Genomic DNA, 218,098 nt, shown 5'->3' on the forward strand with positions numbered 1-218,098 from the left:
TTGGACGTCATGATACCTGCCCATTTCATCGCCATTGCGATAGGTTTTCTACTTGACCGAATGATCGGGGACCCACCGAAATGGCCACATCCCGTTCGTTGGTTAGGTACATTTATTGCCAAGCTGACAACCCGTTTAAATAAAGGAAGATTTCGCACATTCAAAGGGGCCGTCATTCTTTTTACTACAACAAGCCTCGTTTTTGTTCTTGTGTTTGCGATTGTCGGATTCACGTATAAGCTACATATTGTCGTCGGCATTGCCTTTGAAAGTTTGTTAATTGCGATTGGGCTTGCCCAAAAAAGCTTGCGTGATGCGGCACTAGAAGTGTATCGACCGCTTGCAGAAGGTGACCTCACGGAAGCACGTGCAAAGTTATCTTGGATTGTAGGCCGTGATACCGACAACCTAAATGAAAGTGAAATTGCGCGTGGTGCAATTGAAACTGTTTCAGAAAATACGGCAGACGGTGTGACATCGCCACTTTTTTGGACCTTTCTCCTAGGGGCTCCTGGTTTGTGGTTGTATAAAGCGGTGAACACGCTCGATTCAATGATTGGCTATAAAGATGAACGTTACGAGAAATTTGGAAAGTTTTCTGCACGGGCGGATGATGCCCTGAATTTCATTCCCGCGCGAATAACGGGCCTGTTAATTATTTTATATACACCAAATACAGGCAAGCTTTCTTTGTGGAAACGGTTTTCGCAGTGGAGTCGGGACGCCAGACGCCATGCAAGTCCGAATAGCGGTTTTTTGGAAGCGGCAACTGCTTGGCAACTTGGAATTACATTAGGTGGAAAAAGTACATATCGCGGCATCGTTTCGAAAAGGCTTGAAATCGGCCCGCAAAACAGTCCACCTACGATGAAACATATTAAATCGGTCATTACTGAGATGCACGTCGTATCGTTTATATTTTGGCTGATGATGACCGTATTGGGGGTAGGGCTTTATGGAATTGCCTAAACACGGGGCGAACCCACAACATGTTTATGCACAACTAGAAATGGAACAACCCGCGCGTCTGTTGGATTTCAGTGAGAATGTCAATCCAGCGGGACCTCCAGAAACGGTTCTGAAGATATGGGGAGATTTAGTAGAAAAACTCAACGTCTATCCAGATCCGGAAGGGGAACCATTTGTCTCGGCGGCAGCAAAATTTCACGGCGTAGAAAAAGAGAATGTATTCGCCGGAAATGGAGCGGCAGAATTACTTGCACTCGTCGCAGAACGTTACCGAGGGAAACGGGCGATTATCGTTCATCCAACATTTTCAGAGTACGAAGCGACGCTCCAAGCAAAAAATGTGGAACTCGTTCGCATTTTTTCCGAAGAGGTGACCGGCTTTACATTGCCAATCAATGAAATAATGACTGCAATGCAGTCAGCTTCTGTTCTTTATTTGTGCACGCCGAATAATCCAACGGGCATAATGCCTGAACGAGCGGATGTATTAAAAATCATTCAACACGGCATGGAAGTTCACTGTGAAGTGTTGCTAGACGAGGCCTTTATCGATTTTGTCGATGAATCGCTTTCATTCATCCGAGAAATAGCCACGTATCCAAATGTCTTAGTAGTCCGCTCGATGACGAAAATGTACGCCATCCCTGGAATACGGCTCGGTTATGTCGTAGCGAGCAAAACGGTCATTTCAGGCATCAAAGTACTTGCACCACATTGGAACGTCAACGGTGTGGCGGCGCAGATTGGATTGATTTGTTTGCGTGAAAAGAGCTATAGAGAGCAAGCAATTCGTCACAGCGTACAGGAACGTGAAAAGTTAGCTGCATTTTTAACAAGCAATGGGTGCACGGTAACGGATTCGGTCGTCAACTTTATTTCATTCAAACTGGATGTAGGCCGGGATGCTAGTAAGTTGTACAAAGACCTGTTAATGCGTGGAATCGTTCTCAGACACACAGAAAACTTCAGTGGAATGGATGGGCGTTGGTTTAGAGTAGGCATGAAAAATCGGGCAATGATGGCTGAACTTGAAAAGGGGCTGGTGCAATGGTTCGCGGAAAACTAACGTTCATAAGTGGCGGTGTACGAAGTGGAAAAAGCGCATATGCAGAGCAATTACTTGTGACCCAAAACAAAGGGCGACTCATCTATATTGCTTCCGGTTCTGCGACCGATTCGGAAATGTCCGATCGTATCCAAAGACACCGCCACGACCGTTCGGAATTTAATTGGACAACAATCGAACAACCAATGAACTTGGAAGAAGTTATTCCTTTTATCAAACAAGGTGACTTTGTCCTTTGGGATTGTGTGACGACATGGCTTGCACATGAATTGTATAACGATGAAAAAACGGCCATGACAGCTATAGAAAAAACGGAGTCGCGACTGTACGAAACAATTGAAGAATTGCTAACAATTGCCACACATTTAGTGATTGTTTCCAATGAATTGTTTGACGAACTACCATCCCATTACGAGAAAGTTAGATTGTATAGTCAAATCCTCGGTCGCATTCATACAAAACTAGTAGAAAAGTCGAATACAGCGATTGAAATGGATTACGGAATAGCGACTTTTTGGAAACAGGGGGATGCCCAGTGAATGGATTAATTGTAGTAGGAACCGCATCTGATTCCGGAAAAACGATGATCTGTACGGCACTTTGCCGAATACTATCCGATGAAGGCATACGTGTAGCGCCATTTAAGTCGCAAAATATGTCTAGGTATTCGACAATTACTAAGGACGGGGAAGTGATAAGCCGGGCACAATTTATCCAAGCAGAAGCAGCAAGAACAAATCCTTCAATATACATGAATCCAATATTATTGAAGCCTGTCCCTGGCATGAAGTCAGACGTTTTCTTCTTTGGAGAGAAAACAGAAACATTGGATGGAATGGCCTACAGAAAAGACTACTACGACCGAGGTATTGAAGCGATCCGAACGTCACTTGTAAACCTATCGAGAAACTACGATACGGTCATTATCGAAGGTGCCGGAAGTCCGACGGAAATGAATTTGAACGATCGGGAAATTGTTAACTTTCGTGTTGCAGAAATTGCAGACGTTCCGGCGATCTTGGTCGCGGACATTGACCGGGGCGGTGCGATTGCGGCAATTGTCGGCACGCTTCAACTTCTGAAGCCAGAACACCGAGCGCGTGTGAAAGGAATTGTTATTAACAAATTCCACGGAGACGTTTCCTTATTTCAAGAAGGAATCGATTTTATCGAAACGTATACGAAAATTCCAGTCGTTGCCGTCATTCCGTATAAAAGCAATCACGGAATTGAAGAAGAAGATGCGGATCGGCCAGTAAGTCAGGCACCTAAAGGGATTGATGTGTACGATGCATGGGCGGCGCATGTGAAAGCTCATTTAAACTGGCCGCTTGTAAAACGTATTCTAAACGATTCGGAGGCCGTGCAATGAACGGTATTTTACTGGCCATCCAGTTTTTTACGGCGTTTCCTGTTACAAAAGAATTACCTCTCGGGCGAAAAGAAGTAACTGCAATGTATGTAGCGCTACCGTTCGTCGGCGCGGCAATCGGATTGTCTATGTACGGTATGGCTTATTTACTACTTGACGTTGGAATGACTGGAACATTTCTAGCAGCAGTCCTCGTAACGCTTACTGGTGTCGTGCTCACCGGCGGTTTACATCTTGACGGCTGGGCCGATACAGGGGATGCGTTTTTTTCATATAAAGACCAAGAAAAGCGACACGAAATATTAGGGGATCCTCGTCTCGGCGCATTTGGAACAATGGCATTAGTATTTTTAATCGTGCTGAGAATAGCTTTGTTTAATGAACTCTTTTTACGGGGAATGGATATGTTACTCATTTTCATTGCCGTGCCGTTTTTAAGCCGGATTGGACTCAATATTTATTTTACAACAGTCAAATCTGCCAAAGATAAAGGACTTGCACATTTCTTTAAAGAGAAGTTGAACCAACAAGTAGTCGTTACTATATCTATAATTGCGGGCTTACTTTTTTTAGGTAGCATGGCAATTGTATTAGAAACTGTAGTTGTTCCAATTGTTTTATTCATCGTACTTGCCGTTTCGGTTTGGATATTCAAAAGCTGGTCAGTGAAACATTTTGGGGGAGTGACGGGCGATTTGTCGGGCACGTTTATTGAAGGAGTGGAAGTATTGTTATGGATCGTCCTTTTATTATTCATCTGATGCGCCATTTGCCAACTGCGGGTAATCAGGAAAAGAAGTATATTGGTTGGACAGACGAACCGATTTTGGAAACAGCAGAACAAAGTTGGGAGTTACCAAATCTTCCTCCAATCATTCGTGGAAGTGATTTACTTCGTTCCAAGCAAAGTGCTGCGATTTATTTCCCGCATGCGGAATTTGTGGCAGATAGCAGATGGCGTGAATGCAATTTCGGCGTGTTTGAAGGGAAAACATACAACAATCTAGAAAAGAATATGGGCTATCGAAAGTGGCTAGAAGATCCGTATATAAACCCTCCACATAATGGAGAAAGTTTGGCTGAAGTTGAAAAGCGTGTACTTGCTGCACTAAAATCTTTACCGAATGGTTCGGTTGTCATAACGCATGGTGGACCGATTCGAGTCTTGCTGACAAAGTTCTCCAAGGAGTTAGTAGACTTTTGGTCGTGGAAAGTTCCGCACGGTACAAAATGCCGGCTTGAATGGGAAAACTTGAAAGCATTTGAGGAGGGGGAACCATGCACGTCTATATCGGTGGCGCATCGAATGGAAAACGAGAATACGTAAGAAATAACTTACGTGAAAAAAATGCACAAGACGTCCTTTGGGTTGAAGGCGAACTTCCAACCGAAGGCAGTGGACTAGTAGTCATTGCGGGACTTGAAAAGTGGCTTGAGAATACAACGTTATCTGAAGCGGAAGCTGTTACAAAAGTAATGGAAATTGTAGAAACACGTAATACGATATTTATATTGACAGATATTGGACGTGGAATCGTGCCTATGAATGCAGCGCAACGAAGTTTGCGTGATACATGCGGCCGAATATATCAGCGGTTATTTGCGGAAGCGGATGAAGTGACAAGAATTTGGTATGGCATCGCAAAAAACATTAAAAGGGGAGAAAGTTCATGAAAATTTATACGAAAACAGGGGATAAAGGGAAAACAAGTTTAATAGGCGGTCGAGTTGATAAAGACCATTTACGCGTAGAAGCGTATGGCACGCTAGACGAACTCAATTCATTTGTCGGAAAAGCGATGACGGAGTTAGACAAAGAAGTATTCGCAGATTTGCTGGTGGACTTGGAAGCTATTCAAAATGAATTATTTGATGGTGGCGGAGACCTCGCAAACGTTATGAAAGAGCGCCATTATAAATTGTCGGAAGAACCGATTGACGTGTTGGAACAGCGCATTGATAAGTTGATGGAAGAAGCGCCGCCACTTGAGAAGTTTATTTTACCAGGCGGATCTCCCGCGGCGGCGACGCTTCACATCGCAAGAACGATCACTCGGCGTGCAGAACGCCAAACGGTGACGCTTATGAAAGAGGAAGAAGATGTATCGCCAATCGTAGGACGCTACTTGAACCGACTTTCCGATTACTTTTTCGTCGCAGCACGTATTGCCAATTCGCGTGTGAATATTCCGGATAACGAATATGTAAGAAGTGCAAAAGTGTTCCGAACAGATGAAAAAAAGAAAAAGTGAAAAATCTAAGCAGAAAAGGGTTGTTTGACATAAAGGCTTATGTCGAACAACTTTTTTATGTTTTGGACGAGGGATTGTCCATTGTATACGTTTCACGTCGGGGAAGCCGGAAGCCCGCCACGTTAGAGTTCGAAAGGCCTTGGTCGGAATTCACGCCCTCGACGTTGGAATTCAGACACCTTTGGTTGGAACTCATCGCTTTTAGTCGGAATGTCAGCCCAATTCGCGTTAATGTCCTCTTAATCAATCAAAATCTCCACCCAAAAAAGCGAAAGCGGGACAGAGGGTCGCTTTAATATCAATATATATATATTTTGAAATATCAGTTGACTGAATGCTCACTCATAAATTACAATGAGATACAGAGTATCGACAGAAGAGTAATTATCTATTACACTATTCATAAGGTTTGAAAAATAGAAAGGGAGAGAGTAAATGAACTTATTTCTAATTGCCAACTGGATACTATTTCTCGGAGTAGTGGCATACGCACTTGCATTATTTACACATTTAATAAAAACACGCACTCAGTTTATTCGACTCGGAAGAAAAGAAGAGTTTGACCATAACGTTAAAGAACGGCTTCAAAAAATATGGATATATGTCTTTGGACAAAAGAAACTATTAAAAGACAAGAAAAGTGGAATAATCCATGTGTTGTTTTTCTACGGTTTTCTTCTTGTCCAATTTGGAGCAATCGACTTAATTTGGAAAGGGCTTAAGCCGGGATCACATTTCCCATTTGGCCCAGTGTACGGAGCGTTTACATTTTTTCAAGAAATTGTCGCACTTACAATTCTCGTTGCAGTCGCGTGGGCATTCCACCGTCGTTATGTTGAGAAACTTGTAAGGTTGAAACGCGGATGGAAATCCGGGCTTGTCCTTATTTTTATCGGTGGACTTATGCTTTCGACATTACTTGCGAACGGTATGAATATCATTTGGCAAGGACATTCAACGTCTTGGACGGAGCCAGTTGCGTCGACGATTGCTACGATTTTCAGTATCCTTCCAGAAACAGGCGCTGCAGTAGTCTTTTTCATTGCTTGGTGGATTCATCTATTAATCTTATTGACATTCCTTGTTTACGTGCCGCAATCTAAACATGCGCACTTAATCGCAGGGCCGGTAAACGTTTACTTCCACCGCCTAGATAATGCAGGTAGGTTGAAACCGGTTGACTTTGAAGCGATGGAAACAGCTGAAAGTGAAGAAGATATGCCCGCACTTGGGGTAGGTAAGATTACCGATTTTACACAACTACAGATGATTGACTTCTACGCGTGCGTGGAATGTGGTCGCTGTACAAATATGTGTCCCGCATCTGGAACAGGAAAAATGTTATCACCAATGGATTTGATTACTAAATTACGTGATAACTTAACAAATACAGGTGCTCTCGTTACAAAGCAAAAGCCATGGGTTCCGGCAATGGCATTTAACAATACTCAAGGAAATCAGATTGCATTTGCCGCAGGTTTAGAAGGCGCTACGATGGATGATATTTACAATCCATCACTAATCGGCGATGTAATTACGGAAGAGGAAATTTGGGCTTGTACGACGTGCCGTAACTGTGAAGACCAATGTCCAGTTATGAACGAACACGTTGACAAAATTATCGACCTTCGTCGTCATCTCGTCATGGTTGAAGGAAAAATGGATCCAGATGCACAACGTGCGATGACAAACATCGAGCGTCAAGGTAATCCATGGGGTCTAAACCGTAAAGAGAAAGAAAAATGGAGAGATGCACGTCCAGATCTTCATGTACCAACCGTAAAAGAAATGAAAAAGTCAGGTGAAGAATTCGAATACCTATTATGGGTTGGATCGATGGGTGCATTCGACAGCCGTTCACAAAAAATTATGGAATCCTTTGTCCATCTGATGAACGTGGCGGACATTAAGTTCGCAATTCTTGGAAACAAAGAGAAAAACTCGGGAGATACGCCTCGTCGTTTAGGGAACGAGTTTCTGTTCCAAGAACTTTGTGAGGGCAATATAGCGGAGTTTGAAAAAGCTGGCGTGACAAAAATTGTGACAGTTGACCCGCATGCGTATAATATTTTCAAAAACGAATACCCAGACTTTGGCTTTAAGGCAGAGGTCATTCACCATACTGAAATGCTTTACGACCTCGTTCAAAAAGGAATCTTGAAACCAGTCCATGAAATCAATGAAACGATTACGTTCCATGATTCGTGTTACCTCGGACGCTACAACGATGTCTATGATCCACCACGTGAAATACTTAAATCGATACCGGGCGTAAACCTTGTCGAGATGAAACGCAATCGTGAAGAAGGTATGTGTTGTGGTGCAGGTGGCGGAATGATGTGGATGGAAGAAGATGTAGGTCAACGTGTAAACGTTGCAAGAACGGAACAAGCGATGGAAGTAAGTCCTGGCATTATCTCTTCTGGTTGCCCATATTGTCTGACGATGTTGTCCGATGGTACGAAAGCAATCGAAGTGGAAGATAAGGTGAGCACATACGATATCGCAGAATTACTAGAGCGTTCGATTTTCGGAGAAGATTGGCAGCCAGTTGTCGAACCAGAAGTTGAAGAAGTATTGCAATAAATTCTATTGCGTAAACTATTCGACTACTATATACTAGAGTCAACTGAAGAGGGAGTGCTTGCACTCTCTTTTTTCTTTACATAACAACCGAGCGAGCGTTCAGTCATTCGGTTTCAGTCATAACTGTAAGCGTAACCAAATACCTATTGGAGGCGGTAAGAATGACAAGAACAGTAATAATTAGCGGGGCACGTACCCCGTTTGGAAAGTTTGGTGGATCACTTTCAACACTTACTGCAAGCGACCTCGGTGGCATTGCGATTAAAGAAGCGTTGACTCGTGCAAATATAAAAGAAGATGAAATCGATGAAGTCATTATCGGAACAGTGCTACAAGCGGGTCAAGGGCAAATCCCTTCAAGACAAGCCGCAATAAAAGCAGGAATTCCTTGGCATGTCAAAACAGAAACGATTAATAAAGTATGTGCTTCAGGTATGCGCAGCGTCACATTGGGCGATCAGCTTATCCGTCTAGGAGACGAAGAAGTAATCGTCGCGGGTGGAATGGAATCAATGTCCAATGCACCTTATTATGTACCAAAGGCTCGCTTCGGTTTAAAAATGGGGGATGCCAAACTAATTGATGGCATGGTCTACGACGGGCTTTCATGTTCATTTTCTCCGGACAACGTTCATATGGGAACGTACGGCAATAAGACAGCAGATGAGTTTTCCTTAACACGTGCCAAACAAGACGAGTGGTCATTGCGCAGCCAGGAACGGGCGTTAAAAGCCATCGAAGAAGGACTTTTTGAAGAAGAAATTGTCGCTGTCGAAATTGCACAACGCAAAGGAGACGCGTTAATTGTCGATACGGACGAAGGTCCTCGTCGCGGTACTTCACTTGAAACGCTTGCAAGACTCCGTCCGGCATTTGGCAAGGGCGGCACAATTACAGCTGGAAATGCACCGGGCATTAACGACGGAGCGTGTGCACTTGTTCTTATGAATGAAGAGCGTGCTAAAAAAGAAGGAAGAATACCTCTTGCAACAATCATTGCCCATGCAGAAGTGGCAATTGAACCAGAGAAATTTCCTCAAACACCGGGTTTAGTAATTAACGAATTGCTAAGAAAGACTGGAAAGTCGCTGGAAGAAATCGATCTTTTTGAAATTAACGAAGCATTTGCGGCAGTTGCGCTCGTAAGTTCTGAAATCGCCGGACTTGACGCTGAAAAAGTAAACGTCAACGGGGGTGCGGTTGCGCTTGGTCATCCAATCGGAGCAAGTGGTACGCGTATTATTTTGACACTGGCACACGAATTGAAACGCCGTGGTGGCGGTATTGGTATTGCGGCAATCTGTTCAGGCGGCGGTCAAGGCGATGCAGTGATGATTGAAGTGGAGGGAACAAATAGTGGAAATTAAAAAAGTAATGGTTATCGGAGCAGGGCAAATGGGTTCCGGAATCGCACAAGTATGTGCACAAGCTGGCTACGATGTGTACTTAAATGATATTAAAGAAGAATCATACGCTAAAGGACTTGCGGGTATTACGAAAAATCTTTCTAGAAGCGTTGAAAAAGAACGTATGACAGAAGATGAGAAAAACGACGTACTTGCTCGGATTACAAAGTCATTGAATCTCGAGGATGCGGCCCATGTCGATTTAGTTATTGAAGCAGCTGTGGAAAATATGGAAATCAAACAGTCGATATTTAAGAAACTCGATGGGATTGCACAACCACATGCAATCCTTGCATCGAACACATCATCACTGCCAATTACTGAAATTGCAGCAGTAACAAACAGACCTGAAAAAGTAATCGGTATGCATTTCATGAATCCCGTACCTGTTATGAAACTAGTCGAAATTATTCGCGGCCTTGCAACAGCAGACGAAGTATACAGTGCGGTTGAAGGGATGACGAAGAAGTTGTCGAAAGTACCCGTTGAAGTAAATGACTTCCCTGGTTTTGTCGCAAACCGAATTCTAATGCCGATGATTAACGAAGCTATTTATACGCATTATGAAGGCGTTGCATCAATCGAAGCAATCGACGACGTGATGAAGCTTGGCATGAATCATCCAATGGGGCCACTGCAACTTGCGGACTTTATAGGGCTTGATACATGTCTATACATTATGGAAACATTACATGAAGGATTTGGCGATTCAAAATACAGGCCATGCCCATTACTTAGAAAATATGTGAAAGCGGGTTGGCTTGGCAAGAAATCGGGCCGAGGTTTCTACGTCTATAACTAAAGGAGAACGAAAACATGGATTTACACTTCACCGAAGAACAACAGATGATGAGAGAGATGGTACGTAACTTTGCAAAGACAGAAATCGAGCCGTTCATTCCAAGAATGGAAGCTGGCGAATTTCCCCGTGAAATATTAAAGAAAATGGGGGACCTTGGTTTAATGGGGATTACCGTTCCACAAAAATATGGTGGTTCAGAAATGGATTTTATATCTTACATAAGCGCCATTCATGAATTATCTAAAGTGAGCGCTGTTATCGGCGTGATTCTTTCCGTTCATTCATCGGTTGGAACGAACCCTATCATGTCTTTTGGAAACGATGAGCAAAAAAAACGTTATGTGCCGAAAATGGCAAGCGGTGAATATTTAGGAGCGTTCTGTTTAACTGAATCTTCGTCGGGTTCCGATGCAGGAGCGCTCAAAACACGTGCTGTAAAAACGGAAGATCATTATATACTCAATGGATCGAAAATGTTTATTACAAATGGTGGAGAAGCGGATGTGTACATCGTTTTTGCATCTACTGATCGATCTAAGGGAACGTATGGCATTTCCGCGTTTATTGTCGATAAGGATACTCCTGGTCTTGTCATCGGAAAAGATGAACGGAAAATGGGGCTGCACGGTTCACGCACGGTTGAACTAACGTTTGAAAACATGAAAGTACCTGTTGAAAATCTTCTTGGAAAAGAAGGTGAAGGATTCAAAATTGCAATGGCAAACCTAGACGTGGGGCGTATTGGAATTGCGGCACAAGCGCTAGGTATTGCAGAAGCCTCACTTGAAGCGGCAACTAACTATGCGAAAGAACGTGTTCAGTTCGGAAAACCAATTTCAGCGCAGCAAGGTATAGGATTTAAACTTGCTGACATGGCGACATCGGTTGAAGCAGCAAAACTGCTTGTTTACCGAGCGGCGCAGCTTCGCCAAGAAGGATTACCATGTGGAAAAGAAGCGTCAATGGCAAAACTATTCGCATCGAAAGCAGCCGTCGACGGATCGATTGAAGCCGTTCAAGTATTTGGCGGTTACGGCTATACAGAAGACTATCCAGTCGAGCGCTACTTCCGGGACGCCAAAGTAACCGAAATCTACGAAGGAACAAGCGAAATTCAACGAATCGTTATAAGCAAACATTTAACTAAATAAAAAGTCTTAGTAGGACTCTTTACTTCAACTAATATAAATAAAAACCAATAAAACTATTAAGGTGGGAATAATAATGAACTTTAAATTATCTGAAGAACATGAAATGATTCGAAAAATGGTACGCGATTTTGCTTTGAACGAAGTTGCACCAACAGCAGCAGAGCGTGACGAAGAAGAGCGTTTTGATATGGATTTATTCAAAAAAATGGCGGAACTTGGTCTTACAGGAATCCCTTGGCCGGAAGAATACGGCGGTATCGGCAGTGACTACCTCGCATACGTAATTGCTGTTGAAGAACTTTCGAGAGTTTGTGCTTCGGTAGGTGTTACGCTTTCTGCCCATACATCACTTGGCGGATGGCCAATCTATAAATATGGCACAGAAGAACAGAAACAAAAATACTTACGTCCAATGGCTGAAGGAACTAAAATCGGCGCATACGGTTTAACAGAACCGGCATCAGGTTCGGATGCGGGAAATATGAGAACAACTGCGAAGCTTGATGGCGAGGATTACGTTCTAAACGGTTCGAAAATCTTCATCACAAACGGTGGAATTGCAGACATTTACGTCGTGTTCGCAGTAACGGATGCATCAGGAAAACGTCCGGAAACAAGTGCGTTTATCGTTGAAAAAGATTTCCCGGGCTTTTCTGTTGGGAAAAAAGAACGCAAACTCGGCATTCGTTCATCACCAACAACTGAAATTATGTTCGACAACTGCCGTGTACCTAAAGAAAACCTTCTCGGGAATATCGGAGACGGCTTCGTAATCGCGATGAAAACATTAGACGGTGGCCGAAACGGAATAGCTGCGCAAGCAGTTGGAATTGCACAAGGCGCGCTAGACGCATCTGTAGAATACGCAAAAGAACGTGAGCAATTCGGTAAACCAATCGCGGCAAACCAAGGAATTGGTTTCAAACTTGCGGATATGGCAACATCGATTGAAGCGTCTAGACTTCTGACGTATCAAGCGGCGTGGTTAGAATCAAACGACTTACCATACGGAAAAGAATCTGCGATGGCTAAACTAATGGCTGGAGATACAGCGATGAAAGTAACAACAGACGCAGTTCAAGTATTTGGTGGATATGGTTATACAAAAGATTATCCAGTGGAACGTTATATGCGCGATGCGAAAATTACGCAAATTTATGAAGGAACACAAGAAATTCAGCGTCTAGTGATCTCCCGCATGTTAACAAAATAATCGGGGGTGCAATATGATTAGTAAACGCGAAGTAAAGTCATCTGTGAAAGATGAAAGTCTGATTGAAAAACGGCGTAGTCAGATGATTAGAGGTTCGGTTAAACTGTTTAAAGAAAAAGGATTTCATCGTACAACGACACGTGAAATTGCGAAAGAAGCGGGATTTAGCATTGGTACTCTTTATGAATACATTCGAACGAAGGAAGATATATTGTTCCTTGTTTGCGATAGTATTTATGATGAAGTAAATAATCGCTTGTCTGAACTTTCTTTGGAAGATGGAACAATTCGCGGACTTAAATCCGCAATCCATCAATATTTCAGTTTAATAGATGCCATGTCGGACGATTTTCTTGTTATGTATCAAGAATCTAAATCATTACCAAAAGATGCGCTTCAATATGTGTTGGAAAAAGAAATGTTAATGGTAGCTCTTTTCGAAAATATCCTTCAGTCATGCGTAAAGTCCGGGGAACTGCGTATCGAACAGAAAGAAATTCAGCTTGCAGCACATCACATCGTCGTCCAAGGACAAATGTGGGCGTTCCGTAGATGGGCGTTGCATAATGTCTATACGATTGAGGAGTATATTGAAGTTCAGACGGATCAGTTATTTAATGGGATTGTAGGGGCATCACCTGAATAATAGAAGGGGTGTAATTAGTTATGACAACAGCGGTAGAGATTTATAAACCAAAACATCATGTGCGAATCGTTACGGCATCAGCGCTTTTCGATGGCCATGATGCATCCATTAATATTATGCGTCGAATTTTGCAGTCAACTGGGGCGGAAGTAATTCACTTAGGGCATAATCGTTCGGTCGAGGAAGTTGTGAACGCAGCAATTCAAGAAGATGTGCAAGCAATTGCAATGTCTTCATACCAAGGTGGTCATGTTGAATACTTTAAATATATGTACGATTTACTCCAGGAAAGAGGTGCTCCGCACATCCGAATTTACGCGGGTGGCGGCGGTGTGATTATTCCAAAGGAAATTAGAGAACTACATGATTATGGGATTGCGTGGATATTTTCACCCGAAGATGGTCGCAAAATGGGGCTTCAAGGGATGATTAATCAGTTGATGGAAGAGTGTGATTTCCTAACTGAAATTGAAAACGAAATGGATAATCTTAAAATAGTAACTACAGACAAACCAGAAGTGCTCGCGAATTTAATAACATATGCTGAAAAAACATACAATCAAGAAGACAAGGCGGCAAAAAAGCTTATTGAAGAAGCGCGTACGATGTCTAAAAACACACCCGTGTTTGGAATTACTGGAACAGGTGGAGCAGGGAAAAGTTCACTTACGGATGAATTAATTCGTAGATTCTTACACGAACTTCCGGACAAAAAAGTTGCTATTTTATCGATTGACCCAACGAAACAAAAAACGGGCGGAGCACTTCTTGGGGACCGTATACGGATGAACTCAATATTTAACAAGCGTGTATTTATGCGTAGCTTGGCGACGAGGGGATCACGTTCGGAACTTTCTGGGGCGATCAATGACGTTCTCGACATTGTAAAAGTTGCGGGATACGATTTAATTGTTGTCGAAACGAGTGGAATTGGACAGGGAGATGCCGACATCGCCGACATTGCAGATGCTTCAATGTATGTCATGACGAGCGAATTTGGTGCCCCTACTCAACTTGAGAAAATTGATATGATTGACTATGCCGACCTTATCGCAATCAATAAATTCGAACGAAAAGGCTCGGAAGACGCACAGCGCCAAGTCCAAAAACAATATCAGCGTAGCCATCTAGCTTGGGATAAGAATTTAGATGATATGCCGGTTTACGGAACGATTGCAAGTCAGTTCAATGATAAAGGAACAAACACACTGTTTGCGGCAATTGTGAATGTTTTAAATGATAAATGTGGCCTTGATTGGGAAACATCGTATGATCAACTGGCAAAAACGCAAAAACAGAATGTAATTATTCCGGTTGAACGCCTTCATTATTTACGTGAAATTAGCGATGCTGTCCGTGGATATCATAAAAAGTCGGAAGTACAAGAAAACTTAGCTCGAAAACTATTCCAACTACAAGGTGCAATTGAAACAGTAAATGAAAAAGCGCCCAATGATGTACTCGTTAGTACACTTCAATCGTTAGCGGATAGTGTAAGTGAAGAGTTAACACCTGAGTCAAAACGCATTCTTGCAAACTGGGAAAGTTTAAAAGAATCTTACGCGGGCGACGAACTTGTCACAAAAGTACGGGACAAAGAAATACGTACAATTTTACGTACAGTCAGTCTTTCAGGGTTGAAAATCCCGAAGGTGTCGCTTCCAAATTTTAAAGACTATGGTGAAATTTTACGTTGGGTATATCGTGAAAACGTAGCTGGATCGTATCCGTATACAGCCGGTGTATTCCCATTCAAACGCGAAGGGGAAGATCCAAAACGTCAATTCGCGGGAGAAGGAACGCCTGAACGAACAAACCGTCGTTTTCACTATTTGTCAAAAGATGACGATGCGAAACGATTGTCGACTGCATTCGACTCTGTAACATTGTACGGAGAAGATCCACACGAACGCCCAGATATTTTTGGGAAAGTAGGGGAGTCGGGCGTTAGTATTTGTACACTAGAAGATATGAAAAAGCTTTACGATGGGTTCGATCTTTGTGCACCGGCAACTTCCGTCTCAATGACGATCAATGGGCCGGCGCCAATTATTTTAGCGATGTTCATGAATACTGCAATCGATCAACAAGTTCGATTGAAAGAAGAAGAGCTTGGACGTCCACTAACAGTGGAAGAATTCACTGCAGTGAAAAAAGGTACTATACAAGTTGTTCGTGGTACTGTGCAAGCAGACATTCTAAAAGAAGACCAAGGTCAAAACACATGTATTTTCTCGACAGAGTTTGCACTTCGTCTGATGGGCGATATTCAGCAGTTCTTTATCGATGAAAAAGTTCGAAATTATTATTCGGTGTCGATTTCTGGCTATCATATTGCAGAAGCGGGTGCAAACCCAATTTCACAACTGGCGTTTACGCTTGCGAATGGTTTCACATACGTTGAATATTATTTGAGCCGTGGCATGAATATCGATGATTTCGCACCGAACTTGTCTTTCTTCTTCTCCAACGGTCTTGATCCGGAATATACGGTTATCGGACGTGTGGCACGGCGAATTTGGGCAGTTGCGATGCGTGAAAAATACGGCGCAAACGAACGCAGTCAAAAGTTGAAATACCACGTCCAAACATCCGGACGAAGCTTGCATGCACAGGAAATCGATTTTAATGATATCCGGACTACGCTTCAAGCACTCATGGCGCTACAAGATAACTGTAACTCACTTCACACGAACGCTTACGATGAGGCCATTACAACACCGACAGAAGAGTCTGTTCGTCGTGCAATGGCGATTCAAATGATTATTACAAAAGAGCACGGACTTTCGAAAAACGAAAACCCGCTTCAAGGCGCATTCATCATTGATGAATTGACGGATCTTGTAGAAGAATCCGTACTTCAAGAATTTGATCGTTTGAATGACCGCGGGGGCGTCCTTGGTTCGATGGAGACACAGTATCAGCGCGGTAAAATTCAAGAAGAATCGATGTATTATGAGATGAAGAAACATACGGGCGAGCTACCGATTGTCGGCGTGAACACGTACTTGAATCCAAATCCACCATCTACTGAGGACATCGATAATATGGAAATTGCAAGAGCGACAAAAGAAGAAAAAGAATCACAAATAGTGAATTTGCGTGTATTCCAAAATAAGCATGCAAACGAAACCGAAGTCGCATTGAAGAAATTAAAAGAAGTGGCTGTTACAGGCGGTAATATTTTTGAAGAATTAATGGAAACCGTCAAAGTCGCAAGTTTAGGTCAAATAACAAATGCTCTTTACGAAGTCGGCGGACAGTATCGTCGTAATATGTAAGAAAATCCACAGTAAGCATATGCTTACTGTGGATTTTTCACATAGACTGTGCGAGGATAAAAGTAGGAACTCGGTCATAGAGTATACAAAACGCTATCGAAACAGAGAGAAAAATTGGAAAGAGGTGCTGTTGTGAAATTGTATCACCACATCTTAATCATTTCCACAATCGCTATCTTAACTTATTATCTTTACAGGGATGGCCTAGGCGTAATTCCGTTTCTCTTTGCTACAATTTATTTAGGCTTCATTTGCTTTAAAGAACTAAAACAATGGAAGAATGAGCGTTAACTAACGCATCCATTTACTTTACGTTCGAATTTATTAATGGTATAGTATTATGAATACATTAATGTATAATTGACCTTTATATGAAGAGACTGGATGTGTCTAGTCTCTATTTTTTATGAAGTTTATGCTTATATTCAGAGGAAGGACGTGCGTTTATTGAATATCCGTGAAATGACAAAAGAACAACTAGCGGAAGAATCGATGATTGACATCGCTTATGCTGTTTTGACTGAAAGAGGAAGAGGAGAACACTTGACGTTAAGGCAGCTAATGGATGAAGTCCGTAAGCTCAATGGTGTTACTGTAAAAGCAATGGCTGAAAACATGCAACAGTTTTATACAGATATGAACATTGACGGTCGTTTTCTTTCAATTGATGATATCCGTTGGGGTCTCCGCGAGTGGTATCCTGTTGATACGCTTGAAGAAGAAACGGCACCAGTCGTTAAAGTCCGTAAGAAACGCAAGAAAAAGAAAGACGTTGAAGATGATGAATTTGATGATATCGACGACGAAGACGACGAAGACGACGAAGAGGAAGAAGAGATAGTCGAAGGTTTCGATGAGATTGATATAGAAGAAGATGACGAAGAAGATGACGATGACGAGGAAGAAATCGTCGAAATCGAAGTCGATCTTTTGGATCCAGATGACGAACTTGAAGTGATTCCAGATGACGTAGATTTGGAAGATGACGAGGACGAAGAAGAAGAGGAAGAAGAAGAATAAATCCTTGACTTCAACGCAAGCGTAATATAAGATTTTACTGGGCTCCTGAAAAGGACACATGACTCAGTGTATATGCGCTCCACCTGCTAATTGGCAGGTCCGGGGCGCTTTTTTCTTTTTTTTTTGTGAATAAATCGAGCGGAGGAATTTGAAATGACAAAGTATATATTTGTAACAGGCGGGGTTGTCTCATCACTTGGTAAAGGAATTACGGCAGCTTCACTAGGGCGCTTGCTTAAAAATCGTGGACTTCAAGTAACCATTCAGAAGTTTGACCCGTACATTAACGTCGATCCTGGAACGATGAGTCCATACCAACATGGTGAAGTTTTTGTCACAGAAGATGGCGCAGAAACAGACCTCGACCTTGGTCATTACGAACGCTTCATTGATATTAAGCTAAACAAATATTCGAACGTAACAATGGGGAAAGTGTATTCATCCGTTCTTAAAAAAGAACGCCGCGGCGATTATAAAGGCGCAACGGTACAAGTAATTCCACATATTACGAATGAAATAAAAGAGCGCATTTTACGTTCTGGTAAAAAGTCGAATGCCGATGTTGTTATTACAGAAATTGGTGGAAGTGTTGGTGATATTGAATCATTGCCATATCTTGAAGCTATCCGTCAGATGAAAATGGACCTCGGTAAAAATGACGTCATGTTTATTCACTGTACGCTCATTCCATATTTAAGTGCGGCTGGCGAATTGAAAACAAAACCAACTCAGCATAGCGTTAAAGAACTAAGAGGACTTGGAATTCAACCAAACATAATTGTTGTTCGCAGCGAATATTCGGTTCCACAAGATATGAAAGATAAAATTGCACTGTTTTGTAACATAAAAGCAGAAGAAGTAATCGAAGCATTGGATGCTGAAACATTGTATGAAGTGCCGCTTTCATTGCGAGATCAGAATATGGACCAAATTGTTGTAGATTTCCTTGACCTTAAAACGGATGAGCCAGATATGACCGAGTTAAAAGAACTTGTACAACTTGTCAAATCTCTTTCTAAAAAGGTTCGTATTGGCCTTGTCGGAAAATACGTTGAACTTCAAGATGCTTATATTTCTGTAGTTGAAGCACTTTATCACGCAGGATACGGCTATGACACGGAAATCGAAGTGAAGTGGATTGATTCGGAAGAAGTGACTGTAGACAACGTTTCTGAATTATTAGGTGATATTGATGGTGTCGTTGTTCCTGGTGGATTCGGAGACCGAGGAATTAATGGTAAAGTGGAAGCAATCACATATGCACGCGAACACAAACTACCGTTCCTAGGGATTTCACTTGGCATGCAATTGGCAACTGTTGAATACGCGCGAAATGTTCTTGGACTTGTTGATGCGGATTCGACTGAATTTAATGCAGAAACAACAAATCCAATTATCGATTTATCACCCGAACAGAAAGATATAGATAGTCTTGGCGGAACGATGCGCCTTGGTCTATATCCTTGTAAATTAAAACAAGGAACAAAATCAGCTGAAGCGTACGGCGAAGAACTTGTTTACGAACGTCATCGCCATCGGTACGAATTTAACAATGCATATCGTGAGCCTTTGGAAAAGGGCGGTATGGTCTTTTCGGGTATGAGTCTTGATGATCAGCTTATTGAAATGATTGAACTTAGCGATCATCCATTCTTTATCGGTTGCCAGTTCCATCCGGAATTTGCATCACGCCCGACGCGTCCACAACCGTTATTCCGTGAATTTGTTGGCGCTGCACTAGCTAAGAAAGAAAAATAAACAATAAATAAAAACGGTACTAAAACGGAAAACCCATTTTAGTGCCGTTTCTTTCGTTTGATCTATTATATATGCTAAAATAAAAACTCTATGTGAATTTCATCGAAGGCATCCCTTAGCACAAAGAATTTTCAATGGAATTCCTTATTTCAACCTTATTCGTCTTCGTCGGACAGCATTTCGTCATAGGCTACTTTTACTGCTTCGTATATAAATAGAGCAGCGAATGCATGCGGTTGAACGATGCGTTCGCCGCTATCACTTGGTAGAAGTCCACGTGTGAGTCCAGTAGAAATATACGTATATGCAAGATTTGCAAGCTCATTCGTCTCGTCGGGTTTACCCGAAGCAATTGCCGCAAATGGAATGAACTGATTAGCTAGACGATTAGCCAATTTGAGTGCGTCATCATCCGTTTCCGTTCGAGTTAAAATCCAGACACGGTCTGCTTTAGTTAAATTCATCCCTTCTTTATAACGAATGATTCCTAAAAACGGCTCCGCACTATATTGCGCGGCTGTAGGAATGACATCCATTTCACCGAAGCCCGCGATAATTATCCGACCTTCACCAAGCGTAGCTTGCGCAAGAAGTCGTGCTGTTTCTTCAATGGCTTCTTCGCCGTTGGAAGAGATGCGTTGTAGTAAGCCACTAACTTGCGTTGTTAACATTTTCACGATTACCACCTCCACCTCATTATAAGAAGAGAATTGATGGAAAGCAAAAAGCTGCTCTTTTTCATTCGTGAAAAAGAGGTTAATTTAAATATTTGTAGAATACCTAATGTATGATTACATAATCGGAATATTCCATTATTGTCGAGGGGAGAAGGTGGAATGTGAAAAACTTATTAATTGTTGATGATCAGGCAGGTATCCGGCTTCTTCTTGAGGAGATATTCAGAAAAGAAGGATATAAAATCCGGCTCGCCTCGAATGGGTTGAAAGCGCTTCAAGAAGTCGAAAATGAGCTTCCCGATTGTATTCTTATGGATTTGAATATGCCGGGTATTGATGGCATCGAAGTGTTGAAAAGGCTCAAAGCTAGTTGGTCTGGTATTCCAGTAGTGATGATGACTGCTTATGGAGAAACTGAATTGATTGACGAGGCGTTGGATTTAGGGGCGCAAAAGTTTTTCACCAAGCCGTTTGATATTTATAAAGTACGTGACGCGATCAATGAAATCCTAGTGAACTAGCGTGGCAGACAGTGGTAAACACTGTCTGTTTTTGGTATGATTATAAAGGTATATAATTTAGTATGGAATTCTTTTTTAAACTTAAAGGAGGAACTTATATGGCACTTGTTTCCATGAAAGAAATGATGATTAAAGGGAAAAATGAAGGATATGCGATTGGTCAATATAATATAAATAATCTTGAATATGCACAGGCGATTTTGCAAGCGGCTGAAGAAGAACAATCACCGGTTATTTTAGGTGTATCAGAAGGCGCGGCTCGTTATATGGGTGGCTTTACGACTGTAGTCAATATGGTAAAAGGTTTGATGCACGACTATCAAACTACTGTACCTGTTGCGATTCATCTTGACCACGGATCGAGTTTAGAAAAATGTGTTGAGGCAATTGAAGCAGGATTTACATCCGTAATGATCGATGCTTCAACGAAACCACTTGCTGAAAATATCGAAATTACGAAATCTGTAGTCGAATATGCTCATGCAAGAGGTGTATCTGTAGAAGCTGAACTCGGAGTTGTTGGCGGTCAAGAAGACGATGTAATTGCTGACGGTGTCATCTATGCGGATCCAGCAGAATGCAAAGAGCTTGTAGAGAAAACTGGAATTGATTGCTTAGCACCGGCGCTTGGATCCGTTCATGGACCTTATAAAGGAGAACCGAATCTTGGTTTTGAAGAGATGGAAATCATTTCAAGCCAATCTGATTTGCCGCTCGTTTTACATGGAGGTACTGGCATTCCAACGAAAGATATCCAGCGTTCAATTTCGCTTGGTACTTCAAAGATTAACGTCAACACGGAAAACCAAATTACAGGAACACAAGCCGTTCGCGATGCACTACAAGCGGATCCAGAAGTTTATGATCCACGAAAATATTTAACGCCAATGCGCGAGACAATCAAAAAAACAGTCATTGGTAAAATGCGTGAATTTGGCAGTTCACAAAAAGCGTAACAATTTTTCAGGATAAGGATATTGTATTTTTTTAACCATAAGAGGGGGATTTATTCATGAAATTTTTTATAGATACAGCAAACTTTGAAGAAATAAAAGAAGCGCATAGCTGGGGTATTTTGTCAGGCGTTACGACAAATCCTTCTCTTGTTGCAAAAGAAGATGTACCGTTTCATGAAAGAGTACGAGAAATATCTGAACTTGTTGGCGGATCTGTCAGTGCAGAAGTCATAGCATTGGATGCAGAGGGTATGCTAAAAGAAGGACGCGAACTTGCGAAAATTGCACCGAATATTACAGTGAAATTGCCGATGACGCCTGAAGGTTTGAAAGCATGTTCAGTGTTCCGTGACGAAGGCATTAAAACGAACGTGACGCTTATTTTTAGTGCAAACCAGGCATTGCTTGCAGCACGTGCAGGAGCAACATATGTGTCACCTTTCCTAGGCAGACTTGATGACATTGGTCAAGACGGTATGTCGTTGATTGGAACAATCGCAGATATCTTTACAATTCATGATATTAAGTCGGAAATTATTGCTGCATCGATCCGTAGCCCACAACATATTACTGAAGCTGCACTTCAAGGCGCTCATATTTCAACTGTCCCGTTCAATATACTGAAACAATTATTTAACCATCCGTTAACGGATAAAGGAATCGAAGGGTTCCTTGCAGATTGGGAAGCAAGAAAGAACAAGTGACGTACCGAAGGAGAGCAAAATGGACGTTTATAAAATAACTGGCGGCAAACGCCTAGAAGGTACGATTAAAGTAAGTGGGGCGAAAAATAGCGCAGTAGCCCTTATCCCTGCATCGATTTTGGCAGATTCAATAGTTACAATCGAAGGACTTCCAGAAATATCAGATGTGTTAACACTACAAGCGCTTCTTGAAGATATAGGTGGAAAAGTAAACGTCGATGGTGGAACGATGACAATCGATCCTACTGAAATGATTTCGATGCCTCTTCCAAACGGTAACGTGAAGAAGTTGCGCGCTTCCTATTATTTGATGGGTGCAATGCTTGGTCGGTTTAAACATGCGGTCATTGGATTACCTGGTGGTTGCCATCTTGGACCACGACCAATCGACCAACATATTAAAGGATTTGAAGCACTTGGTGCAAAAGTAACAAACGAACACGGTGCAATCTATTTACGCGCAGAAGAATTACGTGGCGCGAAGATTTATTTGGATGTTAGTAGCGTAGGCGCAACGATTAACATTATGCTTGCTGCTGTTTTAGCTAAAGGACGTACAACAATCGAAAATGCGGCGAAAGAACCTGAGATCATTGATGTGGCAACATTATTATCCAATATGGGCGCAAACATTAAAGGTGCTGGAACGAATATTATTCGAATCGAAGGTGTAGAAAAATTACACGGTACGAAACATACAATCATTCCTGACCGAATCGAAGCGGGAACGTTCATGATTATGGCTGCAGCTATTGGTGATGGCGTTACGATAGATAATGTCATTCCATTCCATGTTGAAGCGTTAACAGCAAAGCTTCGTGAAATGGGTGTCAATGTCGTTGAAGAGGACGAACGGATATTTATTCCGAAGACAACTAATTTACAGGCAGTCGACGTGAAGACGCTTGTCTATCCAGGTTTTCCAACGGATCTTCAACAACCATTTTCTGTTCTTTTAACACAGGCACATGGCTCGTCAATTATTACAGATACTGTGTACTCGGCAAGATTCAAGCAAATTGATGAAGTGAAGCGGATGAACGCAAATGGTCGCGTTGAAGGACGTTCAGCTATTATGGCCGGACCAACACCTCTTCAAGCAGCGACTGTTCGAGCATCGGATCTTCGTGCCGGGGCTGCGCTTGTACTAGCGGGTCTTATCGCTGACGGTGAAACTGAAGTTCAAGAAATTCATCATATTGAGCGTGGATATAGCTCATTGATAGACAAACTTCGGGGGCTTGGAGCAGAGATTCAAAAAGTAGAAGCCGCCGAAAAAGTAGTTGTTCCAGAATAACGGTGAAAAAGAAATAATCGATATGATATAATAGTTACAGTGGCGAAACTTACGGATATTACCGTAAAACAGGGGGAACAAAAATGGAACGCAGTTTATCTATGGAATTAGTACGTGTTACGGAAGCGGCGGCAGTATCATCTTCACGTTGGATGGGGCGCGGATTGAAAAATGAAGCAGACGATGCAGCAACTGAAGCGATGAGAATGGTATTTGATACGATTCCAATGCAAGGTGTAGTTGTTATCGGAGAAGGCGAGATGGACGAAGCACCGATGCTTTATATCGGTGAAGAGCTCGGAACTGGAGAAGGTCCTGAAGTTGACGTAGCCGTTGACCCACTTGAAGGTACGAATATTGTTGCAGCGGGCGGTTGGAATGCACTTTCGGTTCTTGCCATCGCGGACAAAGGAAATCTCCTCAATGCACCCGATATGTATATGGACAAAATTGCCGTTGGTCCAGAAGGTGTCGGCAAAGTGGACATTGACGCATCGGTAACAGATAATTTACATGCAATTGCTAAAGCAAAAAACAAAGATATCGGTGATGTTGTTGCGACGGTTCTAAACAGAGAACGTCATACCAATATTATCGAAGAAATTCGCGCAGCAGGTGCACGCATCAAACTTATAAATGACGGCGATGTTGCCGCTGCTATCAACACAGCATTCGATGAAACTGGCGTCGACATATTATTCGGACTTGGTGGCGCTCCGGAAGGTGTTATCGCTGCGGTTGCACTGAAATGTCTTGGCGGTGAAATTCAAGGACGACTTGTACCTTCGAATGATGAAGAACTAGCGCGTTGTAATCGAATGGGCCTTGACGTAAACAAAGTCCTTTATATGGATGACCTTGTAAAAGGCGACGACGCAATATTTGCTGCTACAGGTGTAACAGACGGAGAACTACTTCGCGGTGTACAATTTAAAGGTGGATACAGCGAAACGCACTCAGTCGTTATGCGTTCCAAATCAGGTACTGTACGATTCGTTGAAGGACGTCACAGTATGAAGAAAAAACCGAATCTTATTATGGAAGATTGACCTCTTATTTGCCTGGCCTACGTGCCGGGCATCTTCGTTTATTAGAAAGATTGTTCTCCATATATGAACAACCCCAACTATCCAAACCAATTAACTAAAAGAGTGGTGCAAAAAAATGACAACAACATTAACGATGTCTGCATTAGAAAATATGACATTAAAAGAATTGTATGCCCTTGCAAAACAATATAAAATTTCATATTATAGTAAATTGACAAAAAGAGAACTCATTTTTGCGATTCTAAAAACAAGAGCCGAACAAGAAGGTTATTTTTTCATGGAAGGTATTTTGGAAATTATACAGTCGGAAGGCTACGGTTTTCTACGACCTATCAATTACTCTTCTAGTTCGGAAGATATATATATATCCGCCTCACAAATCCGCCGCTTTGATCTTCGCAATGGAGATAAAGTAACGGGTAAGGTCCGACCACCAAAAGAGTCCGAACGTTATTATGGATTGCTACAAGTCGAAGCTGTAAATGGTGAAGACCCCGAAGAAGCAAGGGAACGAGTGCATTTTCCAGCGTTGACACCACTTTATCCGGACCGTCATATCAAACTCGAAACGTCCCCGGAAAAATTGTCAACGCGGATTATGGATCTTGTAGCTCCCGTTGGTTTTGGTCAACGTGGGTTAATTGTTGCACCGCCAAAAGCGGGAAAAACGCTACTGTTAAAAGAAATTGCAAATTCAATTACAACAAATCATCCCGAAGCGGAACTTATCGTTCTTCTTATCGATGAACGTCCCGAAGAAGTAACAGATATTGAACGGTCTGTTAAGGCTGACGTCGTTAGCTCAACGTTCGATGAACTTCCGGAAAACCATGTCAAGGTTGCTGAACTTGTACTTGAGCGTGCGATGAGACTTGTCGAACATAAACGCGATGTAATTATCCTGATGGACTCAATCACTCGTTTGGCGCGTGCGTATAACCTTGTGATTCCACCAAGTGGACGAACACTTTCAGGTGGTATTGACCCAGCAGCATTCCATCGTCCTAAACGTTTCTTTGGTGCGGCACGTAACTTAGAAGAAGGCGGAAGTCTTACAATTCTCGCCACTGCACTAATCGATACAGGTTCAAGAATGGATGAAGTCATTTATGAAGAATTTAAAGGTACTGGAAACTTAGAGCTTCATTTGGATCGAAACTTGGCCGAACGTCGAATTTTCCCAGCGCTCGATATTCGTCGTTCAGGTACGCGAAAAGAAGAACTTCTTGTTCCAAAAGATCAGCTTGAAAAGTTGTGGGCAATCCGGAAAACATTTTCGGGTGCACCAGACTTCGCGGAGCGTTTCTTAAAGAAATTAGGTCAAACAAAAACGAACGAAGAGTTTTTCGGAAAACTCGATAATGAAATGAAAACCCAACGCAACGGAAAAGGGCTTATATAAGAAAAAACGGTTTTGACTCTGTAGAGAGTTGAAACCGTTTTTTTTTCTTGGTAGAGCTGACAATCCCGGCAAAAGAGTGGAGAATCCTTGGAAAAGAGCTGACATTCTGTGCGAAAGGGTGGACATCTGGAAAAAGCGCTGACAATCCGGGCAAAAGAGTGGAGAATCCTTGGAAAAGAGCTGACATTCCGTGCGAAAGGGTGGACATCTGGAAAAAGCGCTGATAATCCGGGTGAAAGAGTGGAGAATCCTTGGAAAAGAGCTGACATTCTGTGCGAAAGGGTGGACATCTGGAAAAAGGGCTGACAATCCGGGTGAAAGAGTGGAGAATCCTTGGAAAAGAGCTGACATTCTGTGCGAAAGGGTGGACATCTGGAAAAAGAGCTGACATTCCGTGCGAAAGAGTGGACAACCGGAAAAAGGGCTGACAATCCTGAACGCGAGGTGGATATGTATGCCACACGAATAACAAATAAAAAAGTTGCGTCTCTATAATTAATTTGTTATAATATTTTAGGTATCAACAATTCGATTTGCTGCATATTCGGCTGACGTAACGGGCCGTGTAAGGCATCAGTCTTAAATAAAATTCTGTTCCGGATGGTTCAGGGCGAAAGGAGAAAGACCGATGAAAGCAGGAATACACCCAAATTACAAAGTAGCAAAAGTTACTTGTTCATGTGGAAACGCATTTGAAACAGGTTCTGTTAGAGAAGACATTCGTATTGAAGTTTGTTCGGAATGTCACCCGTTCTACACTGGGCGCCAGAAATTCGCTCAAGCAGACGGCCGTATCGACCGTTTCAACAAGAAATATGGCCTCAAAGAAGAAGGCCGCGACGAAGAATAAGATTTTTACAATACCCGTCAGGTGCACAAAGCGCCGGGCGGGTATTTTTTATTGGTCACATATTACACACTTTTTACCGGGAAATAGGCATTATTTTAGGTGTAGTTTCGGGTATGATATATATTCAGATATAAAAATTAGAAAGTCCAAATAGAGTAATCGAATGGAAGGGGAATTGTTATGTACGTAACAATGCAAGGTGGTTGGATTGAGGTCGTTTGCGGCAGCATGTTTTCAGGGAAATCAGAGGAACTCATCCGGCGCGTGCGAAGATCCCAGTTTGCCAAGCAAAAAATTGTTGTCTTCAAACCAGAAATTGACAATCGATATAGTGATGAAGCAGTTGTGAGCCATAACGGAACGACAGTTATTGCAAACCCGGTCACGAAATCTTCGCATATAGAAGAATTTGTTACGGATGAATATGACGTCATCGCGATTGACGAGGCACAATTTTTTGACGAAGGAATAGTTGATACGGTCATGGCTCTTGCAGACCGCGGATTTCGTGTCATCGTTGCGGGATTAGACCAAGACTTTCGCGGGAAACCATTCGGACCGATGCCACGTCTGCTCGCGGTTGCTGAACACATTACAAAATTACAAGCAGTTTGCACGGTATGTGGTTCACCAGCGAGCCGGACGCAACGTCTTATCAATGGGACACCTGCCGGAGAAGATGATCCTGTCATCCTCGTCGGAGCATCCGAAGCGTACGAAGCAAGATGCCGCGCGCATCACGAAGTACCTAAAGGAATCTCGGCAATACACGCAAATATAAAATGAAATCCCGTCCGGGTAGCCGGGCGGGTTTTGAGTTTTCATCGTCAAAATTGTATTTGGTTAACTAATTACCGTACAATAAGTATAGATTAAAGTCTTGGAATGAGGTGTACATTATGTTTGAACGTCTTCAAGTAGTAGAAGATCGATATGATCATTTAAATGAATTGCTAAGCGATCCCGATGTCGTTAGTGATATAACAAAACTGCGTGATTATTCGAAAGAGCAATCCGGATTGCAAGATACGGTTGATGCGTATCGTGAATATAAAAATGTACTAGCGGAGCATGAAAGTGCAAAAAGTTTATATGAAGAACCGCTCGATGACGACATGAAAGAACTTGTGAAACTAGAAATATCGGAGCTGAATGGAAAAATTGAAGCGCTAGAAGCACAACTAACTCTTCTTTTAATCCCGAAAGATCCGAATGATGAACGCAACGTTATTATGGAGATTCGTGGTGCGGTTGGCGGCGATGAAGCTGCACTTTTCGCGGGCAGTTTGTTTCGCATGTACAGCCGTTTTGCGGAGATGAATAATTGGAAAGTTGAAGTATTGGATTCCTCTCCAACTGAACTCGGTGGGTACAAAGAAATTATTTGTCTTATTAATGGAAAAGGTGCCTATTCAAAATTAAAATACGAAAATGGTGCACACCGTGTACAACGTGTTCCAGAAACAGAATCCAGCGGAAGAACACATACGTCGACAGCTACGGTTGCGGTCTTGCCGGAAACAGAAGATGTTGATATTGAAATTCATGAAAAAGATATTCGGACGGATACGTTTGCCTCTTCAGGTCCAGGTGGGCAATCCGTTAACACGACGATGTCGGCTGTAAGGCTTTTCCATATTCCAACAGGGATAACGGTTTCGTGTCAAGATGAAAAATCACAAATCAAAAATAAAGAAAAAGCTATGAAAGTATTACGTGCGCGTATTTATGATAAATTCACTCGTGAAGCACAAGCCGAATATGATGAAAAGCGAAAATCAGCAGTTGGGACGGGCGACCGTTCTGAACGAATTCGTACGTATCACTTTCCACAAAACCGTGTGACGGATCATCGGATTGGCTTATCCATTCAAAAACTCGACCAAATTATTGAAGGAAAACTCGATGAAATTATCGACGCACTTATTATTGAAGAGCAAGCAGTGCGTCTCGAAAGTTTGGATACCAATGACTGAACCCATATATATTGCACTAAATAAAGCAGCTTCTTTATTGAATGAAAAAGGACTTGATACAGGGGCGGCCCGTATTTTAATGGAATTTATAACGGAGAAAACGAGCGCTTCTTTATTGGCGGACATTCGGGAAGAGCTGACAAAAGAACAACAAACAAAGTTTTGGAGCAAAGTGGAAGAAGTACTTGCGGGAAGGCCTGTGCAATATGTGACTGGTGTTGAAAGTTTTTACGGACGATTATTTGAAGTGAATGAACACGTTCTAATTCCGCGTCCAGAAACAGAAGAGCTCATATACGGGGCAATTGAACGTTGTGAAGCATTGTTTCCAAACGAAAGCTTGAAATTTGCTGATATTGGGACCGGAAGTGGAGCCATTGCGATTACGTTTAAAAAAGAATGTCCGGAAGCCGATGTAACTGCGACAGATATTAGTACAGAAGCACTTAGTGTAGCAAAGCGTAATGCTGAATTACTCGGTGTGGATATCGAATTTTTAGAAGGAGACATGGCCGTACCGCTCAGTGAAGAGAAGTGGGATGTCATCTTATCAAATCCTCCGTATATTGCACACGAAGAAGCGATTGAAATGTCCGATACGGTCTTATCGCACGAACCGCATAGCGCGTTATTTGCGGAAGAAGACGGCCTTTACTTTTACCGTAAGTTGGCGGAAAGTCTTCCTCCACTCATGAAGAAGCCCGCGCTTATTGGCGTTGAAATTGGCCATATGCAAGGCTCAGCCGTGCATAAGTTATTCGCAGATGCCTTTCCTACCGCGATTGTCGAAACGATACAAGATATAAACGGTAAAGATAGAATAATATTTTGTAAGATTAGTGAATAAATAACCTTCTACAGGGTAATGATTCGTAGTAGGGGGGATGGACATGTTACAAGATTACGAGATTAAACGAACTAAAACTAAATTTGAAAAAACAATCCTATATATTGAACTACTGCTAGTGTTGATTATTATTCAATCTGCCTTATCGTTATTCAATGTAGAAGCGGTCGATGAAGAAGCGATTCGGTTTCGTCTTTTAGCGAATTCAAATGCGCCAGTAGATCAGCAAATAAAAAAAGAAATCCAACAAGAAATTGAGCCGTTAATAGAAGGGGCAGTTGCTACTTCAAAATCGTACAAAGAACTTGAAACGAATTTGGAAGCCCTAGAAGGAACGATTATTGAAATAGCACGTGTCCATTCAAACGGTGAAAAAGTAACACTTGTACGTAAAGGTGCATTATTTCCACCGAAAAGATCCGGTCTAGTGATTCATCCGCAGTCCGCTTATGACGCTTATATTTTAACAATCGGCAGTGGGCGCGGGGATAACTGGTGGTGTGCACTGTTTCCGAAAATTTGTTTTCCTGACGAAGAAACAGTGGAAGAAGAACCGGAACAAGAGTTGGAAGAGGAAAAAGTTACGTTCTTCGTGTGGGAGTGGATAAAAGATATATTTGCTTGAAGTTATCAACGAACGTTGTGGATAACGAAGCGTGAATATGTGTAGAAAGGGTTTGTTAGCTTGGAAACGAAAGTAGTTTCAGTGGATAACGCTGTGGATACAAAAGGAAGTTATGAACGAGCCGTGGATATATTAAGGAGTGGCGGCGTTGTCGCTTTTCCTACAGAAACGGTTTATGGATTAGGTGCGATTGCGACAAATGAGCAAGCAGTGCAAAAAATATTTGAAGCAAAAGGAAGACCGTCTGACAATCCCTTAATCGTACATATCGGAAATAAAGAAGATGTAAAAAAATATGCTGTTGGTATTACAGCCGATGCAGAAAAGTTAATGGAAGAATTTTGGCCAGGGCCTCTTACACTTGTTTTCAATAAAATTCCGGGTATTGTTGCACCGAATGTCACACCTGGAGTTGAAACAGTCGGTATTCGTATGCCGAATCACCCAGTTGCACTTTGTTTACTTCGTGAACTTGGGCAACCTCTCGCCGCACCGAGTGCAAATCGAAGCGGCAAACCGAGCCCCACGGAAGCAACTCATGTCTATGAAGATTTGAGCGGGTTAATCCCTTTAATATTAGACGGGGGACAGACGGGTGTTGGGGTAGAGTCGACGGTTCTTGATATGACGATAGTGCCGCCTGTTATTTTAAGGCCGGGTGGGGCTACGCAAGAAATGATTGAAGCAGTTATTGGACCGGTTGAAACTGCTGCTAATGATACGGCGAGTGAGGCACCGCGTTCTCCAGGCATGAAGTATTTACACTATGCGCCTGAAGCACCGTTATTTGTTATTAGCCAAGATGAAGAGGAAATCCGAATCGCGGTAGATACGCTTCAAAACGAAGGAAAGAAAGTCGCTGTAATTGGACCGGATGAATTCAACGTTTCGAATGCAGATTGGTATTTCGCAGTTGGGCCAATCTATGACAATGAAGCGATGGCGACGAACCTATATCGTGCGATTCGTAAATGTGATTTTACAAGTGCAGATATAATTCTTGCGGTCGAAACAGACTTAAATGGATACGGCGTCGCCGTTATGAACCGCTTAACAAAAGCATCAGAAGGAAAACGATATAGTAACTAAATAGAAGACGTATGACCTTTCCGAACTGCGCATAGGATGAAAGATGCGAGAGTCGGGAGGTTTTTTTGTTGACGGAATTATTTTTTGCGGGAATTACTTCACTTGACGTTGTCGCTGTATATGCATTCCTTCATGTGAAAAAAGGGAAGTTTAAGCTGGCACTTTGGACATCTTTTCTTAATATGGCATTCCCTTTTCTAGGATTTGTTACTGGCGAATGGTCCACGCATTATTTCTCGGGCTGGACTACGCTGCTATCGGGGGTTTTACTTAGTTTAATAGGTATACATATGTTGTTACAAGGAGAAGACGAAGAAAAACAAAGACACGGCGTAAATCCTATGTTTATCGCACTTGCGGTTAGTGTCGATACCTTTTCAGTCAGCGTTTCTTTTGGTATGCTTCAGATGAATAAAACAATTTTCATTTTGGCTTCGGGGTTCATTACACTTGTATTATCGTATTTAACTCTTAGATTTAAAGCACAACTAGGTGTAAAAAACGGTAAATGGCTACGACGAATCGCTGGAACAGTTCTTCTTGTGATGGGGATTCTTTCCTGTTTGCGTTGAAATAGCTATATATGCTGAAATAACCCCCCTTTTGCTAAACTTAAATATAATCAAAAGTAGGTGATCACTTGAATGTGTATATTATTTGTACAGGAAATACATGTAGAAGCCCAATGGCAGAAGCGATTTTGCGCTCGAAAGTAAATGATAAAATAGCCGTTCGTTCTGCGGGAATCCACGCGCAAAATGGAACGCCTATTGCTCCGCATGCAAAGAAATTAATAGAAGAAGCCGGGATGCCATATACCCCCTTTTCACGAGCTCTTTCATTGGAAGATATCGAATGGGCAGATGTCATTTTAACAATGACGACATCTCACAAACAAGCACTTCTTTATTCATTCCCAAAGGCAGAAGGGAAGACATTCACGCTAAAAGGTTTTGTAAATCCAGATACCTTTGAGGACGTGCATGATCCATATGGAGGGGACCTCGAAACATACCGCTATACATTTGCTGAACTTAGTTCGGTGATTGAATCTATTAAAGAAAAGCTATATAAATAAGCTGAAATACGGATTCACACTAATTCCAGAAAAAGAGCTGACATTCCGTCCACTAAAGTGGAGATTAATCGTAAAAGGGCTGACATTCCAAGCAAAAGAGTGGAGAATCCTCGCAGTGGGACTAACCCCGCAAAAGGTTGACAAACTCATCATCCCAACAACAAATAACTATTCAGCCTTGGAAATTGCGCAAGGCTGTGTTTTTTTGTTTGAAAGATGATAGAATGAGTTGTGAGTAAATTAAGAAAAGAGGGTTACGATGAAAATCGCAATTACTTCAGATCATGGTGGGAATAATCTTCGCCATGAAATCATTAAGCTGTTAACGGAACTCGGCGTCGAATACGACGATCTTGGACCTTCGACAGATGAGTCCGTTGATTACTCTGATTATGCAACACCTGTTGCAAATGGAGTGGCATCGGGGAAATACGACCGTGGCATTCTTATTTGTGGGACAGGCATCGGTATGTCCATCGCGGCGAACAAAGTAAAAGGAATTCGCTGTGCACTCGTCCATGACGTTTTTAGTGCGAAAGCAACTCGTGAACATAACAACACGAACGTACTTGCAATGGGCGAACGAGTTATTGGACCGGGCCTTGCAAGAGAAATCGTCAAGACATGGTTAAACACTTCTTTTGAAGGTGGTCGTCATGAGCGACGCGTGAACAAATTAATGGAGCTTGAGAACTAATTTTATGGGAGGGATATCGTGGATGCTTTGAAATTATGGAAGCTTCAGCTTGAACAATTGCTTTCTGAAATGGAAGAACAGCTAACTTTTACGCCGGGTGGTTTTTTTGTCGTGGGGTGCTCTACTTCCGAAGTAGCGGGTCAGCAAATTGGAACAGCGGGGGCGTTTGAAATCGGAGAAGCATTTTATGAGCCACTACTCCAGTTTGCTGAAAAGCATAAATTGTTCCTCGCTTTCCAAGGGTGCGAACATATTAACCGCGCGTTAACAATCGAAAGACAAGCTTCAAAAAAATATAATCTTGAGCCTGTCTCAGTTATACCAGTAGTTCATGCAGGCGGATCCATGTCTGCATGTGCTTATACACTGATGAAGGACCCTGTTGTTGTCGAACAATTACAGGCAGTTGCGGGGATTGATATTGGGCAAACGCTAATCGGTATGCATTTAAAATCGGTAGCTGTTCCTATACGAACGTCTATTAAGAAAATCGGCGAGGCAATTGTCACAACCGCAACAACACGCCCGAAAATGATTGGCGGGGAAAGAGCAATCTACACAGTTAACCAATAAAAAGATAAAAGGGGAAATGCCAAATGGAAATCGCAAAAGTGAAAGAACAAGACACATTAGTATACGACGCAATTATGGCGGAGAAAAAACGTCAACAAGCAAACATTGAACTAATCGCTTCAGAAAACTTCGTATCAGAAGCAGTTATGGAAGCACAAGGAACAGTACTTACGAACAAATATGCAGAAGGATACCCGGGCAGACGCTACTACGGCGGTTGTGAACATGTGGATATCGTTGAAGATGCTGCACGTGATCGCCTGAAAGAAATTTTCGGCGCAGAATATGCAAACGTTCAACCACACTCAGGTGCACAAGCGAATATGGCAGTATACTTCACAGTGCTAGAGCCAGGCGATACAGTGCTTGGTATGAACCTTTCACACGGTGGTCACTTAACACACGGTAGCCCAGTAAACTTCTCTGGAAAACTATACAACTTCGTTGAATACGGCGTTGACAAAGAAAACGAGCGACTTGACTACGAAGACGTACGTGCAAAAGCACTTGAACATAAACCGAAAATGATCGTAGCAGGCGCAAGCGCATATTCACGTGAAATTGACTTTGCTAAATTCCGTGAAATTGCAGACGAAGTCGGCGCATACTTGTTTGTTGATATGGCGCATATTGCAGGTCTAGTTGCGGCTGGAGAGCACTCAAACCCAGTTCCACATGCACATTTCGTTACTTCAACAACACATAAAACATTACGCGGTCCACGCGGTGGATTCATTCTTGCTAAAGAGGAATTCGGTCGTAAGCTTAACTCATCTGTATTCCCGGGCGTTCAAGGTGGCCCATTAATGCACGTAATCGCTGCAAAAGCGGTTGCATTTAAAGAAGCGCAACAGCCTGAATTCAAAACGTATATTCAGCAAGTGAAGAAAAACGCAAAAGTACTTGGTGAAGAACTTGTTGCGGCTGGAATCGATATCGTCTCCGGTGGAACAGACAATCACTTATTGCTTCTAAACCTTCGTTCACTTGGAATTACTGGGAAAGTTGCAGAACACGCACTTGATGAAGTCGGTATTACTGCAAATAAAAACACAATTCCATATGACACAGAAAGTCCATTTGTCACTTCAGGTATCCGTATCGGTACACCTGCAGTTACGTCACGCGGTTTCAAAGAAGAAGAAATGAAAGAAATTGCGGCAGTTATGGCATTAGTTCTTAAAAACCCAGAAGACGAACAAACGAAAAAAGAAGCGCTAGAACGTGTTACTGCACTAACAGATCGCTTCCCACTTTACGCATAAGAGAACACTGAAAAAGCCGCTTTCTATAATTAGAAAGCGGCTTTTTTGACGGTTTTAAGTAAGTGTTGAACGGTGTTGAAAAGTCGGTGTAACGTCTTGCGTGCCAGAATGGAACCATCTCTGCTATACTAGACAAGATATTCCTAAAAGGAGCGAATTTAAATGGCTAAAGTACATGTTTTTGATCACCCACTTATTCAGCACAAACTTACTTATATACGTGATATTCACACGGGGACAAAGGAGTTCCGCGAACTTGTTGACGAAGTTGCAACGCTTATGGCTTATGAAATTACACGTGGATTACCTCTAATGGACAAAGAGATAGAAACACCGGTTCAAAAAACGAGCTCAAAAGTATTAGCAGGTAAGAAAATAGGAATTGTTCCTATTTTACGTGCAGGTATTGGTATGGTTGAAGGGGTCTTGAATTTAATCCCGGCAGCCAAGGTTGGTCATATTGGACTTTATCGTGATCCGAAGACATTGTTGCCCGTTGAATACTATATAAAACTTCCATCTGACGTGCCTGAACGTGATTTCATTGTCGTAGATCCAATGCTTGCAACGGGTGGGTCTGCAATTGAAGCAGTAAACTCTTTGAAAAAGCGCGGCGCGAAAAGCATTAAATTTATGTGTTTAATTGCGGCTCCAGAAGGTGTGGAAGCATTCACTGAAGCACATCCTGATGTAGATGTATACATTGCAGCAATCGACGAAAAGCTTGATGAAAAAGGATATATTGTTCCTGGACTTGGCGACGCAGGCGACCGACTTTTCGGAACAAAATAACATGGAAGGCGTGAAGTACTTGAAACGCAAATGGAAAGTAATGACGATTTTTGGTACACGTCCGGAAGCTATTAAAATGGCCCCACTTGTACTCGAACTTCAAAAACATACAGAAGATATCGAATCAATAGTAACGGTCACAGCACAACACCGTGAAATGCTTGACCAAGTATTATCCACATTTAGCATAACTCCAAATTACGACTTGAATATAATGAAAGACCGTCAAACGCTTATTGATGTGGCGACACTTGGGCTTGAGGGACTTGATAAAATTATGAAGGAAGCACAACCCGATATCGTTCTCGTTCACGGCGACACAGCAACGACATTTATCGGTAGTCTTGCTGCATTTTATAACAAAGTATCAGTGGGACATGTTGAAGCTGGACTACGGACATGGGATAAGTACTCCCCATATCCTGAAGAAATGAACCGTCAGTTAACAGGAGTTATTGCGGATCTTCACTTTTCACCAACTGAAAAGTCTGCACAAAACTTGTTGAATGAGGGAAAGAACAAAGACACGATTTATATTACTGGAAACACAGCGATTGACGCACTTCAAACGACGGTTCGTGAAGAGTATTCACATCCCGTACTCGATAAAGTGGGAACGGATAAGCTAATTCTTCTTACTGCACACCGTAGAGAGAATCTCGGCGAACCAATGCGCAATATGTTCCGTGCCATCAATCGATTGCTTGCAAAACATGATGATATTCAAATTATTTATCCAGTACACATGAATCCAGCTGTACGCGAAGTAGCCGACGAAATTTTAGGGGGGAACGACCGCGTTCAATTAATCGAACCGCTTGAAGTCGTCGATTTCCATAACTTTGCGGCACGCTCTCATATTATTCTTACGGATTCCGGTGGTATTCAAGAAGAGGCGCCTTCACTTGGCAAACCAGTCATTGTTCTCCGAGATACGACAGAGCGTCCAGAAGGCATCGAGGCAGGTACGTTAAAACTTGCCGGAACAGATGAAGATACGATTTTCAATTTGACAGATCTTCTTCTTACGGATGAAGCAGAATATGAAAAAATGGCTAAAGCATCCAATCCATATGGTGACGGACACGCATCCGAACGAATTGTCGAAGCACTTAAAAGTTACTTATCTTCACTATAAAAACGAAACAGCCCAGAATAATTGGGCTGTTTTTTCTATATGAATTGAAACAAAGAGTCTAGCTGACAACGCCCGCGGAAAGGGAGCCGCTTCAACAAATCCTATTTTTAGGGAGATTTTATTATCCATGTAAGAACTTTCTAAGGTGATCTTTGAATCAGACGATAGAATTATAAAAATGAAAGTTTGTCGGATATTTGACAGAAACCGAAGTTTGCAAAGAATTTCATAGGGAATCAATTGACATCAAATTTAGGCTATTGTATGCTTACAAAGGGTAATAATGATAGGTGTTTCATACATATGCAATGGAACAAGAACACAACATTAAAATTAATTCTATCATCCATTCACCGAACGCCAATTGTGCAGAGGTATTTCCTTTCGTTGACGATTGGAAATTAGGGCCCAAGCGAGTGCATTTTATATGGCAATATGCTCGCGACTATATAAGTTTCAACTCAATTGAAGTCTTTGTACATCAATGGGCTGAGATCACCCCGTAGGAATCAAACAAGACCGCACATCAATGCTTATCATCTTCTGATTATGGTCTCAGAGCTTAATCCAATCTAGAAATACGAAACAGGAGTAGAACCTAACATGCAAACATTGCAAGAAATCCATCATAGGCAAAGAAGAATCGTATTTTTTTTGCTCGCTTTGTTTGTTCTTGGCTGGGGATTTACCGAATGGAAGCCTATATTTGCAGGTCTTATTTTAGGTTCTTTATTCGGGTTGTATAATTTCTGGATACTCGTGCGAAGAATGGAGAAGTTTGATCGGAAGATTGCGGAGGGGAAAAAAGGAGCGACACTCGGAACTGCGCTGCGGTTTGCATCTGGAGTTGCAGCGGCGGCACTTGCCACAGCGATGCCGGAACAGTTCGACCTGATTAGTACGGTTATTGGATTTGCAGTGCCGTATATTGTCCTCTTAGTGGATAGGATAATCTACCACGTAAAACATTTTTAGAGTTTTTTCGACAGGAAAGACTCATCTTAATTCCACATGCACAAGGGAGGTGAACGAAACATGGACCATGAAAATCCGTTGTGGACATCAGGATTTTTAGGAATCACATTTAATCTATCGAACGTTTTGATGCTATTCATAACATGTGTGATTGTATTCCTGATTGCATTTATCTCGACACGGAATTTAAGTTTGAAACCGAGCGGAATGCAAAACTTTATGGAATGGGTCATGGATTTCGTCAAAGGGATAATTAGAAGTAACATGGATTGGAAGACCGGTGGTAGATTCCATATACTTGGAATTACACTGATTATGTTCCTTTTCGTATCAAACGTGTTAGGGTTACCACTCGCTGTCACTTGGGACGGAGCACTATGGTGGAAATCACCTACAGCCGATCCAATGATTACGATGACACTTGCTGTTATGGTAATTGCTTTGACACACTACTACGGCATTAAGATGAAAGGTGCGGGCGGGTACGGGAAAGATTTCCTGAAACCACTTCCGTTTCTATTACCGCTTAATATCGTTGGAGAATTTGCAAGTACGTTGACACTCGGTCTTCGTCTTTACGGTAATATTTATGCAGGTGAAATTCTTATCGGTTTACTGGCAGGACTTGCAACGTCAAGTGTCTTTGGCCTAGTAGGAGCAGTTGTACCAGCACTTGCTTGGATGGGTTTCTCGATATTTGTCGGCGGAATTCAGTCATTCATTTTCGTTATGTTAACAATGGTCTATATGTCTAACAAAGTTAGCACGGACTAGTAAGCATATAATACCCGAATTTCGGGTAAACAAAAAAACAGGAAAACTTAGGAGGAAACAATACTATGGTAGGTTCAGTTGGTTTATTAGCAGCAGCAATCGCAATCGGTCTAGGTGCACTTGGAGCAGGTTTAGGTGCAGGTCTAGTTGTTTCAAAAACAGTCGAAGGAATCGCACGTCAACCAGAAGCACGTGGAGTACTACAAACAACAATGTTCATCGGTGTTGCACTTGTTGAGGTTGTTCCGATTTTCGCAGCTGTTGTCGCGTTCATCGTTATGAACCGATAATAATAAGTACGTTACCAATGGCGAAGAATGCGGTTTGAAGTCCTTCGCCATTCCTTTATGTCAATAAACATGAACACTTAATTTTATTAAAATAAGAACGAATTCCATATATGAAGAGACATGAGCTCTTGAAGGGAGTGAAACAATCGTGTTTTTAGATAGCTTCGTACTATTGGCTGCAGATGCAGATCCATCATTTTTACAAAACTTGAATCAAAGGCTGAACCTCGGTGATATTATCGTAACAGTCGGGTTTTTCACGATACTCATGGTACTTCTTAAGAAGTTTGCATGGGGCCCACTAATGGGGATTATGGACCAACGCGCAGAATTGATTGCAAATGAAATCGAATCTGCTGAAAAAAGTCGCACAGAATCAAAACAACTTCTTGAAGAACAGCGTAATCTGTTAAAAGAAGCACGTAATGATGCACAGGCGATTGTTGAAAATGCTCGTAATCAAGGTGAAACACAACGTGCAGATATCATTTCATCAGCTAAAGCTGAAGTAGGTCGTATGAAAGAAGAAGCGACACTTGAAATCGCATCAGAAAAAGACAAAGCTGTTGCAGCAGTTCGCGAAGAATTCGTATCCCTATCTATCCTTGCAGCGTCTAAAGTACTTGGAAAAGAAATTTCCGAAGAAGATAACCGCGCATTGATTGAAGAAACGATTGCGAAGGCAGGCGAAGGGCAATGAGCCAATCGGTTGTAGCAAAACGCTATGCACTTGCATTATTTGAGTTAGCACAAAAAAATGGGCAAACAGGCCCGGTTCAGAAAGACCTTCTTGAAGTAAAAAAGGTCTTTCAAAACGAATCGGAACTCGTACAATTGCTCAATACACCACAATTAACCGCAACAAAAAAGAAAGAACTACTAGCAAACTTATTTAAAGGTGCAAATCCTCTTGTTGTAAATATGCTATCACTGCTACTAGACAGAAAGCGTATAAACGAAGTCGTAAACCTTGTTGACGAGTTCGTTGCATCCGCAGATGAAGCTGCTGGAACGGCTGCAGCAACCGTGTATTCTACACGTAAGCTATCAGCAGACGAAAGCCAAGCAATCTCTACTGCATTTGCACAAAAAGTAGGTAAAAATGCATTACGAATAGAAAATATCATTGATCCGACGTTACTGGGAGGCATTCGCCTTCGTATTGGTAACCGAATCTACGACAGTAGCGTAAGCTCGAAGCTTAATCGTCTACAACGTGATTTAATCGGATCGTAAATCTGAATTTGAGGGGTGACATACATGAGCATCAAAGCTGAAGAAATCAGCGTTCTCATAAAACAGCAGATTGAAAATTATCAATCTGAAATGACAGTTAGCGACGTTGGTACAGTTATCACGATTGGTGACGGTATCGCACGTGCTCATGGCCTTGACAATGTCATGGCTGGAGAACTATTAGAGTTCTCAACTGGTGTCCTTGGTATGGCGCAAAACTTGGAAGCGAACAACGTAGGTATCATTATCCTTGGCCCATACACAGACATTAAAGAAGGCGACGAAGTACGTCGTACAGGTCGTATTATGGAAGTACCAGTTGGTAAAGAACTAATTGGTCGTGTTGTAAACCCATTGGGACAGCCAGTAGATGGTCTTGGTCCAATTGCAACAACAAAAACACGTCCAATTGAAAGCCCGGCACAAGGGGTTATGGCACGTAAATCAGTACACGAACCACTACAAACAGGTATTAAAGCGATTGACGCACTTGTACCAATCGGTCGTGGACAACGTGAGTTAATTATCGGTGACCGTCAAACAGGTAAAACAACTGTTGCGATCGATACGATTCTTAACCAAGCTGACCAAGATATGATTTGTATCTATGTAGCAATCGGACAAAAAGAATCAACAGTTCGTGGAGTTGTTGAAACGCTTCGTAAAAACGGCGCGCTAGACTACACAATCGTTGTAACAGCTTCGGCTGCAGAACCAGCTCCACTTCTATACCTAGCTCCATATGCAGGTATTTCAATGGCAGAAGAGTTTATGTTCGAGGGGAAACACGTGCTAATCGTTTATGATGATTTATCTAAACAAGCAGCAGCTTACCGTGAACTGTCTTTACTTCTTCGACGTCCACCAGGCCGTGAAGCATATCCAGGTGATGTGTTCTACATTCACTCACGTCTTCTTGAACGTGCAGCGAAGTTGAACGATACACTTGGTGGCGGTTCAATTACTGCACTTCCATTCGTTGAAACACAAGCAGGAGATATTTCCGCTTATATTCCAACAAACGTAATTTCGATTACAGATGGACAAATTTTCTTACAATCTGACCTTTTCTTCGCGGGTGTCCGTCCGGCTATTAACGCTGGTCTTTCGGTATCACGTGTTGGTGGTTCAGCACAAATAAAAGCAATGAAAAAAGTTGCGGGTACACTGCGTCTAGACCTTGCAGCATTCCGTGAACTTGAAGCATTCTCACAGTTTGGATCGGATCTAGATCCAATTACACAAGCGAAACTTGACCGTGGAGCTCGTACAGTTGAAATTCTAAAACAAGATTTGAACAAACCGGTTCCGGTTGAAATTCAAGTAGTTGCTTTGTATTCACTTACGCGCGGATACCTTGACAACGTTCCTGTTGTTGACATCCTACGTTTCGAATCTGAAATTGCAAGCTGGCTTGAAACAAACCATACGAATGTTTTGGATCATATCCGTACAACGAAAGACCTTCCATCTGATGAAGATATGGCTTCTGCTATTAACGAATTCAAGAAGACTTTCGCAATGACTGAGTAATCAGGACATCGTTACGGAATCAGTAAAAAACTGTATTTAATCAAAACGGATTAAAACGGCTGATCAAAAACATAAGGTGGTGAAATACCAATGGGATCATTACGCGAAATTGAAAACCGCATAAAATCCACGAAAAAAACGAGTCAAATTACACGTGCAATGCAGATGGTATCTGCATCTAAACTAAACCGTGCGGAAGTGAATGCGAAACGATTTGTTCCGTATATGGACAAAATCGAAGAGGTTGTTGATGCAATATCTGCAAGTACAGATGTTGCGCATCCAATGCTCGTTAGTCGTCCAGTGAAAAAGACAGCTTATATCGTCATCACTTCGGACAGCGGACTTGCTGGAGCATACAACAGTAACGTGTTACGTGCTGTTTCCAATGCAATCACAACCCGTCACAATTCAAAAGATGATGTCGTCATCTTCCCAATCGGACGATTTGGCGCTGAATTTTTCGAGAAACGCGGCTTCAGTATTATTGATAAGGTAATCGGATTATCCGATCATCCATCATTTGCTGAAATAAAAGAAATCGCACAAAAAGCTGTTGGTATGTTCACAGATAGTACATATGACGAACTGTATATGTATTATAGCCATTATATTAGTGCCATCTCTCATGAAGTAACAGAGAAAAAGGTACTTCCACTTACGGACATCGCACAAGATGCGGCAACTTCTTCCTATGAGTTTGAGCCTTCCGGTGAAGCAATTCTGGAAGTACTTCTTCCTCAATATGCGGAAAGCCTAATCTACGGTGCATTGCTCGATAGTAAGGCAAGTGAACATGCTTCAAGAATGACAGCGATGAAGAGTGCAACAGACAACGCAGGCGATTTAATTGATTCGTTAACGCTTCAATTTAACCGTGCACGTCAAGCTGCAATTACACAAGAAATTACAGAAATTATCGGAGGGGTAGCAGCTCTCGAGTAAGGAAAATTGCATTTTAATTTTCCAGCTCAAAAAAGTCGGCACTAAGACTTTTTAGCACTGTGAGCGCGAAGCTACTTTCTTACGACTTTATGGATGACATATAGTAAGACAGGAGGAAATAAAATGAACAAAGGACACGTCCTTCAAGTAATGGGTCCAGTTGTAGACGTTAAGTTTAGCAACGGTCAATTGCCAGAAATTTATAACGCATTGACAGTTGTCATCGAACGCCCAAACACAGAGCCCGAAACTTTGACTCTTGAAGTTGCGCTTCACCTTGGAGATGACACTGTACGTACGATTGCAATGTCTTCAACAGATGGATTACAACGCGGTTCTGAAGTAACAAACAAAGGTGCTGCGATTTCTGTACCTGTTGGAGATGTAACTCTTGGTCGCGTATTTAACGTACTTGGTGACGTCATTGACCTTGGGGAAGAAATTCCACAGTCAGAACGTCGCGATCCAATTCACCGTGAAGCACCTAAATTCGAGGACCTTTCGACAACAGTTGAAATTCTTGAAACAGGCATTAAAGTTGTAGACTTACTAGCTCCTTATATTAAAGGTGGTAAAATCGGTCTCTTCGGTGGTGCGGGTGTAGGTAAAACAGTTCTTATCCAAGAACTTATTAATAACATCGCTTTAGAGCACGGTGGTATTTCCGTATTCGCAGGCGTTGGAGAACGTACGCGTGAAGGAAATGACCTTTTCTTCGAGATGACGGACTCTGGTGTTATTAAAAATACGGCGATGGTATTCGGTCAAATGAACGAACCACCTGGTGCTCGTATGCGTGTAGCTCTAACAGGACTTACGATGGCAGAATATTTCCGTGACGAACAAGGCGCGGACGTACTTCTATTCATCGATAACATTTACCGTTATACACAAGCTGGTTCTGAAGTTTCAGCACTTCTTGGCCGTATGCCTTCAGCAGTTGGTTACCAACCAACACTTGCAACGGAAATGGGTCTTTTACAAGAGCGTATTACATCGACAAATAAAGGTTCTGTAACATCTATCCAAGCAATCTACGTACCAGCGGATGACTATACGGATCCAGCTCCTGCAACGACGTTTGCTCACTTAGACGCAACGACGAACCTTGAGCGTAAACTTTCTGAAATGGGTATTTACCCTGCGGTTGATCCACTTGCTTCATCTTCACGTGCATTGTCACCGGAAATCGTTGGCGAAGAGCACTATGATGTAGCACGTCAAGTTCAAGTAACGCTTCAACGTTACGCTGAACTACAAGATATCATTGCGATTCTTGGAATGGATGAGCTAAGCGATGAAGATAAGTTAGTTGTTGGACGCGCACGTCGTATCCAATTCTTCCTATCACAAAACTTCCACGTAGCTGAGCAATTTACTGGTCAAAAAGGTTCATACGTACCAGTAATTGAAACAGTTAAAGGATTCAAAGACATTTTAGCAGGCACATACGATCACCTTCCAGAAGATGCATTCCGCCTTGTCGGTCGTATCGAAGAAGTTGTCGCAAAAGCGAAAAGTATGGGTGTAGAGGTTTAATAGAAGGGACCAGGAGGGGAAAAAATGAAGACATTAAAAGTCAATATCGTCACTCCCGACGGCCCAGTTGTTGAAACTGAAGCAGACATGATTATTGCAACTACTGAATCAGGCGAAATGGGAATCCTTCCCGGCCATATTGCTATGGTGGCGCCACTTCAAATTGGTGCGATTCGTCTGAATAAGGGAAACACAACAGAAGTTGTAGCAGTTCATGGTGGTTTTATCGAAGTTCGTCCGGATGTTGTTACTGTCCTTGCACAAAGCGCGGAAACAGCTTCAACAATTGACCTTGCACGTGCGAAAGCAGCAGCGAAAATTGCAGAAGCAGATTTACAAGCTAAAAAAGATGACACGGAATACAAAAAGGCAGAACTCGATTTGAAACGTGCCAAAAATAGAATTAACGTTTACGAAAGTAAATAATAATTTGATTACGGACAGAAGGCAGTCTTTCTTCTGTCCGTATTTTAATAATAAGGAAAGGGGACATCTACATGGAGAGTATGTTTGGTTTCCAACCATTACTAGCTATTGTTTCCCACATTGTTTTCATCGGACTTGCTTTTATTGCATTGCAAGCTCTAATGCCTGAAAAGATTATTAGAAAAAACCGTGTTGTACAAGCACAAATGCTATTTATTTTTTTAAGTATTATGATCGGCAGCTCCGTATCAAATTTCTTTCTTGAGATATCCTATTGGTCAGGAAGGTTACCGGCAATGTTTGGCTAAAGTTTAATGTACCGAAAAGGTAATAGACTTTACAAAAAGCGGATACCTTGTTGTCGCCGCGCGTACAGACGAAAAAGTGTCTTTGTCGACATGTAAAAAATGTGCTGTGCCTGGGGCGACGGCATGTTAACTGCCAATAAACTCCTATGTATACTGTTTGAATTTATTTGAATGGGAAAACGAAAAAAGCGAACTGTATGGACAAGCGCTTTTGACACCAATGATCCAAAAAGTACATAGGATAGATTATCTTAAAATGACATAAATATAAAGAGTAAGTTACTTGAACTTTTTTCCAAGTCACTGTAGAATGATAGATGTTTTTATTATAAGAGAATTATTTTTAAAGTCGATATATATGTATTTTTTGGTTGGAAACAACTTAGAGTCGGAGGGACTAATAATGGATAAAATAATTATAACTGGCGGACGTGTTTTAAAAGGAAATGTCCGTGTTGAAGGTGCAAAAAATGCCGTATTACCTGTACTTGCGGCAGCTTTACTTGCATCTGAAGGGGTCAATGTCATTCGGGACGTACCAAATCTATCAGATGTCGGTACAATTAACGAAGTGTTGAAAAGTTTGAATGCAAAAGTGGATCACTTCCCGGAACAAAACGAAGTAATAATTGATTCAACTGAAAAGTTGTCAGATGAAGCACATTTTGAATATGTTCGGAAAATGCGCGCATCGATTCTTGTGATGGGGCCACTTTTAGCACGCAACCGCTTTGCACGCGTTGCACTTCCCGGTGGATGTGCAATCGGATCACGTCCAATCGATCAACATCTAAAAGGATTTGAAGCGATGGGCGCGGAAATTACATTTGGCCACGGACATGTTGAAGCAAAAGCTGAGAACGGTTTACGAGGCGCAAAAATCTATCTAGATTTCCCTAGCGTTGGTGCAACTGAAAATATTATGACAGCTGCAGCTTTAGCAAAGGGAACAACAATTATTGAAAACGCTGCAAAAGAACCTGAAATTGTTGATCTTGCGAATTTCATTAACGAAATGGGCGGTAAAGTTGTTGGTGCTGGAACGGATACAATCCGCATTGAAGGTGTTTTGAAATTGCACGGAACGACGCATCATATTATTCCTGACCGCGTTGAAACGGGTACATTTATGGTAGCGGCAGCGATTACAGGTGGCGATGTCATTATTGAAAACGCTGTTCCTGAGCATAATGCTGCACTCATTTCCAAAATGGAGGAAATGGGAGTTATTATTACGGAATTGGACGAGGGCGTTCGTATACAGGCGACTTATCCTTTGAAGTCCGTAGATTTAAAAACGATGCCTCACCCTGGGTTCCCGACAGATATGCAATCGCAAATGATGGCACTTATGTTAACGGCGACGGGGACTGGCATTCTTACGGAAACGGTATTTGAAAACCGATTTATGCACGTAGAAGAATTTCGTCGGATGAACGCAACTGTTAAAATTGAAGGTAGATCTGTTATTTTGACAGGACCGTCTAACTTACAAGGCGCTGAAGTAGCTGCAACGGACCTTCGTGCGGCAGCAGCACTTATTCTTGCGGGACTTGTAGCAGAAGGTGTAACACGCGTTACGGAACTATCGCATCTTGACCGCGGCTATGTGAATTTCCACGGAAAACTTGCAGCATTAGGTGCAGACATTGTACGCGTTTCTCCGGAAATAGAAAAAGCTGCTCAATTCGTATAAGTAAATAAGTGATATTAAAAGACCGTTGTCCATTTAGTGGACACGGTCTTTTTCGTATTCAAAAAAGAAGTATAAAACGTTCTTGAAATCATATAATCCAATATGGGGAAACTATGGATTGCCTTATTGTTGACGACGCTACTCTTGTTTTTTGTGCCCATTTTACTACACAAGACACCCGTCATCCCAAAGACCGTTAAAGTGCCGGAAGAAAGTAGGGAAGGGGAAGTTGAGGCTTGTCAGGTTGCAATAACGGTTCTTGGGTTGGACGAGCCGGTCCCGCTTGAAGAGTATGTTTTAGGGGTTGTCTCCGCCGAAATGCCTGTAACGTTCCAGGAAGAGGCTTTGAAGGCCCAGGCGATAGCCGCACGTACGTATGCGCTCAGAGTAACTGAATACGGAAAAAAACCGATAGCGGCGGACGTTTCCGCTCAAGTTTATAATTCCAAGAAAAAGAGAAAAGAGAAATGGGGAAAGGAATTTCTACGCAATGAAAAAAAAGTGGAGACTGTTGTTAAAGAGACAGCAGGCGACACAATTGTATTTGGTGAAGAAATGATTTCTGCGATGTTTTTTTCGACATCGAATGGGCAGACTGAAACTGCACGGAACTTTAGTGGGAATGACGTTCCATACTTACAAAGTGTAGAAAGCCCTGGCGAAGAAAAAGTTGCACCGAAGTACAACCGCGAAACGGACATGACTTTGGATGAATGGAACAAAGCACTCGGTACAAACTGGAACGTTGATATGTTCAAATCACTTAAGCTCGTTCGAAATCCAACGGGACGTGTTCAAAAGGTAATGTCTACGGATTTTGAACTGCAAGGAAGAGAGATGCGTGAAATTTTAGGACTTGCATCTACAGATTTTGATATTGCATATGACGTGACAAATAAAATCGTGAAAGTGAAAACGACTGGATATGGCCACGGTGTTGGCATGAGCCAATACGGCGCAGAAGCTTTTGCCGGGCAAGGATGGACTGCAGAAAAAATTCTACAACACTATTACACAGGAACTATTATAAAAAAGTTTACTGTACTTGATTCTAAATGTTTAAAAACCCCTTAACTTGCAAAGAATGCAAGTGAGGTGATGACTATGCGAGAAGAAAAACCGAAATCTCCTTCTCAGAAGAACAAGAATGACCAAACAAAGAGCTGGTTTTGGCCAGTAGTCTATTCCGGGATCGCGATTGTTTTTGTCGGCATGATTTGGGGTTATAACGCATTCATAAAAGAAGATACCCCGGACATAGCAGACAGCACATTGGAAGGTAAACCGGAATCCGGTGAATTGGTTGTCGAGACGAATGCCCAAAAAGAAACGCTCAAATTTCCATTTGCCGAGGCACTTCTAGACGATGTAGCAGTTCTACAGGAATTTTATGACATGGAAGCGGATGAGTCTATGCGCGAGAAAGCATTGCTTGTCTTCAATCAGACGTATGTGACAAGCACAGGCGTGGCGCTATCGATGGACGGTAAGCCATTCGAAGTAATTGCATCGATGAGCGGAACCGTCGAAGAGGTCAATTCCGACAGCTTCACAGGTAGCGAAGTAATTTTAAAACATGCCAATGGAATGCAAACCGTGTACGGTTCAGTCACTGAAGTTCTTGTGAAACCAGGTGATCAAGTGGTTCAAGGACAAGCGCTTGCAACCGCAACTGAAAACGAATCGAACCCAACAGCGGGAGTCCACCTTCATTTTGAAGTGCTTATAGACGGTGAAGCCGTCAACCCGCGTACCCATCTAGCATTTTGAACAATTGAAAACTCGCCACTCCAAAACGACTGGAGTGGCCTTTTTACGTTTTAATTTGGATGTATAATCGATCTTTTAGATGACAAGCATTGAAAAACCCGTATACAGCTCGCTAAGCTGTGCATAACCGTTCTTGTAGTCGCATAAGATAAAACAAGATTCGGAGTCAATTAGGAAAGGAAGAGGGCTTGCACGAGCAAATTAGGAGGCGATGCGTGCGCCTCGGTGAACTATTGCTGGAAACTGAGGTAACCGTGAGAGTATTGGCGAAGGCAACAGGCTATTCAAAAAGCACAGTTCACAAAGACTTGACAGAAAGACTACCGGACGTTGATACTGCATTAGCAGAAGACGTAGCAAAAATACTTGCTTATCATAAATCTGTCAGACATTTACGAGGCGGAGAGGCAACTCGGGTAAAATGGATGAATGAAGCGAAAAAACTAGAAGGTGAATAAGTCCTAGAAGTAGTTTCGTGGAAAATTCCGAAACTGCTTTTTAAATGCGTCGACATTCCGGGAACGGGTATTGAAAATTGTTCATTATGGTGTTCATTTCAATTGGATTATGATAAAATTATTTGTTAAGAGAATCTTTTTATACATAAAATCGGCAACGAACAAGTTGGAAGGGGTAACGAAATTAATGTTTGCAAAGGATATCGGGATTGATCTTGGTACGGCCAACGTCCTTATACACGTAAAAGGAAAAGGGATTGTTTTAAACGAACCTTCAGTTGTCGCACTTGATAAAAGAAATAATAAAGTCCTCGCAGTAGGGGAAGAAGCATATAAAATGGTCGGTAGAACACCCGGCAATATTGTAGTAGTTAGACCAATGAAAGAAGGCGTTATTGCGGATTTTGACGTAACAGAGGCAATGCTAAGCCACTTCATTGACAAACTAAAAGTTAAAAGTTTCTTTTCCAAGCCACGTATACTTATTTGCTGTCCGACGAACATAACGAGCGTTGAACAAAAAGCGATACGCCAAGCAGCGGAGAAATCCGGCGGCAAGAAAGTATTTTTGGAAGAAGAACCGAAAGTATCGGCTATTGGTGCAGGAATGGATATATTTCAACCAAGTGGTAATATGGTGATAGATATCGGTGGAGGAACGACAGATGTTGCGGTTTTATCAATGGGCGACATTGTTACATCGGAATCGATTACAATCGGCGGCGACATGTTCGATAACGATATCACTCAATACATTAAACGACAACATAAATTGCTTATCGGGGAACGTACAGCAGAAGCGATTAAAATCGATGTTGGAACGGTATTCCCAAAAGGGCGTAAAGAAGAAATAGACATTCGTGGACGTGACATGGTATCTGGTCTGCCACGCACAATTACGGTCAATTCCGAAGAAGTTGGCGAAGCGCTAAGGGAATCGGTTCAAATCATTGTCCAAGCAGCTAGAAACGTTTTGGAAAAGACTCCACCTGAATTGTCGGCGGATATTATCGATCGTGGTGTGTTCCTAACAGGCGGCGGCGCACTCCTTCACGGTCTTGACCAATTGCTTGCAGATGCACTGAAAGTACCCGTATTCGTTTCCGACAATCCACTCGATTGCGTTGGAGTTGGGACAGGCATCTTATTGGAGAACATCGGTAAGTAAAAGGTTGGATATGTATGTAACCAAATTAGTTTGCGTAGGGAGTACTACTACTATGAATAATGAAAAACAAAAACACATATCACGGAACATACTAGCAAAGTCCAAGGACAAACTAACAAGCGTCTTCCTACGTTTTAAACGTAAAAAGGAGAAGTTAGAAAAAGTAGAAAACGAAGGAAAAGTAGTGACTGAGAAGACGTTATGGGTACAGATTCGAATGATTCCCATATGGCTTCGAATTATTCTAGTTGCTCTTTTGATTGCTGGAGCGGCGCTACTTGGTGTAATCGTTGGATATGGTTATATGGGTGACGGAAATCCTGCTGACGCACTTAAAAAGGAAACGTGGACACATATAATTGATATCATTAAAGGGAAAGAGTCTTAATGGCTCTTTTATTTTTATATAATAACCGATGAAAATCTAGGGAGATGATGGATATGTTAACAGCAGCACAAATACAAGAAATATTGCCACACCGCTACCCATTCCTTATGGTAGATCGAATTCTTGAGTTAGAAGAAGGGAAACGCGCTGTCGGGATGAAAAATGTTACGATTAATGAAGAATTTTTCAACGGCCATTTCCCTGGTTATCCAGTAATGCCAGGTGTGCTTATCGTAGAAGCATTGGCACAAGTTGGTGCCGTTGCAATTTTGAAAAAAGAAGAAAATAAAGGACGCCTTGCATTTTTTGCGGGTATCGATAACTGTCGATTCAAGCGTCAAGTGACACCAGGAGACACATTGCGTCTTGAGGTTGAAATTACACGACTTCGTGGTCAAATGGGTAAAGGGAAAGCAACTGCTACGGTCGACGGCGAAATTGCTTGTGAAACTGAAATTTTGTTTGCACTTGGCCCCGTTGTCACGCCAGCTGAATAAGTTTGTACAAGGTTTAACATATAGTTATAATAGGGGCAATAGTACAGCCGTTATATTAGGAAATGGGTTTCTTATCGTAAGGGGGTTTAAGAGAATGTACAAAAATCTTTCACCAAATTTAAAAATTAGCATAACGAGGTCAATCACGCAAACCTTCGAACAATATATGACCGATATCGCTTGGAGTGAAGACAAGTTTAGAATTGAGGACTTTATTTCAAGTTGGCAAGAATATATTACGTCAAAAGCGCTTTGGTATTCGGAAATTCCCGAAGAAATAAAGTATAATGAGGAATTTCATGAAGAACTTGCGGTGAGGATAAACGAATCGATTGCTCGGATACTTCAAGATCCACCAACAGAAAAACAAATTGCGGCCATTCAAATGGCGCAAGAAGAGCTTGGTACTCACTACGAGTATAATTGTAAAGCCGAAGCTACATACGTTGAAGGATTATTAAAAAATATAAAAAAATAAATAAGGATAGTTCCCTCTTTTTCGACCAACCTAGAAAGTATCATACAATATCGTGTGATAAATGGCTTGTGGGAAGGAGGGAATGTTTTCATGTTTAAAAAAGGGATACCGCTTGTCTTAATGTCGGGACTTGTACTTGGTGCATGTGGGATGAACAATACAGTTCCGAAAAACAACGAAACCCCAATGCAAAACGTAGAAGATCGCACAAGGGATTTCGCGCCTAAAGTACGTGACGATATGCGGGGCGGAACGAACTTAGATGGAGTCGATAACGGTCGGGATGTAAACGGTACCGGTGGGACGGATGGAGTTATTAATAACGACACAACGACAACACCGAACGAAACAATTATCGATAATGCAAACCCGAACGTTCCAAATGAAACAACTATCGATAACAATCTCAACAAGAACGGAAATAACCGCTAACCGCAAGCCAGAAAAAACCGCCCCCAGTAATGGAGGCGGTTTTTCTAATGTTTATTATTACTTTGCGTCATTTTTTGCATCTTTTTTTAGACGAGGACGTGATCGCATGTCCGATTCGAACCGTGTAAGTAAATCAGGACCGGCTAGCCCTTCATTCAGCAGTTCCTCCAGCAGTAACTCGGCATATTGCGAGCGTGCACGCTTCAACCGCCCTTTCATTAATACCGAAATATTGTTACCAATTTGTTTGACGGAATCGACCGCAACAAGAAAAGCGGCAGGTTCGTTTTCTGGATAAGAAATGACGACTTTCGCTTCGATTAATTCATCGGTAGTCATCCATTTTTCAAAACTACTTTTATACTTCTGATCAATGAACATTTCAAGAATCCACATATGATGGCTATTCTCTTGGTTGATAATAATCCCATCCAAAAGCGGAAAATCTTGTAGTTGACCGTCTTTAGAAATTCCAACGGATAACATTTTAAACGTTTTCATGCCGTCACCTCTTTTTTATTAATTATACCATAACAGCCTACTGACAGAAAAAGAATCCAAATGTACCAAGTTTAAATTATCAAATTGCCCAAGTCGAAGTACTAATGTCGTCAGAACCCATTAATTTAATAAAAAAACGGGGTTCAGAATAATTAATAAACGTATATTTTAGTCGAAATATGACTTGAAATGTCAAAATAGGCTTTTGTCAGATTCCAACATCCATCGTAAGATAAATCCAATTACTAAGAAGGGAGGGTGACGATTGAATCAAGTTGCACTTGTAGGGCGGATTACAAAAGACCCGATCTTACGCAAATTATCCGAAGGGCGTGTACAAACAAACTTTGTAGTTGCGGTAAATCGTAATTTCAAAAACCAAAAAGGAGAAATAGAAACCGATTTCGTTCTTTGCACGGTGTGGGGAAAGGGAGCTGAAAACACCGCCAAACATTGTGGGAAAGGGTCTTTAATCGGAGTAGGCGGCAGAATACAGTCTAGAACGTACGAACGTGAAGATGGCAGTCGGGTTTATGTAACCGAAGTAATCGGTGAAAGTATTCGATTCATATTGACAAAACCGCGAAGCAATGCCAATCTCTATGCCGAACCGATCGCAACAGAACAAGCGCCACAAGTGGCAAATAACGAGGCGGAGCATTTCCATTTACCTAAGAACGAAAAAGAAGAGTTACCCATTTTTTGAAAGGAGGGCTTTCGGAGCTAATTCACTTAAAAATTGCATAGAACTGAGAGGAACTACTTTGAAAAAGTTGAGGAGGAAATACAATCTGTTTTGGATACATAGCCCGGTGGGGATCGGCTCGTATCTATATTTAGGGAAATCATAGGGAACCAAAAAACTTACGCTTGCAATCCGTTGGGGAACGGCTTGCTTATATCATTGGGAAAGACCACTTTGGAAACCTAAGGGATTTGACCGTAAATCTTTTGGGTTTCCAATATAACGGATATAAAAGAAGGGAAGTGTTGGAGTGACTTTGCAAAGTAAAGAAGCGATGAGAATGGAATTACAAATTGAACAGCTAATTCGCATTGTCGCAAGTTTAAACGAAAGAATTATTCAATTGGAAGACGAGTCACATCACAAAAAAGTGTTTTTCATAAAATCTGGCCCCGATTGGGAAGAAGACGAAAGGATCCCAAAATTAATTTAGGATCCTTTTGTCAAATATAAAAATTATTGTTTGAACGACATTAAATCATCAAGTTCAGTATCAGATAACTCGGTCAGCCACTGCGTGGATTGAATTAAATCATCAGAAAGTGCCGCTTTTACTTCTAACATTTTATCGATTTTTTCTTCTATTGTTCCAATCGTTACAAACTTATGGACGTGGACAAATTTCGTTTGACCAATGCGGTATGCACGGTCAGTCGCTTGATTTTCAACGGCTGGGTTCCACCAGCGGTCTGCGTGCAGTACATGGTTTGCAGCGGTTAAGTTTAGCCCCGTCCCACCAGCTCTTAGGGACAATATGAATACAGGGAATTCGCCTTCTTGGAAAGCCTCTACAAGTAGGTCACGTTGTCCTTTAGGCATACTACCAGTTAAAAATGGAACGTCAATACCATGTAACTCGGATAAGCACTGCCTAATGAGTTCGCCCATTCCGATGTACTGAGTGAAAATAATGCATTGTTCTTTGTTTGCCACAATGTCACTTGCCATTGATACAATTCTGTTTAGCTTAACGGAGCGTTTTAACATATCATCGGCAGGGCCTTGTGGCTCCTTCAGGAAAAGTGCAGGGTGATTACACAATTGCTTCAATCGGCTAAGCATTTTTAAAATAAGGCCTTTCTTTTCAAATCCCGATAAGGTTTGCATTTTAAATTTCGTTTCTTCAAGGAAACTTTCGTATAGTGCAGCTTGTTCAGTTGTCAGCGGACAATATTCATTTTGTTCAAGTTTTTTCGGTAAATTCAACTGTAAATCAGGATCGCTTTTCGTTCTTCGTAAAAGGAATGGTCGAATTTTAGCACGAAGTTTCCTTTTATCGATTTCAGAATCATCCCGCTCAATCGGAACGATGAAATCATCCGTAAACTTTCGGAAATTACCAAAATAACCTTTGTGGATAAAATCGAAAATTGCCCATAGCTCGGATAATCGGTTTTCAATCGGTGTACCCGTTAATGCAATATGGTGTAGCCCACGAAGTTTTCGAATGACGCGCGACTGCTTCGTTTGCATGTTTTTAATGTTTTGCGCTTCGTCAAGTGTAATACTCGCAAATTCTGTTTCCGCAAGCATTTCACCGTCTTGTGATGCCGTACCGTACGTTGTAAGGATGACATCGGGTCGGGTACGAGTAAGTAACTCGGAAAAGTTCGCATCCTTTTCACGAGTTGGCCCATAGTGTGTATGAACGCTAAGTGAAGGGGCAAATCGTTCAATCTCTTTTTGCCAGTTACCAAGCACACTCGTCGGACAAATAATAAGTGAAGGTGTCAATGTATCAGGTCGTCGATGAATTTCTAGTAAATACGTAATGAGTTGAACCGTTTTACCGAGTCCCATATCGTCCGCTAAACAAGCACCGAAGCGATTGTCGCGCATAAAAACAAGCCAGTCAAAACCTTCTTTTTGATACGGACGGAGCTCGGCTTTCAAAAGATCGGGAATCCCTACCGAAGGAAGTCCTTTCTTCTCAGAGATGATTTCCATATAACTTCGAAGCGTTTTTTGCATGGTGAACTCAAAGAGCGGATCTAGTTCATCTTCATCATCGTCAATTGGAACAATTTCTTCAGGTACTTCTTGGAATAAAAGATCTTTTACAGTCCATTCGCCTGCATCCGCTCGGTCCATTAAATCGCGAATCTTTTTTAACCATGCCGGATCGATATGAAACCATTCATCGCCAGAACGGATGTATTCACGGTTTTCGTCAACTAACTTACTAAACGTTTCACGGTCAATTGGATTGCCAGCTAAGGAAAAATTCCAATCGAAAGATAAAACTTCATCAAGCCCTGTCGCGGAATTATAGGACTGCACACTTGCATTTGTACGGACACGCATTTTCGATTCCGTCACTGATTTCAACCAGGCGGGCAAAATGACTGGGAAACCAAACGATTGAAGTAACGGCAAGTCTTCTTGGATGAACGTCCGTACTTCGGGATCTTCCATGGAAACGGATAGGAAACTTTCATCGGAAACAATGTGTATAGAAGTTAGAAATGACACCATTTCAGATTGTCTTTTTATAATATCCGGTGCATATGATTTCCACTTGGCAGGAAGTGCTTCTTGCGCGGGTGAATTTACTTTCCGAACGGCAGGTGTCCAATGACGCCCACGCTCACCAGTAATCACCGTTTCAAGAAGCCACTCTGTATCGGATTCCAGTTCGGGTTCTGTTAGGCGAAAAGCCACTTGGACTGGAATCGTTGAGATGGAATCGCCGGGCCATCCATAAGTTCGTAAATGAGGAAGCAATGTAGGCAATTGGTCGGGCCGTATGGTCGATTCAGATAACTTTCCGCGAACGGCCAAACTAATAATTGTGGCCGCCTCTTCGGAGATGCCAGCTTCTGCCGAGTCAAATTGGATTCCAGTGCCGTCCGATTGCGCATGATTCCATAGTTCAGGTACTTTCCATGCGTTAGCGGCTTCACGAATCGTTTGAAGTTGTTCATCGTCTTCACCAGTGAGTCCAACGAATTTCACATAGGGATGCGACTCGGGGAAAATTGAAAGAAGCTGATCCGCCCGTAAAATCGCATGCTCCTCATCGGTTTCTGTGAGTAGGCCGTATAAGGAACGTTCATCGTCAAAACATAAATAAGAAACCAATTCGGTTGGGTTGACTAAGTAGCCATTCTGATCTTTTGCAGTGATGGAGAACGAACTGTTTTCTGTAATATCGATACCTAGGTGTAAAAAACGTTCCAATGTAAATGTTCCATTCATAAATTCAGATTTCCTTTCTCCATCTCTTCCATAAGTGCGCGTAATCTTCTATTTTTTTCGCGCACAGTGTCGACATATCGATTCCAAAAATCAATTTTTCCACTTTTCTTCGAACCAGACTTCATCTTTTTGAAAAGTTTTACTGCTCGTCGATAACTATGTCGATTTCTTTCGTTTATGAAAAAAGTTGCATACGTATGAAGAAGCGGTAAAACAGCAGCGGGGTCAACTGCCAACGCGATCTTCAAGCCGCCAGCTTCGGCCACATCGTACGAAACGTTATATCTATGCATAAGGGCAGCCCATTCTTGAAAACGTTCACGTTCAACGAGAAAATCCGCGTACACGTCTACACCCGTCTCGCCGTAGTAGGAAAACATACTTTCACGTTCGTCTTCCGGAAAATCAGCAATCTCAAGCAACCCATCGATTTTTCTTACAAATGCTGTTCGGCGTGACAAAGGAACACTATGCGCCAAGTATTCGCCAATGAACGGTAACAATGATTGCATAATAATTGCAAGCGAATCCATGTCTTCTTCATCATCGGCTAAATTTGCAAGCGGTAACCAATTGGAAAGACTATCTATAGTTACATCACGGACCAGTTCTTCTAATTGCTCATGACGGCTTTCCAACACGTAGAAAAAAGCGATTAATATTGAAGCTTCTGGTGAATTTTCTTCTAGAAGAATGGATTGTTCTTTTTGTCGCAATGCATTATCCGAAAAAAGATGCTGCCAGAAAGATTGGTATACACGAAAACGATCGTTAAAGAGTCCGGTGTTTTTTAAAGTAAATGTTCTTGTCATGAACTTTAACTGTTCATGAAAAGGATCCGTTTGAAAAAGTTTTGGTTTGGATGCAACGGCGACGGCACTATCTTGTAGCTTGCTCAGTTGATCCGTTAACCAGTTTTTCACATACCATTTGCCATAGGAAAAAGAAGATTCGTCATCCCCAAGATGGGCATATACATATGGCCATGCTGCATCGAGTACTTGCAGTCTGTAATAGACGTCAAATAAAGGTTTCCATTCCCATTCGAAAGGGGCCAAGGGAATCGCCTTTTGATCAATTAAGGAAAACTCATGGATAAATACCGCAGGGTTTTCGTTTAATTCAATTGTACGAAGGGGACGTGTGAGTCGGGACAGAACGTCATTCCAAGCTTCTGGGGTTCGCTCAGAGATTGCAAATACCATTTGCTCTGTTTCTGTTCGTTTCCATTCATGAAGCCAATCAGATAAAGAATGGAATTGTAAGTAAAGATGAAACACAACAGCGATACGGTGTGAACACCAACCAGAAAATCCGCATGTACACGCTGTATCCATAGTCGCAAATGATAATTGGACTTCTACGGTCTCGACCCCTTTTATTGTTGCGACAACGGTTCTGTTCGAAGAATCATACGTATACGATTCAACGGAACCGTTTCGAACAAGCGTCGCTGCTCTGCGAACCACAAGCGCCTCGTTCGGTTCATCCGGACGTAGTGAGTGTTTTATTTTATTCATCTGTTCATCTATTTCACTTTCGTGCAAGTAGGAAACTCGTTCCACGGTCATGTGCATCGGGCCACTCTCCTCAAAAAAAGCATTCCCTCCATTATACAGCTTCTTTCGTGCGTACGTAAATGGGATGCTTACTTTATTCATAAACTGTATCAGATTTCAATTTTAAAAATACTTTTTAAATAAGTGAAATAAGTTCACAAAAACGACATATACATGATAGAATAATAGTAACCAGAATATTCTGTATGGGGAGGGGAAGGAAAAGATGCTATCAGTACAACGAATGACGCCATTTTTCACAAGCCAAGAAGATTTCAGGCTACGTTTAGTATTTGCTTACCAGTACTTTTCTATAATTAAAGGAGGCGAAGTATTTCATTTTATCCCCGCTGAAGGTAAAGAAATCGTTATTAACATGAAAAGTTTGCAAGTTGAAAACTTAGGCGAAGTTTTTGTTTTCCAACGTGGTAACCGCTTTATTAGACTGCCACTTTACCAACTGCTTCTTATATCAGATCTTCATTCGCATTTAAATACGATAATGGAAGGAAGTATGGATATGAAACTAGAACTCGATATTAAAGTGCCGGAAGAAGTTTCTGTGGAAGTTAAGACTGTTATTGAAGAACTGGAGCACGAAAACAGATTAAGAATGATTGATTATGCACTTGAAACAAATGACCAGCTCCTATTTAATGAGTTGACGGAAGGAATGCAACACACTTGAAAAACGAATTATAAAAAACACCTGACGTTCAAAAACGGTAGGTGTTTTTAATTTGGCTAAAAAGTGATGGAAAGCGGGTTAAAGGCTTCATTTCTAACTCGCTTGGCTACCACTAGAAAGGTCCCTTTGCGGGGGCATCCCCTAGCGCCGCGCGTCGTGAGGAGGATTCTTTAATTCAACATACATGAGTCGATTTCATAATTCCCTATTTTAACTTAAAGTACGAATGATAATAGGGTTTTAAGTTTTATTGTTCATTAATATAGAAGGCGTTTCGTTGATTGAAGCCGTGCCCACGGAAAGCGTCCGCCCGAAGCGGAAATCAACCTTGTTCGTATTTCAACACTAAATCTTACGCTATGAAATTAACTCACATAGTTAGCCATATCCAAATACTTCTTTGTCGATTTCCCGGGAAATAAGGGGGAAGATTACTTGATAACTGCATTCATGTTTGAAGGTTAGACAAAAAACTACATTGTTAACCTTAAATTTTTCAATTGTTTAAAGATCGATAACTATTATGAATAAGTCTACTAATATATGTTTTCACGTTACAAAACCTTCATTGTTTGGTAAAGTAAGCAGTAGGCTTGATTGAAGTTATTAATGTTTTGTAGAGAGGGATTCCAATTATGTTTTTTAAGTTCACGTTTCGTAAATTCCTTACGCACCCGTATGAATTGGCCGAACAATTAAAGTCATCGACTATGCGAGGGTTTAAAGTGCGTCTATTACTTGTCTTTTTGGCAGGTCTATTTCTGTATGGAGCCCGCGAATTATGGGGAATGAGCACGGAAAGTATCACGCCCGTCTTATCGACAATGTCGACTGCAGATTACACACTGGCACGTTTTGCGTCCCTTATAAGTTCTTTACTTTGGGCTGTTATATATATGTCATTTTATATTTTTGGTTTTGCATACATACTCGCAATTATTACTAGTATTCCGTTTAAAAAACTACTGCCATTGCAAGTCCTCATGATGGGTATTCTACTTATCGAAAAATTGATTGTTTTTGTAGTCTTTGTCATGCAAGGGGCCGCAACTAATGTTTCATTTTTATCGTTTGGACCACTTGCCGCGACGTTTTTAGAAATTCCTTTTTTCATCTTTTTCTTCAACAAACTAACTGTGATGACGGCAATTATTATCGCACTTCAATTTAAATTCATACTTTCATACACTGGATTTACAAAACATAAAAAGTTGCTTTGGACGTTAATTATTATTCACGTGTTCATGGCAGTAGTGACGGCCTCGGTTGGCCTTATTCCTATGGAGAATTTGTTTGAGCTACTAACGGGAAGGGGTGCTGGGAATGCATAAGTTTTTAAATATTTCTGTAGCCGTTGCGATTAGCTCATTTATAGCCGTTAACTTGTATTTATTATTTGGCGAGAAAAGTATCATCCCCAAATCACTTCACGTTAGTAATTATGAACGTACTATAAAAGAGGATTTTAGCGTGAAATTAGCAAAAGAAGCACTCATAGCACCAGTAGAAACTGTCACGATTTATATCGGGAACGAAGAAGAGGTTGAGTCTTGGCTTGTTACTGAAGGAGATGTCGTTCAAGTAGGGCAAGAACTAGCCGCTTTAAACACGAAACAATCGGAAAGTCAGCGAAATGTTTGGGAATCTGAGCGTGATGTACTTAAACGCCAAGCGAAAAACATGGAAGGCCTTATTTCGACATTGAAGTCGGACCGTGCGGATGCAAAAAAGAATAACTCTTCGAAGACAAACAATAAAGACAATGTGAAAGAAGGAACAGGCGATACGGGAGTTGAAATAGGCTTGAATGTCGATGTTGAAGTCCAAGTTGCACTTGACGGCTCATTCGCCCAAGCGATTGCTACGGCTGAACAAGAATTGGCGGATTTAGATCGTCAACTTACAGTCGTAGAAGCACAACTTTCACAAAATCCTGCACGTCCAGCAATTATAAGTCCAATGGATGGCGTTGTAACGAAAGTAGAACGATCGGGACCAAGACTTGCAATTGAATTATTTAGCCAAGAAAAAATCATTACAACTTACGCCAAAGGAAATGAATGGGAAGATATCCGAGAAGGTCTTCGGGTACTTATTCAAGGACATGGAACTAAGGGAGTCATAGAAGGCACTATCGAATCGGTATCGTCAATACCAGCGGTGGACAATGATTGGTTCAAATCATATAAAATACTTGATCCGGTCGAGGAGAAAAATCCACTTGCGTATTATGAAGTTCGTATTGAAGTAGAGCCCGACTTAGAGACCATTCCATTCGGCAATAATTTAAACGCAATCGTTATTGTTGATGAAGCAAAAGACGCCGCATCTGTAAACGAGAAATGGATAATCAAAAATAATGCGGGGTCCGCGACTGGAACCATTATCAATGGTTTTGGTCGGGCAGCAAATGTAGGAATTGAAACACCATTTGAATGGAAAACACGGGCGGTTGTTACGGAGGGACTTGAACTTGGTAATGTCGTCATTAATGGCCAAGATCTTCATGGGTATGACTATGCGCCAAAAGTGATCTTAGCAATGCCTTCATACATGCCTGGAAAAAGCGAATGGAAATCATTCGGTTGGAAAAGGTATTTGGAATATATGATTGTGAAATAGTGGATAAGAAATGGACTGTTCTAGATGGGAAATATCTAGTATGGTCCATTTTTGTCTGTCAACTTAATATAAAAGGATACTAATTGGAATAGTTCGAGGAATCATATATAAGTTGGCGGATCACTGATATAATGAATATATGGAATTTTTAACTTTATTCAGCAAGTTATTAAAGGAGCCAATCGATTAGAAATGAAACGATTATCACTATCAGTTACATTATTAGCCGGATTTCAATGGCTATTCTTTATGTTTGCAAATACGATCGTAATTCCGATTTCAATTGGCAGTGCTTTTCAGTTGGAACAAATTGAAATCGTATCTGCAATTCAACGCTCTTTCATCTTTACAGGGGTTGCCTGTCTCCTGCAGGCTCTCATTGGACATCGGTTGGCTTTGATGGAAGGCCAATCGGGTCTTTGGTGGGGTGTTATTTTAAGCTTGGCCGCAACAGCAAGTACAATGAATATGGAACTAACGACAATCGGAGGTAGCATCGCCGTTGGGATAATGATTTCTGGGGTGCTAGTCGCTGTTTTTGGATTGTTTGGAATGGGAGAAGTTTTAAAGAAATGGTTTACACCAGTTGTAATGTTTGTCTTTCTACTATTACTCGCTAACCAGCTCATTACCATTTTTCTGAAAGGGATGATCGGTCTTAACACGGGTGATTCCATTGATGCAAAAGTGGCCTGTTTTTCATTTGTACTAGCAGCGATTACAATCCTGATCCATGTAAAAGGAAAAGGGATTATTAGTAGCTTAAACCTTCTTATCGGTATGACTGTCGGATGGATTGGGTCTCTGTTACTATTTCCTGCGGAAACGGCGGAAACAATAAAAACAACTCCTTTTTCAACTTTTTTTCCATGGGGACAACCTACATTAGAGTGGGGGATTATCATCACTGTCGTTATTACGGGTTTACTCAACACGACGAATACAATTGCTACCTTGAAAGGCGCAGAAGATATATTTGAAGAAAAGACCACAGCTAAGCAATATCGGGCTTCCTTTTTCTTAACGGGTTCATTATCGACAATTTCTGGTATGCTTGGTCTAGTTCCTTATGCACCGTACGCTTCTTCATTAGGATTTTTGCAATCAACGGGGATTCGCGAACGAAGTCCGTTTATTGTAGGTTCGCTATTATTCATTTGCTTAGGAGTGATTCCATCGCTAAGTACCTTCTTTTCAACCATTCCGCATAGTGTCGGAAATACAGTACTATTCGTCGCTTACTTACAATTATTTCGTTCCGCGTTTCGCAATGTAGAAGGTTTGACGTTTGATCCTAAAACAGTTTATCGAGTCGCTTTACCGACGCTACTTGGGTTGTCAATCATGACACTTCCAACAGAAGTCTTTTCAACATTCCCAGAACTTGTGAGACCATTACTTTCCAACGGTTTGCTTATGGGGATATTATCGGCACTTTTAATGGAACTTATTTATTATCTTGGCCAAAAACAGTATACATAATAGTGATCTCTATATGTTGAATTAAAAAATGTGAAATCAACGGCTTGGTAAAGCTATTATCATTGGACTTTCTAGTCGAGTGAATACGTCAGGATCCTATATAATAACTATCAAAGTATAGAAAGAAAAATAGAAAGTGGGAATTGAGAATGGACTACTTATACAACCCATATCCAGCTTTAAGACATACTACATTTGCCAAAAATGGAATGGTGGCGACATCGCAACCACTCGCAGCACAAGCCGGAATTGAAATTATGCGTCGAGGTGGGAATGCAATCGATGCAGCAATCGCTACGGCGGCGGCACTCACAGTTGTTGAACCGACTTCAAACGGAATCGGTGGCGATGCGTTTGCACTTGTTTGGGTAAATGATAAATTACATGGCCTTAACGCATCTGGTCCTGCACCCGAAGCGCTAACTATAGACGCGGTAAAAGCAGCGGGACACGATAAAATGCCTACGCACGGCTTAACGCCAATTACAGTTCCTGGAGTTCCAGCGGCTTGGGCGGAACTTGCCCGTAAGTTTGGTAATCTACCATTAAAAGAATCACTTGCACCCGCAATCCGCTATGCAGAAGAAGGCTATCCGTTGACGCCAATCCTAGGTAAGTACTGGAAGATAGCATATGGAAAGTTCAAAACGGCATTCACCACAGAAGAATTCGATTCTTGGTTCGAGACATTTGCACCAAATGATCGTGCACCAGAAATCGGTGAACTATGGAAATCACCAGATCACGCTGCAACCTTAAAATCAATTGGCGAATCGAACGCAGAGTCTTTCTACAAAGGTGAACTTGCCGATAAAATTGATGCATTCATGGAAAAACACGGTGGCTATCTTCGAAAATCGGACTTGGAAAAGTATGTACCTGAATGGGTAGAACCCGTTTCAACCAACTACAAAGGTTATGACGTGTGGGAAATTCCACCGAACGGGCAAGGAATGATCGCATTAATGGCACTTAATATTTTTGCCGAAATGAACGAAGCGGTTCCTAATGATACAAATACGCTTCACGAACAAATTGAGGCTATGAAATTGGCATTTATAGATGGGCAATCATTCATCACGGAACCTGAGGATATGCCGATTTTGGCTGAACATCTATTATCTAAAGAATATGCACAAAAGCGTGCGGAAAAGATAATAGGGGAGGCGTCACTTCCCAAACCGTATGAACTGCCAAAAGGCGGCACAGTTTATTTAGCTACGGCAGATGGTGAAGGGAATATGGTGTCTTTCATTCAGTCGAACTATATGGGCTTCGGCTCGGGTATTGTTATTCCGGGTACGGGTATCGGACTTCAAAATCGTGGCGCGGACTTTTCACTTAATCCGGCCCATCCAAATGCGTTAAAACCGGGAAAACGCACGTATCATACAATTATCCCTGGATTTTTGTCGAAGGATGGACAGGCAGTAGGCCCGTTTGGGGTAATGGGTGGGTATATGCAGCCACAAGGACATTTCCAAGTAGCCGTCAATACAATCGACTACAAGTTAAATCCGCAAGCGGCACTCGATGCACCGCGCTGGCAATGGAAAAATGGAAAAACAGTTCACATCGAACCAGGTTTCCCAAATCATTTAGCACAAGCACTTACTCGCCTTGGTCATGACATTCAACCAACGCTTGACACAGGCTCGTTTGGACGCGGACAAATTATTTGGCGTAATCCTGAAACGGGCGTCCTTTCGGGCGGCACGGAATCGAGAACGGATGGGGCGATTGCACTTTGGTGAACTGACGGACAAAGTTTTGGACGAAGGAGAGGAACACCCCGATGTGGAGAATATATGTATTATTAACAACCGCAATGTTGATTTGGGGATTTAATCTTCCGCTTCTTAAATACCTTCTCTTATATGTAGGGCCAGTTACGATGACTTCAATGCGCATTTTACTGGCGGGAATAGCAGTATTTATTATTCTTTCAGCATTTAAAATTCTTCGCTTACCGACAAAAAAAGAATGGACATATGTGATTGGTGGCGCGCTTTTAAACGTTGTGCTTCATCACTATTTCCTGAACATGGGACTTGTTCGAACAACGGGGACAAATGCGGGGCTTATTCTTGGAACAGGTCCAGTTTTAACTGCAATTTCCGTAACGCTTATCTTTCGAAACTATCCATCAAAACTACAATGGACGGGATTCATTATTGGGCTTATCGGCGTTGGGTCGGTTGTCCTTGCGGGTGGGGGATTTACCGGTTTGGCGTTAGGTGATGGTTTCATATTTATTTCCATTATAACGCAAGTGCTGTCCTTTTTAATCGTTGCAAAAGCTGCTAAAACGCTTGATCCAAGGGTTTTGACTGCCTATATGCTTCTTGTTGGCGGCGCGGTTTTATTCGTAATTGGCCTTATCCAAGAACCTGGGGAAATTAAAGCATTCGCTGAAGTACCTCCGCTATTTTGGCTTGGCTTTGCGGCAAGTGCGATTGTTGGAACCGCAATTGGCCATTTACTTTATAACTATTCAGTCGGAAAAGTGGGCCCATCCAAAGCAGCTATTTTCATTAACTTCAACACGATGTTTTCTCTAATCGGTTCTGCACTATTCTTAGGTGAAATTATTACCGCACGTCATCTTCTTGGTTTGATCCTCATTATTACTGGAGTCATTTTAGGTTCGGGGGCGGCGGAAGATATATGGAAACAACGTAAGAAACAGAAACGCCTCGCTTAGTCGGGGCGTTTTTGTTTTCAGTGAATAAAGCACCACAGGTTATAATAAAATAAAGGTAGCAACTGTATTATAGAAGGAGGATTATTATGGCTTTGTCAATCAATCCGCGCGTGGAGAACATAGAGCTTTCAGGCATACGTAAAATCTCGAATCTGCTTGTCAATTATCCCGACGCTATGAATTTAACAGTTGGGCAACCGGATTTCCCAACACCAGCCCTTGTAAAAAAAGCGGGACTACAAGCAATTATGGACAATAAAACCGGATATACGCATAACGCAGGTTTACTCGAACTGAGGCAGGCGGCAAGTGCATTTTTTACGAAAAAGTATGGCTTCGCCTACGACTCAAAAACAGAAGTAATTATAACTGCCGGTGCAAGTGGGGGAATGGACGCCGTGTTTCGTACAATTCTTAAAGAAGGCGATGAAATCATTGTACCCGCACCGATATTTGCAGGATACGTCCCGCTTATTACACTTACTGGAGCTAAAATTGTCTATCTAGATACGACGGATACGGGTTTTATTCCCGACCCGAAACGCTTGGAAAAACTAATTACACCAAAAACAAAAGCGGTCGTTTTTAGTTATCCGTCAAATCCGACAGGGGTTATTTTACCACACGACACGATGGATGAATTGGTCGCGGTACTAGCCCGTCACGAAGTTTTCGTCGTCTCAGACGAAATTTACAGTGAAAATACATTTGAAGGGAAACACCGCTCATTTGGTGAGTACGCGGAACTACGGAACAAACTATTTCTAATTCACGGATTATCCAAATCACACGCAATGACGGGTTGGCGAGTTGGCTTTCTTTTCGGGGCCGCGGAGTGGATGAAACATACGATCAAACTACATGCGCATAATACAATTTGTGTCAACGCACCCGCGCAACACGCAGCCATTTGTGCGTTAACCGAATGCGCCGACGCTCCGGCGGAAATGAACAAGGAGTATATCGTGCGCAGAGATTTTGTTTACGGAAGATTGACGGCTATGGGGCTTCCAACCGTAAAGCCAAACGGGGCATTTTATATTTTTCCTTCTATTAAAGAGTTCAATAAGACGTCTGAGCAATTCGCACTCGAACTTTTGGACAAAGCTGGAGTCGCCGTTGTCCCAGGCACCGCCTTCACACCGCTCGGAGAAGGGTATGTGCGAATTTCTTACGCCTACGCCTATGACCAACTCGAAATTGCAATGGATCGACTGGAAAAGTGGGTAACCGACTGGCGAAACAACGAGCGACATATCGTTCCAAATGCACCGCTTATTTAGATTGTAAAACCCTCGTCGTCATGGGGGTTTTACAAATTATATAATTACTGTTAATCTAATTATATATTGACAAAGGGAGGAGAAATACATTCAAAATCGAACGAACCGAATCGGCAATTATATCGACACTACCAAGACTTATCACGCGAATTAATCCAAGTTATTCACGTCATCAAGAATTAGTGTCCGCATTTAGAACAAGTAAAATTGGATACGAAGGAGAACGGGAAGTTGATAGACACTTAGGACGAGTTTATTTTCCCGAAGCTGTTCAAGTTTTAACGAATGTCGAATTGCAAATCTCATCAGGCAACTTCATTCAAATCGACACACTTATTTTGACGACAAACCAAGTCTTCGTACTCGAAATCAAAAACATTGCCGGCACACTGAAATTTTTACAAAACCCGCCGAGGTTACAACGTACACTAGACACCGGAGAAGTACACATATTCAGTTGCCCAGAAGATCAGCTAGAAAAAAACATGTTCGATTTAGAATTATGGCTCGCAAGAAATGGCCTCCCCCTAAAAACTTCAGGCGCCATCATCCTTGCATACTCAAAAACCAACGTAAAGACCCCACCTTTACGCATGCCCATATTCTACGCAACACAACTCCCCCAAGTTTTGCGAAACAAAAAATCCAATCCCGATATTATGTCATCTGAACAGCTCCATCAGATTGCACATGAAATAAGAAGTTCTCAAAAACCTTTCAATCCTTTTCCCTTATGCACTCATTTTCGTATTGATCCTCAGATTTTAGCGACAGGTATGTATTGTAATCTATGCCACTCCCGACTAATTAAAAAAACAAATCGGACGTGGATATGTCAAAGTTGCGGAACGATAAATAAGAATCCATATTCCGATAACGTCAAAGATTGGTTCACTTTAGTGCAAGATACCATCACAAATAAAGAATGTCGGCGCTTTCTTAATTTGAAAGATAAATACGCAGCCCACTACGTCTTGAACCAGCTTGAACTAAGGAAAACTGGTAAAAACAGATCCACAAAATACCATTGGCCAACTCCCCTTCAGTGATGAAGGGGAGTTTCATCGTCTATGACCCGAATTCCAACGTGAGAGCCGCGAATTGCGACCAAGTCGTCGAATTCCAACGTGTGGGCTGTGAATTGCAACCAAGCTGGTTCGAATTCCAACGCGGGTGCCGCGAATTGCAACCAAGCCGGTGAATTCCAACGTGAGAGCCGCGAATTGCAACCAAGCTGGTTCGAATTCCAACGTGGGTGCCGCGAATTGCAACCAAACTAGTTCGAATTCCAACGTGGGTGCCACGAATTCCAAACAAGCCCCATCGAATCCAACGTCACCCCCATCAACAAAATATCCGAATTTCCAAAAAATAATGGTGAAAACCGGAATAATCTGATACGCTATAGTACATAAGGCTATTTAACTATCATATTGAAAATTTAGGAGGAGAAAAATGTCTAAAAACAAACGCTCAACAAAGTTTCTTGCAAGTGCAGTACCAGTCGCAACTGCGGTAGCGCTCGTTGCGGCACCATCTGCATCCGCAAATGAACTGTCGTTTACGGATGTTTCAGCAAAGTATTTGGAAGCTGTGAACTTTTTAGTCGGAACTGAAATGACTAATGGATTTTCAGAAACTCAATTTGGAACAGATTCAAATATCCTAAGAGTCGATGCCGCGGTACTAATAGCGAAGGCGCTCGATTTCGATGAAGATGGTTCTTATGAAGATGCAGGCTTTACGGATGTTCCTAGCCGGGCAACTTGGGCAGTAAATGCTCTCGTCGAAGAGGGTATATTAAAAGGGAAAACTGCGACTAAGTTTGGCGCAGCCGATGACTTAACACGTAACGAAGCCGCAAGTATGATTGCGAAAGCCGCAAATTTATCAATTAATGAAACGTTATCAACAACACAATTCACTGATGTAAATAAACGTTTTTCACCTTATGTACAAGCTCTACTTGAAGAAGAAATCACAGCGGGGAAATCCGCCACGAAATTTGGCGCGGAAGATCCTGTAAAGCGTGGCGAGCTCGCACAATTCATCAACAGCGCGAAAGAACATTTCGGGTTCTTTGATTTGATGGTCATGCATATGAACGATACGCATGCTTATCTTGAAAACTTCCCTTACGCTGCAACTGCAGTGAAAGAACTTCGTGAGGAATATAAAAACAACCTTCTCCTTAACGCGGGAGATGTATTTTCGGGTGACTTGTATTTCAATGCTTTCGAAGGACAAGCAGACCTTGAACTTATGAATTATATGGGCTTTGATGCAATGGTATTTGGTAACCATGAGTTTGACCTTGGTTCAAGTGAAGACGGTCATAAAGCACTTTCTGAATTCGTCAAAGCCGCTGAGTTTCCTTTAGTGGCGGCAAACGTGGACTTCTCCAAAGATGCGTTATTTGATAGTTTACAAACACGTGAAGTTGTAGGGGAGTACGAAGACGGTGAAATTTACAATGGTGTGGTCATCGACGTTAACGGGGAAAAAGTTGGCGTGTTCGGTCTAACGACAGAAGAAACACCGTTTATTGCAAGTACGAATGAAGTTGAGTTTAGCAATTACATTGAAGAAGCGGAAGCTGCGGTCGCAGCATTTGAAGAACTAGGTGTCGATAAAATCATTGCGCTTACACATCTTGGATTCAATGATTCAATTGTTTTTGACAACGACATGGAACTTGCGAAACAAGTTGAAGGAATCGATATTATTGTTGGCGGACATACACATTACACGTTGGCTGAGCCGTATGTTTCGACTGAATTTGATGCGCCGACATTGATTGTTCAAGCAAATGAGTACGCGAAATACCTTGGTGCATTAGATGTAACGTTTAATAAAGACGGAGAAGTTATCCTTTATCAAGGTGAGCTGTTAAGTACTGAAGCGGGTAAAACCGAATTTGCGGCTGATCCGGAAGCACTAGAGATTTTAGCACCATATAAAGCAAAAGTAGAACAGATTAAAAATGATCCAATCGGTGTCGATGCACTTGTGAAACTAGATGCAAGCCGCGACGACGATGCTTCAGGTAAACCGAGCATTAGGCATAGTGAAATGAATCTTGGAAACCTAATTGCGGAAGGTCTGCTTTATTCTGCACAACAACTTGCTGATAAAGATACTGTGATTGCACTTCAAAATGGCGGCGGAATTCGTACGTCAATTGACGAGGGTCCAATTACAGTAGGTGACGTATTGAAAGTATTGCCATTCGGCAATGGCTTGGCAACAGTCACACTTACAGGAGCGGAAATTATCGAAGTTCTTGAGCATGCCGTTTCAGCTGATCTAAGAGAAGACGGTGGACTTAAAGAGAACGGCGGATTCCTTCAAATCGCTGGTATGAAATACACTTACGATAGTTCTGAAGCAGTTGGCAGTCGCGTGCAAGAAGTGTTCGTCAACATTGATGAGGAGTTTGTAGCACTAAATACCGATGAAAATTATGTAGTTGCAACGAATATTTTCACTGCTAAAGGTGGAGACGGTTTCGACACATTTAAAAAGGCATATGAAGATGGTCGTGTATCAGAACCAGGATTTTCTGACTACCAAAACTTAATCGATTATATGCAAACATTTGAAGAAGGTATATCAACTCAAGTTGACAATCGAATTGTTAACTTGGCACTTACAGAAGAGCAATAAAATATCCAGAAACAGTCACATTCCACTTGTAAATAGAGTGGAGTGTGACTTTTTTTCCAATAATTAGTATGCAAACTAATTTATTACTAGGCCAATAGAAACATAGAACTTTCAGAAGAAGTGTTGTATCCTATTGAGTAGTATCTAAAATTGGAGGCCGAATAATTGAAAAAGTTTTTAGTCTTATTATGCTTTTCGCTAATTGCCACGATATTTGTCCCAACTGGACAGGCAGTAAAAGCAAATGCAAAATTTGTAGACGTTGGTTCGACGCACCGGGCTCAGGCAGAAATCTATTACTTAGTAAATAAGGAAATCGTAAGCGGGGTTACAAACACAAGATTTGCCCCAGATGAGCAAGTAACGAGAGCAGATGCCGCTGCTATACTTGGACGAGCCCTCAAACTTGACGGGACACAAAGACCGACAGACTTCCGCGATGTTGGCGCTGGAAAAAGTTCGTCGGGATACATACAAAGTCTTCTTGAAGAGAAAATAGTTTCAGGTGGTGGAAACGGGAACTTCTTACCAGACGGTAAGTTAACACGTGGAGAAATGGCATTGCTAATTAGCAGAGCTTTCGGATTTGATTCGAGATCTGTTAGCACTGCTGCAAATGCTCTTATGGCAAATGGAATTGCGCAAGGTACTGCGGATGGAACATTTGGTGCAAACAATCAAATCAAACGTGCAGATTTCGCGGTGTTTATGGCGCGCAGCCTTGAGACGAGCTTCCGTGTAGCGGCAGACGAAAAGCCACCAACGCCACCGACGGATAGCTTCAATACGAAACTGTATGTGAATACTGGAAGTAGCGATACACTAAATTTCAGAAAAGGGCCGGGAACATCCCACCCATCTATTAGCAAATTGACAAATGGAACTGTCGTTTATCGGGCAAGTACTACCGGCGACTGGGCGTATATTAAAGTCGGTAACCAAGTAGGATATGTTCACAACAGCTATCTCCAAAGTACGTTACCATCTACACCACCGGCAAAACCCGGACCAGGCGGCAAAAAACTAAGCGATTTAGTAGTCATTATTGACCCAGGACATGGTGGAAAAGATCCAGGGTCCAGCGGTTATGGACTATTAGAAAAGAACGTCGCATTAAACATCGGTTTAAAAATGAATAAGTATTTCGAAAAAACACCAATCCAGTCAAAAATGACACGAACGGGTGACTCATTTCCTTCACTTGGTGAAAGGGTTACTTTTGCAAGACAAAACGGTGGGGATATTTTCGTAAGTATCCACACGAACGCTTTCAATAACAGCGCGAATGGTCAAGAGACATATTATTATTCAAGAACAGCCGCAGCAAACACGAAGGTTAATGAATCAAAAGCGCTCGCAATCTATACTCAACATAGGATGCAAGAAGCGTGGAACCTAACGAATAGAGGGGTAAAGGAAGGTAATTTCTATGTGCTACGTGAAAACACAATGCCTGCTGTACTTGCAGAAGTTGGTTTTATCGACAGTGCAAAAGATAACCAATTGATGAAAACAGAGGCGAGCTTAGATAAGATGGCAAAAGGCCTATTCTTGGCAACGCTCGATTACTATTATCATTACGAAGGTAGACAAGACGTGTTGCCCTTATATAATGCGGTCAATGCAAAACCAAGCGGGAAACGTCATTAATCCGCTCTCCCCAGTTTAGTCAATGACTAACTGGGGGGATTTTTTTATTACGTATGAAAATGAGGGGTTATTCATGAGGAAAATAATTGTCGTGGCATTGTTTATATGTTCAACGTTTTTAGTTGGTTCCGCTTCTGCGGAAGAACCAATTGATTACCTCCTACATGCTTCAAAAGAAGACATTCAAAAACTTCAAAAAAAGTACCCGAATTATACAAAATCATTCGAAGTGATTCCAATGATAGAAATTAGCTTAACGAGCAACGAATTGTCCGAAATTAGAAGACAATATAGCCAAGTAGATGTCTTTCCGATAAGGGAATATGAAGTTGCGGCAGTTACTGATACGATTCCGGAACAATTTAAACTGATAAATACGATATCGGCGCAGACAGCACCCTATACAGGAAAAGGTGTGAAAGTCGGCGTCATTGACTCCGGTATCGATACAAGTCACAAAGATTTGAAGGTAGCGGGCGGCATTTGTACAATAATACCGAAGCGAAAATGTGCAAGTACCGGCGAACTGTACAGCGATGACCTTGGCCATGGTACACATGTGGCGGGCGTAATCGCCGCGTTGAAAAACGGAATAGGTACAATTGGAATTGCCCCTGAAGTCGAATTATATTCGATAAAAACAATCGATAAAGGCGATAATGGACGAACAACGGACATCATAGCGGGAATCGAATGGGCGATGGAACAAAAAATCGACATTCTTAATATGAGTATTACAACACCAAGGGATGACCCGGCCTTACGATTGATGCTTGAAAAGGCCTATAAATCGGGAATTATTTTAGTGGCAGCAGCCGGAAATGAAGGATATTCACAAGACACGGTTCAGTACCCAGCGAAATACCCAACGGTAATTGCCGTTTCAGCGATGAAGTCCGACAAAACATGGCTGGCGGGATCTTCACTCGGTTCGGAGGTAGAATTGGCGGCGCCGGGGAATCGGATTATGAGTACGTTCCCCAAAAATGAATACATGGAAATGTCGGGGACGTCGATGGCATCACCACATGTTGCTGGAATCGCTGCGCTTCTAAAAGAACGCTATCCAACTATGCCAAACTATAAAATAAGAGCATTACTGACAAATACAGCCGAGGACCTTGGCGTTCGCGGAAGAGATACAGTATTCGGCTATGGCCTTGTTAATTACAAGAAATTACTAGATGGGTTGCCGATTGTCTCGTATTTTGAAGATCACGGTAAAATACGTATCGAATTATCGAATGTGGAGCGCACGACAAATTCAAAACTCAATATTGAAAGTCAAAACGCACAAGAAATTTCACCAGGGATATGGGAAATTTACAAAGTTTCCGGAAATTATAAGTTCAATCTAAGTTTCAAGGATGAAAATAATAATGCCAAAGCGCATGAATTGTCGGTTCAAGTGACGTCGCCTAATTACAAAGATGTATATTCAGGGACACGATTCGCTGAACAAATTGCTTATTTGGCACATTATAAGCGCACGGAAGGATACCCCGATCAGACATTTCGACCAGGCCAAAAGATTTCACGCGCAGAAGCGGTAGCACTATTAGGTAGAGTTGCTGGACTAAACGGTGAAAAAAAGGCAACTACTTTTGGGGATGTTGGAATAAACAATTTTGCTTCGGGATATATTCAATCAGCTGTTGAAAAAGGGTATGTTGCTGGCTTTCCAGACGGTACATTTAGACCGAATGACGTTGTGACACGGGCAGAAATGTCTCTATTATTACAACAAGTATTTCAATTCCCAATGGATGAATCGAAGATATTACCTTTTTCGGATATGACAACAAGTGTTACAAGTTATGACGCAGTTCGTGCTTTGACGCAAAAAGGCATCTTCCAAGGATATCCGGATGGTACGTTTAGGCCAGGAGAACCTATGACCCGCGCCATGTATAGCGCATTTTTAGCGGGTTCTGAACGACCAGAGTTATTCAAAACGAACTAAATGATTAACTAAAAGGCCCATTGATTTACAGTCGAAACCTGTAAATCAATGGGCCTTTTAGTCTATCTTTTGTCACACAGTTGTAATGATAATGTAAAGTTAAAGCGGTCATTTCTCTGTTATGATTGTACTCAAGTGTTAATTAGAGAGAAAAATAATTAAATAGATTGATAGAGAAATGGAAAATAAAACTTAGAGGTGGAAAATGAGAAAACGTTTTATGTTAATTTTAATGGCAACGCTTTTATTCACTATTGCACCAATTATTGAAGCAAGTGCAGCAACACCAAATGAGATTGTAACTTTAGGTAAAAAACAACTAGGTGTTAGATACTTATGGGGTGGAACGACAACATCAGGTTTTGACTGTTCAGGTTTCACAGGTTATGTATTTAAACAAGCAGGCATTAATTTGAACCGTACAGCCGCTTCACAATATAGCCATGGAACAGCAGTTAGTAAAAGTAATCTAAAAGCAGGCGATCTTGTTTTCTTTGCAGGGACGGGTGGCAAAGGCGGGATTAGCCATGTAGGTATATATATCGGCAGTCGTCAAATGATTTCTGCAACAAGTAGTCGTGGAATTGCAATTGACAATATTGACACGAATCCTTACTGGGCGCCAAGATACGCAGGAGCAAAACGTATAAACGGTGTTTCTGATGCACCTGCAGTAGTACCACCAGCACCTGCACCAGTTCTACCTCCAGTTGTAGACGGAAACTTTGCTGACGTATCATCTTCTCACACAGCTTATGAAGCGATTAAAACACTAAACGTTCAAGGTGTTATTAGCGGATTTCCAAACCAACAATTCCGTCCGAACGAAACAGTAACACGTGGACAAGCAGCAGCTATGATTAACCGCGTACTTGGATACACTTCAAACGCAGCTTCACCATATTCAGATGTTGGAACAACACATTCATTTGCAAAAGATATCGCAGCAATGACTGAAAAAGGTATTCTTATCGGTTATTCAAACGGAAAGTTTGGAGTTGAAGATACACTTACGAAAGCACAACTCGCTATCATCCTTGACCGTGCATTCGACGAAAAAAATGCTTTCCATACATCTAATGTGAACAACGCAACAACAAGAGCAGAATTCTCAGAAGCACTATATAGCGCAATGTAAGTACAATGACAAAGATAGGCTATTCGTTCATTTATTGGATGAATAGCCTTTTTATTATTATTCCCTGTTATTATTAATAGAGACATAGATTCATACTAAACTAGACCGGGGTGGAGAATATGCAGTTAGTCAAAAGAACGCTTCTATTACTAGTCGCGTTTGTAATCGCTTTTTCAGTATATGCAACGAACGATAGTGCTTATGCAGATGATATTTCAGGAAGAGCACTTGAAAAAGAAATGAGGGACATGATAGATAGAGGGATTCTATTAGGTTACGGTGAGGGGATATACCGTCCCGAGGACAATGTGACCCGCGCACAATTTGCAGCGTTCATTGCCCGTGCACTTGAGCTACCCGATAGCGACAGTAAGTTCATAGACGTTCCTTCATCATTAAAACTCGCAAAAGAAATTAGCAAAGTGAAAAGTGCCGGAATTATGACCGGTTATAGTAATAATTCATTCTGGCCGAATAATAATATAACTCGTGAAGAAGTGGCTACTACAATTGAAAATGTGCTTAAGTACAGTAAAATGGACATCATAGAAAAAAGAATGATTTTTAGCGATCAAGGCGAATTTGTTTCATCAGCTGGCGTTCGCTCCGTATTCCATGCAGCTCACTATGGGATTGTAAGTGGATATAAAAATGAAGATGGTACATTGCGGTTCGAACCAAAGTCACCGGCAACGCGCGAACATGCAGCGGCATTCATCTCGCGTTACCTAGCAGCGAAGGGCGATCCGATACCGCCGGTTGATTTAGGGCTTTACCAACTGGCAACAATTAAGAATGGTAAACTCGTAAAAGACTCAAAAACGTATGCGAACTACTCGGATGCGGAAACACTGTTTAAAAATGGAAAATTCGATGCGATGTATCGCGGCAACGAACTCGTTCGCATCCAAACGGGCATTGCCTACAGCAATAACTTTGTAACAAATGCTGCGGGGAAAAAAGTACCTGATGTTACAACGATGTATGAATCATATAATGGGACAACTTTTAGAAGTCAAATCGCCTACATTGAACATGGTCGCGAAATGCGTTATATAGACGCCAACGCGGATGCGGTTAAAGTACAAATTGGCGCAACAATTGGATGGGTCAAGCATTCCGAAGTAGATTTCATCCCACTTGCATTGTTGCAAAACCGCGAGTACTATATGAAAAATCAATACGGCACATTAGAACATTATGTATATAACTATATGTCGAAAACCGGTTCGAGTTATACAATCGGACCTGCCGCGAAGGAATTGCAACAAGGTGTTCGTTACTACAGCTATGACGGCGTTCACTTCAGCAATGCTCAAGGTCACTTAATCGCAACGGACTACAACTATTTCCAATTTTTAAATGTCCGTTCGAAAACAAGCTACACAGCTGTCGAACTTGAAAAGTTTATAATGGATAATTTGGCGATACGTGAAAGAACAAATCTTGCTAAATATAAAGATGCCACGAAGAATTCGAAATTGATCGGAACGGCGAAATATATGATTAAAATGCAAGAGGAGCAAAACGTCAACGCATTATTCATATTGGCAGCGGCAATTCACGAAAGTGATTACGGGATTAGTGATAATGCAAAAACTAAAAATAACTTATTTGGAATTAAAGTATATGACAGCGCGCCTGAAGAAGGTTTAGTGTTTCCAAAGCCAGAGCATAGCATTCAAAGCTTCGTTCTCGATTATATGAATAAAAACTATATTCCATCGAACGCAATGCATGCGAATGGCGCGGCCCCGGGGAATAAAACATCCGGATTCAACGTCAAATATGCATCCGACCCAAACTGGGGATCGAAAATTGCGGGGCATATGTTCCGTATCGATATTGCGCTTGGAAAGAAAGACATTCATAAGGAAAAATTGATTATGACGTCACATTCGGCGAACATCAACGTTCGTTCCGAGCCAGACACAACAAAAAACAACATCATCTTCAAGTATCCACCTAGAATCCTAGGCTACGCCAATGACATGGGCAACCCACTCGTCGTTGTCGAAGAAAAGAAAGGCGCGGACGGATACACTTGGTACAAAGTATTATCCGATGACCCTGCCCACACACACGGCTGGGTACGCTCGGACTTAGTGAAAGTAATATCGAACTAACCAAAAACCCCTTCCAGTTGTGGAAGGGGTTTTTGATTATACCGATCGAGTTTCCAACGAATGCGTTTGAGTGTCCAACCATTCCGCCGAAGTGTCCAACGAAAGCACCGAAGCGTCCAACAACCCCACTTTACTCCAGCAATCCTCGAACCTTCTCAATCAATTCCACGTCTTCATTATCCAAATACGCCAACTTCGCGTCAATCATTTCATCAAAATACACATTGCGCTGCAACTTCAATTGTTCCAGCAACTTCTGCGTCTCCAATAAGTCGAATAACGTCAGCTGGGGGTAGTCATCGCCTGAAAATGTCCCATCTGGTCGTGCTTGGTACCACAAATCCCCATTGTCACGAATCCATCCACCGTCCGCTTGACCGAACGACTCGATGCCTGCAATCACCTTTAAAGCGACGTCCATATACTTCACATCGCCCGTATCTTGAAATGCAGTCAACAAAATCTTCAATCCACCTAGTTCATGATTCAGCGAGGCGTGTGTCACCGGCGTTTCCGCATCTTCATCGAAATAATCAACGATCAAATACCCATCATTCACTTCGATAATTTCCCCCGTTTCGACACGCGACAATAAATAATCCGCATACAAGGGCACATACAACTCCGCATCCGTCACATCGTCTGCGAACTCCCGCACGGTCTGATCCAAGAAGAACGCTACGTATTCGTTGTACCGCGTATCGACATAAGGCGCACGCACCCCATACGCATTGCCCAACCACGTACTCGTGTATTCTGTCGGCCAGCGCGTTCCTTCAAACTCATCTATGTAATAAAGAAGATTCGCACGAGAATTCAAGACCATCGTCTCAAAAAATACAGATTCAGACTTTCGATGCCAATCAAGCGCGAAGTCATCCTGAGTCCGTCCAATTACGCGGCCGTAGCCCATCTCAGTCGATGGTTCGATTGAAAAAGCTAATTTCGTAAAAGGTCCATCCATCGTCAACCAATTGAGCTGGGACATCTGATTCGTTAACGCAAAGTCGATGTAGTCATTTTCAATCTGCTCCGAAGGGAATAAATCTTGAGCAGACAGCAGCAACCAAGACTCCGCCACCTCGCCGCCATCTATTTCATAAGACTTAAAAACTTGCCCCTCAGCGACGGTGACATCCCGTAACTCTTCACTCAATTGTCTAATTCGACTAACTTTCCCGTTCTCATATTGTTTCTCCATCTTTTTCGAAACAAACACATGACCGACAATCATATTCAGCGAATTTCCGGTCACTCGACCAAACGGATTGACGGTAGGGTCTAAGCCAAATGTATTATGATACGCATGTTCAATAACCGCAGGGTTCCAACTTTTCGTTTCCAAGTCGGCCCCGTCTTTAAACGAAAATGTCGTTTCCACCTCAAACTTCTTCCGTCCATCGTTCTCCATTCGCTCGAATAGGAAAGTCGTTTGATTGCCAAGCGTTCTTTCTACGATTGAATACGTCCCGGAAGACTTCCCGAAAAACGTGACGTCAAACTCGCGGATGCGATCGACGGTGTTTTCCATTTTGCGTTCTCGTTCGTTTGTAAACCTAACTTGTAAATAAGAAGGGGTCCGAAGAGAAATATCATAGTTTTCATGTTCGTAGACGACCGTCGTTTTAGTTGATAAGAAAAACCAACTACTAGCGCCTAGCAATAAAACAATGAAAGCAGATAGACTAACTAAAATCTTTTTCAAAATAAATTGCACCCCCGAAATGCTATCTCCTTACCAATTGTAAAAACCGCATAAATCCTTCTCTATAAACTACATAAAGCATCCCAGCATATACCAGAACTCCGACCGGTACCAACACACCAAGTTGGACGAGAGAATACCAGTCAGAAGCACCTAGTCCGACTTTCAATCCCCAAATGGCGAGACCCATAACGATAGCCGGTCCAATAACCCGCACGCTCATCCGTCCAAAGCGTTGCAACTCCGCCATGCCAAGGTCTTTGTAAACGACGATCATTGAAACTGCAAAGTAATAAATACTAACGACCGAAGCTGAAATTGCAAGGGCAGGGTACCCATACTTATCGACAAGCAACCAGTTCAATAAGAAGTTCACCGCAATCGTCGTGACGCTTATGCGAAATACAACGGCTGTTTTACCCCGAGCATACATAGATCTCGATAAAATCAGCTGCATCCCTTGAAATACAATAATCGGCAAATACAATAGAAGAGCAGTATGTGTATTCGCAGTATCCGCAGCTGTAAATTTCCCGCGCTCGTATATGAATGAAATCGCTGCATCGCCAACAACGAGCAAACCGACCGCGATTGGTAACAACGTCACTAAGGAAATTTCCATCCCGCGGAAAAACGTATCTTTAAACTTCGCTTTGTTTTCTGTCTGCTCACTCATGAGCGTGAAAATAATAGCGGCAAGTGTCGTCGCGTAAATTGCGTTCGGTATACTTATAATGAGGGAAGAGTTATTTAAATAAGTAACTGCGCCGTCACCAGTTCCCGAAGCGAACGCTTTGTTGACAAATAAGTTTACTTGCCCGACGACCGCATTTAGCAAGGAAGGGATAATTAATATCAAAAACGCTTTCCTAAATGCGCTCTCCATTTTCAACTCCGGGCGCCATTGGTAATCCGACCGTACTAAATAATAAATTTGAATACCAACGCCGAGAAGCGTACCGAATATAAACCCGTAAACGAGAGAGAAGATTCCCCATTGGCTACTGAAAAGCAATGCGAATACAGCAGCCATTAAAGTAGCTAGCAATTTCGACACTTGTGAAGGAACGAAAATACGTCTCGACTGCAAATAAGAATCGAGCAATCCACTCAACACAATAACGGTCATGAAAGCAAAGAAAACCTGGGTCATTTCAACCGCAATGACTTCGGTTTGAGGTGCCATATTCCCGTAAATCAACGGAACAAAATAGCGAGCACCGAACCAACCCGCAACACTGATCCCGATAAAAATAAGCATCGTCCAGTTTAAAAGTGCATTGGCATTCCGATCGTCATCGTTTGCCCCGGATGCCCGACTTTTCACATACATCGGTAAGAACACGTTGTTGAATCCTGTCGCCACCATCGCAATAACTAATGTAATAAACGGAAATGCCAAAAAGTATGCATCCGTCTCAAACGAAGCACCAAACTCCTTCGCAACAATCGATTCACGTATAAAACCCGAGAACTTCAGCAATAACGCAATAGCCGTCGTCCATAACGCTGCTTTTTTTAAACTCCCCATAATACCCTCCATATAACAAAGCTCCCAGCAATCGCAGGGAGCTTGAAGTCACTTATTTAAAGCTAATTTATAAATTGCTTCATATTTTTCGGCTGCCGCAAAGTGCGAGTACTCCGCAACAATCTTCGCACGTGCCGTATCGGCTAAGCGTTGACCTTCTTCAGGGTTTGCTAACAACCGGATCATCGCATCGGACAACTCTTCAACGTTTTGCTCTTCAACAAGCAAGCCGTCTACACCGTCAACGATAATTTCTTTCAATCCACCAACCGCACAAGCGACTAACGGAACGCCGGAACCCATTGCTTCAAGTGCCGATATCGACGTCGCTTCTTCTACCCCTGCGGAATAAATAGAAGGAACAAGTGCTACGTTCGCCAACGCATAATACTCAATCATAATGGAGTGATCGACTGCACCAACCATCGTTACACGGTCTGCGATACCAAGCTCTGTCGCTTTATTTTTCATCTCGTTCATCATTTCACCTGTACCGGCAAACACGACACGTGCTTTCGGAAACTTCTTCAACACAGCTGGTAAAGACAAAATCGGATAGATAACTCCGTTTTTCTTCGTCAGTCTGCGTGGAACAAAGAAGATCAAATCATCTTTTTCGAACCCGTGCTTTTCACGGAACTCATCACGTCGTTCAATTTCAGGCTTGAACGATTCGACGTCTATGAAGTTCTTAATCATATGACCGACAACGCCCGCTTCGCGTTCAATATATTCTTTAATACGCGTATCTACCGTAATGACTTCTCGCGTAGCTGTATACGACACACGTTCATCAGCCATCAATTTCTTCGCTTCGGCAGACCCTTCGATAACGGTCCCTTTCGATATGCCTTCAAACGTTAAGTAGCCGTGAACTGTACTAACGACGGGAACACCTGATGGAATCGCCGCAAACGTCGTATAGACGTCTTGCGCGTTAATAATGTCGTATCCTTTTGACGCTTCTACTTTAATAATCGCTTCAAGTTCTTCTTTACGTCGTTTTAACGTCCATACATAACCGGAACCTTTTTTTACTTTATTCAATAAAAAAGCGGGGCCCCTTACAATGCCGTCTCTCTTCCATTTCGGTACATCGGAGAAGGAGACGATGTCTACTTCATGTCCACGAGACTCAAGGCCAACTTTAAGTGTCGCCAAGTGAACGGACATCCCTCCAAGATGTGGATAATCATATGCAGTTGCGAGTAAAATTTTCATAATTCAACGTTCTCCTTTCAAAAACCGTTCTTGCAATAAATCAACATTACGTTTCGCTTCGTTTCGTAAAACATTCACATTAGGTATGATCATTTCTTGCAATTCATCCTTATGATCAAGTGCATACAAAGCATTCTCAAGCAGTCTTTCTTTCGTGAACTCTCCGAGTGGGAAAGAGCGATCCCACATACCCGAACGTTTCAAAAAGCTTTCCACTTTGCGGTCGTAACTCAGTCCAATATGTGGCACATCCGACAACGCCGCAAAAATCAATGCATGTAAGCGCAATGCGATTGTTAAATCGGTTTTAGCGATAAAGTTATAAAACTCATTTGGAGTGAAAGACTCGCCTAAAAGACGGGTCTTATCTGCGAATTTCATCTTTTCCATTACCTTTTTAGAGACATTCGTGTCATACGGAGGTTCCATCGGTACAAACACTGGAAGCACACCGCGTTGCTCAATTAGCTCGTCCAACACCCACGCAAGCTTCTCAATATACTCATCTTCATGATCAAACCAAGGTCTCGGCGCAACAGCTACAAGTCGTTCATCGCCGTTCAGACCAAGGGATGCATACGCTTTGTTATCTTCGTCAGGTTGAAATGCAAATACAATATCTGCCGTAACAACCGTTTCAGGGCGCTTCACGCCGAGTGAATGCAAATAGTCTTTCGAATATTGATCGCGCACGGTTACGAAGTCCGCCATATTTGCAAAAACTTTCATTAAAATTTTACCCCATCTGCTCGTCACAGGGCCAATCCCTTGTGAAAAGAACATGACTTTCGCACCGCATAATTTCGCCAAAAATACGATTAGTAAATAGTAGGGAAGGGGTCCGAACAAAAACTTCGTCGGATATGTATCTTGAAGAAGTCCACCGCCACCTGAAATAAGTAGATCGGCCTTACGCAGCGCCTTCACTTTTTCTTTATTTCCATGACGCCAACCACGATAGACGGATTTTACGCCATATTCTTTTGCAGTCTGTTCGGGGGATAAAGAAAACACCGTAATGTCGGGGTTATCCAATTCTTTACGTAAATTATCGACGATTGCTTTTAATATCGCTTCATCGCCCGTATTGCCAAGGCCGTAAAAGCCAGATAATACAATTTTCAATCTAGAGTTCCTCCTTAAAAAATGGGTGCTTTCACAGTCCTGTCAAAGCATCATACTGTCAAGATTTTATCACTCTTTGGCTAGGCTATGCAACCCGTAGGTAAATCTGATATACTGTTAAAATTGGAAGCCGATGAATCGAGGTCTATAACATTGAAGGAATCATACTTAGGCGTGCACGTATCGCCACTCACATATGAAGGCATTGTGACAGAATTGAAAACACGTATAAAAGAAGGCGAGCAATCGACAATTATAGCCGTCAATCCGGAAAAAGTGATGGCGGCACAAAAGGATCCACAAGTGATGGATCTGATCAATAACTCTACTTTTCAAATCGCGGATGGAACGGGTATTTTACTTGCTTCCAAACTAAAAAAAGGGACGATTACGTCACGGGTGACTGGTGTGGACATGATGGCACGTCTCCTAAAGTTTGCGGAAGAAGAGGGGTATCCGATTTATCTTTACGGTGCGAAAAAAGAAGTTATTGAAAAAGCAGCAGCAAATATAAAAAACAAGCACAAAGGAATTACGATAGCAGGAATAACAGACGGCTACGAGCAAGATGAGGAAGCGCTCATTGAACGCATTAACAACAGTCAGGCCAAAATGATTTTCGTCGCGCTCGGCAGTCCGAAGCAGGAATTATGGATTCGACGAAACTTGGACAAGCTGAAAGACGTCCAAGTATTTCAAGGTGTCGGCGGCAGTTTTGACATATTCTCGGGAACCGTCAAACGAGCACCCGCTTTTTTTAGGAAGTTCGGAATCGAATGGTTGTACAGGCTCATAAGCAATCCAACACGCCTCAAAAGACAACTCAACCTCCCAAGGTTTTTGATCAAAGTACTGTTTACTAGAAAGTAGAAAAACGCAAGGCTTCTATATATATAATGTTGAAATAAAGAATCCCTCTGAACCCGCTTCGGCGCTTGGGGAGGCCTCCCGCCGTAAGCCTGACAGAAAACCACTGCCAGTCTTACAGCTACGGCTACCCCAGTAAGGCGCCTTTGCTAGTTTATTCCTCAAATTCAACGTATATGTGTATTTTAATTTAATAGAAACGTCTTATTTCAACGATTTTCTTTTTTATGAAGTATCTTTATATCAGCAAACACAACAAAAAATCTTATCCAATCCAAGTTCAATTAAAGGAGATTTTACACATGAAAAAGTCAATCTGTGTTGTCGGTTTAGGTTATATTGGTCTGCCGACATCCGTTATGTTCGCGAATCACGGCCACCAAGTCCATGGGGTCGATGTCAATGAAATGGTCGTCAACAATATTAACGATAAAAAATTACACATCGAAGAAGATGGGCTTCAAGAACGGCTCGACTCGGCAATTGACTCGGGGTTACTAACCGTCGCAACAGATCCTGTAACAGCAGACGTCTTCATCATTGCTGTTCCTTCACCAATCCGGGCGGACAAGTCTGCGAATCTCGAATATATACGAAACGCTACAAAATCGATTGTTCCTTTCGTCGAAAAAGGGAATCTTGTCATCTTAGAGTCAACGGTTCCACCGCGCACAGTTGAAGACGTAATGATTCCGGAACTCGTAAAAACTGGACTTGAAATCGGTTCGGATCTATTTGTCTCGCATTCACCGGAACGGGTCATCCCCGGAAAAGTATTCACAGAACTCATTTCAAACGACCGAATTATTGGTGGCGTTACCGAAGAATCAGCAAGAATGACGTCTGACTTATACCGCACATTCGTCGTGGGAGAGATGCATGAAACAGACGCAACAACTGCAGAACTCGTTAAAGTGATGGAAAATACATACCGTGACGTCAACATTGCGCTGGCAAATGAACTGGCAAAAATTTCGACCCATATCGGTGTCGATGTGTGGGAAGCTATCCGTCTGGCGAACTTCCACCCACGCGTGAACATTCACCAACCCGGACCAGGTGTTGGCGGACATTGTATCGCAGTCGACCCTTGGTTCCTTGTTGAACTAGACCCCGCGAATGCACAAATTATTAACTTAGCAAGACAAACAAATGATGGTATGCCATCTTATACCGCACAAATGACCGCGGACCTTTTACAGGCAAAAGATATTAAAAATGCGAAAGTCGCCGTATTTGGTCTTGCGTTCAAAGGCAATATCGATGATATGAGGGAAAGCCCGGCAGTCGATGTTGTGAGTCAACTGAATGCTAGACAATTAGAAGTAAAAGCGTTCGACCCGCATATTAAATTGAACAATATTAAAGAACAAACACAAAATAGAGAAGAAGCGCTACAAGATGCATCGGCAATTGTTATTTTAACAAATCACGACGAATTCACATCGATGGACCCGGAAGAAATAGGGGAAACGATGTCAACAAAAGTGATTATTGACACGAAAAACTGTATAGACCGTGTAAAATGGAAAGCAGCCGGATTTGACGTCTACATCCTCGGCAATTCAAAGCAATGAGATCAAAAAATTTAAAACGAAAGAGGATATAGTCTCCATGGAACTTAAACAGCATAAAATAATGCTTGCGATTGCCGTATTCATTATTCTTCAACCGCTTATTGATGTCTTAACGACAGCATCTATCCTATATGTCGATTTGCCCGTTACGATTGGCGTACTTATACGATTAGCTTACTTAGCAATTATGGCGGCGTGGATTGTCTATGCTGCGCTAACAAGTAAAAAAGCTAAACTGTACTTAGCGTACTTAACCGGGTTTGCTTTACTCATTGTCATTAATTTTGCAACAAACTATTTTGTAAAAGACCCATTTCTAATGGTGGAAGAGCTCACATTTTACACGAAAGTTGTCTATTTCCACGTACTATTTTTTGGTTTCCTTCTATTATTAGAGAAACTTGCAGAACGAGGCACGGATACAAAAAGCCAACTGGTCAATTACTTTCTCATTTCAGCATTATTCATCAGCGCAGTTTTTATCGTGTCACAAGTAACTGGCACAAGTCTTACGAATTACGCTCGGTCAAAAGAAGGATGGACCGGGTGGTTTTATGCGGGCAATGAAATTGGAGCCATTATGGCGATCCTTCTTCCTTTGACAGCATTGTTTGCAGTTACTCGAACGTTTAAAGTGAAAGACATTACGCAATGGATTCCATTTGTACTTCTATCAATCTCTATGCTTGCGCTAGGGACAAAAGTTGGTTATGGCGGAATTGTCATTGTTTTACTAGCTGTTTTAGTAGGAAGTTTGATCATATGGGTATTGAAATTACGGACTGAAAAGATTGAAAACGTCCGCTCGAACTTCTTCGTTTCGTTCATTTTACTTATCGTCCTTGCTGGTGTAACACCATTTACACCGGTTTTTGGAAACATGTTTGCGCATTTGGACATACTCGGTCTAAACTTTGAAAAACCTCCCGTACAAGTCGACGAATTCGGGGAAGTAATAGAGGATACGGAAGAAGAAAAGAAACCTCAAATTACTGGAGAACAAATGGAGAACCTTATTTTCAGTAGTAGGGAACAATATGTGAAAAACTATGAAATACAATTTAAAGAAGCACCAGCCGTTCAACAGCTTTTCGGTATGGGGTATGCGGGGAACTATGACTTACCTGAACGACATAAGCCGCTCAAGATGATTGAAATGGATTTCCATGATTGGTTCTATTCATTTGGACTTATTGGATTCCTCTATATGATGGCACCGATTGTCTATTTTGCCGGGTTACACATTTTGAGATTCGTCAGACGAATTCCGAAAACGTTTGACTACTTCCACATCTTAACGGGTGTCTCAATTCTATTAGGTATTGGGATTAGTTATACTGCCGGTCACGTACTCGTTGCGCCTGCCGTATCAATTTATATGGCCTTCTTATTAGCCGCACTTATTGTTATCGGTCGGGCAGAGGATCAACGATAAGTGAGGAAAAGATGGGATGAGTAGACTTACATAGCGATATGAGACACATATAAAACACCTTTATTAGGCTGCCATTACACCGTATTTTATTGGTGTCAGGTAGCCTAATTTTGCTTGGATACTTTTTTCAGTATAATAATTCAAATAGGTTATAACCCGCTCACTAACTTCTTGATCCCTTCAGCACACCATCTATAATAGTTTGCCCGCGGTACTTCTAAAACACTCAAAATAGCATTAATCGTATACTTACCCTTGAATTTCTCTACGATTTGTAAAACTACTTTTTTCAACCTCTTTTTGATATCCATCTTCAGATGAGATAATTGGCGCTTCTGATTGTCGTTTTCACTCGCGTATTCGGGACCATAGCCGAAGGTATATTGTTTACCAATTTGCTGATCAAATCGATAGAATTCATTGTTTCGGTAGCATCTCATCCATGTTTCAATCTGTGATTTATTTTGGATTCCATGCATTCTCATAATTTCTTTAGTCGTTAATTCACCGCTTAGTCTTAACCCCAATTAACTTCACTTGAATATACATTTTTGCCGATGCAAAAACACCTTCGATGTAAGTACTTTTTACAAGAGTACTTACATCGGAGGTGTTTTATATTTTCTCAATAATTTAGGTTAGTCCAGAGCTAGTTAGGTAAAAAGTCACGGAAACCTAGAACACCTGTCTATTAGCCTATTAAAATAGTTGTAAATGGATAAAACATGACGTATAATAAATTGAATGTTTAGACAATGCCACTTTGTAACTAGTAATAAACTACCAATCTATTAATATTTATTAACAGATTAGTAGCATAGTTCAATAAAAGATGGTATGCTTTTAATTGTGCACTAAAGTCGATATCTTTCGACAAACAGAACTATCTAAAACAGGGAGGAATACTACAAATGGTTTTAAAAACAAATAACTACAAAAAATTCGTAGCAACTGCTGCTACTGCAACTCTTGTTGCAACTGCAATCGTTCCAGGAGCATCTGCTGGAGTAACAACAGCTTCATTCACTGACGTACCTGCTTCATACAAAGAGGCAGTTAACTTTGTTGTTTCAAACAACTTCGCACTAGGTGAAAAACCAACATCATTTGGTATTGACAACAATATCAAACGTGGAGACTTTGCTTCAATTCTTGCAAAAGCTGCAGGCCTTATGGACGACAAAGCACCAGCTTCAGGTTTCTCAGACGTAGTTGCACGTGATGCAATCGCTGTTAACTCACTAAAAGCTGCTGGCGTTATTAACGGTGTTTCTGCAACTAAATTCGGTTCTGCAGACCCTATCAAACGTGGCGACGCTGCAATCATGCTTCAAAAAGCACTAGAACTTGACACTGGCGACGCTAAAGCTGACTTTTCAGACGTTAAAGATCGCTATAAAGATGCAGTTGCTGCACTAGTTAACCTAAAAGTAACAAACGGTCAGACTGCTACTCAATTCGGTACTGACAGCAACATCAAACGTGGAGATTTCGCTAAGTGGCTTTATGCACTTAAAGATTTCGTAGTACTAGGAGATCCAGCACCAGCACCAGTACCAGTACCTGGCGAACTTGGAATTGGTTTCTCAAAAGCATACTTGATTGCTGACGGAAACGACAACCTTCTTGTTACTTTTGAAATTCTTGGTAAAGACGGTAAAGTAGATACTTCAATTAACGGTATTTCACTTGAGCTTCGTTCATCACACGGTACATTTGATTTCAGTAAAGTAACTGTACAAAACGGTGTAGCACAAGCTACTTTAACTTCACAAGCAAGTTCTAAAGATCTTGACGTTAAAGTTGAAGCGATTGTTGATGCAACTACAATTCCAACTGACGTACAAATTGGTACAAAACACGTTAGCAAAAATATTGCATTCAAAACTGATGCAGGCTTAACTCCAAAAGTTAACCTTGTAGCAGCTGAATCAAACCAAGCTGACCGTGTCTTTGCTAAGTTCGATCAAAACGTTGAGCTTTCAGATTTCGTAAAAACTAATTCAGATGGCCAGCTTCTTTATGATGTTTATGCTACTGATGGACAAACGCTACTAGAAGATGCAGTAGTTAAAGCAAAAACTCTTAAATATGATGCTGAACAAGTTAGACATTCATTAAGAGATGTAAAAAATGAAACAGGTACTACTAAATCACTAGTTGTTAAACAAAATGGTCAAAAATTCGCTGTTCAAGGTATCAAAGCAATTGAAGGTAATTCAAAAGCATTTGATATCATTCTTGTTAAAGCAGCAAATTCTGACGGTGTTGTAGATGTACTTGACAACAATAAAACAATTGTTGTTGAAAGTAACTATACTGCACGTAAAGGACAATTTAACGGCCATGTTACAAACTCAACAGTTAAGTTCATTTTAACTGATGCAACTGCTCCATCAGCTGTTAAAGTTTATAACGAAAGCCTTAAAGACCTAGTTGTTGAATTTTCTGAATCAGTACTAGATGGGTCAGCTGCTTTCAAACTTGACGGTATTTATGGCGTTGGAACTGGTATCAAAGATCCAGTATACGGCGAGTTCGATGTTCGTACATTAGTAGACGAGCGCCACCTAGTCTTCTTAGAATTGACTAAAGACTATAAAGAAATTAAAGGCAACCCTGGATACTTCAGTGCAGGTCAACACAAAGTAGAAGTAAGTGCTTATAAAGACTTTGCTGGTAACTTGGGTGCTACTAAAAACTTAACGTTCAACGTAGCAGCTAACACTGTACGTCCTACAGCTGAAGTAAAAGTATTGTCACCAGAACAATGGCATATTACGTTTAATGCACCTTTAGTACAACCTAATGTTATTTTAACTAACGATAATCTTGTTGTAGAAGTATATAACGAGAAGTTGAAGAAATTCGAAGAATCAAAAGTTAAATTAGGTGTAAACGCGGTAATTGAACGAGTTGGAAAAACAAATGAATATGTCTTGGAACTTACACAAGACTGGACTCACATTTATGATACTGCAAACAATCCAAATGCAAATTATTATAATGATGAGTACCGTGTTGTTCTTAAAGGATATAATGAGCTTGAAGCAGCAGGTAACACGAATGCAGCTATCAAAAACTCTGATAATGGTTTAGCACTAGTAAATGATTTCGTACTTGAATTAAATGACCCAATTATGAAATCTGCTGATACAACTAGTCCGAAAATCAAAAAAATTACACAAGCTGACCTGAAAGACTTGTTTATTGTAACTATGGATGAGCCAGTTAAACTTAAAGGCGATGTGGACAACGCTGGAGATACACCGAGCCAAGAACAAAATTGGAACGTTCCATTAACAACAGTTCAATTTATCGGTAAAGATGCGGCTGGAAAAACTGTAACAATCAATGGTACTTATACTAAGTATGTTGATCATACAGATACAAGTTTCTATGTTAAATCCGATCAAAACCTTCAAAACCTTGTGAATAACAAAGGATATTCAGAAGACTGGAAAGTAGTTGTTAAAGCTATTTCTGACGATATCGGTAATACAGCAGCAACTGAAACTGAAAACTTCAAAATTCTAAAACAGGTTACTGTTGCACCATTCTTCATTGAAGAAGCTCACTACGATTCAAATTCTATCGTTGTTACATTTAGTGACGGTGTACTTCATAAAGGAGAAACATTTGATGCAACTAGAGTTACAAACTATGCATTGAATGGCAAAGCTCTTCCAGAAGGTACTTCAATTTCAGTTGAAGATAAGGATAGTGTTGCAGGTTATGAAACTGTAATCATTACATTCCCAGCTGGAACATTGGATGTTAAGTCTAATAACGTACTAAACGTTCAAAGAGAACTTAAATCTTATGATGGTGCTAAACTTGAGGGCGAGCACGAAATTGAAATTCCATACAATGTCGATGGAAACACTTCTAACGCATCATAAACGAAACGTTGCTTTATAAACCGTTAATTCGGTGAAATAAGCGGAATATCAACCCCATGATTTGCTCTTTGGAGTTTTTCATGGGGTTTTATTCTAACTATCTATTCCAATTAGTGGGTGGAATTCCTACACTTGTTAACAGTCTTAAACATGTGCCTAATCCTCCTGTATCCAGTGAAGCCTTATCCGGCGGAAGGGGTAAAGTCAGGTGAAGTCGTACTCGAAAGAGGCGGGGCTCTTTAAAAGACAACCATGGTCAGGCAACGAATCCATGTTGATCCAGGGTGAGGTAGTAGATGCCGTGTAAAGCGAAGCTAGGGGTTCGGCATGTATCCTTGAATATGAAATGATTTAATGGCGGTCAGCCTAATTGACTGTTAAACTGGCCGTTCTCATTCCTGAAAAGTGGAGACCTACCGTTGTCAAAAAGAGGGATGGAATGGATGGAACGTTTGAAGCTTTGCTAGAAGAGGTGGGATAGCACCTATGAAACTAGTAAAGTGGCGGCGAGTTCATAGTAGTGTCGATCATTCGCCGTTTGCATCGTCATGGTAACATGGTGAGAGGGTAAAACGAATGGGAGCGAAGGAACTCAGTCTGAAGTAGTTTTTAATTTATTTCCCTGAAATAGACAAATGGATAGCCGATCTGCATATATTGTAGATCGGCCTTTTTTAACGATATATAATTGAGTATTCCATTAGGTTTTCATGGGAATACTAAATTACTTCTGACGGATCGCCGTGTGCGATGAAAGTCGCCTGCACGGTGAAGGCCCGAAACGAAAGCTATGGATCTTTTCATAGTATAAGACGGGAATAGCGACGATGGTTTTTCAGGAACAGTAGGTAACCCTAAAGTGCATGATGGTAATGTGGAAATTGATATAACAGATATCGGTTCTTTATCGAATGCCATTGTAAGAGGTAATTTAACGATTATCGGTACAATAACGGGTAATACTACTTTTTCAAATATTAAGGTTGAGGGCGATCTTGACCTATCCGGAATTGACGGCAATCCCTTCGACTTAGATTTAAGTGATATCGAAGTTGGCAGAGGCACGATTATATAACTGGATTTCCCAGCCTCGGCTGGGAATCTATTTACTAAATATAAAGGATGATTGGGGAGTATTTAATGAAAAGCAAAAAACGTACGAGAAGATTCAATATCGCACTTATCTTCATCATGATTCTGAGTTTAGTATCACCTGTTAGTTCAAACACTGCACAAGCCGCAGATAATGCTATTTCAGTCGCTGATGCGATTGCGAATAATGGTGGAAAAGCTACTGTAAAGGGATATATTGTAGGAGTATATTCGAATAGTGGGCTTGTAACAGATACATCGAAATTTGTAGCAAGCAATCTAGCAATTGCAGACAGTCCTGACGAAACAGAAAAGATTAAAATTTTACCTGTTCAATTACCGGCAGGTGCAGTCAGAACCGCACTTAACTTAGTGGATCATCCTGAGTTAGTCGGAAAACAAGTTACAATTTCAGGTAATATTGAAGCGTATTTTAGTCAACCTGGATTAAAATCTCCAACTGGTTATTCGACTGTAGAAGAAGATTCAGAAATACTTGCTACTGATCTCTTCATTTCTGAATACGTCGAAGGAAGTAGTAACAACAAAGCGATTGAACTTTACAATGGGACAGGCGCTGCCATGGATTTAAGCGACTACTCATTGGAGTTATATGTAAATGGTAAAACTATAATTCAAAGCACCTTGAAACTTACAGGTAATTTGGAAAATGGAAAGACATACGTGATTGTTCATGGACAATCGAATGATGAGTTGAAAAGTAAGGGAGATTTAACAGATAGTAATATTACAGGATTTAACGGCGATGACGCATTTGTTCTAAAGAAATCGGGAGTGATTATTGATTCCTTTGGACAAATAGGTGTTCAGGAGAAATGGGGAGAAAATGTTACCCTCGTTCGTAATAGCTCGGTTACATCAGGAGATCCAATTGCGGATGATGTTTTTGCTCCTTCTTTAGAGTGTACAAGTTTTCCAATAGATACGTTTACAAATTTGGGATCCCACACAATGAACGGTTCATCATCTGGCGGTCCAGATCCTGTTGAACCTGCTGAAATCATTTCAATTGCTGATGCGCGTGCTTTAGGGGCCGGCACAAAAGTAACCGTTAAGGCAGTTGTAGCGGCGAAATTGAAAAATACGATATCAGTACAAGATGGTACGGGTGGACTAGCAGTACGTCCCACTAGTTTAAATGTATCAGTTGGCGATGAAGTGACGTTAAGGGGAACTTTAGCTGACTACCAAGGCTTACTTCAATTGGATAGTGCATCGATTGTTGAAAAGTTCGGAAACGCCGGTGAACCAGTACCTAAAGAAGTAACAGGTGCCCAGGTAAGTGAAGTAAATGAATCTATTCTAGTTAAAGCTACAAATATTACATTAACTTCAGTAGATGCGAATTTTAACTATACAGCGACTGATGGCACAACAGAATTCATTGTCCGTGACGAAAACGGTACGCTCGGTTTAATTGCAGGGAATCAATACGAATCGATTGTAGGGATTGTTCAGCAGTTCGGTGCGGCGTATCAAATTATTCCACGTTCACAGCAAGACATTATTGTAGATAGCTCAATCATGCAACCAGCCACTGCGAATCCAAGTAGCGGAACGTTTGTTGGAAGCACGACTGTAACATTATTAACAAGTACGGCAAATGCAGACATCTATTACACGCTAGACGGCAAGGATCCAACTACAAGTGGTGCCACTAAATATAATGCACCAATTGAAATTACAAAAAACACAACACTTAAAGCAGTTGTAAAAACTGCGGATGCTACAAGTGAAGTGAAGGTATTTGAATATACAATTACGGATAGCCTTCGAATTCATGATATTCAAGGAGCTGGACATACCTCTCCATTTGAAGGTCAAACAGTTGAAGGTGTTGAAGGAATTGTAACTTATTCATTCACATTAACTGGTTCAACGTATTACCATATTCAAACACCAGATGCATTGGCGGATGATAACCTAAATACATCCGAGGCAATCGTGTTGTATAGCGGAAATAGCCCTTGGCCAATCCAAGTTGGTGATTTAGTATCCGTAACAGGACAAGTTAGTGAATATGCAATCGATGGGTATGCAGATCGTCAAGACACAGACATGAAAACAACGCAAATCAATGTAAGAAATGATGCAGGTGGAAAAGTTACCAAGTTGGAAAGTAATGTGAAATTACCAACACCAATCAAAATTGATGAAACGAATCTACCAACTAAGCATATTGATAGTGATAGGTTAGCTATATTCAATCCGGACGTAGATGCAATTGATTTCTGGGAAAGTTTAGAAGGTATGCTTGTGGAAGTTGATAACGTAAAAGCAGTAGCACCACAACAACACGGCGACCTTACAACTGTTCTTGAAAATCGAAAAACAAACTCCTTACACGGAGGACTTCTACTAGAAGAAGGCAACTTTAACGCAGACCGTATCCAATTCCGTTTAGAGCCAAATGGAGATGCGCGTAACTTTGAAGTCGCGACGGGTGATACGTTCAATGGAACGATTAAAGGTGTAGTAGGCTATTCATTCCAAAACTATAAAATCTATGTTGACTTGGATGAGATGAAGAAGAAGCATTCTAAAGGAACGGCAACACCAGAAAAAACAACTATTGTAAAAGCGGATGACAAGTTGACCATCGCTTCATACAACTTGGAAAACTTCTCGAATAATAAAACGTCTACAACGAATGACAAAGCACAGAAATTAGCAAGAGCCTTTGCTAAGGATATGCAAAGTCCCGATATTGTTGGAGTAACAGAAGTTCAAGATAATAACGGGCAAAGTAAAGGTGATTCAAAAGCAAACGAAAGTTATAAACGACTTATCGACGCCATCAAAGCGGAGGGCGGCGTAGAATATGAATACGTAAATATCGACCCAGAAAATAACAAAGATGGCGGCGCGCCAGATGCGAATATCCGAGTCGGATTCTTATACAATCCAGACCGAGTGACGCTGACGGAGGGGCTTCCAGAGGGAGATGCGACAACAGCGGTTGGTTATAAAAACGGAAAACTTACACATAATCCGGGACGTATTGAACCGAATAATGCAGCATTCAACAGTAGCCGTAAACCACTTGCAGCACAATTCGAGTTCCAAGGGGAAAGCGTTGTTGTTATTGCCAACCACTGGAACTCGAAAAATGGAGACACGCCACTCTTTGGTTCAAAACAACCACCTGTTAACGGGAGTGAGGCACAACGCCATAAAATTGCAGAAATCGTCTATAATTTTGTGAAAGATATTAAAACTCAAAATCCAACGGCAAATGTTGTTTCAGTAGGCGATTTTAACGACTTCCAATTCTCGAAGTCCTTAAAGATTCACGAAGGCGATTTGATGACGAATATGATTAACAAAGTAGAAACAGCGGATCGTTACTCATATGTCTTTGGTGGAAATTCACAAGTATTGGATCATGTTTTAGTATCCAATCACTTGGCTGACAAAACAGCAATCGATATTTTGCACATCAATGCGGATTTCACGGATATGGCGGGACGCGCAAGTGACCATGACCCAGTTCTTGTCCAAATTGATTTTGCGGATAAAGAAGTTGTTGTACCAATAGTAGCTGAAAAAACATACAACTTTAAAAACTTTAAAACGAAAAAATTAACGATTAACCAACCAAGCGTATCCATTACACTTGATGGGAAGTCAGTAATTACGGAAGGCGTTCTGTTTACAGGAAACTATGCAGAATTCCACGGTGCAGGCTTTGCCAACACGACCGTAACGATCAAACCAGCAAAAGCTGGCGCGATTATTGATTTCAAAGGGACCGAAATGAAAGAGGTCATCATCGACGGCGCGAACGTCAAAGAAATTAGAGGCGCCGAAAATATTCAAAGCATTAAATTTATCAACGGTGCAAATAAGGACAACATTAAAATTACAAACGTAAAAGGGAATCCCATTGGGATTCCTTCTTTACCTAGTGAAAACAAAGCGCCGGTTATAAAGAAGGCAATTCCGAATCAGACGGTTAAAGAAGGAGAGTCTATCTCCATCTTATTGACCGACCATTTCTCGGACCCTGAAAATACAAAGCTTACATATAGTTCTACGGTGGGTACAATCGATCTTAATTCACTAAATCTAACACTCTCAAAAGGCGACTATATTGTGGGAGTTACCGCTTCGGATGGAGAGAAGACTGTTACAGCTAGTTTCACAGTCAAGGTAACAGCCGATATCGAAGTGCCAGCGGATGATTATTACAAAGAAGCGATGGGCAAGAGTGGACCGGCGTTAAAAGCCGCGCTTCACGAAATCATTGATGGACACAAGGAGCTTTCTTACAGTGAAGCGTGGGAGGCACTGCGTGAAACAGATGAAGACCCGAAAAACGTCAATAATGTGATTTTATTTTATTCCGGAGAGTCCCGCTCGAAAACTCGTAATGGTGGGAATGTTGGCGATTGGAACAGGGAACACACTTGGGCAAAATCGCATGGTAATTTCGGAACAAGTAAAGGACCTGGAACAGATATTCATCACCTTCGTCCTACAGATGTTCAAGTAAATAGCTTAAGAGGCAATTTGGATTTTGATAATGGGGGTACCGCTGTAAAAGGTTGTGACGGTTGCTTAAAATCAGCGAATTCTTGGGAACCACCCGATAATGTAAAAGGTGACGTCGCACGAATCCTATTTTATATGGCGACTCGCTATGAACAAGGTGACAAAGTCGACTTAGAGTTAAACGAAAAACTTAATAATGGAAGCGCGCCTTATCATGGTAAGCTTTCGACACTTCTCGAATGGCACAAGCAAGACCCAGTCGATGCGTTTGAAGAAAACCGAAACAATGTTATCCAAGAATGGCAAGGCAATCGGAATCCATTCATCGATCACCCTGAATGGGTAGAGCTAATATGGCCACAAGCCGCACCAGCCAAGCTCGATATTGCTTCATAAGCTAGAACTTTGAAAAGTCAATCGTTAAAGTAACGCGGTTGGCTTTTTTTATTTTGGAAAGAGCGGGTGTCCAACGAAATCGGTCGAGTGTGCAACCATTCCCCGGAAGTGTGCAACAAACCCAATCAAGTGTGCAACGATTCTCCCGAAGTGTGCAACGAATCCAGCCAACCGTCCAACGATTCCTTCGAAGTCGACTACTACACAAGTGGTAGATGCATTAAACGTCGTATCCTAAACTAGAGTACTCTAAGTTTAGGCCTTTTTAATTTTAGTGCTTTAACTATGGACTATATAAGGGTAGTATTTATAGTAGTCAAGGTGCTCAAAGGGTGGAGAATTGAAAGTTCAAAACGCTATCCTATTTACCTTCCGAGGTGACTGATTATTAACCCTTATTTAATTATTCTAACTACTGGTAATGTCGGCAGTTTACGTATACTTAACATACCTGTTTTAAATATGTATACATAAAACTAATTCAGTTAGGAGATAATTATGAAAAAAGTAAAAGGTTATCTTGATCCACCAAAAATTCTTCTATTTGGATTTACAGCTGTCATTCTTATTGGAGCATTGTTATTGACTCTTCCCATTGCCACAGATGATGGAAAGGGCCTTTCGTTTTTAAATGCTTTATTTACCTCTACATCCGCTACATGTGTAACTGGGCTTGTCGTTGTAGATACTGGAAATACATTTACAATGTTTGGTGAGTTGGTCATATTATCGCTCATTCAAGTCGGTGGATTGGGATTTATGACTTTTGCCACTTTTGTATTACTCTTATTAGGTAAAAGAATTACTTTAAGGGGAAGGTTGCTCCTAAAAGAATCATTAAATAATACATCCATTGAAGGAATAGTAAGGTTAGTAAAAAGAATATTGATATTTACCCTAGTGATTGAGATTATCGGCGCAATTATTTTATCGATTCGCTTTTCTTTCGATATGCCAATTGGAAAAGCCATCTATTATGGTGTTTTTCATGCCATATCAAATTTCAATAACGCAGGTTTTGATTTAATGGGAGATTTCCGGAGCCTGACTCCTTATGTAGAAGATCCTATCGTCGTTTTAACTGTATGTGCCCTTGTCACATTAGGTGGTCTAGGTTTTATTGTCATGAACGAAATTTATCAGTACCGCGAAACTCGTCGTTTATCTGTACATACAAAAGTAGTTTTGGCGATGACGTTAATTCTAACGCTTGGAGGAGCTATATTACTCTTCATTTTTGAATTTGGCAATACTAAAACATTAGAGCCTTTGTCCCCTATCGGAAAAGTATTAGGATCATTATTTCAATCGGTTACTTCTAGGACAGATGGTTCTAATACGTTACCTATTGGAAGTTTAACACAGTCCTCTTTGTTCGTTATTATTTTGCTAATGTTTATTGGTGCTGCTCCAGGATCAACGGCAGGTGGCATAAAAGTAACTACATTAGCTGTATTATTCGCCACTGTTTGGTCTCAAATTAAAGGGCGTGATGACGTTGTATTATTCAAACGTAGAATTTTTATTGAAACTATATTAAAAGCACTTACTGTTACTTTAATTGGATTATTTCTTGTTATTATCATGACTATGTTATTGAGTATAACGGAAAAGGGACATGATTTTATTGTGTATCTATTCGAAGTTACTTCTGCGCTTGGTACTGTAGGTCTATCGATGGGTTTAACCCCAGAATTATCCCCTATGGGTCGTTTACTTATTATTTTCACTATGTTCGCAGGGAGATTGGGCCCTTTAACAGTTGCATTTGCAATTACTAAGAGGAGGAAACCGAATGCTTTCCATCATCCAAAAGGAAAAATAATGATTGGATAATTATAACGAAGGGGTGTATATAGAAATGGCAAAACAACAATACGCTGTTATTGGTTTAGGAATATACGGAAATAGTGTAGCTAGAAGATTATATGAGGCTGGACAGGAAGTTTTGGGAATTGATGTTAACGAAGAGCGAGTGGAAGAGGCTGAATTATTCGTTACTCATGCAGTCGTGGCAGATGCCACTGAAGAAGAAGCACTAATTTCAATCGGAATTCGAAATTTTGATTGTGTAATTGTCGCAATTGGAAATGATATGCAGTCCAGTATTTTAACAGTGTTGCTCCTAAAGGAACTGGGAGTGAAAAAAGTAATTGCGAAATCTCTAAGTAAGCATCATGGTCAGGTTTTAGAAAAATTAGGGGCGGATTGGATTACTTATCCTGAAAGAGATATGGGAGAACGTGTTGCAAATCAGCTTTTGTCACCAAATGTGTTGAATTACATTGAACTGTCAAAAGAATACAATGTAGAGGAAATATTAATCCCTTCAAGAATGGCTGAAAAAAGTTTGCGGGAACTTGATATTCGTTCCAAATATAATGTAAGTGCCATTGCCATCGTAAGAAAAGGAGATATCATCATATCTCCACTTTCAGAACAGATTATTCATAAAGGAGATTTATTAGTAGTGATTGGAAGTAAAGTGGATCTAGCCAGACTTTCAAATATAGAATAACATTTGTCCGACTGAACACCTTAAGATACGCTGAACTTTCTTGTCGTTCACATGGCTTCCTTTGTTTTTTAACTCCAGAAGGATATCCTTTAGTCCAAACTTTTCTTTGAGTTCGAATGATAACGCTGTTTGTGCTTTTCGGGATAGCCCTTCGAATCCGTCTGAAAAGCTCTTAACTTTTTTAAATACTCTACCTCCAAACGAAGGAGTTCATTTTCCCGTTCTAGTATCTGTCCTTGTGTCATCTCATTAGTTTTTGTTTGTTTACTAGTATTATTTTTGTTAGTTACTTTATTAGACATGGATGGTCGTCCTCTTGGTCTGTCCAGGGCTTCAGTGCCACCCCCAAGGAACTTTAGCTTCCATGATGTGATTATCGGTGGGTTGGTTAATCCAAAATGATAAGCTGTTTCAGTTTCCGAAGCGCCTGTCCTTTTCATAAAGCTTAGTACATCCAGCTTAGCTGTGTTCGTTGTATATATTTACCCAAGCGGGCCATTCAGATACTCCGGCACGACCATTAGTTTAAGAGATTCACTATATTTAACCATAATAAAACACACCAAAAGTTAGATTTTGACTTTAGCTTTTGGGGTGCACATCATTGTAACTTAACGTAATGGGTTTTTTAATTCCCAAAAACTTAACGTCCTCTTAACCTTCGACCTATATGCTAGGGTGAAAATTGAGGGGTGATGGGTTACATGTTTGGCAAGAAACGTAGAGGGTTAAGTTTTATGTTGATTGGCTTGTTGGTATTTGGGGCAATGTTTCAAGGGATTGGAATGAAGGCGGTGCAGGCGGAGAAGGTTGATGTGAAAACGGTAGCGGATATTCAACCGACGTTTATCAAACCGCCTATTTTACCAATTCCACTTTTTCAGTGGCCAAATAATGCGGCTTTGGAAGTGACGAAGATTACTAGCACAGAGGCGACGCTTACTTGGCCAACTCCTGGCGGTATACTAAAACTATCTAGATATATAATTTACGTCAACGATACGTTTCACGAGTCTATCGCGGCGGATAGGAACACGTTCACAGTCAAAAATTTGACGCAAGGCACAGCATACAAGTTTAGTATTGTGGCTTTCGCGGGGCAAACTAGTCTCGCGCCGTTGACGGTAGACGCCAGAACACCGGGAATTCTTATTCCGATAAAATGGCCTGATAATGGTGTCTTAGCGGTATCGGATGTCACAGAGACCAGTTTGAAACTTGCTTGGCCGAAGCCAGAGGGGATTTCGAATATAAGCGGATTCCGAGTATTTATTGATGGGAAATTGCAACATACAGCTGGAGAAGATGCAGAAGGCGCCACGTTTACGGGTTTACAGCCATCGACAAATTATACATTTGCCGTTGAGGCATTCACAACTGCCGGACTTGGATTTAAAACGGCATTGTTGTCGATAGATGCAAAGACAAAAGTACCGATTCCGATTGAGCCGGATCCAGACCCAGTAGACCCCGAACCGGATCCAGTTGTTCCTGACCCCGTAGATCCTGATCCAATTAAACCTGATCCTGTTGACCCGATAGACCCCGATCCAATTAAACCTGATCCTGTTGACCCAATAAACCCTGGCCCAGTTAACCCGATAGATCCGATAATCAATTTAACGGATATTGCAAATCACTGGGCACGTGAACAAATCAAAGAAGGGGTAACGAGAAAAATTGTGAATGGCTATGGTGATCATACATTCAGACCGGATAATAAGGTGAATCGGGCGGAGTTTGCAATTATTATTGCAAATGCCCTCAGCTTAAAAGGTGAGGGCGTTGTACTGAATTTCGTTGATAATCGAAAAATCGGCGCATCATCGAGGAAAGCGATTGCCCAAGCGGTTGAGGCGGGGATCATTAGCGGATTCCACGATGGAACATTCCGCCCAGATGCCGAAATTACTCGTCTTGAAATGGCGGCAATTATTGCACGTGCGATGGAGCTCCCAATGGATCCAACAGCTCATACCGGATTTGCGGATGACGGAAGCATCCCGGCCTGGGCAAGAGGGGAAGTGGGTGCACTACAGAAAACCGGAGTAATCCAAGGCCGGTCCGGCAATAAATTTGATCCACGCGCCAACGCAACAAGAGCCGAAACCATCGTCATGCTCCTCCGAATGCTCGATTACTAAGATTGTGGTGGATGTGTCCAACCATTTCGGCGGAGTGTGCAACGAACGGGTGCAAGTGTGCAACCATTCAAGGTTAGTGTCCAACGAAATTGGTAAAGTGTGCAACGAACCGGGCCGAGCGTCCAACCACTCACCGTAAGTGTCCAACGAAATCGAAAAAGTCTCCAACCAACAAAGAACCGCTCCCATTAATAATCGGGAGCGGTTTTCATTATTTCTGCGGGACGCGTGCAGCCCAGCTTGAAAGATCGGGATTTTTAACTTGAATGACTTCTTTTGGAAACGTGAATGTCCACGGTTTAGATGTGTTTGCTTTCACATTTAATGGTGGTAGATTGAACGTTCCTTGGCAGACGATTTGTCCGGTCGCGTCAGTAACTTCAAGTGGTAACTTTTCAAGGTTGATTTCTCGTTTGTGTCCGTTTCTAACAAGAACGGCAACGTCGAGGCCTCCATCTTCCTTGAAATGAGTTTGGAATCCTGTGAAGTTGACTTCACTCGGTTTTAGTTTTGGTAAGTTGTCCAATAGTTGTTTAAGGGATTCTTTTTGTTCCGTAGACAAACTCTTGTCCCAAACAGGATCTAAATCTAGCGAATGAGCAGCTAGTGATTGGACGTTGAAGTTAAGTGTCCAGTCTTCACCCGGTGGCTCTTCCACCAACTGAGTAGCTTCTTCGAAAACGAATACCCATGGACGAGCACTTTTCGCAGGAATTGTGCCTAGTTCCTTAAAGTCGAATTCTTTCGCAGCGTGAACTTTTCCATCTTTTCCTGTCAGAAAAAGTTCAACATTGCCCATCGTAACTTCACTTGGAACGGAAGAACGGAAAAATGCTTTGACAACCCAATTTCCAGTTGCCTCATCTTTATCGATATCGATTCCGGATAATGACAATTGATAAGGTTTCAGCGGCTCGAGCTCATTCGAAAGGAATCGAAACACATATTCTTGCTCTTGTGGAATGATCCAGTTCGGATGAAATGAAAGTGCAGTCTCAACTTCACCATTTTCATCGTCTACTGTTTCGTTATCAAGTAATTCTTCAGAACCGACCGTACTGTCCGCTCCTGTTTTCTCTGTTTTTTTAAAAAAAGAAAAAAGATTCATTATTAAATTCCTCCTATTATTCAATTAGGGATTTCACTAGACTCATATTGCTAAATCACTATTCAATCAATTATAACATGTTCCAAGCATGGGGAGAATGAAAGGCCTCGCTTTTTAGCGCAACATGACATTATTTATGGCACCTGTTAAGATAGATTGTATGGCAATTCTAAAGAGTATAGGTGGCATGGGATATGATATTTAATTCGTTTGAGTTTATTTTTCTTTTCTTACCGATTGTTTGGGTGTTTTATTATATATTGGGGAAAATTAATATCCCAATTGCAAAAGGTTGGTTAGTACTCGCTTCATTATTCTTTTACGGCTATTGGAACCCAGCCTATTTACCGCTTATTTTAATTTCGTTAGTTGTAAACTATACAATAGGGGCATTTCTAGGGAAGAACAAAGGCGGTCAACTTCGAAAAGTCGTTGTGACACTTGGTATTTTGTTCAACGTTCTGTTGCTCGGTTACTTTAAATACTTTGATTTCTTTATTGAAAATGTGAATTTCTTTTTCGATTCAAATCTTCCATTGAAAAATATATTGTTGCCTTTGGCGATTAGTTTTTATACGTTCCAACAAATTGCTTATGTTGTCGATTCGTACAGACTGGAAACAAAGCAATATAGCTTTTTAAACTACAGCATATTCGTGACGATTTTTCCACAACTGATTGCGGGGCCGATTGTTTATCACGGCCAAATGATGCCACAGTTTATGGATAAAAAAACGTATTCCATTCAATTTGAAAATATCGCGAAAGGCCTTACGATCTTTGCGATTGGTCTATTTAAGAAAGTGGCAATTGCCGACATATTTGCCAAGTATGCCAACAGTGGCTATAGCTCGGTCGAATCTTTAACATTTATCGACAGTTGGATAACGTCCTTGTCGTATACATTGCAACTTTACTTCGACTTTAGCGGGTACTCTGATATGGCGATTGGACTTGCCTTATTATTCAATATTAAAATGCCTATTAACTTCAATTCACCTTATAAAGCGCTCGATATTCAAGATTTCTGGCGCAGATGGCATATTACATTGTCCAAATTTTTGACGACGTATTTATATATTCCACTCGGTGGAAATCGAAAAGGAACGTATCGTACGTACACGAATATTTTCATCATCTTTTTTGTCAGCGGGATTTGGCACGGAGCCGGTTGGACGTTTATCGTCTGGGGGACGATGCACGGTGTCGCAAGCATTATTTGTCGATGGTGGAAACTAGCAGGCTTTAAAATGAATAAAGTGTTGGCGTGGATGACGACATTCCTTTTCGTTCATCTTGCTTGGGTATTTTTCCGAGCGGTTACATTCACAGATGCCGTGACAGTTTTGAAAGCGATGTTTGGTTTGAACGGCATTCAACTCACTGGTCTTTATACTGTATTTAATGAAAAGCTATGGATCATCGGTTTGTATTTAGTATTTGGTTTACTCATTTCATGGTTTGCGAAAAACTCGATCGAGATTATGAAAGAGGAAAAACGAAGTGTGCTCAGGGCAATATGTATAGCAGTTCTTCTATTTTATAGTGCAATGCAGCTACAACAAGTAAGTGAGTTTTTATACTTCAATTTCTAAGGGGGATATCTTGTGTCGGATAAAAAGTTCACATTAACAATCGTTATTTTATTCGTTGTGCTTACGTCCAGTGTAGTGAGCTTTAATTTCTGGATAGACCCTCTTTGGCATTATAGCCATGCTCATGCATACAATGATGTTCAAAAAGTCATTAATGAGCGGGAGCAGAAAGTCGCACAGCTACAGTTTGAAGAGAAAGATTATGATACGTTATTAATTGGAAGTAGTAGGGCGACTTATATTCATCCTTCTGCGTTCGATGATTGGAAAGTGTTCAATGCATCTGTAGCAAATTTATCGATGCGTGAATATTATAGTTATCTTTTATATGCCAAGTCGCAAAATAAGCATATTGAACGGGTTATACTTGGTGTCGACTTCTTCAAGTCGAGCGAGCAAGAAGCAAGTGGTGCACGGTCGTTGGATAATTATGAGAAAAAAGTGAACCAACCTTTTTACCGGTCAAAAAACCTTTTATCTTTACAAGTCCTAGATTATTCAATTGACAACTTTAATCTATCGCGAAAAAATAGTATTAGTGAAGACCGACTTTATAATAGAAAAGGCGAAGCATTTGCAAAAAAGTTGTCTAAAGATGAAATCGAAAAAATGACAAGTAGCAAAATTGAGCGATTCAAAAAAACATTTTACGGAGAGCGCTACACGTATTACTCGCAATACGCGGAAATCATGGCGAAAGTAAAAGACGTAATGCCTGATGGGGCAACGATTGTATTTACGACGCCAATTTCAACCGAGTTGTTTAAAGCACTCGTAGATACGGGTTTGTATGACGACTACGAAGTGTGGCTACGCGATTTGGTCAATGTATACGGTGGTGTTTGGAACTTTATGTATCCGAACAGTGTTACTAACGACATCCGTAATTACTATGACGGCCACCATTTCTACCCCGAAACGGGAGATTTAATTGCCAATCGGATTAAGAACGGATTGGCAAGCACGTCCCCAAGTGATTTTGGTGTTTATGTGACAAGTGATAATATCGAAGCACATTTACAGGAAGTTCGTTCGTTAGTCGCGGAACTTAAATGAAACGAAAAAAATAGTCTCTCGTCTAATCTTCTAGAGTCACTCTTAACGGGGGGAGGAAGATTGGGTTGAAAAGAAAAATAGGAACAGTCTTACTTATTAGCACTAGCTTGTTATTAGCAAGCTGCGGCACGGCGGATCTCCAAGACGAAAAAGATGCAGATCAACAAGTTGTCGAAGATCAGACTGTGAAAAAAGTGAGCGGTCGTGAAATTATTGCCGAACTGAAGCAAACTGCAAAAGAAACACCGCTACGGGATCAAATCGCAGCCGATCAAATCGAAAGTGATGAATATAAAAACGGTTTGTACGGCGAACCTTCAAAAGAAAACGAAGAAGATATGGCGGTCCAAGCAGCCGAGGCATTCGTGGCAATTGAAGCGGTTGAGCAAGTATATGGCGGACATGAGGGTTTCAGTAAAGCAGGTGTTTTATTTATTGAAAATCAAATGTCCGGAGCGGAGCAATCGGGTGTGTGGATTGGTTTAAAAGAAATAGACGAACGCCTGGATGAGCTACTGAGCATCTTGCAACCGAAAGTCGACGCGGGCGAAATTCTTGCCGAACCGATATACATTTACAAAAGTGCGCATTCAGACGAGGATCTAAGGCAAGTGCAGTACGAAGTTGGAAAGGAACTACAGAATATCAATGATGATAAACGCGGGATATACTCTGTTTCGGTGGACATCATATCAGGTGAAATAGAAGTCACCCATGATTTCATGACGGCGGGGCAGCAAAGTGATCTACAGAAAAAGTTTCCTGAACGTAATATGGACTTCAAACAAGATGGCCGTATAATTGCTACGCCGGGCGAACCGACGATTACGTATCCCGAGCATGAATTTACAACAGAACAGTCCCGGATAGGTGCTTATGTCACTGATGTATATGAAGGCGGCATGCTCGTCGTAAGTACCGCTCCGGCTGACTTTAGTTCGACTGGCGGGGACGATGAATTTTACGACGCCACAAGTTTCAATTATCTGGATGCTGAGAAGTTGTTGAAAATTGGACAGCGAATCAAAGTGGATATACAAGGTCCCGTGGCGGCGTCGTATCCGGCGCAAGGAAGGGCAAAATATGTAGAGGTCCTTCCGGAATACAAACCAGAAACAGCGAAGCTGTCCGAATCACAAGTCGTCGTACAAGCCATTGCAATCGCGAAAAAGAAATCCGGCCATGTTCCAGCAATCCATTCACTGACGTATGATGGAAATGTGGGTAAGTGGAAAGTAGTTATCAAACAAGGGGAAGAGAAATACGAGTTGGAGATTGAAGACCAGTAATTTAAAAGGATTTGAGTGGACATAGATGTTTACTTGAATCCTTTTCTTGGATATAACATAAAAGCCGGGGGATTGGTTAGATGTTGTTTACATTAAATACGTTCCGTAAATTAGTTGTCCCGGTAGTAGTATCGGCGTTATTATTTTTTACGGTAGTTTCTACGAATGTGGAAGCATCATCATTTAAAGACGTTTCAAGTAGATATTCGGAATCAGTAGAATTTCTTGTTGCAAATAACTATTCAAACGGCGTTAGCGCGACAAAGTTTGGAACCGACCAACAAATCACACGTGGAAGTGCGGCGGTTATTTTGGCGAATGCACTTGGTTTAACCGCTTCGAATGCCACGCATGCCGGTTTCTCCGATGTTCCGAAACGAGCAGCAGATGCCATCAATTCATTGAAACATGCGGGCATTATTAATGGGAAAAGTGTAACCTATTTTGGGTTCGACGACCATTTAAAACGAGGCGAAATTGCTTTAATGCTTACAAAATCAGCCGCTTATAATTTGCAAGGAAATGTGAAGAATCTGCATTTTAAAGATGTTAATTCGCGTTATCAAGAAGCCGTTGCTGGTTTAGTGGATCACAATATTACGAATGGAAAATCGGCGGAGTATTTTGGCACGGATGATCAGTTGAAACGTGGTGAGTTCGCTATATTTATTTATAAAGCTGAAATGTTAAAACTGACCAATTCACTTCCGAATTCGTATAACAATCTATCTCAGAAACTGAAAAGCAAAGAAGTTTCTTCTATTAAACTAATTGGGGACAGTATTACAGCGGGGATGGGTGTAAAAGGTTACTTCGTTCCAAGAGATAGCAAAATTATTTTTGACGATGGGAAAGAGCAAATATACCGCGAAGCAACCCATACGACAGCGACCTGGGCAAATCAATTAAGAACTTACACGAACAATTCAACGTTTGGAAAAGTCGATTTTTTGAATGCGGGAATTAGTGGGAAATCCGCGGAATGGACACTGAAGAACATCGACTATTTAATAGGACAAAAAGAAGACATTGTTATTGTAATGATCGGTACGAATGATCGGATTGACAGCAGTTTGAAAGAGTACGAAGCGAATATTGGAAAGCTGCTCAAAACTGTCGAAGCCCGTTCGAACGATATGATTGTTATGTCACCGCCACCTTCAACGAATGAGACGTATGCGTATCTATTTTCAGCACAAAGCATCGACAATATATTGAAACGAGTAAGTAATGACAACGGTTATACTTTCATTTCGCACTATGATGCTATTAATAAGTACTTGGCCAAAAATCCGGAAAGTACATATGATGATTTGATGGAAACCAATAGTCCACACCCTACCGAAGAGGGTTACAAAGTCATGTGGCAAGCGATGCAAGAGAAGTTAGAATTGAAATAATTAAAAGGGTTCAAGTGGTCATAGATGTCCGCCCGAATCCTTTTTTATTATCCGAACAGTTGATTTCGTGCATATTATTTTCCAAATAACAGGTAGCCCCATTTACTATCTAATGGTAAGTGATTATTTGCAAAATTGTTAAAACAAAACGACAAAGTAGGGGGGGGAAACTTGGAATTCATATTTTAATAGACAATCATTATCTATATCCTGTAAGATTAATAATAGACTCTTTTTATAGCAAAGAGGATTATATGAATAGTGGAGGAATAAAATAATGTTTATAAAGTCAAGTCTAGTTCGGAAAGTTATCATACCTGTAACATTGGCATTTCTTGTATCATCATCAATCATATCTACAGTTTCCGCAAATGAAAAAACATCAAACTTTTCGGATGTCTCATCACGATATGCAGAGTCTGTAAATTATCTTGTTGATTACAAAATATCAAAAGGAGTTTCGGAAACTCAATATGGTATCGATCAACAAATAAAACGTGGTGATGCTGCAATTATTTTGGCGAACGCTTTAGGATTGCCAACTGAAGGAACTTCCGACTCTGGTTTCACTGATGTGCCTAAACGTGGCGTCGCTGCAATCAATGCTTTGAAAAAAGCAGGCATTGTTGACGGGAAAAGTTCAAAGCATTTCGGTTTTGATGATTTGCTTAAACGAGGCGAAATCGCTTTAATGCTCACTAAATCGTCTGCTTATAACCTAAAAGGGAATAAGGATAATGTTAAATTTACTGACGTGAATGTACGCTATAGCGAAGCAGTTGCAGGTTTAATAGACAACAAATTAACAAATGGTATATCTGCTACAAGTTTTGGAACCGATGACAACCTCAAACGCGGTGAGTATGCAATTTTTATTTATAAAGCTGAAATGATTAAAAAAGAAAGTTCTGCTGATAAAATTGCCCCCCAATTGATATACTCCGGTGAAAAAGAACTTAAAGTGGGTTTCAATGAAATTTTCGAAATGCCAATAGTTACAGCGACAGATAATGTCGATGAAAACTTAGTTGTGCTAAATAAAGTCTTTTTCGGTATTACTGAAGTACAATCCGTAGACACTAAAAAGCCAGGTACTTACACAATTACATTTAGTGCGAAAGACAAAGCTGGCAATGAAGCGGAAAATCTAATAATAAAAGTTATTGTTGAAAATGAAGATACGTTATCACCTGCTATTGCTGCAGCAGAGTTGGCTATTGCTAATCTTCCCACTATAGAAGAATTGAAAACAATACATTCAGAAGAACTTCTCAAAGCTCGTGAATACGTAATGAAGGTTTTCGCAATCAATGAAGAAGCGGAAATTAAAGGAATGGATAAGCTTACCGACTTAGAAATACAAATGGCTAAATTGCAGGCAAAAGAAAGTCTTGAAAAAGCGATTGCATCTGCGGAGAAAGCTATAGTAGCTCTTCCAGAAATTGAACAATTAAAGCTTGAAAACGAATCATTAGTTTTACAAGCTAGAAACTTTGTTAATCTAGTTTTTGAATTGGATGCACAAGCAATTATTGAAGGTGCTGAAAAACTAGAAAAAGCTGAAGCGAGAATTGTAGAATTAAAAAAAGCGTTAGAACTCGAACTGGCGATTGCAAAAGCTGAGGCCGCGATAAGTGCGCTACCAGCAATTGAACAATTGACAAACGATAATTCCAAAGCGGTGAAAGCTGCAAGACTGAATGTTACAGAAGCACTAGCCTTGGACGCACAAGCTACTATTAAAGGAATTGAAAAGTTAGAAGCTGCGGAAGCTAAAATGAAAGAAATTTATCAACCGGAACTTTCATTTAACACTTATGCTTCGATAGTTGTTTTCGGAGAGATTCGAGGCCTTAGTACTTCCTTTCAAAACCTTAGTTCTGAAATAGTAACTGTGAAAAAGGTAGAGATGTTTAGTGGATCAGCTTTAAAATTCAAGTATACAAAAGAAGAACTAGACTCCCAAGATATTAGTACTGTAATAAGCCCGTATGGTCAATTTGGGATATCTCTAACAATCCGATCTGGTATTTGGCAAGCAGACGATAATTATATAAAGTACACAATCAGTGATGGAACGAAAGATTATGAGTACATTTCTAGATTGAAAAAATAAGTATTCCAAAGTCTTTTTGATCAGATATACTAGGTGGTCATCGATTATATTTGTTACTGAAACAAGAATTGAATTGAACGGATAGAAAATTAAAAGGGTTCAAGTGGACATAAATGTCCACTTGAATCCTTTTTTCATGAATAAAAATAAAAGTTGTAAACTTAACCCCGTCTTAACATTCAAAAGATACAATGGGGTAACTAAAATGAATTAATAAGGAGGAGAAGGCGTGGGAAAAATGAAGTTCATGATTGGAGTTATGATTGTTTCACTGTCGATGTTGGTTGGACCGATTGTCAATGCTTTTTCGGATGTGCCGCCGTCGCATACATTTCGAAAAGAAATTGATCATTTAGTCAGCCTTGGTGCCATTAGCGGATTCTCGAACGGAACCTTTCAAAGTAACGCCAATGTGACACGCGGTCAAGCGGCTAAAATAATTACAGTCGCTCTCGATATGCCTTTAGTGAGTCCGACAACACCTACTTTTACGGATGTTTCCAAATCGCATACGTTTTATCGGCATATTGAAACGCTTGCTGCAAAAGGGATTATTGGCGGTCATCTTGACGGATCATTCAAACCGGGGAGTAGTTTAAAACGCTCCGAAATGGCAAGAATTATTGCGGGAAGTTTTGACCTTACCGAAGTGTCTCCAGTCCGTTTCAAGGATGTAAGTGATTCGAGTTGGTACAGTTTATATGTAAACCAACTTGCAACATCTCGGATTACAGTAGGTTATCAAGATGGTACGTTTCGACCAGACGGCATCGTATCTCGTGGACAAATCGCGGCTTTCGTCAGCCGGGGGATTGGAAATGATGAAACGGAAAACTTTTATTATAGACATGTTCATTTTGGAATGTCCAGGGCGGAAGTGAAGGCAGCGGAAGGACTGCCAACGACGGAAGACATATTTGAGATGAAGTACAGAAATATTGAACATGGGCCGTTCATGGCGACAATCACCTATTCATTCACAAAAGATAAGCTGGAAGCTATCTACTTGGAATTCGATGTCAGAGATAAAAAACATAGTGAGTCGGAACAACTTTTCAATCATCTTGTTGTGGATATGTATGAACCACAGTTTGGTCGCGCATATGACAGCCAAATGCGCTGGAAGGATAATTCAGGATACGATATATTATATGCGGATTGGCTCACAGATCAAGGAATTCGAGTGTCCTTACAGTTATCGACCGGCTACGGACTTTCAAGCATACATTTAAGTCTGTCGCTATTTAGATAGGAATCAAAAAAGTATATTGTCTTCCAATATACTTTTTTTGCGGGGGAATATTGGGGGAATGGAGAGTGTGCAACGAAAGGGGTGAGGCGTCCAACCAATTGCATGAAGTGTGCAACAAAAAGTAGAAAGCGTCCAACCATCGCCATAAAGTGTCCAACAAACGATGCTAGAAAAAATTAGTCTTAGGACTATTGAAGCTGTCTGGAAACATTAGGGTTATGTTACAATAAAATGTATAATGAGAGGAGTATGATTATGAAGAAGTATGTAATTTTTCTAGCATCTATTTTTCTATTACTTAGTACGTTTAGTCCAGAAGTAAAGGCCGCTAGTTTTACAGATTTAAAGACCTCCGATCGATTTTATGAAGAAGCTCATTACTTAATAAACAAGGGTATTATTTCCGGCTATCCCGGTGAAACATTCAAACCTGACAAAGTTGTTAGCCGCGCGGAAGCTGCAATTATGATTGGGAAAATGCTGAAATTAGATGGAACAAAGCGTAGTAGTAAATTTACAGATGTTTATGCAAGTACGGCAGCAAGTGGTTATATCGCTTCGGCTGTAAAAAAAGGCATTATATCCGGTTATCCGAATGGAACATTTAAACCTGATGCTCCGATTTCAAGAGGGGATATGGCGATTATTCTGTCGAAAGCATTTAATCTGTCTGCTACTTCTGCTTTTGGATTTGGTGATGTCGGTGAACAGATGAAAGCATATGAACATGTTCGAATGATTTCCCTTGCTTCAATATCAATTGGTTATCCAAATGGCACGTATCGACCAAATCAGAACGTTACCCGAGCACAATTTGCAGCATTTCTTGCCCGGGGACTGGAAGCAAAGTTTAAACAAAAAGCTTCGATTGAAGATAGTTATGCATTAGATAAAACAAAGCAGTACACATACAAACATTCAGATAACAGCACTATCGTTCATACATTTAAAGATGTAGGTGTTAAGTTTGGTCAAAACTTAGGTTTTGTTTGGGAAACAAGCCCAACAAAGTCGGAAGCAGACAAATATTATGTTCAAAGCGAATCCTATGAAGGGTTGAGCGCGGGGTATGTTATGTCGGAGTATCGCGTAGATCTCGTTTATCCAATTAAGGTAGGAAACACATGGGAAGATTACTTCGATGGGCAAAGCACCAATAAAATAACAGCGATTAATAAAACGATTACAACGCCATATAAAACATTCACAAATGCTGTCGAAGTAACTAATAATAGGGGTTCTAAGTCGTACTATGTGAAAAACATTGGATTCGTAAAATCTATTGAATCAAATGGAAAAACGCTTTCGGAATTGGTGAATGTAAAGTAATCATTTTTTACCGATGATTAATAAATAGTACCCAAGAAGACGATGCTGTCTTCTTGGGTACTATTTTAATTGGGTGAGGTGTGCAACGAAAAGGCAGAGGTGTCCAACGATCCGCCACAAGTGTCCAACAAACCGGACGAAGCATCCAACCATCCCCGCAAAGTGTGCAACAAACGATACTAATAACCTGTAACTCTACTAACACAAATGGTAGAAGTTGGTAGAGTTGTGCTATAATTATGATTAGTGGATTAATATAATATTAGGTTTCTGTCACTGAGGCGAAGAGAAAACTAAAGGAGACAAAGGGTTTAATGAACAAGAAAATGTATATTATAGGAGTTCCAATCATCATCATAACTTTACTGCTTATCGGATTTAATATGTTGGGCCAGGGAAATAAAATCGTTACTTATCAAGATCTTAAAGGTATCGCATTTTCTTCAACAGAGGAAATTGAGTTAGTAGAGGATGCGGCGGCATACCAGTTATTGGAAGACAAGCGGATTGAAGTTGCTACACTACTAAAATCGACTGCGTACCCTTTATTGGGTGAAGATGAAGAGTATTATCAAATCAATTTTGGTAACGACCGAATCTACATATTGAAGAAGGACGCGGTTAAACAACCAGCAAATGCTGAATTTGAAACGTTTAAAAGCGAATATACGGTTTTATCAGAGTCATCTTTGGAAGTATTGGATACGGCTGAACGGGGGGCAAAAGTTGTAGCTCGCATTAATCCAGATATGAGAGTGGTTGTATTAGAAGAGATAAAATCACGTTACCGTATTCAAATCGGCGGTATGGATCGATATATTTATAAAAAAGATACTGTGGAAGACTCAGGGGTTCCCGCTCTTATGTATCACCATATGATTGAAAATGCGGCACAGTCTAGCCAAAGCACAAATCGGATGGTTATTGACGTTAAAAACTTCGAGGAGCAAATGGACTTCCTCGTGAAAAACCATTGGACACCTATTTCGATGCAAACCTTTCAACAGTGGAAAGAAAAAGAAATAGATTTGCCGAAAAAAGTAGTTCTTCTTACATTCGATGACGGTATTTTATCGACAGTGAAATATGCGTATCCAATATTAAAGGCACACAATATGCCCGCAGCTTCCTTTCTAATAATGGGTAAAATTAGGCAGGAAGCCGCGCCATGGGATCCAGAAACGTTACAAAACGTTGGATTGAAGGAAATTAAAGCAACGACAGATGTATACGACTATCAGCATCATACCCACTACTTCCACGTGTTTAAAAAAGGAACGAGCGAGGGGTTAATGATTACGGACTCTTATGAAGCAATCATGCAGGACCTTGACGATGGAAAACATCAGTTAGCGAAGGCATTTGACGGCGATACGGAACGCGTTACGTCATTAGCGTATCTTTCGGTCAATATAATGAAACAACACTTCGTGCGGTGGAGGATTCTGGTATACTATACGCCTTTACGACGGAGCCAGGAACGATTCTACTAGGTGACCCGGCATTGGAACTAAATCGTCATGGAATCGCCCCGGAGCATACGTTGGAAGATTTTGAAGCGAAATTGAATAACACATACATTCAGCCATGAACCTCCCATGACTGAAGTCACGAGTTTCTGGGTTGGTGCTTATGCACAGTACAAAGCCAACCGAAAATTCATCCCATGTCTAAAGATGAGCTATGCCTTGCACGGATGTTCTTTTCGGAAAATCATAAAAGAATCATGGCGGACTTTCATGTCTGTCATGATTTTTTATGGTTGCATTTGGTAAAGTAAAAGAAATTAAGTTACTATATAATAGGAGTATAACAAGGAGGAATTAATGAATCATGCAGAAGGTTAGTAGTGGATTTATCGTTTTTTTAAGCTTTATATTATTTTCATTTCATGTATCAGCGCAAGCTTTAACGGATATATCCGACCATTGGGCTAAGGAAGAGATTGAAGCCTTAGTCGAAAAAGAAGTGATTTATGGTTTCAAAGATGATACTTTTCAGCCGGATGCTGCGGTGACAAGAGGTCAGTTTTTGGCATACATAGTTCGTGCACTTGAATTACCTGAAGGCACTTCTGCTTTTAAAGATGTGTCACCAAGTAGCAGTCTTTATAAGGATATCGCTGCCGCCAAGAAAGCGGGGTTAATTTTTGGAACAGCAGAAGGTTTAGCACTTGCTTCCGAACCCGTTACACGTGCAGACGTTGCGGTAATGCTGGACCGGGCTATGCAGCTAAAAGGGAATTATTCTAGCTCCACGCCAATCCTATTTAAAGACGCGGTTTCGATTGGGAAATATGCCTATGAATCTGTTGAGCGAATGACTCATTATGGGCTTATTTATGGAAGATCCAATAATACATTTGAACCACAGGCAGTTGCGACCCGTGGTGAGGCCGCTGTATTTATCAACCGTATGCTGAAAAAACTTGATGAACCCATTGTGGAGGAAGATATTGAAATTCCAAAGCCAATTGATAATCAAGAAGTCATTATTCCGATTGATAATCAGCAATACGTAAAAGTTCGGATGGATACGAAAGGGGTCCCTTTAAACTACGATAAACGGACAACTACTACGCATATGTTATCGACCGATTATCATTATTATTACCATATAGGTTATACGGCGAGCCCCCTTGGTTCTTTACGCGTAACTTTGCGTAAATTGGATAATGGAGACACATTTGTTTTTACAAAGTTTATTTATAATGGAGATAATGTATATAGAGCTTCGGTTACGTTGCCATTCCACAAAGCAACCGACTATTCATTAACTAAATATGAATCATTTGGGAAAGTAAATCAAGCCCATAACGGCACTTTTGGTGTCGATAAAACATCTCATCCGACTGGTATTTTATCGGTGAAAAATGGTTCGAGAATAACGAATGAAGTCATGATGGGGAAAAACTATATATCTCATCATCGCCAACAAAATTATTCGGGGGGAAGTTCGGTTCTTCGGGAACTATTTGAAGAGCGCGAAAGCTACTCGATCAATACCGATGCGAAAAAGAATATTGTAACAGCTACTATGAATGTATCGATACAACCAAAAGCCATTTCAGAGTCATGGGCGCTTCTATCGAAAGAGCAATTATTCGCAAGTACAGCTAATCGTGATACATGGTTTAAGCGAACGATTGCCGAATATAGCTCGATAAATAATTGGCTCACAGCGGATGGTGCTTACACAAAACTTCCATGGTCTATTGAACCTGGTTACAAAATGGGATATGGGCGTAATATCGGTCGTCTGCAGGGCGGTATTTATTTGACAATGTACAATGGAAATAAGGAACGTTACTACCGTAACCTTGTCGTCAACTCGATTGCCGATTTAGATGTGCTTTCAAATGGAGCGATTACAGCCGGTAAGACACCGATATTTAAAACAGAATACACGAGTACATGGTTGAAAACGCCATATGGTTTGACGGCACCTTACGTAGATACGCGCATGAATGAAAATGCCGCCTTATTTTTAAAGAACGTGTCGAAATCACTTTCGATTGATCAGTTAAAAAATGCGAACTTAAGCTATGCCGATTTACTTGTGAGTCAAGGTGAGCTCGGTAACGTGATTAGAGTTACACCATCAAGTCACCTCATTCCGGATTATTTCGGATTAGGAAATCAAAAAACAAAAACGCATGTTTCGCTTAATCATGCGCTTGGAGAAATGCGGTTTTTACTTGAAACATATAAGCAAACTGGCGACGAAAAGTATGCAAAAACTGCGCGTCAGTTGAAAGCCGCGATTGAATACTTGCATCCACGTTGGATTCGTTCAAACGGCGACTTATGGTATCAAGTGAACCCCGATTTGACTTTTGCTGGCGGCGATTATGACAATTTGACGCTTATGGATCTATTGTTAAGTCAAAACATTTTTGCTGAAACTGGGATTCCACGAAGCGCGATTTTCGATGAAATGATTCGTTCAAAAACAAAGTATTTAGTTAAGGAAAATAAATCGATGACATCACCAATTATTAAATTGCTTCAAGACCAAGGTTTTGGTAATCTGCTTAATAGAACGTACACAGCTAATCTGAAAACAGAAAGTAACGAAGAGCACTCTGAAGAGTTACCTAAGAGTACGCTTGAGTTACTTGCAGAGTAAAACATAAAAAAGGATCACGATGGACTTTAAAGTCTACCGTGATCCTTTTTTTATTTCATTTTAAATTCGGTTATATTGTCTTTTACCATTTGTACACCACGATTATTTTGTGCGAAGTGGGTAACGACGAGACGATAGTTTTTGCCAGCAACATACCCGGTTGTAGGAGCAGAGATTTCTACTTTTCGAGGGTCACTCGTTTTGGAAACAGTGACGGGTTGACGTACGCCAAACACGTCTTCAACGTAAATATATTGATTTGTAAAAAATTCGGGTTTCATTGGTTGAGTAAATGTGACTGTAAACTTTTTGTTCGTTGCTACTTCACGTGCTGATGCGGCAGGAACGAAAGCTTGTTCACTATGTTGTTTGTCCGAGTAAACGGCTTGTAGTTTATCAAATAGCAAATAGCCTTTATCTTTTTTAGCTGAATTTGTTTCAGCGACGTAAATTCTGTTCAACGTAAGTGGGGCGGGAGCGGTTTGTGGAACGGTCGCTTCGACATATTTCCAACCGGTCCAGTTAAGTCCACCTTCTTTTGTAAAGTCAATTACGACTTCCTTCCCGGAAGCATCTGCTAACGAGCCCCGGAGCCAATGATTTTTGCCATCACCATAAACCCAAATACCAATCTTTTTAGGTTTTGCTGCAATTTTAAAGCCAGAAGTCCATGTCATATATGCTGCGGAAACTCCTTCTCTATAAGCCGTAAAATCATAGTTTAGTCTAACAGAGTTGTCCATATGGACGGGTTGAATTTTATTTTCGACAGCTAAAGATGCTGTTGCACGAGCTGTAGTCGCTTGCAACCCGTTTGTCGATTCGAAAGAGCCCAATACAAATGGTTTGTCTGATACGGTTACAGGAATCGTTTTCTGAAGTTGACCAAATGTAGCGGTTAACGTGCCGCTTGTTTCACTGTTGCCCGCGATAAATGTTTTTCCGTTAATAGAACCGACATTTGAAGGGACAGAAAGCTTGACGGCATCGGGATTGAAAATAACTTCACCACTTTTGATAATCCCTTTTGCATGTACCGCCACTTTTTCACCTGTGCCTATTCGGATTTCGGTAGGGGTAATAATAATATCGTCAATTTTGTCTGTTACTGTTACTGGAATTGACACGGGAGCATTGTCATACGTTGCATTCACTGTACCGACTCCAGCTTTCGTTCCAACAAATTGATTATTTTCAATAACACCGACCCCATTCGTTACAGAGTCTAGCGTAAGTTTTGTTTGATCGATTTGAAGAACATTATAGTATTGGTCGATTGCCGAGGTTACTTTAAAGCCGACAGAAGCGCCTATTGCAATCGTACCTTGTTCAGACTGGCTTGCTTTTACAAAAGCGGGATTGCTATGTGGGGCTGTACTAACTGCTTCTAAAATTGCGCTTACCGATCTTTCACTACCTGCCGATGGACGGTTTACTAATGTGGGATAGACGTCACCATATTTTCGTGACACCATTGCAGTAGAACCACCACCGTCTAGGTTTATAGCATTATGCGCACCGATATTCACGAGGTGATTAGCGAATTCAGTCAATGTCATACCGGCACTGACGCCGCTTACGCCAGAATCTACGGTTACAAAAAACACTCTTTTACCCGTGCTATCGGTAGCGACCGCTGTCCGTGCTGTTCGTTCTTTAACACGGGGGCTATTCGGATCTATAGTCATTGCTACTTTGCCGTTTTGGACGAGAAGGGGACCCGTTGCTAACATGAAGTTAGCATTTATCCAGTTAGTATCCATATTAAACGAAACAGATACATTATCTCCAATTTTCATATTTCGTATGTTGTCTACTTCATCGCCATGCGCTGAAATGACAAAGCCACGTCCATTTTCAGGAATTGTAGCACTCGTTTTTTGACCGTATGGACGAATGCCGATTACTGTTCCAGTCGTTTTACTTCCAAGTGCAACGTTCTGGTCTACGGAAGTAGGTGTTTGGACGACGATTTCCATCCCCGTACTGTTTGTAAGGGTCTTTTTATACGACGTGGATGATTTATGGGACCAACTCGACGTGTATAAGATGCTTTCTTGGTCGCCCCGTTCTCTATTAAGAGCGGTCAGTTTTGAACTTTTTCCAGCATGTTCAATTTGAATTGATAAATCGTATTTTCCTATTTTAGCTGTATTGTCTGCCAGCATACCAAAAGCGGCTGGAGTGTGCATAAAGTCATTATAATTTGTGGAAACGGAACCGAGATGCTGGATCATTCCATCTTTCAACAATAGATAACTTGGAAATCCACTGCTCATATGGTAAAAGGAAGCGTTAATGGCCCCGACAACATGATGTTGCTTTTGGGTATGTAATTTGGCGAGATTTGTGACCGTAGCTTTCGCGTTCACCGGGCTAGATAAGCCGAGGTCAATTGTCGTATATGGCTGATTTAGATTGATAGACAGCTGATTGACTGTTTGGTTGTAGTTACCTATTTTTCCTGATTCTTTGGAATGATGGACGCCCTGTGAGACCGTAGCGGCGCTCGTTTTCGATAGATTAGTAGAGAGGAAGAGCAACATCGTGATGAAAATAAGTACTGTCTTTTTCTTCTGCATACAAAAGCTCCTTTAAATAGCAATGAATCTAGTATACAAAAGATTGACAAAATTCACCATAGGGAAATTCAATCATATATACATAATTAAAAGAGAATCTATGCGACTGAAAAGTCGCATAGATTCTCTTTTAGGTTAAAACATATATTAAAAAACAGGGTTATACCTACATAAACACTTTACCATAGTTTATTGAATAATCCAACAACATTATTATGAAACATCTTCCACTTCGGGGGGGGCATTTTTCGACAATCCATCTGCTCTATAAATAAAAATCGCAAATTCTCCGCGTGATATATTGTCAGACCCACCGAAAGATGTGTTTGTCTTACCTTGAGTAATTCCATTTTCTACGAGTGCAGCAACAGAAGTTTTAAACCTCGGGCTTACGTCAGTAAATGGAATATTCTCTTGTTTTGCTTTTAATTCGTAAGCTTCCGCAATCACTTTCGCCATTTCAGATCTTGTCATTGAATCTGCAGAGCCATATTTCCCGGGATTTTTCCCGCTAATAATACCTTTATTGGCAAGTGCGTTCACTGCCCATGCACGATTTTTAGGAACGTCTGTAAATCCAGCATTGGGTGATTTTGTATTTTCATCAAATCCCATCGCCTTTGCAACGATAACCGCAGCATCGATTCGTTTGATGGGAGAATCGGTTCCAAATTTAGTAGCTGTAATACCATTTGCATACTTTGCGCCTACGATGTAATCGACTTCAACTTGGTAGCGGTCACTAACGTCACTAAATGCTGCAGACGTACTCGGAGTCTTCAAAGTAAACGACAATAGAATAATAATTAACGAGAGCGATAAAACTTTTTTCAATAGAAAACATCTCCTTCATATTACATAGTTTACACCGAAAATGTTTTTGCTGCAAAAAAGTATATAATATAAGCTGAACTAAAGAATGTGTCACCTAGTTGATTGTAGTGGAGAGCGGCGACTCCAGCGGGAAAAGCGCGTCCAGGTGAGACCCCGCAGGAAGAGCTGTTACGAAGAACAGCTTTTGCGACCAAAAGCGTTAGCGTTGGGAGCATGTTTTAGCGACGAGGAGGCTCACGGACCGCCCGCGGAAAGCGTCCGCTCGGAACGGAAATCAATGGCTCGGTTAAGCAATCATCATTGGACTTTCAGGTTAGAATCTTTAATTCAACATATATAGCAACCATCAGATATAGGTTCATGCTATTTTGTAGCGAATTGTATATACTTAGTAAATCGATCATTCAAAAACAATTGTATTAAGTAAAGGTAGGATGAGGAATTAGATGAAGAAAATAATTGTTTTAAGCAATATGTACCCTTCCAAAGAACATCCAACGTTCGGGATATTCGTGGAAAATCAAGTAGAGTTACTGCGTTCTTCGGGGCAAGAAGTTGACGTCATTGCGATTGAGAATGCAGGAAAAGGAAAAATAACGACATTGAAAAAGTATATAACTTGGTTTTTTCGTTCGTTTTTTCATATGTTAAGAAACCGTAAAAAAGTATCGTTATCTCACGCACATTATGCTTTTCCGACGGGCTTGATTTCATTAGTTAGTAAAAAGTTATTAGGCATACCTTACGTTGTAACCGTTCACGGCGGTGATATCGACAAGATGTCAACTATCCATCCGATGATTGCCAAACTTACTAAGAAGATTTTAGTTCAAGCAGATACAGTCATTGTCGTTGGCGAAAGGCTAAAACGTGATGTAATTGAGCGGTTTGGTGTAAGTGAAAATAACGTAACGGTTATGAGTATGGGTGTCGACACTTCGATTTTTAAAAAAATACCTAAAGAAGAAGCAAGAATGTCATTGGGACTTCATGTCGATGGACCTATTATTTTATTTGTAGGGAATATCATCAAACAAAAAGGTCTGTTGGAATTAGTAGAAGCGTATAAATTATTGAAGGGAAATGTTCCAGATCTTTCATTGTATTTAATCGGTTCAACGAAAGACAGTGGCTTCGTGTCTTCTCTGCAATCGTATATTTCAGAGAACAAAATTCAGGACGTTCATTTTATAGGACCAAAACCTCAAAGTGAAATCGCTAAATGGATGTCGGCGGCTAATATATTGTCATTGCCTTCGTATCATGAAGGATTTGGACTCGTCGCGCTTGAAGCGATGGCGGTTGGTATGGACGTTGTTGGAACAAACGTTGGTGGACTTACGTATTTACTTGCTGACGATGCGGGAATACTCGTGCAACCTAAAGATGTGAAATCACTCCACGATGGGTTAGCGCTGGCACTTAACGGCGATACAAACAAAATTAACCGTACAGTTGTCTCAGAAAGAGTAACAGAACATGCATATGAAACAATCTTACAGAAACTGCAAAGTATTTATCGCAAAGCGGCCCAATAAAATAACAGCGTACTCAACGTGATTTGCGTGAAACGACAAACATGCCCAGCTAAGAAATTAGTTAAGGCATGTTTTTTTGGATTGCAGGACACTGTACAATTGTATACAATTATATATAGCGAGAAAGGGAAGTGAATTGGATGAGCCAGTTTTCAGTGCCTTGTGCTGTTTATCGTGGTGGTACGAGTAGAGGATTATTTTTTAACGCAAATGATTTACCGGAAAATCGTCAAGAGATGGAAAGGATATTTTTAAATGGAATTGATTCGTATAATCTTTCACAAGTGAATGGGTTAGGAAGTGGGACTTCACATACGAGTAAAGTCGTTGTTATCGCACCATCTTCTGTCGATGAGGCGGATATTGATTATACATTTTACCAAATTGGAATCGGTGTGGAAATTGTTGATGATAAAGGAACTTGCGGAAACTTAATGGCGGCAGTTGGTGCATTTGCGGTCGATGAAGAAATGATTAAAGCGGCCGATACAGACGAGGTCATCGTCAATGCGTTCAATACAAATATTGAAAAAATCATTCGAATTAAAGTGCCAGTTGTCGACAGACAAGCAAAGGTAACAGGTGATTATGTAATGTCGGGAATTCAATTGCCCGGGGCAAAGTACAGTGTCGATATTTTGTCGCCGGGTGGCGGGAAGACAGGAAGTACATTACCCCTTGGCGCTACATATGAACTAGTGGGAAAAGAAAATCGCTTTAATGTGTCAGTTGTCGATGTTGTAAATCCATTTGTCTATTTATCTACTGAGTCCGTCGGATTAGCTGCTGAACAATTATTTACGGATTTATCACAAGAAGTCGAGTTAATCGATTTACTGGAGTCGACGAGGCGTGAAATATCTTATCGAACGGGCTTAACGAATTCGCTAGAAGAAGCTGCTGGTGCACCGGCGATTCCTAAAATAGCGATTGTCTCATCACCGCATGATTATGTGACGGCTTCGGGGGAATCCATAAAAAAAGAGGAAGTTGATATCATTGCGAAGATGGTGTCAATGGGACGTTTTCATAGGACGTTTGCAGGAAGTGGTTTGTATAACTTAGCTGCTGCAGTGTTACTTCCTGGTACGATACCAAATAATTGTTCTGGCATTAAAGATACGAAAGCAGAACGGGTCATTCGAATCGGCCATCCCGATGGAATTGCCGAAGTAAAAGTGAAAGTAAAAGCAGATGGAAAAGATGTTGAATACGTAGGACTTGAACGGACTGCACGAAGAATTATGAAAGGGAATTTGTATATTGCGAAGTAAAGTGGGCTAAAAGGGGGAGCAATTAAAATGAACCATTCTACTATAGAAGTAAACGGTGTCACATATCATTATTACAATCTCCAGAAGTTAGAAGATAACGGCATTGGGTTTGTATCGGCATTACCTTTTTCCATCAAAGCTTTACTGGAAAGTGCGGTGAGGCAATTTGATGGAAAGTATATAACAGATGAACATATCGAACTGTTAGCGAATTGGAAAACAACGCAATCGAGTACTAGTGAAATTCCGTTTAAGCCCGCTAGAATTGTTTTGCAAGATTTTACGGGTGTACCGGCAATCGTTGACCTAGCGGCGATGAGAAGCGCGGTTTCCGGTTTAGGTAAGGAGATTGACCGCATTAATCCACAAATACCTGTCGATTTGGTTGTCGATCATTCGATTATTACAGATGCGTCAGGCAATGAAAGATCATTCGATGTAAACCTTGAACTCGAATATGAAAGAAACGCCGAACGGTATCGCTTTGTTAGGTGGGCGCAGCAAGCATTCGATAATTTCAGAGTCGTACCGCCCGCGTCTGGAATTGTACACCAAGTGAACTTGGAGCACTTAGCAACTTCTGTTCGGACAGCTGAAAAAAATGGAGTTACCGAAGTCTTTTTAGATACACTTGTCGGAACCGATTCGCATACACCGATGATTAACGGTCTTGGAACAATCGGGTGGGGTGTTGGAGGAATTGAAGCAGAGGCGGCAATGTTGGGACAAGCACTTTATTTTGTGATTCCGGAAGTAGTGGGCGTTAAACTAGTCGGGAAAATGCCAGAAGGTTCAACTGCGACGGATTTAGCGTTAACGGTAACGAGTTTACTACGTGAAAAAGGGGTTGTCGGAAAAATTGTAGAGTTTTTCGGACCTTCGCTTACAGAAATCACGTTGGCCGACCGTGCAACGATTGCGAATATGGCACCTGAATACGGTGCGACAATGTCCTTTTTCCCAACGGATGATTTGACGATGGATTATTTGAAGTTGACGGGAAGAGGGCAGTTTGTTGAACTGTCCAAAGCGTATCACGAAGCACAAGGATTGTATCGCACGGATACTACCGCGGATCCGGAGTTTACGGAAGTATTAGAAATCGATTTGGAGAAAATTGTTCCAACGTTGGCGGGACCTAAACGACCGCAAGATAAAGTAGCTCTGTCTTCGATGAAAGAAGAATTTGTACGCTCGATTTCGAAACCTATCGCAGAACGTGGGTATGGATTACCGGGTGAGGAGATTGAACGCTCGGTTACCTTGAGTGATTCCAAAGAGCAACTACATACAGGGGCAATTGTACTCGCAGCAATTACGAGCTGTACAAATACCTCGAATCCTTATGTAATGATTGCCGCGGGCTTGTTGGCGAAGCGCGCTGTAGAAAAAGGTCTTGTTACACCAAGTTTTGTGAAAACGAGTTTAACGCCCGGTTCGACTGTCGTCACAAACTATTTACAAGAATCAGGCCTTCTTCCGTATTTAGAACAACTTGGATTTTATGTCGATGGGTATGGCTGCGGGGCGTGTTGTGGAAATACAGGCCCACTTGCGGAAGAAGTGGAGGTCGCAATTACCGAACATAATTTAGTCGTGTCGTCTGTTTTAAGCGGAAACCGCAACTTCGAAGGAAGAGTCCACCCACTTATTAAAGCGAATTACTTAGCATCACCTCCGCTAGTTATTGCATATGCACTCGCTGGAACGGTTCAAAAGGACTTATTGACAGAACCACTTGGAGTTAATGTTGACGGGGAAGCCGTATTTTTACGTGATGTATGGCCTACTTCTGCCGAAATCGAAGAAGTCATTGCCGCGACTGTCCACTCCGATTTATTTACAAAGCAATATGGCACTATTTTTGACAATGAACGTTGGGATGCAATTGACGCACCGACAGGCCCATTATATGAATGGGACACAGATTCTTCGTACATTCAAGAAGCGCCTTTCTTTAAAGCGGGCAATCAAAATGAAGTGCTTGAAGATAATTTCAAAAATATGAACGTCTTATTACTGTTAGAAGACTCGATTACGACCGATCACATTTCACCGGTCGGGCATATTGGACTCACTTCGCCGGCAGGAAAGTATTTGTCTGAACGTGGTGTTTCACCTAGACAATTTAACTCCTACGGTTCAAGGCGTGGAAATCACCATGTGATGATGCGCGGAACTTTTGCTAATATTAGGTTGCGAAATAAGCTTGCGGACGGGGTAGAAGGTGGATTTACGAAGTTTTTACCAGATGGAAAATTAATGCCTGTCTATGAAGCCGCAATGAAATATAAGGAACTAAAGAAAAACTTACTCGTCATTGCCGGGAAAGAATATGGAACAGGAAGCTCAAGAGATTGGGCGGCGAAAGGGACGGCTCTGTTAGGTGTGAAAGTTGTATTGGTAGAAAGTTTCGAGCGAATTCACCGCAATAACCTTGTCGGGATGGGGATTCTTCCTCTTCAATTTAGTATGGGTGAAGGTGCTGTGGGTTTTAAGTTAAATGGAACCGAACAATATGATGTGATTGGCTTGGGTGATTTACCTGTACCGGGACAACAAGTAACAGTTAGAGCGACTGATATTCATGGCGTCGTGAAAGAATTCGAAGTGATTGTTCGATTAGATAGCGATGTTGAAGTTGAGTATTATAGGAATGGTGGAATTTTGCCGTCTGTTATGCGGCAGTTTATCCAATAATGGATTGTTTAGGAAAGGAGTTTCGTATATGAACGAGTTACCGCAAACGAAAAGAATGTCGTCGAGTGATATTGCTTATAACGAGTTAAAACAAAAAATTATTGAACTGCAATACGAACCTGACAGTCAACTTGTTGAGGAAGAATTGTCGACTGCTCTAAATGTGAGTCGTACGCCGCTTAGACAGGCCCTTTACCGACTTGAATTGGAAGGGTTAATTGTTAAACAGGCCAACGGAAGAATGCGCGTTGCCCCGGTTTCGTTAATGGAAGTTGAAGAAGTGTATAAAGTGAGAGAGGTTCTTGAAGGCCTTTTGGCTAGGGAAGCGACAATCCATATGACAGATGAAAAAATTCAACAACTAGAAGATGTTTTGGTTTTGATGAAGTTATCGGCGGAACAAAATCGTGTCAAACATACGGTTCGATATAGCATCGAGTTCCATTCTGTGCTGTATTCACTAAGTACGAATCAAACCGTCAAGCGTTTAATGGAGCAATTGAATGGCTCAATCGAACGTTATCGACGAATTAGTGGGTATAAGAATCCGGAATTCAAACCAATCGTTCCTGTGCAAGAACATCAAGAAATATTCAAACTGATACAGGACGGAGACCCGGAAAAAGTGGAAGAAGAAGTTCGCAAGCATACCATTCGTAAATTGGCCGTAGCGAAAGAAACATTGGAACTCTATTTCGCAAAGAAGTGAGAGGAATTCGCATGACTTATGAAAAAGTGGTTTTTTTACTCGTCTGTGTAGTAACGGGTTATACGTCTCAGGCGATTGGTGTTCCTGCTGGATGGCTTTTAGGGCAATTGTTACTGGAATTGTTTGGGGTATTTTTAAAGGGAAATTATCTTTTGATGGACTACCATTTAAAATATCATTGGCATTTGTTGCCGCAAATATAGGGTTGCGGCTAGATCCAAAAGTTTTTACGGAAATTCAAAGTCTATTATTACCACTGCTGTTAACGATTTTAATCACTCTTACAACGGGTTATTTTTTAAGTCTCCTTCTATATAGTAAAACAGATTTAGACGAAATGACGGCTTTCTTTTGTTGTATACCAGGCGGCGCATCCGAAATTATTGGCATGAGCAAAGAGTTTGGTGCGGATGAACGAATTGTTGCGGCATTTCATACAGTACGAATTACTGTTTTTGTATTATTTATTCCGCTTATTGTTGGCTTGATGGAATCGACTGCGAAGGTGGCTGTCGTACAAAAAGTGGTTGAAATGGAATGGATGCACTTTATCTTTTTCCCGATTGTTGTTGTTCTTACATTATTATTAGATAAAAAGTTTCATATACCGGGTGGAACGTTATTGTTTTCAATCGCCATTGCTTTTATTTTATCTTCCTTTGTAGTCGACGTTGGCTCGTCCCCAGCTTATCTCTCGGGTATTGGTCAAGCTTTCATAGGGGGAATGGTGGGGGTTCGTTTTGACAAGGCGGTATTAGTACAGTTGCTGAAAGTTGGTAAAATGACGATTGTCATTATTAGTATTTTCTTTGTCGTCAGCATTTTGACGAGCTTGTTGTTTCATTATATGACGCTCATCCCGTACTCGGTTAGTCTAATAGGTACAGTTCCTGCGGGAGCGGCCGAAATGTCGACAACGGCAATTGCATTGGATCTAAACCCATCAATCGTAGCAAGCTTACATATTGTGCGAGTGATGCTATTGTTTCTTCTTTTGCCGTTGTTAATAAAAGTCTTTAAAGCAATTAATAGAAAAAGAGAAAAAGTAGTGTGAATCTACTAAACAAGCCACCCCGTAGAGATACGGGGTGGCTTGTTTAGTAGATTTAGGGGGGCGAGGCCGGCTGTCACGTCGGAATTCGGCCGACCTTGGTTGTAATTCGCGCCCCCGACGTCGGAATTCATCGCTTTTAGTCCAAATCTCCTTCCTATCGACACCAAGCCATAAAATATCAAAACTCCAGTACCGTTCGGACGCTGTTTGTATAGGTCTGGCTGACGGGGAGTTTTGTTCCATCTATTAGAGTAATGAGTAAAGAGGAAAAGTCTCTAGAAATCGATTTGATGGATTGAATATTAATAATATACGATCGGTGAATTCGTAAAAATGAATTGGGTAGTCGTAGCTCTAGACTTTTCAGTGTATGTTCCGCGCTGTAATCAGCATTTTCCGCGTAAAACCAAGTTTTCTTTTGAAAGCTTTCTATATAGTTGATTTTTTCGATAGGTATTGGATACCACATATCGTTATGTCTGCCTGTAATGAAGCGTAGCGGTTCATTTATTAAAGAGTAGTAGTTTGGTGGAAGAATGACAACTAATACACCAAGTCCATCTTTCATATCGATTGGATAGCCAATACCGTAATAAGGGACGCCGAATAACGAGTCATCCATCAGTGCATCTACTTTGCTGTTTTTTTTGAATGTGAGATCGGCGATACTGCCCGCTTCAACGCTTTGCCCTTCTTTCAGGCGAATGTCATGCCTTCCAGAACTGTAATAATAGTACGTATTGTCAATAGCAAACGCTATGGAAGCTTCTTTTGGAATCCATTCTTCTATAATACGTGTAATCTGTTGCAATTCATTTTTCTTCATTTTTAATTCCTCCTTTTAACAAGCTTAGCAATATAGTAGTCTCCTTTCGTCTTACTATAATCCATTCCGTCTTGAAATAATACGACTTGTCAAAATTCCCTGACAATTTCAATAATCTGTTATATATTACTGTATAACAACTCCCACTGTTATTGAACAGAAGGAAGTTAAAACAACTAAACTTAAAACTAAAAAAACTGGAAGGTGTGGTCGAAATGACAAGCAGACAAGAGCAAATTGAACAATTGGAGAAAAGTTGGGCAAATGATGAAAGATGGAATGGTATTACACGAGATTACTCAGCAGCAGATGTTGTAAAGTTGAGAGGCTCTCTTCAAATAGAATATACACTCGCACAAAAAGGTTCGGCGCGTTTATATAAATCATTGCAAGAAGAACCATTCGTCAACTCACTTGGAGCGCTAACGGGTAACCAGGCAATCCAACAAGTTAAAGCAGGACTGAAAGCAGTTTACCTAAGTGGATGGCAAGTTGCCGCGGATGCGAACATTGCAGGACAAATGTATCCCGACCAAAGTTTGTACCCGGTAAACAGTGTACCAACTGTTGTACAACGCATTAACCAAGCACTTCAACGTGCTGACCAAATAGATCATGCTGAAGGTGGCAACGAAGGATTTGATTGGTTCGCGCCGATTGTTGCAGACGCGGAAGCCGGATTCGGTGGACCGCTAAACGTTTTCGAACTCATGAAAGCAATGATTCAAGCGGGTGCGGCGGGCGTTCACTTTGAAGACCAACTAGCATCTGAAAAGAAATGTGGTCACTTAGGTGGTAAAGTATTGCTTCCAACGCAAAACGCTATCCGGAACTTAACTGCCGCTAGACTTGCAGCCGACGTCTTAGGTGTTCCAACTATCATCCTTGCACGAACAGATGCAGAAGCCGCAGATTTGATCACAAGTGATATTGATCCACGCGACAAAGAATTCATAACTGGTGAAAGAACACCAGAAGGATTCTACCGCACGAAAAAAGGACTTGACCAAGCGATTGCACGAGGACTTGCTTATGCACCATATGCAGATCTAATCTGGTGTGAAACTGCAACACCAAGTCTAGAAGAAGCACAAGCGTTTGCAGACGCAATCCATGCCAAGTTCCCAGGTAAGATGCTTGCTTATAACTGTTCACCATCATTTAACTGGAAAGCATCTGCTCTTACGGATGATGAAATTCTTAACTTCCAACGAAGCATTGGTAAAATGGGTTACAAGTTCCAGTTCGTAACACTTGCAGGGTTCCACTCGTTGAACCACAGCATGTTCGAACTTGCAAACGGCTACAAAGATGATGGAATGGCTGCTTACTCTAAGTTACAAGAAGCAGAGTTTGCTAGCGAGAAAGACGGTTATACAGCTACCCGTCACCAACGTGAAGTAGGAACAGGTTACTTTGACGAAGTGTCACAAGTTATCTCCGGTGGTACATCTTCAACGACTGCAATGGCTGGGTCAACTGAAACAGCGCAATTTGCTTAAAGTTTAAATGAAAGACTACTCTTCCCTTAACGAGCAAAACGTTTGTTAAGGGGGAGTCATTATAAAAAGTGGAGGAGATTATTATGAGGGAAAAAGAAATGACTAGAAGGTCACCTGAAAAAGAATGTCGCGAATGTGGCAACAAAATCGTCGAGAAACATGAATCGTACTTGTATGAATGTGAACGGTGCATTGGAAAACATGAAGCGTAACAACTAAATTAAAAAAATGGAGGAGATCACTATGAAAAGAAAAGGAATCACTAGAAGGTTACCTGAAAAAGAATGTCGCGAATGTGGCAATAAAATCGTCGAAAAACACGAATCGTATTTGTATGAATGTGAACGGTGCATCGGTAAGCATGAAGCGTAACAACTAAATTAAAAAATGGAGGAGATCACTATGAAAAGAAAAGGAATCACTAGAAGGTTACCTGAAAAAGAATGTCGCGAATGTGGCAACAAAATCGTCGAAAAACACGAATCGTATTTGTATGAATGTGAACGGTGTATCGGTAAACATGAAGCGTAATTGAAAACGTCTCTATTCCTATAGGAGGATTGGAGACGTTTTTGGTTCAAATTTATTGGGGGGGAATTATACGTGGGAAATTATATAACTGTCGGTGATATCCAAGTTTCAAAACTACTTTATAACTTCGTTAATGCAGACGTATTACCAGGAATTGAAGTCAATCAAGAACAATTTTGGTCTCGTTTTGACGCACTCATTCATAAATTATCTCCGCTAAATAAAAAACTACTAATTGAACGCACAGAGTTACAAAACCAAATCAGTGACTGGCATAAAGAACAGAAAGAAAACTTCGATTTCGGGAAGTATAAAGCATTTTTAAGTAAAATTGGTTACTTAGAACCAAAAGTAGAAGACTTTAACGTTTCAACTGCAAATGTAGATAGTGAAGTGGCTACACAAGCTGGACCACAACTAGTTGTGCCAGTGGACAACGCACGCTATGCACTGAACGCAGCGAATGCTCGTTGGGGCTCTCTCTATGATGCACTCTATGGAACAGACGTCATTTCTGACACAGATGGTGCAAAGGCGGGTAAAGGGTATAATCCAGTCCGCGGTGAAAAAGTTGTTTCTTTTGCGAAAAACTTTTTAGATGAAGCTGTACGACTAGCGAATGCAACGCATGCTGAAGTGCAAAAATACACAATCATAGGTGATCAATTAGCAATCACGCTTCAAAATGGCGAATCTACCAATTTGAAAGATGCAACAAAATTTGTAGGTTATCAGGGGCAACCTGAGGAGCCAACCGCTATTTTATTAGTTAATAATGGTATGCACATAGAAATCCAAATCGACCGGAATCATCCGATTGGAAAAACCGACTTAGCTGGTGTGAAAGATGTCTATTTGGAGGCGGCACTATCCACATTGATGGACTTTGAAGACTCCATTGCCGCGGTCGATGCGGAAGATAAAGTGCATGTGTATCGGAATTGGTTAGGTTTAATGAAAGGTGACTTAACAGCGTCATTTCCAAGAGGCAATAAAACGGTTACACGTCAGCTAAACGATGATCGTACGTATACATCACCGAACGGAGAAACAATTACTTTACCTGGACGCTCGCTTATGTTCGTTCGAAATGTCGGACATTTAATGACGAACAGTGCCATTCTCGATAAAAATGGAGAAGAAGTACCAGAAGGGATTATGGATGGGGTTCTTACGTCGTTAATAGCAACGTATAATTTAAAAGAAGATGTGTCTTATAAAAACTCGGAATACAATTCAATTTACATCGTTAAACCAAAAATGCACGGATCGAAAGAAGCGGCGTTTGCCAATACGCTTTTCAATCACATTGAAGATCTATTAGACTTACCGCGTTACACATTGAAAATCGGTGTAATGGATGAAGAACGTCGAACGTCTCTTAATTTAAAAGCATGTATTCATGAAGTAAAAGAGCGAATTGCGTTCATTAACACAGGATTCTTGGATCGTACGGGCGATGAAATTCATACATCGATGGAAGCGGGCGCGATGATTCGTAAAAACGATATGAAACAAACGACATGGTTACAATCTTACGAAACGTCAAACGTCGTTGTTGGGCTTGATTGCGGGTTACCGGGTCATGCACAAATTGGTAAGGGAATGTGGGCGATGCCCGATTTAATGTCCGCGATGTTAGAGCAAAAGATTGCTCATCCTCAATCGGGTGCGAATACGGCTTGGGTACCATCGCCGACGGCTGCGACATTGCATGCTCTTCACTATCATAAAGTGGATGTAAATGAAGTACAAAAAGGAATTTCAAGTTCACAAGATTTACAAGATGATATTTTACAAATTCCATTGGCGGACAATACGAATTGGACAGCAGAAGAAATCCAATCGGAACTCGATAATAACGCACAAGGAATTCTCGGTTATGTCGTCCGTTGGATTGATCAAGGTGTAGGCTGTTCTAAAGTGCCAGACATTAACGATGTGGGCTTGATGGAAGACCGTGCCACATTGCGTATTTCTAGCCAACATCTAGCCAACTGGTTACACCAAGGAATTTGTACGAAAGAGCAAGTCGAAGAAACGATGAAGCGTATGGCACAAGTTGTTGACAAACAAAATGCCGAGGACAAAGAATACCGTCCAATGGCTCCGAACTTTGACGATTCGGTTGCGTTCGCAGCGGCAAGTGACCTTGTATTCAAAGGTATTAATCAGCCAAATGGCTACACAGAACCAATTTTACACAAACGTCGAATTGAAGCGAAAGCCAAATATGCAATTCAAACTGTACAACAATAAATTTAAAATGGAGGGGATCTATTATGAAAAAGATGAAAAATAATGGGGATGCACCGAAAAAGGTTTGTAGGGAATGCGGCTGTGAAATTATTGAAAAAGTTGAGTCACCATTGTATGAATGCGAGCGGTGCATCGGATCGCACGAAGAATGAACTAGCAACGACTTTACTCCAGTTGATGGATGTAAAGTCGTTTTTTGTTTGTCGAAAAAAGGGTTTATCTGTTTAGTATGGAAGTAGTATCGGTGCAAGGATTAAAAAAGGGGGAGTCATTATGACAAGAAAAATTTATAATGCAAAGGGTGCGACAGTATCAGGACCATACTCACACGCAGTGGATGCAGGAGAGTTAGTCTATTTTTCGGGACAAACAGCAATGAATGCAGTTTCAACAGAAGACATGGCGGGGGATATTAGGGCGCAGACGAAGCAATGTTTTATAAATTTATTTGAGGTATTAGAAGCAGCAGATCTTACGTCTGATGAAGTAGTAAAAGTAAATGTATATTTAACAGATATGAAGGACTTTTCTGCAATGAATGAGGTATATGAAACTCAGTTTACTAAGCCATATCCTGCTAGGACATGTGTAGCAGTATTAGCATTACCACTGGGAGCCGAAGTAGAAATAGAGATGATAGCTAAAAGAAAGTAACTATTATAGATGATAAGCAAAAGGAGTGTTGCCATCCGGCACACTCCTTTTGCTTTAGGTAGGGATGAACGTCGTACGCATAAGTAAGGCCATACGTAAATGAAGGGAGCTTTGTGAATCATGGATGGAACACCCAAGAATTTCTTCACATTTAGCTATTCGGTATTTAACAGTATTACGATGAACATACAATTTTCTAGATGTAATCGCAATTTGACAGTTATTGTCTAGATAAACTATTAGTGTTGTGACTAAGTCTTCCTCGTCCTTATTTTTAGGATATGAGAGGGAAAGCAAAGTATTTTCATAAAAGTTAAGAAGATTCTCTTCTGGAATTAATCGAATGAGTTCTTTTAGTTCCTTCGGTAGATAGAAGTTTATAAAGTTATACTTGAATAGTTCTGTCCCTTGTTTCCATGCTTCCACGGCCTCTGTATATGTAATGGGGATATAAGTCACGTCATTAAAGACATTACCAACACCGAAAGAGAGCGAAACTTTTAAGTTCGAGTAAACCTTATGTTGGAAGTTCTTCAACCTTTCTTCTATTGTGCTCTTAAGTGGATTCGCGATATTTGTAGGAGATTGCATCAAAATAACAAAATAAGAATCTTTCATAAAAACTATATTTTTAGTTTCGGTTTTAAAGAACGATTTTTTTAGATACTTGGACAAATAATCGTATAATCTATTCATAATATCTGTATTTTGTTTATCATCGTCAATTTTACAAACAATGCAAACATATTTTAGGTTGTCAATTAAGCCATGCTGTTTACCTCTATGAATTATTTCCTGTTTGGTAGAAATGTTTCCATCAACAAGAGAAGTGAAAAAGTTGTTTTCTAACAAACGGCTATTTTCTCTAATTGCTTCATTTTTAAGCAGTGTGAACGAAATAACTGTTGATGCTTGCTCAATAGCTAATTGTGAAGAAGGGTATGGAAGTTTTTCAGGATTTAAAATGATTAGCAAGTATGGATATGGATGCATCGTTTTAACTTGGAATAATTTTGCGGAAATGTCTGCAACCTCTGCGTCAGAGCTGCTAACTAAAAAAGTATCTTTTCCACGGTATGTATCAATATCACCCTTAATAAGTTCCTCAACGCTATCTGCTGTTATTTTCATATTATTCGTCTGAAAATGATGCGAAAAAGAAATAGTTTCTCCCATAGGGTCTAATAGAAGGACGGGACTTTTTAATAAGGATCCAAGACTTTCAATCAATGATTCCAGTTCATAACCTTGTATCATCATATTCGTAAACTTTTTGTGCACATGAATTGCATAAAATAACTCTTGAATTTGGTTGTCCCATATAAAACTTAATAGTTGGTGGGCGACGGTACCTAATGTTAAAGATTCTGGAATTTGAATAATTGGAAAGTCTAATGAGTCCGCTAAGTCGATTACTTCTTGTGGAACTTTATCAATAAACCTTTTAAGTTTTATAGCAATTCCGGCACAGGGAAGTTCATTGACTTGTGAAATAAGATCGCCTAGTGCGGCGGGATTGTCTTTGAAAGCGTATCCTGTTGTTACAAGTAGTGAATTTTTAGCTAAGAAGTGGATGACGTCGGGTGTTTCCGACACTTCAATTGATTCAACGTCCCTTTTAAGCCCGGCATGTCCAGCTAAAACTTTCGCGTCTCGAAATACATCAACGAAAAATAAATCTTCTATCTTCTTCATAACACACCTCTATATCAGCTTTTTTTGGCCATTATCTTTTGAATTAAGTTTATAAACATAAATATAAGTTGTTCATTATAGATGAAATCTAGTGGCTAAATTGTTCATATTAAATAATGACATCGTTTGTTGATTCCCTTATAATCAACTGTACATAGAATATTCCTCAAAATCAATTATAAGTAGAGTTGGCGTTTATTGGAATAATGTTTTAGAGCTATTATAATTAATAAGGAAAGGGAGTATTAATATGTTAAGAGAATTGAATCCTTCTATAAGAACGTTAATGACACCAGGACCGGTTGAAGCGGAACCACGTGTGCTTCGTGCAATGACAATCCCAATTATCGGACAATTTGACCCGGAGTTTCTACAAATTATGGATGAAACAATGGAACTATTAAGAAAGACATTTCAAACGAAAAATCGTTGGGCATATCCAATTGACGGTACTTCGCGCTCTGGGCTTGAGGCAGTTCTTACTTCTATTATTGAGACTGAAGATAAGGTTCTAGTACCTATATTTGGACGGTTCGGTCATTTGGTAGCAGAGATTGTTGAACGTTCCGGTGCGGATATGACGACGATGGAATGTGAATGGGGAAAAGCTTTTGATCAAGAGGAGATCATTGCTGAAATAAAAAGGGTTAAGCCGAAAATTGTAGCACTCGTACACGGTGAGACTTCAACGGGTATCATGCAACCATTGGATAGGATTGGTAGATTCTGTCGTGAAAATGATGTTTTGTTCGTTGTAGATGCTGTTGCTACTTTAGCGGGTGCAGATTTTAAAACAGATGAGTGGAATGTCGATGCCGTTATTGCAGGTACACAAAAGTGCTTGGGTGTACCAACTGGGATGGCCCCGGTTACTTATAATGAACGAATTGAACAAGTCATTCATGAGCGGAGAAAAGTTGAGCGAGGCCTAGATATTACATCTCAGAACTCTAGAAGAATTCAAAGTAACTATTTCGATCTAAGCCAAATTCAGGAGTATTGGAGTCCTAAACGGCTAAATCACCATACAGAAGCAACTTCAATGCTATACGCGCTTAGGGAAGGTCTGCGTATCATTGATGAAGAAGGTTTGGAAGAGCGATTCGCAAGACATAAAGCACATGAGAAGGCGCTTGTAGCAGGTCTTGAAGCGATGGGTCTTACGCTATTTGGGGATTCGCGCTATAAAATGCCTATTGTTACGTGTGTGAATATTCCTGAAGGAGTAATCGGTGATGATGTTCGTGCAACGATGTTGAATGAGTTTGGCGTAGAAATAGCGAGCACGTTCGGATCACTTGCAGGAAAAATATGGCGTATCGGATCGATGGGCTTCAGTTGCCGAAAAGAAAACATTTTACTCGTTTTAGCTGCGTTGGAAGCGTCCATCTATCGTCACGGTGGAAAAATTAATACTGGTAAAGCGCTTCAAGCTGCAATCGATGTATATCAAGGAAAAACGGCAGTTCTCTCAAAATAAGTTATAAAACATTTAGAAATAATAGGCTGACTCTTATGGATTATTGAAAAATAATCTTTAAGGGTCAGCTTTTTTATGTGTAGCTTTGATGGTTATCTGGTGCATCCATTCGAGAATCAGTCACTCTGCATAAAGTGCGAGCTTTGAAATTGTTCAATTTAGCTAGTGATTTTAGCGAAGTCAACGCTTACAATAAAAGATATCCAAAAGTCGGAATATTTAAAACACTGTATCGGAATAAACTTGGATGCCCTATTTCATTTTTAAATTGGCCACATATGACTCATCTATATTAAATTGCTATGTGAGGGAAGTATTTAGTGAATTCTTTAAAAAGGGTGAATGGGAAAGTTATAAAAATTAAAAGGGGGTATTTTTATGAGTGCACAATCGCAAGCGGTGCCTAAGCAAAGTTGGAAAGTCCGTTATTCGGTCTTATTGGTATTGTGGTTATGTTGGTTGTTTTCTTTCCTTGATCGTATGGTAATCACTATCGCCTTACCATTTATCGGGGATGATCTTAGTTTAAATGCAACTGCGCAAGGTTTACTACTGAGTATATTTTTTGCTGGTTACGCATTGTTCCAGATCCCAGGTGGAATGTTGGCAGATAAATTTGGTTTCCGTCGTGTCGTAAGTATTGCCATTGTTTGGTGGTCTATATTTACAACTTTAACTGGGTTTATTTTCTCCTATCCACTTTTATTGATTGTTCGTTTTGTCTTTGGATTAGGGGAAGCTTGTTTACCCGGCGGATCATTTAAAGCGATTGCTACTTACTTCCCGAAAAGTCAACGTGGAACAGCGACAGGGATTCAATCAACAGTTAATACACTTGGACCGGCAATAGCGGCTATTGCGGCGGCAGCGATAATCGGTTTATATGGATGGCGTGTTGTCTTTATTATTATGGGGGTTCCAGGACTTTTAATCGGAATTTATATTTGGTTGAAGTTCAAAGATAATCCAAAAGACCATCCTAAAATTACGAAGGAAGAACTGGCGGAGTTGGAAGAAGATCTTGATGAAACTCCCGCCGAAAAAAAGAAGTCCGGTGTATCTTTCAAAGAACTCTTAAAAAAGCCGATTTTATGGCAAATGGCTGCAATTTGGTTCTTCTTTGATATTACGTTTTGGGGCTTTACGTCTTGGCTCCCCTCTTATCTGATTAAAGAAAAAGGACTATCTCTAATGAGTACGGGGTTATACAGTGCGTTACCGTATTTGGTGGGGACGGTAGCAATTGTTCTTGGTGGGTATTTATCAGATAAAATCAAAGGAAATAGAAAATGGATATTTGTCCCGAGCGTGCTTGCTGGCGGTGTAGCTCTCTATTTCATGTTCCAAACTTCTTCTTTAACAATGGTTATCGTATGTCAATGTCTAGCGGCCTTCTTTATGTTCCTAGCTCAAGGTGCTTTCTGGGGTCTAGTTCTTGTCAGCCTTCCTGCAAAAATTATGGCATCGGGTACGGCGACGGTTAACTGTTTTGGATCTCTTGCGGGTTTCGTATCTCCATTCCTAATGGGTTATATGATCCAAACAAGTGGTTCATTTGATACTTCTTTCATTATGATGATTGCGGCTCTAGTAGTAGCAGCTGTAATTGCGTTGACCATTAATGAAAAACCGAAGGAAGATGAGATAGAAATAAATCTTGAAAATCCAAAAAAGGCAGTTGCTCTTTGAGTCAAATGGAAAATTGGGATTATTGAGCCTGATAAATACTCAGGCTCATCTTTATAATTTTAATCTTATAACAATTCATTTTGGTCATTTTGAACAAAAATATTTTTTAATATCATCCATAATAGCTAGTGATATATAACTTGTTAGCGCTTACAATTAGTACATACCACGAAAACAGAAAATTTTAAATTGGTAGAACCTTAGGGTGTTTGTTATTCCGCTCAGTTCTAGCATTATCAAAAATATGACAAACAATGAAAAAAAGGAGTTGGGCTTACTATGACTACAAATTTAGAAGGTTACGTTCAAGAGACGCAGACTCGACATGATACGGGTATGGATGAATCACTCAATCCGAAAACCGAAAAGGGGCGTACGGTAGGTCCGATATCCTATTTGTTTATGTGGATTGGAGATGGCGTTAATTTAGGTAATATGACACTTGGAGCTAGTTTGGTAGTAGCAGGGGTCGCAACGCTAAACATCATTCAGACATTTGTCGCAGCTATCATAGCCATTGGAATTATCTCAACTGTTTTCGCCTTAAATGACAGGCTTGGATACAGAACGGGAATACCATATGTTGTACAGCTCAGAATGTCCTTCGGTGTGAAAGGTTCCGTCATATCGTCACTTATGCGCGGTATCCCCGCCATCGTTTGGTACGGTTTTCAAAGCTGGATTGGCGGTACAGCCTTAAATGAAATGGCGAAGATTGTTACGGGTGGCGCTTTCAATAGTGTTATCATTTGCTTTGTAGTGCTCCAACTTTTTCAAATCGTGCTTTCGTTATACGGTTTTCATGCCATTAAATGGGTGGAGGCGCTTGCGTCTATTGTTATTATGCTAGCACTTGTCTATGTGTTTGGTGTTCTTCTAACATCCCATAGCGCTGTTATTACAGAAAAATGGGTTCATGCAAAGGGCTCATGGGGATTGCCGTTCTTTGCATTCATAATGATGTTTCTAGGGAATTATGCGGCTATTTTTTTAAGTGCAGCGGACTATTCAAGAGAGCTCAAGTCGGGTATTAGCGATACGAAACGCGGGCTTTTGTACTTTTCACCGATTTTAATAGCATACGGCTTGACACTTACAATCGGTGCAATGCTTGCTTCTGCAACCGGCATTTCTAATCCTGTCAAGGCATTTGCAATAGTCGTGGACAACCCTTATATTACATTCTTTGTATCCGGATTTATTGTTCTAGGTGCAGTTGCGGTAAACATGGTTGCCAATATTATTCCGCCAACTTATGTTATTACGTTGCTTACAAAAATGAAATATAAACCTGCTGTTATTGTAACTGGACTGCTTGGGTTATGTTCTTTCCCTTGGGTGCTTGTTCAGGATTCTTCGGCAAAGGGTCTTGGTATGTTCATTCTTATCTATTCTGCATTTTTAGGCCCGATCGTTTCTATTTTATTAATCGAGTATTATGTATTAAGAAAGCAAAAGGTAGATGTTGAAGAGATGTACAAGGAAGACGGCCAGTTTGCGGGATACAATCCATGTGCTCTAATTGCAATGCTTATCGGTGCCAGTGCCGCCTTTATGTTAGTAGAATTGGCCTGGATTATCGGCGTTGTTGTGGCGGGAATTGCATATATTCTTCTGATGAAGTATACATTTAAAGATTCAGCATTCAAAAAGGGTACGATATTTGAGAGAAAAATATAAACTTGTTGATGAATCCAAGTCTATAAGTTAAAGATAAAAGAGCGATTATAAGACCGGCTCAAAAGGTCCTTGAAAATGACCTTTTGAGCCGGTTTTCTTTGTTTATAAATGAAGAAATTTATATGGATGACCTAATCGAAGATAACTTATCGGTTTGGGTTATTTTTTATTTAGTTATTTTATACAAACAATAATTAATGAAATTGTTTATAGTAGACAATGATATATGAAGTGACAACGCTTACAATGAATATAGGCATTAATTGAGAATAATCGGAATGTTAGGAACTACAAAATGATAAATTTGGATTCAAGCGAACTCGAATGCTTCATTCCTTTTTTATCTTGGAAGCTATGATCAATAAGTATAGAATGTTTAGAAAAGAGGGACCCCTTTGAAACAGTCTGAAGCTCCAATGGAACAAGAATTAGGATTCGGTAGTGATTTATTGCCTGTAAAGCCTGAGGACAGAAAATGGAAAACTGGAAATTACTTTTCGATATGGATGGGCTCTGTACATAATATTCCTTCCTATATTACAATCGGTGGTTTTTTTGCACTTGGACTATCGGTTGGACAGGTGTTTTGGTCAATTATGATTGCTTCAATTATTCTTGCAGCAGTAATGGTCTTGAATGGTCATGCGGGCGCTAAATACGGTATTCCATTTTCTATGCTATTAAGAACTTCATACGGTACAAAGGGAGCCATGCTACCTGGTATTTTAAGAGGTTGCATTGGTGCAATCATGTGGTTTGGATTTCAAACGTATGCAGGTAGTCTTGCGTTCACGATTTTGCTTGGGAAACTATGGCCCTCCTACTTAGAGTTGGGTGGAAGCTGGAGCTTTTTCGGTCTTAGTTTACCAGCTTTAATTTCATTCATCGTCTTCTGGACTTTCAATATACTATTTGTTTATGGTGGAATGAAAGTTCTAGGTAAATTTACAAAGCTACTATCACCGCTCATTTATGTCGTATTTGGAGGAATGGCCATTTGGGCGATTAAATTGGCAGGAGGAATTACGCCAATTCTTCAACATACATCCAAAGGAATTGACGGAAATAGTATCATTGTATTCATTGCTTGTATTAGTGCGATACTAGCAGCATGGGCTGCTCCGATTGTAAGTGCTTCTGATTTTACAAAAGAAGCCCGCTCGCAAAAAGACCAGACAATTGGTCAAGTTGCCGGTCTTGTGATCACCTATTTATTATTTGCGGTTGCAAGTATTGCAGTTATCGTTGGTTCGGAAATTGCTTTTGGTGCACCTATATGGAATGTACTCGATGTAGTCGATCGTTTTGATAGTAATTTTGCGATTGGAATTTCTGTATTAACAATTTGTATGACAACATTGGCTGTAAATATTACGGGTAATATTATTCCGGCGGGTTACCAGTTATCCGCTTTATTTCCGAAGTACCTTACTTTCAGAACGGGTGCGCTACTCGCCGCTGTAATTGGATTTATGATAATGCCGTGGAAGTTGATGGAGAATGCTACAAGTATCTTCACATTTCTAGGTATTATTGGAGGCTTACTAAGTCCAGTAATTGGTGTTATGCTCTCCCATTACTTTTTAATATCTAAAAAAGAACTTGATATGGAAGAATTGTATTCCATGAATGGAAAGTATAACTATAAAAATGGGGTCCATATGCCCGCCATGATTGCTACACTTGGTTCAGGATGTATAAGTTTAATTGGTCAATTTGTACCTTTATTTAAACCTTTATATGATATTTCCTTTTTCTCTGGTATAGTTTTTGCATCTGTAATCTATGTTGTACTTGTTAAAAGGGGATTATCAGCTTCCGAAAGCAGACAGAAACAGGAAGACGTCATTAAAATGGATTCTGAATCACTTGATATAGCAATGCCTACCATTTCAGAAACAGGAAGACGTGGTTAAATCGTCCTAATAAGAAAACGACAAGACTTTATAACATTGTAAGTCTGAATATTATGTACAATGAATAAGCAAATATAAGGGGGAAATAATATGGAGTATGATCTTATTATTAAAGGCGGACAAGTCGTTTTCAGGGATGAAGTAAAAAATGTCGATATTGCAATTAAAAATGGAAAAATATCTGCAATTGCTGAAACGATTGATGACGCGGCTGTAAAGATTATCAATGCCGAAGGACAATATGTAATGCCTGGTATGATTGATACGCATGTTCATATTTGCGAACCTGGCCGTACAGAATGGGAAGGTTTTGTGACGGGAACAAAAGCATTGGCTGCCGGTGGAACAACGAGCTATGTAGATATGCCATTGAATGCCCTTCCTGCAACAGTAGACAGGGCGGCAGTGCGGTCAAAGCTAGAAGCTGCAAATGGAAAGAATTATGTTGATTACGCATTATATGGTGGTCTTGTTCCTAGTAATCTCGATAAGCTAGAAGAGCTGTCTGATGAAGGTGTTGTTGCGTACAAATGTTTCATGGCGACATGTGGCTCGGATATCCCAGATGATTTTACAAATGTCGATGATTATACTCTTTATGCGGGGATGAAGAAGTTGGCTGAATTGGGCCATATGCTATCAATCCATGCTGAAAATGCCGTTATTACGGATCGCCTTGCCGAAGAAATGGTTAAGAAAGGTAAAATTACCGCTACAGATTACGTTGCAACACGGCCAGTATTTACGGAGGTTGATGCTGTGAAAAGAGCGCTGTTTCTAGCTAAAGAAACAGGTTGTAAGCTTCATTTCGTACACATTAGCACAGCGGAAGCTATAGATGAAATTATTAAAGCTCAAAACGAAGGACAGGACGTAACTGTCGAATCTTGCCCTCATTATTTTACAATTACAACTGCTCAGTTCGAAGAGATTGGTCCGGTCGCAAAATGTTCACCACCACTCCGCAACGAAGTAGAACAGGAAAAATTATGGGATAAATTGATTGAAGGTAAGATTGATATGTTAACTTCAGATCACTCACCATGCCCGCCTGAAATGAAACATAGTGATACAAATAATATATTTGAAGTATGGGGTGGAATTACAGGCTGTCAAAATAACGTTGATTTAATGTTCGATGAGGCAGTTTTAAAGCGTCATGTCCCTGTAACTGATTTTGTTCGCATGATTGCAACAAACCCAGCTAAGCGTTTTAATATGCCTACTAAGGGAGAAATTGCTATATCTAAGGACGCCGACATTATCTTGGTCGATGCAAACCAATCTTATGTAGTTAAGAAAGAAGACCTCTATTACCGCCACCAACATAGTCCATACATTGGTAGAAATATTAATTGCCGTGTCACGAAAACTTTTGTTCGTGGGAATCTGGTTTTTGAACTAGGACAAGGTATTGTAGGAGAACCAGTTGGTGAATTAATAACATACAACGCAAAGGAAACTGCATTAGTATAAATAGATTACGGCTTCAGCAACTCCTTCCTTAAACAGAACGAGTTGCTGCTTGATGTTTGTATTAACTAGGATAGAAATAAAGGAGGAAAAACCTATGGCTACGTATGATCTAATTATTAGAAACGGTAATATTGTAACGGTAGATTCGATTGTTCAAGGGGATATTGCTATTAAAGCAGGGAAAATCAAAGAAACTTCTGTCGGAAAAAGACTTGAAGCAACTGCTAGTAAAGAAATAAATGCCGAAGGTCAACACATTCTCCCAGGGTTAATCGATACGCATGTTCATTTTAACGAGCCGGGCCGAACCGAATGGGAAGGTATTCAAACGGGAAGCAGAAGCTTAGCAGCAGGTGGAGTGACAACTTACTTTGATATGCCATTAAACAGTACACCTCCAACTATTAATAAAGAAAACTTGGAATTGAAGCGAGCTGCTTCCGAAGAAAAGTCAGTTGTTAATTATCGCTTTTGGGGCGGGCTTGTGCCTGAAAATATTGGGGATATAAAAGAACTGCACAAGAATGGAGTTATTGGATTTAAAGCCTTTATGTCCCCAAGTGGGATTGCTGATTTCAATCATGTGGATGACGTGACGATTTTCAAAGGGATGAGCGAAATTGCTTCGATTGGCTCCCTGCTAGCTGTTCACGCTGAAAGTACAGTCATTTGCGATCAGCTCGCCGAAGAAAAACAAAGTCAAAATAAAGTATCCGCCAAAGATTTCGTCGAATCAAGGCCAATTATTTCTGAAATAGAGGCGGTAAGAAGAATTATCTCGTATGCCGAGGCTACAGGTTGTAAACTACATATTGTTCATGCGAGCAGTCGAAAAGTAGTGGAAGAAATTAATAAAGCAAAACAAAGAGGCGTAGATATTACAGTTGAAACATGCCCCCATTATTTATCTTTAACGCTGAAAGATTTAAAGGAGAAAGGCGGTTTGGCAAAATGCTGTCCTCCACTTCGAGATGAGCAAGAAGTGGAAGATTTATGGACGGCTGTTGCAACGGGCGAGATTGATGTTATTGCTTCCGACCACTCACCTGCACCGCCATCAATGAAAGAAGTAACAAACGGAGATTACTTTAAAGCATGGGGCGGCATTTCAGGTGCCCAGTCTACATTGAACGTTATGTTGACGGAGGGACATTTTAACCGTAAACTTCCGTTGGAAAAAATTGTTGAATTAACGGCTACGAATCCGGCTAAGCTATTCGGATTGTATCCACATAAAGGGACAATTGCGGTTGATAGCGACGCTGATTTGGCGATAGTTAATTTAAACGAAAGCTTTGTGCTGGAGAAAGAAAACTTATTATACCGGCACAAACAGTCACCATATGTTGGAAAGACATTCAAAGGTAATGTAACGACGACTATCGTCAATGGTGTAGTTGTCTTTGATAATGGAAAAATTACTGAAACTGAAAAAGTGAAAATAAGTTCTTTAAAATAAATATCCACATTCGAAACCGAAAAGGCTTAGGGGTTATCTCCTAAGCCTTTTATTACTCTGGATGAATAACGGGAATGATTTAGGGTTTACTGCACAAAAAGACAACGGTTATTTAGTTAAGTTGAACAAACAATGATGATGTTTTTAGTCAATTTAGATAATGACTAATTGAGTGAAAACGCTTAGAATATAAGGTATAAGCTTAATAAGGTTTAATTCGAATAAATTATACTTAGGAAACCAATTGAGGTTTGTAAAGTAGAAGAAAGGGATGGTTGAAATACAAGATTTGATTACAAGTAAAGGAAAGCTTGAAATTGAAAATTTGGCAGTTGAGATCCCTGAAAGACTTAATTGGTTAGGTAGCTTTGGAAAAGATCCAGCAGGGGGAGTTTCTCGCTTACTCTATTCAAAAGAATGGTGTGAAGCCCAGCAGGCCTTGAAAATTTGGATGGAAACCGAAGACCTTGAAGTGAAATTCGATGAAATCGGGAATCTGAGTGGAATATTAAAAGGTAATGACACAAGTGAAACGATTCTTACTGGATCCCATGTTGACACTGTAACAAATGGTGGTTTATATGACGGTCAATATGGAATTGTTGCAGGTGTCCTTGCATTAAAATATCTGAAGAAACATTATGGACAGCCGAAACGAAATCTGGAAGTTATCTCTTTAGCAGAAGAAGAGGGTAGTCGATTTCCCTATGTTTACTGGGGTTCAAAGAATGTTGTTGGTACTGCGGTCCGAAAAGACGTTGAAGCGATTAAGGATTTTGCCGGTGTTCCTTTTATAGAAGCTATGAAAGATTCGGGCTTTTCATTTAAGGAAGAAACAAGTGCTCCGCGTAAGGACTTAAAGGCTTTTGTAGAAATTCATGTTGAACAGGGCAATGTATTGGAAATTGAGAAGAAATCCGTGGGAGTTGTGCATAGCATTGTCGGACAAAGACGTTTTACGATTGAAGTAACGGGTGAAGCGAACCATGCAGGTACAACGCCGATGGGCTACCGTAAGGATGCTGTCTATGCGGCTAGCCATATGATCTATGAATTAATTAGTTCGGCGAAGCAACTTGGCGATCCATTAGTAATGACAGTAGGAAAAATGGAAGTCAAGCCAAATATCGTCAATGTTGTGCCTGGTAAGGTTATTTTTACTATAGATGTGCGTCATACCGAAAAAGATGCCATTGTCCAGTTTACTGAAATACTTACTGAAAAGATTAATAAAAGTTCTAAAGAACATGGAGTAGAAACATCCATAGATATGTGGTTAGATGCAGATCCGGTCCCGATGGATTCTAGGATTGTAGAAATCATAGAAAAACAATGCAAAGAAAATAGCTTGAATTATAAGCTCATGCATAGCGGAGCAGGTCATGATGCACAAATCTTCGCGGAAACGGTTCCGACGGCTATGCTCTTTGTTCCAAGCCGGGGTGGTATTAGCCATAATCCCGCAGAATATACAGAGCCTACAGATTTAGCTGAAGGCGTTAAAGCATTAATTGGTACTCTATATGAATTGGCATATAAAGAATAAAGATAAAAAAGGGGAGTTTTTAAAGATGGGATATCCTAACGATTTATTAACAAGCAGGTCAATTATTGAACATGGTAAATATGCATTAATCGCACCAGAAGGATTGGTGAATAACGTCGTTCCGGGGTTTGAAAATTGTACGATTTCTATTTTAGCTTCACCAAAGCTTGGAGCAAGTTTTGTAGATTATATGGTAACAATGCATAAAGACGGAAAAAATAGCGAGGGATTTGGCGGACAAGAAGATGTGGAGACATTTGTCTATGTTATTGAAGGGGCGATAAAAGCTTCTGCAGATGATCAAGAGTTCAACCTTGAAGAAAGCGGATACTTATATTGTCCACCAGGGACGAAAATGTATCTAGAGAATCTTGGAGATACCGATTCTAAACTATTCCTATATAAGCAAAAATATCGTCCGCTTGAAGGACGGAAGCCATGGGTAGTTTCAAACCATGCAAACAAGATTGAATTTGGCAATCTAGATGGTATGCATAATGTTCATCTAAAAGATCTTTTACCGTTGGATTTAGATTTCGATATGAACTTTCATATTCTTTCCTTTGAACCTGCGGCATGTCATCCATTTGTCGAAACGCATGTGCAGGAACATGGCGCTTATTTATTGTCAGGAGAAGGAATGTATAATTTAGATAATAAGTGGGTTCCGGTAAAGAAAGGCGACTATATTTTCATGGGACCATACGTACATCAAGCGGCATATGCAGTAGGAAGAGACAATTTAACATATGTCTACTCTAAAGACTGTAACCGTGATGTAGAACTATGAAAACGCTCTCATTTAGAAAGGTGGCGGGTGCACATAATGAAATTAACGAGAAAAGAGCTTACGGAATTAATCAAAACGAAGCTTAATAAAGCTGGATTAACTGAAGATCATGCGGAAGGTGTAGCAGATGTACTTGTTCATGCTGATGCAAGGGGGGTACATTCCCACGGTGCAATGCGTGTAGAGTATTATGCCGAAAGAATTGCTAAAGGCGGAATTAATACAAGTCCTGTTTTCAAATTTGAAAAAACAGGTCCTGCTTCTGCTATTTATGATGGTGATAATGGAGTGGGTCATGTCGTTGCAGATTTAGCAATGGATGAAGCTATTAAAATGGCTAAAGAAACTGGAATAGCAATTGTAGGTGTTAGAAGGATCAGTCATAGCGGTGCGCTCTCTTATTTTGTGGAAAAGGCGGCAAACGAAAATCTGATTGGAATTTCTCTTTGTCAGTCTGATCCGATGGTTGTCCCATATGGAGGAGCAGAACCCTATTACGGCACAAATCCCATTGCTTTTGCTGCTCCGGGAAATGGCGATGACAAAATCCTTTTTGATATGGCAACAACAGTCCAGGCTTGGGGGAAAATCTTACATGCCCGTTCAAAAAATGAACCGATTTCAGATACTTGGGCAGTAGATGGCAATGGAGAACCAACAACGGATCCATTTGCAGTGAATGCGTTATTGCCGATTGCCGGTCCAAAAGGATATGGACTAATGATGATGGTTGATGTATTGTCAGGAATCCTTTTAGGTCTTCCATTTGGAAATAAAGTATCGTCAATGTACGAAGACCTTACTGAACATCGAAATCTTGGTCAGCTTCATATCGTGATTAATCCAGAATATTTCACTGGCTTAACCAACTTTAAGCAAAGCATTACAAACACGATGACTGATTTGAATAATATAAAACCAGCTCCCGGATTTGATCAGGTTTCTTACCCTGGGCAGAGAAGTGCTGCAAGAGAAAAAGAAAATGAAAAGAACGGCATTGATATAGTTGACGATGTATATAATTACCTTATTTCAGATGTTATTCATAACGATGCGTATGACAATAAAGGTGCTTTTGCCAAATAAGGTAGACTGATAATTAAAAATACAAAAGAGGTGTTTAGGGATGGAAGGAAAAGCGACTTTGACAGATATTAATGAAATTATTGCGGAAAGAGTTTTTGAAATCGATAAGATAGCAAAGTTCGATCCGAACGAACCGCAAAAGAACTATTTCTATGAAACAGACAAAACAGTTGGGGCCATTTGGTGTCTAGAGCCAGGTCAGGAAGTATATATACACTCCCATTCAGATGTCGATGACATGTGGGTATGCATAGAAGGGGAAGGAACGTATTACCCCGATCTAGAGAATGAAATTCCAATCAAACAGGGAATGGTATTGTTAGCTAAGCCTAATCAAATTCACGGAATGCGTAATACAGGAAGTGTCCGTTTCATGTTTGTAGGATTTGCTGCGGGTACATTGCCAATGGATATAACAAGATACTAGAATTCAAACTAGCCCGTTTAAGTACCCTACTTTATAAATGTGATTAATATTTATAAAGTAGGATTCTACGAAGGCGTAGAATCTAGATTTTGCGAGGCAATCGTAAAGGGTTGCTTTGGGAGTGGTGATGATTAGGATGATGAAACAAGGAACTACATTAACTTTACTATCCTCATTTCAGTGGCTTTTCTTTATATTTGCCAATACGGTTGTTGTTCCGATTTCCGTAGGAGCTGCGTTCCATCTTCCAGCGGAAACAGTTGAAATGACGATAAGATACTCCTTCATATTTACGGGACTTGCTTGTATTTTACAAGCTTGGATTGGGCATCGTTTTCCTTTGTTAGAGGGACATTCGGGACTAATGTGGGGATTATTATTAAATATGGGGATTTCCGCTTCTGCACTTGGATTGGATTTTGCAACTGTTGGGGGCGGTATTGCAACAGGGATCCTTCTGGCAGGAGCGGTAACCATTCTGATTGCAGTATTCAATCTTATTTCTGCTGTACAGAAAATAATTACGCCAATGGTGATAAGTGTTTATATATTCTTACTGACATTTCACCTTGTTTTTATATTCTTCAAAGGAATGTTTAAAGTAAGTGGGAATGGAACAATCGATCTTCCAGTTAGTTTATTCTCAATTGGTGTTGTTATTTTCGTGAGTTTGTTAAAAATTAAGGGCGGAAAAGGAATTGGTAACTTTTCCATCCTTATTGGCATTATAGTAGGGTGGTTATTATATCGAATTGTTTTTCCATCCGATCTTCCAGTGTCAAGTTCCGGCGATATAGCATTCAGCTTCTTTCCTTTCGGGGCACCTAACTTGGAGCTAGGAATTATTTTTGTTGCATTTATAGCAGGCTTGTTGAATTTAACGAACACCTTTGCCTCAATTGAGGCCGCCGCTGCTTTATACAAAGAAAAGGTAGAACATAACCAATATAGAAGATCCATTTTTGTAACGGGTACTTTGGCGCTCGTTTCCGCAGTTTTTGGTTTGGTTCCTTATACTCCGTTTACATCTACGATAGGTTTTTTAGAAAGTACAAATTTACTAAAAAGAGCCCCATTTATTATTAGTGGATTCATGTTCATGGTGCTCGGACTTATTCCGCCGTTTGTAAGCTTTTTAGGAACTATGCCATTAACAGTTGGTAATGCTGTTTTATTCGTTGCTTACCTTCAATTATTTGGAACTTCATTAAATAGCTTAAAGGGGACTCTCTTTAACTCTGTAACAATATTTCGCTTGGCAGGTCCAGTACTAATCGGTGTTTGTATTATGAATATCCCACCAGCCCAATTCGGCAGTGTTCCACTTCTTTTACAGCCATTAATTACGAATGGCCTAATTATGGGCGTTTTTATATCGATATTTTTGGAAAAATTCATTAATTGGGATAAGCTAGAGGTTAAATTAGAAGTCTCATAATAAGTAGAACATTTTGAAGTTGCTGTTTAGATTTAGCTTTGTCAAGATAATTAGTAAGCAAATTTTAAGGAGGATGTAACATATGCAAAATTATGTAAAGGTTGATAACCTTCAAGTTTCACAACTGCTTTATAACTTTGTTAATTCGGAGGTACTTCCCGGAAGTGGAATAAATCAAGAAAAATTCTGGTCTAATTTCGATGGACTTATTCATGAGTTATCTCCAATCAACAAGCAATTATTGGACGAGCGTTCGGAGTTACAAGAAAAGATTAATAAATGGCATAAAGAACATAAAACGAGTTTCAACTTTGGCGAATATAAAACATTTCTACAGGAAATAGGTTATCTTGAACCAAAAGTAGAAGACTTTAAAGTTTCAACCGAAAATGTAGACAGCGAAGTTGCTGCTCAGGCCGGACCACAATTAGTTGTACCGGTAGACAATGCACGCTATGCGCTCAACGCGGCAAATGCTCGTTGGGGAAGCCTTTACGATGCGCTTTATGGAACAGACGTAATTGGCGATGAGGATGGGGCAGAAGCAGGCAAAAGCTATAATCCAATCCGTGGCGCAAAAGTAGTTTCTTTTGCGAAAAGCTTTTTAGACAAAGCTGTACCACTAGCAAATGCAACGCATGCTGAAGTGCAAAAATACACAATCGTAGGTGGCCAATTAGCGGTCACACTTCAAAACGGTGAAACGACCCATTTGAATGAGGCAACGAAATTTGTAGGCTATCAAGGGCAACCCGAAGAGCCTGTAAAAATCTTACTCGTAAATAACGGCATGCATATTGAAATCCAAATCGACCGGAATCATCCGATTGGCAAAACTGACTTAGCCGGTGTGAAAGATGTCTATTTAGAAGCGGCACTTTCAATGTTAATGGACTTTGAAGACTCAATTGCCGCGGTGGATGCGGAAGATAAAGTGCATGTGTATCGGAACTGGTTAGGTTTAATGAAAGGTGACTTAACGGCGTCATTTCCAAGAGGCAATAAAACGGTTACACGTCAGCTAAACGATGACCGTACGTATACGTCACCGAATGGAGAAACAATTACTTTACCTGGACGTTCACTTATGTTCGTTCGAAATGTTGGGCATTTAATGACAAACAGTGCCATTCTTGATAAAAATGGTGAAGAAGTTCCAGAAGGAATTATGGATGGGGTTCTTACATCGTTAATAGCAACGCATAATTTAAAAGAGGATGTGTCTTATAAAAATTCTAGACACGGCTCAATTTACATCGTCAAACCGAAAATGCACGGATCGAAAGAAGTGGCGTTTGCCAATACGCTTTTCAATCATATTGAAGATCTATTAGACTTACCACGCCACACATTAAAAATCGGTGTAATGGATGAAGAACGTCGAACATCCCTTAATTTAAAAGCATGTATTCATGAAGTAAAAGAGCGAATTGCGTTCATTAACACAGGATTCTTGGACCGTACGGGCGATGAAATCCACACGTCTATGGAAGCGGGCGCAATGATTCGTAAAAATGATATGAAACAAACGACATGGTTACAATCTTACGAAACGTCAAACGTCGTTGTTGGGCTTGATTGCGGTTTACCGGGTCATGCACAAATTGGTAAGGGAATGTGGGCGATGCCCGATTTAATGTCCGCGATGTTAGAGCAAAAGATTGCTCATCCTCAATCGGGTGCGAATACGGCTTGGGTACCATCGCCAACAGCGGCAACGCTACATGCTCTTCACTATCACGAAGTAGATGTAAATGAAGTGCAAAAAGGGATTTCAAGTTCACAAGATTTACAAGATGATATTTTACAAATTCCATTGGCGGACAATACGAATTGGACAGCAGAAGAAATCCAATCGGAACTCGATAATAACGCACAAGGAATTCTCGGTTATGTCGTCCGTTGGATTGATCAAGGGGTGGGCTGTTCTAAAGTGCCAGACATTAACGATGTAGGCTTGATGGAAGACCGTGCGACATTACGTATTTCCAGCCAACATCTAGCCAACTGGTTACACCAAGGAATTTGTACAAAAGAGCAAGTCGAAGAAACGATGAAGCGTATGGCGAAAGTTGTTGATGAGCAAAATGCGGAGGACGAAGAATACCGTCCAATGGCTCCGGATTTTGACGATTCGGTTGCGTTCGCAGCGGCAAGTGACCTTGTATTCAAAGGTATTAATCAGCCAAATGGCTACACAGAACCAATTTTACACAAACGCCGAATTGAAGCAAAAGCTAAATATGGCACAGTAGTTAGTGAAGGGCTTTCAGCACGGTGACAGATAAGTAAAAAGCTCGATAGGTAAATAATCCTGTATAAAGTTTATTAAATAGAAGCGGGGGATTAATAATGCGAAACGAAGATATGTTACTTATACCCGGACCAACACCGGTCGTAGATTCTATATATGATGCAATGGCCCAGGAAACACGAAGTCATACAGATCCGCGGTTTACAAAGATTTATAAGCATGCGATTGAGCAAACAAGAGACATGTTTAAAACAGACGGGGAAGTATTTGTCATTGCCGGCTCAGGCACAGTGTCGATGGAGATGGCACTCGTTAATACAGTTGCGGCGGGTGAAAAGATTTTAGTCATTAGTCAAGGCTATTTCGGTGATCGTTTTATTAAATTAGGGGAAGCTTTTGGCATTGGAGTAGAAACGCTTCAATCGGAATGGGGTAAGCAAGTGACTCCGGAGCAAGTAAAGGCGAAACTGGACAGCGGTAATTTCAAAGCAGTGACAATCACACACGCGGACACATCAACGGGGGTTGCGGCTGATTTGGATGCACTTGTGCCAATTATTAAGAAACATGGTGCGCTCGTCATTTTAGATGGGGTCTGTGCAACCGCTGCAATGGAAGAGGATATGAGTAAGACGTACGGCAACCCGGACTATAAAATTGATGTCATTTTAACCGGCTCCCAAAAAGCAATTGGCGTACCACCAGGTTTGGCAATCGTTGCTTTCAATAAAACGGCATTAGCTGCTAGAGAGCAAATCGAGCGGGTACCGGCCTACTATTGTGACATTTATAATTGGATACCAATCATGAATGATCCTGGAAAGTATTTTGCCACACCACCAGTGAATTTAATTTACGCTTATGACGAAGGTATGAAACTGGTATTGGCAGAAGGATTGGAGAAAAGATATGAGCGCCACAAAGCATTCGGCAAGGCGGTAAGGGCTGGACTCGCTGTGTACGGTATGAAAGCATTGGCGGAAGAAGATGCCGCTGCTTCAACACTAAGCTGTCTTCTCTATCCCGAAGGAATTGACGACGCTGAATTTCGTGCTGCACTCGCAAAAAAAGGTGTCATCGTAGCAGGTGCTTTAGCCCATTTAGCTGGGAAGGCATTCCGCATCGGTCATATGGGAAATACGACGGAACAAATGCTAGAAAAAGCAGTTGAACTCATCGGAGACACATTGAACGAGGTAGGTCACAAAGTCGAAACGGCCAAGGCAGTTGAACGCTTCAAAGAGAAGTTATTAGCAATCGTATAAATTAAACAATGTTTTGAATAAGCCATTCCGGAATTAATCCGGAGTGGCTTATTTTGCATGAAATATTAACTTTAAGTAAATCAACTATTTAAAATTGTTGGTAAATGGTATAATAAATGGAAATTGTTTCAGACGTAAAATCAAATAAAAACATGTACTTATTTACTTATGAATAGAATAGCTATATGAGCAGATTTCATAATTCCCTATTTTAACTTAAAATACGAATGATAATGGGGTTTTAAGTTTTATTTTTCATTAGTATAGAAGGCGTTTCGTTGATTGGAGCGGAGGGCGGCGACTCCAGTGGGAATAGTGCGAGCTGAAAGCGTCCACCGGAAGCAGAAATCAACGGCCCGGTAACGAGACCATCATTGGACTTTTTAGGTTAGAATCTTTAATTCACCATATATAATAATCATAAATTACCTGTCATTCATACTATTTTGTTCGATTCGAATTTGTCTAGCCATATCGGGTCGGTCTGTAAATACGCCATCCACGCCAAAATCCATCATCGATTGAATGGACTTTTCATCATTGACGGTAAATGCGTGGACATGCAGTCCCCTCGAATGCATTTGCCTAACAAAGTTTTTTGTTAGACTAGCAGCATTTACACCGACTCCAGAGGCGTATTTTTTAAGTTCTTGTATTTCTTTTTCACCAAGTGTGGCAGTGTCTTTAAATGAATAGAGTTTTACTAGGGGAATGGAAGGCTCCATTCCAAAAACTTTTTTTAAACTAGCTTCATCGAAAGATTGGATAATCACCTTTGGAAGTGCATTATCAAGATTTAGAAGACCTGCCGATTGTAAGTTTTGTAGTAATTTCTTCTCAATACCAGGATAAGTAGAAGGGGATTTGGTTTCAATATAAAAATTGGCGGTCCCATCAAAGTGATCAAGCACTTCTTTTAGTTCGGGAACGCGCGTACTTTCGTAGTCTTCAGAAGCAAATACGGGTTGTTTATTATTAAAGACTTCACCGGGTAAGTAAAGTATGACTTCGTCGAAAGTTAAATCGGCAACAAGTATTTCCTTATCTCCATCAGGGATCGCTTCATCATGGAGTGCAATAAGCCTACCGTCTTTCGTCATTTGTAAATCGATTTCAATATAATCGGCTTCCATATCGGCCGCCATTTGGTAAGAAGTAATCGTATGATCGGGTGCATAAGCGGATGCACCGCGATGAGCAATGACTAAGAAGGGTTCCGTAGGAAGGGGCGCTGGTAGACTGCTTTGTTTTGTACAGCCTACGGCTACTATTAAAAAAAAAATACCGATAGTCTTTTTCAACATCATGAATAATCACTCCTAATGTATTGGTGCTTACTTAAATGGTAAAGCCGAAATAGATTATAAGAAAGGAAGGATTCCATATGAAGAAAGTAGAACTAATCGATATATCAAAATCGTATGATAAACAAAATGATGTTATTTCCAATATAAGCGTGACAATCGAACCTGGCGAGTTTTTTGTTCTCGTAGGTCCATCCGGATGTGGAAAAAGTACGATGCTTCGAATGATTGCGGGACTTGAAGAAATTACGAGCGGCACGCTTAAAATCGGTGAAACAATTGCAAATAATTTACCATCAAGTAAAAGGGACCTATCGATGGTCTTTCAAAATTATGCACTTTATCCACATTTGACAGTGGAACAAAATATCGCTTTTGGACTTCATGTAAAAAAAGTGAAAAAAGTGGATCAACAAAAACGAACGGTTGAAGTAGCAGAAATGTTAGGGCTGATTGATTATTTGAAAAGAAAACCGCGTGAACTCTCGGGTGGTCAAAGGCAGCGTGTGGCGCTAGCGCGTGCAATTGTCAATGAGGCACCGATTTGTTTGATGGATGAGCCGTTGTCTAATCTCGATGCGAAGTTACGGGCACAAATGCGTTCTGAAATTAGAAGAATCCAACGGAAGCTCAATATTACAATGATTTATGTTACGCATGACCAAGTGGAAGCAATGACTATGGGGGATCGCATTATGATTCTTCATGAAGGAAAAATTCAACAAGTTGGTAAGCCAATCGAAATTTATAATACTCCGGCGAATCCATTTGTTGCAACATTTATTGGTGCGCCAGCTATGAATCTTACGAATGCAATTGTGGAAAGAAAGTCCTCGGAACTGATTATTGGGGATGTATTGCGACTTCCATTATCTGCAGAAGAGCTTGCCATGATTTCGAGCGAGAAAGTAATTGTTGGAATACGCCCGGAACATTTGCAAACAGCGACTAAAAACTCCAACGAAAAAGGAAAATTTCATTTGGAAATTAGTAACGTTGAAATTTTGGGGAATGAAACAGTCTTTTCATTTACGTTTGGAGACAATGAATGGATGGCCAAATGGAGTGGCCAGTGGCATTTGGATATCGGTGATAAGATTCCTGTAATTGTTAACTTTGAATCACTTTGTCTATTTAATGAAGAAACGGAAGAATTGATCAAGCAGCCAACTGATCTTGGGAACTATATATTTGGCAAAGAGGTACTCATATGAATGCACCCTCGACGTTGGGATTATGGCGTAAGTCGGTGAATGGAAGGACTGCACTTCTTTATTTATTACCTTCGATTATTCTATTCTCAGTTTTTGTATTTTATCCTATGTTTCGAACGGTCTATTTAAGTTTTTTCTTAACGGATCAAGCGGGACAAGCAGCTCTTAACGTTGGTTTTGAAAACTACGCTTATCTGTATGAATCTTCGGCATTCCGAAACAGTATGAAAGCAACCGCTCTATTTGTTCTTTACACTGTACCAGTTGGTATTCTTCTATCATTATTCTTCGCACTTCTAGCAAATGAAAAACTAAAAGGAATCGGTTTTTTCCGAACAATCTATGCTTCAACGATGGGAATTTCAGTGGCGGCGTCATCTGTAATTTGGTTGTTTTTGTTCCACCCAAGTGTTGGTATGTTCAACAGATTGTTACATGTTTTTAATTTCCCCCAAATTCAATGGCTTCTTGACCCCGAATGGGCACTAATCTCTGTTTCTATTTCAACGATTTGGATGAATACCGGTTTTTCGTTTCTTATACTACTCGGTGGGTTACAAAATATTGACGAGCATTTATATGAGAGCTCCCGGATTGACGGGGCGGGATATTTTTACCGGTTACGTCGGATTACATTGCCTATGTTGTCTCCAACATTATTTTTCATTATAACAATTTCCCTTATTAATGCATTTCAGACTTTCGGACAAATTGATATTTTAACGAAAGGGGGACCGTCGCAGTCAACGAACTTAATCGTTTACTCCATTTACCGTGAGGCGTTTATTAACTATCAGTTTGGAACGGCGAGTGCGCAAGCGGTTGTGTTATTCCTATTTATTCTTATTGTGACGATTCTACAGTTTAAACTTGGGGAAAAGAAGGTGCATTACCAATGACAATGAGCCTTCCAAAGAAAATGTGGTTTTACTTGTTATTATCAGTCACGGCGTTTCTTGTTTTTTTTCCTGTGTTATATGCATTTATGATTTCATTTATGACGGGTCCTGAAATATTACAAGGAAGGTTCTTGCCTCAATCATTTAGGCTCGATAATTATATACGCGTGTTTGAACGGTTACCGCTTTTGCAATATCTTGTTAATAGTTTCATTGTTTCGTCCGCGGTGATGCTAGGACAACTTGTCGTATGTAGCCTAGCTGCTTATGCATTTGTTTTCATCCCGTTTAGGGGGAGTAACTTCATTTTTTTCCTGTTCATCTCAACAATGATGATTCCGTGGGAAGCGACGATGATTCCGAATTTCTTCATAATACAAAAATTGGATTGGCTAAATACGTATCAAGGACTAACATTGCCGTTCTTCGCTCTTGCTTTTGGAACGTTTTTACTCAGGCAACATTTTAAAACGATTCCGAAAGAGTTACATGAGGCTGCACAAGTTGCCGGTTTAGGTCGTTTCTCCTTTTTTTGGAGGGTTATACTACCCGTATCAAAAACAAGTCTTGTTACGCTAGGTGCTTATGGTTTCTTGACCACTTGGAATATGTATTTATGGCCACTTTTGATCACGACGAATAGTTCCGTACGAACGGTGCAAATAGGTCTGAAGCAGCTTCAATCACAGGAAATTGCAACTGAATGGGGGGTGGTTATGGCCGGCGTAATCGTAGTTATCATTCCAACGTTGCTGTTACTCTTCCTTGGACAAAAGCAATTGCAAAAAGGGCTTTCTCAAGGTGCGCTGAAATAAAAAAATGACAAAGAGGTGTTCAAAAGATGAATAAACTATTGAAATCGTCTCTGTTTTTATTAATGCTACTAGGTGTTCTTGTTATTGCCGCTTGTACAAATAGCGATAGTGATACGAAAAAAGATGATGACACAATGAAAGATTCTGAAACGACTAAAAAAGATCCGGGCAATGATGGTGAAAAAGTTGAAATCGAGTTTTGGCACGCAATGTCGGGTTCGGGGCAAGAATCATTGGATGCAATCGTAAAAAGTTTTAATGATTCCCAGGACAAATATGAGGTGAAAGCAGAGTTCCAAGGTAGTTATGAGGAATCTTTGACGAAACTACGCAGTGTTGGCGGGACAAAAGATGCACCTGCAATTACGCAAGTGTTTGAAGTTGGGACAAAATATATGATTGACAGTGGATTTATTGAACCAATGCAGTCATTCATTGATAAAGACAATTATGATTTGTCACAGTTAGAAGAAAATATTTTAAACTATTACCGAGTAGATGGTGATTTGTATTCAATGCCATTTAATTCATCTACTCCGGTAATGATTTATAACAAAGATGCATTTGAAGCCGCTGGATTGGACCCGGAAAAAGCACCAGAAACATTCGGAGAAGTAATTGGTGCAGCCGAAAAACTAAAAACAGATGACATGTTTGGATTTTCAATGCTTACGTATGGCTGGTTCTTTGAGCAACTGGTTGCAACGCAAGGGGGACTATATGTCAATGAAGACAATGGTCGTTCCGGCGATGCGACAGAAGCACTTTTTAACGGTCCAGAGGGGCTGAATGTTTTCCGTTTCTTAGATACGATGAACAAGGCAGGTACATTTGGAAATTACGGAACGAACTGGGATGATATCCGTGCGGCATTCTCGTCTGAGAAAGTAGCGATGTACATGGACTCCTCCGCGGGTGTCGCAAACGCAATTACCAACTCTCCATTTGAAGTAGGTGTTGCCTATATTCCACACGCAGACGAAGTGAAACGTAACGGTGTTGCTATCGGTGGGGCATCTCTTTGGATGTCAAAAGGAATTTCCGAAAATGAACAGGAAGCTGCGTGGGAATTTATGAAGCATTTGACGACGCCAGAAGTTCAGGCGAAATGGCATCTTGAAACAGGATACTTTGCCATTAACCCAGCAGCATATGATGAAGATATTGTTAAAGAAGAGTGGGAGAAATATCCTCAGTTTAAAGTAACTGTGGATCAGCTACAAGATACAGTACCCGGTATCGCTACACAGGGAGCACTCATTTCTGTCTTCCCTGAATCGCGTCAACAAATTGTTACAGCCTTGGAAGACCTATACCAAGGGAAAGATCCACAAGAAGCACTTGACCAGGCGGCAGAAGGAACAAATCGTGCGATGGATATTGCGAATAAGACGAAGTGAAACTACAACTGGTTGTCCTACAAGCCTTGAATAAATTGAAAGCACCAAAGGGATTATAATTTTCCCTTTGGTGTTTTTGCATGGGAAAAATCCCCTTGGAATAGCTACTGAACAGTGAACACCATTTGATTATTGCTAGGTTTCCACGGGATGTTCTTAGTGTCTGTTTTATCAATTAAACGGAATAGATAGAAAACTTGTTGCATATTGTGTGGATTTTAGTATAATTGATTACAAGCTTCTTATTGTGTTGATAGTGTCAACCTCTAAGAATAACTTGATTCCATAAAGTAAGCGCTTACACAAGAGAGTAGAAAATCTAACTGGGGGGGTTACAAGATGGAAAAAAGGAAAATACGTAGTTTATTGTTAGTAGTGGTCGGCTTACTACTAATTCTTTCTGCATGTGGTGGCGGTGGCAAAACGAACGTCGCAATCGGACCGGCTGCAAGTGAAACGAACAACGTTTCTAGAATGATTTTGGATGCTTATGGTATTGGAGAAGATGATTATAAAGCTTACCAAGAAGGTTTTGGTGACGCTGCCGACGGTGTGCAAGATGGTAATATCGATGTTTCAATTGGAATTCTTGGACTTCCAGCGGCAAGTATCGAAAGTTTACAAGCGTCTACTGGTGATGTAGTAATGCTTGGACTTTCAGATGAAGCAATTGCACATATTGAAGAAAATTCTGGTTACAGACGTTTAACGATTCCGAAAGAAACATATGACTTCATGACTGAAGACATTGAAACAGTTACGGCCTATGCTGTTCTTATGGGTAATACGGATACAATCGATGAAGAACTCGGCTATTTACTAGCGAAAAGTATGATTGAAAACGCGAGCGAAAATACACATGCTCAGGCAGTACAAATGACGCTTGAAAATGCACTAAGAGGATCTGAAGGACTCTTAATGCACCCAGGTGCGAAAAAGTATTATGAAGAGCAAGGTCTTACAGTTGATAATGAAGTAGCAGAACTAGCAGCGGATGCAAGTAGTCGTAAATCAGAATTGATCCTTGGAACAGGTAGTCAAGGAGGTACGTATTATCCTCTAGGCGGAGAAATTGCTAACCTATGGAATAAGCATGTTGATGGCATTAACGTAACGAATACGGAGACAGGTGCTTCGGTTGAGAACCTTTCAACAATTAAAGATGGGCATATGGATCTTGGTATGTCTGTACATGTTCCCGCAATCCAAGCATTGAACGGGGAAGCTGAGTTTGAGGGGAATGAAGTAACAAACGCAGCATTTATTGGACATATTTATCCCGAAGTTATTCAAATTGTTACTAGGGAGAAATCTAAAATTAAAAGTCTTGATGATTTGAAATAACTGGTGGAACTCATTAGTGACAGACAGATCATCGAAAAAACTTTAGTATGCCAAGCAGACTTGTGGATGATACGCAATATCATCTACAAGTCTACTTGAATATCTAGGAATAAAACGCATTGAAACACTTGAAATTCTAGTTTCAGTTTATAATTGTGGACTTTTTCAGTGGTTTTGTAATAGACAGGGGGGATTATATGAAAGAAAAAAAAGCCCTTAGTGCACAAGAAATTCTTGAAAAGTATGATAAGGAGAACCAATTTCGAACCCAGCTTGGAAAGTGGGCATGGGTCGTAACTCTTCTTGGTGTCTCACTTACACTTTTTCATCTATACACAGGCTATTTTGGAACATTGCCTTCGCAGAAACAAGGTGCAGTACATCTAGGTACGGCACTGGGGATTATCTTTCTACTGTATCCTGCAAAAAAAGAATGGATGAGAACGCAGAAAAAAGTACCATGGTATGATGTTCTTTTGGCATTTACAGCAATGTATGTGACATATCATAAAATATTTTTTTTCGATTCGATTTTACAAAGTCGAATATCAGGATATAGCCCGATTGACATTTTCATCTCAATACTTGGGGTTCTCCTCGTGCTTGAAGCAACAAGACGAACAGTTGGATTACCAATTGTAATCGTTGCAAGCGTAGCGATTTTATATGCTATTTTCGGGAAATATATTCCGACGCAAATTCTTTCCCATCCAGGGTTTACGGTTGATCGGATTGCACCGAACTTATGGTATAGGGAAAGTGGTGTGTTCGGTACACCTATTCAGATTTCCGCCAAATTTATTTACCTTTTCCTGTTCTTTGGGGTTATGCTTGTCAATACGCCAATTGGTAAGTTTTTCAATGACTTGGCACTGTCATTAACCGGTAGATTTACAGGTGGAACGGCAAAAACGGCTGTTATCGCGAGTGCGCTTCAGGGAACAGTTTCGGGAAGTTCGGTTGGGAACACGGTTGCTACGGGTTCATTTACAATACCAATGATGAAAAAGGCCGGATTTAAACCGGAATTTGCGGGCGCAACGGAAGCAGCAGCTTCTACGGGCGGCCAAATTATGCCACCTATGATGGGGGCAGCAGCGTTCATCATGATGGAGTATCTCGGTGTAAATTACGCTACAATCATGTTGGCGGCACTTATTCCAGCAATTCTTTATTTTACTGGTATTTTTATAGGGGTACATTTCGAAGCGAAAAAATTAAAGATTTTGGGGTTACCCAAATCGCAATTACCCGTATTTAAAGATTTGGTGTTAAAGAACGGTTATATGATTGTCCCACTCCTTGTTATTATTGTGACGATCATGTCGGGATTCACTCCACAACGTGCGGCACTATATGGTATTTTATCAGCTTTCCTTGTTTCATTTGTTCGAAAAGATTCACGCTTTAATTTACAACGAGTTGTGTATGTGCTTGAGCAAGGTGGAAGGGTTGCGCTACCGGTTATTGCGGCGGTCGCAACAGCTGGAATTATTGCAGGAGTCGTTAGTCTAACGGGGCTTGGTGCTAAATTTGCCGCGGGGATTATTGCGATGGCGAACGGTTACCTTATTCTTGCGCTTATTTTCACGATGATTGCTTGTATTATTCTCGGTATGGGGCTACCGACAACAGCGAACTACGTTGTAACGGCAACAATTGCGGCGCCAGCATTGATCAATGAATTTGGCGTTGCGCCATTGGCAGCTCATATGTTTGTGTTCTATTTCGGAATCGTTGCGGACATTACACCACCTGTTTGTCTTGCAGCTTATGCGGGCGCGGGGATTGCTAAAGCTAATCCATTTAAGACCGGGGTAACTGCGGTCAAACTTGCAATCGCCGCTTTCATCGTTCCGTATATATTTATTTATAATCCGATACTTGTCTTTGTAGATGTCACGATATTAAAACTTATATTCAGTGTAGCGACAGCCTTAATTGGAATGGTTGGTGTTAGTAGTGCAGTGATCGGCTACTTCATTCGTAACTCGAGGGCGTGGGAGCGCTTGATTATGTTTGGAGCGGGATTGATGCTTATTATTCCTGAATGGACGTCAAGTCTACTTGGATTAGCTTTAATGGTTCTTATTTGGTTCATCCAGAAAAGAAGACCTGAAGCGGAAGCGGAAGAAATTACGAAGGTAGTTCCGGCTTAATGTTTACTAAAAAGAAAAGGAAGGTCACCTCATTATGGGGCGGCCTTCCTTTTTCTTGTTGTCTAAGTCCGGGAGGTTCACATGAAAAAGTTTTCTTTTCCTATGCGGTCGTATAAACCACTTTTTTTGAATAGCGATAATTTATCTTTTGGCAGTCGTTTAATAATAACTTTTATGCCGACTTTTCTTGCATCATCAAGTAAAGCAGAAAGTGCCCCTTCACCAGTTGCATCGATGACAGAGAGATGCTCCATATCAAGAATGATAATTTTTGCACCCGTCGAAAGGAATTTGGGGTATTTATCCTCAAAGACTTTAGCCGTTCCAAAAAAGAGAGGGCCATCTATATTATACTTTTTTATAGATGTACTATCGCCCAAACCAATTTTTGTGATTTCAACTTCGGATAGTTTTCCGTCTTTCAAAGCTAATTTGCCACTCATTTTCCTAAGGAATGATATAGCCGCGATAATAATTCCAACTTGAACTGCAACCGTTAAGTTCACAAAAATAGTTAGCAAAAAAGTAGTAAGTAGTACAATCGAATCGCCCGTTCGAATCGTAAGTATATGGACAAATACTTTCCGTGCGCTCATATTCCAAGCTACGAACATAAGAATCGGAGCCATTGCAGCAAGTGGAATATAAGATGCATAAGGTGCGAAAAGTAGTAGGAAAGCAAGTACAAATAGGCTTTGTACAACGCCTGAAACAGGGCTGATCGCACCAGATCTTATATTGGTTGCTGTACGGGCAATTGCGCCAGTCGCTGGAATTCCGCCAAACAACGGGGTAATAATATTAGCAATACCTTGACCGAATAGTTCCCGTTTCGAGTCATGCTTTTCTACGTCTCTCATACTATCCGCAACGACTGCCGACAGTAGCGATTCGATAGCGCCAAGCGACGCAATAATAAGCGCGGGTTGCCAAAGGTTTAATAGTTTAGTGAATGTAATTTGTGGAAAATGAAAGCCTGGAAGTGTGTTTGGAATTCCACCGAAAGCTGTTCCAATCGTTTCAACTTTCCCAGGAAATAACAGTACGGAAATAATTGTAGGAATAAGAAGCGCAACGAGTAATAAAGGAATACGCGGTGCAATTTTAGGTAATATAAAGATAACTGCTAATCCGATAAGCGCAATAAATATACTGAACATGTTTACCGTATAAAATTGTTTGATAAGATCAATCATGTTCTCATGGAAAAACTCTTTTTTATCTAATCCGGTCAATCCGAAAAAATTTCCGAGTTGACCTGTAAAAATAATGACCGCAATTCCTGTTGTAAATCCAATCGTTACGGACCTTGGAACGAAGTGGATTAAGCTACTAATTCCTATGAAACTCATAATAACTAAGAAAATACCTGCAAGGAACCCCGCAATAAGTAAATCCTCATAGCCATACTGAAGGACGATGGCAAGTAATATTGGGATAAAAGCCCCCGTAGGACCTGCAATTTGAAAACGTGATCCCCCCAACAACGCAACGAGTAGACCCGCAATAATCGTCGTGTACAGACCGTACTCGGGTTTAACTCCAGAAGCAATTGCAAAAGCCATCCCAAGAGGAATGGCTACAATACCGACAGTAATCCCTGCGATAAGGTCCTTTCGGAATCCAGCCGCGTCGTAATTAAGATATCGATTGTCCTTGAACATTATCATTCACTCCGCTCAAGATATTCAGATTAATGTAACTTCCTATATATAGTATATCGAACAAACATTAGAGTAACAAGGTGTTTTACTGTTTTATCCGGTGTATACGCCAATAAATTCGGGGTTCTCTCCCGCTGGGAAAAGGGCTGACATTCTGGCCGATAAAGTGGAGATTAAATGATAAAGAGCGGACATTCGGTCCAAGAGAGTGGACATCCAGGAAAGGGGCTGACATTCCGGCCGATAGAGCGGAGATTAACCGACAAAGAGTGGACATCCGGGAAACAAAGGATGAATTTAAAAGTGATTATAAGGGACGATATAAATCACCAGAGCATTTAGGGGATATAGAATTTGATAGCTTTAAAGTGAAAATTCCATAAAGTAAAACGCCGTCTATGTGTAAATTAGACGGCGTTTTTTCTTTAGTTCATGAATTACGCTTGCGCGTGAAGAAACTAATGACAACCCCAATAAGTGCTCCAACAATTGCTGGTACAAGCCACCCAATATTCTGTTCATAAAGGGGCAGATGGGCAAGTATGGAAGTCACTGGCTTAACATCAATTTCAGCTACAAGTAATCCGTCAAAAATACTTACGAAAGCTGTAGCTAAAAGTGCAAGTATATAAACAATCGGTTCTCGTCCGAATAGTTTGTCAATAAAGGACATAAGCATAAGCACAATCGCAAGTGGGTAAACCATCATCAGTACAGGTAGTGAAAAAGAAATAAGTTGAGTTAGTCCAACGTTGGATACAAGTGCACTGAATCCCGCAAATAGAAAGACAAACATTTTGTATGATCTATTAGGGAATAATTGTTTGAAATATTGAGCACATGCAGAGACAAGCCCAATGGATGTTGTCAGGCAAGCAAAAATAATTGTAGCTGCGAGAATTGCTGTCCCAGAAGTACCGTAAAGGACTGTGGAGGCACGCGCAAGTACTGCACCACCATTTGGCTGGATGCCAATGACTTCGACGCTTGTCGCGCCAATATAGCTAAGTGAAATATAAACGATTGCTAGTCCACCCGCTGCAATAAGTCCTGCAATGGTCATTGCTTTTAATATTGGGCCTCTTTGCGTGACACCTTCGTCACGAAGCGCATTAATCACTACAATCCCAAATACTAAAGCGGCAATGACGTCCATTGTTAAATATCCTTCGACGAAACTGCGGAAAAATGGACTATCCATGTATTCACCATGCGATTCACCGAGCTTACCCATTGGCGTTAAAATACTTTTTACTGCCAGTGCTCCGATTACAACGAACAGGATAGGCGTTAACACTTTACCGATTCGGTCGACTAGTTTTGCAGGGTTTAGTGCAAGAATGACTGTCAACGTGAAAAATAGAACTGTAAAGAGTGGAAGTGTCCAGTTTGCATCGACTAGTCCATCGGTGAGAAATGGAACAACACCTATTTCATAGGAAACAGTTGCCGTTCTTGGGATTCCGAAAAATGGACCAATTGCCATATAAATAACCATCGTGAAGAAAACTCCAAACAAGGGATGGACCCTTGACGCTATTGATTGTAATCCACCTTCTCCTGCATTCGCAATTGCAAGAACAGCTAACAGTGGTAATCCGACCCCGGTAATAAGAAAACCTGCCATGGCGATGAAAAGCTGGTCTCCTGCCATTTGCCCTAGTAAAGGTGGAAAGATTATATTCCCTGCACCTAGGAATAAGGCGAAAAGCATAAGCCCGATTACGAAATTTTTGCGAAACGACACAATATTTGCAACTCCTCATTATGAATTAAAGTATTCGACTCCATATTACATTATAACTAATAAAACGACGAATAGTGCAATGAATTCGAAAGATTAGTGACAAAATAAAATAGTGAAATATATTGAGGTTATTGAATGGGATGTACTGGAAAATTATTTTCCATCTTATGTTTTTTTGAGGGGCAAAAATACTCTTCCGTTTACGATAGACTTCCTTCCGTGTACAATATAAGGTTGATACATATTCAGGAGGTTATACATATGGAACAAACTCAATTTTTGAGAAATCTTATTATCGAGACACCTTCTTCGCCGGGAAACTTTGCGAAAGTTGCAACCGCGATTGGTCAACTTGAAGGTGATATGGGTGATATACAAACAATTAAAATAGGTACATTATCGACAATTCGTGACATATCGATTCAATGTAGAAACGAAGAGCATTTCTTGCAAATCGTAGATGCGGTAAATGATCTCGATAAAAATATTATCGTCCGTGCCGTCACGGATGACGTTTTACAAGCACATGAGGGTGGAAAGATTCATATGAAAGGCCGTATGGAAATCCGCTCACTTGGGGATCTCCAACGAGTGTACACGCCTGGAGTGGCGAATGTTTGTGAATTGATTAAAAAAGATCCTGAGCAAGCAAATTACTTCACGGGAATTTCAAATACAGTTGCGATTGTCACAGACGGTACGGCCATTCTTGGGTTAGGTAATATTGGTCCAGTTGCGGGTATGCCTGTGATGGAAGGCAAGGCGGTTCTTTTTGATCAGTTCGCTGGGATTAGTGGAATACCGATTCTTCTCGATACGAGTGATGTAGATGAAGTGGTCAATACGGTGAAAAATATTTATAAAGGTTTTGGTGGAATTTTGCTTGAGGATATCGGTTCTCCGCATTGTTTCGAAATTGAAGCAAGATTAAAAGCAGAACTTCCGATTCCGGTTATGCATGATGACCAACATGGGACAGCGGTAGTGACACTCGCTTCGGTAATCTCGGCTTGTAAGCAAGCGGGTGTTAAAATTGAGGATTCAGTTGTTGGACAAATTGGTCTAGGTGCTGCGGGTCTTGCGATTAGTCGAATGCTTTTAGCTTATGGTGTGAAAGAAGTCCGTGGCGTAGATATGGACGAAGCGGCGCGCACACGGCTCGTTAAACATGGCGGTACTGTCGTTGGCTCGGTAGAGGAGTTAATGTCTACTGTTGATATTGTAGTCGCAACAACAGGTGTAGCAGGCCTTATTAAACCTGAAATGGTGCGTAAAGGACAAATTATTTTAGCTTTATCGAATCCGCACGCAGAAATTAAACCGAGTGATGCGCTTAAAGCGGGCGCAGCATTTGCAGCAGATGGTCGTCAAGTCAATAATATTCTTGGTTTCCCGGGTATTTTCCGTGGAGCACTCAGTGCCCGTGCGAAAGAAATTACATATCCTATGCTAATTGCCGCAGCGTTAGCGATTGTTGAAAGCACAAAACCGGGTGATCTTGTACCACATCCACTCGATCCAAATGTTCATGAGAATGTTGCGAGTGCGGTCGAGCGCGTTGCACTGCAATAAAAGATAAAAAAACTACTCTTTAATCCAGACTATGTCTGAATTTCGGAGTAGTTTTTTCTTGTTTTATTTACCAATTGGCCAATCGAATGGAGGTGAGCCGGGTGGTGAGTGTTTTAATATGTCAAAGACCGGAATGGTGTAGGCAAAGAGAATCAATGCAATCGTAATACCAATCCATAAATACCAGTTTTCAAGAACTTTTGGTGCAGGTTCTGCATCGATTTCTTCTTCCGCGATTGGAAATTCTTGAAAGCCGCGTGGTGCAAAGAATGTAAGTTGGATGAAGATATGAACCATTAGTATGATTCCGACGAACAGAATCGTCCCTCCAACAGCTTGTGCAATTTGGTAATTGATCCAAGACGCCACTTGCTCACCACCGGCATATTCGGAGAAGTTTGAACGACGGGGTCCACCAATAAGCCCTTGAATATGCATAGAACCCGACATGATAACCATTCCGATTGTCCAAATCCACGTTTGGATCAGACCCAGCTTATTTAACTTCGGCGTGAGCCTTCTACCCGTTAGATGGGGAACAAGCCAATATGTGATTCCAAAGAATGTGAGTATAACTGTTGTTGCGGCTGTTAAATGGAAGTGGCCCGTAATCCAAATGGTATTATGAACGAGCGCATTCATTTGGTGGGATGCGTTAATAATACCGCCTGCTCCGCCGGGGATAAATGCGACCATACCGATGAATGGCGCAAAGAAACGAACGTCCGTCCACGGCAATTTTTTAAACCAGCCAAACAAAGAAGAAAATCCTTTTTTACGTCCGGTAGCTTCAAACGTTGCAAAAATAGAGAACGCAGTCATAAGTGATGGAATAATTACCATGAACGTCAATACGACTTGAATGAACTTCCATGTAGGATCAATTCCTGGTTCTGTCAGTTGGTGATGGAAGCCGACTGGAATCGAAAACATAAGTAATAAGATGAAAGCCATTCGTGCAAGCGAATCACTAAATAGTTTTCCACCAATAATTTTTGGTATGACTGCATACCATGCCATATAAGCAGGTAGCAACCAAAAATAAACAAGTGGGTGACCAAAATACCAAAATAATGTACGACTGAGTAGTACGTTAATCGTTTCCGCGTAACCAAGCGACCACGGGATGAACAGCACAAGAACAGATACTGCAACACCAAGGGAAGCAATTACCCACATGATCATGTTGATTGTTACCATGTAAGCAAGAAGTGGAGATTTTTGTCCTTTATTCGCTTTCTTCCAGACGTATAGCTGGCGGAAGTTAACGAATGCAGCAATCCAACTTCCTATAATGACAAGTGCAAGCCCGAAATAAAAGACTGGATGTGCCCGAAGCGGTGCGTAAAATGTGTACAGGACGGAAGCTTGACCTACAAGTATTGTAGTAGCCGCCATAATCGTACCAATAACCATTACCCAAAATGAAATCCAACCTATTTTCAGTTGCTTATCAGATATACCAACAGTTTTTCCTAAAAGTGAGAATTGGAATCCAATAATAAAAAATGTAGTTAAAACAAGACCTAGGATTACACCGTGTACGGTTAAAATCGTATAATAATCAATGCCGAATGGTAAATTATATTTCCCTGAACGCGCTAGAGTCTGCAATAAACCCATTAATCCACCAATTAAGAGAGAAATGTATGTGACATACATGAAAGCCATATACAATCTAGATTCTTTTTTCGTAAACTTTCGCTCTATTGTACTCATTATTCATACACCTCCACTGTTCCAAACATTAGATGATGCCCAATACCACAATATTCATTACAAACGACCGTAAATTCTCCGGTGTTTTTCATAACCGTTTCAAAACGGCTAATATGTCCAGGTTCAACCATCATATTGATATTTGTTCCTGCAACTTGAAAGCCATGAACAACGTCAGTAGTAGTGATTTGAAAAAGGACTGTTGAACCTTTTGGCACGCGAATGGTTTTTACGTTATCTCCATTCTCATCGGTACCAAAATCATAATTAAAAGCGGAAGCGACCATGTTTACTATGTATTTTCCGTCTTCAACTTCGAGTAAACCTAGATTTTCCGGTTTAAACGCTTCGTGGGCTTCAATGTTTTGAGGATCGATTGTTTCAATATGGCTCTGTGGATGTGTGCCTTTCCAAAAGGCTGCGAATCCAATGATAACTAAAAAGAGTGCAAGAGAGGCCATACCAAAAGTTAGCCATATTTTTTCGTATTTGTGCAAGTTCAAGTTTATTCCTCCAGTCAATTGTTATTTACCTTGAAAGAAATAATGCATACGTACCAAACCAGGATGCGAGGATGAAAACACCTAACAACATGACTGCGATGAATGTTCCTTTATAGCTGATTGGGGTTTGTTGTTCATTATTTTCTTTTTTCACATTTTCACTTCCTTTCGATGGGCAATGAAGGTCTTGTTACTTCTAATCATAGTCTTGCGATTAAATATGAGAATAAGGGAAATCCCTATGTCGGCAGGAAAGTAGAATTAATTCACACATTCTTCACAAGACATTAATAGATTTGTCAAGAAGTCCATAATTCACCTTTTTGTATTTTCCGGATGAAGGGGCAATAGTTGACCATCCTGTGGTTAGAAATTACAATGAAAAGATAAATAATTAGTGAAGGTCGGTTGAATCGATGAGTAATTTAAAACTTATTAAAGTTACGAGTTCAGAAGAAGGCGCTGAACATGTGTATCAGATTATAGAAGAAGAGCTTAAGAATGGTCAGCTTCATGTGATAGGTCTTGCAACGGGAAGCACAATGGTTCCTGTATATAGAAAATGGACAGCGTCAAATTTAGACTTTGAAAATGTAATTACGTTCAATCTGGATGAGTACGTTGGCATATCGGCCAAGAGTCCAAATAGTTATGCGTATTTTATGCAAGAACATCTTTTTAACGAAAAGAAGTTTAAGAAAACACACACAATAGATGGTCTGGCAGAGGATTTGGATAAAGAATGTGCGGATTTTGAGGCACTGCTTGAAAAATATCCACTTGACCTTCAATTACTTGGTGTCGGTGAGAATGGTCATATTGCATTTAATGAGCCGGGTACGTCGTTTGATTCAAGAACTCACGTAGCGAAATTAACGGAATCGACTTTGGGTGTGAATAGTCAGTATTTCGCTAACGATGAAAAGATCCCGGAAACAGCACTGACGATGGGGATCAATTCGATTACACGTGCAAAAAAAATTGTTTTACTTGCTTTTGGTGAAAAGAAACGTGTAGCCATTACGAAGTTATTGGAAGGGAATATGACGACTGAATGGCCGATTACGGCACTTCTTGGTCATAACGACGTGACAATCATTACCGATTTGGATATTAGGAAATAGCAAAAAGACCGCACCTTATAAAAGGAGTGCGGTCTTTTTGATGGGGAAACTTCAGTTGAAATAAAGAATCCTGCTAAAACACTTGGCACTTGGGGCCTACCTTCGCTGGATTGGTGTTCATATTCACAAGTTCATCTAAAATATATATGTTGAATTAAAGATTCTAACCTGAAAAAATCCAATGATGATCACTTTACCGGGTCGTTGATTTCCGTTCCGGGCGGACGCTTTCAGCTTCAATCAACTAAGTGTCACTTTCTTTAGTTCAACCTATATAGTTACAGCTTGGGAGGGTGAAGATTGTTAAAAGTTGCTCGAAATTTATCAATTTCGCCCGCTTTAATTTGATTATTTGAATGACCCTGGCTTTCTTTTGCCAAATGCAATGTTTCATTAGTTATATAGGGTTCGTAATCGCCGGCAGCGGGGTTAAAAGGGAAGTTGGAATCGCCAAAGTTTTTTACGAAGACTTGTTGCCGTTTAGGTGTCTTAAAGAACTGGTTTTCCCGTTCCATTATTGTGATCTCCTTTCTGTAAAATAGCTCTTAAACATCCCTTTCCCTTTTTTAGAAGTTTGTAAACAACTAAAAAAGCACACGAGCCTAAATTTGCATACGCATACAAACAGAGCACAGGCGCCTTGCTAGGGAGCTGAAGCCACCGACGTTGTAATTCGGACGACTTTGGTTGTAATTCACACCTCCGACGTTGTAATTCATCGCTTTTGGTCGGGAATGTCAGCCCAATCTGTGTTAATGTCCTCTTAATCGGCTAAAATCTCCTTACAAGATCACCAATAAAAAGAAGCATTCCATGAAAAGGAATGCTTCTTTTAGGTCTATTGATTATCCTGTTGTTCGGTAACAAACTTCATGAAGCCAATGACTTCAGCAGCAATATCACGGCGTAACTTTTGATAATGACCGCCAAAAAGTTCAAGTCCTTCACGTTGGTAAATACGCATCGGATCTTCCTGTGAATAAGAGCGAAGTCCAATTCCTTCTTTCAAACGGCTCATCACTTCAAGGTGTTTTACCCACATTGCGTCGATATGTGACAGCATAACTTGTGGAATCATTTCGATTACTCGTTCATTGTCTTTGAACAAATCGATATACGCGAGCAGTTCTGAAATAGGTCCCTCGAATAATTTCATAATATCGGTCGTCTTTTCCATGGTGCGCGGAATTGCAACCGGGTCAAGCGGAAGTGCGTTCATCGTACGTTCAATTCTTTCGAAATCCCAGTTTGTTGGACTATCGTTATCCGGACAACTTTCAAGAACGACGAATTCAACGGCTTCATTAAGCATTACTTTTAGTTGCTCAAGTGTATTTTCGCCTGCTAGTATTCTGTCACGAAGTGTGTAGACTACTTTTCGCTGATCGTTAATGACATCGTCAAGTTTTAAGTTATATTCGCGCATTGAGTAATGTGCACCTTCAACGATTCGCTGTGTTCTCTCGGTTATTTCCTCAATTTCTACGTTGAGCACTAATCCATTAGTATCCGTATTTACTTTCTTTCGGAATTTCTCGATGTCATCTTTTGCAAAACGGTTAAACATGTCGTCTTCTAACGAAAGGAAGAATCGGCTTTCACCTGGATCACCTTGGCGACCTGAACGACCACGTAGCTGGTTGTCAATGCGACGGCTTTCGTGTTTTTCTGTTCCAAGTACGAACAACCCACCGTATTCCGCCACACCTTCACCAAGAACGATATCGGTTCCACGGCCCGCCATGTTTGTAGCGACAGTGATCTGATTTTGCTGACCGGCTTGTGAAATAAGGTAAATTTCTTGTTCCACACTTTTCGCGTTCAATAGATTGTATTTAAGTTTATGTTCGTCTAAATAGTGTGCTACTTTTTCAGACTGTAAAATAGATGTTGTTCCAACGAGCACAGGTTGACCTTTTTTGTGACGGTTAGCGACTTCTTTCGCCATCGCTTTATATTTTTGGTCTATCGTTGCGTAGACTTGGTCTGGGGAGTCTATTCGAATACGTGGTCGATTTGTCGGAATTTGGATAACATCCATTCCGTAAACTTCACGAAATTCTTTCTCTTGTGTTTTGGCAGTTCCCGTCATACCTGAAAGACTCGGATACATACGGAAGTAGTTTTGAATTGTAATTTGTGCTTGTGCTTTGTTTTCTTCTGTAATAGGAAGTCCTTCTTTTGCTTCGATTGCTTGGTGAAGTCCATCAGAAAGTGTACGACCTTCCATTATACGACCCGTAAACATATCAACAAGTTCAATTTTTTCATCCTTCACAATATAATCAACATCACGTTCGAAAATAACGTGTGCTCGGACGGCTTGAAGAACGTAGTGGTAAAGTGTTTGGTGTTCAAGTTCATAAAGGTTATCTACACCGAAAGCTTTTTCAATTTTTTCAATACCTGTATCGGTAAGTGAAGTTGCCTTTGTTTCATCATCAAAATCGAAGTCAATACCCTTATTGAAACGTTTTGCGAGTCTTGCAGAAATATAATGCAAATCTGCATCCGCCTGCATTTTACCAGCAACAATAAGCGGCGTTTTTGCTTCGTCAACAAGAACACTATCAACCTCGTCGATAATAGCAAAATGGTAAGGGCGTTGAACTTTTTGGTCGTTGTTTTGAGCCATATTGTCTCTCAAATAATCAAAACCAAACTCGGTCCCAACACCGTATGTAATCTCGGCTTGGTAAGCTTGTTGTTTTTCCTCGCCTTGCATCATTGGTAAGTTGAGTCCGACAGTAAGGCCAAGAAAACGATGGATTTGCCCCATTTGATCGTAATCACGCTGTGCGAGATAATCGTTTACTGTAATAATGTGGACACCTTTACCTTCGAGTGCACGGATATAAGACGGAAAAGCACCGACAAGCGTTTTACCTTCTCCAGTAGGCATTTCTGCAATATTACCTTCTGTCAAAACGATACCCCCGATAAGTTGAACATCGAAAGCGCGCATATTTAGAACTCGTTTTCCAGCCTCCCGGACAACAGCAAAGGCATCTGGAATGAGAGATTTGTTGCTTTCACCCGCCAAAGCACGGTTTTTCAACATCTCTGTCATCCCAGTTAATTGCTCATCGGACATGGCTTCATATGTTGACTCTAATTTATTTATTTGATCGACAACTTTTCGGTATTTTTTTAATTGTCGTTCGCTCGTTTTATTTGAACGCTTAAAAATTGATAACATGAATGAACGCTCCTTTTTATAGGGTCAATTAAAAGACCCGTGTTTATTTTAACAAAAAGAACGCTGAATGACTACCATAAGCAAGAAAGACTGGATAGTCTTTCGCATATGGGGGAAAATAACGGCGAGTGAAAAAAGAACCATTATCTAGCGAAAGATGCTTTTCTATTTTATACATGTTATAATACTCTTGAAATATCAATATATCGAGTTTTTTAGGGAGGAAGGACATGTTACTTTTTACAATGGTCGTTGCGTTCGCATCTTCCATCATACTTACTCCGCTCGTCAGAAAATTTGCGTTCCGTATTGGTGCAGTTGACAAGCCCAATTACCGAAAAGTACATGCGTCTATAATGCCGCGTATTGGCGGTCTTGCTATATTTGGTGCATTTCTGATAGGCTATTTTTTGTACATGCCGAAAGATGAACACGCCACTGGGATACTCGTCGGTGCCTTCATTATTATTATGACAGGATTTCTCGATGACATGTTTGAAATTACAGCGAAGGCAAAAGTTTTTGGCCAATTGGCTGCAGCCATAGTTGTTGTTACTTGGGGCGGACTACAAATTGAATTTATTAATCTACCACTTCTTGGCCAACTTGACTTTGGTTATTTAAGTATTCCTATTACAATTATTTGGATCATTGGTATTACGAATGCGATTAATTTAATCGATGGATTGGATGGACTCGCGGCAGGCGTTTCCACAATCGCGCTTATTACAATTTCTATTATGGCGATTATAATGGGGAATCCATTTGTTATGGCAACGGCGGCAATTCTTGCAGCAAGCTCATTCGGATTTTTGTTTTTCAACTTTCATCCAGCGAAGATTTTCATGGGAGATACGGGATCGCTATTTCTCGGCTTCATGATTTCTGTTCTTGCACTGCTAGGTTTTAAAAACGTTGCGTTCATTTCACTAATCATTCCGGTTATTATGCTCGGAGTACCGATTTCAGATACATTTTTCGCGATAGTTCGACGCATCCGAATGAAACAAAAAATTTCAGCGCCAGACAAATCTCATTTACATCATTGTTTGCTACGTGCTGGTTTTTCTCATAGACAAACTGTATTGATTATTTACGGATTGGCGGCATTATTCGGTGTTGCAGCAATTTTATTTTCACAAGCAACCGTTTTAGGATCCATTTTGCTACTTGTCATAATGCTTTTAGCAATTGAGGTACTTGTTGAAGTAATTGGACTAGCTGGGGCCAACTACCGACCATTATTGAATCTCGTTCGAATGATTGGACGCTAAATCTAAATAAACAAACATAAAACGATTACATACCCTTTGAGTAAGAAGGAGATGTAGTCGTTTTTTATGGGTGCTACCGAAAGCGTATAGTATAGGAAATTCTTAGTCTAGCCCGTGAAGACATAGATAGAATCAAGAAAAAAGACGATTCATCCCACGACTGAAGTCACGGGTGTTCTCGTCCTACGCATAAAAAAAGACAATCCGTTCAAAATCGAACGGATTGTCTTTTTTTAAAGTTATTAGTCATAGTCTCTTTCATTTGCAATTTCATCAATTTGAGAGGGATCATCGCCTTCGTCTGTTACGAGTGAAGATGAAGGTGTGATTTCTAGATGTGCTTGCAGTTCTTGTTGTACGCTGTCCAGACCTTCGTCATCTAGCTGCCAATAATAGATATGGTTAATATATTCATCATACCCATTCAAGTTAAGCGGGGTAATTTGAGGTTTTCCACCTTTTACATACTCTAGAAATGCTTTCATTTCACCGAATCTCATATTCGTTTTCATATTATTTCCGACCGCGTCAATCACATTTCCATACTTTGTAATTGAAGAGACAGAAGTTACTTCTTTCATGATGGCTTCTAAAATCATTTGTTGACGTTTTCCACGTTCGACATCACTATCTAGTTTACGTGTGCGTGCAAGTGCCAAAGCATGTTGACCGTCGAGGTGTTGAAGTCCTTTTTTAAGTTCAATTGTATTTTGATCGAATTCATCTTTTTCTAAACGATCATAGGGTACTTCAGCTTCAATACCGCCAAGAGCGTCAACGACGTCGATGAATGCATTGAAATTCATTTTTACATAATAATCAATAGGAATATCAAGTAAGTTTTCGACTGTGTCGATCGTTCCGCTAGTGCCTCCAAATGCATGTGCATGATTTATTTTGTCTTTTTTATCTTTACTAGGAATATAAACACGTGAGTCGCGGGGAATGCTCAATAGTTTTATAGTTTTGTCTTTTTGGTTCAAAGTAGCAACAAGCAGTGCGTCTGAACGACCGTTTTCTTTACCACGCGTATCGCTTTCATCAATACCTATAAAAAGAATAGAAACATTGTCTTTTATTGGCTCAACGACTATATCACGAAAATCAGATTTCGATCGATCACCAATTGCTTCGTATGAATCGTTAGCGGCATTGATCATTTTTTTTTGTAATACAACGCCATATGCAACAACGACAAGAAACAGGGAAAGTAAAACGAGAAGTGATACTTTTAAGACGCGTCGTTTGCCGGATGATTTATTTTTTTGTTTTCTGTAGTCTTTTCTTTTCATTCATTGGTCCCTCCGACCCCGGTGTGAGGTATGTATCACAACCCAATTACAATCTTAGCAATTATACTACTTTATTCAACATACGTAAATAAATTAGACGTCAAACTCGAGAAAGGCATTATCGACTACATCGATTTTCGCTTGGCCATTTGTCATTTCTGTCATCCATTCAATAAAGGTACTTTCTTTCGCGATGGGGACATACAGAAAAAGCTCGACGCCATCTGCATACAAAATTTCTTTTAGTGGATAAGGGGATTGCCGTGCTTCATTTTCAACTTTACCCAGCCATGTGTAGTCTATCGTAACTTTTATTAGATAATGATTTCTTCGTTCAACAACGCCCGTTGCGGTAATGCCTTCCGTTGTTGCACGTCCGTAAGCACGTATTAGGCCACCGCCACCGAGTTTAATGCCGCCAAAATAACGTGTTACAACGACGACGGTATCTTGTAGTCCTTGTTTCTTTAACACTTCCAGCATAGGTACGCCTGCGGTTCCAGTCGGCTCGCCGTCATCATTTGCTTTTTGAATGCCATCATGTTCTCCGATAAGGTAGGCTGAACAATTATGTGTGGCGGTATGGTGCAATTTTTTGATTTCATTTATGAAATCAACTGCTTCTTCTTCGGTTGTTGCTCGTTTAACAAATGTGAGGAATTTTGATTTTTGAATAACGATTTCACTTTCTCCGTAAAATTTCACGGTATGGTAATCTTTACGCATTTGCAATACCTCCAGTACTTGTAATACAATTTTAATAACGATTGGGTTTTATGATGATATACTCAATATAGTGTGTATAGAAATTTAGTGGACTACTACATTTCATGATACAGAAAATGGTCTTCGCTTGGACCTGGAGGGAAAAGATGACTGAAATTAAATTTGACCTGAATCTGCTAGAATCCATATTTGGCAGTATGGTACACACGATGGATCAATCAAAGAATGATATCTTCATTATAAGCGAACAGAATCGGGAAAGCTTCGAAGAGATGAAAAAAGAACTTGAAGAAGTGAAAGAAAGCATGATTGTGGTAACCACTGAGGGCAATTATTTGGAAACAATGACGCACGATTCCCGCAAGCGTCTTGCTGATGTATCAAAAAACTTTATGAAGTATTCGGAAGTGCAAGTACGAGAGGCGTACGAAGTCGCAAATGATTTGCTGGTCCGATTATCGGTGAATCGAATGGAAGAAAGACGGCTTCGAGAACGGCGAGAAGATTTGGAAAAACGGCTTGCAGCACTATTAGATACAATTGAACGTGCTGATCAACTGATTAGTCAAGTGGCCATTGTTGTTAATTACTTAACATCGGATTTGAAAAATGTTGGGGTGGCACTTGCAAATGCAAAGCATAAACAAGATTATGGCATTCGAATTATTCAAGCGCAAGAAGAAGAGCGGAAACGACTGTCGCGTGATATTCACGATGGACCTGCACAAACGCTAGCAACTGTGTTGCTTCGGTGCGGTTTGATTGAGAAGATGTATGCTGAAAAAGGGCCGGAACCCGCATTTGCGGAAATGGCGGATTTAAAATTGACGGTAAAAGACGCACTTTTAGAAGTACGTCGTATCATTTATGATTTGAGACCGATGGCACTCGACGACTTAGGACTTATTCCGACATTAAGAAAGTATTTGTCCAAAATTGGCGAATTTGAAAAGAATATTAACATTCATTTTGAAGATAATGGAATGAAAAAACGTTTACACACAGATTTTGAAGTGGCGGTTTTTCGGCTTGTGCAGGAATCTGTAACAAATTCGTTAAAGCATGGAAATGTAAGGGACATATGGGTTAGGATTGAAGTGCTTAGTTGTGTATTGAATATTGTCGTTGAAGATAATGGCAAAGGATTCAATCCACAAAAGGTGCATGATAAGTCTTTTGGGCTTATTGGTATGCGTGAACGAATTGATTTATTGAAAGGAAATATGAAAATAAGTTCTACTCCGGGAAACGGTACGAAAATCGATTTTCAAATTCCGCTCAAGAAAGACAAAATCGATGGATAGATAATAGAATCATTAGGAGGAAATAAAATGACGAAAATTATTATTATAGACGACCATCAACTATTTCGCGAAGGAGTAAAACGTATTCTAGATTTTGAAGACACATTTGAAGTTGTTGCAGAAGGCGACGATGGTGGCGATGTAATGGATCTGTACGAGCAATATAAGCCTGATGTTATTCTCATGGACATTAATATGCCAGAAGTGAATGGTATCGATGCAACAGAAAGTCTTATTAAAGAATATCCAGACGCAAAAGTAATTATTTTATCGATTCATGATGACGAATCATACGTTTCTCATGCATTGAAAACAGGTGCGCTTGGCTATATGTTGAAAGAAATGGATGCGGAAGCAATTATTCAGGCTATAAAAGTTGTTGCAGTAGGCGGTTCTTATTTACATCCCAAAGTTACGCATAACCTTGTAACAGAGTTTCGCAGGTTAAGCGATAAGGAGCACAAGGGGTCGTTTCAACAAAATGACATTCGTCGACCGTTCCACTTACTTACAAAGCGAGAGTGTGAAGTGTTGCAGTTATTGACAGATGGGCAAAGTAACCGGACGATTGGTGAAACGCTATTCATATCAGAAAAGACGGTTAAAAATCATGTGTCGAGTATCCTGCAGAAGATGGCTGTAAATGATCGGACACAAGCAGTCGTCTCAGCCATTAAAAATGGTTGGGTTGAAGTAAAGTAAAAACAAAACAAAGGGCCTTCCGTCGGGAGCGGCCCTTTTACATGTTCGGGAGGAAGAAAGTATGAAAAAAGTATGGATTTCAATGGCATTATCGATGGTTTTACTACTTGGTGCATGTGCAAGTGATAAGGAGCAAGGTTCCAATCAAGGCGGAGTAAATGATGGGGAAGCGCCAAATACCAATGATGCGATTGGTCACGGCGTTGATGAAAAGAAAGTAGGTTTCAGTCTAACTGGTGAAACAATAGAGGAAGCAGAAAATGTCCCTAGTGAAGAAAAAGAAGCGATTCTAAATGCGTTTAATGTTTATATTGATGCATTTAATAAAAAAGATATCGAACGTTATCTTGGAACGCTGTCCGAGAACACGGAAAGTTTCGACAAGGAAGAAGAACGTGTATATATGACGGAAGAAGTGTTCAACGAATATGAGCTTGACCGCGTAGCGACAGACGTGACAATCGTTAAATACTCTGAAAAAGAAGCTCAAGTATTTTCGGTCTTAGAAACGTCGATGAAACAAATATCTTCCGGTTTAGCGGTTAACCCAGCTGGTCGCCAAGTAACAGTGTTTACGAAAGAAGATGGAAATTGGTTAGTATCTTCAATTCATTATATTGGTGATGAAGAAAAGAAATAGGTGTACTGAAAACTTCTAGCTACTTCGGCTGGAAGTTTTTTTGTTGACACTTTCCGCAGAAATGTTCTATAAAGATTGCGCAAGCGAAGTTGAAGAAAACGATTATTTACTTACGCGCAATTATATGAAACTAATTTATACGAGGATCTACTTGCTGGGCCTTTAGTTTAGCTATTATGGTTACGAAGATCATCGTTACTTGAACATTCGCTTGCACAACAGAAGTGTTGCTTAGTACTCTTTTTACGATGACGGATGGTTCGTTTAAGACTCCTTTTTGTCGTCATCTTCTTCCTTATCATCATTCTTCCTTTGAATATCCGGTTGTTGGTAAAAGAATGGTCTATTTAGTCGTCTTTGTTTTTTCTGGAATTCTTTCTCTAGCAGCACCCCAAACGTAAACTGACGGTGCATTGTTGTTGTCGATGCATTTAATTTTATATTCGTCCCATTTATCAAATGGACGATACAACCCATTTCATCGGGAACAATATCATCAATTCCATGTAAAGAAATCCAAACATTATGTGGCGATCTTGGCGACATCGTTGGCAGGAAAATAAAAGGTACACCAAAATCATGAGCTACTATGATTGGTGTTTTGTGTCGATCACCTAGTTTTTCCTTGGACAGAATTACGGCATTTTTTAATGTGTTTCCGTAATACTTAAGGGATCTGACCACGATACTTTTTGGTTTTTCATACACTAGAAGTTCTTGTTTTTGTTCGATGACTTGTGTCGACATTTTGTTCTCTTTAAATATGGGCTTTAGAACTAGTGTCTCAAAAGAAATGTGATAGTTTGTAGTTTTTTTCTTTTTGTCCATTTAAACCACTCCTTGTATTTTCTTGTAATAACAACTAATATTATAAAGAACTTTTTTGATAAATCAATAGTTTAAATGGAATAATCTGAATACTTTTTTGGGATGATGAATAGTCCCAAAAAGAAAAGTGGTCTTTTCTCCTATAAGAGAAAAGACCACTTTATTTTAGTTTTGGTACTCGATCGCCGCGGCGCCAAGTGTTTTGGCTGCAACAAGCATTGCATTTTCGTCAAAGTCAAATTTAGGATGATGATGTGGATATGGATCTTCTGGACTTGCACCTGTAAAGAAAAATGTTCCGGGTACTTTTTCAAGATAGTATGCAAAGTCTTCTCCGCCCATTTGGGGGATTGACTCAACGACGTGATCTGCGCCAAGTATATTCTCTGCAACTGTTTTCAAAAATTCGGTTTCCGTTTCATGGTTGACGACTGCGGGATAACCACGTACATATTCAAATTCGATTGTGCAATCGTTCGCAAGTGCTGTACCGTCGGTGACGCGTTTCATTTCAATTTCCATTAAGTCACGAATTTCAGGATTGAACGTTCGAACTGTACCACCAAGTTTCGCGGAGTCCGCGATGACGTTGAACGCGTTATCGGCGATAAATGAGCCAACAGATAATACAGCAGAGTCTATTGGGTTCACTCGACGAGAGACAAGTTGTTGTAAGTTCGTGACAAGGGCTGAACCGATAACGACTGCATCTTTCGTTTGGTGAGGAGCTGCACCGTGCCCGCCTGCACCTTGAATGGTAATATCAAATCGGTCTGCGGCAGCCATAACTGGGCCGCTTAAGTATTCAATCGTGCCCGCCGGTGTTTGTGACCATAAATGTGTTCCGAAGATGACATCTACACCGTCTAAACAACCGTCTTCAATCATTGGTTTCGCGCCGCCTGGAGCAAACTCTTCCGCATGTTGGTGAATGAAAACATATTCACCGGCAAGATCTTCTTGCATTTCATGGATTGCTTTTGCAAGTTGTAATAATGTTGCAGTGTGACCGTCATGTCCACAAGCGTGCATAACACCGGGAACTGTTGATTTATAAGGTACTTCCTTTTCATCTTGGATAGGTAGTGCGTCAAAATCGGCACGTAGTGCAACCGTTTTTCCAGGTCTTCCACCTTTCACGCGGGCAACGACACCGTTTCCACCGACGCCTGTACGAACGTCTACACCGAGATCTGCGTAAAAATCAGCTATATATTTAGCAGTATTCTCTTCTTGAAAAGATAGTTCAGGATTCATATGAAGGTACCTGCGCATAACAACCATATCCTCATAAGAATTGGTGAGTTTTTCAAATAACTTTTCTTTCATTTAATAACCCCTTCCAAACTTTGCTTAGTTAATATATTAATATTTAAATTATAGCAATAGTATCTAAACTATGTAAAGTGAAAAAGTTTAAGTGGCGCCTAAGTAAAACAAAAGCGTAGCCCTGAAAGGGACTACGCTTTGTCTTCGTTTTCGTTACTTTTTTTCGTGTGATATTTAGTTATGTGAGGAGCACTCGAGAAAATATGGAGCGTTTTATCGGCACCCGCAATACTTTCCTTATTTACTTGTTGAAATGAAGCTGAGTTTTCCCACTTGTGATAATAAGACGCATTTTCCCACTCCGTCAGTACAATGTACGTGTTTGAATCGAGTGGACGAAGTAGGCGAATCGCGATGAATCCAGGTTGTGAATCAGTCGAGTTGTCTCGCATCATAAAACGATGTTCAAAAATAGGACGTCCTTCATCGGTAACAGGAATATGATTAAAAGCAAAGTATCCGTCCTCTTTTAATGATCCGGAAGTGCCAATTACTTCATAACGAAGTGGTGTTTGGAAAAGTGATTTCCCTTCCGTTTCATGCAGTAAAACCGTATTACTTGCACCATACATAACAATCATTGATTCAGCAGAATACTTTTTTCTGAGTGATTTCATAAAGTCCATCGTGCCGGATGTTAAGTAAATTTTCAAATAAACAACCTCCCTAAGTCTTATCTCTTAACATTTTCCCTTAAATTCAAATATTAAAACCAATATTGACAAAACTGTGGCAACAAAGTAAGTACAATTATATGACAACTGATGCATTCGCCTATACAACTGAGGGGGAAACGTCTAAAATTTAAGACGGATAGATAATTATAATTAAAATATGATTTGAAAGTTGGGAATAGTATTCATGACTAAATTTAATGATACACTTCTTCGCGCAGCACGTGGCGAAAAAATCGAACATACTCCAGTTTGGTATATGAGACAGGCGGGTCGTTCACAGCCCGAGTACTTAAAGATAAAAGAAAATAACTCCCTTGAACAAATTACGCAGCAACCAGAACTTTGTGCATACGTTACAAAGCTTCCTGTAGATCAGTACGATGTTGACGCGGCAATTTTATATAAAGATATCGTCACACCATTACCAGGTCTTGGCATCGATGTAAAGATCAAATCAGGCGTCGGTCCAGTAATTAGTAACCCGATTCGTACTGTGCAAGACGTTTACAATCTTGGTGAACTTTCACCGCAAGATGATATTCCTTTCGTCCTTGAGACAATCAAAATTTTGACGCAAGAGCAATTGAATGTTCCACTTATCGGTTTTGCGGGTGCGCCATTTACACTTGCAAGTTATATGATTGAGGGCGGTCCTTCAAAATCATATAACTTAACGAAGTCGTTTATGGTATCTGAACCAGAAGCTTGGTTTGCATTAATGGATAAGCTAGCGGAAATGACAATTACGTATATTACTGCACAAGTAAATGCGGGTGCAAAAGCAATCCAAATCTTTGATTCTTGGGTAGGGGCATTGAATGTATCTGACTATCGGATCTTCATTAAACCTATAATGACACATATATTCACGGAACTACGTAAACTAAACGTTCCACTCATTACATTCGGTGTAGGTGCAAGCCACCTTGTGAACGAATGGCATGACCTTCCAGTAGATGTTGTCGGTCTTGATTGGCGCCTGCAAATTGCAGAAGCGGGTGCACGTGGTGTTACAAAACCAGTGCAAGGAAACTTAGATCCATCACTTCTTCTTGCAGATTGGAGCATTATCGAAGAACGTGCGAAAGTAATTATCGAACAAGGTGTCGAGCACGGGAACCATATATTCAACTTGGGCCACGGTGTTTTCCCAGATGTAAAACCAGCAACATTGAAAAAGTTAACTGAATTAGTACACACATATAGTGCGGAATTGCGCAAAGCAAAAGGGTAACCCTTAAACGAATTTGATTAAATTAGAGGTGACGGAATGACAAGAAAGAAGATGGGCTTATTAGTTATGGCATACGGAACGCCGTATAGCGAAGAAGATATTTTACCGTATTACACGCATATCCGACGTGGTCGTCCGCCAGCACCTGAACAGCTGGAAAACTTGGAGGAACGGTATAAAGCAATAGGTGGAATCTCACCGCTTGCGGGTATTACGAAAGACCAAGCAAATGCGCTTTGCAATCGTTTGAATGCAGTACAAGAAGAAATAGAATATAAGGTGTATATTGGATTAAAACATATTACGCCATTTATAGAAGATGCGGTTAAACAAATGCATGATGATGGCATTACAGAAGCAGTGTCGATTGTACTTGCACCACACTTCTCAACGTTTTCTGTTAAGTCCTATAATGGACGTGCGAAAGAAGAAGCCGAAAAATATGGCATGACGATTACATCCGTCGAAAGCTGGTACAAGGAGCCGAAGTTCATTGAATTTTGGGCGGATAAAGTACGTGAAACGTATGAAGGCATGAGTGAGGCGGAACGAGCAGGCGCATGTCTTATCGTATCTGCACATTCACTTCCTGAAAAAATTCTCGCAAACGGTGATCCGTACGCAGACCAATTACAAGAAACTGCAGATTTAATTGCGGCAGCGGCTGGTATTGAAAACTATGAAGTCGGTTGGCAAAGTGAAGGACAAACTCCTGAACCTTGGTTAGGACCAGACGTTCAAGATTTGACAAGAGATTTGCATAAAGAAAAAGGGTATACGACATTCGTTTATACGCCCGTTGGATTTGTGTCAGATCACTTGGAAGTTCTTTATGATAATGATTATGAGTGCAAAGTCGTTTGTGATGAAGTTGGTGCATCTTATTATCGCCCCGAAATGCCGAATATTGACCCGCTATTCGTAAACGCGATGGTAGATACAGTGTTGTCAAAACTGAGTGAAGCAAACTAATATCGATAGAAAGTAATGATGGACATGAGCGAAGGAAAGAAAAAAGTCGTTATCGTTGGGGGAGGAATTACTGGGCTAACCGCAGCGTATTATATGCAAAAAGAGGCGCGTGAAAAAGGACTTCAGCTTGAAGTTTTGCTCGTTGAGGCATCACATCGTCTTGGTGGAAAAATCCAGACTATTCGACGTGACGGTTTTATCATTGAGCGTGGTCCGGATTCATTTCTTATACGAAAAAAGAGTTTTGGTATTTTAGCGGAAGACCTTGGAATAGATGGAGATTTGGTTCGCAATGCAACGGGGCAGGCTTATATTTTGTTGAATGAAACCCTTCACCCGATTCCTGGGGGCTCCGTTATGGGAATTCCGACAGAGTTGAGACCGTTTATATTTTCTGGATTATTTTCACTTTCGGGAAAACTTCGTGCAGCGGGGGATTTGGTTATCCCGCGTTCACATATAGAAGGAGACCAATCGCTCGGTGGATTTTTCCGCAGGCGATTGGGTAGGGAAGTTGTTGAAAATCTTATAGAGCCACTACTTTCAGGAATTTACGCAGGTGATCTCGATAAACTTAGCCTTGAATCCACATTTCCGCAGTTTCAAGAAGTTGAACAAAATCATCGTAGTTTAATAAAAGGGATGAAGAAAACATCGCCGAAAAAAGTACCTCAAAAAGAAGGGTACGGTGCTAAAAAAGAAGGCGTTTTCCATACGTTCCGAAACGGGCTGGAAACGGTAGTCGAAGCAATTGAAGCGCAACTTGAACCTGGGTCTGTTATTAAAAACGTCCGTGTCGATAAAATCGATAAGGTTGGAGCTAAGACAGTTCTACAATTTAACGATGGACGCGTTGTTGAAGCAGATGCAGTGATTATGACGACACCACACCAAGTGGCACGTAATTTGTTTGCACCGCACGGTTTGTTGACAGAGCTAAAAGATATGCCGTCAACAACAGTTGCAAACGTTGCGATGGCGTTTACCGAAGAGTCGATTGTTCAAGATCGGGAGGGAACGGGTTTCCTTGTTTCGCGTAATAGTGATTATGCAATTACTGCGTGTACGTGGTCCTATCGTAAATGGCCGACGTCAACGCCGGATGGAAAAGTATTAATCCGGTCATATGTTGGTCGTTCGGGTGATGAATCGATTGTGGATTTACCTGATGCGGAAATTGAAAAAATTGTTCTTGCTGATTTACGTAAAGTAATGACGATTAAAGATGATCCAGAGTTCACAGTCGTTTCGCGTTGGAAAGAAGGAATGCCACAGTATACTGTGGGACACCGCGAACGTCTTGTGATGGCACGTGAGGGATTGCGAGAGAAGTTCCCGCATGTGAAGTTGGCGGGTGCATCTTATGAAGGTGTCGGGCTCCCTGACTGTATTAACCAAGGAAAAGTAGCTGTGAAAGAAGTATTGGAAGAATTGTTTTAACATAGAGATTGTCCTTAGGTACCGGAGATTTATCCGGCCTGGGGATGGTCTTTTTTTGTGGGGAATGATAATTTTTTTAGTATATGTAGATTTCATAGTTCAACATTCTACAAAGGTAAGTATAAAATGTCGATTGACTTCCATTGCAGTCGGACGCTTTTCGCGGGCAAGGATTAAGCCGCTTCAAAGGTCCGTTATATATATTCGTGAAGTATGTAACTCATCTTCTTCTACCCCGTCCAATGGTGTGTAAAATTAGTTTAGGAGGGGTAACATGAAGAAGGTTTTAAGTGTTTTAGGAGTGTCCGCGTTGATATTACTTGTAACCGCATGCGGTGGTACTGACAAAAAAGAGTCGTCTGCTGTACCGGTTGCCGACATAATGGATGCGGTTAAAGAGCAAATAGCGAAAGATATGCAGGAAGACTTTGGCGATGATAATGTGCTTGTCGACGGCGAACTTCAGGGGTATATTGAAGCTGATTTTACTGACAAAGATGGCGAAGATCCCATGGTTACGATGCTCTATGAAAGAATGGGACTGAAAGGGGAAGAACTCGAAGAAGGAATTGTTCTTATGCCGATGATGAATGTCAATTCAAATGAAATATTCATTTTGAAAGCGAAGGAGAAGGCGCATGTTGAGTCCATAAAAGAGGCGCTTGATAAAGAACTTGCCGCACAAATTACAACATGGGAAATGTATTTACCAGATCAATATGAAAAAGTGGAAAATAATATAATTATTACGAAAGGTACGTACTTAATTTACATAACGTACGATGATCCAAGTGCGATTGAAAAGATTTTCAATGAAAAAGTGAAGTAATGGATAACAGTCGAAGGCATCCTAAGTAGTTTCTTGGGGATGTCTTTTTCGAATCGGATGTGTTCGAATGGTTTTAGTAGTATTGTATTTTTATGGAAATAGAACAAAAAAAGGCAGCTGTCGGATTTTTTTAAATCTCCGCAGCTGCTAATTATATTTATAGGATGTTACATTTGTCGCATTTGTTGTTGTAGCACTCATGTTGTTCTTCAATTTCTTCACCACAAGTCGCACAGTTTTTTGCAGGTAAGTTGCGAAAAAACTCGATTATATTTTCAATCATTTATTTCATCTCCTTTAATTATTGGTGATAGTTCTTATAAGATGTTGCATTTGTCACATTTGTTGCTGTAGCACTCATGTTGTTCTTCGATTTCATTGCCACATGACGTACAAATTTTAGCCGGTAAGTTTTTGAAAAACTCAATCACGTTATCTAACATATTCCATTCTCTCCCTTCGAAAGTGTATTAGTACTATTTCTCTATATCATAAATGTAGTAGTACAGCATGTACAAAAAATTATAGGATGTTGCATTTGTCGCATACATTGCTGTAGCACTCATGTTGTTCTTCGATTTCATTGCCACATGACGTACAAAGTTTTGCGGGTAGGTTTTTGAAAAACTCGATCACGTTGTCTAACATATTCCATTCTCTCCCTTCGAAAGTGTATTAGTACTATTTCTCTATATCACATATGTGGTAGTACAGCATGTACAAAAAGTTATAGGATGTTGCATTTGTCGCATTTGTTGTTGTAGCACTCATGTTGTTCTTCGATTTCATTGCCACATGACGTACAAAGTTTAGCCGGTAAGTTTTTAAAAAACTCGATCACGTTGTCTAGCATATCCGAATCACCCCCCTCTAAAGTGTGTTAGTACTAATTACTATATTGTATGTGTGGTAGTACAGTATATGCAAAAAAAATTATAGGATGACACATTTGTCGCATTGGTTGCGGTATGATTTGTGTTGTTCTTCAATCTGTTCGCCACAAGTAATACATTTTTTTACGGGTAGGTTTTTGAAAAATTCGATAACGTTGTTTAACATATTGAATTCTCCTCCTTTTTCTGTACTATAACTCGTGTTCATATTAGTAGTGTATTACAACACACAATCAAAAGTCAACACATTTATAAACTTTTCAGATAAAATATAAAAGAGTATATTAAATGAGGAGCGATTTATATGTATTTCATTGATAATAAAGGGATTACAGATCCGGAAATTAACCTCGCGATTGAGGAGTATATTTTAAGAACGATGGACATTGACAAGGATTCGTTTCTTCTGTTCTATATTAATGAACCTTCAATTATCATAGGAAAAAATCAGAACACAATTGAGGAAATTGATACGAAGTATGTAGATGCGAATGGCATTAAAATTGTGCGACGCCTATCGGGCGGAGGCGCAGTTTATCACGACCTAGGGAATTTGAATTACAGCTTTATTACAAAAGACGATGGGGAATCTTTCCGTAATTTCAAGAAGTTCACCCAACCAGTAGTCGAAGCGCTTGCGGGAATGGGTGTAACGGCGGAACTTATTGGACGAAATGATATTCTTGTTAACGGGCGAAAAATTTCAGGGAATGCACAGTTTTCAACAAATGGTCGTATGTTTAGCCATGGGACGTTAATGTTTGACACGGAAATCGACGAAGTAGTGTCGGCGTTGAAAGTTCGTAAAGATAAAATCGAATCCAAAGGGATTAAATCGATCCGAAGCCGTGTAGCAAATATTTCGGAGTTCCTGGAAGAGCCGATGACAGTTGAAGAATTTCGTCTTGAAGTGTTGAAATCGATTTTTGGCGGGGAAGAAAAAATTCAATACTTGGAACTGACGGAAGACGATTGGACAAATATTCATGAGTTATCAAAAGAGCGCTATGCAAATTGGGATTGGAATTATGGGAAATCACCAAAATTCAACATGCAACATTCACATCGCTTCCCAGTAGGCAGTATTGATATTCGTCTCCAAGTAAATAAAGGAATCATTGAAGACGTGAAAATTTTCGGTGACTTTTTTGGTGTTGGAGAAGTGGAAGCTGTTGAAGAAAGATTAAAAGGCATTAAGTACGACAGACAGGCGATCGGTGAAGCGATTGCTACAATTGACATCCCAACCATATTGGGCGGAATTACGAAAGAAGAACTTCTTCAACTAATTTATTAATCACTTTAGGAAGCCTGACACTTGTCAGGCTTTTATTGTGGGGAGTATTCACGAATCGCCCAATTTGTCAAACTAAGCACCGATATGCAGGCATACTTCTTACGTTTCACTTATAATTAAATCATGAAGTAAAAGGGGGAATACCAAATGAAGAAACATCGTATATTCATTGTTGAAGACGATAAAAAAATAGCACAACTAATAGCGGATACACTTCGTAAATACCAATACGACGTCGAAATCATCGAAGATTTTGATCGGGTAACCGAAGAATGCCTCGCGTTTGATCCGCATCTCATCCTACTTGATATTAACTTACCTTCTTATGATGGGTATTACTGGTGTCGTCAACTTCGGACACATACGACATGTCCAATTCTATTCATTTCTGCACGTTCTGGTGACATGGATCAAGTATTTGCTTTGGAAAATGGAGGGGATGATTTTATAACGAAACCTTTCCATTATGAAATCGTCCTTGCAAAGATTAGGAGCCATTTACGCAGATCATTTGGGGAGTACGCGCCGTCGCAATCGGAGCGCACAGTGAAAAGCGGACTGTTAACTTTGTATATTGAACGGATGGAACTGCATGTTAGGGAAGTAATTGTACCTTTGCAAAAAAAAGAATGCGTCATTCTAGAACTTTTAATGAATGCCTCGCCTAAAATTGTCTCTAGGGAAAGTCTGCTCGAAGAACTATGGGACGATCAATCATTTGTCGATGAAAATACACTTAATGTTAACATGACGCGTGTGCGGAAAAAACTTACGGATTATCATGTATTGTCTTTGATTGAAACAGTTCGGGGTGCCGGATACCGATTTGTTCTTGCACCAGAGGAATTATGAAACCCATCAAGTTATTTTTGAGGGAACATAGTTCATTACTCATTTTTCAATTCGCTCTTACTTGTTTCATTTTTCTTCTATACTGGTTGGATGGTTTTCGTAATTATGATACAGCTATTTACTCATTAGTCATAAGTATGATTTTAACGGTTGGGTATTTGAGTGGGAAATTCATCTTAAGGCGGTCGTTTTACAGCAAAATTACACGTATGCCTGAAAGAATGGAAGATGCCCTTATTCCTTATGCACCAGCACCCGAACATGCGGAAGTGTCCAGGTTCATGCGTGTGTTATATAAGGTTTATCAAAATGAAGTACAAGCGTTGTACGTAGCACAAAACAGGCAACAAGACTTCATGAATCATTGGGTACATCAGATGAAAACACCTATTTCTGTTATTGGACTTCTATTACAAGAAGACGGTGAAGTGGACCGTGAAAGTATTACTGAAGAAATCGAACGGATTCAGTTAGGGCTGAATATGGTCTTACTAAATGCACGGTTGGAAACATTTGAACGTGATATGCAAATTGAAAAAGTTCAATTGAAAAAACTTGTCCAAGAAGTTGTGACGGAACATAAAAGATTGTTCATAGCGAATGGCGTCTTTCCAGTAATTTCAATCGATGAGAATTATATTGTTGCAACAGATCCAAAATGGATACGGGTTGTTCTTATACAATTTATAACAAACGCTGTGAAATATACATTTGAAAAAGGTAAGAAAGTCTATTTGACGGCAGAGTGTACCGAACAGGGAATTTTACTTAACGTGAAAGACGAAGGCGTAGGGATTCCATCATCGGACTTAAACCGTATCATGAAGGCTTTTTTCACTGGTGAAAATGGTCGGCTAACCGGCGAGTCAACCGGAATGGGGTTGTACATAGCGTCGGAAGTATGCGGGAAACTTGGTCACCGTATAACTATTGAGTCCGAGAGGAATGCTGGAACAAGCGTAGCGGTGCTATTTGAAAATGGGGAATCAAAGGAGGGTGATCACACTGGACAAAATAGTGGATTTAAAAGAAGTAACGAAGATTTATGAAGGAAAGGTTATGCATCGGGCAGTGAATCGACTTGACTTTGAAGCGATGGAAGGTGAATTTGTGGCGGTGATGGGGCCATCTGGAAGTGGGAAAACGACGCTTTTGAACCTGATTTCGACAATCGATTTACCGACATACGGTCGAATTACGATTAATAATATCGAACCTGAATCGTTATCGCAAAATGACCTTGCCCTTTTCAGACGCCGAAATCTAGGTTTCGTTTTCCAAGATATAAATTTACTTCAAATGCTAACGGTTGAAGAAAATCTTGTCTTGCCGTTGACACTCGATGGGGTGCCGTTAAATGAAATGGAAAAAAGAGTTGCAAAAGTTTCACAGCAACTTGGCTTATCAGATATTCTTGACAAAAGGTCCGATGAGCTGTCTGGTGGGCAAGCGCAGCGTACAGCGATTGGGCGGGCACTTATTCACAAACCGAAAATTATATTAGCAGATGAACCAACTGGAAATTTAGATTCTAAGTCGGCGAAAGATGTTCTCGAACTGCTTAGTCGTATTAATGCGACCGAACGGACAACAATAATTATGGTAACGCATGATCCAATCGCGGCAAGCTATTGTGACCGTGTGTTGTTTATAAAAGATGGTGAGTTTTTCAATGAAATATACAAAGACGAGCGGCGGCAAACTTTTTTTCAACGGATTTTGAACGTACTTTCACTTCTAGGGGGCCATCATGACCTTTCGTCAATTCGCTTACCGTAACGTTGTTCGTAATCGAAGAATCTATGCAGCATTTTTTATGGCAAGTGCTTTTTCAGTTATGGTGTTTTTTCTTTATTCCATGCTTTTATTTCATCCATCTATTGAAAATCGATTTGTGCAGGAAATTGCACTGATTGGAATGGGTGTCGCAGAAATTGTCCTTTATATATTCACTTTATTTTTCTTGTTTTATTCGATGCGAGCCTTTCTACATGCAAGGTCAAAAGAGTTTGGCATTTTGTTGCATTTGGGAATGGCGAAACGGCAGTTGCAAAAGCTTATTTTTATAGAAACGATGCTTATCGGTATTACTTCAATTGTTGCGGGAACAGTCCTTGGCTATTCGTTTTCTAAATTCTTTTTGATGGCCGTACGGGAAATTGTTCTTTTGCCCGCATTGCCACTTTATTTGTCATGGAAACCGTTTGCATTGACGGTTGGTGCATTTTTGAGTTTATTTATAATTATTTCATTAGTTGCTCCTATATTTATTCGGACTAGAGAAGTTGCGGATTTAATAAGCGGTGAAGCAGGGGGAAAAGGAGAGCATGAATACTCGAAATCCCGCGGCTATTTTGGTCTCATTTGCCTCGGGGTGTCGTATGCAATGGCGGCGTCAACATCGAACAGGCTTATTTTGAGTCTGGTTTTTCTCGTACCTCCGCTTGCAACAATAGGAACATTTTATTTTTTTACAGATTCTTTACCGCTTCTACTTCACAAAATTAAGGGGCGAAAACGATTTTATTGGAAACATTTTAGGTTGTTGTCAATCTCAGAGGCGATTGTAAGTTTGCGTGAAAATGGGCGGATGTTTTTTATTGTGGCAATTGTCTCTACGCTTGCATTTATGTCCGTCGGCACATTAGCATCCTTGTCGTCGTTTGCATCGCAATATAGGGAAATGAATCCGCTTGCACTTGTCTATAAAAGCGAAGCAGATAATCCGTTTGAAGAAGAACATATTGCACAACTTGAACAGGAACTCCAAGAAAATGATATTGAATACTTTATGGCTAAGATGCCAATTTTATATCAAACATCTGTCTATACAAATAGAGTGGTTTCAATACTTAGTATTTCTGATGTCAATCAGATAGGGAATCGTTTGGGTCATGAATCTATTCATTTGAATGAAGGAAGTGCCTTATTTTTACCGCCTTCTTCTTCCTCATATAAAAGTTTAAACTCGCGAATTGTTCGTACAGCGCTTGAAGAAAGTAATTTGTATATAGAAATTGCTGGTGCATATCCATATCAAATACTGCCATCATATGCGGTCGGTGCAAATGCAATTGTATTAAATGATGTAGATTTTAACAAAGTGTCCAAGATACCAACAGCTGGTGAATTGCAGCCGTCGGTGTATTATGCATTCGACATACCGGAGTGGCAACGAACGAAGGATATTGGTTCCTCCATTGACGATACAATTACGGACTCATTTATGTTGGGGACGACAGATTCACTTTCGTATACTTTTGATAATCCGGGGATGAACTACTCGATTATTCGTACAACGTTTTCATTATTGCTTTTAATAGGTCTTCTTCTTGCGGCTGTGTTTCTTCTTGCATCGGGCAGTTTTATTTACTTTCGATTATATACAACGCTTGACCGGGATCGTAAACAGTTTGAAGTATTGCGGCGGATGGGCCTTACCGACCGTGAATTTAAGAAAATCGTCAACAGACAACTGATTCCGCAATTCTTTTTTCCGTGGGGGATTGCTTTACTTCATAGTGCATTTGCTTTTTTATCGTTGCAAGTTATATGGGATGCACTCGCGGAAATTTCAATTGTTAAAGAGTTAACCATTGTGCTCGTTGGATTTACAATTATGCAGATTACATATTTCTATTTAATCCGCTGGCGTTACCTTGCGCATATTAAAGCGCCGAGTTAGTTATCGGCGTTTGCGTTTTTGGTAGCTTGTATTGTCGGAACTTTTCTTATATAATGAATTTAATAGTTAATTGAATAGTCATTCACTTGACTTCATTCAGCGGGGTTCAAAATTTGGACCTAATCATACCGAGGTGTAATTGATTAAAAAAAGGGAGATGGGCTTATGAATCTAGTTACTTGTGTTCACGAAAAGGCGCTGGCACAGCCAGAAAAGACCGCGTATCATTTTATGGGGAAAGATACGTCATACGCGGAGTTCGACCAATCCGTTTCAATGTTTGCATCGGCACTTCAAGATCTTGGGATTGAAAAAGGGGATCATGTAGCATTTTTACTAGGAAATACACCGCACTTCTTAATATCTCTTTACGCAACTATGCGAATTGGTGCGACGGCAATTCCGGTCAATCCAATCTATACGCCGGACGAAATTTCGTACATTATACATAACAGTGATGCGAAAGCGGTTGTTGCACTGGATTTACTTCTACCTCTTGTTGAACAGGCATCGGGTGCGTTTCCAACGGTTGAACAATATATTATTTGTGAAACTGTCCCCGAGACACCCGAAAAAATAGCGGCACTACCAGAAGCGATTAAGTCTAAAGTACATTCATTCACTGAGCTCATTGCGACTGGAAAAACGAACGTAGAACCCGTCCCTGTGGATGCCAATGAAACCGCTGTCATCCTATATACTTCGGGAACGACGGGAAGTCCAAAAGGGGCCATGCTAACACATGGTAATCTGTACTCAAATGCGCGGGATGTCGCGGAGTATCTTAACTTTACGGAAGATGATCGCGTTGTGGCGACACTTCCAGTTTTCCATGTGTTCGCACTTACTGTAGTTGTCAACGCGCCACTTTTAAGAGGGGCGACCATTTTGCTCGTTCCACGATTTAGCCCGGCGGATGTGTTCAACACGGTGAAGGAGCAGCAAGCGACGATATTTGCGGGTGTTCCGACGATGTACAACTTCTTGTATCAGTTCCCGGATGCTAACCCAACCGATTTCAAATCGGTTCGAGTCTCGATTTCGGGCGGCTCGTCGCTACCGGTTGCTTTACTTCACAATTTTGAAGAGAAATTCAAGGTGAGAATTTCCGAAGGGTATGGATTATCTGAGGCTTCACCAGTTACATGTTTTAATCCGCATGACCGTGAACGTATCCCGGGTTCAATTGGCATGAATATTACCAACGTTGAAAACAAAGTTGTCAACGAATTGGGCGATGAAGTTCCGGATGGGGAAGTCGGCGAACTTATTGTTCGTGGACCGAACGTCATGAAAGGATATTATAAGATGCCTGAGGAAACAGAAGCTACTATTCGTAACGGTTGGTTGTACACGGGGGACATGGCTACGCGTGACGAAAATGGGTATTTCTATATTGTTGACCGGAAAAAAGATCTTGTCATCGTTGGTGGGTATAATGTCTATCCACGTGAAGTGGAAGAAGTGTTGTTTACACATCGTGACATCGTCGAAGCGGCTGTTATTGGTGTGCCAGATCCCGATTTCGGTGAATCTGTTCATGCATTTGTTGTCTTGAAAGATGGTGAAGATACGAACGCGGAAGCGCTAATTGCGTTTTGTGCGAACCGCTTGGCAAAGTACAAAGTCCCGAAGAAAATCGAGTTTTTGGATGAACTACCGAAAAATACAACTGGTAAAATTTTAAGGCGGACATTGAAAAATTATGTGACAATCTAAATCGAACACCGCCTTTGTGCGGTGTTTTTATATGGTGAATTATAGTTGATAAGGGATATGAAAATGAAATAATATATAGTAAAAGGGGGGGCTTATCTGATGGATAGTAAAGAAGTTACTTTTAGGATGGCGACGGAAAAAGACTTGGATTCGATTATACAAATGCTTTCGGATGATGTGTTGGGAAGTACAAGGGAGCGTTATGAACAACCGTTACCGGATTCCTATCTTCAAGCATTTAAGTCGATTGACTCTGATCCAAATAATGAATTGGTCGTGGCGTGTTACAAAGAAGAAATCGTTGGTGTTCAACAAATAACGTTTATACCCTATCTAACTTATCAAGGTGGATGGAGAGCAACTATTGAAGGTGTTCGCACTGCCCCCGCGGTACGCGGAAAAGGAATTGGAAGAAAGTTAATTGAGTGGGCCATTGAACGCGCCAAAGAGCGTGGCTGTCACATCGTTCAGTTAACAACAGACAAAAAAAGAAAAGATGCATTACATTTTTATGAACAATTAGGGTTTAAAGCAACCCATGAGGGGATGAAATTCCACATCTAATTATAAGTGGAAATAAGGATATTTTTTCGAAGCGTGTAGTATAGGTACTTTCTAACCAGTCCGTAATCACGGACTTAGTATTGGGATGTCGTTTCTTAAGTATATATAACTTGACTTACACATGGTACGTGATAAAATTCTATTCAATTGCATTCGTGGAAAATAAAATAATCTTGAGAGATGGTACAGTAATCATATTGTGGGCAGCAAGAAGAGACTGAATGGTTGATGGGAGTTCAGGCAGCAATATGTATGAAGTACACCATTTGATTTACTCAAATTGAAAATGAAGTGGATGGCCCAGACTGTTTAGGTCCATCAAATAGGGTGGTAACGCGGAGAATACCTTCGTCCCTTTCCATGGGATGGAAGGTCTTTTTGTATTTATTTCACAATTCAATTACTTAGGAGGACTCCGTTTTGTTTCAAATTAAATCAATTATGTCACCCACATTCAAAGAGTCATCAGTACTTGTGGCGTCAATAGTCGCGATTATAAGTATTAGTATTATTCGGTTTAAGTCCGTACCGCATATACCGATATTATTATCTATTTTATTATTGATTTGCTATGGTTTACTTAAAAAAATTTCGTACCGCAAGCTTGAAAAAGGATTAGTTGACGGCGCTGGAGCTGGAATGAGCGCAGTGTTTCTCTTTTTCTTCATCGGGATATTAATTAGTAGCTGGATGATGAGTGGGACGATTCCGACGTTAATCTATGCCGGATTTAACTTGATATCGCCTTCGTATTTCTTTGCAATTGTATTTGTTGTGACGTCGATTGTCGGAATATCAATCGGTAGTTCATTGACAACGGTCGCAACAGTCGGTGTTGCATTTATTGGGATGGCAACGGTGCTTGACTTGTCGTTGGCAATCACAGCGGGCGCAATTGTTTCGGGCGCATTTTTTGGAGACAAAATGTCGCCCCTTTCTGATACGACCAATCTAGCGGCTTCAATCGTAGGCGTCGATTTGTTTGAACATATTCGAAACATGGGTTGGACGACCGTTCCGGCGTTTCTTTTATCATTTCTTATTTTCGGAGTTCTTTCGCCAAATGTAACGTTGACTAATGTCGATAAAATCTCCTTTTTTCAAGAAGGTCTATTGGAAACAGGAATGATTCATTGGTATACATTGACTCCATTACTCGTTCTTTTTATATTGACGATATCGAAGGTTCCGGCACTTATGACATTAGCAGTCAGTTCAATAAGTGCCATCGGTATATCTTTTTTTCACCAAAGTTATAGCGCGTCACAAGTATTTGATATTCTTTTTGGCGGTTTTGTTTCTACTACGGGTATTGCCGATATTGATGCGCTTCTTTCACGAGGTGGTATGGAAAGTATGCTATTTACAATTGGTTTAGTTTTGCTAGCGCTTAGTATGGGTGGGTTATTATTTACACTTGGAATCGTACAATGTTTATTGGGGAAAATTGAAGGATTGTTGAAAAAAGCATCTTCAGTAATCGCAACAGCCGCTTTAACCGCGATTGGCATTAACGTGTTAATAGGTGAGCAGTATTTATCAATTCTTTTGACGGGACAGGCTTTTCGATCGCAATTTGAGAAAGTAGGGCTCGAAGGGAAAAATTTAAGTCGGGTGATGGAGGATGCCGGTACGGTCGTTAACCCGTTAGTGCCATGGAGTGTTTGTGGAATATTCATCACGGGAGTACTGGGTGTTTCTACGTTAGAGTATTTGCCATTTGCATTCTTTTGTCTGCTTTCGCCAATACTAACGATTCTGTTTGGATTTACTGGAAAGACGTTAAGTCTAACGAAGACTAAGTGAATCTTCTTTATGTTCCTTTTCGTATTACAAATGTTACAAAGTTTTTAAAAGGCTCATTTACAATCATTATTTCTTGATTGGTTAAATAGCTCATACTACAGTGTGTAGTGTGAGGTGAACAGTTAGTAAAAATCAGGCAGTTCATTTACTTACGCACTTGTGTAGACCATTACACTACATTGATATAATTTGAATTGGGAGTGTTTTAGTATGAATAAGAAAGTTTTTTGGATTATTGGTATATTTGCTGTTTGTGTTGTTGGTATTATTGCTTTAACGAATATTAATGAAAAGTCGGTTGTCATTGACTATGAAGGACAACCTTTTATAGGTGAGGCGTCCGCACCAGTTGATATTGTCGAATTCGGGGATTATAAATGCCCAAGTTGTAAAGATTTTAATGAAAGCCTCTTTCCGGTGATTTATGAAGAATTAGTCGAGACAGGGAAAGCGAAGTTTTACTTTATGAACTACTCATTTCTTGCTGCTGATTCAAATATAGCTGCACAATTTGCGGAGACAGTTTACAAGGAACTCGGTGATGAAACATTCTGGGACTTCCACAACTTATTGTTCGCCAATCAAACAACGGCAGCTGGCCAACCAAATCTCTTCACGGATGAATTTTTGGAAGCAGTTCTAACAGAAGTCGCAAGTTCCGAAGAAGTGGAAAAAGTTATGCTTGCTTACAAAAATAGTGAAGGCATAGAAGCTTGGAAGAAAGATATGAAAACGGCAAATAATCTAGGTGTAGCTTCAACACCGACTATTTTTATTGGTGGAAAGGAATTCGAGGGAAGAACACTCGATGACTTTACGAAAATGGTAGAAAAAGCGGCTAAAAGTGGTAAATAAGCCGCTACTCTTTGCCTGGGTAGTGTCGATCATAGCGATGGCGGGAAGTTTATTTTTTAGTGAACAGATGGATTTTGTTCCGTGTACGTTCTGCTGGTATCAACGTATTTTTATGTATCCGCTTGTTCTTTTTCTTGGCATTGCATTTTATCGAAATGACCAGGATATTTATAAGTACGTACTTCCGATGTCTGCCATAGGTGTACTTGTTTCGGGTTATCATTATGCGTTGCAAAAGATTCCAGCATTAGACGAATTTAGTATGTGCGCAAGTGGTGTTCCATGTTCAGGACAATATATTAACTGGTTAGGTTTTATTACGATTCCTTTTTTGGCGCTCATTGCCTTTTTGTTCATTACAATGATGATGCTCATGCTTTGGAAGCGCAAAAAATAGACTAATCAAGAAATTTTCTAAGTGGACGATTCCGAACTCGTATAACGAAAAACCCTTTCCGTTGTGGAAAGGGTTTTTCGTTATGCTTTTCTAAAATAGGCAATTGTTCCAATTTCGGGTGTTTCGACCTCTACATCGTTGGTTACAAGAGGTTCTTCGGCTTTTGCACGTACACCGCAGAGTTCTTGTCGTACGACGTTGGTTGCAACCCGTAGTAGGCCTCCAAACACGGCTTCCTCCAGTACGCCCAAAGTTGTTTGTGCATCGCTGTTGTTGAATGGGTGCACAGCGTTTTCTACTCGTACGTTGTTGTTTAATTGGTGCACAACATTTTCTGCTTGTACGTTGTTGCTTGACCGGTGCACAACATTTTTTACTTGTTCGTTGTTTGCAACATTTCTTAGTTGTTCGATGCTGCTTGCAGGAAGCGCATCCACACCCTTTGCCACAGCCTTTATGACTGAAAGGCTCTTGGAACATAAAGCTGTCTAATCCGGAACCGTGAGCATGTTCAACCGCTTTGTTTATATCATTTCTTGAAAAAGTGGACAAATTCGCTCCTCCTTTCTTTTTTTATTAAGAGAAAGGAAACGTATAAATATCCCTTTTAAAGAACTCTATGGCCGTTAGTGCATATACCTTCCCCTTCTATAAGCTATGTAGTTATAAGGCCTATGCAATGGACAAATGTTTACAAGAACGAAAAAAATGATTCAATCCATGATACAGTGATACATTCCTTTCTTCATTCATACGAATACTTAATAGGGAAAGGAAGGGTTCATATGAAAACAGCCATACAAATTCCTGAATATAAACTGTTCATTCATCCAGCGACTATAAGTGAGTTGCGAAAAGATATATGGATTGACGATCCGGTAGCCGCCAAATTAACGATTTACAAGAAGAAGTATGACATCGATCTTGCTTATCGAGGCAATCATATCCGGGATTTAAAAAAGAAGTCGTATCGCATATCGTTTTATAAACCGGGTATGTATAGAAATGCAAAAGAAATTCATTTGAATGCGGAATTTAAAGATCCTTCTTTATTGAGAAATAAATTATCGTTAGATTTTTTTTATGATATCGGATGCTTGTCACCCAAATCACAATTTGTTTTATTGAAGTTGAATGGGAAAAATGAGGGGCTTTATTTAGAGTTGGAATCAGTGGATGCATATTTCCTGGGAAATCGACAACTTCCGACAGGGGCGATATTTTATGCGGTTGATGGCGATGCTAATTTTTCGTTAATGAGTGATTTAGAGGAAGAAGTAAAGACGTCACTTGGGTTAGGATATGAAATGAAAAATGGAACGGCTCAAGATAAAGGTCATTTAGAAGAAATGATTATAAAAGTAAACACGATTTCTAAAGAAGCGTTTGAAGATGAAATTATAAAGTATATAAATGTGGATAAGTATCTTCGCTGGCTGGCGGGTGTTGTTTGTACTCAAAACTTTGATGGATTCGTTCATAATTATGCGCTTTACCAAAATAGTGATACCGGATTATTTGAAGTCATCCCTTGGGATTACGATGCGACATGGGGAAGGGATGTAAACGGAGAAGTGATGGAGGAAGATTATTTACGAATTGAAGGTTTCAACACGCTAACCGCAAGAATTCTTGACGTGAAAAAGTTTCGACATCAATACAAACTCTTGTTGGAGGAAATTTTAGATAGCAAATTTAATGTGGCGTATATGAAGCCGAAAATACAACAGATACATGGTTTGATAAGGCCTTTCGTTGAAAAAGATCCTTATGTAAAAGATGGACTCGATTTGTTTGATAAAGAATTGGTATATATATTGGATTTTATCGAAGCTAGGGGGAAGTATATAAGAACTGAATTAACTAATTTAACTTAATCGATTTCGTAATTCAATATTCTACAAAGGTAAGTATAAAATACCTATTTCAATTCAACATATATAGTAGCATCCCTCTATATTAAAAAGTAATGAAGGATAACTTCTCCGGTTGTCGAAATAAGTAGATATAGAGAAATAGGGGGAATTTATAATGGGAAAACGTAAATTAGAAGTGAATGATCTGTTTAAATTACAGTCCGTGACGAATCCAATGATATCGCCGAATGGTAAGGAAGCCGTGTTTGTTCGGACGCATATCGATGAAAAGGATAATACGTATATAGCGAATCTGTTTCATGTGGATCTTGTATCAAATGAAGTGACGCAGTGGACGCATGGGAAAGGACGCATTTCCTCACCTGAATGGTCCGCAGATGGCAAACAACTTGCATTCTTATCGGACCGCGAAGAGAAAAAACAATTGTTTATTTTATCTACAAAAGGCGGCGAAGCAAAAAAACTTACATCATTTGAAGGCGGCTTATCAAGTTTCCTATGGTCGCCTTGCGGAAAAAAAGTGTGGGTGAATGCGGTCGTTAAAGAAGGTAAAACGTTTACGGATAAGGAAGAAAAAGAAGAGAAGAAACAACCGAAACCGTACCGTGTAACGAAAATGAAATATCAGATGGACGGCTTAGGTTTATTGCCCCAGGATTCATTCAGACAAATTGGTGTTGTCGATATTGAAACAGAAGATGTAATCCAATTTACCGAAGGCAATCATCAATTTGGACTACAGGCTGTATCGAATGACGGGAAGAAATTAGTTATAGGTGTCAATCGGAATGAAAATCAAGATTTCGAGTTCCGTCAGCCACTTTATATTGTCGACGTAGAGTCGAAAGAAGAAACAATACTTGTCGATGAAGAAGGAAGTTTTGGTGGTGCGACGTTTTCAAGCGATGATCGGTATATTGCTTACGCCGGGGCAGACAGGACATTTCAAAATACAACACAAGCCGATTTATATATCTATGATACGCAAGATGGAAGTTGTGTGAATTTAACGGAAGGTATTGATTCGCCTGTTGGGGATCACGTCGTTGGGGATCATCAACAAGGAGTAAGTGCGCCGGCTGTTGTCTGGACGAAGGATAACCAGTTGTATTTCCAAATTTCTACGATGGGGGATGTCCGCCTTTATTTCGCAACGCTTGAAGGGGAAGTGTATCCCGCTTCACCGGAAAATGAACATATTTACGATTATGATGTTACGGTCGACGGCGAGTTTGCGCTTGTCGCTGTCAGTAATTCGATAAGTCCAGGAGAGTTGTATAAGCAGAAGATTGTAACCGGAGAACGTACAGTGCTTACTTCATTTAATGAAATGTATCTAAAAGAAGTGGAACTCGTTGAACCGCAAGCTATTTCTTATAAAGGTGCAAAAGAGTGGGACGTGCATGGTTGGCTAATGAAGCCGTTTGGATTTGAAGAAGGAACAAAATATCCGCTTATTGTAAATATCCACGGTGGCCCGGCTACGATGTATGCGAATACGTTTTCCCATGAAATGCAGTTACTGGCGGCTGAGGGATATGGGGTATTGTATGTAAACCCACGCGGAAGTCATGGATATAGTCAAGAATTTGTAGATGCGGTGCGTGGCGATTATGGTGGCGGCGACTATGAAGATATTATGGCGGGACTCGACTTTGTAATCGGGGAAAATGATTGGATTGACACGGACCGACTTGGTGTAACGGGCGGAAGTTACGGTGGTTTTATGACGAACTGGATTGTTGGTCATACGAATCGCTTTAAGGCGGCGGTTACGCAGCGTTCGATTTCAAACTGGATTAGTTTTTACGGTGTATCTGATATTGGTTATTATTTCAATGACTGGCAGCACGGTGCGGACATGACCGAAGTGGAGAAACTATGGGATATATCCCCGCTGAAATATGCAGAAAACGTCGAAACACCGCTGCTAATCGTACATTCGGAAAAGGATCTTCGCTGCCCGATTGAGCAGGCGGAACAATTATATATTACATTGAAAAGTATGGGAAAAGAAACAGAATTTGTACGTTTTCCGGATGGGGATCATAACTTATCACGCAATGGTACGCCGAATTTGCGCGTTGCAAGATTGGATGAGATTACAAGCTGGTTCGCGAAGTATTTGTAAATAGAATTTATCTAATAAGGCAGTCATTCCACTCAGCGGGATGACTGCTTTTGCATACAATAAGTGGTGAGTAATCACTCGTTGCTAATAAAAGGGGGGTAACGAATGCAAGAAGTTAAAGAATGTGTGTCGATCCGTCATGTGTCGAAAAGTTTTGGGAAACAGCAAGTACTAGAAGACATTAATTTAGAAATTATCGAGGGGGAGATATTCGGCCTTCTTGGTCCATCTGGTGCGGGGAAAACGACGTTAGTGAAACAATTGGCTGGACTCGATACACCCACTTCGGGTGAAAATTATGTATTTCAAGAAAAGATGCCATCACTTCAATTGATTAACCGAATCGGTTATATGGCACAAGCAGATGGGTTGTATGAGGATTTATCCGCAAAAGAAAACATGGATTTCTTTTCGGCTCTTTATGGATTAAAAGGGAAGAAGCAAGCCGACAGAATAAAAGAAGTGATGGAACTCGTTAAGCTTTCCAATGACGTAAAGAAATTGGTGAAAAATTACTCTGGTGGGATGAAAAGGCGTTTGTCACTCGCAATTGCACTTCTTCACGAACCGGAATTAATCATTCTCGATGAGCCAACTGTTGGCATCGACCCGGTTTTACGGAAAAGTATTTGGGAAGCATTTGACGATTTGAAGAAACAAGGAAAAACGCTTATTGTAACGACGCATGTTATGGATGAGGCGGGAAAATGTGATCGACTAGGACTTATGCGAGATGGTCGTCTTATTGCGGTTGGCACACCGAACGAACTAAAAGAACGAACGAACACGGGAACAATTGAAGAGGCATTTCTTGTTTACGGAGGTGCAGAAAAATGAGAGTTATGGCTTTAGTGACAAGAATTTTGCGGCAAATTGTGCGAGACAAACGCACAATCGGACTTCTTATATTTGCCCCAATCCTTGTCCTTACGATGTTACATTTAGTATTTAGTGGCGGGGATTACGTTCCCAAAGTGGGCTTGGTTAATGTTCCCGACACAATTGCCAATCAAATCAGTTCTGAAGGTGCGAAACTGACCAAGTTTACGAATGAATTGGATGCGGAAAAAGAGTTAGCTGCGTCAAAACTCGATGGGTATCTCCTATTTGATGGGCAAGTGCCATCTGTCGTCCTTGAGGGAAGTGACCCAAGTGTTGCGGGAGCTACGATGAAGTGGCTTCAAATTGCTTTGCCATCGGGACACGAAGCAACCAACGAACCTGGATTGAAAATCGATTATTTACACGGTTCCAAGGATATGGGAATGTTTGATTATTTTGGTCCTGTTTTACTCGGATTTTTCGTATTCTTCTTTGTATTTCTTATCGCCGGTGTATCATTTTTGAGGGAGCGCACAACAGGTACGCTTGAAAGGCTGATGGCAAGTCCCTTACGCAGATGGGAAATCGTTGCCGGATATGTCATCGGTTTTGGCGTATTCACGATTATCCAATCTACAATTATTGCGGCATATACCATTTATGCTCTAGGAATGGTAATGGAAGGAGCATTCCGTTATGTGCTCTTAATTACCTTGCTGCTTGCCCTAACAGCGCTCACACTCGGCATTTTATTGTCGTCATTTGCGAATAACGAACTTCAAATGATTCAGTTCATCCCAATCGTTGTTATTCCACAAATTTTCTTTTCAGGATTGTTCAACTTGGAAACAATTCCGGGGTGGCTTAGTTGGATTGGTCTGATGACACCGTTGTATTATGCGGCGGAAGCGTTGCGGGATGTGATGGTAAGGGGATATGGGTGGAGTGAAATTTATATGGACATCCTCGCTTTGGGGGGATTTTCACTGCTGTTCATTACGATAAATATCGTTGCGCTACGCAAATATCGTAAAATATAAATGCTGAATATCTTTCACTGTTTTTCCCAACTTCAATATAACGACAAAATAAAGGGACCAAAACCATTACAGTTTTGTGTCCCTTTTCACATGCTTATTCTTATTTTCCTTTAAACACAGGCTTGCGTTTTTCTGCAAATGCCGTTAGCGCTTCAACACGGTCCTCTGTAGGAATCGTAATTTCATACGCTTTGCGCTCAATGGCAAGTCCAGTCTGTAAATCTACGTTCATCCCGTGTTTAATCGCAAATTTAGCTTGTTGCAAGGCAATTGGCCCATTGGCGAGTATGGAGTCCGCGAAATCAGCCGTTTCCTGGATAAGATCATAAGAAGCAACTACTTTTGTAACGACACCATAATTATATGCTTCGGCCGCTGTCATCCGCTTTGCAGTCAAAATAAGTTCGAGTGCCTTCGCTTCGCCAATTAACCGTGGTAAACGTTGTGTTCCACCAGCTCCCGGAATAATGCCGAGTCCAGTTTCAGTCAGCCCCATTAGCGCCGTATCCGCTGCAATTCGGAAATCACAGGCAAGCGCAAGTTCCATTCCGCCGCCAAAAGCAAAGCCATTCATCCTCGCAATTGTAGGTTGTGGCAATCCTTCAATTGCCGTGAAAACTTCCCCGATTTTGTAAATATTACGTTTCACTTGTACATCAGTAAGTGTTTTACGCTCCTTCAAGTCAGCGCCTACACTGAACGCTCGGTCCCCAGAACCAGTAAAAATGACAACACGAATATCTGGATTGATGCGAATGGATTCGGTAATATGTCCAAGATCAACCAACATGTCATAGTTAAATGCATTCATTGCCCCTGGACGATTCAACGTAACGAAAGCAAGATTCCCCTTTTGTTCATAACTAACTAATTCCATATATGAATCCCCCTTTATCTAATAAATATTCAAAGTAAAATATACCATTAATTCTGATATGTTGCTATACATAGGGAATTTGCTACATAGTCAATTAATATACATACTTCTTTCGACATCTTCAGATTCCCATTTGCATGCATTTTATGTAGAATAGGGGTAGGAGTTGAACTTGAATGAGAACAGCAGTTGTTACAGATAGCACGGCTTATTTACCGAGCTATATTAGAAAAGAATTAAACATCCACATGATTCCGTTATCCGTCACGCTGGACGGGGAAGTATACGATGAAGAAATAGATATTAGTGCGACTGATTTTTATAATAAAGTGCGCGGCGAAAATTCATTACCAAAGACATCGCAACCACCAATTGGAAGGTTTGTTGAACTATTTGAATCGTTAAAGGAAGAATACGATGCAGTCATTTCAATTCACTTGTCCGGCGGAATTAGTGGAACATTTGCAGGTGCCATTCAAGCTGGGGATATGGTAGACGACCTTTCTGTGCATGCGTTCGATTCTGAAATCTCATGTTATTTACAAGGGTTTTATGTAATTCGCGCGGCGCAATTGGCCAATGAAGGAGCTGCACCTGGCGTCATAATGGACGAGTTGAATGAAATGAAAACGTCGATGCGTGCTTATTTCATGGTGGATGATCTTACCCATCTACAAAGGGGTGGTAGATTATCCGCAGCACAAGCGCTAATTGGTGGACTTCTCCAAGTAAAACCATTGCTTCATTTTCAAGAAAAGGTCATCGTGCCGTTTGAAAAAATTCGCACACGCAAAAAAGCGATGAAACGAATTGCAGACATGCTTGCTGAAGACGCTGAAACGATGTTGCTTGAAGCTGTCATTATTCATGGCAATCGTCCGGACGATGCTAAAGTTTGGCTTACCGAGTTGTCTGAGCGGTTACCGAATGTTCAATTTACAATTAGTCATTTCGGTCCAGTTATCGGAACACATCTTGGCGAAGGTGCTATGGGACTTGGTTGGGTGAAAAGAAAAGTATAAGTAGTTGGGGGGTGCGATAAGTGACGAATGCATTCGATACAAATCTTAGAAACTTTCTTACTGGGCGTATTTGGTTGCGCCTACACACTTCTTTTCCAAAAGAAATAATAGATACCCATATCGAATCAGGAGTGATTCAAATCATTCCCGGAATAACAAGTAAAAAGACATTTACAGGTCAATCCAATCATTTCTGTAACCGATGTGAAAACGACACCCAATCACGTTTCACAATATTTGACTGCGCGAAATGCAATGGACCATGCGCGTATTGCAGACAGTGCCTTAAAATGGGGCGTGTTTCGTCGTGTACAGAACTGATCATTTGGGCCGGAGAACAACCAAAATATCCAGAAAACCACGAACTCGCTTGGGCAGGGGTTCTCACGCCACGTCAGCAAAAAGCATCCTATGAACTTTCCGAAAGTACCGATAAAGGCAGACCGCATCTTGTTCATGCAGTTTGCGGCGCGGGAAAAACGGAAATCCTCTTTCAACCAATCCACAAATTACTGACGGGCGGAAAACGTGTGTGCATTGCAGCACCGAGAGTCGATGTCATTCTTGAACTCGAACCACGTCTACGCAAGGCATTTCCAAAAACGACAATCAACGCATTATACGGCGGTGCGGAACCCGGGGAAGGTCCCGCGCAACTTATTCTTGCGACGACTCACCAACTGTATCGATTCTATCGTGCATTTGATGCCATTTTTGTCGATGAAGCGGATGCATTTCCATATACGGCAGACGAAACATTAAGAAAAGCAGTCCGTAAAGCCGCAAAACCTAGCGCGCCAATCCATTCAGTTACGGCAACACCATCTGCACAACTTATCGCGGACATAAAGCGTACAGGACAAGTTTCAACCATTAACCGGCGTTATCATGGGCATCCATTACCCATCCCACGCTACGATTCACTTTGGAATTATTCGAAGCAAATCAAAAAAAAGAAACTTCCAAATAAGCTAATAAAATGGACCGAACAGCGTCTTCAACATAAAGAACCGTTTCTAGTCTTTTTTCATAACATCGCCCTAATGGAAGAAGCGGAGCCTTTGTTTCAACAACTTGTTCCAACTATCTACGCGGTTCACGCGTCCCATGAAAACCGGAAAGAACGAGTTCAAGCACTGCGTGATCAAAAAATTCCAGGCTTATTAACGACAACTATTTTAGAACGTGGCATTACGATTCCAAACGTTCAAGTTGCAGTTGTCGGGGCGGAGCAACGCATATTTAACAAAGGTGCTTTAATTCAAATTGGTGGACGTGTTGGCAGATCAAACGAGCACCCAGATGGTGATTTCGTTTTATTTCATCACGGTATTACATATGCAATGGACGATGCGAAAAAAGAAATCATCCGTCTGAATAAAGAGGAAGGTTCGCTATGAAGGAGTGCCTTCTTTGCGAAACAAGACTTACTGCCTCTTTGTCGTGGAAATCACTTTTGGGAATGGATAAGCAAGCACTTATTTGTACAAAATGTTTAGGGCAGTTCCAACGAATTAATATAAAAGAAAATACTGGATTCAGTCAAGTCGCTTCACTTTATTCATACAATGAAGCGATGCGTAACTACTTGCATCAGTTCAAGTTTTTACAAGACGTTGCACTAGCGGGCGTTTTTGCCAATGAACTTAGACGATATTTGCCGAAAGAAGCCACGATTGTGCCAATTCCAATGCATCCGGAAAAACTAGCCGCGCGGACGTTTGCACATGTAGATGAAGTTCTAAAGTATGCGGATATACCATTTGTTCATTTACTTGAAAAAACGGGGACCGAATCTATGGGAGAAAAATCGAAAAAAGAGCGGCTTGCGATGGATCCATTATTTAAACTTCGACAACATTCGACAATAAATCCAAACGCCTTTTATATACTAATCGATGATATTTACACAACAGGCACAACGCTTCGTCATGCGGTAACTGTTTTGAAAGAAGCAGGTGCAAAAAGAATCGAGGCAGTGACGCTTATTCGTGCTAAAAGACAGTTATGAGAATATACCAATAATTCACTATTCAAATGATCCGAAGTATGATAGATTCTATATACAGTAAGATAAATTCCTTACTAGCCTGGCATTTGAACGAATTTACTTCCCAGAAAGAAAAGATTGAAAATCAACAAATTAAGTAAAGGTTGACCCCGCAACGTTTTGTCATGAAACGACAGTTTTCTGAAAAAATATTATGTTTCATGAAGGGTTTTTAAGGGAAGATATAGAAGTATACAAGTAGTACCAATAAAGGAGGAGTTCATTTATGCTAAACTTTAATATTCGTGGTGAGAACATCGAGGTAACTCCAGCGATTCGCGAACACGTTGAGAAGAAAATTGAAAAACTTGAGAGATACTTCACTGAGGGTGCGAACGCAACTGCAAACGTAAATATGAAAGTGTATAATGATAAACAAACGAAAGTGGAAGTAACAATTCCGATGAAAAACTTAACACTCCGTGCTGAGGAGCGTCATACTGACCTGTATGCAGCGGTCGATCTAATTGTTGACAAACTGGAACGTCAGATTCGAAAATATAAAACAAGAGTGAACCGTAAATACCGTGAACGCGAAGGAGTGGCAGCATTCTTTGAATCGGTAAATAAAGCCAACTCTCAAGCGAATGATTACGCGAGTGAAGAAGACCAGGAATTCTCGGTCGTACGTACGAAGCGATTCGATTTAAAACCTATGGACGAAGAAGAAGCGATTCTTCAAATGAATATGCTTGGCCACGCGTTCTTCGTTTACACAGACGCAGAGTCTGACGAAACAAATATTGTTTATAAACGCAAAGATGGACAGTACGGATTAATTGAAACAAACTAAATGAATGAATAAAAGGAATCCTTAGGTGCTAGACTACCTAAGGATTCCTTTTTTGTTGTATAGGGACAAGAACGCGTAAATTCGCCATTTACAAGCACTCGGCTTATTTTTAAATATAATAGAGGGTTGGTACATTTGCACGGTGCATTTACGAGTGTTAAAATGAAGGGTGAACTTAATGAGGATGTGACCTAAATGCTTAGCGTATTAACTAAAATGTTTGATGGAAATAAACGTGATCTGAAACGACTTGATAAAATTGCTGATCAGGTAGAAGCCCTTGCAGCAGATATAGGGAAGCTATCGGATGATGGTTTAAAAGGAAAGACAGAAGAATTTAAAAAACGTGTTGCAAATGGGGAAACGCTTGATGCACTTCAAGCAGAAGCATTTGCAGTTGTACGCGAAGCTTCGAAACGTGTACTTGGTATGACTCCATTCCGTGTTCAAATTGTAGGTGCCGCTGCTTTACATGAAGGCAATATCGCCGAGATGAAAACAGGGGAAGGGAAAACGTTGACATCGACGCTTGCGGTTTATTTAAATGCGCTTGCTGACAAAGGTGTACACGTTGTAACAGTCAACGAATACCTTGCAAGTCGTGATGCCAATGAAATGGGACAGCTGTATGAATTTCTTGGATTAACAGTTGGACTGAACTTGAATAGTATGACTAAGGAAGAAAAACGTGAAGCTTATGCGGCCGACGTTACGTATAGTACGAATAATGAACTTGGTTTTGATTACTTGCGCGATAATATGGTGCTTTATAGTGAACATAAAGTACAGCGACCACTTTTCTTTGGTGTCATCGATGAGGTTGACTCCATTTTAATTGATGAAGCGCGTACGCCACTTATTATTTCAGGGCAAGCCGCGAAAGCTGCAGAGCTTTACAGACTTTCAAATATGTTTGTTAAAACACTCAAAGAAGAAGAGGATTATTCATTCGACGAATCGACTAAAGGTGTTGTTTTAACGGAAAAAGGTATTGAAAAAGCTGAGAAGTCCTTTAATATTGGGAACTTATTCGATCTTGACCATGTTGAATTGAATCACGTAATTAACCAATCATTAAAAGCATATGTAAGTATGCACATTGATATCGATTATGTTGTTGAAGAGGGCGACGTCGTTATTGTTGACTCATTCACGGGTCGTTTAATGAAAGGTCGACGTTATAGTGATGGACTTCACCAAGCAATTGAAGCAAAAGAAGGTCTAGAAGTTCAAAATGAAACAATGACACTTGCAACGATTACGTTCCAGAACTTTTTCCGGATGTATGAAAAACTTTCTGGTATGACAGGAACAGCGAAGACAGAGGAAGAGGAGTTCCGTAATATATACAATATGAACGTTATTGAAATTCCTACGAATCGTCCAATTGTTCGTGATGACCGTGCGGATTTAATTTATTCTTCAATAGAAGGAAAATATAAAGCCGTTGCTGAAGATATTAAAGAGCGCAATGCGAAAGGACAGCCGGTTCTTGTTGGGACAGTAGCCATTGAAACGTCTGAAATTATTTCAAAGTATTTAACAAAATACGGCGTGAAACATAATGTATTGAACGCAAAAAATCACGGACGTGAAGCTGAAATTATTTTAGAAGCGGGCCATAAAGGTTCTGTTACAATCGCGACGAACATGGCAGGGCGTGGAACGGATATTAAATTAGGTGAAGGTGTCGTCGAAGTTGGCGGTCTTGCAGTTATTGGTACTGAACGTCACGAGTCACGCAGAATTGACAATCAGTTGCGTGGTCGTTCTGGACGTCAAGGAGACCCGGGGATTACGCAATTTTACTTGTCACTTGAAGATGAATTAATGCGCCGTTTTGGATCTGACCAGATGAAATCGATGATGACGAAACTTGGTATGGATGATACGACGCCAATTCAATCTAAAATGGTATCACGTTCAGTAGAAGCGGCACAAAAACGTGTTGAAGGAAATAACTTTGATGCGCGGAAACGTTTACTACAGTATGATGATGTATTACGTCAACAAAGAGAAATTATTTACAAAGAACGGAACGAAGTAATTGATTCTGAAAACATTCGTAGTATTGTAGAGAATATGTTGGAAGATGTAATTGCTCATGCCGTTGAAGTCCATACAGCGGAGGAAAATGCCGCGGATTGGAATTTGAAAGGGCTTGAAGAGTTCCTAGGTGCGAATCTTCTTCCTGAAGGCCGTCTGACACAGTCTGAACTTGCTGGGAAAACAGCGGAACAGATTGAAGAAAGCATTAAGGAAGCCGTGTTTACACGTTACGATGAGAAAGAAGAAGAAATGACGAGTGAGCGTATGCGTGAATTCGAGAAAGTTATTCTTCTGCGTGCAATTGATTCGAAGTGGACGGATCATATTGATGCAATGGATCAGTTGCGTCACGGAATTCATTTACGTGCATACGGTCAGACAGATCCACTCCGAGAATATCAGAGTGAAGGATTTGCTATGTTTGAAGAAATGACAACATCTATTGCAAATGATGCTTCGAAGTTTGCAATGAAAGCCGAAATTAGAAATAACCTTGAGCGTGAAGAAGTTGTGAAAGGTCAGGCTGTGAACCCAAAAGAAGATGGTGAAAAAGCAACGAAAAAACCAGTGCGTCGTGCAGTGAACGTCGGACGAAATGATCCGTGTACTTGCGGTAGCGGTAAGAAATTTAAAAATTGCCACGGGAGAAACTAATCGACCGGGCAAACCCATTTCAGGAGGAAACTATTATGATTGAATTATCCGATGTACGCAACGAGCTAGACAAAACTGCTAAGAAATTAGTCGACTTTAGGGGGTCTCTTTGACTTAGAAAACAAAGAGGCACGAATTCAAGAATTAGATGAAGTGATGTCAGAACCAGGTTTTTGGGATAACCAAGACACTGCACAAAAAGTCATTTCAGAATCAAATGCATTAAAAGATGTTGTAGAAGAGTATAAGGAGTTAACCGATGCTCAGGAAAACTTGGAAATGACGCTTGAGCTACTACGCGAAGAGTTCGACGAAGAGATGCAAGAAGATCTTGGCGGCGAGTTAAAAGAATTTAAGAAGCAGCTTGAGGCATTTGAACTACAAATGCTCCTTAGCGATGAATTTGACCAAAATAATGCGGTGCTTGAACTTCATTCGGGAGCCGGTGGTACAGAATCACAAGACTGGGCATCCATGCTTTTGCGAATGTACACGCGTTGGGCCGAGCAACATGGTTTCAAAGTTGAAACAATCGATTATCAAGCGGGCGATGAAGCTGGAGTAAAATCGGTCACATTGTCTATTAAAGGCCATAACGCATACGGTTATTTAAAAGCTGAAAAAGGTGTTCATAGACTTGTACGAATTTCACCATTCGATTCATCGGGTCGCCGTCATACATCGTTTTCATCTATTGAAGTTATGCCGGAATTCGATGGCGATATAGATATCGAAATACGTACAGAAGATCTGAAAATTGATACGTACCGTTCAAGCGGCGCGGGTGGACAGCACGTCAACGTGACGGATTCAGCTGTTCGAATTACTCATCTACCAACAGGTGCAGTTGTAACATGCCAAACAGAACGGTCACAAATTAAAAACAGAGAACGTGCAATGAACCTCCTAAAATCGAGACTTTATCAAATCAAAGTTGAAGAAGAGGAAGCACGCTTACTGGAAATTCGTGGTGACCAAAAAGAAATTGGTTGGGGAAGTCAAATCCGTTCATACGTATTCCACCCGTATTCGATGGTAAAAGATCATCGTACCGATGCAGAAACAGGCAACGTTGGGGCGGTAATGGATGGCGAAATCGATTTATTTATTAATGCGTATTTAAGGTCACGTATTTCTTAAGTCGAAAAATAAGCTGAAAGTGTATTTCGGTACACTTTTCTTTTCTTAATATAGGTTTAAAAACGTTGGAAATAGTGAATATTATAACATATGGGCATACCAAATGGACAAGTCACTTTTAGAATGATGAATGGACAAAGTTCACAAAGTCGATACATTTCCTGAAAGGTTGATAAGAATGCTTTTGTTGACAGTTTTGTCGGAAGAATGTCCATTCACTAATGCTTCACAAGCGATTTGTTTTGGTATACTTAAGTATGAAGTACATTACTTATCATTGGAGGGAAAAGAGTGAAGAAAAAACTTTTAGCAGTTATATTTGGAGCGACACTTGTCCTTGGTGCATGTGGCGGCGGTGGCAACAAAGCGAAGGATGAAAAGCCCGCGAACGAAGGTGCAACATCTTCGATTGACGCGGAAGCAATTGTTCAAAAAAGTTGTGTTTCGTGCCACGGTGGAAACCTTGAAGGTGGAATGGGACCTGCGCTAGATAAAATTGGTGGAACATTGTCTGAAGAAGAAATTCACACTGTAATTGTTGAAGGAAAAGGCTCTATGCCTGCCGGTATTATCAAAGGTGAAGAAGCAGACGCCGTTGCAAAATGGCTTTCTGAAAAGAAATAATATTCAGTTCGAAACTGCCCTCAGATATTTTGTCTGGGGGCAGTTCTTTAGTTCTTTAGTTCTTTAGTTCTTTGTCAAATAACGTTAGTGAAGAATAAATCGTCCGCAAAATAGTTTGTTGATCAGGCTTCCAAGTCATTTAAGCAACTTGGGAGCCTGATTATTTTACTTGAAATGATAAAGATTTTTGTTCGACCACCTCAAGTTTGAAATGAAGAAGAATACGGTTCTTGTAGTTGCTAAAGTTACGGTAGCCATAAGCGATCCATTTTAAGACTTTGATTTTAATATCATTAAAATGAGACAAGTGATTTCCATCCTCTTCTCCTGTTTTTTTGGGAGAAGGGGATTTTCTTTCACCAATGTCATATATTGTACAACCGTTTTTTCTGTTTGGATGAAAAATATGTTTTGGAAAAAGTATTTCATGCAGAAGACAAATATAATAAAGAATCACCCTAAATGTACAGTGTTTTTCTAGTCTTCAGTATGATTAGTCAACCCCACTGGTCTTTAAGGGTCGTTATCATAATGAAATACAACTGTAATAAACTAAAGTGCGAAACATGTTATACTATGCTTGTTGCTTTAAATCAGAACAACTAATATTCAGGTGGTTTTAGTATGATAGTGATGAAAAATGTTCACAAGAAATACCCAAACGGTGTTGTAGCCGCGAATGGAATCGATATTGAAATTAAGCGTGGCGAATTTGTTTATGTTGTCGGACCAAGTGGAGCCGGAAAATCGACATTTATCAAAATGATGTACCGTGAAGAAGTCCCAACGAGTGGTGAGATTATTATTAATGACATTAATCTGGCAACCCTTCGCAGAAAAAAAGTTCCCTATTTAAGAAGGAATATGGGAGTTGTATTTCAAGACTTTAAACTTTTGTCGAAATTGAATGTATATGAAAATGTGGCGTATGCCCTTGAAGTAATTGAAGAAAATCCAGATGAAATAAGAAAAAAAGTAACAGACGTCCTTGCTCTTGTAGGACTTACACAAAAAGCACGCATGTTTCCTGATGAATTATCAGGCGGGGAACAACAACGAGTCTCCATTGCAAGATCAATAGTCAATGTTCCCGAAGTCGTCATTGCAGACGAACCGACAGGAAATCTAGATCCCGATACGGCTTGGGAAATTATGAAGATTTTTGAAGAAATCAATGCAAAAGGTACAACAATTGTTATGGCAACGCATAATAAAGACATTGTCAATACGATCAGGCATCGCGTTATCGCGATAGACGGCGGAATCATTACCCGTGATGAATCCGGAGGTGATTACGGCTATGAAAGCTAGAACTATAAAACGACATTTCCGTGAAAGTTTTAAGAGCATCGGACGAAATGGATGGATGACATTTGCATCGATTAGTGCGGTCACCGTTACTCTTCTTCTCGTAGGTGTTTTCATTGTAATCATGATGAATTTGAACAAAATGGCTGACAATATAGAGAATGATGTAGAAATAAAAATGACTGTCGATTTAATCGCAGATGAAGCCGCCGTTGCAAAGCTTGAAGAACAATTGAATGCGATGGACGGTGTACTAGACGTAGAGTATTCTTCGAATGAGAAAGAATTAGATAAAATGATTGAAGGTTTTGGTGACGAACTAGGCTTGTATAAGCAAGACAACCCCCTTCGACATGCTTTTTATATTAAAGCATCGGATCCTCAACAAACTCCAATTGTTGCGAAAAAGATCGAATCATTCGAATACGTGTATGAAGTTGTTTACGGTGAAGGGAAAGTCGAGAAGCTGTTCAATGTGCTGAATTCTGGTCGAAATGTTGGACTCGCACTTATCCTAGGGCTTCTATTCACAGCAACATTCCTAATATCGAATACAATCCGTATTACAATTGTTGCAAGAAGAAAAGAAATTGAGATTATGAAACTTGTAGGAGCAACGAATAACTTTGTCCGTGTTCCGTTTCTACTAGAAGGTATTTGGCTCGGTATTTTAGGGGCAATTCTACCAATGATTATTATTACAATTGCTTATTGGAATTTACATAAGTATTTATCACCCAAACTTGAGGGAGAGTTTTTCCAACTATTGAATATGTCGCCATTCCTTTACCAACTAAATGGACTGATGTTGCTCATGGGCGTGTTCATAGGAGTTTGGGGAAGCTTTATGTCTGTTCGTAAGTTTTTAAAAGTTTGATGAGATGACTAGAGATATAAGATTTGAGAGGGGTATTTAGAAATTGAGAGCGTACAAATGGGTTTTATCGAGCTTTATCGCGGTACTTTTACTATCATCTACATTAGGTAGTCCGGGAGTTTCCGCAAGCACGTTATCGGATATGCAACAAAAAAAGCAGGAACTAGAAGCAAAGAAACAAAATTTGAATTTAGATATCAATCAAAAAAACACTGAAATTAGTACAAACAAGTCAACAATAAATAATATTACAGCTCAAATAGATTCATTAAGCGTTAAAATCAACGACACAAATAGTAAAATTGAAAAACTTGAAGCAGAAATTGAAAGCACTACAAAAGAAATCGAAGCGTTGCATGCCTCGATTCAAGAACTCGAAAAAAGAATTGCAGAGCGTGATGTAGTACTTCGCGAGCGTGTTCGTACGATGCAAGTGAATGATGGTACTGTAAATTATATAGACGTTTTACTTGGTGCCAATAGTTTTTCTGACTTTATCGATCGTTTTTCTGCGGTAACTTCGTTAATGGAAGCAGATCGCGACATTATGACAGAACAAGCAAATGATCAGAAGTTATTGGAAGAGGAAAAGGCGTTAGTCGAAAAAAGACTTGCTGAACAAGAAGCAAACAAAGAAGAACTTAACAACTTGAAAGCTACACTTGAAACACAAAAAGCTAAAAACAACGAACTTGTCAAATCACTTGAAGTTGAACAAGCGAAACTTGTGAATGAAAAATCAGGCCTTCAAACTGAATTTAATGAAACGCTAGAAGTTAGTAAGGAAATTGAAGCAAGTATTATAGCCGAGCAAAACCGCTTAGCCGAAGTTGCAAGAAAAGCAGCTGAAGAACAACAACGTAAACAAGAAGCTGAAAGGGCTGCCGCAGCAGCAGCCGCTAATAATTCAACGAATAACAGTAGTACTGGTAAATCTAGTACTTCAAGCAATTCAACGAACAACAGCAACCCAAGTAAACCAACTGTAACTGCACCGCCTGTTTCAAGTGGATCATGGACAAGACCTACAACTGGTCGTGTAACTTCTGGATTCGGTTACCGCAACATCAGTTATGGATCTAAACAGCACCGTGGAACTGATATTGCAAATTCAGCAGGGACTCCGATTGTTGCGGCAGGTTCGGGTGTCGTTTCTTACGCGGGAATTCTTGGAACGTACGGAAATGTTGTTATGATTACACATTCAGTTGGTGGTCAAACGTATACAACACTTTATGCGCATATGTCAGGTTATGGCGTATCCGTTGGTCAACAAGTGTCAAAAGGTCAATATATAGGTGCAATGGGTGGAACTGGTGCCGGTGGTAGACCGCAATTTGGTGTACATCTCCATTTCGAATTCCATATTGGAAACTGGTCTTCAAAAGGATCAAGTGCACAAAACCCAGTAAATCATGTACCAATTTAAATAAGAAAATGGCCCGCCTTGTAGTGCACCCCAAAAGTTAGAGTTAAAAACTAACTTTTGGGGTGTTTTATTATGGCTAAATATAGTGATGAATTTAAAGTAATGATTGTGCGTGAATATCTAGCGGGACTACTTGGATATAAACGGTTAGCTGAAAAATATAAAA

General features: G+C 40.7%; 191 protein-coding genes (1 of these 191 only partly in view). 157 read left to right on the forward strand and 34 right to left on the reverse strand.

Annotated elements, in window-relative coordinates; translation table 11 throughout:
• From KSU66_RS03190 to KSU66_RS03275, 18 genes are all read left to right on the forward strand, one after another.
• Nucleotides 1-13: the 3' end of an adenosylcobinamide amidohydrolase gene (locus KSU66_RS03190; RefSeq protein WP_269049969.1), read on the forward strand. Its footprint begins 1,460 nt before the window's first position; only the last 13 of its 1,473 coding nucleotides appear in the window; its start codon lies beyond the left edge, outside the window; it ends in the stop codon at nucleotides 11-13.
• Nucleotides 13-969 (forward strand): adenosylcobinamide-phosphate synthase CbiB, encoded by a 957-nt coding sequence (cbiB, locus tag KSU66_RS03195; protein ID WP_269050166.1) that lies wholly within the window; start codon nucleotides 13-15, stop codon nucleotides 967-969. Before KSU66_RS03190 ends, cbiB begins: the two co-directional genes overlap by 1 nt.
• A complete protein-coding gene (locus KSU66_RS03200) occupies nucleotides 956-2,035 on the forward strand; it encodes a pyridoxal phosphate-dependent aminotransferase (protein ID WP_269049970.1) in 1,080 nt (359 codons plus the stop codon). The genes cbiB and KSU66_RS03200 overlap by 14 nt, the downstream gene beginning before the upstream one ends.
• The gene (locus KSU66_RS03205) at nucleotides 2,017-2,574 is read left to right on the forward strand and encodes a bifunctional adenosylcobinamide kinase/adenosylcobinamide-phosphate guanylyltransferase (protein ID WP_269049971.1); all 558 of its coding nucleotides are present in this window, start codon (nucleotides 2,017-2,019) and stop codon (nucleotides 2,572-2,574) included. The genes KSU66_RS03200 and KSU66_RS03205 overlap by 19 nt, the downstream gene beginning before the upstream one ends.
• Nucleotides 2,571-3,407, forward strand: a complete 837-nt coding sequence (locus KSU66_RS03210) for a cobyric acid synthase (protein ID WP_269049972.1) — start codon at nucleotides 2,571-2,573, stop codon at nucleotides 3,405-3,407. Before KSU66_RS03205 ends, KSU66_RS03210 begins: the two co-directional genes overlap by 4 nt.
• Nucleotides 3,404-4,168, forward strand: coding sequence for an adenosylcobinamide-GDP ribazoletransferase (gene cobS / locus KSU66_RS03215; protein ID WP_269049973.1), 765 nt, complete (start codon nucleotides 3,404-3,406; stop codon nucleotides 4,166-4,168). Before KSU66_RS03210 ends, cobS begins: the two co-directional genes overlap by 4 nt.
• Nucleotides 4,141-4,734 (forward strand): histidine phosphatase family protein, encoded by a 594-nt coding sequence (locus tag KSU66_RS03220; protein ID WP_269049974.1) that lies wholly within the window; start codon nucleotides 4,141-4,143, stop codon nucleotides 4,732-4,734. The genes cobS and KSU66_RS03220 overlap by 28 nt, the downstream gene beginning before the upstream one ends.
• Nucleotides 4,686-5,081, forward strand: a complete 396-nt coding sequence (locus tag KSU66_RS03225) for a bifunctional adenosylcobinamide kinase/adenosylcobinamide-phosphate guanylyltransferase (protein WP_269049975.1) — start codon at nucleotides 4,686-4,688, stop codon at nucleotides 5,079-5,081. Before KSU66_RS03220 ends, KSU66_RS03225 begins: the two co-directional genes overlap by 49 nt.
• Nucleotides 5,078-5,659, forward strand: coding sequence for a cob(I)yrinic acid a,c-diamide adenosyltransferase (locus tag KSU66_RS03230; RefSeq protein WP_269049976.1), 582 nt, complete (start codon nucleotides 5,078-5,080; stop codon nucleotides 5,657-5,659). The genes KSU66_RS03225 and KSU66_RS03230 overlap by 4 nt, the downstream gene beginning before the upstream one ends.
• 435 nt (nucleotides 5,660-6,094) lie before the next feature.
• Nucleotides 6,095-8,245, forward strand: a complete 2,151-nt coding sequence (locus KSU66_RS03235) for a (Fe-S)-binding protein (protein WP_269049977.1) — start codon at nucleotides 6,095-6,097, stop codon at nucleotides 8,243-8,245.
• 161 nt (nucleotides 8,246-8,406) lie between these two features.
• Nucleotides 8,407-9,612 (forward strand): acetyl-CoA C-acetyltransferase, encoded by a 1,206-nt coding sequence (locus KSU66_RS03240; protein ID WP_269049978.1) that lies wholly within the window; start codon nucleotides 8,407-8,409, stop codon nucleotides 9,610-9,612.
• A complete protein-coding gene (locus tag KSU66_RS03245) occupies nucleotides 9,602-10,453 on the forward strand; it encodes a 3-hydroxybutyryl-CoA dehydrogenase (RefSeq protein WP_269049979.1) in 852 nt (283 codons plus the stop codon). The genes KSU66_RS03240 and KSU66_RS03245 overlap by 11 nt, the downstream gene beginning before the upstream one ends.
• A 14-nt stretch (nucleotides 10,454-10,467) precedes the next feature.
• On the forward strand, nucleotides 10,468-11,604 hold the full coding sequence (locus tag KSU66_RS03250; RefSeq protein ID WP_269049980.1) for an acyl-CoA dehydrogenase: 1,137 nt from the start codon (nucleotides 10,468-10,470) through the stop codon (nucleotides 11,602-11,604).
• Nucleotides 11,605-11,677: 73 nt separating this feature from the next.
• Complete coding sequence (locus KSU66_RS03255; RefSeq protein ID WP_269049981.1) at nucleotides 11,678-12,817, forward strand: acyl-CoA dehydrogenase; 1,140 nt, start codon at nucleotides 11,678-11,680, stop codon at nucleotides 12,815-12,817.
• Between the two features lie 13 nt (nucleotides 12,818-12,830).
• Nucleotides 12,831-13,463, forward strand: a complete 633-nt coding sequence (locus KSU66_RS03260; RefSeq protein WP_269049982.1) for a TetR/AcrR family transcriptional regulator — start codon at nucleotides 12,831-12,833, stop codon at nucleotides 13,461-13,463.
• Between the two features lie 20 nt (nucleotides 13,464-13,483).
• Nucleotides 13,484-16,744, forward strand: a complete 3,261-nt coding sequence (gene icmF, locus KSU66_RS03265) for a fused isobutyryl-CoA mutase/GTPase IcmF (protein WP_269049983.1) — start codon at nucleotides 13,484-13,486, stop codon at nucleotides 16,742-16,744.
• 447 nt (nucleotides 16,745-17,191) lie between these two features.
• The gene (rpoE, locus tag KSU66_RS03270) at nucleotides 17,192-17,764 is read left to right on the forward strand and encodes a DNA-directed RNA polymerase subunit delta (protein WP_269049984.1); all 573 of its coding nucleotides are present in this window, start codon (nucleotides 17,192-17,194) and stop codon (nucleotides 17,762-17,764) included.
• Nucleotides 17,765-17,917: 153 nt separating this feature from the next.
• On the forward strand, nucleotides 17,918-19,522 hold the full coding sequence (locus tag KSU66_RS03275; RefSeq protein ID WP_269049985.1) for a CTP synthase: 1,605 nt from the start codon (nucleotides 17,918-17,920) through the stop codon (nucleotides 19,520-19,522).
• A 155-nt stretch (nucleotides 19,523-19,677) separates the two neighbouring features.
• Here the strand turns inward: KSU66_RS03275 and KSU66_RS03280 are convergent, their stop codons facing one another.
• On the reverse strand, nucleotides 19,678-20,193 hold the full coding sequence (locus tag KSU66_RS03280) for a DUF2529 family protein (protein WP_329958770.1): 516 nt from the start codon (nucleotides 20,191-20,193) through the stop codon (nucleotides 19,678-19,680).
• Nucleotides 20,194-20,360: 167 nt separating this feature from the next.
• Here KSU66_RS03280 and KSU66_RS03285 point away from each other — a divergent pair, with 167 nt between their 5' ends.
• From KSU66_RS03285 to KSU66_RS03485, 41 genes are all read left to right on the forward strand, one after another.
• The gene (locus KSU66_RS03285; protein WP_269049986.1) at nucleotides 20,361-20,720 is read left to right on the forward strand and encodes a response regulator; all 360 of its coding nucleotides are present in this window, start codon (nucleotides 20,361-20,363) and stop codon (nucleotides 20,718-20,720) included.
• A gap of 98 nt (nucleotides 20,721-20,818) precedes the next feature.
• Nucleotides 20,819-21,676 (forward strand): class II fructose-bisphosphate aldolase, encoded by an 858-nt coding sequence (locus KSU66_RS03290; protein ID WP_269049987.1) that lies wholly within the window; start codon nucleotides 20,819-20,821, stop codon nucleotides 21,674-21,676.
• Between the two features lie 56 nt (nucleotides 21,677-21,732).
• Nucleotides 21,733-22,380: a fructose-6-phosphate aldolase gene (fsa, locus tag KSU66_RS03295; RefSeq protein WP_269049988.1), complete on the forward strand. Its 648-nt coding sequence runs from the start codon at nucleotides 21,733-21,735 to the stop codon at nucleotides 22,378-22,380.
• A gap of 19 nt (nucleotides 22,381-22,399) precedes the next feature.
• Nucleotides 22,400-23,677: a UDP-N-acetylglucosamine 1-carboxyvinyltransferase gene (locus KSU66_RS03300; protein ID WP_269049989.1), complete on the forward strand. Its 1,278-nt coding sequence runs from the start codon at nucleotides 22,400-22,402 to the stop codon at nucleotides 23,675-23,677.
• 83 nt (nucleotides 23,678-23,760) lie between these two features.
• Nucleotides 23,761-24,726 (forward strand): class II fructose-bisphosphatase, encoded by a 966-nt coding sequence (gene glpX / locus KSU66_RS03305; protein WP_269049990.1) that lies wholly within the window; start codon nucleotides 23,761-23,763, stop codon nucleotides 24,724-24,726.
• Nucleotides 24,727-24,841: 115 nt separating this feature from the next.
• Nucleotides 24,842-26,128 carry a transcription termination factor Rho gene (rho, locus tag KSU66_RS03310; RefSeq protein ID WP_269049991.1) on the forward strand — a complete coding sequence of 429 codons (1,287 nt, stop codon included), beginning with the start codon at nucleotides 24,842-24,844 and terminating at the stop codon, nucleotides 26,126-26,128.
• Nucleotides 26,129-26,236: 108 nt separating this feature from the next.
• Nucleotides 26,237-26,434, forward strand: a complete 198-nt coding sequence (locus tag KSU66_RS03315; RefSeq protein ID WP_269049992.1) for a hypothetical protein — start codon at nucleotides 26,237-26,239, stop codon at nucleotides 26,432-26,434.
• Nucleotides 26,435-26,482: 48 nt separating this feature from the next.
• Nucleotides 26,483-26,623 carry a hypothetical protein gene (locus KSU66_RS03320; RefSeq protein WP_269049993.1) on the forward strand — a complete coding sequence of 47 codons (141 nt, stop codon included), beginning with the start codon at nucleotides 26,483-26,485 and terminating at the stop codon, nucleotides 26,621-26,623.
• Nucleotides 26,624-26,756: 133 nt separating this feature from the next.
• Entirely contained in the window at nucleotides 26,757-26,978 is a 222-nt protein-coding gene (rpmE, locus tag KSU66_RS03325) for a 50S ribosomal protein L31 (protein WP_269049994.1), read from the forward strand.
• 180 nt (nucleotides 26,979-27,158) lie between these two features.
• A complete protein-coding gene (locus KSU66_RS03330; RefSeq protein WP_269049995.1) occupies nucleotides 27,159-27,764 on the forward strand; it encodes a thymidine kinase in 606 nt (201 codons plus the stop codon).
• Nucleotides 27,765-27,877: 113 nt separating this feature from the next.
• Nucleotides 27,878-28,954 carry a peptide chain release factor 1 gene (gene prfA / locus KSU66_RS03335; protein ID WP_269049996.1) on the forward strand — a complete coding sequence of 359 codons (1,077 nt, stop codon included), beginning with the start codon at nucleotides 27,878-27,880 and terminating at the stop codon, nucleotides 28,952-28,954.
• Nucleotides 28,947-29,801 carry a peptide chain release factor N(5)-glutamine methyltransferase gene (gene prmC / locus KSU66_RS03340; protein ID WP_269049997.1) on the forward strand — a complete coding sequence of 285 codons (855 nt, stop codon included), beginning with the start codon at nucleotides 28,947-28,949 and terminating at the stop codon, nucleotides 29,799-29,801. The genes prfA and prmC overlap by 8 nt, the downstream gene beginning before the upstream one ends.
• Nucleotides 29,802-29,844: 43 nt before the next feature.
• Nucleotides 29,845-30,426, forward strand: a complete 582-nt coding sequence (locus KSU66_RS03345) for a stage II sporulation protein R (protein WP_269049998.1) — start codon at nucleotides 29,845-29,847, stop codon at nucleotides 30,424-30,426.
• A 60-nt stretch (nucleotides 30,427-30,486) separates the two neighbouring features.
• Nucleotides 30,487-31,515, forward strand: coding sequence for an L-threonylcarbamoyladenylate synthase (locus KSU66_RS03350; RefSeq protein WP_269049999.1), 1,029 nt, complete (start codon nucleotides 30,487-30,489; stop codon nucleotides 31,513-31,515).
• A 68-nt stretch (nucleotides 31,516-31,583) separates the two neighbouring features.
• Nucleotides 31,584-32,087 carry a manganese efflux pump MntP gene (locus KSU66_RS03355; RefSeq protein WP_269050000.1) on the forward strand — a complete coding sequence of 168 codons (504 nt, stop codon included), beginning with the start codon at nucleotides 31,584-31,586 and terminating at the stop codon, nucleotides 32,085-32,087.
• A gap of 74 nt (nucleotides 32,088-32,161) precedes the next feature.
• A complete protein-coding gene (locus KSU66_RS03360) occupies nucleotides 32,162-32,593 on the forward strand; it encodes a low molecular weight protein arginine phosphatase (RefSeq protein ID WP_329958771.1) in 432 nt (143 codons plus the stop codon).
• On the forward strand, nucleotides 32,562-32,813 hold the full coding sequence (locus tag KSU66_RS03365; protein ID WP_269050002.1) for a hypothetical protein: 252 nt from the start codon (nucleotides 32,562-32,564) through the stop codon (nucleotides 32,811-32,813). Before KSU66_RS03360 ends, KSU66_RS03365 begins: the two co-directional genes overlap by 32 nt.
• A gap of 39 nt (nucleotides 32,814-32,852) precedes the next feature.
• On the forward strand, nucleotides 32,853-33,290 hold the full coding sequence (gene rpiB / locus KSU66_RS03370) for a ribose 5-phosphate isomerase B (protein WP_269050003.1): 438 nt from the start codon (nucleotides 32,853-32,855) through the stop codon (nucleotides 33,288-33,290).
• Nucleotides 33,291-33,308: 18 nt separating this feature from the next.
• Nucleotides 33,309-33,863 carry a TIGR01440 family protein gene (locus tag KSU66_RS03375; protein ID WP_269050004.1) on the forward strand — a complete coding sequence of 185 codons (555 nt, stop codon included), beginning with the start codon at nucleotides 33,309-33,311 and terminating at the stop codon, nucleotides 33,861-33,863.
• Between the two features lie 23 nt (nucleotides 33,864-33,886).
• Complete coding sequence (gene glyA, locus KSU66_RS03380; RefSeq protein WP_269050005.1) at nucleotides 33,887-35,128, forward strand: serine hydroxymethyltransferase; 1,242 nt, start codon at nucleotides 33,887-33,889, stop codon at nucleotides 35,126-35,128.
• A 162-nt stretch (nucleotides 35,129-35,290) separates the two neighbouring features.
• Nucleotides 35,291-35,920, forward strand: coding sequence for a uracil phosphoribosyltransferase (gene upp, locus KSU66_RS03385; RefSeq protein WP_269050006.1), 630 nt, complete (start codon nucleotides 35,291-35,293; stop codon nucleotides 35,918-35,920).
• Between the two features lie 19 nt (nucleotides 35,921-35,939).
• Nucleotides 35,940-37,058 carry a non-hydrolyzing UDP-N-acetylglucosamine 2-epimerase gene (gene wecB, locus KSU66_RS03390; RefSeq protein WP_329958772.1) on the forward strand — a complete coding sequence of 373 codons (1,119 nt, stop codon included), beginning with the start codon at nucleotides 35,940-35,942 and terminating at the stop codon, nucleotides 37,056-37,058.
• Between the two features lie 603 nt (nucleotides 37,059-37,661).
• The gene (locus KSU66_RS03395) at nucleotides 37,662-38,033 is read left to right on the forward strand and encodes an ATP synthase subunit I (RefSeq protein WP_269050007.1); all 372 of its coding nucleotides are present in this window, start codon (nucleotides 37,662-37,664) and stop codon (nucleotides 38,031-38,033) included.
• Nucleotides 38,034-38,093: 60 nt separating this feature from the next.
• Complete coding sequence (gene atpB / locus KSU66_RS03400; protein ID WP_269050008.1) at nucleotides 38,094-38,807, forward strand: F0F1 ATP synthase subunit A; 714 nt, start codon at nucleotides 38,094-38,096, stop codon at nucleotides 38,805-38,807.
• Between the two features lie 65 nt (nucleotides 38,808-38,872).
• Nucleotides 38,873-39,097, forward strand: coding sequence for a F0F1 ATP synthase subunit C (gene atpE / locus KSU66_RS03405; protein ID WP_269050009.1), 225 nt, complete (start codon nucleotides 38,873-38,875; stop codon nucleotides 39,095-39,097).
• 148 nt (nucleotides 39,098-39,245) lie between these two features.
• On the forward strand, nucleotides 39,246-39,797 hold the full coding sequence (atpF, locus tag KSU66_RS03410; RefSeq protein WP_443028930.1) for a F0F1 ATP synthase subunit B: 552 nt from the start codon (nucleotides 39,246-39,248) through the stop codon (nucleotides 39,795-39,797).
• Nucleotides 39,794-40,333, forward strand: a complete 540-nt coding sequence (locus KSU66_RS03415; protein WP_269050010.1) for a F0F1 ATP synthase subunit delta — start codon at nucleotides 39,794-39,796, stop codon at nucleotides 40,331-40,333. Before atpF ends, KSU66_RS03415 begins: the two co-directional genes overlap by 4 nt.
• A gap of 24 nt (nucleotides 40,334-40,357) precedes the next feature.
• A complete protein-coding gene (gene atpA / locus KSU66_RS03420) occupies nucleotides 40,358-41,866 on the forward strand; it encodes a F0F1 ATP synthase subunit alpha (RefSeq protein ID WP_269050011.1) in 1,509 nt (502 codons plus the stop codon).
• A 90-nt stretch (nucleotides 41,867-41,956) separates the two neighbouring features.
• Nucleotides 41,957-42,811: an ATP synthase F1 subunit gamma gene (atpG, locus tag KSU66_RS03425; RefSeq protein ID WP_269050012.1), complete on the forward strand. Its 855-nt coding sequence runs from the start codon at nucleotides 41,957-41,959 to the stop codon at nucleotides 42,809-42,811.
• Between the two features lie 123 nt (nucleotides 42,812-42,934).
• Complete coding sequence (atpD, locus tag KSU66_RS03430; protein ID WP_269050013.1) at nucleotides 42,935-44,350, forward strand: F0F1 ATP synthase subunit beta; 1,416 nt, start codon at nucleotides 42,935-42,937, stop codon at nucleotides 44,348-44,350.
• A gap of 24 nt (nucleotides 44,351-44,374) precedes the next feature.
• Nucleotides 44,375-44,776, forward strand: a complete 402-nt coding sequence (locus tag KSU66_RS03435; RefSeq protein ID WP_269050014.1) for a F0F1 ATP synthase subunit epsilon — start codon at nucleotides 44,375-44,377, stop codon at nucleotides 44,774-44,776.
• Nucleotides 44,777-44,847: 71 nt separating this feature from the next.
• Nucleotides 44,848-45,084, forward strand: coding sequence for a DUF1146 family protein (locus KSU66_RS03440; RefSeq protein WP_269050015.1), 237 nt, complete (start codon nucleotides 44,848-44,850; stop codon nucleotides 45,082-45,084).
• 403 nt (nucleotides 45,085-45,487) lie between these two features.
• Complete coding sequence (murA, locus tag KSU66_RS03445) at nucleotides 45,488-46,780, forward strand: UDP-N-acetylglucosamine 1-carboxyvinyltransferase (RefSeq protein ID WP_269050016.1); 1,293 nt, start codon at nucleotides 45,488-45,490, stop codon at nucleotides 46,778-46,780.
• Between the two features lie 102 nt (nucleotides 46,781-46,882).
• Complete coding sequence (spoIID, locus tag KSU66_RS03450; RefSeq protein WP_269050017.1) at nucleotides 46,883-47,854, forward strand: stage II sporulation protein D; 972 nt, start codon at nucleotides 46,883-46,885, stop codon at nucleotides 47,852-47,854.
• A gap of 30 nt (nucleotides 47,855-47,884) precedes the next feature.
• Nucleotides 47,885-48,550 (forward strand): M23 family metallopeptidase, encoded by a 666-nt coding sequence (locus KSU66_RS03455; RefSeq protein WP_269050018.1) that lies wholly within the window; start codon nucleotides 47,885-47,887, stop codon nucleotides 48,548-48,550.
• Between the two features lie 188 nt (nucleotides 48,551-48,738).
• On the forward strand, nucleotides 48,739-49,008 hold the full coding sequence (locus KSU66_RS03460; RefSeq protein ID WP_269050019.1) for a sporulation transcriptional regulator SpoIIID: 270 nt from the start codon (nucleotides 48,739-48,741) through the stop codon (nucleotides 49,006-49,008).
• A gap of 187 nt (nucleotides 49,009-49,195) precedes the next feature.
• Entirely contained in the window at nucleotides 49,196-50,176 is a 981-nt protein-coding gene (locus tag KSU66_RS03465; protein WP_269050170.1) for a rod shape-determining protein, read from the forward strand.
• A gap of 52 nt (nucleotides 50,177-50,228) precedes the next feature.
• On the forward strand, nucleotides 50,229-50,564 hold the full coding sequence (locus KSU66_RS03470) for a DNA-directed RNA polymerase subunit beta (protein WP_269050020.1): 336 nt from the start codon (nucleotides 50,229-50,231) through the stop codon (nucleotides 50,562-50,564).
• Nucleotides 50,565-50,617: 53 nt separating this feature from the next.
• Nucleotides 50,618-51,061 (forward strand): 3-hydroxyacyl-ACP dehydratase FabZ, encoded by a 444-nt coding sequence (gene fabZ / locus KSU66_RS03475; RefSeq protein WP_269050021.1) that lies wholly within the window; start codon nucleotides 50,618-50,620, stop codon nucleotides 51,059-51,061.
• A 94-nt stretch (nucleotides 51,062-51,155) separates the two neighbouring features.
• A complete protein-coding gene (locus tag KSU66_RS03480) occupies nucleotides 51,156-51,539 on the forward strand; it encodes a hypothetical protein (protein WP_269050022.1) in 384 nt (127 codons plus the stop codon).
• 90 nt (nucleotides 51,540-51,629) lie between these two features.
• Nucleotides 51,630-51,971 carry a hypothetical protein gene (locus KSU66_RS03485; RefSeq protein WP_269050023.1) on the forward strand — a complete coding sequence of 114 codons (342 nt, stop codon included), beginning with the start codon at nucleotides 51,630-51,632 and terminating at the stop codon, nucleotides 51,969-51,971.
• A 57-nt stretch (nucleotides 51,972-52,028) separates the two neighbouring features.
• On the opposite strand, the gene KSU66_RS03490 is transcribed toward KSU66_RS03485, so the two are convergent.
• Nucleotides 52,029-52,472, reverse strand: a complete 444-nt coding sequence (locus KSU66_RS03490; RefSeq protein WP_269050024.1) for a YwpF family protein — start codon at nucleotides 52,470-52,472, stop codon at nucleotides 52,029-52,031.
• A 265-nt stretch (nucleotides 52,473-52,737) separates the two neighbouring features.
• Between KSU66_RS03490 and KSU66_RS03495 the strand changes: the two genes are divergently transcribed.
• Nucleotides 52,738-53,178, forward strand: coding sequence for a single-stranded DNA-binding protein (locus KSU66_RS03495; protein ID WP_269050025.1), 441 nt, complete (start codon nucleotides 52,738-52,740; stop codon nucleotides 53,176-53,178).
• A gap of 289 nt (nucleotides 53,179-53,467) precedes the next feature.
• Nucleotides 53,468-53,650: a hypothetical protein gene (locus KSU66_RS03500; RefSeq protein ID WP_269050026.1), complete on the forward strand. Its 183-nt coding sequence runs from the start codon at nucleotides 53,468-53,470 to the stop codon at nucleotides 53,648-53,650.
• A gap of 23 nt (nucleotides 53,651-53,673) precedes the next feature.
• On the opposite strand, the gene KSU66_RS03505 is transcribed toward KSU66_RS03500, so the two are convergent.
• Both KSU66_RS03505 and KSU66_RS03510 read right to left on the reverse strand, forming a co-directional pair.
• A complete protein-coding gene (locus KSU66_RS03505) occupies nucleotides 53,674-56,415 on the reverse strand; it encodes a DEAD/DEAH box helicase (protein WP_269050027.1) in 2,742 nt (913 codons plus the stop codon).
• Entirely contained in the window at nucleotides 56,412-57,992 is a 1,581-nt protein-coding gene (locus tag KSU66_RS03510) for an SWIM zinc finger family protein (protein WP_269050028.1), read from the reverse strand. The genes KSU66_RS03505 and KSU66_RS03510 overlap by 4 nt, the downstream gene beginning before the upstream one ends.
• A 208-nt stretch (nucleotides 57,993-58,200) precedes the next feature.
• On the opposite strand from KSU66_RS03510, the gene KSU66_RS03515 reads away from it, so the two are divergent.
• The 13 genes from KSU66_RS03515 to KSU66_RS03575 all read left to right on the forward strand — a co-directional run bounded on the left by KSU66_RS03515 (nucleotide 58,201) and on the right by KSU66_RS03575 (nucleotide 77,296).
• A complete protein-coding gene (locus tag KSU66_RS03515; RefSeq protein WP_269050029.1) occupies nucleotides 58,201-58,662 on the forward strand; it encodes a transcriptional regulator in 462 nt (153 codons plus the stop codon).
• A 635-nt stretch (nucleotides 58,663-59,297) separates the two neighbouring features.
• Nucleotides 59,298-59,993, forward strand: coding sequence for a hypothetical protein (locus KSU66_RS03520; protein ID WP_269050030.1), 696 nt, complete (start codon nucleotides 59,298-59,300; stop codon nucleotides 59,991-59,993).
• Nucleotides 59,986-61,284 carry an efflux RND transporter periplasmic adaptor subunit gene (locus tag KSU66_RS03525; protein WP_269050031.1) on the forward strand — a complete coding sequence of 433 codons (1,299 nt, stop codon included), beginning with the start codon at nucleotides 59,986-59,988 and terminating at the stop codon, nucleotides 61,282-61,284. The genes KSU66_RS03520 and KSU66_RS03525 overlap by 8 nt, the downstream gene beginning before the upstream one ends.
• 192 nt (nucleotides 61,285-61,476) lie before the next feature.
• A complete protein-coding gene (locus tag KSU66_RS03530; protein ID WP_269050032.1) occupies nucleotides 61,477-62,766 on the forward strand; it encodes a uracil/xanthine transporter in 1,290 nt (429 codons plus the stop codon).
• A gap of 149 nt (nucleotides 62,767-62,915) precedes the next feature.
• The gene (locus KSU66_RS03535) at nucleotides 62,916-64,520 is read left to right on the forward strand and encodes a gamma-glutamyltransferase family protein (RefSeq protein WP_269050033.1); all 1,605 of its coding nucleotides are present in this window, start codon (nucleotides 62,916-62,918) and stop codon (nucleotides 64,518-64,520) included.
• Nucleotides 64,521-64,561: 41 nt separating this feature from the next.
• Nucleotides 64,562-65,470, forward strand: a complete 909-nt coding sequence (locus KSU66_RS03540) for a DMT family transporter (protein WP_269050034.1) — start codon at nucleotides 64,562-64,564, stop codon at nucleotides 65,468-65,470.
• A gap of 86 nt (nucleotides 65,471-65,556) precedes the next feature.
• Nucleotides 65,557-66,753 (forward strand): aminotransferase class I/II-fold pyridoxal phosphate-dependent enzyme, encoded by a 1,197-nt coding sequence (locus tag KSU66_RS03545; protein WP_269050035.1) that lies wholly within the window; start codon nucleotides 65,557-65,559, stop codon nucleotides 66,751-66,753.
• Nucleotides 66,754-66,935: 182 nt separating this feature from the next.
• Nucleotides 66,936-67,802 (forward strand): nuclease-related domain-containing protein, encoded by an 867-nt coding sequence (locus tag KSU66_RS03550; RefSeq protein ID WP_269050036.1) that lies wholly within the window; start codon nucleotides 66,936-66,938, stop codon nucleotides 67,800-67,802.
• 406 nt (nucleotides 67,803-68,208) lie between these two features.
• On the forward strand, nucleotides 68,209-70,419 hold the full coding sequence (locus KSU66_RS03555) for a 5'-nucleotidase C-terminal domain-containing protein (RefSeq protein WP_269050037.1): 2,211 nt from the start codon (nucleotides 68,209-68,211) through the stop codon (nucleotides 70,417-70,419).
• A gap of 165 nt (nucleotides 70,420-70,584) precedes the next feature.
• Complete coding sequence (locus tag KSU66_RS03560; protein WP_269050038.1) at nucleotides 70,585-72,069, forward strand: N-acetylmuramoyl-L-alanine amidase; 1,485 nt, start codon at nucleotides 70,585-70,587, stop codon at nucleotides 72,067-72,069.
• Nucleotides 72,070-72,142: 73 nt separating this feature from the next.
• The gene (locus KSU66_RS03565; protein WP_269050039.1) at nucleotides 72,143-74,032 is read left to right on the forward strand and encodes a S8 family peptidase; all 1,890 of its coding nucleotides are present in this window, start codon (nucleotides 72,143-72,145) and stop codon (nucleotides 74,030-74,032) included.
• Nucleotides 74,033-74,237: 205 nt separating this feature from the next.
• Entirely contained in the window at nucleotides 74,238-75,170 is a 933-nt protein-coding gene (locus tag KSU66_RS03570) for a C40 family peptidase (RefSeq protein ID WP_269050040.1), read from the forward strand.
• A gap of 119 nt (nucleotides 75,171-75,289) precedes the next feature.
• Complete coding sequence (locus KSU66_RS03575) at nucleotides 75,290-77,296, forward strand: S-layer homology domain-containing protein (protein WP_269050041.1); 2,007 nt, start codon at nucleotides 75,290-75,292, stop codon at nucleotides 77,294-77,296.
• A gap of 130 nt (nucleotides 77,297-77,426) precedes the next feature.
• Here KSU66_RS03575 and KSU66_RS03580 read toward each other — a convergent pair whose 3' ends face one another.
• From KSU66_RS03580 to csaB, 4 genes are read right to left on the reverse strand one after another with little or no spacing between them, the layout of a single operon-like run.
• Nucleotides 77,427-79,001 (reverse strand): hypothetical protein, encoded by a 1,575-nt coding sequence (locus KSU66_RS03580; protein ID WP_269050042.1) that lies wholly within the window; start codon nucleotides 78,999-79,001, stop codon nucleotides 77,427-77,429.
• 22 nt (nucleotides 79,002-79,023) lie between these two features.
• The gene (gene murJ, locus KSU66_RS03585; RefSeq protein ID WP_269050043.1) at nucleotides 79,024-80,532 is read right to left on the reverse strand and encodes a murein biosynthesis integral membrane protein MurJ; all 1,509 of its coding nucleotides are present in this window, start codon (nucleotides 80,530-80,532) and stop codon (nucleotides 79,024-79,026) included.
• Between the two features lie 48 nt (nucleotides 80,533-80,580).
• Nucleotides 80,581-81,753 (reverse strand): glycosyltransferase family 4 protein, encoded by a 1,173-nt coding sequence (locus KSU66_RS03590; RefSeq protein ID WP_269050044.1) that lies wholly within the window; start codon nucleotides 81,751-81,753, stop codon nucleotides 80,581-80,583.
• Between the two features lie 3 nt (nucleotides 81,754-81,756).
• Nucleotides 81,757-82,878: a polysaccharide pyruvyl transferase CsaB gene (csaB, locus tag KSU66_RS03595; protein WP_269050045.1), complete on the reverse strand. Its 1,122-nt coding sequence runs from the start codon at nucleotides 82,876-82,878 to the stop codon at nucleotides 81,757-81,759.
• A gap of 87 nt (nucleotides 82,879-82,965) precedes the next feature.
• On the opposite strand from csaB, the gene KSU66_RS03600 reads away from it, so the two are divergent.
• The 3 genes from KSU66_RS03600 to KSU66_RS03610 all read left to right on the forward strand — a co-directional run bounded on the left by KSU66_RS03600 (nucleotide 82,966) and on the right by KSU66_RS03610 (nucleotide 86,757).
• Nucleotides 82,966-83,748, forward strand: a complete 783-nt coding sequence (locus KSU66_RS03600; protein WP_269050046.1) for a WecB/TagA/CpsF family glycosyltransferase — start codon at nucleotides 82,966-82,968, stop codon at nucleotides 83,746-83,748.
• 299 nt (nucleotides 83,749-84,047) lie between these two features.
• Nucleotides 84,048-85,322, forward strand: a complete 1,275-nt coding sequence (locus KSU66_RS03605; RefSeq protein WP_269050047.1) for a nucleotide sugar dehydrogenase — start codon at nucleotides 84,048-84,050, stop codon at nucleotides 85,320-85,322.
• A 37-nt stretch (nucleotides 85,323-85,359) separates the two neighbouring features.
• A complete protein-coding gene (locus KSU66_RS03610) occupies nucleotides 85,360-86,757 on the forward strand; it encodes an O-antigen ligase family protein (RefSeq protein WP_269050048.1) in 1,398 nt (465 codons plus the stop codon).
• A 149-nt stretch (nucleotides 86,758-86,906) separates the two neighbouring features.
• Here the strand turns inward: KSU66_RS03610 and KSU66_RS03615 are convergent, their stop codons facing one another.
• The gene (locus KSU66_RS03615) at nucleotides 86,907-87,284 is read right to left on the reverse strand and encodes a helix-turn-helix domain-containing protein (RefSeq protein WP_269050049.1); all 378 of its coding nucleotides are present in this window, start codon (nucleotides 87,282-87,284) and stop codon (nucleotides 86,907-86,909) included.
• A 384-nt stretch (nucleotides 87,285-87,668) separates the two neighbouring features.
• Between KSU66_RS03615 and KSU66_RS03620 the strand changes: the two genes are divergently transcribed.
• The 6 genes from KSU66_RS03620 to KSU66_RS03645 all read left to right on the forward strand — a co-directional run bounded on the left by KSU66_RS03620 (nucleotide 87,669) and on the right by KSU66_RS03645 (nucleotide 101,324).
• Nucleotides 87,669-90,659: an S-layer homology domain-containing protein gene (locus KSU66_RS03620; RefSeq protein ID WP_269050050.1), complete on the forward strand. Its 2,991-nt coding sequence runs from the start codon at nucleotides 87,669-87,671 to the stop codon at nucleotides 90,657-90,659.
• An 859-nt stretch (nucleotides 90,660-91,518) separates the two neighbouring features.
• Nucleotides 91,519-91,734, forward strand: coding sequence for a hypothetical protein (locus KSU66_RS03625; protein WP_269050051.1), 216 nt, complete (start codon nucleotides 91,519-91,521; stop codon nucleotides 91,732-91,734).
• A 65-nt stretch (nucleotides 91,735-91,799) separates the two neighbouring features.
• A complete protein-coding gene (locus tag KSU66_RS03630) occupies nucleotides 91,800-96,662 on the forward strand; it encodes an endonuclease (RefSeq protein WP_269050052.1) in 4,863 nt (1,620 codons plus the stop codon).
• 498 nt (nucleotides 96,663-97,160) lie between these two features.
• Complete coding sequence (locus tag KSU66_RS03635; RefSeq protein ID WP_269050053.1) at nucleotides 97,161-98,498, forward strand: TrkH family potassium uptake protein; 1,338 nt, start codon at nucleotides 97,161-97,163, stop codon at nucleotides 98,496-98,498.
• Between the two features lie 25 nt (nucleotides 98,499-98,523).
• Nucleotides 98,524-99,180, forward strand: a complete 657-nt coding sequence (locus KSU66_RS03640) for a potassium channel family protein (protein WP_269050054.1) — start codon at nucleotides 98,524-98,526, stop codon at nucleotides 99,178-99,180.
• Between the two features lie 704 nt (nucleotides 99,181-99,884).
• Complete coding sequence (locus KSU66_RS03645; protein WP_269050055.1) at nucleotides 99,885-101,324, forward strand: S-layer homology domain-containing protein; 1,440 nt, start codon at nucleotides 99,885-99,887, stop codon at nucleotides 101,322-101,324.
• 211 nt (nucleotides 101,325-101,535) lie between these two features.
• On the opposite strand, the gene KSU66_RS03650 is transcribed toward KSU66_RS03645, so the two are convergent.
• Nucleotides 101,536-102,432 (reverse strand): accessory Sec system S-layer assembly protein, encoded by an 897-nt coding sequence (locus KSU66_RS03650; protein WP_269050056.1) that lies wholly within the window; start codon nucleotides 102,430-102,432, stop codon nucleotides 101,536-101,538.
• A 194-nt stretch (nucleotides 102,433-102,626) separates the two neighbouring features.
• Here KSU66_RS03650 and KSU66_RS03655 point away from each other — a divergent pair, with 194 nt between their 5' ends.
• The 9 genes from KSU66_RS03655 to KSU66_RS03695 all read left to right on the forward strand — a co-directional run bounded on the left by KSU66_RS03655 (nucleotide 102,627) and on the right by KSU66_RS03695 (nucleotide 116,597).
• Nucleotides 102,627-104,027 (forward strand): MBOAT family O-acyltransferase, encoded by a 1,401-nt coding sequence (locus tag KSU66_RS03655; protein WP_269050057.1) that lies wholly within the window; start codon nucleotides 102,627-102,629, stop codon nucleotides 104,025-104,027.
• Between the two features lie 12 nt (nucleotides 104,028-104,039).
• Nucleotides 104,040-105,083 (forward strand): hypothetical protein, encoded by a 1,044-nt coding sequence (locus tag KSU66_RS03660; RefSeq protein WP_269050058.1) that lies wholly within the window; start codon nucleotides 104,040-104,042, stop codon nucleotides 105,081-105,083.
• Nucleotides 105,084-105,148: 65 nt separating this feature from the next.
• Complete coding sequence (locus KSU66_RS03665) at nucleotides 105,149-106,372, forward strand: DUF3221 domain-containing protein (protein ID WP_269050059.1); 1,224 nt, start codon at nucleotides 105,149-105,151, stop codon at nucleotides 106,370-106,372.
• Between the two features lie 80 nt (nucleotides 106,373-106,452).
• Entirely contained in the window at nucleotides 106,453-107,772 is a 1,320-nt protein-coding gene (locus tag KSU66_RS03670) for a GDSL-type esterase/lipase family protein (protein WP_269050060.1), read from the forward strand.
• Between the two features lie 277 nt (nucleotides 107,773-108,049).
• Nucleotides 108,050-109,888, forward strand: coding sequence for an S-layer homology domain-containing protein (locus KSU66_RS03675; protein WP_269050061.1), 1,839 nt, complete (start codon nucleotides 108,050-108,052; stop codon nucleotides 109,886-109,888).
• A 238-nt stretch (nucleotides 109,889-110,126) separates the two neighbouring features.
• Entirely contained in the window at nucleotides 110,127-111,140 is a 1,014-nt protein-coding gene (locus KSU66_RS03680; RefSeq protein WP_269050171.1) for an S-layer homology domain-containing protein, read from the forward strand.
• Between the two features lie 255 nt (nucleotides 111,141-111,395).
• Nucleotides 111,396-112,469 (forward strand): S-layer homology domain-containing protein, encoded by a 1,074-nt coding sequence (locus tag KSU66_RS03685; RefSeq protein WP_269050062.1) that lies wholly within the window; start codon nucleotides 111,396-111,398, stop codon nucleotides 112,467-112,469.
• Nucleotides 112,470-112,783: 314 nt separating this feature from the next.
• Nucleotides 112,784-113,962, forward strand: coding sequence for a polysaccharide deacetylase family protein (locus tag KSU66_RS03690; RefSeq protein ID WP_269050063.1), 1,179 nt, complete (start codon nucleotides 112,784-112,786; stop codon nucleotides 113,960-113,962).
• Nucleotides 113,963-114,302: 340 nt separating this feature from the next.
• Entirely contained in the window at nucleotides 114,303-116,597 is a 2,295-nt protein-coding gene (locus KSU66_RS03695; RefSeq protein ID WP_269050064.1) for an S-layer homology domain-containing protein, read from the forward strand.
• A gap of 50 nt (nucleotides 116,598-116,647) precedes the next feature.
• On the opposite strand, the gene KSU66_RS03700 is transcribed toward KSU66_RS03695, so the two are convergent.
• Nucleotides 116,648-119,179 carry a phosphodiester glycosidase family protein gene (locus KSU66_RS03700; protein WP_269050065.1) on the reverse strand — a complete coding sequence of 844 codons (2,532 nt, stop codon included), beginning with the start codon at nucleotides 119,177-119,179 and terminating at the stop codon, nucleotides 116,648-116,650.
• A 213-nt stretch (nucleotides 119,180-119,392) separates the two neighbouring features.
• Nucleotides 119,393-120,013: an S-layer homology domain-containing protein gene (locus KSU66_RS03705; protein ID WP_269050066.1), complete on the reverse strand. Its 621-nt coding sequence runs from the start codon at nucleotides 120,011-120,013 to the stop codon at nucleotides 119,393-119,395.
• A 446-nt stretch (nucleotides 120,014-120,459) separates the two neighbouring features.
• Between KSU66_RS03705 and KSU66_RS03710 the strand changes: the two genes are divergently transcribed.
• From KSU66_RS03710 to KSU66_RS03730, 5 genes are all read left to right on the forward strand, one after another.
• Complete coding sequence (locus tag KSU66_RS03710) at nucleotides 120,460-121,551, forward strand: glycosyltransferase (RefSeq protein WP_269050067.1); 1,092 nt, start codon at nucleotides 120,460-120,462, stop codon at nucleotides 121,549-121,551.
• Between the two features lie 140 nt (nucleotides 121,552-121,691).
• Entirely contained in the window at nucleotides 121,692-122,825 is a 1,134-nt protein-coding gene (locus tag KSU66_RS03715) for a PrpF domain-containing protein (protein ID WP_269050068.1), read from the forward strand.
• Nucleotides 122,826-122,852: 27 nt separating this feature from the next.
• Nucleotides 122,853-125,525 (forward strand): aconitate hydratase AcnA, encoded by a 2,673-nt coding sequence (gene acnA, locus KSU66_RS03720; protein WP_269050069.1) that lies wholly within the window; start codon nucleotides 122,853-122,855, stop codon nucleotides 125,523-125,525.
• Nucleotides 125,526-125,553: 28 nt separating this feature from the next.
• Nucleotides 125,554-126,234 (forward strand): GntR family transcriptional regulator, encoded by a 681-nt coding sequence (locus KSU66_RS03725; protein WP_269050070.1) that lies wholly within the window; start codon nucleotides 125,554-125,556, stop codon nucleotides 126,232-126,234.
• A 91-nt stretch (nucleotides 126,235-126,325) separates the two neighbouring features.
• On the forward strand, nucleotides 126,326-127,288 hold the full coding sequence (locus KSU66_RS03730) for an AbrB family transcriptional regulator (RefSeq protein ID WP_269050071.1): 963 nt from the start codon (nucleotides 126,326-126,328) through the stop codon (nucleotides 127,286-127,288).
• A 178-nt stretch (nucleotides 127,289-127,466) separates the two neighbouring features.
• Here the strand turns inward: KSU66_RS03730 and KSU66_RS03735 are convergent, their stop codons facing one another.
• A complete protein-coding gene (locus KSU66_RS03735) occupies nucleotides 127,467-128,114 on the reverse strand; it encodes a LytR/AlgR family response regulator transcription factor (RefSeq protein ID WP_269050072.1) in 648 nt (215 codons plus the stop codon).
• A 215-nt stretch (nucleotides 128,115-128,329) separates the two neighbouring features.
• On the opposite strand from KSU66_RS03735, the gene aceA reads away from it, so the two are divergent.
• The 7 genes from aceA (at nucleotide 128,330) to KSU66_RS03770 (ending at nucleotide 133,060) form a co-directional block, all read left to right on the forward strand.
• The gene (gene aceA / locus KSU66_RS03740) at nucleotides 128,330-129,616 is read left to right on the forward strand and encodes an isocitrate lyase (RefSeq protein WP_269050073.1); all 1,287 of its coding nucleotides are present in this window, start codon (nucleotides 128,330-128,332) and stop codon (nucleotides 129,614-129,616) included.
• Between the two features lie 83 nt (nucleotides 129,617-129,699).
• Entirely contained in the window at nucleotides 129,700-129,828 is a 129-nt protein-coding gene (gene yhfH / locus KSU66_RS03745) for a protein YhfH (RefSeq protein WP_269050074.1), read from the forward strand.
• 31 nt (nucleotides 129,829-129,859) lie between these two features.
• Nucleotides 129,860-129,988, forward strand: a complete 129-nt coding sequence (yhfH, locus tag KSU66_RS03750) for a protein YhfH (protein ID WP_269050075.1) — start codon at nucleotides 129,860-129,862, stop codon at nucleotides 129,986-129,988.
• A 30-nt stretch (nucleotides 129,989-130,018) separates the two neighbouring features.
• Complete coding sequence (gene yhfH / locus KSU66_RS03755; protein WP_269050075.1) at nucleotides 130,019-130,147, forward strand: protein YhfH; 129 nt, start codon at nucleotides 130,019-130,021, stop codon at nucleotides 130,145-130,147.
• Nucleotides 130,148-130,219: 72 nt separating this feature from the next.
• The gene (locus KSU66_RS03760) at nucleotides 130,220-132,406 is read left to right on the forward strand and encodes a malate synthase G (protein ID WP_269050076.1); all 2,187 of its coding nucleotides are present in this window, start codon (nucleotides 130,220-130,222) and stop codon (nucleotides 132,404-132,406) included.
• Between the two features lie 23 nt (nucleotides 132,407-132,429).
• Complete coding sequence (locus KSU66_RS03765) at nucleotides 132,430-132,558, forward strand: YhfH family protein (RefSeq protein ID WP_269050077.1); 129 nt, start codon at nucleotides 132,430-132,432, stop codon at nucleotides 132,556-132,558.
• A 121-nt stretch (nucleotides 132,559-132,679) separates the two neighbouring features.
• The gene (locus KSU66_RS03770) at nucleotides 132,680-133,060 is read left to right on the forward strand and encodes a RidA family protein (RefSeq protein WP_269050078.1); all 381 of its coding nucleotides are present in this window, start codon (nucleotides 132,680-132,682) and stop codon (nucleotides 133,058-133,060) included.
• 54 nt (nucleotides 133,061-133,114) lie between these two features.
• Here KSU66_RS03770 and KSU66_RS03775 read toward each other — a convergent pair whose 3' ends face one another.
• The gene (locus KSU66_RS03775; RefSeq protein ID WP_269050079.1) at nucleotides 133,115-134,755 is read right to left on the reverse strand and encodes a PucR family transcriptional regulator; all 1,641 of its coding nucleotides are present in this window, start codon (nucleotides 134,753-134,755) and stop codon (nucleotides 133,115-133,117) included.
• Between the two features lie 250 nt (nucleotides 134,756-135,005).
• Here KSU66_RS03775 and KSU66_RS03780 point away from each other — a divergent pair, with 250 nt between their 5' ends.
• The 13 genes from KSU66_RS03780 to KSU66_RS03840 all read left to right on the forward strand — a co-directional run bounded on the left by KSU66_RS03780 (nucleotide 135,006) and on the right by KSU66_RS03840 (nucleotide 153,261).
• On the forward strand, nucleotides 135,006-136,235 hold the full coding sequence (locus KSU66_RS03780) for a pyridoxal-phosphate-dependent aminotransferase family protein (protein WP_443028931.1): 1,230 nt from the start codon (nucleotides 135,006-135,008) through the stop codon (nucleotides 136,233-136,235).
• Between the two features lie 378 nt (nucleotides 136,236-136,613).
• Nucleotides 136,614-137,924 carry an MFS transporter gene (locus tag KSU66_RS03785; RefSeq protein ID WP_269050080.1) on the forward strand — a complete coding sequence of 437 codons (1,311 nt, stop codon included), beginning with the start codon at nucleotides 136,614-136,616 and terminating at the stop codon, nucleotides 137,922-137,924.
• Nucleotides 137,925-138,203: 279 nt separating this feature from the next.
• On the forward strand, nucleotides 138,204-139,604 hold the full coding sequence (locus tag KSU66_RS03790; protein ID WP_269050081.1) for an NCS1 family transporter: 1,401 nt from the start codon (nucleotides 138,204-138,206) through the stop codon (nucleotides 139,602-139,604).
• A gap of 395 nt (nucleotides 139,605-139,999) precedes the next feature.
• The gene (gene allW, locus KSU66_RS03795) at nucleotides 140,000-141,520 is read left to right on the forward strand and encodes an allantoin permease (protein WP_269050082.1); all 1,521 of its coding nucleotides are present in this window, start codon (nucleotides 140,000-140,002) and stop codon (nucleotides 141,518-141,520) included.
• Between the two features lie 90 nt (nucleotides 141,521-141,610).
• Nucleotides 141,611-142,996 (forward strand): allantoinase AllB, encoded by a 1,386-nt coding sequence (allB, locus tag KSU66_RS03800; protein ID WP_269050083.1) that lies wholly within the window; start codon nucleotides 141,611-141,613, stop codon nucleotides 142,994-142,996.
• A 94-nt stretch (nucleotides 142,997-143,090) separates the two neighbouring features.
• The gene (locus KSU66_RS03805) at nucleotides 143,091-144,455 is read left to right on the forward strand and encodes an allantoinase (RefSeq protein WP_269050084.1); all 1,365 of its coding nucleotides are present in this window, start codon (nucleotides 143,091-143,093) and stop codon (nucleotides 144,453-144,455) included.
• Between the two features lie 316 nt (nucleotides 144,456-144,771).
• A complete protein-coding gene (gene allC / locus KSU66_RS03810) occupies nucleotides 144,772-146,001 on the forward strand; it encodes an allantoate deiminase (protein ID WP_443028934.1) in 1,230 nt (409 codons plus the stop codon).
• 25 nt (nucleotides 146,002-146,026) lie between these two features.
• Nucleotides 146,027-146,791, forward strand: a complete 765-nt coding sequence (allE, locus tag KSU66_RS03815; protein ID WP_269050086.1) for a (S)-ureidoglycine aminohydrolase — start codon at nucleotides 146,027-146,029, stop codon at nucleotides 146,789-146,791.
• Nucleotides 146,792-146,827: 36 nt separating this feature from the next.
• Nucleotides 146,828-147,877 (forward strand): ureidoglycolate dehydrogenase, encoded by a 1,050-nt coding sequence (gene allD / locus KSU66_RS03820; RefSeq protein ID WP_269050087.1) that lies wholly within the window; start codon nucleotides 146,828-146,830, stop codon nucleotides 147,875-147,877.
• 40 nt (nucleotides 147,878-147,917) lie between these two features.
• On the forward strand, nucleotides 147,918-148,304 hold the full coding sequence (locus KSU66_RS03825; protein WP_269050088.1) for a cupin domain-containing protein: 387 nt from the start codon (nucleotides 147,918-147,920) through the stop codon (nucleotides 148,302-148,304).
• Between the two features lie 136 nt (nucleotides 148,305-148,440).
• Nucleotides 148,441-149,742 (forward strand): uracil/xanthine transporter, encoded by a 1,302-nt coding sequence (locus tag KSU66_RS03830; RefSeq protein ID WP_269050089.1) that lies wholly within the window; start codon nucleotides 148,441-148,443, stop codon nucleotides 149,740-149,742.
• A gap of 82 nt (nucleotides 149,743-149,824) precedes the next feature.
• Complete coding sequence (locus KSU66_RS03835; protein ID WP_269050090.1) at nucleotides 149,825-152,023, forward strand: malate synthase G; 2,199 nt, start codon at nucleotides 149,825-149,827, stop codon at nucleotides 152,021-152,023.
• 71 nt (nucleotides 152,024-152,094) lie between these two features.
• Nucleotides 152,095-153,261 (forward strand): pyridoxal-phosphate-dependent aminotransferase family protein, encoded by a 1,167-nt coding sequence (locus KSU66_RS03840; RefSeq protein ID WP_269050091.1) that lies wholly within the window; start codon nucleotides 152,095-152,097, stop codon nucleotides 153,259-153,261.
• A 425-nt stretch (nucleotides 153,262-153,686) separates the two neighbouring features.
• Here KSU66_RS03840 and KSU66_RS03845 read toward each other — a convergent pair whose 3' ends face one another.
• On the reverse strand, nucleotides 153,687-154,565 hold the full coding sequence (locus KSU66_RS03845) for a glycerophosphodiester phosphodiesterase family protein (protein WP_269050092.1): 879 nt from the start codon (nucleotides 154,563-154,565) through the stop codon (nucleotides 153,687-153,689).
• 80 nt (nucleotides 154,566-154,645) lie between these two features.
• Between KSU66_RS03845 and KSU66_RS03850 the strand changes: the two genes are divergently transcribed.
• From KSU66_RS03850 to KSU66_RS03875, 6 genes are all read left to right on the forward strand, one after another.
• Nucleotides 154,646-155,779 (forward strand): ABC transporter ATP-binding protein, encoded by a 1,134-nt coding sequence (locus tag KSU66_RS03850; protein WP_269050093.1) that lies wholly within the window; start codon nucleotides 154,646-154,648, stop codon nucleotides 155,777-155,779.
• The gene (locus tag KSU66_RS03855) at nucleotides 155,776-156,678 is read left to right on the forward strand and encodes a carbohydrate ABC transporter permease (protein WP_269050094.1); all 903 of its coding nucleotides are present in this window, start codon (nucleotides 155,776-155,778) and stop codon (nucleotides 156,676-156,678) included. Before KSU66_RS03850 ends, KSU66_RS03855 begins: the two co-directional genes overlap by 4 nt.
• Before the next feature lie 2 nt (nucleotides 156,679-156,680).
• On the forward strand, nucleotides 156,681-157,493 hold the full coding sequence (locus KSU66_RS03860; protein ID WP_269050173.1) for a carbohydrate ABC transporter permease: 813 nt from the start codon (nucleotides 156,681-156,683) through the stop codon (nucleotides 157,491-157,493).
• 38 nt (nucleotides 157,494-157,531) lie between these two features.
• A complete protein-coding gene (locus KSU66_RS03865; RefSeq protein ID WP_443028935.1) occupies nucleotides 157,532-158,893 on the forward strand; it encodes an ABC transporter substrate-binding protein in 1,362 nt (453 codons plus the stop codon).
• Between the two features lie 339 nt (nucleotides 158,894-159,232).
• Nucleotides 159,233-160,237, forward strand: a complete 1,005-nt coding sequence (locus tag KSU66_RS03870) for a TAXI family TRAP transporter solute-binding subunit (RefSeq protein WP_269050096.1) — start codon at nucleotides 159,233-159,235, stop codon at nucleotides 160,235-160,237.
• A 197-nt stretch (nucleotides 160,238-160,434) separates the two neighbouring features.
• Complete coding sequence (locus tag KSU66_RS03875) at nucleotides 160,435-162,396, forward strand: TRAP transporter permease (protein WP_269050097.1); 1,962 nt, start codon at nucleotides 160,435-160,437, stop codon at nucleotides 162,394-162,396.
• A gap of 77 nt (nucleotides 162,397-162,473) precedes the next feature.
• Here KSU66_RS03875 and KSU66_RS03880 read toward each other — a convergent pair whose 3' ends face one another.
• Both KSU66_RS03880 and brnQ read right to left on the reverse strand, forming a co-directional pair.
• Nucleotides 162,474-164,060, reverse strand: a complete 1,587-nt coding sequence (locus KSU66_RS03880) for a SulP family inorganic anion transporter (protein ID WP_269050098.1) — start codon at nucleotides 164,058-164,060, stop codon at nucleotides 162,474-162,476.
• A 430-nt stretch (nucleotides 164,061-164,490) separates the two neighbouring features.
• On the reverse strand, nucleotides 164,491-165,807 hold the full coding sequence (gene brnQ, locus KSU66_RS03885) for a branched-chain amino acid transport system II carrier protein (protein WP_269050099.1): 1,317 nt from the start codon (nucleotides 165,805-165,807) through the stop codon (nucleotides 164,491-164,493).
• A 261-nt stretch (nucleotides 165,808-166,068) separates the two neighbouring features.
• Here brnQ and KSU66_RS03890 point away from each other — a divergent pair, with 261 nt between their 5' ends.
• The gene (locus tag KSU66_RS03890; protein ID WP_269050100.1) at nucleotides 166,069-167,379 is read left to right on the forward strand and encodes an NAD-dependent malic enzyme; all 1,311 of its coding nucleotides are present in this window, start codon (nucleotides 166,069-166,071) and stop codon (nucleotides 167,377-167,379) included.
• Between the two features lie 63 nt (nucleotides 167,380-167,442).
• Here KSU66_RS03890 and KSU66_RS03895 read toward each other — a convergent pair whose 3' ends face one another.
• Genes KSU66_RS03895 through KSU66_RS03905 form a run of 3 tightly spaced genes read right to left on the reverse strand, consistent with a single transcriptional unit; the run spans nucleotide 167,443 to nucleotide 169,755 of the window.
• A complete protein-coding gene (locus KSU66_RS03895) occupies nucleotides 167,443-169,098 on the reverse strand; it encodes a b(o/a)3-type cytochrome-c oxidase subunit 1 (RefSeq protein WP_269050101.1) in 1,656 nt (551 codons plus the stop codon).
• On the reverse strand, nucleotides 169,098-169,601 hold the full coding sequence (locus KSU66_RS03900) for a cytochrome c oxidase subunit II (protein ID WP_269050102.1): 504 nt from the start codon (nucleotides 169,599-169,601) through the stop codon (nucleotides 169,098-169,100). The genes KSU66_RS03895 and KSU66_RS03900 overlap by 1 nt, the downstream gene beginning before the upstream one ends.
• Nucleotides 169,602-169,626: 25 nt before the next feature.
• Nucleotides 169,627-169,755: a cytochrome c oxidase subunit 2A gene (locus KSU66_RS03905; RefSeq protein ID WP_269050103.1), complete on the reverse strand. Its 129-nt coding sequence runs from the start codon at nucleotides 169,753-169,755 to the stop codon at nucleotides 169,627-169,629.
• Nucleotides 169,756-170,017: 262 nt separating this feature from the next.
• Here KSU66_RS03905 and KSU66_RS03910 point away from each other — a divergent pair, with 262 nt between their 5' ends.
• Nucleotides 170,018-170,725 carry a glucosamine-6-phosphate deaminase gene (locus KSU66_RS03910; protein ID WP_269050104.1) on the forward strand — a complete coding sequence of 236 codons (708 nt, stop codon included), beginning with the start codon at nucleotides 170,018-170,020 and terminating at the stop codon, nucleotides 170,723-170,725.
• A gap of 278 nt (nucleotides 170,726-171,003) precedes the next feature.
• Here KSU66_RS03910 and KSU66_RS03915 read toward each other — a convergent pair whose 3' ends face one another.
• Together KSU66_RS03915 and secA2 are read right to left on the reverse strand one after the other, a co-directional pair.
• Nucleotides 171,004-171,240: a hypothetical protein gene (locus KSU66_RS03915; RefSeq protein ID WP_269050105.1), complete on the reverse strand. Its 237-nt coding sequence runs from the start codon at nucleotides 171,238-171,240 to the stop codon at nucleotides 171,004-171,006.
• Nucleotides 171,241-171,563: 323 nt separating this feature from the next.
• Nucleotides 171,564-173,924, reverse strand: coding sequence for an accessory Sec system translocase SecA2 (gene secA2 / locus KSU66_RS03920; RefSeq protein WP_269050106.1), 2,361 nt, complete (start codon nucleotides 173,922-173,924; stop codon nucleotides 171,564-171,566).
• A gap of 230 nt (nucleotides 173,925-174,154) precedes the next feature.
• Between secA2 and KSU66_RS03925 the strand changes: the two genes are divergently transcribed.
• Entirely contained in the window at nucleotides 174,155-175,198 is a 1,044-nt protein-coding gene (locus KSU66_RS03925) for a glycosyltransferase family 4 protein (RefSeq protein ID WP_269050107.1), read from the forward strand.
• 242 nt (nucleotides 175,199-175,440) lie between these two features.
• Here KSU66_RS03925 and KSU66_RS03930 read toward each other — a convergent pair whose 3' ends face one another.
• Both KSU66_RS03930 and KSU66_RS03935 read right to left on the reverse strand, forming a co-directional pair.
• Nucleotides 175,441-176,490 (reverse strand): LCP family protein, encoded by a 1,050-nt coding sequence (locus tag KSU66_RS03930; RefSeq protein ID WP_269050108.1) that lies wholly within the window; start codon nucleotides 176,488-176,490, stop codon nucleotides 175,441-175,443.
• Nucleotides 176,491-176,583: 93 nt separating this feature from the next.
• Nucleotides 176,584-177,216, reverse strand: coding sequence for a YigZ family protein (locus KSU66_RS03935; RefSeq protein WP_269050109.1), 633 nt, complete (start codon nucleotides 177,214-177,216; stop codon nucleotides 176,584-176,586).
• 146 nt (nucleotides 177,217-177,362) lie between these two features.
• On the opposite strand from KSU66_RS03935, the gene KSU66_RS03940 reads away from it, so the two are divergent.
• The 3 genes from KSU66_RS03940 (at nucleotide 177,363) to KSU66_RS03950 (ending at nucleotide 179,862) form a co-directional block, all read left to right on the forward strand.
• Nucleotides 177,363-178,520 carry a sensor histidine kinase gene (locus tag KSU66_RS03940; RefSeq protein ID WP_269050110.1) on the forward strand — a complete coding sequence of 386 codons (1,158 nt, stop codon included), beginning with the start codon at nucleotides 177,363-177,365 and terminating at the stop codon, nucleotides 178,518-178,520.
• A gap of 27 nt (nucleotides 178,521-178,547) precedes the next feature.
• Nucleotides 178,548-179,222 carry a response regulator gene (locus KSU66_RS03945; protein ID WP_269050111.1) on the forward strand — a complete coding sequence of 225 codons (675 nt, stop codon included), beginning with the start codon at nucleotides 178,548-178,550 and terminating at the stop codon, nucleotides 179,220-179,222.
• Nucleotides 179,223-179,283: 61 nt separating this feature from the next.
• Entirely contained in the window at nucleotides 179,284-179,862 is a 579-nt protein-coding gene (locus KSU66_RS03950; RefSeq protein WP_269050112.1) for a nuclear transport factor 2 family protein, read from the forward strand.
• A 264-nt stretch (nucleotides 179,863-180,126) separates the two neighbouring features.
• Here the strand turns inward: KSU66_RS03950 and KSU66_RS03955 are convergent, their stop codons facing one another.
• The 3 genes from KSU66_RS03955 to KSU66_RS03965 form a co-directional block, all read right to left on the reverse strand.
• Nucleotides 180,127-180,690 carry a competence protein ComK gene (locus KSU66_RS03955; RefSeq protein ID WP_269050113.1) on the reverse strand — a complete coding sequence of 188 codons (564 nt, stop codon included), beginning with the start codon at nucleotides 180,688-180,690 and terminating at the stop codon, nucleotides 180,127-180,129.
• A gap of 165 nt (nucleotides 180,691-180,855) precedes the next feature.
• Nucleotides 180,856-182,019, reverse strand: coding sequence for a M20 metallopeptidase family protein (locus tag KSU66_RS03960; protein WP_269050114.1), 1,164 nt, complete (start codon nucleotides 182,017-182,019; stop codon nucleotides 180,856-180,858).
• 131 nt (nucleotides 182,020-182,150) lie between these two features.
• On the reverse strand, nucleotides 182,151-182,672 hold the full coding sequence (locus KSU66_RS03965; RefSeq protein ID WP_269050115.1) for an antibiotic biosynthesis monooxygenase family protein: 522 nt from the start codon (nucleotides 182,670-182,672) through the stop codon (nucleotides 182,151-182,153).
• 208 nt (nucleotides 182,673-182,880) lie between these two features.
• Here KSU66_RS03965 and hemE point away from each other — a divergent pair, with 208 nt between their 5' ends.
• From hemE to KSU66_RS03985, 4 genes are all read left to right on the forward strand, one after another.
• Entirely contained in the window at nucleotides 182,881-183,930 is a 1,050-nt protein-coding gene (gene hemE, locus KSU66_RS03970; RefSeq protein WP_269050116.1) for a uroporphyrinogen decarboxylase, read from the forward strand.
• 36 nt (nucleotides 183,931-183,966) lie between these two features.
• Nucleotides 183,967-184,902: a ferrochelatase gene (gene hemH, locus KSU66_RS03975; protein WP_269050117.1), complete on the forward strand. Its 936-nt coding sequence runs from the start codon at nucleotides 183,967-183,969 to the stop codon at nucleotides 184,900-184,902.
• 24 nt (nucleotides 184,903-184,926) lie between these two features.
• Nucleotides 184,927-186,342: a protoporphyrinogen oxidase gene (gene hemY, locus KSU66_RS03980; RefSeq protein WP_269050174.1), complete on the forward strand. Its 1,416-nt coding sequence runs from the start codon at nucleotides 184,927-184,929 to the stop codon at nucleotides 186,340-186,342.
• A 274-nt stretch (nucleotides 186,343-186,616) separates the two neighbouring features.
• Complete coding sequence (locus tag KSU66_RS03985; RefSeq protein ID WP_269050118.1) at nucleotides 186,617-187,171, forward strand: DUF4358 domain-containing protein; 555 nt, start codon at nucleotides 186,617-186,619, stop codon at nucleotides 187,169-187,171.
• Between the two features lie 157 nt (nucleotides 187,172-187,328).
• Here KSU66_RS03985 and yhfH (KSU66_RS03990) read toward each other — a convergent pair whose 3' ends face one another.
• The 5 genes from yhfH (KSU66_RS03990) to yhfH (KSU66_RS04010) form a co-directional block, all read right to left on the reverse strand.
• Nucleotides 187,329-187,454, reverse strand: coding sequence for a protein YhfH (gene yhfH, locus KSU66_RS03990; RefSeq protein ID WP_269050119.1), 126 nt, complete (start codon nucleotides 187,452-187,454; stop codon nucleotides 187,329-187,331).
• Between the two features lie 34 nt (nucleotides 187,455-187,488).
• Nucleotides 187,489-187,614, reverse strand: a complete 126-nt coding sequence (yhfH, locus tag KSU66_RS03995; protein ID WP_269050120.1) for a protein YhfH — start codon at nucleotides 187,612-187,614, stop codon at nucleotides 187,489-187,491.
• Between the two features lie 79 nt (nucleotides 187,615-187,693).
• Nucleotides 187,694-187,819, reverse strand: coding sequence for a protein YhfH (gene yhfH / locus KSU66_RS04000; RefSeq protein ID WP_269050121.1), 126 nt, complete (start codon nucleotides 187,817-187,819; stop codon nucleotides 187,694-187,696).
• Nucleotides 187,820-187,898: 79 nt separating this feature from the next.
• Nucleotides 187,899-188,024 carry a protein YhfH gene (gene yhfH, locus KSU66_RS04005; RefSeq protein WP_269050122.1) on the reverse strand — a complete coding sequence of 42 codons (126 nt, stop codon included), beginning with the start codon at nucleotides 188,022-188,024 and terminating at the stop codon, nucleotides 187,899-187,901.
• Between the two features lie 80 nt (nucleotides 188,025-188,104).
• Nucleotides 188,105-188,272: a protein YhfH gene (yhfH, locus tag KSU66_RS04010; RefSeq protein WP_443028932.1), complete on the reverse strand. Its 168-nt coding sequence runs from the start codon at nucleotides 188,270-188,272 to the stop codon at nucleotides 188,105-188,107.
• Between the two features lie 96 nt (nucleotides 188,273-188,368).
• Between yhfH (KSU66_RS04010) and KSU66_RS04015 the strand changes: the two genes are divergently transcribed.
• From KSU66_RS04015 to KSU66_RS04060, 10 genes are all read left to right on the forward strand, one after another.
• Nucleotides 188,369-189,361: a lipoate--protein ligase gene (locus tag KSU66_RS04015; protein ID WP_269050124.1), complete on the forward strand. Its 993-nt coding sequence runs from the start codon at nucleotides 188,369-188,371 to the stop codon at nucleotides 189,359-189,361.
• A 147-nt stretch (nucleotides 189,362-189,508) separates the two neighbouring features.
• The gene (locus tag KSU66_RS04020) at nucleotides 189,509-190,213 is read left to right on the forward strand and encodes a response regulator transcription factor (protein WP_269050125.1); all 705 of its coding nucleotides are present in this window, start codon (nucleotides 189,509-189,511) and stop codon (nucleotides 190,211-190,213) included.
• Nucleotides 190,214-190,422: 209 nt separating this feature from the next.
• A complete protein-coding gene (locus KSU66_RS04025; RefSeq protein WP_269050126.1) occupies nucleotides 190,423-191,262 on the forward strand; it encodes a sensor histidine kinase in 840 nt (279 codons plus the stop codon).
• Nucleotides 191,192-191,992 (forward strand): ABC transporter ATP-binding protein, encoded by an 801-nt coding sequence (locus KSU66_RS04030; protein ID WP_269050127.1) that lies wholly within the window; start codon nucleotides 191,192-191,194, stop codon nucleotides 191,990-191,992. Before KSU66_RS04025 ends, KSU66_RS04030 begins: the two co-directional genes overlap by 71 nt.
• Nucleotides 191,964-193,898, forward strand: coding sequence for an ABC transporter permease (locus KSU66_RS04035; RefSeq protein ID WP_269050128.1), 1,935 nt, complete (start codon nucleotides 191,964-191,966; stop codon nucleotides 193,896-193,898). The genes KSU66_RS04030 and KSU66_RS04035 overlap by 29 nt, the downstream gene beginning before the upstream one ends.
• A 165-nt stretch (nucleotides 193,899-194,063) precedes the next feature.
• Entirely contained in the window at nucleotides 194,064-195,617 is a 1,554-nt protein-coding gene (locus KSU66_RS04040) for a fatty acid--CoA ligase family protein (RefSeq protein ID WP_269050129.1), read from the forward strand.
• 99 nt (nucleotides 195,618-195,716) lie between these two features.
• Nucleotides 195,717-196,181, forward strand: coding sequence for a GNAT family N-acetyltransferase (locus tag KSU66_RS04045; protein WP_269050130.1), 465 nt, complete (start codon nucleotides 195,717-195,719; stop codon nucleotides 196,179-196,181).
• Between the two features lie 420 nt (nucleotides 196,182-196,601).
• Entirely contained in the window at nucleotides 196,602-197,987 is a 1,386-nt protein-coding gene (gene nhaC / locus KSU66_RS04050; protein WP_269050131.1) for a Na+/H+ antiporter NhaC, read from the forward strand.
• A gap of 210 nt (nucleotides 197,988-198,197) precedes the next feature.
• Nucleotides 198,198-198,842 (forward strand): DsbA family protein, encoded by a 645-nt coding sequence (locus tag KSU66_RS04055; protein ID WP_269050132.1) that lies wholly within the window; start codon nucleotides 198,198-198,200, stop codon nucleotides 198,840-198,842.
• A complete protein-coding gene (locus KSU66_RS04060; RefSeq protein WP_269050133.1) occupies nucleotides 198,832-199,239 on the forward strand; it encodes a disulfide oxidoreductase in 408 nt (135 codons plus the stop codon). The genes KSU66_RS04055 and KSU66_RS04060 overlap by 11 nt, the downstream gene beginning before the upstream one ends.
• An 80-nt stretch (nucleotides 199,240-199,319) precedes the next feature.
• On the opposite strand, the gene KSU66_RS04065 is transcribed toward KSU66_RS04060, so the two are convergent.
• Nucleotides 199,320-199,688, reverse strand: coding sequence for a hypothetical protein (locus tag KSU66_RS04065; RefSeq protein WP_269050134.1), 369 nt, complete (start codon nucleotides 199,686-199,688; stop codon nucleotides 199,320-199,322).
• Nucleotides 199,689-200,024: 336 nt separating this feature from the next.
• Here KSU66_RS04065 and KSU66_RS04070 point away from each other — a divergent pair, with 336 nt between their 5' ends.
• From KSU66_RS04070 to KSU66_RS04085, 4 genes are all read left to right on the forward strand, one after another.
• Entirely contained in the window at nucleotides 200,025-201,116 is a 1,092-nt protein-coding gene (locus tag KSU66_RS04070; protein ID WP_269050135.1) for a CotH kinase family protein, read from the forward strand.
• 154 nt (nucleotides 201,117-201,270) lie between these two features.
• Nucleotides 201,271-203,247 (forward strand): S9 family peptidase, encoded by a 1,977-nt coding sequence (locus tag KSU66_RS04075; protein WP_269050136.1) that lies wholly within the window; start codon nucleotides 201,271-201,273, stop codon nucleotides 203,245-203,247.
• A 105-nt stretch (nucleotides 203,248-203,352) separates the two neighbouring features.
• A complete protein-coding gene (locus KSU66_RS04080; RefSeq protein WP_269050137.1) occupies nucleotides 203,353-204,084 on the forward strand; it encodes an ABC transporter ATP-binding protein in 732 nt (243 codons plus the stop codon).
• A complete protein-coding gene (locus KSU66_RS04085) occupies nucleotides 204,081-205,109 on the forward strand; it encodes an ABC transporter permease (RefSeq protein WP_269050138.1) in 1,029 nt (342 codons plus the stop codon). Before KSU66_RS04080 ends, KSU66_RS04085 begins: the two co-directional genes overlap by 4 nt.
• A 100-nt stretch (nucleotides 205,110-205,209) precedes the next feature.
• On the opposite strand, the gene KSU66_RS04090 is transcribed toward KSU66_RS04085, so the two are convergent.
• Complete coding sequence (locus KSU66_RS04090; RefSeq protein ID WP_269050139.1) at nucleotides 205,210-205,986, reverse strand: enoyl-CoA hydratase-related protein; 777 nt, start codon at nucleotides 205,984-205,986, stop codon at nucleotides 205,210-205,212.
• 176 nt (nucleotides 205,987-206,162) lie between these two features.
• Between KSU66_RS04090 and KSU66_RS04095 the strand changes: the two genes are divergently transcribed.
• The 10 genes from KSU66_RS04095 (at nucleotide 206,163) to KSU66_RS04140 (ending at nucleotide 217,932) form a co-directional block, all read left to right on the forward strand.
• Complete coding sequence (locus KSU66_RS04095) at nucleotides 206,163-207,008, forward strand: DegV family protein (RefSeq protein WP_269050140.1); 846 nt, start codon at nucleotides 206,163-206,165, stop codon at nucleotides 207,006-207,008.
• 20 nt (nucleotides 207,009-207,028) lie between these two features.
• Nucleotides 207,029-208,408, forward strand: a complete 1,380-nt coding sequence (locus KSU66_RS04100) for a DEAD/DEAH box helicase (protein WP_269050141.1) — start codon at nucleotides 207,029-207,031, stop codon at nucleotides 208,406-208,408.
• Nucleotides 208,405-209,019, forward strand: a complete 615-nt coding sequence (locus tag KSU66_RS04105) for a ComF family protein (RefSeq protein ID WP_269050142.1) — start codon at nucleotides 208,405-208,407, stop codon at nucleotides 209,017-209,019. Before KSU66_RS04100 ends, KSU66_RS04105 begins: the two co-directional genes overlap by 4 nt.
• A gap of 265 nt (nucleotides 209,020-209,284) precedes the next feature.
• Complete coding sequence (gene hpf / locus KSU66_RS04110) at nucleotides 209,285-209,851, forward strand: ribosome hibernation-promoting factor, HPF/YfiA family (RefSeq protein WP_269050143.1); 567 nt, start codon at nucleotides 209,285-209,287, stop codon at nucleotides 209,849-209,851.
• 195 nt (nucleotides 209,852-210,046) lie between these two features.
• Nucleotides 210,047-212,554, forward strand: a complete 2,508-nt coding sequence (gene secA, locus KSU66_RS04115; protein WP_269050144.1) for a preprotein translocase subunit SecA — start codon at nucleotides 210,047-210,049, stop codon at nucleotides 212,552-212,554.
• A gap of 38 nt (nucleotides 212,555-212,592) precedes the next feature.
• Nucleotides 212,593-213,694 (forward strand): peptide chain release factor 2 gene (gene prfB / locus KSU66_RS04120; RefSeq protein ID WP_269050175.1). Its coding sequence is split into 2 segments (ribosomal slippage): nucleotides 212,593-212,664 and nucleotides 212,666-213,694, totalling 1,101 coding nucleotides; the frame shifts between segments, so codons are not numbered across the junction.
• A gap of 291 nt (nucleotides 213,695-213,985) precedes the next feature.
• Entirely contained in the window at nucleotides 213,986-214,318 is a 333-nt protein-coding gene (gene cccB, locus KSU66_RS04125; protein ID WP_269050145.1) for a cytochrome c551, read from the forward strand.
• A 624-nt stretch (nucleotides 214,319-214,942) separates the two neighbouring features.
• Nucleotides 214,943-215,629 (forward strand): cell division ATP-binding protein FtsE, encoded by a 687-nt coding sequence (gene ftsE / locus KSU66_RS04130; protein ID WP_269050146.1) that lies wholly within the window; start codon nucleotides 214,943-214,945, stop codon nucleotides 215,627-215,629.
• Nucleotides 215,619-216,503: a permease-like cell division protein FtsX gene (gene ftsX, locus KSU66_RS04135; RefSeq protein ID WP_269050147.1), complete on the forward strand. Its 885-nt coding sequence runs from the start codon at nucleotides 215,619-215,621 to the stop codon at nucleotides 216,501-216,503. Before ftsE ends, ftsX begins: the two co-directional genes overlap by 11 nt.
• Nucleotides 216,504-216,546: 43 nt before the next feature.
• Nucleotides 216,547-217,932, forward strand: coding sequence for a murein hydrolase activator EnvC family protein (locus KSU66_RS04140; protein ID WP_269050148.1), 1,386 nt, complete (start codon nucleotides 216,547-216,549; stop codon nucleotides 217,930-217,932).
• Nucleotides 217,933-218,098 lie beyond the last annotated feature (166 nt).

The sequence above is a fragment of the Sporosarcina sp. G11-34 genome (assembly GCF_026931025.1).

Bases quoted from the DNA above. Each gene is read 5' to 3' on its own strand.
- KSU66_RS03200 (WP_269049970.1), top strand. From the start codon at position 956: ATGGAATTGCCTAAACACGGGGCGAACCCACAACATGTTTATGCACAA.
- KSU66_RS03205 (WP_269049971.1), top strand. From the start codon at position 2,017: ATGGTTCGCGGAAAACTAACGTTCATAAGTGGCGGTGTACGAAGTGGA.
- cobS (WP_269049973.1), top strand. From the start codon at position 3,404: ATGAACGGTATTTTACTGGCCATCCAGTTTTTTACGGCGTTTCCTGTT.
- KSU66_RS03220 (WP_269049974.1), top strand. From the start codon at position 4,141: ATGGATCGTCCTTTTATTATTCATCTGATGCGCCATTTGCCAACTGCG.
- KSU66_RS03225 (WP_269049975.1), top strand. From the start codon at position 4,686: ATGCACGTCTATATCGGTGGCGCATCGAATGGAAAACGAGAATACGTA.
- KSU66_RS03230 (WP_269049976.1), top strand. From the start codon at position 5,078: ATGAAAATTTATACGAAAACAGGGGATAAAGGGAAAACAAGTTTAATA.
- KSU66_RS03235 (WP_269049977.1), top strand. From the start codon at position 6,095: ATGAACTTATTTCTAATTGCCAACTGGATACTATTTCTCGGAGTAGTG.
- KSU66_RS03240 (WP_269049978.1), top strand. From the start codon at position 8,407: ATGACAAGAACAGTAATAATTAGCGGGGCACGTACCCCGTTTGGAAAG.
- KSU66_RS03250 (WP_269049980.1), top strand. From the start codon at position 10,468: ATGGATTTACACTTCACCGAAGAACAACAGATGATGAGAGAGATGGTA.
- KSU66_RS03255 (WP_269049981.1), top strand. From the start codon at position 11,678: ATGAACTTTAAATTATCTGAAGAACATGAAATGATTCGAAAAATGGTA.
- KSU66_RS03260 (WP_269049982.1), top strand. From the start codon at position 12,831: ATGATTAGTAAACGCGAAGTAAAGTCATCTGTGAAAGATGAAAGTCTG.
- icmF (WP_269049983.1), top strand. From the start codon at position 13,484: ATGACAACAGCGGTAGAGATTTATAAACCAAAACATCATGTGCGAATC.
- KSU66_RS03275 (WP_269049985.1), top strand. From the start codon at position 17,918: ATGACAAAGTATATATTTGTAACAGGCGGGGTTGTCTCATCACTTGGT.
- KSU66_RS03280 (WP_329958770.1), bottom strand. From the start codon at position 20,193: ATGTTAACAACGCAAGTTAGTGGCTTACTACAACGCATCTCTTCCAAC.
- KSU66_RS03290 (WP_269049987.1), top strand. From the start codon at position 20,819: ATGGCACTTGTTTCCATGAAAGAAATGATGATTAAAGGGAAAAATGAA.
- fsa (WP_269049988.1), top strand. From the start codon at position 21,733: ATGAAATTTTTTATAGATACAGCAAACTTTGAAGAAATAAAAGAAGCG.
- KSU66_RS03300 (WP_269049989.1), top strand. From the start codon at position 22,400: ATGGACGTTTATAAAATAACTGGCGGCAAACGCCTAGAAGGTACGATT.
- glpX (WP_269049990.1), top strand. From the start codon at position 23,761: ATGGAACGCAGTTTATCTATGGAATTAGTACGTGTTACGGAAGCGGCG.
- rho (WP_269049991.1), top strand. From the start codon at position 24,842: ATGACAACAACATTAACGATGTCTGCATTAGAAAATATGACATTAAAA.
- rpmE (WP_269049994.1), top strand. From the start codon at position 26,757: ATGAAAGCAGGAATACACCCAAATTACAAAGTAGCAAAAGTTACTTGT.
- KSU66_RS03330 (WP_269049995.1), top strand. From the start codon at position 27,159: ATGTACGTAACAATGCAAGGTGGTTGGATTGAGGTCGTTTGCGGCAGC.
- prfA (WP_269049996.1), top strand. From the start codon at position 27,878: ATGTTTGAACGTCTTCAAGTAGTAGAAGATCGATATGATCATTTAAAT.
- prmC (WP_269049997.1), top strand. From the start codon at position 28,947: ATGACTGAACCCATATATATTGCACTAAATAAAGCAGCTTCTTTATTG.
- KSU66_RS03345 (WP_269049998.1), top strand. From the start codon at position 29,845: ATGTTACAAGATTACGAGATTAAACGAACTAAAACTAAATTTGAAAAA.
- rpiB (WP_269050003.1), top strand. From the start codon at position 32,853: ATGAAAATCGCAATTACTTCAGATCATGGTGGGAATAATCTTCGCCAT.
- glyA (WP_269050005.1), top strand. From the start codon at position 33,887: ATGGAAATCGCAAAAGTGAAAGAACAAGACACATTAGTATACGACGCA.
- upp (WP_269050006.1), top strand. From the start codon at position 35,291: ATGGCTAAAGTACATGTTTTTGATCACCCACTTATTCAGCACAAACTT.
- KSU66_RS03395 (WP_269050007.1), top strand. From the start codon at position 37,662: ATGCAAACATTGCAAGAAATCCATCATAGGCAAAGAAGAATCGTATTT.
- atpB (WP_269050008.1), top strand. From the start codon at position 38,094: ATGGACCATGAAAATCCGTTGTGGACATCAGGATTTTTAGGAATCACA.
- atpE (WP_269050009.1), top strand. From the start codon at position 38,873: ATGGTAGGTTCAGTTGGTTTATTAGCAGCAGCAATCGCAATCGGTCTA.
- KSU66_RS03415 (WP_269050010.1), top strand. From the start codon at position 39,794: ATGAGCCAATCGGTTGTAGCAAAACGCTATGCACTTGCATTATTTGAG.
- atpA (WP_269050011.1), top strand. From the start codon at position 40,358: ATGAGCATCAAAGCTGAAGAAATCAGCGTTCTCATAAAACAGCAGATT.
- atpG (WP_269050012.1), top strand. From the start codon at position 41,957: ATGGGATCATTACGCGAAATTGAAAACCGCATAAAATCCACGAAAAAA.
- atpD (WP_269050013.1), top strand. From the start codon at position 42,935: ATGAACAAAGGACACGTCCTTCAAGTAATGGGTCCAGTTGTAGACGTT.
- KSU66_RS03435 (WP_269050014.1), top strand. From the start codon at position 44,375: ATGAAGACATTAAAAGTCAATATCGTCACTCCCGACGGCCCAGTTGTT.
- KSU66_RS03440 (WP_269050015.1), top strand. From the start codon at position 44,848: ATGGAGAGTATGTTTGGTTTCCAACCATTACTAGCTATTGTTTCCCAC.
- murA (WP_269050016.1), top strand. From the start codon at position 45,488: ATGGATAAAATAATTATAACTGGCGGACGTGTTTTAAAAGGAAATGTC.
- spoIID (WP_269050017.1), top strand. From the start codon at position 46,883: ATGGGGAAACTATGGATTGCCTTATTGTTGACGACGCTACTCTTGTTT.
- KSU66_RS03455 (WP_269050018.1), top strand. From the start codon at position 47,885: ATGCGAGAAGAAAAACCGAAATCTCCTTCTCAGAAGAACAAGAATGAC.
- KSU66_RS03465 (WP_269050170.1), top strand. From the start codon at position 49,196: ATGTTTGCAAAGGATATCGGGATTGATCTTGGTACGGCCAACGTCCTT.
- KSU66_RS03470 (WP_269050020.1), top strand. From the start codon at position 50,229: ATGAATAATGAAAAACAAAAACACATATCACGGAACATACTAGCAAAG.
- fabZ (WP_269050021.1), top strand. From the start codon at position 50,618: ATGTTAACAGCAGCACAAATACAAGAAATATTGCCACACCGCTACCCA.
- KSU66_RS03480 (WP_269050022.1), top strand. From the start codon at position 51,156: ATGTACAAAAATCTTTCACCAAATTTAAAAATTAGCATAACGAGGTCA.
- KSU66_RS03485 (WP_269050023.1), top strand. From the start codon at position 51,630: ATGTTTAAAAAAGGGATACCGCTTGTCTTAATGTCGGGACTTGTACTT.
- KSU66_RS03490 (WP_269050024.1), bottom strand. From the start codon at position 52,472: ATGAAAACGTTTAAAATGTTATCCGTTGGAATTTCTAAAGACGGTCAA.
- KSU66_RS03505 (WP_269050027.1), bottom strand. From the start codon at position 56,415: ATGAATGGAACATTTACATTGGAACGTTTTTTACACCTAGGTATCGAT.
- KSU66_RS03510 (WP_269050028.1), bottom strand. From the start codon at position 57,992: ATGCACATGACCGTGGAACGAGTTTCCTACTTGCACGAAAGTGAAATA.
- KSU66_RS03515 (WP_269050029.1), top strand. From the start codon at position 58,201: ATGCTATCAGTACAACGAATGACGCCATTTTTCACAAGCCAAGAAGAT.
- KSU66_RS03520 (WP_269050030.1), top strand. From the start codon at position 59,298: ATGTTTTTTAAGTTCACGTTTCGTAAATTCCTTACGCACCCGTATGAA.
- KSU66_RS03525 (WP_269050031.1), top strand. From the start codon at position 59,986: ATGCATAAGTTTTTAAATATTTCTGTAGCCGTTGCGATTAGCTCATTT.
- KSU66_RS03530 (WP_269050032.1), top strand. From the start codon at position 61,477: ATGAAACGATTATCACTATCAGTTACATTATTAGCCGGATTTCAATGG.
- KSU66_RS03535 (WP_269050033.1), top strand. From the start codon at position 62,916: ATGGACTACTTATACAACCCATATCCAGCTTTAAGACATACTACATTT.
- KSU66_RS03540 (WP_269050034.1), top strand. From the start codon at position 64,562: ATGTGGAGAATATATGTATTATTAACAACCGCAATGTTGATTTGGGGA.
- KSU66_RS03545 (WP_269050035.1), top strand. From the start codon at position 65,557: ATGGCTTTGTCAATCAATCCGCGCGTGGAGAACATAGAGCTTTCAGGC.
- KSU66_RS03555 (WP_269050037.1), top strand. From the start codon at position 68,209: ATGTCTAAAAACAAACGCTCAACAAAGTTTCTTGCAAGTGCAGTACCA.
- KSU66_RS03565 (WP_269050039.1), top strand. From the start codon at position 72,143: ATGAGGAAAATAATTGTCGTGGCATTGTTTATATGTTCAACGTTTTTA.
- KSU66_RS03570 (WP_269050040.1), top strand. From the start codon at position 74,238: ATGAGAAAACGTTTTATGTTAATTTTAATGGCAACGCTTTTATTCACT.
- KSU66_RS03575 (WP_269050041.1), top strand. From the start codon at position 75,290: ATGCAGTTAGTCAAAAGAACGCTTCTATTACTAGTCGCGTTTGTAATC.
- murJ (WP_269050043.1), bottom strand. From the start codon at position 80,532: ATGGGGAGTTTAAAAAAAGCAGCGTTATGGACGACGGCTATTGCGTTA.
- KSU66_RS03590 (WP_269050044.1), bottom strand. From the start codon at position 81,753: ATGAAAATTTTACTCGCAACTGCATATGATTATCCACATCTTGGAGGG.
- KSU66_RS03600 (WP_269050046.1), top strand. From the start codon at position 82,966: ATGCAACCCGTAGGTAAATCTGATATACTGTTAAAATTGGAAGCCGAT.
- KSU66_RS03605 (WP_269050047.1), top strand. From the start codon at position 84,048: ATGAAAAAGTCAATCTGTGTTGTCGGTTTAGGTTATATTGGTCTGCCG.
- KSU66_RS03610 (WP_269050048.1), top strand. From the start codon at position 85,360: ATGGAACTTAAACAGCATAAAATAATGCTTGCGATTGCCGTATTCATT.
- KSU66_RS03620 (WP_269050050.1), top strand. From the start codon at position 87,669: ATGGTTTTAAAAACAAATAACTACAAAAAATTCGTAGCAACTGCTGCT.
- KSU66_RS03630 (WP_269050052.1), top strand. From the start codon at position 91,800: ATGAAAAGCAAAAAACGTACGAGAAGATTCAATATCGCACTTATCTTC.
- KSU66_RS03635 (WP_269050053.1), top strand. From the start codon at position 97,161: ATGAAAAAAGTAAAAGGTTATCTTGATCCACCAAAAATTCTTCTATTT.
- KSU66_RS03640 (WP_269050054.1), top strand. From the start codon at position 98,524: ATGGCAAAACAACAATACGCTGTTATTGGTTTAGGAATATACGGAAAT.
- KSU66_RS03645 (WP_269050055.1), top strand. From the start codon at position 99,885: ATGTTTGGCAAGAAACGTAGAGGGTTAAGTTTTATGTTGATTGGCTTG.
- KSU66_RS03650 (WP_269050056.1), bottom strand. From the start codon at position 102,432: ATGAATCTTTTTTCTTTTTTTAAAAAAACAGAGAAAACAGGAGCGGAC.
- KSU66_RS03655 (WP_269050057.1), top strand. From the start codon at position 102,627: ATGATATTTAATTCGTTTGAGTTTATTTTTCTTTTCTTACCGATTGTT.
- KSU66_RS03670 (WP_269050060.1), top strand. From the start codon at position 106,453: ATGTTGTTTACATTAAATACGTTCCGTAAATTAGTTGTCCCGGTAGTA.
- KSU66_RS03675 (WP_269050061.1), top strand. From the start codon at position 108,050: ATGTTTATAAAGTCAAGTCTAGTTCGGAAAGTTATCATACCTGTAACA.
- KSU66_RS03680 (WP_269050171.1), top strand. From the start codon at position 110,127: ATGAAGTTCATGATTGGAGTTATGATTGTTTCACTGTCGATGTTGGTT.
- KSU66_RS03685 (WP_269050062.1), top strand. From the start codon at position 111,396: ATGAAGAAGTATGTAATTTTTCTAGCATCTATTTTTCTATTACTTAGT.
- KSU66_RS03690 (WP_269050063.1), top strand. From the start codon at position 112,784: ATGAACAAGAAAATGTATATTATAGGAGTTCCAATCATCATCATAACT.
- KSU66_RS03695 (WP_269050064.1), top strand. From the start codon at position 114,303: ATGCAGAAGGTTAGTAGTGGATTTATCGTTTTTTTAAGCTTTATATTA.
- KSU66_RS03700 (WP_269050065.1), bottom strand. From the start codon at position 119,179: ATGCAGAAGAAAAAGACAGTACTTATTTTCATCACGATGTTGCTCTTC.
- KSU66_RS03710 (WP_269050067.1), top strand. From the start codon at position 120,460: ATGAAGAAAATAATTGTTTTAAGCAATATGTACCCTTCCAAAGAACAT.
- KSU66_RS03715 (WP_269050068.1), top strand. From the start codon at position 121,692: ATGAGCCAGTTTTCAGTGCCTTGTGCTGTTTATCGTGGTGGTACGAGT.
- acnA (WP_269050069.1), top strand. From the start codon at position 122,853: ATGAACCATTCTACTATAGAAGTAAACGGTGTCACATATCATTATTAC.
- KSU66_RS03725 (WP_269050070.1), top strand. From the start codon at position 125,554: ATGAACGAGTTACCGCAAACGAAAAGAATGTCGTCGAGTGATATTGCT.
- KSU66_RS03730 (WP_269050071.1), top strand. From the start codon at position 126,326: ATGGCTTTTAGGGCAATTGTTACTGGAATTGTTTGGGGTATTTTTAAA.
- KSU66_RS03735 (WP_269050072.1), bottom strand. From the start codon at position 128,114: ATGAAGAAAAATGAATTGCAACAGATTACACGTATTATAGAAGAATGG.
- aceA (WP_269050073.1), top strand. From the start codon at position 128,330: ATGACAAGCAGACAAGAGCAAATTGAACAATTGGAGAAAAGTTGGGCA.
- yhfH (WP_269050074.1), top strand. From the start codon at position 129,700: ATGAGGGAAAAAGAAATGACTAGAAGGTCACCTGAAAAAGAATGTCGC.
- yhfH (WP_269050075.1), top strand. From the start codon at position 129,860: ATGAAAAGAAAAGGAATCACTAGAAGGTTACCTGAAAAAGAATGTCGC.
- yhfH (WP_269050075.1), top strand. From the start codon at position 130,019: ATGAAAAGAAAAGGAATCACTAGAAGGTTACCTGAAAAAGAATGTCGC.
- KSU66_RS03765 (WP_269050077.1), top strand. From the start codon at position 132,430: ATGAAAAAGATGAAAAATAATGGGGATGCACCGAAAAAGGTTTGTAGG.
- KSU66_RS03770 (WP_269050078.1), top strand. From the start codon at position 132,680: ATGACAAGAAAAATTTATAATGCAAAGGGTGCGACAGTATCAGGACCA.
- KSU66_RS03775 (WP_269050079.1), bottom strand. From the start codon at position 134,755: ATGAAGAAGATAGAAGATTTATTTTTCGTTGATGTATTTCGAGACGCG.
- KSU66_RS03780 (WP_443028931.1), top strand. From the start codon at position 135,006: ATGTTAAGAGAATTGAATCCTTCTATAAGAACGTTAATGACACCAGGA.
- KSU66_RS03785 (WP_269050080.1), top strand. From the start codon at position 136,614: ATGAGTGCACAATCGCAAGCGGTGCCTAAGCAAAGTTGGAAAGTCCGT.
- KSU66_RS03790 (WP_269050081.1), top strand. From the start codon at position 138,204: ATGACTACAAATTTAGAAGGTTACGTTCAAGAGACGCAGACTCGACAT.
- allB (WP_269050083.1), top strand. From the start codon at position 141,611: ATGGAGTATGATCTTATTATTAAAGGCGGACAAGTCGTTTTCAGGGAT.
- KSU66_RS03805 (WP_269050084.1), top strand. From the start codon at position 143,091: ATGGCTACGTATGATCTAATTATTAGAAACGGTAATATTGTAACGGTA.
- allE (WP_269050086.1), top strand. From the start codon at position 146,027: ATGGGATATCCTAACGATTTATTAACAAGCAGGTCAATTATTGAACAT.
- allD (WP_269050087.1), top strand. From the start codon at position 146,828: ATGAAATTAACGAGAAAAGAGCTTACGGAATTAATCAAAACGAAGCTT.
- KSU66_RS03825 (WP_269050088.1), top strand. From the start codon at position 147,918: ATGGAAGGAAAAGCGACTTTGACAGATATTAATGAAATTATTGCGGAA.
- KSU66_RS03830 (WP_269050089.1), top strand. From the start codon at position 148,441: ATGATGAAACAAGGAACTACATTAACTTTACTATCCTCATTTCAGTGG.
- KSU66_RS03835 (WP_269050090.1), top strand. From the start codon at position 149,825: ATGCAAAATTATGTAAAGGTTGATAACCTTCAAGTTTCACAACTGCTT.
- KSU66_RS03840 (WP_269050091.1), top strand. From the start codon at position 152,095: ATGCGAAACGAAGATATGTTACTTATACCCGGACCAACACCGGTCGTA.
- KSU66_RS03845 (WP_269050092.1), bottom strand. From the start codon at position 154,565: ATGTTGAAAAAGACTATCGGTATTTTTTTTTTAATAGTAGCCGTAGGC.
- KSU66_RS03850 (WP_269050093.1), top strand. From the start codon at position 154,646: ATGAAGAAAGTAGAACTAATCGATATATCAAAATCGTATGATAAACAA.
- KSU66_RS03855 (WP_269050094.1), top strand. From the start codon at position 155,776: ATGAATGCACCCTCGACGTTGGGATTATGGCGTAAGTCGGTGAATGGA.
- KSU66_RS03860 (WP_269050173.1), top strand. From the start codon at position 156,681: ATGAGCCTTCCAAAGAAAATGTGGTTTTACTTGTTATTATCAGTCACG.
- KSU66_RS03870 (WP_269050096.1), top strand. From the start codon at position 159,233: ATGGAAAAAAGGAAAATACGTAGTTTATTGTTAGTAGTGGTCGGCTTA.
- KSU66_RS03875 (WP_269050097.1), top strand. From the start codon at position 160,435: ATGAAAGAAAAAAAAGCCCTTAGTGCACAAGAAATTCTTGAAAAGTAT.
- KSU66_RS03880 (WP_269050098.1), bottom strand. From the start codon at position 164,060: ATGTTCAAGGACAATCGATATCTTAATTACGACGCGGCTGGATTCCGA.
- KSU66_RS03890 (WP_269050100.1), top strand. From the start codon at position 166,069: ATGGAACAAACTCAATTTTTGAGAAATCTTATTATCGAGACACCTTCT.
- KSU66_RS03895 (WP_269050101.1), bottom strand. From the start codon at position 169,098: ATGAGTACAATAGAGCGAAAGTTTACGAAAAAAGAATCTAGATTGTAT.
- KSU66_RS03910 (WP_269050104.1), top strand. From the start codon at position 170,018: ATGAGTAATTTAAAACTTATTAAAGTTACGAGTTCAGAAGAAGGCGCT.
- KSU66_RS03915 (WP_269050105.1), bottom strand. From the start codon at position 171,240: ATGGAACGGGAAAACCAGTTCTTTAAGACACCTAAACGGCAACAAGTC.
- secA2 (WP_269050106.1), bottom strand. From the start codon at position 173,924: ATGTTATCAATTTTTAAGCGTTCAAATAAAACGAGCGAACGACAATTA.
- KSU66_RS03925 (WP_269050107.1), top strand. From the start codon at position 174,155: ATGTTACTTTTTACAATGGTCGTTGCGTTCGCATCTTCCATCATACTT.
- KSU66_RS03930 (WP_269050108.1), bottom strand. From the start codon at position 176,490: ATGAAAAGAAAAGACTACAGAAAACAAAAAAATAAATCATCCGGCAAA.
- KSU66_RS03935 (WP_269050109.1), bottom strand. From the start codon at position 177,216: ATGCGTAAAGATTACCATACCGTGAAATTTTACGGAGAAAGTGAAATC.
- KSU66_RS03940 (WP_269050110.1), top strand. From the start codon at position 177,363: ATGACTGAAATTAAATTTGACCTGAATCTGCTAGAATCCATATTTGGC.
- KSU66_RS03945 (WP_269050111.1), top strand. From the start codon at position 178,548: ATGACGAAAATTATTATTATAGACGACCATCAACTATTTCGCGAAGGA.
- KSU66_RS03950 (WP_269050112.1), top strand. From the start codon at position 179,284: ATGAAAAAAGTATGGATTTCAATGGCATTATCGATGGTTTTACTACTT.
- KSU66_RS03955 (WP_269050113.1), bottom strand. From the start codon at position 180,690: ATGGACAAAAAGAAAAAAACTACAAACTATCACATTTCTTTTGAGACA.
- KSU66_RS03960 (WP_269050114.1), bottom strand. From the start codon at position 182,019: ATGAAAGAAAAGTTATTTGAAAAACTCACCAATTCTTATGAGGATATG.
- hemE (WP_269050116.1), top strand. From the start codon at position 182,881: ATGACTAAATTTAATGATACACTTCTTCGCGCAGCACGTGGCGAAAAA.
- hemH (WP_269050117.1), top strand. From the start codon at position 183,967: ATGACAAGAAAGAAGATGGGCTTATTAGTTATGGCATACGGAACGCCG.
- hemY (WP_269050174.1), top strand. From the start codon at position 184,927: ATGAGCGAAGGAAAGAAAAAAGTCGTTATCGTTGGGGGAGGAATTACT.
- KSU66_RS03985 (WP_269050118.1), top strand. From the start codon at position 186,617: ATGAAGAAGGTTTTAAGTGTTTTAGGAGTGTCCGCGTTGATATTACTT.
- yhfH (WP_269050119.1), bottom strand. From the start codon at position 187,454: ATGATTGAAAATATAATCGAGTTTTTTCGCAACTTACCTGCAAAAAAC.
- yhfH (WP_269050120.1), bottom strand. From the start codon at position 187,614: ATGTTAGATAACGTGATTGAGTTTTTCAAAAACTTACCGGCTAAAATT.
- yhfH (WP_269050121.1), bottom strand. From the start codon at position 187,819: ATGTTAGACAACGTGATCGAGTTTTTCAAAAACCTACCCGCAAAACTT.
- yhfH (WP_269050122.1), bottom strand. From the start codon at position 188,024: ATGCTAGACAACGTGATCGAGTTTTTTAAAAACTTACCGGCTAAACTT.
- yhfH (WP_443028932.1), bottom strand. From the start codon at position 188,272: ATGAACACGAGTTATAGTACAGAAAAAGGAGGAGAATTCAATATGTTA.
- KSU66_RS04015 (WP_269050124.1), top strand. From the start codon at position 188,369: ATGTATTTCATTGATAATAAAGGGATTACAGATCCGGAAATTAACCTC.
- KSU66_RS04020 (WP_269050125.1), top strand. From the start codon at position 189,509: ATGAAGAAACATCGTATATTCATTGTTGAAGACGATAAAAAAATAGCA.
- KSU66_RS04025 (WP_269050126.1), top strand. From the start codon at position 190,423: ATGCCTGAAAGAATGGAAGATGCCCTTATTCCTTATGCACCAGCACCC.
- KSU66_RS04030 (WP_269050127.1), top strand. From the start codon at position 191,192: ATGGGGAATCAAAGGAGGGTGATCACACTGGACAAAATAGTGGATTTA.
- KSU66_RS04035 (WP_269050128.1), top strand. From the start codon at position 191,964: ATGACCTTTCGTCAATTCGCTTACCGTAACGTTGTTCGTAATCGAAGA.
- KSU66_RS04040 (WP_269050129.1), top strand. From the start codon at position 194,064: ATGAATCTAGTTACTTGTGTTCACGAAAAGGCGCTGGCACAGCCAGAA.
- KSU66_RS04045 (WP_269050130.1), top strand. From the start codon at position 195,717: ATGGATAGTAAAGAAGTTACTTTTAGGATGGCGACGGAAAAAGACTTG.
- KSU66_RS04055 (WP_269050132.1), top strand. From the start codon at position 198,198: ATGAATAAGAAAGTTTTTTGGATTATTGGTATATTTGCTGTTTGTGTT.
- KSU66_RS04070 (WP_269050135.1), top strand. From the start codon at position 200,025: ATGAAAACAGCCATACAAATTCCTGAATATAAACTGTTCATTCATCCA.
- KSU66_RS04075 (WP_269050136.1), top strand. From the start codon at position 201,271: ATGGGAAAACGTAAATTAGAAGTGAATGATCTGTTTAAATTACAGTCC.
- KSU66_RS04080 (WP_269050137.1), top strand. From the start codon at position 203,353: ATGCAAGAAGTTAAAGAATGTGTGTCGATCCGTCATGTGTCGAAAAGT.
- KSU66_RS04085 (WP_269050138.1), top strand. From the start codon at position 204,081: ATGAGAGTTATGGCTTTAGTGACAAGAATTTTGCGGCAAATTGTGCGA.
- KSU66_RS04090 (WP_269050139.1), bottom strand. From the start codon at position 205,986: ATGGAATTAGTTAGTTATGAACAAAAGGGGAATCTTGCTTTCGTTACG.
- KSU66_RS04095 (WP_269050140.1), top strand. From the start codon at position 206,163: ATGAGAACAGCAGTTGTTACAGATAGCACGGCTTATTTACCGAGCTAT.
- KSU66_RS04105 (WP_269050142.1), top strand. From the start codon at position 208,405: ATGAAGGAGTGCCTTCTTTGCGAAACAAGACTTACTGCCTCTTTGTCG.
- hpf (WP_269050143.1), top strand. From the start codon at position 209,285: ATGCTAAACTTTAATATTCGTGGTGAGAACATCGAGGTAACTCCAGCG.
- secA (WP_269050144.1), top strand. From the start codon at position 210,047: ATGCTTAGCGTATTAACTAAAATGTTTGATGGAAATAAACGTGATCTG.
- ftsE (WP_269050146.1), top strand. From the start codon at position 214,943: ATGATAGTGATGAAAAATGTTCACAAGAAATACCCAAACGGTGTTGTA.
- ftsX (WP_269050147.1), top strand. From the start codon at position 215,619: ATGAAAGCTAGAACTATAAAACGACATTTCCGTGAAAGTTTTAAGAGC.